General features: G+C 47.1%; 189 protein-coding genes, 11 tRNA genes, 3 rRNA genes, 2 other RNA genes, 10 pseudogenes, 1 CRISPR repeat array and 1 riboswitch (2 of these 217 cut by a window edge). Of the genes and pseudogenes, 59 read left to right on the plus strand and 156 right to left on the minus strand.

The window, feature by feature from the left end:
• Both ASL14_RS10580 and ASL14_RS10585 read left to right on the plus strand, forming a co-directional pair.
• Window positions 1-781: the 3' portion of a GerAB/ArcD/ProY family transporter gene (locus ASL14_RS10580; protein ID WP_223264282.1), read on the plus strand. Its footprint begins 341 nt before the window's first position; 781 of the gene's 1122 nt are visible here — the last part of the coding sequence; its start codon lies beyond the left edge, outside the window; the stop codon is at window positions 779-781.
• Window positions 782-1037: 256 nt separating this feature from the next.
• Complete coding sequence (locus tag ASL14_RS10585; protein WP_134911545.1) at window positions 1038-1436, plus strand: hypothetical protein; 399 nt, start codon at window positions 1038-1040, stop codon at window positions 1434-1436.
• Between the two features lie 67 nt (window positions 1437-1503).
• On the opposite strand, the gene pyk is transcribed toward ASL14_RS10585, so the two are convergent.
• Window positions 1504-2919 (minus strand): pyruvate kinase, encoded by a 1416-nt coding sequence (pyk, locus tag ASL14_RS10590; RefSeq protein ID WP_044646452.1) that lies wholly within the window; start codon window positions 2917-2919, stop codon window positions 1504-1506.
• A gap of 202 nt (window positions 2920-3121) precedes the next feature.
• Between pyk and ASL14_RS10595 the strand changes: the two genes are divergently transcribed.
• Both ASL14_RS10595 and ASL14_RS10600 read left to right on the plus strand, forming a co-directional pair.
• Entirely contained in the window at window positions 3122-3910 is a 789-nt protein-coding gene (locus tag ASL14_RS10595) for a helix-turn-helix transcriptional regulator (protein WP_134911546.1), read from the plus strand.
• A 297-nt stretch (window positions 3911-4207) separates the two neighbouring features.
• Window positions 4208-4843: a CRISPR direct-repeat array (repeat unit 32 nt; unit sequence GTCGCACTCCATGTGAGTGCGTGGATTGAAAT).
• Between the two features lie 235 nt (window positions 4844-5078).
• Window positions 5079-6497, plus strand: a complete 1419-nt coding sequence (locus tag ASL14_RS10600) for a helix-turn-helix domain-containing protein (RefSeq protein ID WP_134911547.1) — start codon at window positions 5079-5081, stop codon at window positions 6495-6497.
• Window positions 6498-6679: 182 nt separating this feature from the next.
• Here the strand turns inward: ASL14_RS10600 and ASL14_RS10605 are convergent, their stop codons facing one another.
• Entirely contained in the window at window positions 6680-7435 is a 756-nt protein-coding gene (locus tag ASL14_RS10605; RefSeq protein WP_134911548.1) for a hypothetical protein, read from the minus strand.
• A gap of 92 nt (window positions 7436-7527) precedes the next feature.
• On the opposite strand from ASL14_RS10605, the gene ASL14_RS27360 reads away from it, so the two are divergent.
• The gene (locus tag ASL14_RS27360; protein WP_189338287.1) at window positions 7528-7692 is read left to right on the plus strand and encodes a hypothetical protein; all 165 of its coding nucleotides are present in this window, start codon (window positions 7528-7530) and stop codon (window positions 7690-7692) included.
• A gap of 177 nt (window positions 7693-7869) precedes the next feature.
• Window positions 7870-9285, plus strand: a complete 1416-nt coding sequence (locus ASL14_RS10610; protein WP_134911549.1) for a helix-turn-helix domain-containing protein — start codon at window positions 7870-7872, stop codon at window positions 9283-9285.
• A 353-nt stretch (window positions 9286-9638) separates the two neighbouring features.
• Here the strand turns inward: ASL14_RS10610 and ASL14_RS10615 are convergent.
• The 8 genes and pseudogenes from ASL14_RS10615 to ASL14_RS10650 form a co-directional block, all read right to left on the minus strand.
• A pseudogene (locus tag ASL14_RS10615) lies at window positions 9639-10305 on the minus strand (PTS transporter subunit EIIC); the annotation flags it as partial.
• Between the two features lie 184 nt (window positions 10306-10489).
• Window positions 10490-10906: a hypothetical protein gene (locus ASL14_RS10620; protein WP_134911550.1), complete on the minus strand. Its 417-nt coding sequence runs from the start codon at window positions 10904-10906 to the stop codon at window positions 10490-10492.
• Window positions 10907-10947: 41 nt separating this feature from the next.
• The gene (locus tag ASL14_RS10625; protein WP_134911551.1) at window positions 10948-11376 is read right to left on the minus strand and encodes a hypothetical protein; all 429 of its coding nucleotides are present in this window, start codon (window positions 11374-11376) and stop codon (window positions 10948-10950) included.
• Window positions 11377-11934: 558 nt separating this feature from the next.
• On the minus strand, window positions 11935-13353 hold the full coding sequence (locus ASL14_RS10630; RefSeq protein WP_134911552.1) for a sucrose-specific PTS transporter subunit IIBC: 1419 nt from the start codon (window positions 13351-13353) through the stop codon (window positions 11935-11937).
• Window positions 13354-13421: 68 nt separating this feature from the next.
• On the minus strand, window positions 13422-14897 hold the full coding sequence (locus ASL14_RS10635) for a glycoside hydrolase family 32 protein (protein ID WP_134911553.1): 1476 nt from the start codon (window positions 14895-14897) through the stop codon (window positions 13422-13424).
• Between the two features lie 184 nt (window positions 14898-15081).
• A complete protein-coding gene (locus ASL14_RS10640) occupies window positions 15082-16113 on the minus strand; it encodes a LacI family DNA-binding transcriptional regulator (protein WP_134911554.1) in 1032 nt (343 codons plus the stop codon).
• A gap of 169 nt (window positions 16114-16282) precedes the next feature.
• Window positions 16283-17125, minus strand: coding sequence for an aldo/keto reductase (locus tag ASL14_RS10645; protein WP_134911555.1), 843 nt, complete (start codon window positions 17123-17125; stop codon window positions 16283-16285).
• 24 nt (window positions 17126-17149) lie between these two features.
• Window positions 17150-18355 (minus strand): MFS transporter, encoded by a 1206-nt coding sequence (locus ASL14_RS10650; protein WP_134911556.1) that lies wholly within the window; start codon window positions 18353-18355, stop codon window positions 17150-17152.
• Window positions 18356-18500: 145 nt separating this feature from the next.
• Here ASL14_RS10650 and ASL14_RS10655 point away from each other — a divergent pair, with 145 nt between their 5' ends.
• The gene (locus tag ASL14_RS10655) at window positions 18501-18866 is read left to right on the plus strand and encodes a winged helix-turn-helix transcriptional regulator (protein ID WP_134911557.1); all 366 of its coding nucleotides are present in this window, start codon (window positions 18501-18503) and stop codon (window positions 18864-18866) included.
• Window positions 18867-18984: 118 nt separating this feature from the next.
• On the plus strand, window positions 18985-19827 hold the full coding sequence (locus ASL14_RS10660; RefSeq protein ID WP_134911558.1) for a carbonic anhydrase: 843 nt from the start codon (window positions 18985-18987) through the stop codon (window positions 19825-19827).
• A 126-nt stretch (window positions 19828-19953) separates the two neighbouring features.
• Here ASL14_RS10660 and ASL14_RS10665 read toward each other — a convergent pair whose 3' ends face one another.
• The gene (locus ASL14_RS10665) at window positions 19954-21240 is read right to left on the minus strand and encodes a Gfo/Idh/MocA family protein (RefSeq protein ID WP_134911559.1); all 1287 of its coding nucleotides are present in this window, start codon (window positions 21238-21240) and stop codon (window positions 19954-19956) included.
• A gap of 137 nt (window positions 21241-21377) precedes the next feature.
• On the opposite strand from ASL14_RS10665, the gene ASL14_RS10670 reads away from it, so the two are divergent.
• On the plus strand, window positions 21378-22235 hold the full coding sequence (locus ASL14_RS10670) for a helix-turn-helix transcriptional regulator (RefSeq protein WP_134911560.1): 858 nt from the start codon (window positions 21378-21380) through the stop codon (window positions 22233-22235).
• On the opposite strand, the pseudogene ASL14_RS29535 reads toward ASL14_RS10670, so the two are convergent.
• From ASL14_RS29535 to ASL14_RS10710, 8 genes and pseudogenes are all read right to left on the minus strand, one after another.
• A pseudogene (locus ASL14_RS29535) lies at window positions 22225-22335 on the minus strand (carbohydrate ABC transporter permease); the annotation flags it as partial. The gene ASL14_RS10670 and the pseudogene ASL14_RS29535 sit on opposite strands and share 11 nt — an antisense overlap.
• 18 nt (window positions 22336-22353) lie before the next feature.
• Window positions 22354-23457 (minus strand): hypothetical protein, encoded by a 1104-nt coding sequence (locus ASL14_RS10680; protein ID WP_134911561.1) that lies wholly within the window; start codon window positions 23455-23457, stop codon window positions 22354-22356.
• 300 nt (window positions 23458-23757) lie between these two features.
• The gene (locus ASL14_RS10685; RefSeq protein WP_189338252.1) at window positions 23758-24486 is read right to left on the minus strand and encodes a LytR/AlgR family response regulator transcription factor; all 729 of its coding nucleotides are present in this window, start codon (window positions 24484-24486) and stop codon (window positions 23758-23760) included.
• 164 nt (window positions 24487-24650) lie between these two features.
• Window positions 24651-24743: pseudogene (locus ASL14_RS29540) on the minus strand (carbohydrate ABC transporter permease); the annotation flags it as partial.
• A gap of 164 nt (window positions 24744-24907) precedes the next feature.
• Window positions 24908-26206, minus strand: a complete 1299-nt coding sequence (locus ASL14_RS10695; RefSeq protein ID WP_134911563.1) for an ABC transporter substrate-binding protein — start codon at window positions 26204-26206, stop codon at window positions 24908-24910.
• Window positions 26207-26447: 241 nt separating this feature from the next.
• Window positions 26448-29120 (minus strand): pyruvate, phosphate dikinase, encoded by a 2673-nt coding sequence (gene ppdK, locus ASL14_RS10700; protein WP_134911564.1) that lies wholly within the window; start codon window positions 29118-29120, stop codon window positions 26448-26450.
• A 269-nt stretch (window positions 29121-29389) separates the two neighbouring features.
• On the minus strand, window positions 29390-29947 hold the full coding sequence (locus ASL14_RS10705; RefSeq protein WP_134911565.1) for a GNAT family N-acetyltransferase: 558 nt from the start codon (window positions 29945-29947) through the stop codon (window positions 29390-29392).
• Between the two features lie 118 nt (window positions 29948-30065).
• Window positions 30066-31100, minus strand: coding sequence for an iron chelate uptake ABC transporter family permease subunit (locus ASL14_RS10710; protein WP_134911566.1), 1035 nt, complete (start codon window positions 31098-31100; stop codon window positions 30066-30068).
• Window positions 31101-31218: 118 nt separating this feature from the next.
• Here ASL14_RS10710 and ASL14_RS10715 point away from each other — a divergent pair, with 118 nt between their 5' ends.
• Entirely contained in the window at window positions 31219-32094 is an 876-nt protein-coding gene (locus ASL14_RS10715; RefSeq protein WP_223264284.1) for a hypothetical protein, read from the plus strand.
• Window positions 32087-32701: a hypothetical protein gene (locus ASL14_RS10720; RefSeq protein WP_134911568.1), complete on the plus strand. Its 615-nt coding sequence runs from the start codon at window positions 32087-32089 to the stop codon at window positions 32699-32701. The genes ASL14_RS10715 and ASL14_RS10720 overlap by 8 nt, the downstream gene beginning before the upstream one ends.
• 70 nt (window positions 32702-32771) lie before the next feature.
• Here ASL14_RS10720 and ASL14_RS10725 read toward each other — a convergent pair whose 3' ends face one another.
• The 9 genes from ASL14_RS10725 to ASL14_RS10765 all read right to left on the minus strand — a co-directional run bounded on the left by ASL14_RS10725 (window position 32772) and on the right by ASL14_RS10765 (window position 42503).
• Window positions 32772-33227 (minus strand): hypothetical protein, encoded by a 456-nt coding sequence (locus tag ASL14_RS10725; protein WP_134911569.1) that lies wholly within the window; start codon window positions 33225-33227, stop codon window positions 32772-32774.
• Between the two features lie 48 nt (window positions 33228-33275).
• On the minus strand, window positions 33276-34259 hold the full coding sequence (locus ASL14_RS10730; RefSeq protein WP_134911570.1) for an ABC transporter ATP-binding protein: 984 nt from the start codon (window positions 34257-34259) through the stop codon (window positions 33276-33278).
• Window positions 34240-35268, minus strand: coding sequence for an ABC transporter ATP-binding protein (locus tag ASL14_RS10735; protein ID WP_134911571.1), 1029 nt, complete (start codon window positions 35266-35268; stop codon window positions 34240-34242). Before ASL14_RS10735 ends, ASL14_RS10730 begins: the two co-directional genes overlap by 20 nt.
• Before the next feature lie 65 nt (window positions 35269-35333).
• Window positions 35334-36179 carry an ABC transporter permease gene (locus ASL14_RS10740; protein WP_134911572.1) on the minus strand — a complete coding sequence of 282 codons (846 nt, stop codon included), beginning with the start codon at window positions 36177-36179 and terminating at the stop codon, window positions 35334-35336.
• A gap of 4 nt (window positions 36180-36183) precedes the next feature.
• The gene (locus ASL14_RS10745) at window positions 36184-37134 is read right to left on the minus strand and encodes an ABC transporter permease (RefSeq protein WP_134911573.1); all 951 of its coding nucleotides are present in this window, start codon (window positions 37132-37134) and stop codon (window positions 36184-36186) included.
• A 73-nt stretch (window positions 37135-37207) separates the two neighbouring features.
• Window positions 37208-38827, minus strand: coding sequence for an ABC transporter substrate-binding protein (locus ASL14_RS10750; RefSeq protein ID WP_134911574.1), 1620 nt, complete (start codon window positions 38825-38827; stop codon window positions 37208-37210).
• Between the two features lie 158 nt (window positions 38828-38985).
• Window positions 38986-39348, minus strand: a complete 363-nt coding sequence (locus ASL14_RS10755; protein ID WP_134911575.1) for a DUF1304 domain-containing protein — start codon at window positions 39346-39348, stop codon at window positions 38986-38988.
• Window positions 39349-39478: 130 nt separating this feature from the next.
• On the minus strand, window positions 39479-40990 hold the full coding sequence (locus ASL14_RS29165) for a methyl-accepting chemotaxis protein (RefSeq protein WP_134911576.1): 1512 nt from the start codon (window positions 40988-40990) through the stop codon (window positions 39479-39481).
• 259 nt (window positions 40991-41249) lie between these two features.
• Window positions 41250-42503 carry a cation:dicarboxylate symporter family transporter gene (locus ASL14_RS10765; RefSeq protein WP_134911577.1) on the minus strand — a complete coding sequence of 418 codons (1254 nt, stop codon included), beginning with the start codon at window positions 42501-42503 and terminating at the stop codon, window positions 41250-41252.
• Window positions 42504-42714: 211 nt separating this feature from the next.
• Between ASL14_RS10765 and ASL14_RS10770 the strand changes: the two genes are divergently transcribed.
• Window positions 42715-44019, plus strand: a complete 1305-nt coding sequence (locus tag ASL14_RS10770; protein ID WP_134911578.1) for a sensor histidine kinase — start codon at window positions 42715-42717, stop codon at window positions 44017-44019.
• Between the two features lie 5 nt (window positions 44020-44024).
• Window positions 44025-44954 (plus strand): response regulator, encoded by a 930-nt coding sequence (locus ASL14_RS10775; RefSeq protein WP_134911579.1) that lies wholly within the window; start codon window positions 44025-44027, stop codon window positions 44952-44954.
• A gap of 86 nt (window positions 44955-45040) precedes the next feature.
• Here the strand turns inward: ASL14_RS10775 and ASL14_RS10780 are convergent, their stop codons facing one another.
• A complete protein-coding gene (locus tag ASL14_RS10780) occupies window positions 45041-45553 on the minus strand; it encodes a MarR family transcriptional regulator (RefSeq protein WP_134911580.1) in 513 nt (170 codons plus the stop codon).
• 76 nt (window positions 45554-45629) lie between these two features.
• Window positions 45630-47156 carry a monooxygenase gene (locus tag ASL14_RS10785; protein ID WP_134911581.1) on the minus strand — a complete coding sequence of 509 codons (1527 nt, stop codon included), beginning with the start codon at window positions 47154-47156 and terminating at the stop codon, window positions 45630-45632.
• 494 nt (window positions 47157-47650) lie between these two features.
• On the opposite strand from ASL14_RS10785, the gene ASL14_RS10790 reads away from it, so the two are divergent.
• Complete coding sequence (locus ASL14_RS10790; protein WP_134911582.1) at window positions 47651-48148, plus strand: DinB family protein; 498 nt, start codon at window positions 47651-47653, stop codon at window positions 48146-48148.
• Between the two features lie 179 nt (window positions 48149-48327).
• Window positions 48328-49527, plus strand: a complete 1200-nt coding sequence (locus tag ASL14_RS10795) for an MFS transporter (protein ID WP_134911583.1) — start codon at window positions 48328-48330, stop codon at window positions 49525-49527.
• Window positions 49528-49554: 27 nt separating this feature from the next.
• Here ASL14_RS10795 and ASL14_RS10800 read toward each other — a convergent pair whose 3' ends face one another.
• Both ASL14_RS10800 and ASL14_RS10805 read right to left on the minus strand, forming a co-directional pair.
• Window positions 49555-50376, minus strand: coding sequence for an endonuclease/exonuclease/phosphatase family protein (locus tag ASL14_RS10800; protein ID WP_134911584.1), 822 nt, complete (start codon window positions 50374-50376; stop codon window positions 49555-49557).
• Between the two features lie 5 nt (window positions 50377-50381).
• The gene (locus tag ASL14_RS10805; RefSeq protein WP_134911585.1) at window positions 50382-52046 is read right to left on the minus strand and encodes a PTS transporter subunit IIBC; all 1665 of its coding nucleotides are present in this window, start codon (window positions 52044-52046) and stop codon (window positions 50382-50384) included.
• A 243-nt stretch (window positions 52047-52289) separates the two neighbouring features.
• Between ASL14_RS10805 and ASL14_RS10810 the strand changes: the two genes are divergently transcribed.
• The 3 genes from ASL14_RS10810 to pgmB all read left to right on the plus strand — a co-directional run bounded on the left by ASL14_RS10810 (window position 52290) and on the right by pgmB (window position 56434).
• Window positions 52290-53312 carry a LacI family DNA-binding transcriptional regulator gene (locus tag ASL14_RS10810; protein ID WP_134911586.1) on the plus strand — a complete coding sequence of 341 codons (1023 nt, stop codon included), beginning with the start codon at window positions 52290-52292 and terminating at the stop codon, window positions 53310-53312.
• A gap of 140 nt (window positions 53313-53452) precedes the next feature.
• A complete protein-coding gene (locus ASL14_RS10815) occupies window positions 53453-55735 on the plus strand; it encodes a glycoside hydrolase family 65 protein (RefSeq protein ID WP_134911587.1) in 2283 nt (760 codons plus the stop codon).
• A 24-nt stretch (window positions 55736-55759) separates the two neighbouring features.
• Complete coding sequence (pgmB, locus tag ASL14_RS10820) at window positions 55760-56434, plus strand: beta-phosphoglucomutase (protein WP_134911588.1); 675 nt, start codon at window positions 55760-55762, stop codon at window positions 56432-56434.
• Window positions 56435-56725: 291 nt separating this feature from the next.
• Here pgmB and ASL14_RS10825 read toward each other — a convergent pair whose 3' ends face one another.
• From ASL14_RS10825 to ASL14_RS10835, 3 genes and pseudogenes are all read right to left on the minus strand, one after another.
• The gene (locus ASL14_RS10825) at window positions 56726-57112 is read right to left on the minus strand and encodes a retropepsin-like aspartic protease (protein ID WP_134911589.1); all 387 of its coding nucleotides are present in this window, start codon (window positions 57110-57112) and stop codon (window positions 56726-56728) included.
• Window positions 57109-57366: a hypothetical protein gene (locus tag ASL14_RS10830; RefSeq protein ID WP_044644977.1), complete on the minus strand. Its 258-nt coding sequence runs from the start codon at window positions 57364-57366 to the stop codon at window positions 57109-57111. Before ASL14_RS10830 ends, ASL14_RS10825 begins: the two co-directional genes overlap by 4 nt.
• 230 nt (window positions 57367-57596) lie before the next feature.
• Window positions 57597-58217: pseudogene (locus ASL14_RS10835) on the minus strand (alpha/beta hydrolase).
• A gap of 225 nt (window positions 58218-58442) precedes the next feature.
• Between ASL14_RS10835 and ASL14_RS10840 the strand changes: the two are divergent.
• The 3 genes from ASL14_RS10840 (at window position 58443) to ASL14_RS10850 (ending at window position 63588) form a co-directional block, all read left to right on the plus strand.
• Window positions 58443-60119 carry an SWIM zinc finger family protein gene (locus ASL14_RS10840; RefSeq protein ID WP_134911590.1) on the plus strand — a complete coding sequence of 559 codons (1677 nt, stop codon included), beginning with the start codon at window positions 58443-58445 and terminating at the stop codon, window positions 60117-60119.
• Complete coding sequence (locus ASL14_RS10845) at window positions 60116-63142, plus strand: DEAD/DEAH box helicase (RefSeq protein WP_134911591.1); 3027 nt, start codon at window positions 60116-60118, stop codon at window positions 63140-63142. Before ASL14_RS10840 ends, ASL14_RS10845 begins: the two co-directional genes overlap by 4 nt.
• 101 nt (window positions 63143-63243) lie before the next feature.
• Window positions 63244-63588: a hypothetical protein gene (locus ASL14_RS10850; protein WP_134911592.1), complete on the plus strand. Its 345-nt coding sequence runs from the start codon at window positions 63244-63246 to the stop codon at window positions 63586-63588.
• Between the two features lie 105 nt (window positions 63589-63693).
• Here the strand turns inward: ASL14_RS10850 and ASL14_RS10855 are convergent, their stop codons facing one another.
• Window positions 63694-65787 carry a pectate lyase family protein gene (locus tag ASL14_RS10855; protein ID WP_134911593.1) on the minus strand — a complete coding sequence of 698 codons (2094 nt, stop codon included), beginning with the start codon at window positions 65785-65787 and terminating at the stop codon, window positions 63694-63696.
• A gap of 325 nt (window positions 65788-66112) precedes the next feature.
• Between ASL14_RS10855 and ASL14_RS10860 the strand changes: the two genes are divergently transcribed.
• The 8 genes from ASL14_RS10860 (at window position 66113) to ASL14_RS10895 (ending at window position 77618) form a co-directional block, all read left to right on the plus strand.
• Window positions 66113-66634, plus strand: coding sequence for a ClbS/DfsB family four-helix bundle protein (locus ASL14_RS10860; protein WP_134911594.1), 522 nt, complete (start codon window positions 66113-66115; stop codon window positions 66632-66634).
• A 75-nt stretch (window positions 66635-66709) separates the two neighbouring features.
• Window positions 66710-67345 carry a uridine kinase gene (udk, locus tag ASL14_RS10865; protein WP_134911595.1) on the plus strand — a complete coding sequence of 212 codons (636 nt, stop codon included), beginning with the start codon at window positions 66710-66712 and terminating at the stop codon, window positions 67343-67345.
• Window positions 67346-67587: 242 nt separating this feature from the next.
• Complete coding sequence (locus tag ASL14_RS10870) at window positions 67588-69147, plus strand: response regulator transcription factor (protein WP_134911596.1); 1560 nt, start codon at window positions 67588-67590, stop codon at window positions 69145-69147.
• Between the two features lie 38 nt (window positions 69148-69185).
• Window positions 69186-70997 carry a cache domain-containing sensor histidine kinase gene (locus ASL14_RS10875; RefSeq protein WP_134911597.1) on the plus strand — a complete coding sequence of 604 codons (1812 nt, stop codon included), beginning with the start codon at window positions 69186-69188 and terminating at the stop codon, window positions 70995-70997.
• Between the two features lie 407 nt (window positions 70998-71404).
• Entirely contained in the window at window positions 71405-72694 is a 1290-nt protein-coding gene (locus ASL14_RS10880; RefSeq protein ID WP_134911598.1) for an ABC transporter substrate-binding protein, read from the plus strand.
• Between the two features lie 101 nt (window positions 72695-72795).
• Window positions 72796-73692: a carbohydrate ABC transporter permease gene (locus ASL14_RS10885; RefSeq protein ID WP_025686098.1), complete on the plus strand. Its 897-nt coding sequence runs from the start codon at window positions 72796-72798 to the stop codon at window positions 73690-73692.
• On the plus strand, window positions 73689-74513 hold the full coding sequence (locus ASL14_RS10890) for a carbohydrate ABC transporter permease (RefSeq protein ID WP_134911599.1): 825 nt from the start codon (window positions 73689-73691) through the stop codon (window positions 74511-74513). The genes ASL14_RS10885 and ASL14_RS10890 overlap by 4 nt, the downstream gene beginning before the upstream one ends.
• 54 nt (window positions 74514-74567) lie before the next feature.
• The gene (locus ASL14_RS10895; RefSeq protein WP_134911600.1) at window positions 74568-77618 is read left to right on the plus strand and encodes a beta-galactosidase, LacZ type; all 3051 of its coding nucleotides are present in this window, start codon (window positions 74568-74570) and stop codon (window positions 77616-77618) included.
• Window positions 77619-77676: 58 nt separating this feature from the next.
• On the opposite strand, the gene ASL14_RS10900 is transcribed toward ASL14_RS10895, so the two are convergent.
• Window positions 77677-78045, minus strand: a complete 369-nt coding sequence (locus tag ASL14_RS10900) for a DUF1963 domain-containing protein (protein WP_134911601.1) — start codon at window positions 78043-78045, stop codon at window positions 77677-77679.
• Window positions 78046-78694: 649 nt separating this feature from the next.
• Between ASL14_RS10900 and ASL14_RS10905 the strand changes: the two genes are divergently transcribed.
• Complete coding sequence (locus ASL14_RS10905) at window positions 78695-79705, plus strand: RICIN domain-containing protein (RefSeq protein WP_189338253.1); 1011 nt, start codon at window positions 78695-78697, stop codon at window positions 79703-79705.
• Between the two features lie 371 nt (window positions 79706-80076).
• Here ASL14_RS10905 and ASL14_RS10915 read toward each other — a convergent pair whose 3' ends face one another.
• The 6 genes and pseudogenes from ASL14_RS10915 to ASL14_RS10940 all read right to left on the minus strand — a co-directional run bounded on the left by ASL14_RS10915 (window position 80077) and on the right by ASL14_RS10940 (window position 88085).
• On the minus strand, window positions 80077-82044 hold the full coding sequence (locus ASL14_RS10915; RefSeq protein WP_134911602.1) for a BglG family transcription antiterminator: 1968 nt from the start codon (window positions 82042-82044) through the stop codon (window positions 80077-80079).
• Between the two features lie 46 nt (window positions 82045-82090).
• On the minus strand, window positions 82091-84784 hold the full coding sequence (mngB, locus tag ASL14_RS10920; protein WP_134911603.1) for a mannosylglycerate hydrolase: 2694 nt from the start codon (window positions 84782-84784) through the stop codon (window positions 82091-82093).
• Between the two features lie 233 nt (window positions 84785-85017).
• Window positions 85018-86132 (minus strand): annotated as a pseudogene (locus tag ASL14_RS10925) (PTS fructose transporter subunit IIC).
• Window positions 86133-86247: 115 nt separating this feature from the next.
• Entirely contained in the window at window positions 86248-86565 is a 318-nt protein-coding gene (locus ASL14_RS10930; protein ID WP_134911604.1) for a PTS fructose transporter subunit IIB, read from the minus strand.
• Window positions 86565-87020, minus strand: a complete 456-nt coding sequence (locus tag ASL14_RS10935) for a PTS sugar transporter subunit IIA (RefSeq protein WP_134911605.1) — start codon at window positions 87018-87020, stop codon at window positions 86565-86567. The genes ASL14_RS10930 and ASL14_RS10935 overlap by 1 nt, the downstream gene beginning before the upstream one ends.
• Window positions 87021-87254: 234 nt before the next feature.
• Entirely contained in the window at window positions 87255-88085 is an 831-nt protein-coding gene (locus ASL14_RS10940; RefSeq protein WP_223264286.1) for an AraC family transcriptional regulator, read from the minus strand.
• 130 nt (window positions 88086-88215) lie between these two features.
• Between ASL14_RS10940 and ASL14_RS10945 the strand changes: the two are divergent.
• Window positions 88216-90476 (plus strand): annotated as a pseudogene (locus ASL14_RS10945) (beta-L-arabinofuranosidase domain-containing protein).
• Between the two features lie 93 nt (window positions 90477-90569).
• On the opposite strand, the gene ASL14_RS10950 reads toward ASL14_RS10945, so the two are convergent.
• Together ASL14_RS10950 and ASL14_RS10955 are read right to left on the minus strand one after the other, a co-directional pair.
• Window positions 90570-91652: an RDD family protein gene (locus ASL14_RS10950; protein WP_134914515.1), complete on the minus strand. Its 1083-nt coding sequence runs from the start codon at window positions 91650-91652 to the stop codon at window positions 90570-90572.
• A 35-nt stretch (window positions 91653-91687) separates the two neighbouring features.
• A complete protein-coding gene (locus ASL14_RS10955) occupies window positions 91688-92551 on the minus strand; it encodes a LysR family transcriptional regulator (RefSeq protein ID WP_134911606.1) in 864 nt (287 codons plus the stop codon).
• A gap of 135 nt (window positions 92552-92686) precedes the next feature.
• Here ASL14_RS10955 and ASL14_RS10960 point away from each other — a divergent pair, with 135 nt between their 5' ends.
• Window positions 92687-93676 (plus strand): zinc-binding dehydrogenase, encoded by a 990-nt coding sequence (locus ASL14_RS10960; RefSeq protein WP_134911607.1) that lies wholly within the window; start codon window positions 92687-92689, stop codon window positions 93674-93676.
• 86 nt (window positions 93677-93762) lie between these two features.
• Here the strand turns inward: ASL14_RS10960 and ASL14_RS10965 are convergent, their stop codons facing one another.
• From ASL14_RS10965 to ASL14_RS10975, 3 genes are all read right to left on the minus strand, one after another.
• On the minus strand, window positions 93763-95154 hold the full coding sequence (locus ASL14_RS10965) for an MATE family efflux transporter (RefSeq protein WP_134911608.1): 1392 nt from the start codon (window positions 95152-95154) through the stop codon (window positions 93763-93765).
• 276 nt (window positions 95155-95430) lie between these two features.
• Complete coding sequence (locus tag ASL14_RS10970) at window positions 95431-96798, minus strand: glycoside-pentoside-hexuronide (GPH):cation symporter (protein ID WP_134911609.1); 1368 nt, start codon at window positions 96796-96798, stop codon at window positions 95431-95433.
• Window positions 96799-96825: 27 nt separating this feature from the next.
• A complete protein-coding gene (locus tag ASL14_RS10975; protein ID WP_134911610.1) occupies window positions 96826-98769 on the minus strand; it encodes a glycoside hydrolase family 127 protein in 1944 nt (647 codons plus the stop codon).
• A 197-nt stretch (window positions 98770-98966) separates the two neighbouring features.
• Between ASL14_RS10975 and ASL14_RS10980 the strand changes: the two genes are divergently transcribed.
• The 3 genes from ASL14_RS10980 to ASL14_RS10990 all read left to right on the plus strand — a co-directional run bounded on the left by ASL14_RS10980 (window position 98967) and on the right by ASL14_RS10990 (window position 101865).
• A complete protein-coding gene (locus ASL14_RS10980; protein WP_134911611.1) occupies window positions 98967-99842 on the plus strand; it encodes a helix-turn-helix transcriptional regulator in 876 nt (291 codons plus the stop codon).
• A 113-nt stretch (window positions 99843-99955) separates the two neighbouring features.
• Window positions 99956-101356, plus strand: coding sequence for a phytase (locus ASL14_RS10985; RefSeq protein ID WP_134911612.1), 1401 nt, complete (start codon window positions 99956-99958; stop codon window positions 101354-101356).
• Window positions 101357-101499: 143 nt separating this feature from the next.
• Window positions 101500-101865: a cupin domain-containing protein gene (locus ASL14_RS10990; protein ID WP_134911613.1), complete on the plus strand. Its 366-nt coding sequence runs from the start codon at window positions 101500-101502 to the stop codon at window positions 101863-101865.
• 148 nt (window positions 101866-102013) lie between these two features.
• Here ASL14_RS10990 and ASL14_RS10995 read toward each other — a convergent pair.
• From ASL14_RS10995 to ASL14_RS11030, 8 genes and pseudogenes are all read right to left on the minus strand, one after another.
• Window positions 102014-105752: pseudogene (locus tag ASL14_RS10995) on the minus strand (alpha-L-arabinofuranosidase C-terminal domain-containing protein).
• Window positions 105753-106043: 291 nt separating this feature from the next.
• Window positions 106044-106325 carry a VOC family protein gene (locus tag ASL14_RS11000; RefSeq protein WP_223264287.1) on the minus strand — a complete coding sequence of 94 codons (282 nt, stop codon included), beginning with the start codon at window positions 106323-106325 and terminating at the stop codon, window positions 106044-106046.
• 83 nt (window positions 106326-106408) lie between these two features.
• Window positions 106409-107407, minus strand: a complete 999-nt coding sequence (locus tag ASL14_RS11005; protein WP_134911614.1) for an SPFH domain-containing protein — start codon at window positions 107405-107407, stop codon at window positions 106409-106411.
• 19 nt (window positions 107408-107426) lie between these two features.
• On the minus strand, window positions 107427-108218 hold the full coding sequence (locus tag ASL14_RS11010; protein ID WP_134911615.1) for a TPM domain-containing protein: 792 nt from the start codon (window positions 108216-108218) through the stop codon (window positions 107427-107429).
• Window positions 108218-109249, minus strand: a complete 1032-nt coding sequence (locus tag ASL14_RS11015) for a TFIIB-type zinc ribbon-containing protein (protein WP_134911616.1) — start codon at window positions 109247-109249, stop codon at window positions 108218-108220. Before ASL14_RS11015 ends, ASL14_RS11010 begins: the two co-directional genes overlap by 1 nt.
• 26 nt (window positions 109250-109275) lie before the next feature.
• Window positions 109276-109932 carry a PspA/IM30 family protein gene (locus ASL14_RS11020; protein ID WP_134914516.1) on the minus strand — a complete coding sequence of 219 codons (657 nt, stop codon included), beginning with the start codon at window positions 109930-109932 and terminating at the stop codon, window positions 109276-109278.
• A gap of 181 nt (window positions 109933-110113) precedes the next feature.
• A pseudogene (locus tag ASL14_RS11025) lies at window positions 110114-110401 on the minus strand (aldo/keto reductase); the annotation flags it as partial.
• Window positions 110397-110975 (minus strand): TetR/AcrR family transcriptional regulator, encoded by a 579-nt coding sequence (locus ASL14_RS11030; RefSeq protein WP_134911618.1) that lies wholly within the window; start codon window positions 110973-110975, stop codon window positions 110397-110399. The pseudogene ASL14_RS11025 and the gene ASL14_RS11030, both read right to left, overlap by 5 nt.
• 230 nt (window positions 110976-111205) lie before the next feature.
• Here ASL14_RS11030 and ASL14_RS11035 point away from each other — a divergent pair, with 230 nt between their 5' ends.
• Window positions 111206-112432, plus strand: a complete 1227-nt coding sequence (locus tag ASL14_RS11035; protein WP_134911619.1) for an MFS transporter — start codon at window positions 111206-111208, stop codon at window positions 112430-112432.
• 90 nt (window positions 112433-112522) lie between these two features.
• Here the strand turns inward: ASL14_RS11035 and ASL14_RS11040 are convergent, their stop codons facing one another.
• The 3 genes from ASL14_RS11040 to ASL14_RS11055 all read right to left on the minus strand — a co-directional run bounded on the left by ASL14_RS11040 (window position 112523) and on the right by ASL14_RS11055 (window position 114751).
• On the minus strand, window positions 112523-112921 hold the full coding sequence (locus ASL14_RS11040) for a DoxX family protein (RefSeq protein WP_134911620.1): 399 nt from the start codon (window positions 112919-112921) through the stop codon (window positions 112523-112525).
• Window positions 112922-112988: 67 nt separating this feature from the next.
• Window positions 112989-113216, minus strand: a complete 228-nt coding sequence (locus ASL14_RS11045; RefSeq protein WP_134911621.1) for a DUF896 domain-containing protein — start codon at window positions 113214-113216, stop codon at window positions 112989-112991.
• A 575-nt stretch (window positions 113217-113791) separates the two neighbouring features.
• Complete coding sequence (locus tag ASL14_RS11055; RefSeq protein WP_134911622.1) at window positions 113792-114751, minus strand: hypothetical protein; 960 nt, start codon at window positions 114749-114751, stop codon at window positions 113792-113794.
• A 268-nt stretch (window positions 114752-115019) separates the two neighbouring features.
• Here ASL14_RS11055 and ASL14_RS11060 point away from each other — a divergent pair, with 268 nt between their 5' ends.
• Window positions 115020-115454: a hypothetical protein gene (locus tag ASL14_RS11060; RefSeq protein ID WP_223264288.1), complete on the plus strand. Its 435-nt coding sequence runs from the start codon at window positions 115020-115022 to the stop codon at window positions 115452-115454.
• Between the two features lie 385 nt (window positions 115455-115839).
• On the opposite strand, the gene ASL14_RS11065 is transcribed toward ASL14_RS11060, so the two are convergent.
• From ASL14_RS11065 to ASL14_RS11155, 19 genes and pseudogenes are all read right to left on the minus strand, one after another.
• Window positions 115840-116514, minus strand: a complete 675-nt coding sequence (locus tag ASL14_RS11065) for a hypothetical protein (RefSeq protein WP_134911623.1) — start codon at window positions 116512-116514, stop codon at window positions 115840-115842.
• 366 nt (window positions 116515-116880) lie between these two features.
• Window positions 116881-117432, minus strand: a complete 552-nt coding sequence (locus tag ASL14_RS11070; RefSeq protein WP_134911624.1) for a suppressor of fused domain protein — start codon at window positions 117430-117432, stop codon at window positions 116881-116883.
• Window positions 117433-117660: 228 nt separating this feature from the next.
• A complete protein-coding gene (locus tag ASL14_RS11075) occupies window positions 117661-118155 on the minus strand; it encodes a hypothetical protein (RefSeq protein ID WP_134911625.1) in 495 nt (164 codons plus the stop codon).
• A 22-nt stretch (window positions 118156-118177) separates the two neighbouring features.
• A pseudogene (locus ASL14_RS11080) lies at window positions 118178-121138 on the minus strand (contractile injection system protein, VgrG/Pvc8 family).
• A 75-nt stretch (window positions 121139-121213) separates the two neighbouring features.
• Entirely contained in the window at window positions 121214-121630 is a 417-nt protein-coding gene (locus ASL14_RS11085; protein WP_134911626.1) for a DUF4280 domain-containing protein, read from the minus strand.
• A gap of 15 nt (window positions 121631-121645) precedes the next feature.
• Window positions 121646-122152, minus strand: a complete 507-nt coding sequence (locus ASL14_RS11090) for a hypothetical protein (RefSeq protein ID WP_134914517.1) — start codon at window positions 122150-122152, stop codon at window positions 121646-121648.
• Between the two features lie 14 nt (window positions 122153-122166).
• Complete coding sequence (locus ASL14_RS11095; RefSeq protein WP_134911627.1) at window positions 122167-123459, minus strand: pentapeptide repeat-containing protein; 1293 nt, start codon at window positions 123457-123459, stop codon at window positions 122167-122169.
• 62 nt (window positions 123460-123521) lie between these two features.
• Window positions 123522-124937, minus strand: a complete 1416-nt coding sequence (locus ASL14_RS11100) for a phage baseplate assembly protein V (RefSeq protein ID WP_134911628.1) — start codon at window positions 124935-124937, stop codon at window positions 123522-123524.
• Window positions 124918-125607, minus strand: a complete 690-nt coding sequence (locus ASL14_RS11105) for a hypothetical protein (RefSeq protein WP_134911629.1) — start codon at window positions 125605-125607, stop codon at window positions 124918-124920. Before ASL14_RS11105 ends, ASL14_RS11100 begins: the two co-directional genes overlap by 20 nt.
• Window positions 125608-126237: 630 nt before the next feature.
• Window positions 126238-126602, minus strand: a transfer-messenger RNA (tmRNA) gene (gene ssrA / locus ASL14_RS11110).
• Between the two features lie 347 nt (window positions 126603-126949).
• Complete coding sequence (gene smpB / locus ASL14_RS11115) at window positions 126950-127429, minus strand: SsrA-binding protein SmpB (RefSeq protein ID WP_134911630.1); 480 nt, start codon at window positions 127427-127429, stop codon at window positions 126950-126952.
• A 258-nt stretch (window positions 127430-127687) separates the two neighbouring features.
• Window positions 127688-130315 carry a ribonuclease R gene (gene rnr / locus ASL14_RS11120; protein WP_134911631.1) on the minus strand — a complete coding sequence of 876 codons (2628 nt, stop codon included), beginning with the start codon at window positions 130313-130315 and terminating at the stop codon, window positions 127688-127690.
• 188 nt (window positions 130316-130503) lie between these two features.
• Window positions 130504-130737 carry a preprotein translocase subunit SecG gene (secG, locus tag ASL14_RS11125; protein ID WP_013368823.1) on the minus strand — a complete coding sequence of 78 codons (234 nt, stop codon included), beginning with the start codon at window positions 130735-130737 and terminating at the stop codon, window positions 130504-130506.
• A gap of 339 nt (window positions 130738-131076) precedes the next feature.
• Entirely contained in the window at window positions 131077-132363 is a 1287-nt protein-coding gene (gene eno, locus ASL14_RS11130; protein ID WP_134911632.1) for a phosphopyruvate hydratase, read from the minus strand.
• Between the two features lie 63 nt (window positions 132364-132426).
• Window positions 132427-133971, minus strand: coding sequence for a 2,3-bisphosphoglycerate-independent phosphoglycerate mutase (gpmI, locus tag ASL14_RS11135; protein WP_134911633.1), 1545 nt, complete (start codon window positions 133969-133971; stop codon window positions 132427-132429).
• A gap of 1 nt (window position 133972) precedes the next feature.
• Window positions 133973-134725: a triose-phosphate isomerase gene (gene tpiA / locus ASL14_RS11140; RefSeq protein WP_134911634.1), complete on the minus strand. Its 753-nt coding sequence runs from the start codon at window positions 134723-134725 to the stop codon at window positions 133973-133975.
• Between the two features lie 59 nt (window positions 134726-134784).
• Window positions 134785-135966 carry a phosphoglycerate kinase gene (locus ASL14_RS11145; protein WP_134911635.1) on the minus strand — a complete coding sequence of 394 codons (1182 nt, stop codon included), beginning with the start codon at window positions 135964-135966 and terminating at the stop codon, window positions 134785-134787.
• Window positions 135967-136089: 123 nt separating this feature from the next.
• On the minus strand, window positions 136090-137100 hold the full coding sequence (gene gap / locus ASL14_RS11150; protein ID WP_134911636.1) for a type I glyceraldehyde-3-phosphate dehydrogenase: 1011 nt from the start codon (window positions 137098-137100) through the stop codon (window positions 136090-136092).
• An 87-nt stretch (window positions 137101-137187) separates the two neighbouring features.
• Window positions 137188-138225: a sugar-binding transcriptional regulator gene (locus ASL14_RS11155; protein ID WP_134911637.1), complete on the minus strand. Its 1038-nt coding sequence runs from the start codon at window positions 138223-138225 to the stop codon at window positions 137188-137190.
• A gap of 235 nt (window positions 138226-138460) precedes the next feature.
• Here ASL14_RS11155 and ASL14_RS11160 point away from each other — a divergent pair.
• A tRNA-Arg gene (locus tag ASL14_RS11160) sits at window positions 138461-138535 on the plus strand.
• Between the two features lie 208 nt (window positions 138536-138743).
• Window positions 138744-139340, plus strand: a complete 597-nt coding sequence (clpP, locus tag ASL14_RS11165) for an ATP-dependent Clp endopeptidase proteolytic subunit ClpP (protein WP_025686039.1) — start codon at window positions 138744-138746, stop codon at window positions 139338-139340.
• Between the two features lie 131 nt (window positions 139341-139471).
• On the opposite strand, the gene ASL14_RS11170 is transcribed toward clpP, so the two are convergent.
• From ASL14_RS11170 to rpoE, 53 genes are all read right to left on the minus strand, one after another.
• Entirely contained in the window at window positions 139472-140581 is a 1110-nt protein-coding gene (locus ASL14_RS11170; RefSeq protein ID WP_134911638.1) for a PdaC/SigV domain-containing protein, read from the minus strand.
• 231 nt (window positions 140582-140812) lie between these two features.
• Window positions 140813-141571, minus strand: a complete 759-nt coding sequence (locus ASL14_RS11175; RefSeq protein ID WP_134914518.1) for an SIMPL domain-containing protein — start codon at window positions 141569-141571, stop codon at window positions 140813-140815.
• 271 nt (window positions 141572-141842) lie between these two features.
• Complete coding sequence (locus tag ASL14_RS11180) at window positions 141843-142112, minus strand: HPr family phosphocarrier protein (RefSeq protein ID WP_013368811.1); 270 nt, start codon at window positions 142110-142112, stop codon at window positions 141843-141845.
• A gap of 135 nt (window positions 142113-142247) precedes the next feature.
• Window positions 142248-143192: a DNA-binding protein WhiA gene (gene whiA / locus ASL14_RS11185; protein WP_134911639.1), complete on the minus strand. Its 945-nt coding sequence runs from the start codon at window positions 143190-143192 to the stop codon at window positions 142248-142250.
• Between the two features lie 5 nt (window positions 143193-143197).
• Window positions 143198-144184, minus strand: coding sequence for a gluconeogenesis factor YvcK family protein (locus ASL14_RS11190; RefSeq protein ID WP_134911640.1), 987 nt, complete (start codon window positions 144182-144184; stop codon window positions 143198-143200).
• Window positions 144185-144196: 12 nt separating this feature from the next.
• Window positions 144197-145096: an RNase adapter RapZ gene (gene rapZ, locus ASL14_RS11195; protein ID WP_134911641.1), complete on the minus strand. Its 900-nt coding sequence runs from the start codon at window positions 145094-145096 to the stop codon at window positions 144197-144199.
• Window positions 145097-145147: 51 nt separating this feature from the next.
• Entirely contained in the window at window positions 145148-146098 is a 951-nt protein-coding gene (locus ASL14_RS11200) for an ROK family glucokinase (RefSeq protein WP_134911642.1), read from the minus strand.
• A gap of 289 nt (window positions 146099-146387) precedes the next feature.
• Window positions 146388-147341 (minus strand): thioredoxin-disulfide reductase, encoded by a 954-nt coding sequence (gene trxB, locus ASL14_RS11205; RefSeq protein WP_134911643.1) that lies wholly within the window; start codon window positions 147339-147341, stop codon window positions 146388-146390.
• A 40-nt stretch (window positions 147342-147381) separates the two neighbouring features.
• Entirely contained in the window at window positions 147382-149163 is a 1782-nt protein-coding gene (locus ASL14_RS11210; protein WP_134911644.1) for a tetratricopeptide repeat protein, read from the minus strand.
• 230 nt (window positions 149164-149393) lie between these two features.
• Window positions 149394-150218 carry a histidinol-phosphatase HisJ gene (gene hisJ / locus ASL14_RS11215; RefSeq protein WP_134911645.1) on the minus strand — a complete coding sequence of 275 codons (825 nt, stop codon included), beginning with the start codon at window positions 150216-150218 and terminating at the stop codon, window positions 149394-149396.
• Window positions 150219-150254: 36 nt separating this feature from the next.
• Window positions 150255-150995 carry a bifunctional phosphoribosyl-AMP cyclohydrolase/phosphoribosyl-ATP diphosphatase HisIE gene (gene hisIE, locus ASL14_RS11220; protein ID WP_134911646.1) on the minus strand — a complete coding sequence of 247 codons (741 nt, stop codon included), beginning with the start codon at window positions 150993-150995 and terminating at the stop codon, window positions 150255-150257.
• Window positions 150992-151750, minus strand: coding sequence for an imidazole glycerol phosphate synthase subunit HisF (hisF, locus tag ASL14_RS11225; RefSeq protein ID WP_134911647.1), 759 nt, complete (start codon window positions 151748-151750; stop codon window positions 150992-150994). Before hisF ends, hisIE begins: the two co-directional genes overlap by 4 nt.
• A gap of 11 nt (window positions 151751-151761) precedes the next feature.
• Window positions 151762-152493, minus strand: coding sequence for a 1-(5-phosphoribosyl)-5-[(5-phosphoribosylamino)methylideneamino]imidazole-4-carboxamide isomerase (hisA, locus tag ASL14_RS11230; protein WP_044645048.1), 732 nt, complete (start codon window positions 152491-152493; stop codon window positions 151762-151764).
• A 43-nt stretch (window positions 152494-152536) separates the two neighbouring features.
• A complete protein-coding gene (gene hisH, locus ASL14_RS11235; RefSeq protein WP_134911648.1) occupies window positions 152537-153166 on the minus strand; it encodes an imidazole glycerol phosphate synthase subunit HisH in 630 nt (209 codons plus the stop codon).
• Between the two features lie 3 nt (window positions 153167-153169).
• Window positions 153170-153778, minus strand: a complete 609-nt coding sequence (hisB, locus tag ASL14_RS11240) for an imidazoleglycerol-phosphate dehydratase HisB (protein WP_025684758.1) — start codon at window positions 153776-153778, stop codon at window positions 153170-153172.
• A complete protein-coding gene (gene hisD / locus ASL14_RS11245; RefSeq protein ID WP_134911649.1) occupies window positions 153768-155075 on the minus strand; it encodes a histidinol dehydrogenase in 1308 nt (435 codons plus the stop codon). The genes hisB and hisD overlap by 11 nt, the downstream gene beginning before the upstream one ends.
• A gap of 59 nt (window positions 155076-155134) precedes the next feature.
• The gene (hisG, locus tag ASL14_RS11250; protein WP_025683469.1) at window positions 155135-155779 is read right to left on the minus strand and encodes an ATP phosphoribosyltransferase; all 645 of its coding nucleotides are present in this window, start codon (window positions 155777-155779) and stop codon (window positions 155135-155137) included.
• Window positions 155776-156981 (minus strand): ATP phosphoribosyltransferase regulatory subunit, encoded by a 1206-nt coding sequence (locus ASL14_RS11255; protein WP_134911650.1) that lies wholly within the window; start codon window positions 156979-156981, stop codon window positions 155776-155778. The genes hisG and ASL14_RS11255 overlap by 4 nt, the downstream gene beginning before the upstream one ends.
• A gap of 237 nt (window positions 156982-157218) precedes the next feature.
• The gene (locus tag ASL14_RS11260; protein ID WP_134911651.1) at window positions 157219-158361 is read right to left on the minus strand and encodes an acyltransferase; all 1143 of its coding nucleotides are present in this window, start codon (window positions 158359-158361) and stop codon (window positions 157219-157221) included.
• Window positions 158362-158506: 145 nt separating this feature from the next.
• Complete coding sequence (locus tag ASL14_RS11265; protein ID WP_149917087.1) at window positions 158507-159001, minus strand: acyltransferase; 495 nt, start codon at window positions 158999-159001, stop codon at window positions 158507-158509.
• On the minus strand, window positions 158998-159651 hold the full coding sequence (gene ppaX / locus ASL14_RS11270; RefSeq protein WP_134911653.1) for a pyrophosphatase PpaX: 654 nt from the start codon (window positions 159649-159651) through the stop codon (window positions 158998-159000). The genes ASL14_RS11265 and ppaX overlap by 4 nt, the downstream gene beginning before the upstream one ends.
• Window positions 159648-160706 carry a prolipoprotein diacylglyceryl transferase gene (gene lgt, locus ASL14_RS11275; RefSeq protein ID WP_134911654.1) on the minus strand — a complete coding sequence of 353 codons (1059 nt, stop codon included), beginning with the start codon at window positions 160704-160706 and terminating at the stop codon, window positions 159648-159650. Before lgt ends, ppaX begins: the two co-directional genes overlap by 4 nt.
• Window positions 160707-160749: 43 nt before the next feature.
• A complete protein-coding gene (gene hprK / locus ASL14_RS11280) occupies window positions 160750-161688 on the minus strand; it encodes an HPr(Ser) kinase/phosphatase (RefSeq protein ID WP_134911655.1) in 939 nt (312 codons plus the stop codon).
• 322 nt (window positions 161689-162010) lie between these two features.
• On the minus strand, window positions 162011-163135 hold the full coding sequence (locus ASL14_RS11285; RefSeq protein WP_134911656.1) for an ABC transporter ATP-binding protein: 1125 nt from the start codon (window positions 163133-163135) through the stop codon (window positions 162011-162013).
• Between the two features lie 103 nt (window positions 163136-163238).
• Entirely contained in the window at window positions 163239-164387 is a 1149-nt protein-coding gene (locus ASL14_RS11290; RefSeq protein ID WP_134911657.1) for a PucR family transcriptional regulator, read from the minus strand.
• A 102-nt stretch (window positions 164388-164489) separates the two neighbouring features.
• Window positions 164490-165530 carry an IS630 family transposase gene (locus ASL14_RS11295; RefSeq protein WP_134910485.1) on the minus strand — a complete coding sequence of 347 codons (1041 nt, stop codon included), beginning with the start codon at window positions 165528-165530 and terminating at the stop codon, window positions 164490-164492.
• A gap of 157 nt (window positions 165531-165687) precedes the next feature.
• Window positions 165688-165760: transfer RNA gene (locus ASL14_RS11300), tRNA-Lys, on the minus strand.
• A 7-nt stretch (window positions 165761-165767) separates the two neighbouring features.
• A tRNA-Tyr gene (locus tag ASL14_RS11305) sits at window positions 165768-165853 on the minus strand.
• A gap of 9 nt (window positions 165854-165862) precedes the next feature.
• A tRNA-Phe gene (locus ASL14_RS11310) sits at window positions 165863-165935 on the minus strand.
• Window positions 165936-166012: 77 nt separating this feature from the next.
• Window positions 166013-166089, minus strand: a tRNA-Asp gene (locus ASL14_RS11315).
• 16 nt (window positions 166090-166105) lie between these two features.
• Window positions 166106-166181, minus strand: a tRNA-Thr gene (locus tag ASL14_RS11320).
• Window positions 166182-166185: 4 nt separating this feature from the next.
• A tRNA-Val gene (locus tag ASL14_RS11325) sits at window positions 166186-166261 on the minus strand.
• Window positions 166262-166271: 10 nt separating this feature from the next.
• Window positions 166272-166348 (minus strand) — tRNA-Met (locus tag ASL14_RS11330).
• Between the two features lie 31 nt (window positions 166349-166379).
• A tRNA-Ser gene (locus ASL14_RS11335) sits at window positions 166380-166471 on the minus strand.
• Between the two features lie 134 nt (window positions 166472-166605).
• A 23S ribosomal RNA gene (locus ASL14_RS11340) occupies window positions 166606-169533 on the minus strand.
• A 265-nt stretch (window positions 169534-169798) separates the two neighbouring features.
• Window positions 169799-169874: transfer RNA gene (locus tag ASL14_RS11345), tRNA-Ala, on the minus strand.
• 21 nt (window positions 169875-169895) lie between these two features.
• A tRNA-Ile gene (locus ASL14_RS11350) sits at window positions 169896-169972 on the minus strand.
• A 38-nt stretch (window positions 169973-170010) separates the two neighbouring features.
• Window positions 170011-170127: ribosomal RNA gene (gene rrf / locus ASL14_RS11355) — 5S ribosomal RNA — on the minus strand.
• 118 nt (window positions 170128-170245) lie between these two features.
• A 16S ribosomal RNA gene (locus ASL14_RS11360) occupies window positions 170246-171803 on the minus strand.
• The 16S, 23S and 5S rRNA genes sit together here with 10 tRNA genes alongside, the layout of an rRNA operon.
• Before the next feature lie 439 nt (window positions 171804-172242).
• Window positions 172243-172518, minus strand: coding sequence for a pro-sigmaK processing inhibitor BofA family protein (locus ASL14_RS11365; protein ID WP_134911658.1), 276 nt, complete (start codon window positions 172516-172518; stop codon window positions 172243-172245).
• Window positions 172515-172826: a DUF2508 family protein gene (locus ASL14_RS11370; RefSeq protein ID WP_025683201.1), complete on the minus strand. Its 312-nt coding sequence runs from the start codon at window positions 172824-172826 to the stop codon at window positions 172515-172517. Before ASL14_RS11370 ends, ASL14_RS11365 begins: the two co-directional genes overlap by 4 nt.
• 213 nt (window positions 172827-173039) lie before the next feature.
• The gene (recR, locus tag ASL14_RS11375; RefSeq protein ID WP_025683200.1) at window positions 173040-173639 is read right to left on the minus strand and encodes a recombination mediator RecR; all 600 of its coding nucleotides are present in this window, start codon (window positions 173637-173639) and stop codon (window positions 173040-173042) included.
• A 26-nt stretch (window positions 173640-173665) separates the two neighbouring features.
• On the minus strand, window positions 173666-173977 hold the full coding sequence (locus ASL14_RS11380; RefSeq protein WP_013308226.1) for a YbaB/EbfC family nucleoid-associated protein: 312 nt from the start codon (window positions 173975-173977) through the stop codon (window positions 173666-173668).
• Between the two features lie 45 nt (window positions 173978-174022).
• Complete coding sequence (gene dnaX, locus ASL14_RS11385; RefSeq protein ID WP_134911659.1) at window positions 174023-175777, minus strand: DNA polymerase III subunit gamma/tau; 1755 nt, start codon at window positions 175775-175777, stop codon at window positions 174023-174025.
• A gap of 157 nt (window positions 175778-175934) precedes the next feature.
• Window positions 175935-176201: signal recognition particle sRNA large type (ffs, locus tag ASL14_RS11390), an RNA gene on the minus strand.
• 107 nt (window positions 176202-176308) lie between these two features.
• On the minus strand, window positions 176309-176506 hold the full coding sequence (gene rpmE / locus ASL14_RS11395; RefSeq protein WP_134911660.1) for a 50S ribosomal protein L31: 198 nt from the start codon (window positions 176504-176506) through the stop codon (window positions 176309-176311).
• 157 nt (window positions 176507-176663) lie between these two features.
• Window positions 176664-177935, minus strand: coding sequence for a radical SAM family protein (locus ASL14_RS11400; RefSeq protein ID WP_134911661.1), 1272 nt, complete (start codon window positions 177933-177935; stop codon window positions 176664-176666).
• Window positions 177936-178090: 155 nt separating this feature from the next.
• Window positions 178091-179425 (minus strand): transcription termination factor Rho, encoded by a 1335-nt coding sequence (gene rho / locus ASL14_RS11405; protein ID WP_134911662.1) that lies wholly within the window; start codon window positions 179423-179425, stop codon window positions 178091-178093.
• 257 nt (window positions 179426-179682) lie between these two features.
• The gene (locus tag ASL14_RS11410; RefSeq protein WP_134911663.1) at window positions 179683-180936 is read right to left on the minus strand and encodes a UDP-N-acetylglucosamine 1-carboxyvinyltransferase; all 1254 of its coding nucleotides are present in this window, start codon (window positions 180934-180936) and stop codon (window positions 179683-179685) included.
• Between the two features lie 208 nt (window positions 180937-181144).
• Entirely contained in the window at window positions 181145-181999 is an 855-nt protein-coding gene (fba, locus tag ASL14_RS11415) for a class II fructose-1,6-bisphosphate aldolase (RefSeq protein ID WP_044646876.1), read from the minus strand.
• A 229-nt stretch (window positions 182000-182228) separates the two neighbouring features.
• Entirely contained in the window at window positions 182229-182615 is a 387-nt protein-coding gene (locus ASL14_RS11420) for a response regulator (RefSeq protein ID WP_044646875.1), read from the minus strand.
• A 212-nt stretch (window positions 182616-182827) separates the two neighbouring features.
• Complete coding sequence (locus ASL14_RS11430) at window positions 182828-184429, minus strand: CTP synthase (RefSeq protein WP_134911664.1); 1602 nt, start codon at window positions 184427-184429, stop codon at window positions 182828-182830.
• A gap of 402 nt (window positions 184430-184831) precedes the next feature.
• Complete coding sequence (rpoE, locus tag ASL14_RS11435; protein ID WP_134911665.1) at window positions 184832-185380, minus strand: DNA-directed RNA polymerase subunit delta; 549 nt, start codon at window positions 185378-185380, stop codon at window positions 184832-184834.
• A gap of 404 nt (window positions 185381-185784) precedes the next feature.
• Here rpoE and ASL14_RS11440 point away from each other — a divergent pair, with 404 nt between their 5' ends.
• Entirely contained in the window at window positions 185785-186945 is a 1161-nt protein-coding gene (locus ASL14_RS11440; protein WP_134911666.1) for a S8 family peptidase, read from the plus strand.
• 21 nt (window positions 186946-186966) lie between these two features.
• On the opposite strand, the gene ASL14_RS11445 is transcribed toward ASL14_RS11440, so the two are convergent.
• Genes ASL14_RS11445 through ASL14_RS11460 form a run of 4 tightly spaced genes read right to left on the minus strand, consistent with a single transcriptional unit; the run spans window position 186967 to window position 192099 of the window.
• Window positions 186967-188331, minus strand: coding sequence for an MBL fold metallo-hydrolase (locus tag ASL14_RS11445; RefSeq protein ID WP_134911667.1), 1365 nt, complete (start codon window positions 188329-188331; stop codon window positions 186967-186969).
• A complete protein-coding gene (locus ASL14_RS11450) occupies window positions 188328-189998 on the minus strand; it encodes an ABC transporter permease (protein ID WP_134911668.1) in 1671 nt (556 codons plus the stop codon). The genes ASL14_RS11445 and ASL14_RS11450 overlap by 4 nt, the downstream gene beginning before the upstream one ends.
• Before the next feature lie 4 nt (window positions 189999-190002).
• Window positions 190003-191073 carry an ABC transporter substrate-binding protein gene (locus ASL14_RS11455; RefSeq protein ID WP_134911669.1) on the minus strand — a complete coding sequence of 357 codons (1071 nt, stop codon included), beginning with the start codon at window positions 191071-191073 and terminating at the stop codon, window positions 190003-190005.
• A 21-nt stretch (window positions 191074-191094) separates the two neighbouring features.
• Window positions 191095-192099 carry an ABC transporter ATP-binding protein gene (locus ASL14_RS11460; RefSeq protein ID WP_134911670.1) on the minus strand — a complete coding sequence of 335 codons (1005 nt, stop codon included), beginning with the start codon at window positions 192097-192099 and terminating at the stop codon, window positions 191095-191097.
• A gap of 201 nt (window positions 192100-192300) precedes the next feature.
• On the opposite strand from ASL14_RS11460, the gene ASL14_RS11465 reads away from it, so the two are divergent.
• Complete coding sequence (locus ASL14_RS11465) at window positions 192301-193194, plus strand: LysR family transcriptional regulator (RefSeq protein WP_134911671.1); 894 nt, start codon at window positions 192301-192303, stop codon at window positions 193192-193194.
• A gap of 126 nt (window positions 193195-193320) precedes the next feature.
• A complete protein-coding gene (locus tag ASL14_RS11470; protein WP_134911672.1) occupies window positions 193321-194181 on the plus strand; it encodes a hypothetical protein in 861 nt (286 codons plus the stop codon).
• A gap of 86 nt (window positions 194182-194267) precedes the next feature.
• On the opposite strand, the gene argS is transcribed toward ASL14_RS11470, so the two are convergent.
• From argS to ASL14_RS11485, 3 genes are all read right to left on the minus strand, one after another.
• A complete protein-coding gene (argS, locus tag ASL14_RS11475) occupies window positions 194268-195947 on the minus strand; it encodes an arginine--tRNA ligase (RefSeq protein ID WP_134911673.1) in 1680 nt (559 codons plus the stop codon).
• Window positions 195944-196384, minus strand: a complete 441-nt coding sequence (locus ASL14_RS11480) for a YwiB family protein (RefSeq protein ID WP_134911674.1) — start codon at window positions 196382-196384, stop codon at window positions 195944-195946. The genes argS and ASL14_RS11480 overlap by 4 nt, the downstream gene beginning before the upstream one ends.
• A 94-nt stretch (window positions 196385-196478) precedes the next feature.
• Entirely contained in the window at window positions 196479-197369 is an 891-nt protein-coding gene (locus tag ASL14_RS11485) for a LysR family transcriptional regulator (RefSeq protein ID WP_134914519.1), read from the minus strand.
• 150 nt (window positions 197370-197519) lie between these two features.
• Between ASL14_RS11485 and ASL14_RS11490 the strand changes: the two genes are divergently transcribed.
• The 3 genes from ASL14_RS11490 (at window position 197520) to ASL14_RS11500 (ending at window position 202133) form a co-directional block, all read left to right on the plus strand.
• Complete coding sequence (locus tag ASL14_RS11490; protein ID WP_134911675.1) at window positions 197520-199265, plus strand: ABC transporter ATP-binding protein; 1746 nt, start codon at window positions 197520-197522, stop codon at window positions 199263-199265.
• Window positions 199262-201001, plus strand: a complete 1740-nt coding sequence (locus ASL14_RS11495; protein ID WP_134911676.1) for an ABC transporter ATP-binding protein — start codon at window positions 199262-199264, stop codon at window positions 200999-201001. Before ASL14_RS11490 ends, ASL14_RS11495 begins: the two co-directional genes overlap by 4 nt.
• 64 nt (window positions 201002-201065) lie before the next feature.
• A complete protein-coding gene (locus tag ASL14_RS11500; protein ID WP_189338254.1) occupies window positions 201066-202133 on the plus strand; it encodes a type II toxin-antitoxin system PemK/MazF family toxin in 1068 nt (355 codons plus the stop codon).
• A 171-nt stretch (window positions 202134-202304) separates the two neighbouring features.
• Here the strand turns inward: ASL14_RS11500 and ASL14_RS11505 are convergent, their stop codons facing one another.
• Together ASL14_RS11505 and ASL14_RS11510 are read right to left on the minus strand one after the other, a co-directional pair.
• On the minus strand, window positions 202305-202502 hold the full coding sequence (locus ASL14_RS11505) for a hypothetical protein (protein ID WP_134911678.1): 198 nt from the start codon (window positions 202500-202502) through the stop codon (window positions 202305-202307).
• A 708-nt stretch (window positions 202503-203210) separates the two neighbouring features.
• Window positions 203211-203663: a hypothetical protein gene (locus ASL14_RS11510; protein WP_134911679.1), complete on the minus strand. Its 453-nt coding sequence runs from the start codon at window positions 203661-203663 to the stop codon at window positions 203211-203213.
• 1045 nt (window positions 203664-204708) lie between these two features.
• Here ASL14_RS11510 and ASL14_RS11520 point away from each other — a divergent pair.
• Window positions 204709-204954, plus strand: a complete 246-nt coding sequence (locus tag ASL14_RS11520) for an AbrB/MazE/SpoVT family DNA-binding domain-containing protein (RefSeq protein WP_134911681.1) — start codon at window positions 204709-204711, stop codon at window positions 204952-204954.
• 5 nt (window positions 204955-204959) lie between these two features.
• On the opposite strand, the gene ASL14_RS11525 is transcribed toward ASL14_RS11520, so the two are convergent.
• Both ASL14_RS11525 and ASL14_RS11530 read right to left on the minus strand, forming a co-directional pair.
• Window positions 204960-205148, minus strand: a complete 189-nt coding sequence (locus ASL14_RS11525; RefSeq protein WP_134911682.1) for an aspartyl-phosphate phosphatase Spo0E family protein — start codon at window positions 205146-205148, stop codon at window positions 204960-204962.
• Between the two features lie 367 nt (window positions 205149-205515).
• A pseudogene (locus ASL14_RS11530) lies at window positions 205516-206899 on the minus strand (helix-turn-helix domain-containing protein).
• A gap of 177 nt (window positions 206900-207076) precedes the next feature.
• Between ASL14_RS11530 and ASL14_RS11535 the strand changes: the two are divergent.
• Both ASL14_RS11535 and ASL14_RS11540 read left to right on the plus strand, forming a co-directional pair.
• Window positions 207077-207553, plus strand: coding sequence for an AbrB/MazE/SpoVT family DNA-binding domain-containing protein (locus ASL14_RS11535; protein WP_134911683.1), 477 nt, complete (start codon window positions 207077-207079; stop codon window positions 207551-207553).
• Window positions 207550-207996 (plus strand): AbrB/MazE/SpoVT family DNA-binding domain-containing protein, encoded by a 447-nt coding sequence (locus tag ASL14_RS11540; protein WP_134911684.1) that lies wholly within the window; start codon window positions 207550-207552, stop codon window positions 207994-207996. Before ASL14_RS11535 ends, ASL14_RS11540 begins: the two co-directional genes overlap by 4 nt.
• A 145-nt stretch (window positions 207997-208141) precedes the next feature.
• On the opposite strand, the gene ASL14_RS11545 is transcribed toward ASL14_RS11540, so the two are convergent.
• Both ASL14_RS11545 and speE read right to left on the minus strand, forming a co-directional pair.
• Window positions 208142-209434 (minus strand): MFS transporter, encoded by a 1293-nt coding sequence (locus ASL14_RS11545; protein ID WP_134911685.1) that lies wholly within the window; start codon window positions 209432-209434, stop codon window positions 208142-208144.
• Window positions 209435-209705: 271 nt separating this feature from the next.
• Complete coding sequence (gene speE / locus ASL14_RS11550; protein WP_134914520.1) at window positions 209706-210533, minus strand: polyamine aminopropyltransferase; 828 nt, start codon at window positions 210531-210533, stop codon at window positions 209706-209708.
• A 336-nt stretch (window positions 210534-210869) separates the two neighbouring features.
• Here speE and ASL14_RS11555 point away from each other — a divergent pair, with 336 nt between their 5' ends.
• A complete protein-coding gene (locus ASL14_RS11555) occupies window positions 210870-212927 on the plus strand; it encodes a transglycosylase domain-containing protein (protein ID WP_134914521.1) in 2058 nt (685 codons plus the stop codon).
• Window positions 212928-213007: 80 nt separating this feature from the next.
• On the opposite strand, the gene ASL14_RS11560 is transcribed toward ASL14_RS11555, so the two are convergent.
• From ASL14_RS11560 to ASL14_RS28000, 3 genes are all read right to left on the minus strand, one after another.
• Complete coding sequence (locus tag ASL14_RS11560; RefSeq protein WP_134911686.1) at window positions 213008-213454, minus strand: transporter; 447 nt, start codon at window positions 213452-213454, stop codon at window positions 213008-213010.
• 134 nt (window positions 213455-213588) lie between these two features.
• Entirely contained in the window at window positions 213589-214344 is a 756-nt protein-coding gene (locus tag ASL14_RS11565) for a hypothetical protein (protein WP_223264289.1), read from the minus strand.
• Complete coding sequence (locus ASL14_RS28000) at window positions 214305-214637, minus strand: hypothetical protein (RefSeq protein ID WP_223264290.1); 333 nt, start codon at window positions 214635-214637, stop codon at window positions 214305-214307. The genes ASL14_RS11565 and ASL14_RS28000 overlap by 40 nt, the downstream gene beginning before the upstream one ends.
• 123 nt (window positions 214638-214760) lie before the next feature.
• Between ASL14_RS28000 and ASL14_RS11570 the strand changes: the two genes are divergently transcribed.
• Window positions 214761-215168 (plus strand): VOC family protein, encoded by a 408-nt coding sequence (locus tag ASL14_RS11570; protein WP_134911687.1) that lies wholly within the window; start codon window positions 214761-214763, stop codon window positions 215166-215168.
• 81 nt (window positions 215169-215249) lie between these two features.
• Window positions 215250-215381: a putative holin-like toxin gene (locus ASL14_RS29545; protein ID WP_420873704.1), complete on the plus strand. Its 132-nt coding sequence runs from the start codon at window positions 215250-215252 to the stop codon at window positions 215379-215381.
• A gap of 103 nt (window positions 215382-215484) precedes the next feature.
• Here ASL14_RS29545 and ASL14_RS11575 read toward each other — a convergent pair whose 3' ends face one another.
• From ASL14_RS11575 to ASL14_RS11590, 4 genes are all read right to left on the minus strand, one after another.
• Entirely contained in the window at window positions 215485-216063 is a 579-nt protein-coding gene (locus tag ASL14_RS11575; protein ID WP_223264291.1) for a hypothetical protein, read from the minus strand.
• 196 nt (window positions 216064-216259) lie between these two features.
• Window positions 216260-216805, minus strand: coding sequence for a histidine phosphatase family protein (locus tag ASL14_RS11580; RefSeq protein WP_134911688.1), 546 nt, complete (start codon window positions 216803-216805; stop codon window positions 216260-216262).
• 174 nt (window positions 216806-216979) lie between these two features.
• Entirely contained in the window at window positions 216980-217486 is a 507-nt protein-coding gene (locus ASL14_RS11585; RefSeq protein WP_134911689.1) for a PTS sugar transporter subunit IIA, read from the minus strand.
• A gap of 454 nt (window positions 217487-217940) precedes the next feature.
• Complete coding sequence (locus ASL14_RS11590) at window positions 217941-218447, minus strand: YwhD family protein (protein WP_134911690.1); 507 nt, start codon at window positions 218445-218447, stop codon at window positions 217941-217943.
• 124 nt (window positions 218448-218571) lie between these two features.
• Between ASL14_RS11590 and ASL14_RS11595 the strand changes: the two genes are divergently transcribed.
• From ASL14_RS11595 to ASL14_RS11610, 4 genes are all read left to right on the plus strand, one after another.
• The gene (locus ASL14_RS11595) at window positions 218572-220584 is read left to right on the plus strand and encodes a M1 family metallopeptidase (protein ID WP_134911691.1); all 2013 of its coding nucleotides are present in this window, start codon (window positions 218572-218574) and stop codon (window positions 220582-220584) included.
• An 11-nt stretch (window positions 220585-220595) separates the two neighbouring features.
• Window positions 220596-221423 carry a hypothetical protein gene (locus ASL14_RS11600; RefSeq protein WP_134911692.1) on the plus strand — a complete coding sequence of 276 codons (828 nt, stop codon included), beginning with the start codon at window positions 220596-220598 and terminating at the stop codon, window positions 221421-221423.
• A 285-nt stretch (window positions 221424-221708) separates the two neighbouring features.
• A riboswitch (cyclic di-AMP (ydaO/yuaA leader) is annotated at window positions 221709-221846 on the plus strand.
• Window positions 221847-221851: 5 nt separating this feature from the next.
• Entirely contained in the window at window positions 221852-222352 is a 501-nt protein-coding gene (locus ASL14_RS11605) for a C40 family peptidase (protein WP_134911693.1), read from the plus strand.
• Window positions 222353-222657: 305 nt separating this feature from the next.
• Window positions 222658-223164, plus strand: coding sequence for a GNAT family N-acetyltransferase (locus ASL14_RS11610; RefSeq protein WP_134911694.1), 507 nt, complete (start codon window positions 222658-222660; stop codon window positions 223162-223164).
• 75 nt (window positions 223165-223239) lie between these two features.
• Here ASL14_RS11610 and ASL14_RS11615 read toward each other — a convergent pair whose 3' ends face one another.
• A complete protein-coding gene (locus tag ASL14_RS11615; RefSeq protein WP_007428083.1) occupies window positions 223240-223539 on the minus strand; it encodes a 4a-hydroxytetrahydrobiopterin dehydratase in 300 nt (99 codons plus the stop codon).
• A 119-nt stretch (window positions 223540-223658) separates the two neighbouring features.
• Complete coding sequence (locus ASL14_RS11620; RefSeq protein WP_025683485.1) at window positions 223659-223952, minus strand: hypothetical protein; 294 nt, start codon at window positions 223950-223952, stop codon at window positions 223659-223661.
• Between the two features lie 187 nt (window positions 223953-224139).
• Between ASL14_RS11620 and motA the strand changes: the two genes are divergently transcribed.
• A complete protein-coding gene (motA, locus tag ASL14_RS11625) occupies window positions 224140-224934 on the plus strand; it encodes a flagellar motor stator protein MotA (RefSeq protein ID WP_134911695.1) in 795 nt (264 codons plus the stop codon).
• On the plus strand, window positions 224927-225754 hold the full coding sequence (locus ASL14_RS11630; RefSeq protein WP_134911696.1) for a flagellar motor protein MotB: 828 nt from the start codon (window positions 224927-224929) through the stop codon (window positions 225752-225754). The genes motA and ASL14_RS11630 overlap by 8 nt, the downstream gene beginning before the upstream one ends.
• A gap of 134 nt (window positions 225755-225888) precedes the next feature.
• Here the strand turns inward: ASL14_RS11630 and rluF are convergent, their stop codons facing one another.
• A complete protein-coding gene (gene rluF, locus ASL14_RS11635) occupies window positions 225889-226590 on the minus strand; it encodes a 23S rRNA pseudouridine(2604) synthase RluF (protein ID WP_014279090.1) in 702 nt (233 codons plus the stop codon).
• A gap of 24 nt (window positions 226591-226614) precedes the next feature.
• On the minus strand, window positions 226615-228918 hold the full coding sequence (locus ASL14_RS11640) for a PAS domain S-box protein (RefSeq protein ID WP_134911697.1): 2304 nt from the start codon (window positions 228916-228918) through the stop codon (window positions 226615-226617).
• A 328-nt stretch (window positions 228919-229246) separates the two neighbouring features.
• Between ASL14_RS11640 and tadA the strand changes: the two genes are divergently transcribed.
• Both tadA and ASL14_RS11650 read left to right on the plus strand, forming a co-directional pair.
• Window positions 229247-229747, plus strand: coding sequence for a tRNA adenosine(34) deaminase TadA (gene tadA / locus ASL14_RS11645; protein ID WP_134911698.1), 501 nt, complete (start codon window positions 229247-229249; stop codon window positions 229745-229747).
• Between the two features lie 93 nt (window positions 229748-229840).
• Window positions 229841-230440, plus strand: coding sequence for a GNAT family N-acetyltransferase (locus tag ASL14_RS11650; protein ID WP_134911699.1), 600 nt, complete (start codon window positions 229841-229843; stop codon window positions 230438-230440).
• 92 nt (window positions 230441-230532) lie between these two features.
• Here the strand turns inward: ASL14_RS11650 and ASL14_RS11655 are convergent, their stop codons facing one another.
• A protein-coding gene (locus ASL14_RS11655; protein WP_134911700.1) for a hypothetical protein crosses the window boundary here: on the minus strand, window positions 230533-230686 show its 3' portion. It continues 923 nt past the right edge of the window; only the last 154 of its 1077 coding nucleotides appear in the window; the start codon falls outside the window, past its right edge — the gene reads right to left on this strand; the stop codon is at window positions 230533-230535.

Consider the following 230686-nt stretch of genomic DNA (forward strand, 5'->3'; position numbering starts at 1 on the left):
AATGATGCCGGAAACGCCGATTCAAGCGGTCAACATCCTTTTCGCGCTTATTGTATTGATGGGTGTGCGCCTTGGACTTGAAACGTTGGCCCGTTCTGCTGAGCTATTGTTTCCGTTGTTCCTTCTGCTATACACGGCTTTTGTCGTTTTAGTAGTATCCAATATCAAACTGGAGAACGCTCAACCGATGCTGGAGAAGGGAGTTGGACCCATTTGGCCTGCCGCTTTATCCTTTATCAGTATTGCATTTCTGAGCCATATTGTTTTGCTCATGATTTTTCCGTTTGTAGATCGCCCCGTTCAAGCCCGTAAAGCCTTTTTAACAGGAGGCCTGATTGGCGGGTTGGTTCTGGTTGTACTCATTGTATTGGCCGTTTTAGTTTTTGGCCCTGATTTAACAGCAAGAAATATATATCCAAGCTATTCATTAGCCAAAAAAATAAACATTGGAAATTTTCTTCAACGTATTGAAGCGATCATGGCCGCCATGTGGTTTATTTCGCTCTTTTTCAGGATGGCTCTGTATATGCAATCGATTATGATCGCGATAAGCCAAATCTTTAATCTGAAAGATGAGCGTCCTCTGATCTTCCCTATCGGGATGATCCTGATCGTTATGTCCGTAATCATTTATCCGAATGTCCCGTACCAGCAATCCTGGGATGCAAAAATATGGACACCTTATGTCTTATCTATAGGCCTCTTTCTGCCTCTGCTGCTGCTCTGTATTCACGGGATACGAAAACTCTGGTCAAAGAAAAAAACAGGGTCCGAAGGATAGATCTTATTCATCCTGTGAGCCATTATGAGCCTCGGTGAATTTTTTTTGCTGTAACCTGTTTACAATGTGCACTTTTAGTTTATTTTAAACGAGTATTAAGCTGGCGCTAAGATTGGGCGTGTATGATGTATTTAAGAATCTGGTAACTACATAAAAACCGGATGGGCTAAAGGCAAGAATATTACTCCCGTTGGATATCCATATACTGTTCCACCCTGTCAGAATTTTAAAGAAATCAAAAGGAGACTTTACTCTTATGAATCGAAAACGAATCATGGTTATCTGCACCTTGTTACTGGCGTTGTCTATTGGGCAGTCCTCTACATGGGGAAGTCGGGCCAATGCTTCTGCACTGGCTCCAGAGAGAGCCCTTCAGCTACAGGATAGTGAGGCTTCCAAGGATGATGAGTTGCTGGAAACACTGGGTGTATCCTCGGATGAGCAATTGTATGATGCGTTGTATAACGGTCAAACCTTGGCAGATATTGCACAATATAATGAACGGGACGCTCAAGCTGTCGTTGATTTGCAGGTGGCTCAGTTGACAGAGCAGTTAGATCAGCGGCTGGCCAACAAGAGTATTACGCCTGAACAGTACCAAGCCCATAAGGCAGAATTGACGCAGGTCGTTGCCAAGAGTGTGTTTGGACTGTAAAAAAAGTCCATGAAAAAGGCGCTGAGCCCGTTGGGGATCAGCGCCTTTCTGCTGTCTGTATCTACGCTTACACTTGATGTACTCGAATCAGGTTGGTGGCACCGGCCTCGGCGACAGGAACGCCTGCCGACACGACAACGGTGTCTCCTTTTTGAATATACCCTGCATTTAGGGCGTTGCGGATGGAGGATTCGAACATTTCATCCGTCGTCACTACCTTATCGCCTTTGACCGGGAATACCCCGGATAACAGACAAATTTTAGCGAACACCGTATTGTTCGGGGTAACTGCAATAATTGGAGCCTTCGGACGATATTTGGACACCATACGGGCCGTGAAGCCGCTGGCCGTAGACGTAATAATCGCTTTGGCATCCAGCTCCAGGGATGAACTAACCGCACCTTGACTGATGACCTCGGTAATGTTCGTGCTTTGGCGTGCTCTGCGCTTATCGAACTGCTCTTGATAATCAAATTGAGATTCAGCTCTGGCAGCTACGGCAGCCATCGTCCGCACGGACTCGACAGGGTATTTACCCGCAGCGGATTCGCCCGACAGCATAACCACATCGGCTCCTTGCATAACAGCGTTAAACACGTCACTAACTTCGGCTCTCGTCGGACGCGGGTTTACCTGCATGGATTCCAGCATGTGTGTAGCCACGATCACCGGTTTGCCAACCAGGTTACACTTGTCGATCATTTCCTTTTGCATCACAGGTACGTCCTGAATCGGCACTTCAACACCCAGATCACCACGGGCTACCATGATTCCATCCGAAGCCTTGATAATGTCATCGAGGTTTTCCATACCTTCGGCATTTTCAATTTTAGAATAAATTTGTACATGCTCGGCGTTGTGGCCCTTCAAAATCTCACGGATCTCACGAATATCATCGCCTTTACGCACAAAAGAAGCCGCAATAAGCTCGATACGCTGCTCCACTCCGAATTGGATGTGCTTCACATCGCGCTCTGTTACGCCCGGAAGGGTCGTATGAATCCCTGGCAGGTTCACACCTTTTCTCGGTTTCAAAATACCGCCGCTTACAATGGTACAGATCATTTCGGTTCCCTCAATAGAGGCTACAGTCAGATCGACCAAGCCATCATCAATGAGAATACGGTCGCCTGCTTTGATATCCTTTGGCATATCCGGGTAGTTGACCGAAATACGATGCTCGTCCCCCAAAATTTCTTCCGTGGTCAAAATAAGCTGGCTACCTGGCTTCAGCAGACAGGATGCTTCTTTCAGCTTGCCAATCCGTATTTCCGGTCCCTTGATATCCATCATGACGGGAATAAAGGTGTTCAGTTCCTTCGCAGCCTGTCGCACATTTTCAATACGTTTAACGTGATCTTCCAGCTCCCCGTGAGCCATGTTCAATCGAGCTACTGTCATACCAGCCTGGATCATTTCTTTTAGCAAATGAATGGAGTCGCAGGCAGGTCCCATAGTACAGATAATTTTCGTTTTAAGCATAGTAATGTCATCCTCCTGAATGTCTTTACTGTTTGGTTTCTATTCCACTTTCACTTCAGAATTTTTGCAAAATCCTCAGTTCTCTATCTATTAAACTTCTATGGTTCTATTTTACTTGTACCCGTGCGTCAAGACTATGAACTATAGTATGATGAAGGTACTACAGTACAATACATTTTTAAGACATCGGAGAGTGGGCCTCGTGATTACAATGAAGGACATGCGACAGGACCATGGTATAGACTGGTACGAAAAGGCTGGCCCGAATAGCAGCGACGATGACTTACTGTTCATTTTGGTTACCTTTGGAAAATGTGTATATTGGGTGAACGATTGCAAGTTTATTCTCGGCAAGGGAGAAGCGCTGATTCTGCCCGGACATTTACCTTACTACGGCAAGAGCATTCCTACGCTTTTTCATACCAAGTATGTGATACATTGCCGCAAAACATGTACGAACCACACACTTCCCCTACTGAATACAGAACAGCCGTTGCTGATCAAGCTCGGATGCTACGATATGCTGCATGAACGGATCAAGTCGGTGTACTACCAATGGACTGAGCGCCCGAGCTACTATGCAATGATGGCTGACTGCTTGCTGACCGAGGCGATGATTTATATCAATCAGGAATGGGACAAGGGTACCGTTTCTTGCGATAAAGAGAAGCATGTAGAGCATATGAAGCAGTATATTCAGAATCATTATCGGGAAAAGGTGACGAAGGAAGAGCTGGGAGACGCGATCCGTAAAACACCCAACTACGCAGCTACCCTGCTGCGCGAGGTAACACGCCAAACCATCAGCGAGCATGTACATACGCAGCGTATTAAAACCGCCATCTACATGCTGACCGAATCCCGACTGACGATTCGTGAAATTTCAGAGTATGTGGGGTATAGTGATGTTTCCTATTTTCATCGGATATTCAAACGGCTGACAGGCTGCTCCCCATCCGAGTTTCTGGATGAACGGTCTTCGATCGTTTAGGCGTGACTTGTACAGTGGAAAGAGAAGGCAGAAAAAGACTGGAAAAAGTTGCGAAACTCCGTATTTAAATGTATGTTGGATTCAACTGGATAGACAACAAATACCTCATTTTATAAAGTGCGAATGTGAAGCTCACATAAAAACCCCGGTTCCTTCGCACCTCGAAATTTGTCGAAAAAGGCTTGGATGGGTTGTACTGGGTGAATGTCAATGCTTGATTCAAGCCTTTTCGGCATCGTTTATTGCGAAAATGTATGATATTGATACCATTAGGGTATAAATCACTGCATTTTCGCTGTCGCACTCCATGTGAGTGCGTGGATTGAAATTCTTGCGTAATATCCGCACCACAAACCCACGCAATAGTCGCACTCCATGTGAGTGCGTGGATTGAAATTCGCTTAAGATCAGCCCGACATCCAAGTCTTCATCGTCGCACTCCATGTGAGTGCGTGGATTGAAATACTTTCTGGAAGTTGGTACTCAGAAGGGCCTTTTACGTCGCACTCCATGTGAGTGCGTGGATTGAAATCTCGATTGTCTTGTCTTTTTCGTCTGTCAGCTGAAGCGTCGCACTCCATGTGAGTGCGTGGATTGAAATATTAAGCTATTCGGTCGACTCGATGGCCTTCGGCGTCGCACTCCATGTGAGTGCGTGGATTGAAATGCGTCAATCATCATCGGATTCATTTTCTGGCTGGGTCGCACTCCATGTGAGTGCGTGGATTGAAATTTGAGAGAGGCGCGGCAGGAATTGAATCATACGTCGCACTCCATGTGAGTGCGTGGATTGAAATCGCTTGTCTTCCTTGATAAACATTTCCAAGATAATAAGTCGCACTCCATGTGAGTGCGTGGATTGAAATAATGTTACGTTAGACCCCGATAAACTAAGCACTGGGTCGCACTCCATGTGAGTGCGTGGATTGAGATCAATTACCGCTGCCCCAGCGCTTCGCTCACAAGTCGCACTCTGTACGGAGTGCGTTTCTCACCCTCTTACTCTCCGCTTCCATCGCTTGTCCTTTCCATTTCCATATACATTAATATTCCAAACTTTACCTTTATACATTAGTTGCATAATATATTGACAGATGGTTAATTTTGGAGAACAATAGAATGAAAGAATATAAAATTATGGAATTTTTATGTGAAGGGTGGTTTATGTATGGAAATCACACCTACGATAAGAGCTGAATTGGAAAAATATCTAAAACAACAAGATTTAAGCATGACCGAGTTTGGGCATATTGCAGGCATTAATAGGGGGATAGTAAGTGGCATTGTAACTGGTAATAGTCCTATATCTGTTAACCAGCTTGACCGAATCACTGAGGCTATGGGTTTACCGGAAGGCTACTTCTACGACTTATATGTAGAAAACTACATCATCGAACGCTCCCCCAATATGCGTCGAATTGAGCGGTTGCTATATCGTTGTGCAGAACTGGACAAGCTGGATGCGATCAGTCGAATCGTTAGACAAATCATGGACAATCTACTCTATTCACCTAAACTATTTGACATTGCAGAAGCGCTATTAGCACAAGGACGACATGCTGCTGCGTTGCTGCTCTATGAGAATGTAGCAGAGGCGGAGAAGTACCAGCACTCCGAACGCTTGGCAATCTGTCAATACCGTATATTCACGATTCAGATTGGAGACGATCAAAACAAAAATCTCAGAGCAGCAGCGGTATTTGAAGCTTTTGTTGAGCGCCTAGATGAAATAGATCAGCTTGACGCATTGAAGGATTTAGCTAACGTGTACAGGTCTTTGCGTAAATGGGACAAGGTCGATGAAATGGCGAGAAAAATGAGAGATAAAGCGGAAATCCAATATACTTTGAAACACCAACAGAAGAGCCGAGAGCGTAATGAATCTACTAAGAAGTTAAGTCGTCCCATGTTTGTGTACATCACCTATGCCGATTTACTATGTGCAAGTGTCTGCGAAGCCCAAGGCGATTATCAACAAGCTTTACAATATACATACGCCTACGCTAATTTAGATTGGGTCAAGGAGACGGACGAGGATACCCGACACTGGATCGGTTTGTTTCAACATTGGGCGGAAGGTAATATTTACGTATATAAGCTGTTGTCAGGAGATATAAGTGTGCTTCAAGATTATGTTGAATATATTGCAGCAACATCAGGCTCTAATGAACAAGAGGAAATCTCCAAATTGTTGAATGTTATAATTGCAGCAAACCGATTTGAATTGGACGTGGATGATATACTTCAACGGTTTGAAACGGAGATTAATTCGTTTTCTGAACAACCTCCATCCGATGATATGTATACTCAACAGGTGATACCGGACTATATCGCGTGGTTTGGTTACGAATTAGCTTATTATGATTTACATCGAGGTTCTTACATTGATGGCTTTAAACATTTGATGTATTCAATGATAAGTTATCATAAACTAAATAATGAGACTTATTTTATAAATTGTATGGGTCTTTTTTTACACTTTCAGGATTATGCGGTTTCAGAAACTAAAGCAGCATTTTTAAATCTTATTGAAAAGGTGTGGATGAACAATGTTAAAAAAAATGGTGCTGCTGATCATCGCGGCTAGCTTTTTGTTTATTGTTACTGTGCCGGGTCAAGCCCTTAACCACCACTATAGTATTCAGCCTTACGTTACCATTGGAGGTGCTTAAACGGATAGGAACAAAATAAATCCCCGCAAACCTTAACCTGGTCGGCGGGGATTTCTTCTACTGTTGAACGAAATTGAACCACACTTAGCAAACTAACCTATTCGATGACATTGCCACTATAAAAGGTGCCTGTTTTAGATATACGTTTATTCCAATATTCTTCGCCTGCTAATCTAGTCGTTAAGGTACCGTTCCAAGTTATGGTTCGTTTGTATTTTGCTGAGGAATCAATTATTGGAGAATCAGGACTCCATATTGCAAATGCCGTGGCGCCAATTAATGAACTGGTAGCTGTTGTTTGTGTAATAAAACCTGTAGAGGAATCATATTTTAAATCGACATAGCCTTTGACAGTGTATACTCCTCCTGCTAATTCATACAAAATAACTTCGAATTTTTTAGTTGCAGTAGCTTGAGGTGTGATTGATTGCCCTTGAATATCGGTTTTTTCGCCTACTTCTGTTATATCATTTGGATTAATGATAGTAGAATCCTTTGAAGATTCATTTGTTGGAGGACCATATATGTAAGCAGCTATAGCAGCCATTTCATCAACAGTGTTCGCTTTTAATGCAGGGGTTTTGTCAGTTTCGGCGGTGTCTACTCCTTGTGCTGATAGGGACTGTTTACTTTGCGATTCCAATCCAAAAGCATTCAAAACTTCTTCTTTGCTCTTATATATACCTTTGTACTTATCAAAATATTCTTGCGGTACCACATCGTGTACATCAACATTATTTTTTTCAGTCTTTGAGGCTGGGGCACTACTAGCGAAGGAAACAGATGACAAGAGTGACAAGTTCAACGCTAAAACAAGACCTAGAAACAATGAAACTTTTGACTTAATTTTCAAAAACTCCTAAAATATATACAGAATATAGTTACATTTTCCATTGTATAGCTAAATTTTTCCTTTATCAAGATATTTTTAGGGAGGGTGTTATTTTGGATTTTAATTTTGTTCTATTTATACTTAATATGTTAATTATTCTTGTTTCTATTGCTGGTGGAGTGCTATTAATTGGAACATTGTACAGGGGATATACACTGCTAGGTCTACTTATTGCTGAGAAAAATAATAAGAACAACAACACTGAGAAAAAAATATAGAGAATCACACTCTCCGTTAACAGCAAAGGTTAGCGGAGAGTATTTTTTGTTTCATCTCATGCCAAAAATTGAATATTATATTGGTTGCATAGTATATTGACATATGGTTAATTTTGGACAACAATAGAATGCAATAATATAAAAAATTGGAATTTTTATGTGAAGGGTGGATATGACATGAAGCATACACCTACGGTTTTAGCGGAGTTGGAAGATTATTTAAAGCAAAACGACTTGACTTTGGCTCAATTTTCGGAATATTCAGGTGTTCATCAAAGAACACTTAGTAATTGGATTACTCAACATCGTCCTGTTTCTGTACAACAGCTTGACCGAATCACGTTGGCCATGGGGTTACCGGAGGGCTATTTTTACGAACTATATATAGAAAATTATATCATCGACCTTCCCCCGAATTGGCGGCGAATCGAGCCACTATTATATCGTTGTGGAGAGCTGGACAAGCTGGATGCGATCCGTCGAATGGTTGGACATATTATGGACAATCCGTTGTATTCGCCCAGACTATTTGACATTGCGGAAGCGCTATTTGCACAGGGACGACATGCTGCGGCACTGCTGCTCTATCAGAATGTAGCAGAAGTGGAAAAGTATCAACATTCTGAACGCTTGGCAATCTGTCAATATCGTATATTCACAATTCAGGCTGGAACCAATCAACGCCAAAATCTCAAGGCAGCTACGATATTTGAAGCTTTTGTTGAGCGCCTAGATGAAATAGACCAGCTTGACGCATTGAAGGACTTGGCGAACGTGTACAGGTCTTTGCGTCAATGGGATATGCTTGATGAAATAGCTCGAAAAATGAAGGTGAAAGCGGAAATTCAATATTCGATGAAACATCAACAGAAGAAGCGAGAGCATAATGAGTCCGAAAAAAAGCTAAGTCGTCCTATGTTTGTGTACATCACCTATGCTGACCTGTTGTGTGCATGTGTCTGTGAAGCCCAAGGCGATTTTCAACAAGCTCTAGATTATACATATGCCTACGCTAATTTAGATTGGGTCAAAGAGACGGACGAGGATACTCTGTATTGGATAAAACTTTATAAAGATTGGGCGCAATGTAATACTTACATATATAAACTCCTGTCTGGAGACACAAGTGTGCTGAACGATTATGTTGAATATATTGCTGCATCAAAAGTCGATAAAGAAATGGTAACTAAGCTGTTGAACGTAATGCTTGCGGCTAACCGATACCATTTAGATGTGGATCACACACTTAAATGTTTTGAAACAATCATTGACTCTCTTGTGCAAGAGGGGCAGCCAGCATCTGACATGTATGCCAAGCAAGTTATACCAGAGCAGTTTGCACGTTTTGATTATGAATTGGCTTATTATTATTTGCATCGAGGGATGTATAACGATGGATTTAAATACTTGATGTATGCAATGCTAAAAGCGAATATACTAAATAATGAGACATATTTTATAAATTGTACAGGATTGTTTGCTCGTTTCCAAGGTGATACGGCTCCTGAAACCAAAGCAGAGTTTTTCAAATTTATTGAAAAGGTGTGGTTAGAAAATGTTGAGAAAAATGGTTCTTTTGATCGTTGCAGCTAGTTTTCTGTTTATCGTGAATGGGCCTAATCATGCTTATGACCAGCACCATAGTATTCATCTTCACGATACCGTTGGAGGTTCTTAAACGGATAGGAACAAAGCAAATCCCCGCTAACCTTAACTGGTCGGCGGGGATTTCTTATTTTGTTTTTATTATACATTTTTTTACATTTAATAGTCAAAAAAACTTAAGTTACGTGAAATGATAGTTCTCAATTTATTTGTTCTATTGGTCTTATAGTTAGAATTTTATAGAGTTTTACGACGGGACTTTCTTACTGTTTATTCCATTTTTACAAATTCCCCTTACATGCAAAGACTTCATCAGTTGATGCTACATATGGAGCTTCGCCAACAGTAGATGCCAATACTGTAGCCGCCAAATGGAAGATCGAAGCGATAAACCCGCCGACTGCCCCACCGATCAGCCCCATGACAAAAGGCTTCATATATCTCAGGTTGACCCCGAAAATAGCCGGCTCCGTAATCCCCAGAAAAGCAGACAACGAGGAAGGAAGCGCTAACGCTTCAGCTTGCCGTTCTTCGTTTTCAGTCCAACCGCCAGACAAGCCGCACCTTGGGCAGCCATAGCGCAAGTAATGATGGCGTTGAAGGCGTTTACGCCATTCTTTTCAAGCAGTTGAATTTCCAGAAAATTAAATATATGATGCACGCCCGTAACTACGATAATCTGATGCAGAAAACCAATGACAATCCCTGCGATACCGAAAGGCAAATCCAGTACAAACGTCGTTCCTTGAAGTACCCACTCTTCAAGAGAATGGAAAACCGGACCGATGGCAAACAGCCCCAGTATAATCATGATCAACAGTGTTAAAAACGGTGTAAGAATCAAATCCAGCGCTTCGGGCACCCGTTTGCGCAACGCCCGCTCCAGCCTGACTCCGATCAGGCCCACGAAGAAGGCTGGCAATACCGAGCCCTGATACCTACCACCGGAATGAAGCCGAACATCGTCAAGGGCTGGGCTGAGCCGTCCGCAACAGTCCTCGTGTCTGGACAGTTTATTGGATTTTGCCTTGTTTTGCAGGCTCATCCCACTTTGGATGCCTGATGCGGTTCGTGTTCCTCAGGTCGGAATTTTGCCGCCAGCTTCCTTCAGATTCCGCCTCACGGCGGACACCCTTGCTCTTGGCTAATGGTTGGCAACTGTCAGCCCCCATAGCGGACTTTCACCGCCTAGTTACGCGCCATGCATGGCGCACAAAAAAGAACGCTCATTTTTACAAGCGTTCCGGAAAAAATTAGTTTTTTTTCTCTTTTTTTCGTAAAAGAAATTATTCTTGATAACTTGCTTTGTCTGAGCTGTTATCTGCTCTTGATTGTCCCGATTTGCAACCTGATCGCTTGGATACTCATTCGGAACTTCAACAGGGAAAAAATCTCCATATTTTGAGTGTATAATTTCTGCTTGTGAAGATAACACTTTCTCGTTTATCTCCTTCTTCTTCTCAGGTGTGAGCCAGTCAGGATCATTGGTAGTTTGGGTTTGAAGCTTACTGCTGTTCGCAAAGGTCTGACTTTTGATAACGGCCACCGCCCCTTCGACAACGACAATTAGACTTAAAATAATAACAACTGTTCTGAGTCGCTTATTCACACTCACTTCCTCCCTTCCAAAAGTAATCCATTTAAAAAGATTTAATAACCCATGAATCCATTCCCGGAAATGGTATAGTCATTTAAATTATTTACTAACATTTGGTATTGTCCGGCTTCTGGTACCTTGATTTCAAATTTTGTATTCGTGCCTGTATATCTTCCGGAAACCATGCGAACCTTACCCAAATAATCTCTACTCACGAGTGTATAACCAACATCGGGTTGAGACCAAGAACTATCATCTCCCCACTGCACCACACTTACAGGCACATACCCTGCATAACCAATTGAAAACTTATCTGACCAAAATCCATCGTTACGACTTAGGTGGCTAAATGACCAAGATGGCACAGCCATAGGGGAAATTTTTTCAATGGATTGAGTTTTATCGCTTTTTACAATTACTGACTCCAGTGGAACTGCATTGGCTATAGCTTCATTATACTCTTCAAGCGTCAAACCGCTCAAGAGCGTATCCGAATTAACAATTGAGGAGTAGGGTGGGAATAGGGACTGGTTAGAAGGGGCTTTAGCCGATGAAGATGAATCTGCATAAGAGCTTGCAGGATTCAGCCCAATGGCCACTAACATAATAACTAGCATTGTTACAAGAAGTTTTTGCTAAATTTTAACAACTTTTATATAATAACACACAAAATAACCATCGTATATATATTTTTTTAAATTTTTAACTCATTGACATAAAATTTTGTTTTTCGGGATTTGATAAAAATCACTACAGTTTGTCAAGGAATACCGCATTAAAGGAAGGAAACTATTCTACTACCCAAGTCCATGCCATTGTAAATACTCTGGCAACCCGTTGCGTTCCGAACTGACTGGCGGCCAAAGTCATGATGCGTAACCGGATACGAAATGCTAAAGTTTAAAGAAAAATGGCCGCCCCACTTGGATGCCGTCTCTAGCAGCCCTTTTACAACAAGGGCCAAGAGCGCTCCAAAGTAGGGCGACCGTTACAGTTCATTAATACACGTATGCGTACTTATTCGTGCCACCTGGGTGGTGTTAATTGGAGGAACCTGCTGTTTTGACTTCCTCCAGCATTTTATCGTTATAGCCAAACATCCATGTCAGGACAAAAGCTACTGCCATAGCAGCCACGTTCGCCAAAATATAAAGCGGAAGCTGATGGTTCATGTAGAGCAACGTCCCCGGAATGACCGTAATGGCCATACCTGTAGCCGCCAAATGGAAGACCGAAGCGATAAAGCCACCGACCGCTCCGCCGATCAGGCCCATGACAAAAGGCTTCATATATCTCAGGTTGACCCCGAAAATAGCCGGCTCCGTAATCCCCAGAAAAGCAGACAACGAGGAAGGAAGCGCTAACGCTTTCAGCTTGCCGTTCTTCGTTTTCAGTCCAACCGCCAGACAAGCTGCACCTTGGGCAGCCATAGCGCAAGTAATGATGGCGTTGAAGGCGTTTACGCCATTCTTTTCAAGCAGTTGAATTTCCAGAAAATTAAATATATGGTGCACGCCTGTAACTACGATAATCTGATGCAGAAAACCAATGACAATCCCTGCGATACCGAAAGGCAAATCCAGTACAAACGTCGTTCCTTGAAGTACCCACTCTTCAAGAGAATGGAAAACCGGACCGATGGCAAACAGTCCCAGTATAATCATGATCAACAGCGTTAAAAATGGCGTAAGAATCAGATCCAGCGCTTCGGGTACCCGTTTGCGCAGCCCCCGTTCCAGCTTGGCTCCGATCAAACCCACGAAGAAGGCTGGCAATACTGAGCCCTGATAACCCACCACAGGGATGAATCCGAACATCGTCAAGGGATGAGCTGAGCCGTCCGCAACAGCATAGGCGTTGGGCAAGGCCGGGTTCACCAGCATTAGACCGAGAACGATACCGAGCACCGGGCTACCACCGAATACTCTAAAGGCTGACCACGCAACCAGCGCAGGTAGAAAAGCAAAAGCCGTATCCGTCAATACTTGGGTAAACAATAGGAAATTCGGTGAAATATCCTGCGGCGTCATGCCGAACAGGGCCAGAATTTGCGGCTGGGTAAGCATGCCCCGCAATCCCATGAACAGTCCCGTAGCAACCAGCACCGGAATGATCGGTACAAATACGTCGCCAAAGGTACGAATGGAGCGTTGGAAAACGTTGCCTTCCTTTTTCGCCTGACTCTTCACTTCTTCTTTAGATGTACCGGTCACTCCGAGCTTCTCGACCTCTTCAAAAATCCGATTGACCGTACCTGTACCAAAAATAATCTGATACTGACCCGAGTTGAAAAAAGCTCCTTTGACCTTGTCGATTTCTTCGACCTTTTTCTGATCAATCTTCTCCTTGTCATGCACCATAATCCGTAGGCGTGTCGCGCAGTGAGCAAAGGACGCAATATTATCCTTCCCACCGATTGCTTGGATCACTTCTTTGGCTATTTCCCGGTTCTCCGCCATGATGTTCATCCTCTCGTTCATTCCGTTATTTATTGATGATTAACGATCCACTTGATGATGTTGAATATTCATGTAAAATCCCATTTTACCGCTTGGAAGAGAGCCTCTCCCTTGTCGGCAAAAAAGCGTATTTCGTCACTCTCTGGGTGCGGAAAAATACGACTGGTGAACACCTCTTCCCCATCATTGACGAAAATTTCCACCGAAGACGTATCCACGAACAGATGAAGCTTGATACGGTCCCCATTCATGGCGCACTGTCTTATCTCACCATACGAAGCAGCGACAGGCTCACCCGATTGCGAACGGTCCATCACAAGTTTGCGGCTGACGGCATCATATCGGATCACCGTTTTCTCAGTCGCACTTGCGCGGAATTCAATACCGCATGCCTTGGCGCTCAAAAGATCATACTCACAAATCAGCTCATAAGCCGTACCCCTGAAGCCCGTATAGGTTTTGCTCTCCGACGTTAATGTGTCGGCTACCCGCTCCTCACGCTTTCTACGCAGCGTGGTTAGCTCAGGTATTGGCCTTTGTATGAGTTTGCCCTCATGAAGCGTAAGCTCCCTCGGCAGCGTCAGGCAATGTGCCCATCCGTTCGGATCTGTCGGATAATCGATATCCGGTAATCCCATCCACGCCACCATAATACGCCGCCCCTGCGGGTCGATCATCGTCTGCGGTGCATAAAAGTCAAAGCCTCGGTCCAGCTCGCGGAATACGCCGTGCTCCAATATTCTGGTTTGGGTATCCAGCGGTTTGCCGATCACATAGCCCGACTGATAAATGTTGTGATACTCATCCCCGGAAGGCTCCAGGCCCTGAGGAGAAAATACCAATACACCCGAGCCGTCCAGTTCAAAATAATCCGGACATTCCCACATGTAGCCAAACGTCTCCAGCCCTGTCCGCAGTTCCCCCTGAAACTGCCACGTATGTAGGTCGGTTGACCGATAAAGGACGGCACAGCCTGTTGCATTCGCTCTCTGGGCACCGATCACACAGTAAAAGCTGTCTCCGTCCTTCCACAGCTTGGGATCACGAAAATGATCCGTATATCCTTCCGGCACGTTCGGAATAACGGGATGCTCCCATTTTGTAATGAGACCGCTCTCATCCATAACGGCCATACATTGATAAGGATGTCTGATCCAGTCCTCGTCACGTGTATTTCCCGTATATAGCATATACAGCTTGCCCTCATGCTCCATCGCGCTACCTGAATAAGCACCATGTGAATCAAAATAATCTCCCGGTGCGATACCGATGCCTGCGTCGTCCCATGTGACCAAATCTCTGGACTTCAAATGATACCAGTATTTCATTCCATGATCGGTTCCAAACGGGAACCACTGATAGAACAAATGATATTCACCCTGATAATACGAAAAGCCATTGGGATCATTGAGCAAGCCTGTCGGTGGCTGAATATGAAACTCCTGCCGCCAGTGACATTGCTCCACCTTTTTCTCCAAGCTGGCTATTTCACCGGGCTCTGCCTGCTCAATCAGTCGATACTTTTGTTCTTTTGTCATTTTCATAGGTGTACCTCATTCTGTATTAAAACTTCCGTCTCAGGAACCGGTTCCAATTTGACGAAAAAATAATATATAGGAACCGGTTCCTGTACGATTAAAAAAATATACTCATACATGGATTTGCAACCGGTTCCACTTATGCCCGAGTGCCGTGGAACCGGTTTCGAAGAAATTATAATCCACCTGTTCAGCGTTTGTCAACGCTTTCTCTCTCTATCAGAGAATAATTCATAACGGTCACTTTCTCTACCGGTTTGTGTTCTACCAGCCTTACAATATTTTGCGCCGCTACGCGTCCTGCTTCCATGTACGGATATTGCACGGTTGTCAGCGCAGGATGAATCACCTCTGTAATATCGTATCCCCCGAAGCCAGTCACCGACAATTCCGACGGAATGGCAATTCCTCTGGAATACGCCGCGTTGATCACGCCAAGCGCAATATTATCCGTAGCACACACCATTAAGGATGGCTTGAATCCATCTAAAATCGCAGACGCAGCCACCCGTGCATCAGACATTTTAAATCCGGTTTCATAGTATCTGATATCGTACCCAGCGGATCGCTCCAGTTGCTTCACATCGTCCATATGAGCTTGATCGGGCAATGCATCCCGAACAGCCTGCTTAAAGCCCTCCTTGCGCCGCACACCGACAGCGACATCCTTTTCCGTAACGCCGACGTAGGCAATTTCACGGTGGCCCTGTGACAGAACATATGCGCCAATATCATATCCCGCCCGGTAGTCATCATGGATAAGGCTGTGAAGCTGCGTGTGCTGCTGCCCCACCAGCAAAACCGGAATCGCAATGTCGCGGATCGCGGTCAGATGCTCATCGGTAATTTCAGCAGCCAGTAAAATAATACCGGAAATCTTTTGCCGACCCAGCTCGTAAATGGCTTCGATTTCACGCTTCACATCCTGGCTTGTATTCGAGATCAGCATCTGATAATGCTGGGCCCGCAGCTCTTGATCTATACCCATCAGCGTATGGGATGTCGCGAAGGAATCCAGACGTGGCACAACGGTTCCGATAATGTTAGTCCGCTTCGCTTTCAGGCTCTGGGCAAAGGTATTAGGGACATAACCCGTGGCCTTGACCACCTTTTCAATTTTACGTCTTGTATCCACACTGACAGCCCCGCCGTTCAAAAAACGGGATACCGTACTCTTGGATACGCCAGCCATTTGGGCTATATCTGCAATCGTCTTATTCATGAGGTCCCCCGGATTGTCTTCATTTTCACAAGCTTCCATAACGTCTCTTTTATCATAACCCTATAATACCATATGGCGGGATTGGAATGCTGTGGCTCCAGACCCATCATGGATAAAAAACGCCGCTCCCTTCAATGAAGAAAGGAACGGCGTATCATGGAAATAGAGTTTAAAAATCAAAGTTATCCGGATCAGGACCTACCCGATGATTCGCATTTAACGCCTGAATTCGATCCATATCCTCTTGCGTCAATTCAAAATCAAAAATGTCGGCATTTTCGACAATCCGATGCGCCTTGGTAGACTTGGGAATGGTGACAACTCCCTGCTGCACATCCCAGCGCAAAATCACTTGTGCCACCGATTTGCCATACTTGGTCGCTATGTCTTGCAGTACCGCATGATCAAGCAATTGGCCTTGCATTAACGGGGACCAGGCTTCCATTTGAATATTGTTCTTTTGACAGAATTGCAGTAGCTCGGTTTGTGTTAATTGTGGATGAAATTCCACCTGATTTACCATTGGTGTGATTTCAGCATCCTTCATAAGGTCCTCCAAATGATGAATCTGGAAGTTGCTGACTCCGATAGCCTTGATCCGCCCTTCTTTATATAAGGACTCCAAAGCTCTCCAGGCTTCTTTATACTTGCCTTGAACCGGCCAATGAATCAGATACAGATCCAGATAGTCCAGACCCAGCTTGTCCAGACTTACTTCATAGGCTGCCCGTGTCTCTTCATACCCCAGATCGGCATTCCACACTTTGGACGTTACGAAAAGGTCTTCTCTGGACAGGTTATTTTCCTGAAGAGCCTCGCGGATGGCTTGTCCTACACTGTTTTCGTTGGCATAAGCTGCGGCTGTATCTATACTGCGATAACCATGCTTCACAGCCGTTTTGATGGCATCGACCAGCTCTGAGCCTTCCTCCACTTTAAATACCCCGATTCCGAACCAAGGCATGTGAACTCCGTTGTGCAATGTTGTTGTGCTTTGTAAGTTTTGAGTCATTGTTTATCTTCCTCTCTGCATTTATTAAGATTGTGAACCTATATCGGTGAGTGTATCCCTTTTTTCTAGCGTGCGACTCCAGCCTGTGAGTAGAACCGCAGCGAAAACCATAATCGCCCCGATCCAGGTCGTATGAATGAGACCCAGAGCATCCGTCACAATTCCACCTACATAAGCTCCAATCGCAATCCCCGCGTTGAAAGCAGCGATATTGACGGCAGAAGCGACATCTACGGCTTTGGGGGCAAAACGTTCAGCCAACATCACCACATATACCTGTAAGCCGGGCACGTTCATGAACGCAAGCAATCCCATGAAGAAAATCGTAATCAGTCCAGCGGTTTTAAAAGGAGCGGTGAACAGCAGGACGAGCAGGACGGCAGCTTGAATCAGGAACATGTAAAATAAAGCTGAAAGCGGCTTGCGGTTCGCAGCTTTTCCACCAATGACATTCCCTATGGCAATCGCGATTCCATACAGCAAAAGAATGAACGTTACCGTACTTTGCTTAAATCCGGTTATGTCGTGAAGTAATGGAGATAAATAAGTAAACACGACAAACGTGCCTCCATACCCCAATGCTGTAATGATAAAGGCGAGTAGCAAGCGACCATTGGTAACCAGTTTGACCTGCTCGCGGAAGGGGGTTCTGTTCCCTTTGCGCAGATTGGATGGCAGCAAAATCAGATTCGCAATGAGTGCCACCACACCGACGATCACAATCGCCATGAATGCCGCTCGCCAGCCCCATTGCTGCCCGATAAAGGTTCCCAAGGGTACACCCGTGACCGTGGCTACGGTCAGCCCGGAGAACATAATGGAAATGGCACTGGCTCGGCGGTCATTGGGTACAAGATCGGCTGCGATGGTGGAGCCGATGGACATGAACACCCCATGGGAGAACGCCGAGACCACACGTGCAATCAGCAGCATGACAATTCCACTGGAGAACGCAGCGAGGCTGTTGCCTGCAATAAATACAATCATGATCCACAGCAGCAGCGTTTTACGGGGAATACTGGATGTTAACGAGGTCAAAACGGGAGCCCCGATGGTTACCCCTAAGGCATACAACGTGACGGTTAAGGCCGACATGGTTACGGATATGTGCAAGTCCTCACCGATCAGGGGAAGCAGTCCCACGCTGATGAACTCGGTTGTCCCAATGGCAAAGGCACTTACGGCTAAAGCCAGTAATGGCCAAATACTTCGTTTTGAGTCTGACGACATGTCTTTCACTCCTATCTATAGAAATCTTCGACCAGCAGATGTTATTATGAGTTATTCAAGCAATTATGAACAGTACGTACTTTTTAGTGATATAGGTACCAAAAAGTACCCTAAACAAAAGGTGAAACACACGGAGGGATCGACATTGGGTCAGAAAAAATACAACATCTCGGTTGAGGCGACTTTAGAGGTTATCGGTGGGAAGTGGAAGTGTGTGATCCTGTGTCATTTGACACATGGGAAAATGCGGACAAGCGAATTGAAACGCATCATGCCTTCGATTACACAAAAAATGCTGACGCAGCAGCTTCGGGAATTAGAGGAAGACGGCATCGTCAATCGAATTAGCTACAATCAGGTGCCTCCCAAAGTGGAGTACGAGCTTAGTGAATATGGTTGCAGTCTGACGGGCATTTTGGATTCTCTGTGCGCCTGGGGAGAAAAGCATATTATTAAAGAGTACGGGGATAAATCCGCTGTACTGGAGGATAACATTCTGAATAAGCTGTAAAAAAAGAGTGCACCCTTTCCTTCTTTCTAAGTCCTTGTACCCTTGATGGAACTTTGTACAATAATTTACAATGTAAAAAGTTTCACATACTCTACTTTGGGAAGAAGGATCATGCACAATGAAAAAAAACTGGAGAGTTTGCTTGTCCAGCATGTTTGCTATTTTCTTGGTTGTGTCGGCAACCGGATGTAATGCTCAGCCCGCCACTTCCAAATCTACGAATACTTCGTCTTCACCGACTGGTAGCGCCGCCTATGCGGTTGTTCAGAAAAATCCACACTGGTCCTATGAGGGAGAGGAGGGACCGGAGCATTGGGGAGAGTTGGAAAAGGATTTCGCCGCTTGTGGTAACGGCCACGAACAATCCCCTGTCAACATAGAACATACTCGAATGGAAGCTTCGCAAACGCAGCAGCCGATACAGGTTCACTACACCAATACGAAAGTATCCATTCTGAATAATGGACACACCGTTCAAATCAATACTGCCGGCCCCGGCAATACTATTGTGGTGGACGGCACTCGTTATACTTTAAAGCAGTTTCATTTCCATCATCCCAGCGAACACCAGATTGATGGTAAAAATGCCGAGATGGAGCTTCACTTTGTTCATCAGAGCGACAACGGCCGCACAGCAGTTTTAGGCGTACTCATTCAAAGGGGTACGGAGAATAAAGCCTTCAACAGTATTTGGTCCAAACTGCCGAAAGATACGACCTCTCAAGATGCAGCTCTGGAGGAAGGAATTAATCTTGCTTCCCTTCTGCCGAAGGACCTGCATTCGGTTCGCTACAATGGCTCTCTGACTACCCCGCCATGTACGGAGCATGTGAACTGGACGATACTGGAACAGCCTATCAAAATGTCAGCAGACCAAATCAGCCGGTTTGCTACTATTTTTCCCGATAACCATCGCCCTGTGCAACAACTTGGTGCCCGTGAACTGACTGCCGATAAATAATGAAATAAAGCGCTATATAACAGCAATAGAAACTCTGCCGCCACTGACAGTAAAATACTAAGAAGAAGCCCCTCTGTTCACAAGATAAACAGGGGGCTTCTTGGTTATTTTAGTGGTTGCCAGTCTTTACAAACGCACCAGTTCCTCCACCTTCACTGGCTGGCCCGTACGGATGGAGCGATTGGCGGCAATGCCCGTTAAAATGGACCACGCTCCATCTATATGGGAGGCTGCACGCTGAAACCGATCATCCGCCGGCTTATCAAAAATATCCCGCAGCATGACCGGATCACCACCGCCATGACCACCTACGCCTTCCTCTACCTCCACCTCATAAGGTGCTGCAAAGTGGGGATAGATCGTGATGGTTTTTTCTTTTAACGCCCCCTCGTCTGCCTTACTGCCCCCGGAATTAACGTAGGATTGCTCGGATACCCGTACCTCCATCCGCCCCTTGGTGCCGTTGAACACGATGATAAATCCCTCCCAAGGCATGTAAGCATTCAGCGAGTAGTTCATGACTGTCTTGTTCTTGTACTTCACCATGACACTCAGCGTGTCCTCAATGCTAATATTGTCGCCAAATACGCTTTGATCCCGCACATAGCCATCCTCATGCTCAGCATCCAGGTACATGCTTTTCAGGTGCTCGTTACGGTCAAGATGCAGCGCAAACGGGTCATTTTCCGCTGCCTTGCTGCCGTACGCACGCTGGTAGAATTCAGTCACGCCGCGCTGTTCCGCATTTTCCCGGCCATAAAATTTCAGATCGCCCATCGCATATACCGTCTCCGGCTTCGAGCCGAGCCAAAAGTTCATCAGATCAAAATGATGCGTCGATTTATGCACCAACAGACCGCCACTGTTGCGCTTATCCCGGTGCCAGCGACGGAAATAATCCGCGCCATGCTGCGTATTCAGCAGCCATTCAAAGTTGACGGACAGCACCTCACCCAACGTCCCGTCCAGGATCACCTCGCGTATTTTCGTATTATGGGGCGCATAACGATAATTAAAGGTGACACGCAGCTTCTGTCCTGTGCGATCTATGGCATTCAAAATGTCTTGACATTTGTCCTCATCCACCGTCATCGGCTTCTCGGAAATAACATCACAGCCCAATTCCATCGCCCGGATAATATACTGATGATGCACACGGTCGATGGTCGTGACGATCACGATATCGGGCTTCGTTTCCGCGATCATCCGTTCAAATTCATGAGCTTTATAGGTCGGAATCGGTTCGTGCTCATATTTCTCCTGCAACAGCCGATTGGCATAGTCCATTCTCGTCTGATTGACGTCACAGAACGCGATCAGCTCCGAGGTATCCTTGAAAACGGTAACAACTTCACCGTAAAAAAATTCGGCTCTTCCTCCAGTACCTACAAGTGCATATTTGATTTTAGCCAATTGGCACACACCCTTTGCATGAATTACTTTTATTTTATAGTATAAGAAAGAGCGAATTCTTCGCATTTATTGTGAATTTGTCCTTAAAGTATACATATATTATCCATTTGAATTTTCTCGTAAAGGAGACCGTTGATGTGATCGCCACACCCCGTTTTGCCATCGAGCAAGCGCTACGGACAGAGCCGTTCAGCATGTCCGCTGACCATGTTCACCAAGCACATGAAATCTATTATCTACTGGCAGGAGAGCGCTACTATTACATTAATCAGCGGGTATACGCTCTACAGAAGGGAGATCTGATCTGGATCAGCAAACACGATTTCCACCGTACGAGTAACAAGGGCAACGGTAGCCATGAGCGGATTCTGATCAATTTTGATGAAGCGTTTGTTGCCACGTCGATACCTGACACCCCATCCAGCGATCAGAAGCAGCCCCTCCTGCCGGAGAAAAGCTTTCTGCTTCGCCCTTCGGCGGAGGAACAGCGCGAGCTGGAGCATCTGTTCCAGCAAATGCTGGATGAGTACCACCAAGACCATATCTACCGCCATATGTACCTCCAAAGCTTGCTGCTCCAACTGCTTATTCGAATCGGACGCATACAATCGGCCACCCCCGACACCATTGCGCCTGAACGCAGCGAAAAACAGCAGCGAGTGTATGCGGTCATCGAATATCTGCATGTACACTATGCGGAGAAGCTGACTCTGGATCAACTGGCAAGGCATTTTTATATCAGCAGTACGTATTTGTGCCGGATTTTCAAGCAGACCACAGGCTTTACCTTAGTAGAGTATCTTCAGGATGTCCGGGTTCAGCAAGCACGAGCGTATCTGAGAGAAACGAGCTGGAAAGTGACAGCGATCGCTGAAAAAACGGGCTTTGACAGCATCGCTCACTTTGGCCGTGTGTTCAAGCAATGCACCGGGTATACCCCGTTACAGTATCGAAAAGAACAGAAAAAGGAGCAGGGAAACGCCCCTACCCCTTGATACCCGTCAAGGTAATGCCTTCGATAATTTGTTTTTGAGCAATTATATAGACGAGCAGCACCGGAACCGTGAATTTCTCTGGTGTATTGAGATAGATAAGCAGTAGGTTATTTTCGCTTTAAGAAATTTTTTGTAGCTTGGTAAGCGAATAAGTGCGGCCACCGTCTGAAGTATAATGATAATTAAATGGACTTAAGAACTCACAAACTTGGAATGTGTCCAAATTAATAACGATGTAATTAGGACCATACGAAAAATCGGTATGCTCTGTTCCAAAGGTTCTCGGAGTTTTAAGACCAGAAAGATCGAAGTAATCCATAATGTGCGTTACATCTCCCTCTACATTACGATAATAGCTGTTCATATAGAGCCATGATCCCTTACTGATATCAATCAGTAATGCATTTGGAGCGGAATATGGTACACTACTGGAGAATGACCCCAAATATACCCCCTTTACTTCAGCTACTGACATGCTCATATCTCTAGCGGAATACCCATTCGGGGTATACCATGTTTCGGAATTTTCCCATTTGAGTCCTGTCAAGATATTATCTCCGTTACTGCGGATTGTTGAAAGATTATAATACAAGACGACTCTGGAAAGGTCCGCTGTACAATTGATAATGGAAGAAGCACCCGATGGATTTGAAGCATTCCACATCAATTTATAGTTACCTCTTTCTTCACCTGTTGCAGAACCAATTACAATCGCATATTTCCCTGCTGGGATATTAATGTATGAGTGACTTCCGTTTGCTTTAACACCCCATCCAGTAGAACTGCCTAACGAGCCGTTGGCATTGACATTGTACAGAATAGCCAACAAATTTGAATTGCTGGAATCCAGCTTTAGGAATGAAAGCTGCTTTGCAGTGAGAGAAACCCCATAACTATCAAATGATTCACTGAGAGTGCCATCTCCTACAAATACAGGTTCGGAGATCCTCCATGCGCTTTGCAGTTTAACGGTTCTGCTCTGGGTAGATTCTGTGGAAATCTTTTTTGCTTCGTCAGGAGATATTTCATCTAGATTGTCAAATTTTTGAGTATCCATTTCAGAATACGATATAGAGGGCATGGATTGAATTTCTGCATTTTTCGCCTCTTCCTTAGCCACTTGTGGCGTTGTTTCATTTGCCGCGAAAGAGGGAACTACTAAAACACTATACATGAGCAGTATGGCCAAAACATAACTAACGCTTTTTTTAACAAATTTCATATTGTACTCCTTTCACAATTAATATACTTTATTTTTCCTAATTTTCCGCCATATATCATCGTTCTGGGTAAGCCACGTACATGATAATCTCTAAGATGCATAACGTAAAAATCTATTTCACTCGCATACTCCTTTCGTAGTTTTGAATATGAGTCAATCGTTTCTTCTGTTGTGTCCAGATTATCAAACAGTACAGAAGAAATTTCAAGGGGCTGGCGTAGATAGTATGTTGATGACGTAAACAGCATGAAATACGAATAAATTTCTGTTTTACAAGAAGGCATACTGTATTCATAATATTCACTGCAATACATCATCTGAGTACACCTCAAGCAGGTTATTAATATAATTTCTGCTCACGGGAAGATGGGTAATCTCATGACCATTGAGAATATCCACGGAATATGGATAAGTTATTTTCACTCTGTAGATTTTAGATTTTGCAATCACATATGACCTATGTATCTGGATGAAATTCTCACACCCTAATAACTGCATAACTTTATTTAATGTTCCTCTAAGATAGATTTCCTCTTTTGTTGTATGATAGATTATTGTATGATTATTCACTTCCACAAAAGCTATATCACTTTGACGAACAATATTTATCGTGGACTCTGCTATAATAGTAAATACTCGTTCCGGTTTTTTTCGCTTCACTACCCTATCCAGAAATAGCGAAAGTCGCTTCTCGTCAATAGGTTTTTTCAAGAAGCCCATTGCTTCAACTAAATATCCGTCAATAGCACGAGCAGAATCAACTGTAACAAAAATGATAGGTACCCGATTCCCCATTTTCCGAATATGCTTTGCTGTAGCCAATCCATCAATATCTTCTTCACTACGTAGCGAAATATCGAGCAAAACTACGTCTATATCTATGTGAGCATTAAGATATTGAACTAATTTCTGGGACGAATAAAAATCAGTACATTGCAACTCTATATTTTTATTTAAAGCCCACCGAGATATAGACGCTTTTAACGCATCGCCCCAACAACATTCGTCTTCACAAATTACGACTTTCACGGCATACCACTCCTTCATTTGTACAGTTAAGATACAAGTGATTTAAGGAATTCAGAGCGCCTCGATGAAGCTTTTGTCACCTCGACAACAACAACTTCTACTTGGACGATTCGAATTCCTTGCTTATATTCAAGGCGAAATTATGACTTTTCAAGGGGTAACTAATCAGAACCTGGAAAACGTATTTTAGCAAAAGCATACGCCGTCATAAACGCGCTAATCAGCATAGCTGTCACAACGTTCACCGTAATGCCAAAACCATCCCAGTTTACACAGCTGAAGTAAAACGCATATAGCAATGGCAACAGCGAAAAACATACAGACCAAGAGACTGGGGGCCAATGAACAGATAGCCCCACAGCGCTTGATGTTTTTTCTGCATCTTGTCACCTTCCTCCCCGGTCGCGGCCGTATTCCGTGCCTACTTGACCGCCTTGGATATGATCTGATTCAGCTTCTCAATCGTTGCCGCAGCATCCTGCTTGCCCAGGAACATTAGGTCAATCGTCTCCGTGATATCCGAATTTAATCCCGGTATCTGAGCATCATAGGCCAGTGCAGAGCCGTGGGCATGCCCCTTATCGCGTCCTTCGGTCAAATAGCTTGAATGCCCAATCTTCGCCGTTTTCATAATGCTCTCATCTGCGGCGGCAAGTGTACCCATGGCGTTCCCACCTTCAACCAGTCGCGCCTCCTGCCCTTTCACAGAGACATAGAATGCTGCCAGCTTCATGGCCTCTTGCACATGCGGACTATTTTTGTTTACGGCTACGTAGGCGACCGGAATGGCGACAGGTTCATTTTTGCCCGTATTGGAAGGCCAGTAAATATAATCAAAGTCGAGACTTTTATTTTGACTAAACAAGGGTTCCAGCCATCTTCCCGCAGCCAGCATACCGACTTGATTGGACATGAACATCGCATCAGCCCCTTGCCCTTTGGGAAGCGAGCCGAGATATACCGCATTTCCCTTTTTCACCATATCGTACATGAAGCCAAAGGCTTCCTTACCCTTTTCATTGTGGTCCAGCACATACTTGCCTTGTTCATCAAAAATCCGTCCGCCATTCGACCACACCCATGAATACCAGTGAGCCCACCAGTTTTCTGCGATATAGCCCTGTTTTCCGGCAGCTTTCAGCTTCGATGTGACTTCCTCAAAGGCGTCCCAGTTCCATTTGCCCTCGTCATAATATTCCTGCGGTGTCTTCACACTGGCATCCTTAAAGACCTTTTTGTTGTAATACATCACCATGGGATTCGAGTCAGGAGTGACCCCGTAAATTTCCCCATCGCGTTTGGCTGGACCCCACAATCCCTCCGGAAAATCTTCGGCCTTCACATCACTGGCATCACTTTTTAAAAATTCACCCAACGGCTGCACCTGCTTCGCTCCAATCAAACGTGCAATCGTTGGCTCATACGAATAAAACACGTCCGGCCCGCGGCTTCCCTGAAGCTGTGTCAGCAGCTTTTGCTCATACTGATCTCCTGGTACAGGCACCAGCTTGACCTCAATATTCGGGTTTTCCTTCTCAAAGGCATCGAGCGCCCGCTGGTACACCTTCACCTCAGCGGGATTACCCCAAGCTTGCATCGTGAGCCGCACCTTTTGCCCATCGGTGTTCTCCAGCTTGGGAGAGGTACTGCATGCTGCTGCAAGTAAAAACAGAACGATGAGAAAAAATCCAATTTTTATCCAGTTCATGTAATTGTCCACCTTATCCGCCTCCTGTAGCTTCGCATGGTTGTATGTCATCCTCTTATTAAAGCGCTTACAAAAATGTTCCCTATCATCATATGTAGGAGGAGGGAACACGATATCACCATTTTCATATTTATATAAATTTTTTTCTTCCCGACGAGATATGTGTATGTAAAATGTGGTGCAAAACGAACAAGGCAGCCCTTGGATCAAGGCTGCCTTAAATGTGTTATTGAAATGTAGAGACTACTTTCAGCTACAAAACGGACAAGACTCCCTCAGGTTGCTCCGCTCTGACAAGCAAAGCTGCTTGGGCGGCGGCAATGCGGGCAAATGGCACCCGGTACGGTGAGCAACTGACATAGTCCAGTCCGCTGCGGTGACAAAAGAGAATAGACTCTCTATCCCCGCCATGCTCACCACAGATACCTGTCTCCAGCAAGGGCTTTTTCTCCTTACCCTTGATAACAGCCCATTCGATCAATTTGCCTACGCCATCCTGATCCAACACCTGAAAAGGGTTCGTATCCAGAATATTCTTTTCCATATAGGAGCCGAGGAATTTACCTTCGGCATCATCCCGACTGTAACCAAAGGTCATTTGTGTGAGATCATTGGTTCCAAAAGAGAAAAAGTCGGCATACTGGGCCACGCTATCTGCCAGCAGGGCGGCTCTTGGAACCTCAATCATGGTGCCCACCCGATACCTGAACCACTTAAACTCTTCGCTAAGCACCTGAGCTGCCACCTCATCGACCAGTTCTCTCATCTGCTTGAGTTCATTCGAATGACCGACCAGCGGAATCATAATCCCTGGTCTCACATCCACGCCCCTGCGCAGTGCTGCTTCCGCGGCCTTAAAGATCGCTTCAACCTGCATATCGTATATCTCCGGAAACAGAATGCCCAGCCGAACACCGCGCAATCCCAGCATAGGGTTAATCTCACGCAGGTCGTGCACCTTGGAGATGGTTCTTTTAAGACGTTGAAGCTCCTCCACATGGCCGCCGGAAAGCTCAAGCTCCCGCTGTTGCTCCTGAAGCTGCTCAAGGTTCGGCAGGAACTCATGTAATGGCGGGTCCAGCAGGCGAATCGTCATCGGTAAACCGTCCATCGCACTGAACATAGCCTCAAAGTCGGATTGTTGCATTTGGAGCAGACGATTCAAATGCAGAACCCGCTCCTCCTGATCCTCGGCCAAAATCATCGCCTGAACGATAGGCAGCCGTTGGCCCGAGAAAAACATATGCTCTGTCCGGCACAGCCCGATGCCCTCAGCTCCAAATTCCCGAGCTTTGGCGGCGTCGAGTGGCGTATCCGCATTGGTGTAGACCTTCAACGTCCGAATTTCATCCGCAATCTCCAGCAGCTTCAGCAGCTCCGGTGTAATGACTGGCTCGTTGAGCAACAAACTGCCTTGATACACCTGCCCGGAGGTCGAATCGATCGAAATATTTTCCCCTTCCTGAAAGGTCAGGTTACCGATGCTAACGCTCCGACTGTACAGGTCAATGCTCAACGCGTCGCAGCCGCAAATGCAGGGTTTACCCATGCCTCTCGCAACCACAGCGGCATGGCTGGTCATCCCACCTCGACTTGTCAGCACGCCTTCGGCGGCAATGATCCCGTGAACATCATCGGGTGAGGTCTCCACACTGACCAGGATGACTTTCTGCCCGTCCTTCGTCCAGTTCTCTGCCGTATCGGCGTCGAATACAATGCGCCCACTCGCTGCGCCGGGCGAGGCAGGCAAACCTTGGGCAATCGCAACCAGCGGTGTGGAAACATCAATGGAGCGATGCAGCAGTTGATCCATGTGGGACGGCTCAATCCGTTGGATAGCCTCTTCTTTGCTGATAATCCCTTCCTCCACCAGATCCACAGCTATTTTCACAGCCGCCTGCGCCGTTCTTTTGCCGCTCCGCGTCTGTAACAGATACAGATTTCCTTTTTCAATCGTGAATTCGATATCCTGCATATCCCGATAATGACGCTCTAACAAGGAAGCCAGCTCTTCCAGACGACCATAGACTAGCGGCTGCTCTTCCAAAAGTTGAGGAATAGGGTTAGGCGTTCTTATTCCTGCCACGACGTCCTCTCCCTGAGCATTTACCATGTACTCGCCATACAGTTCATTCATACCTGTGGAGGGATTGCGGGTGAAGAGCACCCCGGTTCCACTTTCGTTGCCGAGATTGCCAAATACCATGGCCTGAATGTTCACTGCTGTTCCTTGTTCATCTGGAATACCGTAAGCCTTCCTGTACACCTTGGCACGCATATTGTTCCAACTGCGAAATACAGCCTCTACCGCCATTTGCAGCTGCTTATACACATCCTGTGGAAACGGCTGTCCGTTCTGCTCTGCGATAAGATCTTTATAATGTCCGATCAGTTCCTTCCATTCTTCCGCGCTAACCTCCTGGTCACTGCCACGCCCATGGGTCTGCTTGCTCTGCTCCTGAAGCTGGTCAAAATGATTGGATTCGATACCCAGCACCACTTCGCCAAACATTTGAATAAATCTGCGGTAACAGTCGTAAGCGAAGGTTTCATTTCCCGTCTGCTCGGCCAATCCACGCACGGTTTCATCATTCAGACCCAGGTTCAGAATCGTATCCATCATACCGGGCATCGAGGTTACTGATCCTGAACGAACAGATACCAGCAAAGGCCGCTCCGTATCTCCGAATATAGCCGACTGGGCTTCCTCAACGTCGTGCAGGGCAATGACGATTTCTCCCAACAAACCCTCCGGGAGCTTGCCGCCGGAAGCAAAATAGGCTTTACACGCCTCGGTAGTCACCGTAAAGCCGGGAGGGATCGGGAGACCCAGTGTCGTCATTTCCGCGAGGTTTGCGCCTTTTCCACCTAACAGCGCTTTCATCCCTAACCTGCCTTCATTAAATGAATACACTCTTTTCAGCATTGAATTCATTCCCTCCACTTATCGAGATACATGCCTGAACTGATCTATAGGTTTACTTAAAGTTGTAACACAAAGTAAGTGGTTATTTCAATATATAATACGTAATATATATTTATTATATTTGTTTATGACGTTTTAAATAGCGATAAACCTCATTTATAAAACACTTTAATTCGTGGTTAGCCGTATGTTGGGATAGAATGCCACGACTCAAAAAGCAAAAAGGACATCTGTTAGACGTCCCTTTGCTCAGCTCAGATTTTATTTTTCTACATCTCTGTTAGCATCTTTTCAAAAATATTATAGCCGTTCGTTTCGCCTATATACGTATAACCGCATTGTCTGTAAAACTCGCTAAGCTTGTCATTCCCCGCAATACAGTCTAATCGGATTCGATCCTTGCCTGTGAAGTGGATCCCCTTTTCAATCCATTGCATGAGCTCACGACCCATACCCTTTCCGGTATTATCACGATCGACAACCAAGCGATGCAGATATACTGAGGTTCCCGGCTCGGAATCCGCTTCATTTAATCCCCACAACTTACGGTCCCATGCACCGGGCTGCTGTTGCAGAATCATGGAGCCTGCCAAGGAATGCCCCTCTGATTTTCGGAAAATGATCACTTCTCCGCGCGAAATAGCGTCTCCCAGATTATGATCATCCTTCCCTTTCAATAACCTGCCCCATTGAGTGGAACCCTTGCTGTGCAGCCATCTGGCAGTCTGTAAAATTAACTCCTGAACCTCAGCCTGATCCTCTGCGCCTGCCTGAAACGCGCGTAATTCCGGATTGACGTATGGATCGACAATTTGTAGTGTTGTCATGCTGCACCTCAACTCTCTTATGTCAGTATGTATAAAATATAGCATAAAAAAAGAGCGTCTGATGATCTAGCAGAGCACCTATGATAACAGTCCAGTGATCTGGAAAAAGTTTTCTCGTTCAAAATCTACTGCTTTCAAGCAGAGAGCTTCTTTTCCATTCTATCCACACTATAAAGATCAAAAAGGGTATGCCGATACAGGCCAGCACCGGGGTTACGGGAAACCCAACCGGCTCGTTAATTTTAGCGGAAATGACTTTGGCCAGCATTAACAGACCTCCCCCCCAAAAGACGGAGCCCAAAATGAGAAGCCGTGGACGGTTTCCTATCATACAACGCATGAAATAAGGCACAATAAGTCCTATATATCCGATGGTACCACATGCCCACACGGTAACGGCGGTCAACACAATCGCGAAGGGAATGTATAACGGACTAAGCTGCTTGGGGAAAGCAAAGACAGAGCCCGCAACGAGAATTGTAAGCACTGCAAGCCAAAACGTGAATGATCCTTCTCTTATTCCCCACCCTCCCTGAGAGATTGCCCACTCTTGCTGATTTTCTCCAAGTAGCATAATAACTCCCGACGCTGAACGAAGGACAACATCAATAATGAAACCAATCATGAATAAATGAATCCCCGCAGACCGTCCTCGAATGAAACGGATTTTATTCAATGTAAATACAATGAATCCCCCAAACACCGCTCCTGCAATACAAAGAGCCATACTACCAAAAGAGTCCATGTCCATCCCAAGTAAAAGGACAACACATAGCCCTACCATTGCCCCAGGCATAAGTCCGGTTAAGGTTGGTGATGCAAACCGATTAGCTGTTCGTAATTGTAAAAGAGTTCCTGAAACGGCCAGACATCCTCCAAGCAACAACATATCCAATGCAAATGGCATACGAATATGGTATACAACTTCCACAAATGTGGGATTGGGATTTGAAGAAAAAAACACTTCCAATATCTCTGCATAGCTGATAGGAAATATACCTGTGATTAGCGACAGAAACAAACCAAGGATCAATAAAGCAAATCCTGTAACCAAGGTCAAAACAATTCTTTGTGGACGTGGTGGAGCTGCATTCGGTTCGCCAGCAATCGTCCCACCTCCACATTCACCCACATGTATTTCTTGTTCACTCATCAGATTTAAAAGATCCCCTTTCCTCATTTACCATAAAATATGAATGCTACTATACTCTTATCGGTCATTTATGGTGAAAAATGTAACCTTTCTAATCATATCAACCGATGATATCCGTATGAGAAAAGATGGAAAGGTTGTGAATGAGGTGCCAAGCCGTAATCCATATCTCCTCAAAAGGATATTTGGCATAAACAAAGAACGTATACTCATCTTCGCACTGCTGCTGATCCCGGCTATCGCTGCCTTTATTGGAACACGGCCTATGCCTGCACAGTATATTTTGCAGGGAGAAATGCATCCGGTCAAAGATCTTGGCGTTCAGGGAAGCGTGTTTTTTGCGTCTGTTCAAACGGGTATTGCTAACAATCTTCTGGAGCGTTGGAATGTATATTCCAATGAAAATGTATCTGGGGGAGAGATTAAATTTGAACCCCTTGCCCCTGATGAAGTGGACTCTTATTTGAAGGACCTCGCAGAGACGGACACGCTAAAATATTCTGCCATGCAAGCCGTACATGCAGCGACGGAATTAAGCGTAGACAGCGACACAGCTGGGGCTACGGCGACTTTCTCGAATCTTAGCAAATTGGAGGATGCTCGCTATGCGGAGCTATTGACTCATTTGCAGGATCTTTCGGGAAATTCCTTGGGTCTGATGACAGGTATCGGGCTGTATGAGGAAGCCAAAAACATCGACTTTTCAGATGGCGGACGTCACAAAATCGCAGGCTCTGGCACGATGGAAGAATACGGAGATGTCGGATCGGTCGGTGGGCTGGAGCAAAAGCTGCTGGGAGCCGAGGCCGCAAAGGTTGATCTATTTTTCGTAGCGGCAGATTATGAATGGTACGGTGAGGAAGGCAACGAAGCAGAAGCTGCCCGAGTTCAAAAGAAGCATGGACTCAAGCTGCGCATTATCCCCGTAGAAACACTGGAGGATGCTATCGTGTATTTGAAGCAACTAGACTGGGAGGAAGTACATCTTGAATGATTCAGATTCCAAAGCATTCCCATCAAAGACAGCTGGCAGCGTACATCAAGCCCTGCTAGCGGTGGGCACTATAGGCGAATTTATCATCCTTATTTTTACTTTAGTGTATATTTATGCAAATGATTTTTATTACGATCATCTATACGAGCTGGAGCAAAAATTCACAGTTTTTAGCTTTGTTCTGTACTACATGTGTTTTGTAACCTATCTGATCTGGCTAGTTCAAGTACATAAAGCCATCCGGCAAAAGCATTCCGATTATCCGATTCGTACCGTTGGAGCTATGGCTCGCATGATTCCTTTTATTAACTTGTGGGGATTCTCCAATACATTCACCCATATTTATAGGTACTTTGCGCTCCACCCCGAATTGGAGCGCAAAGCTCGTTATATTCAAAAGATGATTGTTCCGCTATATTTTGTCTGGTTTGGTGAAGGGATTATTAACCGAATTCTTATCCGACATTTTTCCCATAAGGAATCGATGTCCATGTTGTTGGGAGCCATTATGCAAACTTCCAGAACGGCCTTCTTTTACTGCATGACACGGGTCATTCACAATAGTCTGGTCATGCTGTATAAAAAAGATGAAGAAGGATTGCATTAAAAAAACGAGCTGGCCTCCCCGGTCAGCTCGTTTCAATTTCTGGTAAAGTGTGTTACTCCATACCCAGGATTTAATTCGCCTGTGAAGCAGGCACAATTCGGTACAATCCCGCAGCATCTCCAGTCGCGGGCCGATCTTCCTGGATGACCCAGCCTAACGACAGCACCTGCTCCAGCCGAGCATACTCAACCTTCGTCAGCTCGGATGTAACGGCTTCGCTTCCTTCCTCCAGTGACAGCTCAGGCTCCCGCCCAAACGCAGCAGCAATCCATGAACGGACGCCCCGTATCGTATTGTACTTGATCTGATATCCGTCCGTTACCGCGCTGACAAACACCTCCGGCTCTTTGGACGCCAGCCCAGTGGCAAGCTCCGCATAATCAAAATCGGACTGTCCGTCCGACGGGAGTTCATTGTGCTGCACCCGATGGATTAGCTCCTCATCAGACCAGCCTAATGCGCGTAAAGATTCCAGCATGAGCGCGTCCCATTGGGAAATACGTACTCTTTTCGTCGATTCAGTCATCGTTTTGTGCCTCCTTATTGATCACGTACATCGTACACCAACCTTAACCTAACGGTTAACCGGATACGCTACATAATGGCCGGGACTGATTTCACGCAGCTCAGTGGCACTCTCACCATTTTTGTCCCATGCCAAAGAACCGTCTGGTTGGGCAAAACTCGCCCCTAAATCGTCCCGCCCTCCGGCTGCTCTCGGATCAGGCACCGGGATAGAGGACAGCAACGACTGTGTATACGGATGGGCTGGCTGCTCATACAGCTCATCCGCGTCGGCTACCTCCACCAATCTTCCATGATACATCACACCAATCCGGTCTGAAATATGCCGCACCATCGACAAATCATGGGCAATGAACAGATACGTCAGCCCGAATTCCTGCTGGAGATCCTCCAGCGTATTAATCACCTGCGCCTGAATGGACACATCCAGTGCCGAAATCGGCTCGTCACAGACAATGAACTCCGGATTCACAGATAAGGCACGCGCGATAGATATCCGTTGGCGCTGCCCGCCGCTGAACTCATGCGAGTAGCGGTACAAATGCTCCCGCTTCAGCCCGACCTTTTCAAGTAAAGCCACGACGGCATCCTTACGCTCACTGCCCTGATGCAATCTGTGAATGTCCATCGGCTCGCCAATCAGATCAAGCACATTCATACCGGGGTTAAGCGAGGAATACGGGTCCTGAAAAATGCTCTGAATGCGCCGACGCAGTGGTTTGAGCTGCTTATCGTTCAGTTTGGAAATATCCTGACCGTCAAAGCGCACCGTGCCTTCCGTATAATCGTATAGCCGCGTCAGGCAGCGTCCAACCGTCGATTTGCCGCTGCCCGACTCGCCGACCAATCCGAACGTCTCACCACGCTTGATCTGGAAGCTCACGCCGTCAACCGCCTTGAGTACCTCGGAGCTGCGTCCCACCAGATCCTTGGCTGTTACAAAATGCTTCTTAAGCTGGTGTACCTCCACCAAGGGATGACTTTCGCCCAATACATTACTCGCTTCACTCACGTTAAACCCTCCCTTCCGCATGACCCGCTTCGGGCGTCTCGTAGACTCCGGCAGGCACAGCGTCCGGCTCGTTCAGCCAGCAGGCCGCCCGTTGATCCGGGCGAAGCTCCACCATCGGCGGCCGCTCTACACAGCGGGCAAAGGCGTGCGGGCACCGTTCCATGAACGGACAGCCGGACGGCGGGTCCAGCAAATCCGGCGGCGTGCCCTCAATCGGCACCAGCCGCTCGCGGAAGCCGTTCGTGCGCTGCGGCACAGAGCGCAGCAGGCCCTGCGTATACGGGTGGGCCGGACGATAAAAGATATCGTCCACGCGACCCTCCTCCATCACCATGCCGCCGTACATCACGATGACACGGCTGCACACCTGGGCGACGACGCCCAGATCATGAGTGATCAGGACAATCGCCATGTCAGATTGCTGCTTCAACGTCTTGAGCAGCTCCAGAATTTGCGCCTGGATCGTCACGTCCAGCGCCGTGGTCGGCTCGTCAGCAATCAGCAGCTCCGGGCTGCACGAGAGCGCCATCGCGATCATCACCCGCTGACGCATCCCCCCGCTGAATTGATGCGGGTATTGGTTCATCCGGCGTTCCGGCTCGGTAATCCCCACCTGTCGCAGCAGCTCCACAGCAGCTTTCGTGGCCGCTTCCTTGCTCAGTCCCCGGTGTCTGCGAATCACCTCGACCAGATGATAGCCGACCTTCTTGACCGGGTTCAGCGAGGTCATCGGGTCCTGAAAGACCATCGCAATCTGGTTCCCGCGTATTTTACGCCATTGCTTTTCCGTTAGAGCCGTCAGACTTTCTCCCCGGTAACGAATGTCGCCATTCAGCCGTTTGCCCGGCGGGGCAATCATGGACATGATCGCTTTAGCTGTAACGCTTTTACCGCTACCGGATTCTCCTACAATTCCTACTGTTTCTCCAGCATTAATATGAAAGCTAACCCCTCGAACCGCCTGATTCTCCCCCTCACGAGTGAAAAAGGAAACCTCTAGCTGTTCGACGGACAGCAGATGTTCAGTCATTGTGTTGTCGCTCCTTTCTGTCGCTCCTGGAGCCATTGGTAATGGTTCTTGTAGCTGGTTGCGAATCATCGTTTCACCAGCTTGGGTTCAAAGCCTACACGCAGCACGTCCCCCAAGACATTAAAGCTCAGCACGGTCAGTAAAATAAGCAGCCCAGGGAATAAGGCCATATATGGAGCCTGTGCAATATACCCTTGAGCATTATTCAGCATACTTCCCCATGTCGCGTTCGGCAGTTGCACACCAAAGCCGAGGAAGCTCAGTGAAGATTCCATCATAATCGCCGAAGCGATATTGTTCGTCGCCCCCACGATAATTACCGGAATCAGGTTCGGGACGATGTGCTTCAGAATGATCCCGAATGTGCTTTGTCCCGAAGCTTTGGCATACAGCACATATTCCCGTTCCCGCAGCGTCATCGTCTCTGCCCGGACCACCCGGGCAATATTCATCCACATGAGCAAGGCGATAATGACAATGATATTGCCGACGCCCGGCTTCAAAAACACACTCAGCAGCAATATAACCAAGAAAGACGGAATCGACATGATCAGCTCCAAAATCCGCATGAGCAGATTGTCGATCCATCCTCCAAAATATCCGCTCACAATACCTACCACTGCACCAATACTGGTCGCAATAATCATGGACGCGAAGCCTACCAACAATGATACACGTCCGCCGTACAGTGCTCTTGTAAAATAGTCCCGCCCATAATCATCCGTCCCAAACCAGTGTGCCGCTCCCGGTGGTTGGAGACGCTCCAGCACGTTCAATTTATTCGGGTCCTGCGGCGATAAAAATGCGAAAATCGCCCCCAGCGAGAATACGATCAATAGTATGAGGGCGACGGCGCCCATTTTGCTCGTCATCAGCTCGATTCCGATGTTGCGCCATTTGCTCCGATTCATGAATTCACCTCGTTGATTTAATTCTCGGGTCCGCAATGCTGTACAAGATATCTGCAAGCAGATTACCCAGGATCAGCAGCAGAGCGGAAAATAAAGTAATCCCCATGATGACGGGATAATCCATCCCTTTCACCGCCGTCATGCCCAGCGAGCCAATGCCCGGCCAGGAAAATACCGTCTCCGTCACAATGGCTCCAGCCACCAGGTCCGCAACCGACATTCCGAGCAGCGTAATGATGGGCAGCAGCACATGCTTGAGCACATGTCGAAACAAAACCAGTCTTTTTCCAGACCCAAACGCGTATTGAATCTGCACATACTCTTCCTTGAGCTGCGTTATTGTACTGGAACGGATATACCTCACATACACAGATAAAAACCCGAAAGCTAATACAAAACATGGTAAAATCCCATGCTTGATAACATCCAGCGCCGAGTCCGTTCCAATGGTACGCATCCCCGTACTTGGAAGCCAATGCAGATAAATAGCAAACAAATAAATAAGTAAAATGCCAAGCCAAAACAACGGCACAGAAATCCCGATGTATGACATCAGATTAATGAGCTTGTCGATCCAGCGATTCCGATTAGCCGCAGCCATCAAACCGAGTGGAATTGCAATCAGGACAGCCAGTACAATGGATGCACCCATTAATCCGGCGGTAGCCGGGAGGCGATCCAGAATCTGATCCAGTACCGGCTGGTGATTAATGAGCGAATAGCCCAGATCACCCGTCAGGCTTTTTTTGAGCCACAACATGTACTGCACATAAGCAGGCTGATCCAGCCCCAAGCTATGCCTCATTCGTTCGATATCTTCCAGATGCATATTCGGTGTAACAAAAGAGAGAACCGGATCACCTGGAGCCAGCTTGATCAAGCCGAAGCAGACGATGGATACAAAAAATAGCATCGGTATAACTTGCAGCAATCTTCTGGCGATGAGTTGTCTCATACGTTTCTCTTCCCCTTGCTGTTCTCGAAAAAAATAAGCTGGTTCTCCCAGCTTATTTTTTGAAAACCCTGTCTTATTTGTGGTAAATTTTGGACAAATCTTCGAAAATTACGACCGGTTTCAGCACAGCCTGATCAATACCGCCATACTGCTTGTCGAACGCTACAATTGTTTTGGTGTAAGCAATCGGGTAGATGACGGCATCATCAGCCAAAATCTCCTGTACCTTTTTATAGATTTCTCCACGTTTGGTCGTATCCGACTCTCCCGCGCCCTCTTCCAGCAGCTTATCCACTTCCTTGTTGGAATAATGCGAATAGTTGGAGGAAGATCCGGTGTTGTACAAAATACGGTACGCGTCCGGGTCATAACCCATGATATAGCCGCTGATCGCCAGATCGAAGTCCTTGGCATTCGTATCGACGAATTTTTGCGACCAAGCCGAGGAATCCATGCTGTTTACATCCAACTGCACGCCGATATCCTTCAACTTCTGTTGAATGTACAGCGCTTGTGCCTCTTGTACCTTATTACCGCCCGGAATAATAATGCGCAGTTTCAGTCCTTCAGCTCCAGCCGATTTCAGCAGTTCTTTCGCCTTGTTCACATCATTATTAAAAAATGGAACATCGTTTGTGTGATACAACACGTCTTGTGTCAGTACAGACTTCGCAGTATCCGCATAATCCTTGGAGCCATAAGATACTTGAATCAACTCATCCTGATTCAGCGCATAAGAGAGCGCCTGACGCACTTCTTTTTTGTTCAACTGCTTCGTGTCGCTGTTCTCATTAAACATCAGATAAGCCAAGCGGCCTTCGCTGTATGGGAAAATGTCGAACTTCCCGGTTGCTTTAATCGTCTCCACATTTTGCGGGTCTACATAGTTAACATTGATTTCGCCATTCTGGAGCGCCAAATTCGCAGCATTCGAATCCTTCACAATTCGATACGTTACAGAGTCCAGATGCGGCTTGCCGCCAAAATAGTTATCGAACCGTTCCAGCGAAACGTACTCGCCGGTTTTGTATTCCTTGAATTTGAAAGGGCCCGATCCGACAGGAGTGTTGTTTTTGGTGCTTTTCTCAATATCAGCTTCGTTCTCGAAAATATGCTTCGGAATCGGGGATACCTGTACCAGTGCCGCCTCAAAAGCAGGAGCTGCCTGCGGAAGCTTGAAATCCACCGTGGTATCATCAACCTTGCTCACCTGAACCGGCTTGCCGTTGATCATGAAGTTACTTCTCAAAAAGCTGTGCTGCTTCTCGTCCAAAATTTTATTGATCGTGAACACAACATCGTCAGCCGTCAGCTTTTCACCATCATGCCAGGTCAGATTCTTTTTCAGCTTCAGCGTGTACGTCAGCTTGTCTGCCGAAGGAGTCAGGCTATCTGCCAGATAGAATGTCTTCTTGCCGTTGTTCACCTGAAACAAAGGTGCGAATATCGCCTGATCTATCGTCAGACTCACTCGGTCACCTGCATAGTTCGGGTTCAGCACCACCGGATCGGCTTGTACACCGATGATCAGGCTGCCGCCTTCCTTTGGCTGCCCGTTATCAGCTGTTGTAGCATTTGTATTCGCTGCACTATCATTTGTTGCAGACGAAGAACCGGAATTCCCGCCAGAGCAGGCACTTACCACCAACATTAATATGATCAATACAAATACACCAGTCCAATTACGACGCATGTCTCTAGCCTCCGAGTCTCTAAGTGTGTAATAAAAAATATTATAAATCGGAATAATCGGATTTACAATCAATTAAAAACTACCTATTCCCCTTTTCATTAGAAGTTCAGACATTATGTGATCGAAATTAGCAAAAAAACACCCGATCAGGGTGTCTTTTAGAAGACCAGCAAACTGATTAATGCCAGCAACGCAGGTAAACCTTGTTTCAGTAAAATGGATTTATTGGCCGTCAATGCACCATAAATCGCAGCCACCAGAACACAAATCACAAAGAACAGTTGAATCTGTTGCCCTACCGCAGCATCCGGGTACAGTAGCCCCCATACCAGCCCGGCAGCCAGAAACCCGTTGTACAGCCCTTGATTCGCAGCCAGTGACTTGGTCACTCCCGCCAGCTCCTTGGAGGTGCCGAACGTGCGAATCGCCCGTGGAGTCGTCCACAAAAACATTTCCAATATTAAAATATACACATGCTCCAGAGCAACAATTCCCACCAATATTGAACTGATCAAGCTCAAGTATATTCCTCTTTTCCACACAAGTTATGATGAGGTAACTTTTTAAATCTATTCCCGAAAAGTATAATGGTTCTTCCAAAAACAGTAAAGAGGCCGAGCCTAATGCCCGACCTTATTCCTGCATAAACCCTTACATCGTTCTCGCAAAATCAAGCAATGCTTTGGACATGCTGTTAATCTCGTCCGTAGATGCATTCACCTGCTGCGTGAGCGCAGCCTGTGTCTGCGTCAACGTAGACATGTTGCCGATGTTATGCAAAATCCGCTCGATGAGCGTCTTCATTTCGTCCAGACTGGTCTCAATATTTCCGGTCGCATCGGCGCTGTGAATGGCAAGCTTCCTTACTTCATCCGCAACTACAGCAAAACCGCGTCCCTGTTCACCCGCACGGGATGCCTCGATCGCCGCATTCAGCCCAAGCAGATTCGTTTGATTGGCAATCTCTTTAATGAAGTTGGAAATGTTTTGTGTCTCTTCCGCGCTGACTTTGGCCTGATTAGCCGCCTCAGTCGATTGCTCTTGAGCCGTAGCCAGCTCCTGCGCCTGATTACTAACCGAGTTGACACCATTCACCATTTCTGTAATGGAATCAGAGAGATGTTGTATTTTGAGCGTGAGCTCGTCCGCAACAGACTGCTTTTGTTTTTCCATCGTTACATCACGGATAGTACCTGCCATACGAATTGGCACTCCCTTGCTGTCACGTATGCTTCCACCACTATTATAATACCAGCGGTATTCGCCATTTTTATTCTGCAAGCGGCAAGTTACTTCATAGGGAGTGCGATCTGAAAAATCATTCAAATGGTCGTTCAACGCTTTTAACGCTATTTCAACGTCATCTGGATGCAAGCGTGAACTCCAGCTGCTAAGCGCACTCGGAAAGTCTTTCTCATCACTAAAGCCCAGCGTTTTGCGAAATTGCGGTGACCACCAAAATTCACTATTTGGATTCTGTACATCTCCGTCAACCAGAATGATGTCGTATGGAGCTTCGATTAATACACGGTTAACAAGGTCATACCTTGTAACCATGGCCTCCAGCTCCTCGGACTTGATCTTCTGATCATGCACATCCAGCAAAGCACCGGCAATCCGAAGCGGTACTCCCTGATGATCGCGAATCGTTGTTCCAGTCGCATGGAACCAACGGTATTCGCCATGCTTCAGCTTTAAGCGATACTGAATGTCATAAGGAGTTTTTCCGGTATGATCCAGCAAATGATCCGCCAACGCTGCCAATACCCAGTCATAATCCTCCGGATGTAACCGGGATGCCCAGCTATCCAATACATTTGGGAAATCTTTTTCGCTCTGATACCCCAACATGGAACGGAATTCATCTGTCCATGTGAACGTATTACTTGGATTGACGGGATCACCTGCAATGACCTCCATATCCCATAAGCCGACTTCAATCGCCTTGGTGACGAGTTTCAGACGAATGTCGGTGTTTCGAGCTTCGTTTTTGATGGATTCAAGCGCTTGGTTGACATTGTTTGCGATTTCCTGAACCTCGGTAGATGCAGTGGATAGTTGTATTGCGGCAGAGTAGTCTTTCTGCTGTATTTTTTGCGACAATTTGCGGCTTTCTTCCACTAAAGGAGCAAGTGATTGAGCCTCGTTTTTTTTGAAAAACATGATATGATCTTCCCTTCTGGACCAATGTTTGAAACGGTATATTTTATATCGGAATATTATCAATAATCATTATAAATAAAAATGAAATTAATTAGGTAAAAAGAACCATTTTTCAAGACCATATGCCCAAATATTCATAGATAAAATATCGAAAAATGTCGAAAAAGGGAGGAGCCTCACAGGTCTGGAAACGAAAAGAACACCCTCGCACTTACTCTGCAAGAGTGTTCTTTTCGGCAAATATTCGGTTTATTCGATTTTATTTCAAAGAAGCAGCATATTCCTCGCCTTTTTCCTTATCGTATTCGCCTTCCCATTTGGACATGACCACGGCGGCAAGTGAGTTGCCTAATACATTGACTACCGTACGCGCCATATCCAGAATACGATCAATACCAGCGATAAAGGCCAAGCCTTCCAGCGGAAGGTTCACTGATCCCAGTGTAGCGAGCAAAACTACAAAGGAAGCGCCCGGCACACCTGCCATACCTTTGGAAGAAATAATCAGCACCAGCACCAGCGTGATCTGTGTAGTAATCGGCAGATCAATACCATACATCTGGGCGATGAAGATCGCAGCCAGCGCCTGATACAAGGTGGAACCGTCCTGATTAAAGGAATATCCTATCGGAATGACAAAGGATGTAATTCCTTTCGGACATCCGAACTTCTCCATTTTCTCCATGATCTTGGGCAGGACACTTTCCGAGCTGGCCGTTGAGTAGGCAAGCAGTAGCTCACTTTTTAAAATTTTGACCATAGTCCAGAGACGAGTACCGCAGAGCTTGGCGATAATTCCAAAAACAATCACAATGAATAGCAGCATGGAGCCGTACACCGACAAAACAAGCTTCAATAACGGCCACAATGATGCCAGGCCAAACTTGGCTACTGTCGTTCCAATCAGTGCAAATACACCGAACGGAGCCAAGCGCATCACCTGATTGGTTACCCAGAACATAGCGTCGGCTACGCCTTCGAAGAAATTCAGCACAGGCTTGCCCTTGTTACCAATCGCCGCTACCCCTAGTCCGAACAAGACGGAGAAAAAGATAATGGCCAGCATATCCCCTTCGCCCAGCGCTTGAAAAATATTAGTAGGAACAATATGGACAATCGTATCCATAAAGCTGTGGCCTGACTTTTCAGCCGTCTCCACGTAGCTATGGATATCACTTTTGGCCAGGTGGGACATGTCTACACCGTCTCCGGGACGAACCAGATTCGCAACCAGCAATCCGAAAAGGATGGCAATGGTCGTCACAATTTCAAAGTACACAATAGACTTTCCGCCGAGCTTGCCCAGCTTTTTAATATCTCCGACGCCGGCTACGCCGATAATGAGAGTTGAGATCACAATAGGCACGACAATCATCTTAATCAACCGGATAAAAATATCGCCGATCGGCTTTAAGTAGACTTCCACCCCTGAATTGCCGTAAAATAAGGCACCAATAATAATACCTAAAGCCAGACCGATAAAGATTTGCATTGTCAAATTAATCTTTTTCACTTCGTGTCCCCCCTGGCTGATTTGTATATTTTTGCAGTATGCTGTTCTTAATATTCAAATGGTGTTATTTATACTACAGTCTGATCTATAAAAACCGACAATTATCTACACCTGTATTTGTTTTTTTTTCAATAAATTCACCACTTTAATGTTGGATTGTGAATTTATCTCACATTGCCTTTTTGATCGAATACACAGGAGGTGAATAATTATGAAGCTGAATATCCTCCTTTTCCTGCTTATGCTTGTGTTCGTACCGCTGGCGGGCGAGCTAAATATTCACCCGTTCTCTAATACATTTCGTCTCAGCTTCGGCACGCCAGTATTTTTTTTCTTTCTGCTATCTATTCGTCATATTCCGCCTGCATTATCAGGACTGCTTACAGGCATAGCCGTGGTGGCCTTTCGCATCTCACTCAGTTATTTCACCCATCCCGGCCCTTCCTTCGAAGAGCTGGTGACCCTGCACGGGCCTACCTTTTTTTATTACATGGTCTACGGCCTGCTCTTTCAGGTCCTTAACATTAATGCCGAGCCTTACCGCGCTCTCCGGGTAGGCATCCTCTCCGTGGGTATTGAGGTTGCGGCAAGCGTTGCGGAACTTAGCGTCCGGCGGAGCATTGACGGGGAATTCTGGGACATCATCAAGATGGGCAAGGTGGTGCTCATCGCCATGATCCGTAGCTTCTTCGTGCTCGGGTTCTACAATATCATTCGCCTGAAGCAGTCCGTTCAGCATGAAGAGGCGCAAAGAGAGCAGACCGAACGGATTCTGCTTCTGGTATCGGATCTGTACGAGGAGTCCGTCCAGCTCGGCAAAACCCTGTCGCATACAGAGCAGATCACCCGTGAAAGCTACGAGCTATATCGGGAGTTGCAGCAGGCTGAATCTCTGGAAGACAGGGACCGTTACGCCAGACAGGCACTGCGTATTTCCGGACAGGTTCATGAGATCAAAAAAGACAGTCAGCGGATTTTTGCCGGGCTGTCCAAGCTGATTGATGCGGAAAGCGGAGTGCATTACATGCCTTCTCGGGAGCTTGGGGAGCTAATCATCCGAACGAACCGCAAATATGCCCAAGCGCTGGACAAGCCCATTCATTTCACCCTGCATGTTGACTCTTTACTGCCGAAGTTGCATGTTTATACAGTTTTGACACTCATTAATAATCTGACAGCCAATGCGGTTGAAGCGATGAAGGACAACGGAAGTATTGACGTTTCCATTCGGTTTCTACCGGGAAAAGAGGACACCGTAACCTTTAGCGTCACGGACAACGGCCCGGGGATTCCTCAGCGCAAACGGGAAATGGTCTTCACACCGGGGTATACAACCAAGTATGATGATGAAGGACAGCCTTCGACCGGTATGGGATTGTTTTATGTGCGCGAGGTCGCGGAGAGCCTCGAAGGAACGATTGTACTGCAACAGCATGAAGAAGAACACACAGACAGGGTACGGACCACTTTTACAGTCACATTGCCTTTACGGAAACTGACGGAGAAAGGAAGATAGCCCGGATGCGTTTTTATATTGTGGATGACGATCAGGGAATTCGTTCTATGCTGGCAGACATTATTGAAGATGAAGGTCTCGGGGAGGTTATCGGGGAAGCGGAGGACGGTTCCTATGTGAGCAGCGATCTACTGGAGCTTAAACGGATTGATATATTACTCATTGACCTGCTGATGCCGATTCGTGATGGCATTCAGACGGTACGCGCGCTCGGTGATCAATTCAGCGGCAAAATCATTATGATTTCCCGCATTGAATCCAAAAATATGATCGGCGAGGCCTACTCACTCGGTATTGAATACTACATTGCCAAGCCCTTGAATCGGCTGGAGATTATTGCGGTGATTCATAAGGTGTCAGAACGTTTGCGTATGCAGCAATCTATCACAGATATCCAGCGCACGCTACAGGGACTATCGATGTTCGCATCGACAGGACCATCGACAACGGTAGAACCGACCAAAAGCATCACAACTTCCGGACAGTTTCTGCTCTCCGAAATGGGAATGATCGGCGAAGCGGGGAGTATGGATCTGCTGGACATGCTGGAATATCTGGATCAGTATGAGGAGGAAACGGGTAACCTGTCCCCCTACATGTTCCCGCCGCTGAAGGATATCTTCGCGAATGTAGCCTTGAAACGGCTGGGAAGCTCGGCTTCTGCGGCAGAGCTGAGCAAGGAAATCAAGGCATCTGAGCAGCGCGTCCGCCGCGCCATTTTCCAGACGCTAAGCCATATCGTGTCGCTCGGATTGACGGATTACACTCACCCTAAATTTGAAAATTATGCGTCCAAATTTTTTGATTTTACAGAAATCCGCAAAAAAATGCTGGAGCTGCAAAACAATGTGGAGCCCTCGCTGTCTCAAGCCCGTATTAATACGAAGAAATTTGTACAGGTGTTCTATATGGAGGCCAAAAGGCTATTGCATTAGAAAAGCACCTGCATATCCCCTAATGTGTCCGCCACATGAGAAGGGTTACGCAGATGCCATTTTGTTAGAAAAATGCCGATGATCTTCTAGTCTTTTGGTTCCTCACTCTTGTCATGGAGTTCCAGGGCCTCCAAAAAACCGACACCGTCGGACAACAAACGTTTCAAGACATTTAATTCCTCCGTGCTGTAACGATCTAAAAATTGAAGCAACTGATGCTGTACTTTAACGTGAAGCCGCTCATGCACAAGAAAGAGCTTTTTCCCCAACGGGGTTAGACGAAAGTAAATTTCTTTTTTGTTGTCGTTAAGCTGGGTTCTGCGAATCCAGCCTTCCTTGAGCAGCTTGGTGCTAACTTTCGAAACCGTACCTTTGCTCAGCTCGATCCGATCCGCTAATGCCGTAACATTAATCGGCTCATGCCTTCCGATACAGTCAATAACGTGAATATCGGTCAAATTGAGCGAAGCTATCCCGTCAAAATGCTCGTGGACTTCTTCGAGAAAAGACATACTCTCTCTCTGATGATACTGCTCCAGTTGATGGTTAGTTTTGATAAGCAGGTCATAGACATGCTGGATGGTTGTGGCTTTTTCCATACAAACGGATGGTCACTCCTTTGGGGTACTCCTCCCTTCATTATAGCTTAAATTTGTTTCGCAAGAAACAATATGGTTATAGCAATACGGGTTCTCCGCTACACCAGCTCGCGATACCTTCCCCGATGGTTCTCAGCACGTCCGTCTGTTCCAAGGAAATAGCCCATGCAATATAACCGTCTGGACGAATCAGAACCGTATGCACATCACTCCATCCCACAGGCGCTTCTTCGGCTACAGCCTCTACATATGAGATATGCGAAAGTGCAATTTTGTGAAGCTCATTCGCTATCTTGGCATCCTGAGCAAGATGAAGCAGCACAAAACGGCCCTCATGAAAAAGCTCGTATGCATACGTTCTTGTTCCGTCAGACAGCCTTAATTGGAAATCTGCAAACCGCTTCCCGTTCAGAGGATGCTGCGGCATACCCTCAGCCGCCGGATAACCTACATCCAACGCACTAATTTGCTCCGCCATAGAACGGTTGATTTCCGTATGACGGAACCATTTCTCTTGCAACTGACGGTGAGCCAGTACAGCAGTCGTAAAATCCAACAGGCTGGTCTGAATCTCCGTATTCCGCAAGAACTGTGTATTAATAGGGTAGCGTTCGCCATGGTAGCTATCCAGCAGCGTGTCCGCAGCCCAGCCGTGAATCACTCCTGCCAGTTTCCATCCCAAATTCGTCGCCTCCTGCAAACCCACATTCATGCCCTGTCCACCTGCCGGGAAATGAATATGTGCAGCATCGCCAGCCAGCAGGATTCTGCCCTTGCGATATGTTTCGGCCTGCCGCGTAGCATTCCCGAATCGGGACAACCAGCGGGGATTAGACGCTCCAAGGTCTGTACCGAGAAGATAGCGCAGTTCTGTCTGAATCTCTTCCAGCGTTACAGGTACGTCTTTCGGGACATGCATCAGATGGGGGGTAGTCAAAATAACCCGGTAAATATCCGGAGAAACGGGGGCAATCATCACCCCACCCCGCTCTGTGTATTCGGAACGTATTCCATTTTCAGGAGGAACGGCCAGCTCTACATCCGCTAATACAGCGGTCAGAGTAGTATCCGTGCCGGGAAAAGCAATACCTGCCTGCTTGCGCACGGTACTTCCCGCCCCATCGGCTCCTACGACATAAGCCGCTGTCATCACCGACACATTCGCATGCGGACCGGATGCGCGGACACTGACGACCTCTACACCCTGATCCTGATCCTGTTCCCGCACAGACACCACTTCTTCCCCACGTCGGATCACAACCCCCAGCTTTGTCGCATGTTCCTCCAGTACCTGCTCGGTGATCTCCTGCGGGATAAACAAGGTATAATTCGAGGAGCTGTCAAGCACCGAAAAGTCCAGACGTGTATCCAGCATGGCAAAATGTCCCGTACTTATGGGCTTGCCGTGCTCCATGAATCGCTCCTTCAATCCACGCATATCAAACATCTCCAGCGTCCGAGGATGTAACGTAAGTGCGCGCGAGTAGGGACTTGTTTCCTCTAATCGCTCAATCACACAAACACTCACCTTTGCCAATGCCAGCTCAGCAGCCAGCCACATCCCGACAGGACCGCCACCCGCTATAATCACTTCATAATCCATGTTTCACGCTCCTTTGTATGAAAGTATAATCCCACCACCATTTTGTTTCAAAGGAAACAATATAAAGATGCGAAAAGCTCCCCTTTAACATTTTCGTATCTAAATAAAAATCATAATCGTTCATGATATTTTGTTTCTTTTGAAACAATTTTATTGTAGCTACATTGAGAATAATTATCAACTACTTTTTTTGAAAAAAATCCTGGATCCCCTCGCAAACCATGCTAGATAAGCTGAACTAAAGACGAAAAAAAGTGGAACAAGAACGAAGTGGGCGGAATGGTGCTGTATAAGCGCTAGCGGTCGCCTTAAAAGCTTTCCATAGGAAAGCTCGCTTCGGAAGCATTACTTACCCGGATTTCAACCTTTATAAATTGAATAAAGAAATCTGGGTCGTATGCATCTTTAGTGCAGCTTATAGAATTTCCATTTCCAAAAATTTAATTGTATAATCGTAAAATGAGAACAAGCTTTTATGAAAGGGATGATCTTACATGTCGGATGCAAACCAATTATTCGGTCAAGCACTGGTTAAATCGCTGGTCGGTGAACGTGGACATATTCGAGTGGCTCGGGCTTTACCGGATATCCACATCGAGCTGGCAGGGAAGAAAAATGCAGAAATGCCCTACAGTATTTATCAACTGTTGAAGCATATGAGCTACTGGCAGCAATTTATGCTGGAGCATTTGGAAGGTCGGAAACCCCAGCTTCCGGGCAATGTAATGGAAAGCTGGCCTGAAGAAACCGAACCGCAAAGTGAAGAAGCATGGCAAGCTGTCATTAACGAATTTTTACAGGGCGTAGATCAGGCTGTAAAGATTGCAGAAACTGCACAACTGGATGATTCGCTGGCCCATTTCCCCGGTGAAACGAAAGCGGGACTGCTGCGGAATATCGCTTCCCACAACTCATATCATTTGGGCGAAATCGTGTTGCTGCGCCGTATCTATGGAGCTTGGCCGCCGCCAGGAGGGGGATTTCCCGCTTAAAGGGTACAGAATTAGGCACAGCAAGGAACACATCTGCGTATCCTATGGGAGAACTCACTCCCCTTATGCCCTGCTTACTTCATATTCATCCTACTTTGATTTGAAGCCCTTCATGCGTAATCAGGAGCAATCAGAAAAACGGTTCCCATGATGCAAGCTCAAAGAGAGGTTTCGAGGATATGAAGAGGCGTATACATTTAAACCATAATCTCGTCTGTATGATTGTCATCAGTCTTATTGCTAACATAAGTGGGAGTATGATCCTCCCACTCTTTGCTATTTATGTAGAACAGTTCGGCATATCTGCACTCAATATGAGTATTTTATTTTCTCTATTTTATGTGGGAAGATTTCTGGGTGGAGGCTTGGCAGGACGAATTTATGAAAAGATTGGCGCAAAGCGCTTGGGGCTGAGCTTACTCTTGGCTGAGATTATGTGTATGCTCTTGTTCCCGATTGCAGAAAGCTTCATCATTCTATCCATCCTTAGACTCCTTCAAGGCTTGGTGGCGATAGGATTAACCGTGTTTGTAAGAGTCACCATCAACCAGATCAGTACCACGGAGAATAGAGGTATCCTCAATGGATATATCAGCAGCAGCGAAGGGGCAGGTACGATTTTAGGACCTATCATGAGCGGAGTGATTGTTTCCTATTTTACTTTATCTGTTCCATTCTATTTCGTTGCTATGTTTTCATTGGTATCGTTCGTCGCCGTTTCTAGAATGACATTCCCCAGTCCTCCTTCCAAACCTCAGCCACAGCGCGAGCTCCTTCATGAGCCGAAAAGAAAAACCACTTTAACAAAGCAGCTACTGCTCTATTCCACCGTTCATTTCCTTGAAATGAGTGCCTTCGCCATATTTTTAACGTACTTCTCTGTGTATGCAACCTACAAGTTCCACTGGAGCCCTGTAGAAATCAGCTTGGCTTTTACCATCATCGGGATATCGACGTTTGTATCGGCACCCTTTATCGGCAAAGGTTCGGACCTGCTCAAAGATCGCCTAATGCTCAGTATCATCGGCCTGTTGCTGATCATGGTGGAAATAGCCTTGTTTCTGTGGTTCACTGAACCGTGGATCGTATACTTGGGGATGTTCATCGGAGGCATTGGCGGAGCCAGTTATCTGGATTCTTTTTACTCCCAACTGGGGGATGTCATTCCTGAGGAAAATAGAAGTTCATTTATCGGCAACGTTGTATCCCTCTCGGAATTAGGGGCTATTGTTTCTCCAATCATCGCAGGCGTACTCATTGAACGCTTTAACATAAATGCCCCTTTTTATTACAATATGATATTAGTGCTTATGGCTATCGCTATCCAATACTTCATTCGGTTAAGGTCGAAATCCTCAAGAAAAAGGCCACTTGCATAAGCAGGCAGCCTGTTCCTTTATCTATAATTACAGCTCCAATTCAACTGCAACCCCGAAATGATCGGATACGACTGATCCCGTTTTTCCGTTTAGCACGACGGTTGAAGATTGAACCTGTACGGGTTTGTTGGAAAAAATATAGTCAATCCGCAGCGGTTCGGCGTTACTTTCCCAGCCTGCAATGGCTTTGATGACCGTATGGCCTTCATCACGTACTGTTGCGTTCGGATAGGTGTCCGACCAGCCGGATTGCAGCACATAGTCATACCCTTCCCGGCGCACTTCAGCCGCATTGTTGAAATCCCCCATCATAAAGACAGGCGTCGGTGCAAAAGGATTCAATACCTCTGTTGTACGGTCCCATAGTCCACGGAAGGATTCCTCATCATTCCACCAGTTGTAGTGCCCGCTCACAAACCATGCCGATACTCCATCTATCACTGCTTGCACGCCCACAATTTTGCGGGATCGGTAGTTGTCATAGTCCCGTAGCGAGGAAACATATTCGCTCACCGTATCTGTAATCGGTGTTTTGGACAAAATCGCCAAGCCCTCATCGTATTTGGCAAAGCCAATATGTGCGGGGGCCCACGTCCAATAATAGGTATCGGACAATAATCCGTTCAGCACATAAGCGTAATTATCACGCTTAATGACCACCTCAGGATCAGCACTATAGTAAGCTCCCAAATCGTCCGGCGATAAAGGAGCCTCGTCTATGGACTGGTTCACTTCCTGCAAAGCAATGACATCGAACTGCTGCTCATGAATAAAAGCGGCCAGTTGTTTTAGCTTTTCAAGCTGATTTTCTTCCATCCAAGCATGTACATTTAGGGTTAACAATTTCAAAGTAATCACCTGTTGAGTATGTCTTGTATATCTGATTTGAGCACATCGGCCTTCGGTCCGTAAACCGCCTGCACCCCATTATCTACTTTAATCAAGCCCAGAGCGCCTAGCGCTTTCCATGTCTTTTCGTCCCCGACGGCATCTGTATCCTTCACCGTCACACGCAGACGGGTCATGCAGGCATCGACCTCGACAATGTTCTGCTCACCCCCAAGAGTTTTGATGATATCGGTAGCCAGTTGATTTTGCGGGGAAACAGCCGCCACACCATCTGCCTTCGTACTCCCCACCTCGGAAGTCCCCTGAGGCTCCTCATCCGTATAGTTTCCCAGTCTTCCCGGCGTAGCCATTTGGAATTTGCCGATCATAAAATAAGCGATAAAGTAGGTTGCTACCGCAAATACAACACAAGTCAGCACGAAGTTAATAATATCCTGCACCAAACCCGCATTTATAGACAACGGCAATCGGGTCAGCAGTTCAATCATACCAAACGAATGTAAACGCAAATGTATGATGTCCGCCATTCCGAACGCAATTCCGGTAAGAATAGCATAAACTACGTACAGTACAGGCGCTACGAACATAAACATAAATTCCAGCGGCTCCGTTACCCCTGTCAAAAAGACAGCAGCAGCGGCTGAAAAAATCATCGACTTGTACTTGCTTCGCTTATCCTTGTCTACACGGCGATACATAGCCACCGCCAGTCCCATAAGGATTCCCGCTCCGCCGATCATTTGTCCTACCTTAAAACGGGCAGGCGTCACGCCTTCCAACAAGCTATTGTAGGCTGCCGGATCGGTACCACGAAGCGCACTCAGGTCGCTTGCCCAAGCCAGCCACAGCGGGTCCTGTCCAGCAACGACGCTGCCCGCCCCGGAACCCGTAAGCGTCGTGTAAACGCCACCAAGTTGAGTATAGTTAATAGGAACCGTCAGCATATGGTGAAGCCCGAAGGGAATCAATAGTCTTTCCAGTGTACCATAGACAAATGGCGCTACAAAAGGAGCCGATTCCCCAGAGGTCGCCAACCAAACACCAAACTGGTTAATCCCTCCCTGGATAAATGGCCAGATGGCAGACATGATCAAACTAACGATGACAGACCATAAAATCACGACAAAAGGAACAAAACGTTTGCCGTTAAAAAAGGCTAAAGCGTCCGGTAGCTTGCGGTAATTGTAGTATTTGTTAAATACCACTGCCCCGACGAACCCGGAGATGATACCGACAAACACGCCCATATTGAGTGCAGGTGCCCCTAAGACAGAAGTAAAATAGCCACTGACCGGAATGGATGCACCAAAGAGAGTATGGGTGGTTGCCCCCTCCTGCGTTAGCATCTTCGAGGATACACCCAAAATCGTTCCTGTTGAAATATTAATAAGGATAAAAGCAATTAAGGCAGCAAAAGCCCCGCCAGCCCGTTCCTTGGCCCAGGAACCGCCGATTGCCACCGCAAACAGAATGTGTAAATTGTTAATGATGCCCCAACCCAAATTTTCCATGACCCCACCGACGGTCAACCAGACATGAACATCACCAGCCAGCATTGCCACCACTTTACCGAGCGAAATCATAATTCCGGCCGCTGGCATGACGGCGACTACCACAAGCAGTGCTTTCCCAAGCTTTTGCCAAAAATCAAATGATAGAAGTTTTTTCATTTCTCCATCAATCTCCATCCATATAGTATGTACAGCGTTGTTTGTTACCTCGTAAATATATGCAATCGGTTGCACAATTATTATAATGATATCGCTTTCTATTAGCAATACCCTGATTGTAAATATCTTGGTTAATGACGATGTAAAAGCTCGAAAAAAGCCGCGAGTTTGTTGATTTTCGAGCAATATCGTATGATAGAACATAATATTTCCTGCTTGAGATAGCAAAAGGAGAAGAAGACGATGGCAGTAACCATCAAAGATGTCGCAAAACGTGCCAATGTTGCTACTTCCACCGTGTCCCGCGTCATTCAAGACAGCCCTAAAATCAGCGAGGCCACCAAGGCACGTGTCCGTAAAGAAATGAAGGCACTCGGCTACGAGCCCAATTATTCGGCCCAAAGTCTGGCTAACCGTGTCACACAGTCGATTGGCATTATTATGCCAGAATCGGATGTGGCAATCTTTCAAAACCCGTTCTTTCCGGAAAGCCTCCGCGGGATTAGTGAATGGGTGAATGAGCATAACTATACACTGTCGATTGTTACGGGGAAAACGAGCGATGAATTGCTATCCCGCGTGAAGCTGATGACGCGAACCGGACGTGTTGACGGCTACATTGTCCTGTACTCCAAGCAAGAGGATAAAATCGTGGAGTATTTTCATAGAGAAAAAATACCTTATACCGTAATCGGTAAGCCTCAGCAATTTATCAGTGAAACCACCCATGTGGACAACGATAACTACCAAGCCGCCAAGGACGTGGTCACTTATTTGATCCGTCTGAATCATCAGCGTATTGCTTATGTTGGCGGAGATCATGAACGCACTGTGAATATTGAAAGACTCAGGGGCTATCAGGATGCGCTACGGGAGGCCCATCTGCCTCTACCAGGCGAATATGTTGTCAGGGAGCCTTTTTCCCTGGAGGACATGCGGACGCTATTGCAGGTTTCCCCTCCTCCTACCGCTATGATCGTCAATGATGACCTTGTTGCGATGGCGGTACAAAAATCACTGTCCCAACTGGGCGTGTCCATGCCGGAACAGCTTTCCATGGTGAGCTTCAACAATCTGATGCTGGCTGAGCTGATGAATCCCCCTCTTACTTCCGTAGATATTGATATCTTCACCCTGGGTTATCAGGCGGCCAAAAGTCTGATCGAAAAAATCGAAGACCCCAAGGAGCTGACCAAACATATCATTGTTCCCCACCGGATCGTAGAACGCAAATCCAGCCAGACGCTGTTATCTTCCAAGGAATGAACAAAAACTGATTTTGTGGACATCCATAAAATCAGTTTTTTTTGCGTTGACAAGGCAATCGGTTGCACTATATACTGAACTCGCTCATATACTGATTTCGTTAAAACAACGATTTCATTTTCCGAGAGGGGTACGCAATCATGGTTTATAACCGATTATTTGACGTAGATAACTGGAAACTGACAACCCACACTCTACATACAACACACATGCGATTACAAGAAAGCATAATGTCCATAGGCAACGGTTATATGGGAATGCGCGGTAATTTTGAAGAAGCCTATTCAGGTGATCATCATCAGGGAACTTACATCTCCGGTGTCTGGTTCCCCGACAAAACAAAGGTCGGCTGGTGGAAAAACGGCTATCCCGAGTATTTTGGCAAGGTCATCAATGCCATGAACTTCATCGGCATCGGTCTGATCGTGAACCAGCAGGAAGTAGATTTATTCACAGCAGACATCAGTGATTTTGTGCAGGAACTGGACATGAAGCAAGGTATTCTGCGGCGTGCCTGTACCGTGAACGGCCAGGTTCGTATCACCACGGAACGTTTTCTAAGCATCACCACTCGTGAACTATGCCTGATTGATTACCAAGCAACCAATATAAGCGAGCAGCCTCTAACGATTGAGCTTGTTCCTTATCTGGACGGTAATACGAGAAATGAGGACACCAACTATGATGAGGTGTTCTGGCTAGAGGAAGCACGCGAGGTTCAGGAACAATTCATCAGCCTATCCACAACGACGATAGATAATCCATTTGGTGTTCCGCGTTTTACCGTAAACGCTACCATGGGTATTGTGACCGAGGGACAGGATCATCAGACGACGGAAGAAGGCTTTTTGTATGCTGCACGCCACTATCAATATACCGTCGCCCCGGGTGACAGTGCTCATTTGCAAAAAATCGTGGCTGTCACCACCTCACGTGACATAGAAAAAGATGCGCTGATTCCACAAGCTGAACGTCTCGCCGTGGAAGCTGTGAACAAAGGATACGCTCTGCTTAAGCATGAGCATATCGCGGCTTGGGCCGGACGTTGGGACAAAGCGGATGTTGAAATCGAAGGGGATACAGAAGCCCAGCAGGGAATACGTTTTAACATTTTCCAGCTATTCTCTACGTACTACGGTGAAGACGCCCGCCTGAATATCGGACCGAAAGGCTTTACGGGTGAGAAATATGGCGGTGCCACGTATTGGGATACGGAAGCGTACGCTGTACCGATGTATTTGGCGCTGGCAGATCCTGATGTGACTAAAAACCTGCTGCTATACCGCTACCATCAACTGGAGGGTGCCAAGCATAACGCGACGCAGCAAGGTCTTCGTGGAGCACTGTATCCTATGGTCACCTTTACGGGTGTGGAGTGCCATAATGAATGGGAAATTACCTTCGAGGAGATTCACCGTAACGGAGCCATCGCGTATGCCATTTACAACTACACCAACTATACGGGCGACTTGACCTATTTACGGGAATATGGAATAGATGTACTGGTCGAAATTAGCCGCTTCTGGGCGGATCGAGTTCATTTTTCCCATCGCCATCAGCAGTATATGATCCACGGGGTTACCGGACCGAACGAATATGAGAATAACGTCAATAACAACTGGTATACCAACACGCTGGCTGCATGGGTTTTAAAATATACGTTATCGGTCTTGCCTCAAATTTCTTCAGAGAAATCGGAGAAGCTGGCTGTTACCGAGGATGAGCTTGCGCATTGGCAGGATATCATCAACCGCATGTATTATCCTTACGATGAGGAACGGGGCATATTCGTACAGCATGATACCTTTCTGGATAAGGATTTGCGGCCTGTATCCTCCCTCGATCCAAGTCATCTGCCGCTAAATCAGAAATGGTCATGGGATAAAATCCTCCGCTCCTGCTTCATCAAGCAGGCGGATGTGCTACAGGGTTTATATTTCTTCGGAGATCAGTTCACCCTGGAGGAAAAAGCACGCCATTTTGCATTTTATGAGCCCATGACCGTTCATGAATCCAGTCTGTCCCCATCCATTCACGCTGTGCTGGCTGCCGAACTCAAAATGGAGGAAAAAGCAGTCGAGATGTATAAACGGACAGCTCGGCTGGATCTGGATAATTATAATAACGACACCGAGGACGGACTGCATATTACCTCCATGACGGGAAGCTGGCTAGCGATTGTGCAGGGCTTTGCCGGAATGAGAACGTATAACGAAACGTTGAGCTTTTCCCCCTTCCTGCCGCAGGGCTGGAGCAAATATACGTTTAAAATCAACTATCGTGGTCGCTTGCTAAGTATTCTCGTACAGGAAAATGAAGTGATCATTACGCTGTTGGACGGAGAACCCCTGACGCTGGAGCTGTATGGACAGCCAACGCACATTACCCATGGGCAGCCGTTACTGACAAACAGTGTTTCATAAACCGGACAGACAGGGGGAAACCAAATGAAGGCAGTGATTTTTGACTTGGACGGAGTAATTACAGATACCGCCGAATATCATTTTCAGGCATGGGGCAGCTTGGCGACAACGTTGGGTATTCCTTTCGACCGGGAATTTAATGAGCAGTTAAAAGGAATCAGCCGTACAGAGTCACTCGACAAAATATTGGCGCGTGGTGATCGGTCCAGCGCGTATTCAGCCGATGACAAGCAGCAACTGGCCGCACAGAAAAATACCGAATATCAGCGGCTCATCTCGGCTTTGACCCCGGTAGATGTATTACCGGGAATCCGCGCGCTCCTAATGGAGTTACGTGACGCCAGGATCGGTATCGCGCTGGCCTCTGCGAGCAAAAATGCAGCGTTTATACTGGATAGGCTGGAGCTGACGCACTATTTTGACAGTGTGGTGGATGTCACAGCCATTCGGCATGGCAAACCCGATCCGGAAATTTTCCTCACGGGAGCCACGAATCTGGGCGTTCGGCCTGCCGACTGTATCGGTATAGAGGACGCACAGGCGGGAATTCAGGCGATCAAGGGTGCCGGGATGTTCGCGGTCGGCGTAGGAACGCCCTCGCAAATGCAAGGAGCCGATGTCGTGGTGGCTACTACCGCCGAGCTGTCTTTGAGGATGTTGGAGGATCATTTTAGTAAGTTGAACTGGAAATGTACATGAGGTGCCACTGCGCAGGCGGATGGTGCTTCCCATCGCTGTTGCCCCCGGATTTCCTGAATGATCGCACAATGTTTGAAATCCGGGGGCAAAGGCGACCGCTCCGCTTGTACAGCACCATTCCGCCTACTCCGTTTTCCATGTGAATTTTTCGATTTCATCTTATATAATAAGTTTCAAAAAAGGGAATGTCCTTTAGAAGTGAATTTGATTGGCTGGTGGACCCGTTCCACCAGTTTTTTTATTTTCCTTTGATACAGGCCTTATTGAATTTAGAAGTTTTGCAAACAAACTCTAATAGGTATCCGTCTTTACTTCCATTGCTTTAGCATCAATAATAGCTCCAACTAGTTTAAGGAAATTAAAACCCAGTATCCCATCAATCTGCATACCATAATCCATACTTCCAATTTCCACCTGGAAATTTTTGAGTGTCGATTCTTCGAGTGTAATGGAATCAAGAAATTTAGTGTAGACATATTCTACGCCACCCACGCCTCGTATAATATCAACATCATCATTTCCTTCCGGAACCATTCCTATTTCTCGTACTATATCTGCATTCAGAAGTGTGCTGGCAGAACCAGTATCTAGCAGCATTTTGCTTAAAGTTAACTCTTCTCCCCTAAATGTTACGTTGACCTTGACAAAGGGAAGCTCATATATTTCTGTAATGTTCATCTAGGCCCCCTGATCCCCACATAGCGTTCTTTTGCCGTAACCGTGGCACGAGAGGTGTGAAAAAAACAATACTCACGCTGAGGGTCTACTCTGTGCAGCTCATTATACCGCTTAAAAGCATTAGTCGAATCATCGAACGTATCAATTACGGTCATTTCTTCAATGAAACGCTGACCATCCTTTGAATAGGCTTTGATTGCCTCAAGTACGACCCATTCATTGGGAAAACGTTCTTTAACTTCTTCCCATCGCATTTCAGACACCTCCATTAAAATATCCTGTATTTGAAGAAAAATAAAATGTCCATAAAATCGGCGTCATATAATATGTTATTTGACATTAGTATATCATTTTCAGGTACTTTGTATCGCAATCAAACCGTGGTTTGAGCCAAACTTGGGGTCTAGTGGCTTCGAATCAGTGAGTTGCAGTAAAAGAACTAATATACGTGTGAAAATCCATCTCACTATTCCTGCTGTTACATTTAAGCTTTTGAATTAAGACCTGCATCCTCACGCAGCCACTGGAGTACATCCCGCTGGTTGTCAGGGGAAACACCGTGGTCCGTCAGGTACGTTTTGAATGTGCAGTGAGAAGTCCGGGTCTGGAAATACGGAATCGTATTCGCCGTGGGAAATAAATACGGATACGTCCTCCGTGCTTTGCAGCGTGTATTCCGTTTTCACAAAATCAGGCACATAGCCGTTCAACGCCACGATTCCCTTCAATTGGTTGCCCAGCGTAAGTGCAAGCGACATCGACAAAATCGCTCCCTGACTGAATCCGAGGAAATACCGTCTACCAGGATCAACCGGATACTTGTCTGTGGCATATTGTACGAACGCCTGAAGCTGCTCGATAGCCCAATCAAACTGCTCGCGCAGCGGATTGCCCAGACTTTTCAGCTCATAATATTGAAATCCCCCGCCCATAGGCAAGTCTCCACGAATACCGATAATAATAAATCCCCCGACAGCGGCTCGACAACTCCGTACATGTCCTGCTCATTGGACCCTTTACCGTGCAGTGTAAAAATGGTCGGATACGTGCGGTTGGGATCAAGCTGGCTGGGCAGGTGAATATCGTAGCTATATAAAGATGACATCTTCTTTTCCTTCTCATACAATCCTAAACAGGATCATCAGCACTAAAATATTAGTAATATTTATTTTATATTCATAATACAAATTCACTCCCTAAAAGAACGCATGTCAACCCGCATGAAAACTTTCCATCTGCTCCCTCCACCTCAATTTACGGTCATGAACTGATATAATGGAAGAGTTAAGCTTTCATCGATTGACTATTCTCTCTTAGGAGACTAATGCATATGAAACCAACCTATCTTATGGATGATATACAATGGCAGCAGCTTATCCAGAACGTGGCTGACCATTTTAATGATGTGACGATCAAACGCGGGTTTCAATATTTCAAGCAAGGAAAGGTAAAAGAATTTACAATGCCTGACGCCGACCATATCGCGGCTGTCGTAGATGGAAGCGATCTTTACGAAGTGGATCTCCACTTGAGCGCTTTTGCTGCCAGCCGATGCACATGTCCGGTTCATAAGAACTGCAAGCACATGATCGCCACACTGCTGAATTATGCGAAAGAGCAGGAACGTTCCGTACATGCGTTGGTGAACGCCCATTCAGCGAGCTTCACCCGATTGGCTGCCCAATCTGACGTGCGCACCACCGCGCCAACTTCCCGGTCCACTCCTTCACCGGATCGCAAGGAAACTGCAAGGAACACGCTCAGCAAAACAGCAAGCCGCATACCGGATATACCCATCTCGGAATGGCATGACCTGTTCGATCAGTGCATCGCGCTCAACCATGTAAACACGCAAAATTCTCAATATGTCCAAAGCGCCCTAGCCTCGATATATGCTGTGAAGCCGCCGCTTTCACCCGGCATGCAACAGTTGTATGGACTGCACGCTCATCTGCGTGTGCTGGAAAAGCTGGTGCCTCAGTCACCTATGCCGGGCTATCCCACCCATTCCTATATGGGATATTACACGCAAATCGCCGCAGATGAGCTTAAAGAAGCTATCGAGCGTGATTTTGAGAGCCAGCTTGTCCTAACACCTGCCCTAATCAATGAACCGATGCAAGAAGCACGCATGGCAGAGACCTTGGCCTATTTACGCCGAAAAATGCTGACAGAATCGCGTAATGGCAATTATTTTTCAGACGCGTACTACCGATTTTGGCTAAACTGGATGCGTCCCCAGCAGAAAGATTCCACTTCCAGCATATATGCAGAGGAATTACTGCATTTGCAGACGGCTGAGGATGAGCTTGGGACAGCTTTGGCCCGGCTTCCCTGGATGCTGGCCCAAAGCTGGATGTATTTTTACCAGTCGCAGGATGATCAAGCCTGGTCGCTGCTTGAGGAGGCCGAAAAAGCTTTTCCGCTAAAAATCTCTTCGAGTCAGTTGCTTTTGTTCTTGCATGCGTTGCGTGAAGCCGAGGAATGGCCACGCCTCAAGGATGGGCTACGGCATATCGGACCCTTGCTTCACAGCCATCGGGACGATCATTTACACGATTATATGAATGGTTGGGATATGGTTTTGCAGCACCTTCCAGAAGCGGAGCAGGAAATGTGGAATACACTGGTCGGTATGCTTCCTTTTGCCGGGGGAATGTATGAAGAAGCGCTGCTTGCCCACGACAAATGGCGGCAATGGATTGACTATCAGCTAAGTATACGCAGCAAGCCTTTGAGTTTTCGGGTGAGCGTGTTACAACCCATTGAAAAGAACGCACCAGAGCTGCTGTTGCCCTTTTACCATCAGGCGGTGGAACGATATGTGCTGGAAAAAAATAGATCCAGCTATAAAGCAGCGGTCAAACTGTTGAAGCGACTGTTCAAGCTATACAAAAAAATGAAGCAAGAACCGCGTTGGGAGCTGTTCTTCGCGACCTTCACCAGCCGTCATAGCCGCCTGAGGGCGCTACAGGAGGAATTGCGGAAAGGGAAATTGTTATCATGAGCCAATATACAGAGACGATTACGGTACACATCCAGTTAACCACCTATGGAGACGCGCTTATTTATGGCGATTCGTCTATGAACTACAGCATTTCCGGCCAAATCCTGAAGCAGCGTTTATTTGCTTGGCATGAGGCTTCTTTCTATGGCACCGATCTGGAGATTCAACACATTCAGGGCACGGATATTATCCTCCTCCCCTCGGAGCAGGTGATTCCCTTTCTGACGGAGCGCAAATTGCTGGAGCATATCGAATGGATCTGGGACGAGGACAATGCCCCGTGGCTTCGGCTGATCCCTCTACTTGCCCATTGTATTGAAGCAAAAGCCTACGTGCCCAGCTTTACAGCATTTCAGACAGGGAAGCTACAATGGATTTGGGATGCGGAAGTACTGGAGGCGACGGCGGCGCGAGAGACGTTAGAAGCGTTAGAGGGGCTAGAATCGGGGAAAAGGTTTGAAAGCATCGAAGCGGCAGAGCTTGCTCTGCTTGACAGCCTGGAAAAGGACGCGAGCGAAGGGCTGGCGGCGGCGTTCTCGGCCGCCGTGTTTCAGCGCTGGTACGACACCGAAGCGGAAGCCGCCGATTTGCGAAGAGAATATCCAATTCTCTTCGCCCAAAACCGCCAGGCTGCGACGGGTCTGGATGCGCGGGCATGGCTTATCGCTATCGGCTGGAAAGCCGATACTGCGCCCTTCCGCCCGCTTCTGCAACTGTTGGAGCCGGAGCTGGAGGACGACGATCCGTCGTGGCAGCTCAAGCTTGTGTTGCAGGACAAGCAGGACCCTGTGCTGCTGGTGTCTGTGCAGCTCGCCGATGATGGGCATGCGTCCGGTTCATGGCCTGATGCGTGGACAACCCATGTGCGTGAGCGCTCAGCCGGATGGCTGGAGCGCTTGACCGCGATTTTGCCCGCCGGGCAGCGTACCGGAAGCCGCGATGACGTGCTGGATCGCCCGCTCTCCGACGAGGCGGCGTGGCAATTTCTGACGACCGACAGCCATCGCTTGCTGGAGGGCGGTTGGCAGGTGCTGCTTCCCGCTTGGTGGGAAGCAGCCACCCGCAAGAAGCCGAAGCTGCGGGCCAAGGTCCGCCCGGGCGAAGGCGGAGGCGAGCGCGCGAAGGGCAGCTCGCTGTTCGGACTGGACTCGATTGTCCAGTTCGATTGGCGTGTTGCCATTGGCGATGCCGATCTGAGCGAGTCCGAGTTCGCCGAGCTGGTGGCCCGCAATGAGCGGCTGGTACGCTTTCGCGGGCAATGGATCGCACTCGATCCCGCGCTGCTGGCGCAAATCCGTCGGGCCATGGCCGGGATCGACAGCACTCAGGGATTGTCCTTTCAGGACATCCTACAGCTACACCTGCTCGGCAACGCTGATGAGGCGGAGAGCGACGCTACGGGAGAACAGCCGGAGGATGCGGCACGCTTCCGGCTGGAGGTCGAGCTGAACGGGCATCTGCTGAAGCTGATCAGCCAGCTTGGGCGGCAGTCGGAATGGCCCGCACTGGACGTGCCGGACGGACTGCAAGCCGAGCTGCGGACGTATCAGCAGGACGGATACGCGTGGCTTGCCTTTTTACGGCGCTTTGGACTGGGCGCCTGCCTTGCCGACGATATGGGGCTTGGCAAAACGGTGCAGTTTATTGCCTATTTGCTACATCTACAGGACATCGCAGCAGAGACGAGCGTCCGCTCCAGCTCGCTGCTGATTTGTCCGACTTCAGTGCTGGGCAACTGGCAGAAGGAACTCAGCCGATTCGCCCCTTCATTGAAGGTCATGCTCCACTATGGAAGCAAGCGGGATCAGGGCGACTTATTCCGTGAGGAAGTGGAGCAAGCCGATGTTATTCTGACCTCCTTTGCAACAGCGACCCTTGATCAAGAGCTGCTGCAAAGCATAACCTGGGACTCGGTTTGCCTGGATGAAGCGCAGAACATTAAAAATGCGCAAACCAAGCAATCCAGTGCCGTTCGCAGCTTCCCTGCCCGGCATCGTATAGCGCTGACCGGGACGCCTATTGAAAATCGGCTGTCCGAGCTATGGTCGATTTATGATTTTATCAATCCCGGTTATCTGGGCAGCGCACGCTCCTTCAGCAATCGGTTCATCAATGCTATCGAGAAGGAACATAACGAACAACGAACGATAGACCTGCAAAAGCTGGTTCAGCCCTTCATGCTGCGACGCAAGAAGAAAGACCCGGCTATACAGCTTGATTTGCCCGAGAAAAATGAGATGAAAACGTACATTCACCTCACCTCCGAGCAGGGAGCGCTCTATGACCAAATTGTTAAAGAGCTCATGGAACGGATGCAGAAGCTGGAGGGGATTGAGCGAAAAGGCGCTATATTATCTGCCCTGACCCAGTTGAAGCAGCTTTGCGACCATCCTGCGCTCTTAACTAAGGAGGCGGTGCCGGATGCCACGGCTTCCAGCTATAGTCAGCCCGATTTCGAAGCAGTTATCAGCCGTTCATCCAAGCTGGAGCGTATTTTAGCCATGGTCAAGGAGCTGCGGGAGGAAGGCGAGCGCTGCCTTATTTTCACACAGTATATCGGCATGGGACGTATGCTCCAGCAGGTGCTCGCTCAAGAGCTGCAAGAGCCGGTGCTCTATCTCAACGGCAGCACGTCCAAAACCGCCCGTGACCGGATGATTGACCAGTTCCAATCTCACACATTGCCACCTGACGAGCAGCCATCCGTATTTATTTTGTCACTCAAAGCCGGGGGTGTGGGTCTGAATCTGACAGCCGCCAACCACGTCTTTCACTTCGACCGCTGGTGGAATCCGGCTGTTGAAAATCAGGCCACGGACCGCGCCTACCGGATGGGACAAACGAAAGATGTTCAGGTACACAAGTTCATCTCGCTGGGCACGCTGGAGGAACGCATTGACGAAATGCTGGAGAGCAAGCAGCAGCTTAGCGACCAGATCATTTCCAGCACCGAGGGCTGGATTACCGAGCTGTCGACGGATGCGTTGAAAGAACTCTTTACGCTACGACGCGATTGGGCATGATGAGGTCTATAAACCTAATTTTTAAGAAGTAGTTTATAGCACAGTCCTAAACTCCTTTGTGTGCATCTACTATCACATCACAACAAAGGAGTTGATATGAAGTGGCCATTCGTCCTCCTCAAACCCTGAAGTCTACGGGCAGAAAGGTTCCTGTTACGAAATATCGTAATGTAAGTCCTACGCAAACCCTTCGTCGGTTTACAGTCATCTGGGCTAACACTAATGGTGTGCCTTTTAACACGACCGGATTTTTTGCAGTGCTCCGGCGTACAAATGGAAGTTTTGTGCAAGCCGTGAATTTCGACGGTTTCGGCACAGCCCGATTCAGCAGGGTCCGCACACCTACGAACCAACCTTATATTCTGCGTACCTTTAGAGACGATGGAACATTGTTCCGGGTCAGATCGGTACCCGCCGGTGTATCCTCGTTTGTCGTTATCGGTTAAGTGCTTGCCGAACGCGTCCTGAAAGTGTATACGAAAAAAAGCAGCCAGGAACAGAGTATATCTGTCCTGGCTGCTTCTTATTCCAATGCTATTTTTCCAATACACTTATTCGGAATCTTCCACCGTTTCTGCAGCCTTCAAAGCAACTGTTTTGTATACGGTTTTAAGCCAGTTTTCATTCGACCAGTTCAGCTTGCCTGCACCTGCTCCGTCCTTGGCTGTCAATTGAGCAACCAGGTTTTCAGGATCTTCGGCTGTGTAGCTGTATGGCAACGTTGTGAATCCATTCCACGAGAAGCTCTTGCCTTTTACAGGATAAGGGGCTAACGGGCTATTCGCATCTTCGCTGCCCCCTCTGAATACTGTACCGTTGTCAGAGAAGATAACATCTTCTGCTTTGATTTTACCTGTGTAGTCATCTTTTTTAGGGTCTTTTTGATTATTACGAACTGGTGAAAATACATCAATTAAATACGATTTTTCAAGCAGTACCGCGCCATTTTCCGTGGAAATCGCACCGTTACCCACTACGTCAAAATGGTATCCTTTGGCAGCAATCGCTTTTGCCATGTCGGACGTAATTCTGTTTTTGGCTCTAGCCAATCCGGCATCGTCCATAACGATGTTATAGGCATGGGCATTACCAGCACGCAAACGCGGCATACGGTCTTGAATATCCTTGTAGTAGTTATGGTGCAATGTTACTGCCAAATCTGCATTATCAGCGGCCATCTCAGTAGCACCGATCAGATGCGCTTTCTTTTGTCCTGCTGCGATATCAATGATATCTTCTTTACTCAAGCCTACTGCACTGCTTCTCAGATAAGCATACATAGGGTAGGAAGATTTGTCTGCTTCCATAGCGTTAATTTGTTGAGTTACCCAGCTATTGGAGCTGCGGTCATCTCCTTTGAACAAGGACCAGGAAATGGTAACTCCGTTACTGCCTTTTTTCACATCTACCAAGCCATCATATGCTTTGTTGAATGTACAATGGTCAATCCATACTTTGGAGCTTTGGCCTTCAACCGTGATATAATCCCAGTCATTCTTGTCATAGTTCCCTTTGGTTGCTTCATCCCACTCCCAAAGTTCGTCAAATTCGAGGTTACGGAAAATCAAATTAGAGCTTCTTTTGATAACAAAGCCAGCATGTTTGATTTTAGCGCCATTTGCCGAGAAAATCGTGATTCCATTCAAGTTTTCTATATAGATTTTGCTCACACCTGTTTTCTTCAAAACAGGATTTGTCAGCACAGGGTTGTTTGCGCTAAAAGGCATGACCTTCGCAGCATCAGGCATTACGTTCCATCCCAAATCAAGATCATTCATGATCTCAATAACTTTGACTTTAGTACCTTTTTTAAGTGCTTCATTGAGATCTACAGCGTTGTAAACCTTTTTGTAATTGGCATCGGTTTCCTTAATTTCCCCGCCACCTGTATTACCATAGGAGAAACCGGCCAGATTATAGTTAATATTTGAGGTTGCGTTCTTATCTACCCCAGGAGTTGGTTTATCTGTACCTGGTGTTGGATTCACAGGTGTTGTACTTGGATCTGTTTCGGTTGAAGCGCCGGATACGATAACATTATCGAACTGGGCAACCGCCTTGGAGGTTACCAAACCAATGGCTCCGGAAGCAAGGCTGGAATCTGTTGCGGTCAGCTCCAGCTGATCATTGACATACATCTTAATGTCCGAACCGGACAGCTCCAGCTTCACTCTGTACCAGGTATTGGTGTCCAGTTTGTATTTGTTATTGGTAGCCAGTGTCTTCATAGAACCGTTTACCTTTTTGCGAATTTCAAGTGCTCCGCCTTTCTTGTTGTACAAAGATGCAGCATAAAAGTTGTTGGAATCTGTGTATCTGCCTGCAACATATACCCGATTGGAGCCATTAAAATCATCTACATATACATCTGCTTGCACACTATAGTTGGTCCATGATGCATTACCTTTAACCGAATGGCTTTCGCTTTGACTAGATTGCTGGTATGTAGAGCCATTCCCGTTCGCGACAACAGACCAGTTCCCTGAACCTGCTGTCCAGCCTTGAGCTTCCCCTTGTTCAAAATCATCACTTACCTGTAAATTCCCATCTGCATGTGCATGACCTAGTAACGGTAACGACAAAGACAGAGCCATCGTACTGCTCAACATTACACTTGCACATTTTTTCAGCAAACTCGACTTCATGTAATAGTCTCCTTTTTAGATAAATTGATAAGAACCAACCAACATAACTGTACAGCTGTTTGTGCCATACGGCCTTTCCAAACAATATACGCTAGCGCAATACACTAATAATTATAGACTTATAAAATAACATTAAAATATGTCGAATTACTTATCTTTTGGTTTAAATTCTCTATTAATTTTGCATCCTTTTTCGTGAATATACCAATTGCCCTTTCATAAAACCACATAAAACATTTTTTTGAATAAGCCATAAGGTTGTCATGTTTAAAGTGATACATTTAGAGAGGTCGGTATAATGAAAAGAACCTATAGGAGTGATTAGATGCCCAGCTACCACTACGCTTCCAAAACCGAGTTAAAAGAAGCGATTCATGCCTCCTACTTACTGTTAGATAGTGAATACAAGGAGGTTGACGAGAACCAAAAGGATATCCGGATACCCGAAGTAGATAAAACACCTGCAGAAATCATTGCCTACCAGCTTGGATGGCTCCATCTTGTCATGTCATGGGACAGGGACGAAAAGGAAGGAAAACCCGTCATCATGCCTGCACCAAATTATAAATGGAACAGACTAGGCGAGCTTTACCAATCCTTTTACAAAACCTACACCCACCACTCTTTACATGAATTACGCCAACTATTCAAGCTGACAGAGCAAAATTGGCTGGATTGGATTGACACGCTAAGTCATGAAGAACTCTTTACGCAGGGTGTTCACAAGTGGACAGGCAGTAATCCGAAGTGGCCCATGGCTAGATGGATTCACATCAACTCCGTGGCACCGTTTAAAACATTCAGAGCCAAGATACGAAAGTGGAAGAAATACAATGCTCTGCATTGATGAAAAAAAGTGCGTGTTGTGCTACAATACTTGAGTTGTATCGGGATATATTCAGGGAAGGGTAAGTGAAACGCCATGCTTATTATTGGTATTGCCGGCGGTACGGGTTCCGGTAAATCAACGGTAGCACGCGCTGTCGTTGATCGTCTGGGATCTAATAAAGTGACTTTCATATCTCAGGATAACTATTATAAAGACCATTCACATCTGAGCTATGACGAACGTGCTTTGGTCAATTATGATCATCCGTTTGCCTTTGACAACGAATTGCTTATCGAGCATCTCCAATGTCTGAAAAAAGGACAAGCGACTCAAGCGCCAGTATATGACTTTACAGTTCATGCCCGTTCCACTGACGAGACGGTAGAGCTTCTGCCGAATCATATCGTCATGCTGGAAGGATTGCACGTACTGTCTGACGAAAAGCTCCGTCAACTGCTCGACATCAAGGTATTTGTCGACACCGATCCGGATGTGCGTATACTTCGCCGGGTACTTCGGGATATTGAGGAGCGAGGCCGCACCATTCAGTCGATCCATGATCACTATTTGAGTACGGTTAAGCCCATGCACGAGGCATTTATTGAGCCTTCCAAGAAATACGCTGACCTGATCCTCCCTGAAGGGGGCCACAATGAGGTTGGCATTCAACTGCTGTCTATTTTGACTGAAAAATATTTGGCAGGTGATCGAACATGGGGTACCGTTTAAGGTAAAGGTAGCCCGGTTTACTCAGGCTGTCGAGATCTTCTCGGCGGCCTTTTTTGTCGTTTTACATGCCATTTGAACTAAATTACCTTTGGATTAGACAGAGGTTTATGTTAGCATGTAAGGATTAAATGCTTTATATTTAAGCTAAGTTGGAAGCGTTATCAACTATGTATCTCAAATGATATGACGTCCGCCTTATGGAGGTCTTTTTTTGAATAGGTATAATTACGGAGAGTGCTGCCATGAAAGAGCTATGCAATATTTTGATTGTAGATGATGAGATATTGGTACGGCAAGGGATCAAGCATCATTTATCGTGGGAACAGTATGGATTTCGCATTGTAGGCGAGGCTTCTAATGGAAAAGAAGCGTTAGCGCTGATTGAGACTTTGCGCCCCCATATTGTCATTACGGATATCGTGATGCCTATCATGGACGGTGAAGAACTGACGCGCATTGTCAGACAGAATTATCCTGATATTGAGGTCATTGTGCTCAGTAGCTACGGCGAGTTTAATTACGTGCGATCCACCTTCCAGCAAGGTGTTGCTGACTATATTTTGAAGCCCAAGCTGGACACGGATGAGCTGCTGCAAGTGCTCCAGAGAACAGCCCGCAAAATTCCGTCCATTCAGTATCAGGCGGATGCCGGGAATAACCAAATTACGATGGATCATGTGATAGAAAAGCTCGTTTCCGGCTATAGCATCGACTATGACACGGAACTGCTGAAGCAGGAATTTCCGTATGCCCGTTTTACACTCATAGGCGTGGAGCAGGCGGAACCACAGGGAAAAGGCCACTCCCACCCTGCCTTGGACCTATTTTCCAAGCTCACCGATCGAGTGACATCTGCCTGTGAACAAATCGTGTTGCGACAACTGCCGTCTGATGCAAACGCGGCTGTTTTTTTAGCTAATCTTGATCCGCGTGAATTACACTCCTGGATAGCTGCGGTCCGAGAAGTAGCTCAGGAGACGAAGCAAGTCGAGCCACAGACAGGCTGGGCGATCAGCCGTTTGTTTGATAATTTTAATCAAATGAGCGAGGTCTATCAGGATGAACTGCCCAAACTGCTCAGCTATCGCTTTTACTTCCCGGGAACCGCGCTCCTGATGGAAGACGAACTCCCCAAGCCTGTTCAGGTGAACAGCTCGTTTAACTTAAAGCAGTTCACGGAAGAGATGAAGCGTGAGCATTTTGAAACGGCTTTTCAGGATTTGAGGTCTTATGTAGCCGCTATGTCCGGCAACTATACCTCCACCGCTTTTGAATTCAAATCCCTTCTCGGGAACATCGTATTCAACATTACGATTTTGCTCGGGAATCAGGGGTATGATATGAAGGAACTGGATGCGGCGAAATACTCCTATTTCAAAACAATTAATGATGCCCCTCACGTACATGAGGCAGTGCGATTGTTGGAGACCTTTTTAGAAGAAGCGAACATGCAGATTCTGGCCAAAACACAGCAAGGAAGCAGTACGAGCATGAAGAAGCTGCTGGAATATATCGAAGAACATCACGCGGAAACGCTCAATTTGACGACACTCGGTCAATATTTTCATTTTAATCCCTCTTACTTGTCCAGTTATTTTACAGCACACCATACAGAGGGCTTCAGCGAGTATCTGAACAAAATTCGGGTTGAAAAGGCTGCTGAGCTGCTGCGGTCGGGGACGATGTCCATTTCGGATATTAGCAGCACCGTCGGCTATTCGGACCCCAGCTATTTTACCAAAGTGTTCAAAAAGGTAACGGGTTACTCACCCAGCCAATATCGCCGGGAGCATCTCCATTAGAGAGCAAGAGCATATCTGCCAGCAGAAAAGAGATTGATATGAAAAGGTATATCCATAAAATCAAATATCAAGGTCTGTTCTTTAAAATATTTGTCGTTATGGTGGTCAGCATCACTGCGGTGTCCTTGCTGACCTCTTTGGTGACGATTCGGATGTCTGAACGACTGTTCGCCGAAACATTCAGCATTACGAATGCCAAGGTACTCAGTCAGATTCAATCCAGCTTTGAGTCCTTCAATGATTCTATCGTGAATGCCGTAACCCATGCTTCGGAAAATGGAACGGTCAAAAACTACCTGACAGGAGGGCAATCCGACTCCATTAACTCAGCGCGAATCTACTTCGGCATGGCACAGCAGATGAAGCAGATTAAATCAAATGTCGACGCCTATGATGTCAGTGTCGCCGTAACGGGCATGAACGGCCGGAGCTTCTATTCCGACTCGTCCTACTGGCCGGTAACTGCGGAGGAGCTCAAGAACAGTTTGATTACAGCCCGCAGCGCGGCACAGCCTACACAGCTCATGTATCAATTGGATACGGATCTATTTCGTCAGCAAATGAATAATACCGGGCAGAAACCGACACCGTATATTATCGCCTCCAAGGCTTTTATGGAGCGAACTAGCGGTACGTTGTATGGCATGATCTACATTGCCATTCGCGAGCCGGAATTCCGCCGCTTCTATAACAACTTCACAAGCAACGGCAATGATGTACTCATTTTGGACAAGTCGGGACTGATTGTATCGAGCAACCGTCAGGATCTGATCGGACAACGTTCCAATGAGTTGCTAGGCTATGCCACAAAAATTAATGAACAGGGACTTAATTACATCAATGCCGATGTGATGAACAAGGAGAGCATCCTTCTTTCCAACTACATTCCTTCTTATGATTTTTATCTGGTGAACATGATCGACAGACAAACTGCGATCGGACAGATTATTGACGTCAAATCCGTTGTACTGATCTGCATTGGCATTGTGTTGATTGCTTTGTTAATTGTTTTTCTGATTTCCCGTCGCCTGATTCGTTCTCTGACCCGGCTGGTCAAGCAAATGTCGACCGTCCGCGAGAAAAATTTTGATAACTATCTCCCGGTAACGGGTAGCTATGAGGTTAGACAGTTAAGTCATGCCTACAACTACATGCTGGATGAACTGAATGACTATATCCAGAAGCTTCTAGAGACGCAAAAAGGACAACGAAATGCAGAATTGGCTGCGCTGCAGCGGCAGATCAATCCGCATTTTCTGTACAATACACTGGCTTCGATCAAAATGCTGGTGCTCAAAGGAAACAAGGAGACCGCCGCCGAGACGATCAACGCACTCATTTCCCTACTGCAAAATACGATCAGCAATGTAAGTGAAACGATCACCATCGAGCAGGAAATGGCCAATATGCAAAATTACGTGTTCATTAACCACGTGCGCTATGGGCAGCGGGTACAGGTGAATTATTTTGTGTCGCCGGATTGTCTGGAGTACCATGTGCCCAAGCTGATTATCCAGCCTTTTATCGAAAATTCATTTTTCCATGCATTTAATGAAAAAAATACAGGACACATCTATATATTGGTGTCCAAAACGGACGACACTCTCATCTGCGAGGTAGTCGACGACGGGGACGGTATGGATATGGACGGACATGCTGTGCAGGACGGACTTCCGAACCCCAAGAGCAAGCGCCAACTGTTCACGGGCATCGGCATTCAGAACGTACACAACCGCATTACCCTTTTATATGGAGAAGAATATGGCGTGACCATCTCCAGCAAAAAAGGCGAGGGTACCAAAGTGAAAATGACACTGCCATTGATCGTAAAACCCGCCTCTCCTATCTAATAAAAATATAGGCTGGACTAAAGACAAAGAAGGTGGAACAAGAACGGAGTGGGCGGAATGGTGCTGTACAAGCGTAGCGGTCGCCTTTGTATCCGGATTTCAACCTTATATAATTTGAATAAAGAAATCTGGATACAACAGCGATGGGAAGCACCATCCGACCGCGCAGTGGCGCTTCGTGTACAACTTTAGTTCAACCTAAAAAAAATACCTAAACCAAAATAAAATACAAATGTAAGCGGTACCTTTTTTGATAATTCATAATAATAAGACCAATCCGTATAAAGATATTCCTAACGCCTGCAAAACAAGGATGATAAACTAGATTTATAAACGAAGTAACCGCTTTCATTCAAAAGGTTTAGCACGAATAAGCAACATATAAAAAAGAGTAGGGGTTGAACGAAATGAAAAAAATGACTTTCCTTCTGCTGATCGCAAGCTTGATCTTGCTGTCCGCATGTTCCAGCAATTCCGAGAAAGCCGCGACTACCACGGATTCCGGCAAGAAAGAAATCACGGTCTGGGCTTGGGACCCGAACTTCAATATCGCGGCACTGAAGCTGGCGAAAGATCGCTACGTTGCCAAACATCCTGATGTAACCGTAAACATTGTAGAATATGCTCAAAATGATATCGTACAAAAAATGAATGCCGGTCTCAACTCCGGTTCCACCAAAGGGTTGCCTAACGTGGTTCTGATCGAGGATTACCGGGCACAGAACTTCCTGCAAGCCTATCCCGATTCCTTCCATGATATGAGCAGCTCCATCAAAGCATCCGACTTCGCGGATTACAAAATCGGACCAACAAGCTACAACGGCAAGCAATACGGTGTTCCATTCGACTCCGGTGTTATGGGTCTGTATGTAAGAACGGACTATTTGGAACAAGCCGGCTACAAAGTAGCTGACCTGACCAACATTGATTGGGACAAATTCATTGAGATCGGTAAAGCTGTGAAGCAAAAAACAGGTAAAGAAATGCTCACTCAAGATCCGAATGACCTCGGTCTGATCCGCGGTATGATCCAATCCGCAGGTTCATGGTACCTGAAAGAAGACGGTAAAACACCAAACCTGGCTGGCAATGCAGCTCTAAAAGAAGCACTCTTGACGTACAAATCCTTGTTCGATGCCAACATTGTTAAAATGAATGCCGACTGGAGCCAATTCCTGGCCGCCTTCAACAGCGGTGCAGTCGCTTCCGTACCTACAGGTAACTGGATTACACCTTCGATCAAAGCCGAAGCTTCGCAATCGGGGAAATGGGCCGTTGTTCCTTTCCCTAAATTGAAAAATGTACCTGAATCGGTGAATGCTTCCAGCCTCGGCGGTAGCTCCTGGTATGTGCTGAACACAGACGGTCAAGATACCGCTGCTGATTTCCTGAAAGAGACATTTGGAACAGATCAAGAACTGTATCAAGATATGCTGAGCAAAATTGGAATTGTCGGTTCATTGAACGCTGCTTCCAGCGGTAAAGCTTATGACGAGACAGATCCGTACTTCGGTGGCGACAAAGTCTATAAGAAATTCGCAGAATGGACCAAACAGGTTCCAAAAGTCAATTATGGCATGCACACTTACGCCATTGAGGATATTATGACCGTTGAAATTCAAAACTACCTGAACGGCAAAGATGTAGATGCAGTTCTGAAAGACGCTCAAGGACAAGCAGAAGCACAGCTTAAATAAAACAGTCCATCTAGCCAAGGCTAAACAATAAAACGATAAGCACTTAAAACCTTGGGCTTTCGAGTTCAAGGTTTTATTGCTGCATGGGGAGTTGACATGGTATGAAGACAGCCGCGCCCAAAATGACGACATCACGTTTCAAGGCAGGTATGACAGGATGGTTGTTCATATCCATCGCAGTGATCATGATTGTGGCTTTTTATTTCTATCCGATGATCCAGGCGCTCATCTTGTCCTTCAAGACAGGTACAGGGTCTAATCTGACCTTCAACGGCATTGATAACTACAAACGTCTGTTCACCGACAGCATGTTTATAACCGCCGTAAAGAACACGTTTATCTATTTGATTTTCCAGGTGCCATTGATGGTGATTCTGGCCCTGTTCATTTCCGTACTGCTGAATGATAAAAACCTGAAATTCAAAGGCTTTTTCCGCACAGCGATCTTCTTGCCTTGTATTACATCCCTTGTAGCCTATTCGGTTGTATTCAAATATCTGTTCTCGGCTGATGGTCTGGTAAACTCCTTATTGCTGAATCTGCACGTGATTGGCACGCCGATTCAATGGATTACAGACCCCTTCTGGGCCAAGGTTACGATTATTATTGCAATCACATGGCGCTGGACCGGCTACAATATGATCTTTTACTTGTCCGGTCTCCAGAACATCGACAACTCGATCTACGAAGCGGCCCGTATTGATGGAGCTTCCTCCATTCGACAATTTTTCAGCATTACGGTTCCACTGCTCAAACCGATTATCCTGTTCACCTCCATCACATCGACGATTGGTACACTCCAGCTCTTCGATGAAATTATGAACATCACCAAAGGCGGACCGGGGAACGCGACTTCTTCCATTTCGCAATATATTTATAACCTGTCCTTCAAATATTCATCCGACTTTGGTTATGCGGCGACCGTATCCTACTCCATCGTCATTATGATCATTATCTTGTCGATCATCCAGTTCAAAGTGGCAGGTGAGAAGAAATGATGAAAACGAAAAGATTATTTACGTATGCCTTTCTGATTATTATATCGTTCGTTTCGATTTTCCCGTTCCTGTGGATGCTATCCAGCGCCACCAACCTGTCGGTTGATGTGACGAAAGGCAAGCTGCTGCCCGGCTCTCATCTGATGGATAATATGCACAATCTGCTGGAAAAAGTGGATATCGTTACCGCGCTGAGTAATTCGGCGAAAATCTCGATTTCCACGACACTGCTGGCAATGCTGATTGCCTCACTGGCAGGCTATGGGTTTGAAATCTACAGAAGTAAAGCCAAGGACGTAGTCTTCAATATCCTGCTAATGTCTATGATGATTCCGTTTGCGGCGATCATGATTCCGCTCTATCGGATGTTCGGCAGTATCTCTAATACGCTGCCTTGGATCGGCATTGATACCCTTTCGTCTGTCGTCATTCCGACAGTTACCACAGCGTTTCTGATCTTCTTTTTCCGTCAAAGCACCAAGATGTTTCCGAAGGACTTGCTGGAAGCCGGTCGTATGGACGGATTGTCCGAGCTGGGTCTGTTCTTCCGGGTGTATATGCCTACGATGAAAACAACTTATGCCGCTGCCGCCATCATCACGTTCATGTCGAGCTGGAATAACTATCTCTGGCCTCTGATCGTGTTGCAAACGCCGGAAAATCAAACGATTCCGCTGTTGATCTCGAACCTCGGCTCTGGCTATGCACCCGATTACGGCGTGATTATGATTGCCATCGTCCTGTCCACGTTGCCGACTGCACTGGTATTCTTCCTGATGCAGAAGCATTTTGTAGCAGGTATGGTAGGCTCGGTAAAATAACAGACTTGCTGTGAAATACCTTCATTTTATTTTTAAAAATAAGGAGTGTTCGCCTTGACCATCCACACCCCCAGCCTGGATTGGCTGACCGACGTAACCAAGTTTGCAGTACATCGTCTGCCCGCCTATTCCGATCATAAATATTACGCTACACTTCCGGAAGCGGAGCGTCAGGCCGATATGGTCTGGCGTCATAGCCTGAATGGTAGCTGGAAGTTCAACTATGCTACGAACCCATCCAGCCGTCCGGTGGAGTTCCATGCCCCCGATTTCGAATACGGCGGCTGGAGCGACATTCAGGTACCGGGTCATATTCAGACGCAAGGCTTCGGTCAAATGCAGTACGTGAATACGATGTATCCGTGGGACGGACATTCGGATGTTCGCCCACCACATATTCCAGAAGATCACAACCCGGTCGGGAGCTATATCAAAAGCTTTGTTTTGCCGGAACATATGGCTTCTGACGCGCAACCTGTGTTCATTTCTTTTCAAGGCGTCGAATCGGCTTTCTACGTATGGTTGAATGGACACTTTGTCGGCTACAGCGAGGACAGCTTTACACCGTCCGATTTTGAACTGACACCGTTCCTGCAAGCAGGCGAAAACAAGCTGGCGGTTGAGGTATATCAAAGAAGTACGGGAGCATGGCTGGAGGATCAGGATTTCTGGCGTTTTTCCGGTATTTTCAGAGACGTATATCTGTACACCATCCCGTCTGTTCACGTACGTGATCTGCATGCCAAGGCTGGTCTGGACGCCTCGTATACGCAGGGCCTTCTGGAGCTGGAGCTGACCTTGGAAAAAGCAGTAGCAGCCTATGCGACCGTCGATGTCAAAGATGCTGCGGGCCAGATTGTCGCTTCTTTGAAGACGGATTTTGCAGATGGCAAGGCTTCGCTATCGGCAACACTGGATCAAGTCCAGCGCTGGAGCGCCGAAAAGCCCTACTTGTATACGTTGTTCATCCAAATCTACGAACCGGATGGAACGCTGGTCGAGGTCATTCCGCAGAAGATTGGCTTCCGCAAGTTTGAGCTGATCAACAAGGTGATGCATCTGAACGGCAAGCGGATCGTCTTCAAGGGCGTGAACCGCCATGAATTCAACGCTCGCACCGGACGTGCGATTTCTCGTGAAGATATGCTATGGGATATTCGCACCCTCAAGCAAAACAACATGAACGCGGTCCGCACCTCTCACTATCCTAACCAGACTCTGTGGTATGAGCTGTGCGATGAGTACGGGGTGTATGTGATTGACGAAATGAATCTGGAAACACACGGCTCCTGGCAAAAGCTTGGCGCAGTCGAGCCTTCGTGGAACATTCCCGGCAATCTGCCGGAGTGGCAGGATATCGTTATGGACCGCGCCATTTCCATGCTGGAACGGGACAAAAACCATGCGTCCATTCTAATCTGGTCCTGCGGCAATGAGTCCTATGCAGGTGAAGTGCTGCGGAATGTAGCCAACTATTTCCGAGCCACCGACCCGAGCCGTCTGGTACACTACGAGGGCGTGTTCCACAATCGTACCTATGATGATGCCAGCGATATGGAAAGCCGGATGTACGCCAAGCCTGCGGATATCGAGCAGTATTTGAACGACAATCCGCAAAAGCCGTACATTAGCTGTGAGTACATGCATGCAATGGGCAATTCGATAGGCGGTATGCACAAATATACAGAGCTGGAGAACAAATACGAGCTGTATCAGGGCGGTTTTATTTGGGACTACATTGATCAGGCGGTCATGAAAAAAGATCGCTATGGACGCGAATACCTCGCTTTTGGCGGCGACTTTGACGACCGTGCGACAGACTATGGCTTCTGTACGGACGGAATTGTCTATGCGGACCGGAAGGTTTCACCGAAGATGCAGGAGGTCAAATTCCTGTATCAAAATCTGAAGCTCACGCCGGATCGCACAGGCGTGACGATTCGTAATGAAAATCTGTTCGAAGGAACAGATGAATACGAGTTGGTATACAGCCTGCTTCATGAAGGCCACGAAATCGCACGGAACGTGATTCAAGTGGATGTGGCGGCACAGACAGAAGCTCATATTGCGTTGACGCTGACAGATACGGCTGGAATAGACGCGCCTGGTGAATACGTCATTCACACGTCTCTGGTCTTGAAAGAAGCTACGCTGTGGGCGGAGGCTGGATATGAAGTAGCCTTTGGGCAGTATATTTTCATCGTGGAAGATACCCGTCCGCAAAAGGCTCCTACGGGCGGTGCCCTTCGAGTCGCGCATGGAGATGTTAACATCGGCGTCCATGGTGCAGATTTCAGCGCCATGTTCTCCAAAGGAGCAGGCAGCCTGACTTCATTGCGCTACGCGGGACGCGAGATGATCGCTATTCCTCCCGCACCGTTGTTCTGGCGTGCAACCACAGACAATGACAGGGGTGTAGCGCTTGGGTTTGAAGCGGGCGGTTGGTTTGCTGCGAGTCTGACACGCAAATGCGTGGAGATTGAAGTCACGGAAGAACAAACAGACCGTGTAACCGTTACGTTCCGCTATACATTGAGCATTCATGCAGACGTACGGGTAGCAGTGGCATATACCGTCTTTGCCGATGGCAGCCTGAAAGTGAAATCCACTTATGAAGGCGTCTCCGGGTTGCCTAACTTGCCGATCTTTGCGCTCTCGTTCAAGGTTCCGGCAGACTACCGCCATCTGGACTGGTACGCGATGGGTCCGGAGGAGAATTACATCGACCGTGCCTTCGGCGCGAGACTCGGCGTATTCTGCAACGAAGCTGCGGATAACGTATCCGGTTATGTCGTGCCACAGGAATCCGGTAACCGTACAGGCGTACGCCGTGTCGATATTACTGACGATTCTCAGCGAGGTATTCGCATTACTGCACCGGCAACCGCGCCTGTGGAATGCAACATTTCACCGTACACAGCGTTCGAGCTGGAAAGTGCATACCATCAGTATGAGCTGCCAAACGTCTACTACACCGTCGTCACGGTGGCTGGCAAGCAAATGGGCGTAGGCGGCGACGATAGCTGGGGCGCTCCCGTACACGAGGAATACCAAATTGCAGCCGATCAGAAGCTGGAGTTTGAGTTTACCGTGCAACGGGTGTAAATAAGCACGCTCACCGTATAGACAAGTAGATATAACAAAAGCCCTTCCACTGCTTCCCTCATGAGAAGCTGGAAGGGCTTTTAAAGTTCAAATACGACCGCCTCCGATGACGCATGCTGCTCCAGCACCTTATGTATACCTGATTAGGAAATCCCTCATATGGCGAAAAAGGCAGCTCGCTTACATTAATTTGAGCAATAAATGTATAATATTCTCCATCCGAATTACAAGGCCACTCTATCGTGGGCGGCAGATCCGGATATCCAGCTATCCGACTGTTTCCAACGTGTTCATAATTTTCTTCATGCTCCACATGAAATTGTATAGCATCTTGGGCATCTTGAAGAATTGCATCTTTAAAATCCTGATCCAGTAAATGTTCTTCCAGCATTCGAGTCAGTTCATCCTTTAGTGGTGGTTGTAGCATCTCACTTGCCCCTTTTCAATGAAATAACATATACAGCTTTCTCCCATTCAAACTCTTACATAAGACTACCAAATCACAGGCTGACAAGCTATTTTTCCAATTGGCTAGAAAAAAATAAATAAAATTATAATCATAACAAAAGCCTATACTTATATACCATATCAGGCCTGTTGATTAACCAAATTATGTAACCTGAATAAGCTCAAAGAGGTTATATTTCTGAACCATAGAATGAATGCGCACCAGCCATTCGACGGGTAATCTACCCAAAGCAAAAACAAGCGAGAAAATGGGGCAAAAGGAAATTGTGCTTGATCATACGAAATACTATTTTCACAAAGTCTATTAATTTTCGACAATTTTCTTCCGATAATATATCAGAGTTTCCTAAATATATAAAAAGTCGATCTTAATCTAAAAACAGAGGCAAGAAAAATTGAATCGACCCTTAACAAAAGGAGGGCGAAATATGAAAAACTTGTTGAACCAAAAATATTTGGATTAATGATGTAAAACTCACCAGTTTCCTTAAGGAGGCTCAAGAGAACCAAAGTAGAATACAATTTTCACCACTTTACAAATTGTTCCATAACTTTTGTGCATCCACCATAAAAACAGTATGTGAAATCATTATGAGGAGGAGTTTATATTGAAACTAAAAAATTTTAAGAGGTTTATCGTTCTTTTAGGTGTGTTTGCTTTATTAGGCTCTCTTTCCAGTCTGGCATCTGTCGTCTCCGCTGCTGATAATGAAGTGCAAGGCAGTGCTGTTGTAGAAGGTGTAAATTATAGGATTGTAGGCCGAACGAGCGGAAAGCTTCTTGATCCATCAACTAGTTTAACTGTTGTACAAATGGGCCTTAATAAGGTAACAAGCGAAAAGTGGAATTTTGTTGCTGTAAGCGATGGGTATTATAAAATTGTTAACAGTAGCAGCAACAAGGTTATGGATGTATCTGCTGATGGAATTATACTGGCAGATGATTCAGGAAGCAATAGCCAGAATTGGAGTTTAGTTAATGCTGTTGGAGGTTATTTCAAAATAGTCAACCGTGATAGCGGCAAGGTCCTGGATGTACTTCAAAATAGTACTGCCGATGGTGCTAAAATCATAGCGTATAACGATACCAATGCCTCTAACCAACAGTGGTACATCGCGCGAGAGATTAAAGGAAATGTAACATACACCCTCGTGAAGTCAGCTAACCCTACAGCCGATCAATTGGATGCATACGAAAGAATCACCCGAGCTATGGATACTACGGTAGAATACTATAATAATTTCACTGATATTTCTAAGCATCTTACTATATACTATAGACCAGGAGTACCTACAGCTGAAGGAAGTTTCAACGGCACAATTAGCTTTGGCACGAACAGAGGGTTTATGGTTCCCGCCACAGCTATGCATGAAACGGGTCACACAATGGGAGTGGGACAGAACAGCGTTTATAGTTCGTTAATGTCGACTAGAATTTGGCAAGGCGCCAATGCAACTGCCGAGCTAAGATCGATTACAGGGAAGAATACTGACGAAATACATGGAGACAGAAATCATTTTTGGCCATACGGTCTCAATCAAGCTAGTGAAGTTAAAACAGATGCAGATTATATAAATCATTGCAGAATTGTAAATTCTATGAAAAAAGATGGTATGTAGATTAAAAACAGACATTTCCTGCTTGTATTGGATTATTTTAGTTATGGATAGATGAGGATTGCGAGCGAACAGGAGAAAAATGGATTCACGCAAATAGACCATAACCGTAGCTTCGGAGACGATGGCTTTGGATGGCGTTCTCAATCATATTATGAGGTCAGCCAGTTTTTACTGGTTGACCACTTTTGTTTTTGTGGTGTATTAATCGGTAGCAGATCAAATATCAAAAAAATTCTTCAAATTAGGTTTATTAAGAATGCTGGGTAATATTCGCCAGTCCCAATCATCTAATGTTCATTAAAAAAGCAGAAAAGAGACCCTAAAGAGTCCCTTTTTTACTGAATATATTGGCAATATAGGCTGGGCAGCCCTCAATGAAAATCATTGCTCTTGACTGCAAGCACCTGACGGGCTATTAGCATAAAGGCATCGAAGGAGTGGCAATGCTTTAATCGTTCCAGCGTTTCTTCTTGACGAATCAGCTCTACAAACAGATCGTAAATCCCCATCGCCTGCTCATAGTCCTCTTTGCAGATGGAAAGCAGGAATACAACATGAACCTCATGGTTGGCATCCCATTGGATCGGCTTTTTCAGCAGACATACGCTTACGACCGTCCGGTTAGAGCTTAGCTCCAGGGGATGGGGAATTGCCATACCTCGATCCAGTGCCGTAGATCCCAGCTTCTCCCTCTCCTTGACTGCTGGCAGAAACTTGTCGGTCACAACTCCTTTTTGCTTCAAAATACCGCTCATTTCTTCAATCAGAGCATCTTTATTCGGCCGATCGGATCGGGTCATAAATAAGTCCTGGTCAAAATACCGCAGCAGCGAGATTTCCTGCTCCTCATCGCTGGCACGCACCATCCGCGTGATCGTCTCCATATCCCGTTCCGAAGGAATCGGGCTAATCACCGCCGACGGTTTATCCTTACGCTGCTGCAAGTGGATCGTGGATACGATCAAATCCTCGTCGACAGTAGACATTTCCTCGTATTCCCGAAGTGAAACCACCCGCGATACATCCAGCTCAGCGAACAGCGAACGCAACCTGGATTCCAAAATCCGGGCGGTTCCGTAGCCGGAGCCACACACCAGCAACACAGTTTTACGACGCCGATGCGGAATATTATATTTTCGTTCCAACGCGGCTCCGATATGAAGCGCCAAATAACCAATTTCGTTATCGTTGATTTCATACGGGAACGATTTTTGCAGTTCTTTTACTGCACCGACCGTGATTTCATAAGCAAGCGGGTAATACTTGCGGATATGCCCAAGCAACGGATTACGCATGTTCATGCCATGCTCCAGCCGGGTCAGCATCGGTTTCAGATGCACAAACAAGTCCCGGGACAGCCGTTCATCGTCACGCAAATCATAGGTGAAGCGCTCATAGACAAAGGTCAGCATCTCGTGCACAGCCAAGAAAAGACGGTCAGACTGGAGACGTTCCCACTCGGTTTCGGCCATCTTTTTGCTGACGATATGCAGCAGGACATAATCCAGTTCCCCTGAAGGACAGGTGATGTCAAAAGCCTCCTCCATCTCACTCAAAATGGCAGTAGCCAATTCAATATCTCGCTGACCGCCTGCCACCTTTTCAAAGCGCTCCAATCCTTGCCCTTCCTTCACTCGCAGTACCATAACCGCCAGATGGGTGATCAGGTCTTTCAGTGCCAAATCCGCCATCTTGATGCCGTTGGGACGCAGATGCTTCAAAATAATTGCACGGATTCGCGGTAAATCCAGCCCCTGAAACAGTTGTTGCTGTTCCAAAGGCATACCGCTGCGTTGTCCTTCTTCATCGCGTACATCGGCATACTCAGCGAGACAGTAACGGATACTTTTCTCTTCCCCGACCACCTTCACGCCATATCCCGGCTTGGTGCGCAGGGTGAGAGCATAATCATCCAGAATCCGCCGGATAATTTTAAAATCATTATTCATGGTCGCCCGGCTAATGTACAGTTCATCGGCAAGGTCTTCCATCTTCACGTATTCTCCCGTATTCAGTAGCTTGAATAGCTCATACCTTATGCGTTCTTCCGGTGCTCCCGGTAGCCGCCCGCTTACCTCCGTTTCTTCCTGACCTTCCTCAGCGAATAAACGGTATCTTTCGGGATCAACGACCATGATTGTATAGCCGCTACCCTTCTTGGATTCCAGACGTGCTCCATATTCATTCAGAATACCGCCCAGTTTTTTGAGATCATCACGGACCGTTCGCTCCGTGACCTCCAGCCGCTCGGACAGCGCTTTGGTGGTCCAAGACCAGCCTTGATCGTTTCCACTGACGAGCTGGTACAGCTTTTTCAAGCGTTTGTAAGGAAAAATCATGTAGATTCAAGACCTCCTTTCCAATAAACCATGTTTTGTTTCCGCGTTACTTCGACTCAGGCGTCACCAGTACCGTCAACAGCTTGCAATGCTCCAACTCCGGCAATGGTGCACCTTCAGCATCCGATGAGGCCAACGTTTCTCCCTTGGAGCGCTCATCCAGCGAAGCCAGCTCGTAGTGGGCCGATTCACCAAAAGCGATCCGTCCGATTGCATTCTTCTCCAAATAAGGATTAAATACACGCACAATATATCCATCCGTATGCTCTGCTTTCTTGAATGCACTCAGGATCACATTCGAATCCTCGCTAAAGGAAAGCAGGCTGTAGTTTTGCTCAAATATTCTTTCTTCGTCACGGAAGGCGAAAATTAAACGACCATTCAGGAAGTCAGACAACTGGTAGCTGGTCAATGGCGTTAAATATTCCTTGGCCGCTTTAGCTATATTGGCTTCATCAAAACCGGACTCATGCACATGCAGGGCAAAAGTGAATGAAAGCTCGCCAATGAGCTGCGCATCTGGCGTTTCTACGATCTTTTCTCCCGAAGCGCGTCCCGGGCGGTACAACAGATTTTCCTTGCCCATAAACCCGAAAGTACGGAATAACGTCAGCGCTATTGTATCATGCTCTGAGCCTATGATTTCATATTCCCGTACGCCTCCGGTCAGCACCGCTACTCCACGGGAACCATCGTTCAGCGCAGCATAGCTTTGCAGAGCCTCAATCGTGATCGGTTTTTCTGTCCACTGCTCACGTTCCCACACCTCTACTTCTTCCAGCGTTGTTGAACGGGCAATGACTCCGAACGGTTGATCCGCAATAGAAAGCTTGGAAGCAATCCCGGTGTCAAATAGCACCCGCAGACGGTGACTCAGCACGCGATTGTCCACATCTACCGAGAAACGGATCAGACGCTCGCCTTTACGCAGGGAGACGGATGCCTGTAGCGGCAGTTCCGCAGAGATTATGGCAGCGGCGCGTTCATTCAAATCGTACGGAACCTTTAGCTTCATACGGAGGGACAGCTCCTCGGCTACCGGACTTTTAGAGGTGATAGTCTCTACATCAGCACCGAGCGAAGAAACCGTAAGGTCACGTTCCGGCGGAGAATAGTTATAGGAATCTCCGTCATCCCCATTTTCCTCAAACACCATCTGATCCGCGTACACACGTCCCGAGATTTTATCCGTAATGCTTAATGCCCCGTTCTCCTGTACAGCTACGCTATAAAATTCGTTTTCAATACAGTTTCCATTACTACGTTCTGCCGTGGCATCCCCGGTCGAACTGAAATCAAATACAATCTGCGTATATCCCATAGCAGGTACTTCCTGAAGCTCTACCAGAAGCTTTGCACGGAATACACGTTCAGGCAGATACACTTTTTTGCTCGGATTCAGGTAAATATGCTGACCAAGCACGTAATCCGTCTGTTCCACTTTTTCGGTAATCGTATACGGAAGCTGCTGTCCGTTCGTATCCCGAATTACAAAGCTTCCCTCCGGTAAATAAGCATCAATCTCTGTAACGCCCTTACGCGGATAAGGCAATGTGTTAAAGATGGTGAAGGCAAAAGTCTCCTCCTGTTTAATCTTTGAAGCAATCAGGCGCTTATGCAGCTCCAGCAGATTTTCCGCGATATCCCGTGCCTGCTTGTAGCGAAAAGCCACATCCCGGTTCGTCGTGTCACTGTTGCAGCCACCAATGCTGTCATGGGCAGCATTTTCAAACATCAGCTTCCAGATATCCTTCACGATATGATGCGGATATTCATGTCCCAGCGCATGACTGATTGACAGGACTGGCTCCAGCGTATTTACGATTAAATTTTCAATATAGTTATTTTGCTGCTTGAGGTCAGCTCGCGTAGAAAAGATCGACTTATGGATACGCATATGCTTCGCTTCCATTAGCTCTCCTTCCAGCACAGGAAGATCGCTGCTGTCCTTTTCAATTTCTTCAAGGAAACGCTCCGGCTCATTCATCACATATTCTCGTTCCGGGTCAAGCTCGTTGAACTTGCGGATCAGCTCCGGCAGATTCAGGCGTACAGGCGCTTGATCGAAGCCGTTCGGAAAATAAACATGGCGAGTGGACGCTTTTTCCTCCAGCGCGCCGATTTGGCTGTCCAGATATGCTTCAAGTTCTCCGGGTTCCTCCGGAATATTACCGCCATAGTAGTACCCGAACGGTATTTGAACCGCAAACACCTGACTCCCATCCGAGCCCTTCCACAAAAATTCAGTTTTCGGGTTCGTATTATCTGCCACACCGCGCCAGAACAGAAAATGCCGAATGCCAAACTCCTGATAAATCTGCGGCATCTGCGCCGACTGACCGAAGGCATCCGGCACATAACCGACCTTCATCGCATGACCATATTTCTGCGCTGTCTCCATGCCATAGTACAGATTGCGAACCATGGATTCACCGGAAATGACTAGCTGATCCGTCTGCGTATACCACGGCCCGGTCATCAGTCGCTTGTCCGTCACAAGGCTGCGAATGCGTTCCTCGTCTTCGGGACACCATTTGATGTAATCATCCAGTAAGGACCCTTGGGCATCCAGCAGGTAATACTTGAATTCGTCCACATTTTCTAACGCATCCAGCACTTCTTTCACATGCTTTACCAAGTAAACTTTGGATCTGGAAGTGGTAAAATACCACTCCCGATCCCAGTGAGTATGTGGAATGACATGGACTTTCGTACGGTTCATATCTCTATCTCCCTCCATGTTATCTATCTTCTATTTATATAAGCTGAACTTAAAAGTTTCATATTGTGCCACTGCGCAGTCGGATGATGCTTCCCATCGCCACCGCCCCCGGATTTCTGGAATAAAGCCTATAATCAGAGTAGAAATCCGGGGACAAAAGCGACCGCTTCGCTTGTACAGCACCATTCCGTCTACTTCGTTTTAATGTGCATTTTTCGAATTCAACTTATCTAGTGAAGTTCAGGAAAAATTCAGTCAAATACCAGTTCGATGTCTTCTCCATTTTTCTTGACGGACGCTTCTTTCGTATCTGCCTGCTGCTTTTCTTCCTCACGGAAGTTGACGAGCAGGGTTCCCGCTACAATGATTAAAGCTCCCGTAATCCCTCCTGCGAGATAAGCAAACGGAGTACCTACAGATATCGCGCCATACAGGCCGCCGATTGGAGGCATGATGACATGTGCGCCCAACAAAGCTGTCAATGCCGCACCTGCCGCACAGGCAATCATGTTCAACGGAATCAGCTTGGCAGGGTTGCGCAGCGTAAAGGGAATAGCCCCTTCGGTGATTCCGATAACACCCATGATTACCGAGCCTTTTCCAGCTTCCCGATACGTTTTGGAAAAACGATGCTTCAGAATCAGAGTCGCAAGTCCATAGCCCAATGGTGGAATACAGATGGCAATGTTTACGAAAATATTAGGCAAATACACACCTGACAGGAATAACGCATTTCCCGCCATCCAGGCTGCTTTATTGACAGGACCGCCAAGGTCGAACCCGATCATGGCTCCCAAAATCAGGGCAAGCACCAGAGTACTGGTTCCGCTTTCACTCATATGCTTAATCCAGTTAACCAGTCCTTCGTTAATCGCACTGAGCGGTCCCCCAGGATGACGGACATGAGAATCCCCGTTAAGCCTACGGTAATGAGCGGTAAAATAATCAGTGGAACAGAACCAGCGGCTGGGCCTGTGATTTTCACTTTATTTTTCACCCACAGGGTGAGGTATCCGGCAAAGAACCCGGCGACGAGCGCGCCCAGAAAACCAGCGTTCGTTTCCTGTGCCAGTACGCCACCAATCAGCCCCGCAGCAAGCGCAGGCTTATCGGCAATCGAGTAGGCGATATATCCGGCCAGCACCATGTTCAGCAGCCCAATTCCGCGCCAGCCGACATTTTCCATCAAGTATAAAATATGAAGAAATCCGCTTTTATCGGCATAGGGGCCGAAGTCCGTGACCCCCATCGTCAGTCCAATAATTTTACACACCGCAACAATCAGGGAACCTGCAATAATAACCGGCAAAAGGTAGGAAATGCCTGTCATTAGATGCTTTCTAGCTTCACTCAGCCATTTTTTCATCATGTTCTCTCCTATCTTGAAAACTACTGTTATCCAAAGGCTAATCGGTTGTTATTCAAGGCAGCTACGCTGCTTTCTTTTTTACTACATGTCGCTGTTCCCTGTAGCCTTAGCCTTATTTTTGAGCAGAGATGGCTTCCACCGCTTTGGTGAGAACCGCTTCCGCATTGTTGACCGCATGACCGATTTTGACACGAACGATTCGTTTATCCTCAAAACGCTCCGCATCCTTTACCGTCTGGTCCGAGGCAATCAGTACAAAATCCGCTGCTGCAATCTCTTCCTCCGTAAGCTTGTTCACCTGGCCTAGCGCACCCTGCTGTTCCACTTTAATGTTGTGACCGAGCTGTGCTGCTGCTTTTTCCAGTGCTTTTGCCGCCATGGGGGTATGAGCCAAACCTGCTATACACGATGTAACGCTTACGATATTCATTATGACACCAACCCTTCTGTATATTGTTCGAGCAAATGATACACATCGTCGCTGCTCTTTGCACCCGCTACTGCCTCTTTGAAGGAATCCTCCAATAGAAGGGTTGCGAGAGAGGAAATAATTTGCAAATGGGATACATCCACGGAACCTTTTGGCACCAAAATACTGAAAATATACTGGACAGGCTTACCGTCATGAGATGCCCAATCAATACTATCTTGCAATCGGATAATTAGAACTGCTGGTCTTGTGACTGCTTCGCTCTGCGTATGAGGTATGGCAAACTGATCCTGAAGGCCCGTCGAATATACCTTCTCCCTTTCCCACAAATCCTGCACCAGCTGCTCTCTATGGACGGTGACACCCAGCTTCTCAGCCTCTTGGGTAATAAATTCAAATACAGCCGATTTTGTCTCCAGCTTCTTATCCAGATAAATCTGTTCTCTAGTAATCATGGTGGATGTCTCTCCTCCCTTCTATCTATAAGTGAAACGCTTACAAGTTCATTCTAGCCCACTCCCCGCTAATGTTTTACCTATAAAATTTCCCTATCCAAGCGGAAATGCATTAGAGTTAATTTTTGGGAATGAAAATGAAAAAAAGCGCACTAGGCGCTTTGGCTTGCCGTCAGACTTTGTTCATAAATGTTTTGTGATAGGCATTCCGGTACTGCGAAGGGGTCATATTCACTATTTTTTAAACATACGCATAAAGTACTTCTCATCCGTATATCCCGCTTCTTCTGCAACCTGCCTAATGCTCATATCTGTACGGGAAATCAGCTCCTTGGCTTTACTGATACGGATGCTATGAATGAACTCCAAGGGGCGCATACCTGTATTTTGCTTGAACAAACGGGATATATAATCCTTGTTGTAATTGAATTTTTGGGCTAAATCCGTCACTGTCATCGGTTCTTCGGCATGAATACGGGTCCACTCGATAATCTTGTTGAAGCTCACATTCCCCTGTGGGCTGGCGGGACTGGAGGTCAAGCGGCTGAGGGCCAGCTCAGATATCTCGATCAGCAGCGAGGTGAACAGATAATTTACACTGTGATACGTAAGATAGTGCGAATTGGCTACGTGCAGAATCTGATTGACGATAATATGAATCCGGTCTCCATTGCCTGCGCGTACACATTGCGGTATATAGATATCCCGTACAAAGCCATGGCGCTGCAAATGAGCATCCATAACACGGGTCTCCTGCTTCATTTCTTCATGGGATAATACATTTGGGGTCGTGGGAACATCGAAGTGAAACCAGTAAAATGTAACCCCCGGCACCGATTCCTGGTACCCTCCATGCGTACAACCGGGATAAAGCAATAGAATATCCCCTTCCCCTACCTCAAAATGCTCCTGTTCCTCCCGTATATATACCGTCTCCTGCACACCAAGGATCAGCTCAAAGTTCTCAATGGAACGGCTCATATGCTTCCAGGGCACCTCGGAAACAAACTCGCCTGCCGAGATTAGTTGAATGGGAGCATCTACATTGACTTTCAGATAGGTCATGTTATCGCCTCTTTAGCTTCATGTTCGGATTTGTCCACCCATTGTATGGTTAAGCTACTGACATACCGCGATGGCAATGCTAATGTAGTGGAGAAATATACACTTCCATCTTAGCTAAGGAGCGATGATTTTGAAAGCAGAAGCTTTTGACTTGCATAACGTAAGCATTGATTCCGGCCCACTTTTACATGCTATGGAACTGAACGCGGCCTATCTGCTGAGTTTGGAACCCGACCGTCTATTATCGCGCTTTCGTGAATATGCAGGACTGGAGCCCAAAGCGGCTCACTATGAAGGCTGGGAATCCCGCGGCATTAGCGGGCATACCCTCGGTCACTATCTGTCCGGCTGCTCGCTGATGTTTGCCTCAACAGGTGACGAAAAGCTGCTTGCACGAGTACATTATGTCATCGACGAGCTGGAAATATGCCAAAACAGACATGGAAACGGATACATTTCCGGGATTCCGCGCGGGAAAGAGCTTTTCGAGGAAGTGAAGGCTGGCGATATACGCTCTCAGGGCTTTGATCTGAACGGAGGCTGGGTGCCGCTATACACCATGCATAAACTCTTCGCAGGCTTGCGGGATGCCCATCTGCTCGCGCATCATCCCAAGGCTCTGCCGATGGAAATCAAACTCAGTGACTGGCTGGAGGATGTATTCCAAGGGCTGAACGATGATCAGGTGCAGCAGGTGCTTCATTGCGAGTTTGGCGGCATGAACGAGGTGCTGACGGATCTGGCCGAACATTCCGGGGAAGAGCGCTTCTTGAAGCTGGCGGAACGCTTTTATCATGGGGAAGTGCTGAACGATCTGGCAGAAAACCACGATACGCTGGCAGGACGACATGCCAATACCCAAATTCCCAAAATCATTGGCGCTGCACGGCAATATGAAATGACCGGAAAACCGCAATATGCGGATCTCTCCCGCTTTTCTGGGATCGGGTTGTTCACAAGCATTCCTATGTCATTGGCGGCAATAGCTATAATGAGCATTTTGGGGAGCCGGGGAAGCTGAATGACCGTCTGGGCGAAGGCACCTGTGAAACCTGTAACACCTACAACATGCTGAAATTAACGAAGCATATGTTCGAATGGGACGCATATGCAGCGTACGCAGACTACTATGAACGGGCAATGTTCAATCATATTCTGGCTTCACAGCAACCTATCGATGGACGTGTATGCTACTTTGTATCGCTGGAAATGGGCGGACACAAGTCCTTCAATTCTCAATATGAGGATTTTACATGCTGTGTCGGGTCCGGGATGGAAAGCCACTCCATGTACGGCACTGCGATTTATTTTCACACGCCAAAAACGATCTATGTTAATCAATATGTCCCTTCTACCGTGACGTGGGATGAGATGGGCGTACAGCTCAAACAAGAGACTCTCTTTCCGCAAAATGGTCGGGGAACGCTGCGCGTCATCAGCAAGGAACCCAAATCCTTCGCGATCAAGCTAAGATGCCCGCATTGGGCGGAACAAGGTATAATCATCAAAATCAACGGGGAAGAGTTTGCCGCGGAGGCTTGCCCTACCAGCTATGTTGTAATCGAACGGGAATGGAACGATGGGGATACGGTCGAGTATGACATTCCCATGACGGTGAGAGTCGAGGAAATGCCGGATAATCCGCGCCGGATTGCTTTTATGTATGGGCCGCTTGTGCTGGCTGGAGACCTTGGGCCCGTAGAACAGGAGTCCAACGAAGAGCATCTGCTTGCGTCTGTTCTGGTCGGAGCAACTGATTCGTTGACCTCGAAGCTGGTTCCTGACGGGAACGAGCCTAATGTGTTCCGGATGAACGATTTAGGGTATGTCGGAGACTTGGAGCTTCGCCCGTTTTATCAGATGTATGATCGTTCTTATACTGTTTACTGGGACCTCTTTTCCAAGGAAGAATGGGCGTCAACAGAGGCGGAATACCGTACTGCGTTAGCCTATCAGTTGCAGCTCGAACGACTTACGGTGGATGTTGTGCAGCCTGCCGAAATGCAGCCTGAACGGGATCATGCCTTTACAGGCGAACATGTGAGTCTGGGCTCTATCTATAACCGTAAATATCGTGATACCTGGCCTGGGGGCTGGTTTTCTTTTGTCATGAAGATTCTTCCGGATGAGCCCGTCCAATTAGCGGTGACTTATCTCAAGGATGCTGACCGCCCTTATCTTGACTTTGATATCATCGCAGATGGACAGATTTTAGAAGAAGGCAAGCTGGAGTCGGAGGAAATGAACAAATTTGAGACCTTCGTCTATGAGCTTCCTCTGTCCGTGACGGCTCAAAAGGATGAAGTTACGATCCAGTTCAAAGCCCATCCACAAGGCAAGGTTGCGAAGGTCACGGGATTGCGGGTAATTCGACATTCTAATGCGGGATAAAATGACTTATATACAAGAAAAGCAGACGCTCCTGTGAGCCGTCTGCTTTTTCTGCTTACTGCGCGCTGTATAGCTTAACATCATAGGTAGAGCCTAATGCTTAACTTCACGAAAACTGTTTCTAATCTTGCGCAACTCTTGCTGTGATCGACCATATCGGGAGGCGTACGTCCAGGCGAGCACTTGATGATAATGCGAAGGAGTTTCAATCGTAGTCACGTTATACATAACTGGAGTATCTTCCACTTCTCCTTTTAATGTAAATTCAATAGCAGGATAGCCGTTTACCACGATGTTGGAAGCCTTTCCCGATTCAGGGGTTGTAAGCCCTGATTCTATATGGCCCTGAATGATCTGTTTATACTCTTGAAGAGTCATACTGCTGTCGAAATCGCTTTTCGGTTCAGACAATACAATCAAGTATCTTTCTGTAAATTCATTTTTAATGGAGATATCCGCATCCTCATTAATCGTATAATCCCGTGACCAGCTCCACGGAGCCGTAACTTCAAACTGATCGTCCTTACTGACAAAAACGTCGGGCTTGGTTACTTGTGTGATGAGAGAAGAAATAAGGGATACAGCAAAGATGGCCGAAATGATCGTCATCAGGATGATTGCCCCTGCAAAAATCCCGGTTTTCTTTCTTCCCACAGCTCTCAGATCCCGTACCTTTACAACATATGTACCCGCAGCCATATCACCCAGCCGTTGTTTTTTGGGTGTCGCCAGCACACATATACCTGCAGGTAATCCCCAGAAAACCAGCGGATTCGTATCCACCAGATGTATGGCGGTGCGGATCAACGATTTAACGATGCCCGGCGAGCTTCCTTCCCCATTCACAACTTGAATACGAAGAAGATATTTGCCCAGCGTGTAGCCTGTAAGTCCTTCCAGTAAGAGATAATAGCAGAAGGAGCCGATCAGGAAGATACCCACAACCATAACGATATTGGGACTTTCGGCAGCAGCTAACTTTTTTGCTGCAAAATAAACCAGTCCTCCATATCCAAAAACGATAAGGATGAAGTCAATCATCCAGGCAGCCCATCTTCTGAAAAAAATAGAGGCTCCGTATGTTGCTGATAACACAGCCATCCTGTCCGGCTCGGGTCGAATATATCTCCCATTGACTACATGCTCACCCGGTACTACGGTGGGTGGATGTTTCATTAAATCATGTTCTTCCAAATCATACACCTCTAATGTCAAAGTATAGCATTCCTTTTCATCCAGTGAAGCAAGCCTGACAGCGCGCTGGAGCAAACGGAATCCCGCCGATGAACAAACCACACCTCCAATTTCCGATATTTTTCAGGCAGACGATGTGAAGCAATACTTCCCGTTTCCTCCGCCTTCGCAATCGAGGATTGTGGCAGCATGGACACTCCCAGACCAGAAGCTACACCACCCAGAATCACTTCCAATGTTCCAAATTCCATAATCTGATAGGCATTAATACCTGTTTCGCTCAAAAAACTTTCCGCTCTTGCCCGATGTGTGCAGCCCACGTCGAAAAACAGCATAGGCTTGGCAAGCAGCTCGCCCATGTTCTTGTTCCCAGGTTCCGAGATAAGCACCAATTCCTCTTCATAGGCCGCAACATGGTCTATATGCGGATCATCGACAGGCCCATAGACGAAGGCTCCATCTAATTCATAATTCAATACCTTTTGTACGAGATCGTGCGTGCCGCCTGTCAAAAGGGATAGTTGGACATCCGGGTATTGTGAGTGGTATTCCGCCAATAATGAAGTCAAATGCGTGACCGCCGCTGTCTCAATCGAGCCCAATCGCAAAGGTCCCGTAGGATGGTCCGAATATTGAGTGGACTTTACAGCCTCGTCCAGCAAGGTCAGGATTGTATCCGCATATCCCAACAGATTCTCTCCTGCTGGCGTTAGCGTCATTCCGCGATTAGATCGACGAAAAAGCGGTACGTTCAATTGTGCCTCAAGCTGCTGAATCCGGGAGGTCACATTGGACTGTACATAGTTCAAAACCTGCGCAGCCTTCGTGATACTGCCCTCGCGAGCAACAGCCTGAAATATTTTCAAATCACTGCTTTCCATATATACGTCACCTGCTTGGTATGATCATTTATGATACTCACGTTCGATTTTGTTCATTTTACCGGATGCTTATCGCTCTGTACAATTCAATATACATGCAAATGCATCTCAATTCGAACCACGGGAGGTTTTACAATGAAAGCCATGATACATGCCAGCAAAAACGGCCTTGAGGGCCTTATGTATAAAGAAGTTACGGACAGACAGCCGGGGCACGACGAAGTGAAGGTAAGGCTCCAAGCCGCAGGATTGAATCATCGAGATCTATTCCTCATGGCGGATCGAACCGCCAACGATGCTCCACTCATTCTCGGGTCGGATGGCGCAGGCGTGATCGAGGCTGTGGGCGATGGCGTCCCAATCTCGCTGGTAGGCACCGATGTAATCATTAATCCATGTATCGGATGGGAGCATACGCATCACATTCCCTTGGTTCCAGCCATTCTGGGCGGACCTTCAGACGGGACATTCGCTGAATCGGTTATCATTCCCGTCCAAAATGCCGTCCGCAAGCCAGCTTACCTATCTTGGGACGAAGCAGGGGTGCTACCTTTGTCTGCCTTGACCGCTTACCGCGCTCTCTTTACCAGAGGCCAATTACAGCAGGGTGAGCATGTCCTCATTCCCGGTATTGGCGGCGGTGTAGCCACGTATGCCATGCTTATGGCTTTAGCGGCGGGCGCACGGGTCAGCGTCACATCACGTAGCGAAGCGAAAAGACAAGCTGCCCTCGCCCATGGCGCAAATCATGCATTTGACAGCCATGGCGATTGGAAAGAAAGTGTAAACGGAGACGCCGTGGATCTGATCCTTGACAGTATCGGCCCTGCTACGTTCGACAAATACATGGAAATCCTCAAACCGAACGGTCGAATCGTTACATTTGGCGCAAGCTCAGGAGATCGAATAGAGATTCCGCTGCGGTCTATATTTTTCCCTCAAATCAGCATCATCGGCACCTCCATGGGCAGCGGCGAGGAATTCGCAGATATGCTTCAATTCATGGAGCGCCATGCACTCCATCCAATTATAGATAGCGTATTCCCTTTACAAGACACGGCACAAGCCTTCCACCGTATGCAGCAGGGAGCACAGTTAGGTAATATAGGGATCAGGATGAAGTAAGAGCCTGAACGAAGTACAGAAAGAAAAAAAATCCACTACTATAAAATACCTTCATCCAGAAGTCAATTTTATAGTAGTGGACCTATTCAGTCGATCAAACGATGCTGGACCCATTTGTTGCCACGGAAGCGCCAAAGGAAAACGATCCCCCGCACGCCCCATTCAATATCCATAGCCAGCCAGACACCAACAATCCCCAGATTGAACACAATGCCCAAAATATACCCTAGCACCACCCGGCACAACCACATGGACAGCATCGAGGTGAGGGACGTAAATTTCGAATCACCTGCTGCTCTAAGCGCAGAGGGTGTAATAAAGGCAATGGACCAGAGCGGAATCTGGGCCAACGTATTAATCAGTATGACAATGAAAATGTCATCTACGATTTCAGCAGGAGGATGAAACAGACCCACCATTGGCTTGAACAAAGGCATCAGGATTAATCCCATTACAATAAAAGAAAGAGACGATAGCCAAATAAATGATTTGGTAAACTTGCGGGCATCCTCGACATTTCGACGACCCATACATTGACCAACTACAGTCACAATCGTAAGAGCCAAGGCATTCGCAGGAATTTGGAACACGTTAGCCAGTGATGAGCAAATGGCATTCGTCGCCAACGCATTTGTTCCCATGCTCACAATGAAAATTTGGGTTAAAATTTTACCCCCATTGAAAAACATCTGTTCCGCTGCAAAAGGAAGTCCGATGAACAGAATCTTTTTAAGCATGGCTAGATTAAAATAAAGCATATCTCTAAGCTGAACACGCAAGTCGTCATCTACCCTGACCAAATAGATCAACGCACAAACTGCCCCTGCATATCTGGACACGTTTACGGCAATCGTCATGCCCAGCACACCCATGTCCAATACATTAATGAATATTACATTTAAAAGCACGTACGAGAGGTTCATGATGAGAGAAAGAGCCAGCGATGCCCTCGTCTTCCCTATCCCCCTTAGCGCTCCACACACCGCCTCAACGATCGCAATCCCCACGAAAGACATACAGCTTCCCAGCAGATACACCTTACCGTTAGCTAATACATCAGCCGAGGCGGAGCCAAACAGAACACTTAAGATCGGATTGTACAACACGATCATAAACAGACTGATAGCCAAGGCCAGCAAGGAAACGGAGGAAATGGTGCCGGATGCGGCTTTGGAGACCATAAGGTCGTTACCGCTCCCCTTATACTGTGCCACGACAACCGTCCCCCCGGTAGACACAGCGACAAATACATTAATCAAGAAAATATTCAGGGAATCAATCATATTCACCGCGCTGACCGCCGCCATACCCGATGAACTGATCATTGCCGTATTCACCAAATTAAGACCCACGATAAAAGCCTGATCAATCAGAAGCGGGATAAACAGAGCAATAATCTGTCGATAATCAATAGACTCTCCCGAAAAATGCTTATTTAGAAAGCCGTGTGTTCTCATCCTTACACTCAGTTGACTCATATCATCACATTCTTTTTATCAAATTGAAAAAAACCCTTCAACAGAAGAGCTTCCATGGCGAAAAAATGTATAAAGTTGCAAGGCTAGATGTATCTAGTTCTTGATTCTGTACACTTTTCTCTACATAGAAGTATCCCTCCAAAAGAAAATCCTGTCAATGGTTTTACTCACATTTGAATAGAAAAAAACATAAAAACCTGCTCAGCTCAGTGAACAGGTTTTGAAGTAGCATTAATGTTTTACGATATGATTAAATCCCTGTTAAACGAATTACAATTACCTTCTCGCAATTAAATCCTGTTGAATGGATACTTCATTCTTTTCGAATTTTTTATACAAAAACATAGGAATGATGCCGATCAGGAAGATGATAAACGGTAGCCAGATAAAGCTGAACTGAATTCCAGACAACGCAGTAGGGGTTTGGACCTTCCCGGCGATGTAACCGGTGCTGCCCATGATCCATGCTGGCAATAATCCGCCGATTCCGCTACCCGCTTTAATACAGAATGCGCTTCCAATGGAGGTCAGGAATCCACTTGCCCGAATACCATTTTTCCATTCCCCGTAATCGACTGTATCTGATAACATCGCAAACGGCATAGAACATGCAAAGCCTGATCCTAACGCACCAATAATCCAACCGATAATAATGAGGGTTAAGTCTGTACTGCCCATTAAAATCACGACCTGACCCAATGCAGCCAAAATCAATCCAATAATCATGATGCTGTTTTTACTTAATTTTCTGGCGAAAAACGGAATGAGAACCATCGAGATCAATTGTAATGAGGTCAGTCCGTTGATTAAAGGGACCAGGTCTTTGCTGTCCAGATTGTATTGCAGATAAAAGATAAGCGTGGCTGAACGGATATTCAAGCCAATCCAATAGCACAGGTTAGCAGCTACGACGAGCATCCAGGGCCAGTTTCGTTTGATAGCTGTAAAGCTCTTGGCAATGGGAATCGACTTGGTTTTAACCCCTGCATTTTCTCGCAAATCAGCAAATGCTATCAAAAACATGATAATAGCCATGATTCCAAATAAAACGAGCGTTAGGGAAAAGCCCTTTTGATCATTTCCCTGCCCAAAGAAGGCCACCAAAGGCAATGTAAACGTCGTAGCTATGAAAAAGCCTACATTCCCCCCGACCATACGAAAGGAGTTCAATACGACGCGCTCGTTAGAGTTCGTGCTCAGGTTAGGCAGAATGGACGTAATGGGCGTACTGATTCCTGTATACAGGATGCCGGCTATGATATAAGTGATGGCCGCGTACGCAATCTTTCCGGACTCACTCCAGTTGGGTGTTGTGAACGTAAGAACCATGAACACCGCAAACGGGATACATAACCATAAAAAGTAAGGTCTACTCTGCCCGTATTTTGACTTGGTTCGGTCAATCAGGATGCCCCATATCGGGGCATCAATGGCATCAATGAAGCGGGTGATAAATAGTAATGTCCCGGCAATCCCAATAGAAAGACCGAACACATCGGTATAAAAATATAATAGATAGCTGGAAATGACACAGTATAAAAGATTGCCCGCCGTATCTGTTAATGAATAGCTGATTTTACGATGAAAAGGAACGGTACTGTCTGCTTTCTCGGGTGGTTCCGTACTCACAATTCTCGTGCTCATGATCTCTTCTCTCCCCATACGAATGAATTATGATTCATAAACCCACACACGCATTTCTCCTTTATCCCGGTTGCACCAGGCGTAGTAAGGAATAGCTGTGATTTGTTGAGAAACCAATTCAGGGGGCTCCGAGCTATATAATGTCGGTGAACCTTTCACCCGATACCCCTCCGTGGTCAGCTTTACAATGCCACCAAGCAGGTTTTCGCTAAACTCTTCGGTAATGAGACTGTCCTTCGGCAATCTTAATCCCGCCAGGTTCTCCCCGTTATCCACTTCTTCCAGACAAAACACGATTGGGCCGCGTTGGAGAGCAACTTGCTGCTGATTCATGGAGACAAGAGCATTGCTCCGAATCCGTTCAACGGGCATAGCCAAATGCAGAGTTACCACATCACCGTCATTCCAGGTGCGTTGAATTTCTACATAGCCTTTTTCCAGATGGTGTAATGAAATGGTTTCGCCATTCACCTTCACCTCTGCCTGCTTGCACCACCCCGGAATCCGCAAAGCCCATGTAAACGAAGTCGGCTCTGCTACATGAATCGAAAAGGTCAGGTCCGCATCCCATGGATAATGATGAGTTTGTGTAATTTCCACCTTTTGACCGGATAAAACCATGTTTACCTTGCTTGCAATATACAGGTGCGTATACAGAGTATCCTCGGTTTGGGTATACATATTATCTTCGACCGAAGCGATCATGCGCGCTAAATTGGGCGGACAGCACGCACAGAAGAACCATTTTTGCCGTTCTGTTTTTACGTGCTCCTGATCTTTTCTGGATTTTTGAAAAGGATTTACTTCCAGTGGGTTTACGTAGAAAAATCGTTTCCCATCCAGATCCATCCCACTAATCGTCCCATTGTACAGCGCACGCTCCAGCACATCGGCATATTTCCGGTCTGGCGCTAAGCGCAGCATACGATTGGCCCAAAAGGCCAGCCCTACAGAGGCACAGGTTTCGCAGTACATGCTGTCATTCGGGAGATCATGATTGCAAGTGAACGCTTCTGCATTTACAGAAGAGCCTATGCCGGCGGTAATGTACATTTTTCGGTTCGTGACATCGTCCCACAGGGTTTCACAGGCTTTTAAAAGGGAGGCATCTCCTGTTTTCGCAGCCAAATCTGCCATTGCAATATACAGATACACCGCTCTTACGGCATGACCGACGGCCTCTGTTTGTTTCCGAACAGGCTTGTGTGCCTGCTGGTATTCAAAGCCTAAGCCAAAATTAATGTTGTTATCATCATTCCAGGTGGGCTCTGTTTGAATTTGTTTTCTGTTCTCTCGTTCCTCTTCAAAATAAATCGGGTGCTGCCCCCGCTGTTCGATAAAATATTGTGCTAATTTTAAATACTTATCATTTTCAGTCACATCATATAATTTGATCAAAGCCAGCTCGATTTCTTCATGCCCAGGGTAGCCTTTTCGTTTGCCCTCTTCCGTACCAAAAATCTGCTGGATCAGGTCCACGTATTTCTCCATAATGTGAAGAAACTTCGTTTTGCCTGTCGTTTCGTAATAGGCGACCGCCGCTTCTATAAAATGTCCCGCACAATATAGCTCATGGTTATCGCGTAAGTTGGTCCAACGATTGTTGGGCTCTTTCAGCAAATAATACGTATTCAAATATCCATCTTCAGCTTGAGCTCTTCCGAGCAGCGCAATCACTTCATCCGCCCGTTCTTCAAGTTCAGGGTTCGGATGATCCCTTAAACTAAACGCCACCGTTTCCAGCCATTTGGCAATATCACTATCTTGGAAAACGGTTCCATAATACTCCCCGCTGGATTCACCAGCCGCAATTTTAAAGTTTTCAATCGCATGACTGGGTTCTGTATCTGGTAACTCATCATTTAATGCTTTCCACTGATAAGGAATGACCTCTTCTGCCACAACCTGCTTATACTTTTTCCAAAATGTATCCTCAACGACGACATGTTTTACTGGCTTTGCTGTTTTCATTGGATAAACATCCCTTCCCGAAAATAGAACGCTTTCATTTTTGAAAAAATAAGGATAAAGTAAAGATAAATACCCGGCCAAGCTAACCTGTGCTTCCCTTGCTACAGTCCTTATTTTATCAACCTGAATTTATAAAAAAAATCGCAATCTTTAACTAAAAGTTATACGATTTCACACACATAAAGGAGCTGGCTTCCATGAGCAAAACCGACTTTTTGTCCTTCCTTGTCCCTCCACTGCCTTATTTCATTGAGGGGAATATTACTACATACCAAAAAGGGGATTGGCACCCGAATCGTTATAATCTGGGCTATTTTGACGTTATTATCGTCAAGGAAGGTCTGTTGCACATAGGCGAGGAGGATGAAGCGTGGAAGGTAACTGAAAATTACGCTCTCATTCTTGAGCCGGATAAACACCATTTTCCCATTGAGGCATGTACAGAACAAACCTCCTTTTACTGGTTCCACTTTCAAACCAATAGCACATGGTGCGCACAATCCTCGCCCGATCTTATTGTACCTAGCACCCCCATTCCCGAGCTGCATTTTCATTCAGAACATACGACCATTCATTTGCCCAAAATTCAAAAAGTGGTGAATCCGCATGAGCTATTTTCCAAGCTGGACTACTTGTTATCTTCTACTTTAAAACCTCGAAAGCTGGCACTATGGGAGGCCCAACAGACGTTTGTGAATATTTTTCAAAGTTTGGAGCATGATCAGAATAATAAAGACAGCTCCTCTAAGTTAGCGGAACAGATCGAAATTTACCTGAAACAGAATTACAAAAATGCGATCACCAACAAAGACCTGGAGGCCCATTTTCACGTACATCAAAACTATCTCGCCAGATGCATGAAGACCGCCTTCCACCGTACGCCGCTTGAATATTTAATGGATTATCGTCTGGATCAAGGACGCAGTCTCCTGCTGCAAACCGACTGGTCCGTTCAACAAATCACAGAAGAAACAGGGTTCTCCCAAGCCAGTTATTTTTCCAAATGCTTTAAACAAAAATTCGGTATGTCCCCGAAAAACTATAGGCAACAATATTGGAAGCCGGCTCATTGAATCGAAAAATGTACAGGCATTACATCTCCTTTACATTTTTAACATACTCCCGTTATATTGCCCCTTTATACTGAGTCAGCTATAGATTTTACATCGTGAAAAGGGGTATACATATGAAGACAACCAAACTAGCCCTGTTGACAGTCTTGGCCGGGGCTTTGATATCACCTGCTGAAATAACCAAGGCGGCAGACGTTCAGTCATCCGGGTATGCACCGCTGCGAACACAGGCGGAAAAAATGGGAGCGGTCATTACATGGGGCAGTGACGACAAGTCTGCTGCGGTCAAGCTGAAAAACGGCATTGTCGGCACCTTTACCGTCGGTGAGAAGACCTATCGTCTGGCAGGCCAAACCGGAGAAGCAGATCGTGAAATCAAGATGGTCGGCGGGAATTTATATCTTCCGGCAAAGCTGCTTGCCACGCTTGAGACAGAAAACAGCAAATATGCTGATCCCAAAGACGCAGTTCCTACCTACAAGGTTACCCCTACTGCTGAGACAGAAGCAGTGGAGGATGGAGATGACGCAGCCGACGACCCTGCTATCTGGCTCAATCCGGCGGACCCGGAGAAAAGCAGACTTGTAGCGACCAATAAAGGCGGCGGAATTCTGGTCTATGATCTGCAAGGCAAGCAATTACAGAACTATAAGGTCGGCAAAATGAACAACGTGGATATCCGTTACGGTTTTACACTGGGCGGTAAAAAGATTGATATTGCAGGAGCAACCAATCGCACCAACAACACCGTTGATATCTTTGCCATTGACGGAGTATCAGGAACGTTAACAAACGTGGTTGACCAGCCTATTAAATCATCTATGAAAGAAGTGTACGGATTTAGCTTGTACCATAGCCTCAAGACAGATAAGTTTTACGCACTCGTTTTGGGCAAAGAGGGTGAATTTGAACAATATGAGCTGACGGACAACGGAAATGGCAAAATAGCTGGTAAGCTGGTCCGCCAGTTCAAGCTCGCTACGCAATCCGAGGGCATGGTGGCTGATGATGAATATGGCACGGTCTACATCGCTGAAGAGGATCACGCCATTTGGAAATATGATGCCGAGCCAGACGGTTCCTCCGATCTGCTACGACGTGTAGATGTTGCAGACGGGCGCAGACTTCAGGATGATATAGAGGGACTTACATTGTATTACGGCAAAGACGGCAAGGGGTATCTCATCGCCTCCAGCCAAGGAAACAGCAGCTATGCGATCTATGAACGACAAGGCGACAATGCTTATATAAGCAACTTTACGATCAGCGCCAGCCCTACAATCGACGGTACCTCTGTTACAGACGGTATTGATGTTCTTGGCTATGGATTAGGCAAGAACTTCCCGCACGGTATCTTCGTTGTACAAGATGATGAAAATCTTCAAAACGGCAAAAAGCTGAATCAGAATTTTAAAATGGTGCCGTGGGAGCAGATCGCCAAGGGCGCACGCATCCCGCTATCGATAGACAATGGCATCAACCCGCGTGAATTGGTGAACAGAAGCACGAAGTAATGCCTGTCAGGGAAATCCGCTCAACATCCTAACTGTATGAGAAAATATTGGCAGGATACCCATGCCGACTGATGAGTATTATCTTCATAATACCTAAACCTCGTTAATGGTATAATGGAGGTAAAAGAATCGGAGGGATTAGTATCCATTACCAAGCTATTAACCTGAATGATAAATTATCTAAGTTCAACGATCATTGGTCTCCGAAAGTTATTGGGGAAATGAATGACTATCAATTTAAGCTCGTCAAGATTGTTGGGGATTTTGTATGGCACGACCATCAAGATACCGACGAGGTGTTTATCGTGATCGAAGGGGAGATGTTCATTGATTTCCGCGATGGTCAGGTGAAAATTTCCCAGGGCGAGATGTTTATTGTCCCAAGGGGCGTCGAGCACAAGCCTTTCGCCGAAAAGGAATGCCATATCATGCTAGTGGAGCCTAGAGGTTTAGTTAACACTGGCGGGACTGAGTCCGAATTAACAGCAGCCAATGATATTTGGATATAGCGTCTTTTTCCCCCAGGCTACCGCTTTCATTCCTATTGGGATTAGCCTGATATCCTACTTCCCTCGAACACTAGTTTCATCCAAAGAAAACCCGCTCAGTGAGCGGGTTTTTCAAATTTTCCACACATGATTACGTGCCTCAGTTTGCCTATGCTTTAAGATCCAGCATCAGTACATTCACCGAATTAGCGGGTAATTGCAGAAGGATCGCGTTATTACTGAGCGAAACCTGCTGCTCGGTAGGCACTACCTTCTCATCATTCTTCTTATTCACGTTAGGAACATGAACTAGCGAAGTATCTCCGGTTAGTGTAATCAGCTTGGCGCTGGACTCCACACTCAATTCCTGAAGGTTCAACTGCATTGCCTTATCCACGTTGTCGGCATTCACAAGCTTCACATATACATGCTCCGCATCTTTGGTCACCGAATTGAACACGTCTCTGTTGTAAGCTTCCAGCTTGTAGTCCAGCACTTTGCTGGTTGTCACTCCGTCGGTGTAAGAGCAGATCAGGCTGTTACCCGTTTCACCGCCGTAATTCACCGTGATGGTGTAATCCGTGTTGTCAGAAAGCTCTTCATAGCTGACCGCTCTCAGGTTGCCTGCCGCTGTACTGGAAGAATAGTCGCCCAAGGTGTAGCCTTCCACCCCTTGCTTGTAAACCTTCACGCCCGTTGCCTTGCCGCCATAGCCGATGGCATATTCCAAGACGTCCTTTTTCTCTGCGGAAATATCCGTAAGACCTGCGCCCACATAAAAACCGTCCGTGCCAGAAACACGGGAAGCGACGACCTCCACCTTGTAATTCGTCCATTGGTCGTTCAAAATGTACAGACCGTTCAGACCGCTGTCTTGAGCTTGGAGGACAAGTCCCTTGTCTGCTTCCACAGCAGACCCCACAGAACCCGGAATGACCTGCCAAGCCGGATTCCATTCCTGGGTAAAATCCTGTTCCAGCAGCACGCAGCCGTCCGTGTTGGAAGTGACCGTCACATGCTTCACGATTACTTCGGCGTTGCCCGTCGCGATCTCAATTCCACCCTGAGGAATGAGGTCTATCGACTTGCCGTTTTTGTAGGTGGAAAAGGAAGTCGCCAATACTGTTTTGCCCAAATATTTAGCATACATTTGCTGTACATAGTAGTTCGGCGTGAACCACACCGTTTCGTCATCGAACCAGATGCAATCCGGGGTCCATCTGTAGGTTCCGTCCGTCAGCACCTTGTTGAACAAGGGGCATAGGCAGCTAACAGAACGACATCGGCGTTATTTTCAAAGCCCGTCATGACCGCTGCCTCTGCTACTGCGCCTGCCAGTGTATTTTTATCCGTAGACGCATACTCACCCACGAACACCTTGGACGTTTCCTTCCAGTTTATGCTGCCGTCTGCATTATACGCTCTATAGTAATAGTTATATCGGTCCGCGTTATTAAGCAGGTACTCGTTGGAACGGTAGTAGTGCTCATCTGCAATGGTGTCCATGTAGTTTTCTTGCTTCTCATACCATGTCACGGTTTCCTCAGTCACTTGGGTGCCGTCTGCAAAAGCGACCTTAGCCGAACCGGTTATATTACCGCTCAGGAACTTCCAGCCCTGCTGATATGCATCGTCATCTGCTTGAGCGCCAACCGTGGAGATGATATGCAGCTCATAGCCTGGATAGTTTTCCTCCATGTACGCATCAATAGACGTTTTGAACACTTCAAAGTTGGCAAAGAATTCTGTACCCCAGTTTTCGTTCCCTACTCCCAAATAATGCAGACCAAACGGCGCTTCGTGGCCCATTTTTTACGCATGGCAGCCCATTCATTGTTATCAAAATCCACGCTAATCGCAAAGTCGATCAGGTCCGTAAAATTCTTGATATAGTATTCTCTTAATGCGCCACCAGCGGGATGAGCGTAATCCGAACGGGCTTGGCAGAGAACGCCACAGGCCATAACGGGAAGCGGAGCTGCATTCAGGTCTTCGGCCAACTGGAAATACTCCATATAACCAAGGCCCATGGTCATCATATAGCCCCATACATTAAAGTTTTCCTTGCGCAGCTCGATATCGCCAATAGATTCCTTCCAGTCGTATACGTTTTCCCAAATAAACGAACCCTCAGAGATACAACCGCCCGGAAAACGCAAGAACTTCGGATGCATATCGACCAGCGCGTTCACCAGATCTTTTCTCAGTCTATAGTTGGGATTCCCTTGGAAGTTGGCATGTGCCGATGGGGATCGGGCTTCCTCCCCTGCACCCCACACATCCTGTGGAAACAAGGAAACCATATCTATCGAAATCTCACCGTCAAACGTCAGTGCCAGTTGCCCCAGAACCGTAGCCGATCCTGTCAGCACCAGTTTGGAATCTATACCGTACTTTTTCCACGTATTGCTGCCTTCCACCTGTACGGTTACCGAATCACTAATCCCCTTCTCATTCCCGTCTTGCAGTTGTAGCGTGATCGTGCCTGCCGACTCAGCCTTCGCCCAGATGGTGAAATCATACTTGTCACCCGCTTGGATAGACATGGCGCAATTCTGGTTAGAATCCGAAAAGCCCTTATTCCGAATAGTCGCACCATCCGCTACCGTCACATAATAAGAGTTCACATCTTTGTCTTTAGCACCTAAAAATTCATTTAATCCGCCGCTATTTTGCGGAGTCATCTTGTCCGTATCACCAGACCAGGCAAATAAAGGATTACGGTTTCGCCCCGTAGAGCAACCGCATTCACCAGAAGCATGGGAATAGGTATCAAACACGAAGGACTCGAAGGAACGATTCTGAACAAGCTCCGCATAAATTCCGCCATCCGCTGCGTTATTGATATCTTCGTAGAACAAGCCGTACATCACTTCGCTGATATCCATGACTTCCCTATTTCCATGAATGGTCAAAGTGTAAGGAGGTAGCTGTTCCGGCAGGACGGATACTTCAAAACTTTTTTCAATACAGCTTGGGCCCTTCGTCAAGAAGGCTGTCACGGTTACCCCCTGTGAGGAGGTAATTGTCTGGACCTGACCGTTGTCAGAGAGTATCTCAGGGTGGCTGGATTTCCAGGTCACTTCTACTCTACCGCCCATGAGGACCGTTGGCAGGGACAAGTCCTTGGTTACAATCGTCGTTGGGAAGGACAAATACTTATCGCGAGCGAGCTTCACAACCTCTTCGTCTGTCAACGAATCGCACATGACCTCGATGACTTCATCCGCTGACAAGCCTGCTTTATAAATTCGGAAGTCCGATAGGGAGCCGGAAAAGTCCACATCCGCCGCATGCTGGGAACGACCAATAAAATTGTTGCTATAGTTGGATGAGTCCGTAAACGTTTCAAACCATTTACGCAGCTTGGCATAGTTGCCACTGGAGGTTTGGCTGATGGAGCCGTCCGCTACGACTTCGCCGTTCACATACACAAGCGGACCCGCACTGCTTAATGTGCCGCCTTTTGTGCCGATCACGGACATGGCAATGTGCATCCACTCTTCCCGGACAAAACCTCTCCCCGGATCTACAGCCAGATCTGCCTCGGCGAAAAGAGTCCCGCGCAGATTCCGTGTCATGAACATGTAGGGCCCTGTATGGGCTTTGCCAAAGTCAAAAACACGTTCCCACATATCCGTGAATCTACCGAAGTTAACCCAAGCAGTCACCGTGACACCCGTGTTATCGCTTACATCTTTAAGCAAATTGGAAGGAAGCTGTATATACGATGTACCATTAGGACCTCCCGCAAGCATCAAAGCCGCTCTGCCGCTAGCATTGGAGATTGTTGGAGCTATCGTGCCGGAAGCAACCCCGTCATTACCTTGCCCTGAGCTATCTTTGCCGACGTTCCCAGCATCATCAAACTTGTACCGCGCAATGATTTGATCTTGGAATTTGGTCATCTTCGTTACTCCTATACATATATTTTGTTAATGTATAACTAATTAATTAATATAAATATATACTATATAGCTATAGTACCTTATCTTGTGCACATTTTTCAATCCTTTATAGTGACAAAAAAAACCGCTCAGTGAGCGGTTTTTCAGATGGGCCATCCTTGTTAGAGTAAATTTTTCACTCCATTGATGCACTGGTTTCTTTAATTCCAAAAGCAATCCACCGACCATCTACATCCTCAATAACAAATTCTTTATTGTTATAGTCTGTATTCGACAAAGAGCGTACAATTTTTACCCCGGCTGCCTCAAATTCTTGTTTATATGTTCTTGTTGCTTGGTAATAAAGTAGGCATCATACCCATAACCATATAATTCTCTATTGGGAACAACTTTTTGTCCCAAAGATTTAGTCAATATAATTTCCGTATCATCACGATACAAACAAATATGTGGCTCTTCTGCCTCCAAATATGACACAGCTCTAAATCCTAAATATTGGCTGTAAAACTCAGATGTTTTCTCAATATCATTTGTTGGGAATATGCTATGGGACTGCAAGAGTCTTTGATACACGATAAATTCACTCCTTGGGACTATCCACTTATTCAGTATTAAACAAATTTATTTTCAGCTCGTAAATAAACCGACCTCATGGGTTACGCGTTCAATTTCTGACCACAATTCGGACAGAAGTTAGCTCCTTCGTTTTTCACACCGCAGTTAGGACAGAAATTGGGCTTTTTATGGTCTCCAGAAGGAGAAGGAGCGGCAGATTCAGATTCAGGTTGAGGCTCGGCCGGAGGATTTTGGTTGGGATTCAAATTTTTCATCATTTCATTTGCTATATTCATCCCCATCATCATACTCGCCATATCCGAAGCAGCGCCGCCGCCTTTTACGTTGCCAGATGCAATACCGTCCGTCATCGTGACCTGTTGATACTTTTGCAAATTACCGATCATTTCATGAGAAGCCGTCTTCGTAATCATATCCTGAATTTCTTGAGGATAATTGAAGCTCATCACATGAAAGCCTGTAATCGTCATCCCGTTGTCCATCACTTGCATATCCAGATCTTCTTGAATGCCTTTGGAAATATCGGAAGCATTCGCTTGCAGATTGAACATGTCCTTCCCTTCTCTGCTGATCCACTTCATTAACAACTGATCCAGCACAGAAGTAATCCGGATTTTAACATCCTCCACCAGATAACTGTCTTTCATCCCGGCAACCTTATCTATGAGCGTAACATAATCGTCCACCTTAAAATTAAACGTGCCATTCGCACGAATAGGCATACCGCCCGGAAGCTGGGGAGTCGGGATCAAAACCGGATTTTGCGTCCCCCATTTGACGGTAAACTCCTTCGTATTGACGAATAAAACTTCCACCCTCATACCACTGTTAAAGCCGAATTTAAACCCTTTTAACGTGGACAGGAACGGGATAATCTCAGAATCTATATTGTAAGATCCTTCATTCTCGAAAATCCCTTCAATCTTGCCGTTATTAACGAAAATCGCGTCTTGACCGGAACGGATCATTAACTTGCTTCCTTTTTTAATCTCCCGATTGCTCCATTTCCAAAAAATCATATCATCTCTAAATTCTTCCCACTCTACAACATTCGCAAATTGATTTCTAAAGAACGACATTCTGTTCCCATCCCCTCAGTTAAAATGAACCTCTGCTGCCGCTATGCGAATGACCGCCACTGGTGGTTCCGCCCCCGCTTGAGCCGCTACTACTGCTGCTCTTTTCAATCTTCCGTTTCGTTGTCGTGGTGTGAAGGTACTGGTCCCGATGCTCCAGAATCCCTGAATTGCCCGCATCCTCGTAGGTCTGCCGATTTACCGTAACTCGGCCACCGGAATTGGAAACCATCTTCCCCACGATAATCCCCGCCAATACCAGTGAAACCACCAATTGAAACGCAATACTATAAAATATACTGTCCGGGTTCACCCCTGGCCGGATTCCCAAATACCTGTGCGCACTTAAAATATATTTTTGGAATGCAAGCTCATAGTTACCGCTCGTCAGATACGGACTAATCTCGTCACGTATTTTATCCAGTCTGTCGTCATCCAGATACCGCTCCGCTTTGTAAAATCCGGCCAAATAAATCTCTCTATTTCTCATATCCATCGTTAAAATGACCGCATTTCCATGAGACCTGTCATATCCAGGTCCATGATCATCATAAAAGTCCTGCGTCATTTTCATAACATCCATATTGTCGGGGTTACTGGAGGTAAAAATAATAATATCCGTCTCTCTTTCGGCCCCGTATTGATTAGCCATCGTGTTCAGCTCATTATACTCTGTCTGATTAAGCAGACCCGCTTCATCATAAATCAATGACTTCCATTCCGTTGTAGCCGCTTCGCCCTTCACTTCCATGGGAACGGCTAGAAAAGCAGCAAAGAAAACCAAGATTGCCAGGATCAGTCCAACCCTTTTCATTAAAATATCCCCCCCATGATCACCCAAGTGATTAGCTTCAATGAAAGGAAAGAGACACCGAAAATGCCTGCAAACCAGGCAGTCACTTTGACCTTGCTAATCGGAGGCTTGCCGACTACCTTACCTGTCTGACCGTTCATGGCAAACGTATGCTCCAATCGATTGTAGTCATAGTGTATTACCCATACCGGAAGCAGGACATAATCTGCTTGTTTTAATGTAGTATCAATTTGCTTTTCCGTGTAGTTCACGGCCGTATATTCTGACACCGCAGACTGAATATAAGCATCAATATATTCCTTCACTTTTTCTTTTACTCGCGGGAAGAGCTCCTCGTCATTATAACTGTATTTCTCCGCAATGTAGCCGGCGAGATACGGGGTTTTAAAGCTTTTTAGCTGTTCGTAAGGAAAAGGCTCCAATTTATCCATCAGCTCGTCATTCATTTTCTCCGCGGCATCAATCGGAACCTTTACATAATTCAGACGGATTTTCCGGTATACATCAAAATGCTGTGTCTCCGTATACTCGTAGTCGCCGCTCGTATAGGTTCTCACCTTGGTACCCTGACCCTGAACTTCAATTTTATTATGTAGATCATATAACCAGAAGGGCACATACATCCCGGTGATTCCCTTGATTCGGTCTGCTGTCATGAACCGATTTGGCGTCAGACGGCCATTCTTGCACCATTTTCGGAATGCTTGTATTGCTTCTTCCTTGCTGATCGAAAAAGGAATGACCTGCGCCGGAGCCAACTCCCCGGTCAGTCGTTCGCCAAGCACAACCGCTGATCCGCAAAAGCTGCAAACCGTCGCGCTTGTCTCCACTTCGGTCATAATAACTGCTCCGCAGCTGGTACAATGGTACTCCAGAGCCTCGTCTTCTAGAAAAACATGATTCGTCAGAGGATCTGGAAAATACTCAATATTGTCCTTTCTTCCGCAACTGTGACAGGATAACATTCCTGTTTCACTGTCAAAGACCATGCCACTGCCGCAGTTTGGGCATTTATATTCGATAACCGGCATCTGCTCACCTCTATCATAAAGAACTGTTATTTCTGATCTTTCAGTTTTTCTTTGATCGCAGCCAATTCATCTTCTGCGTTCGTGCTTTTCTCAACTTGTGCGAATAAATCATCCAGATCGTCCTGCGTCCCTGCTCTAAGCTCGGCTATAGCCATTGCTTCATCATATGCCCTGTTAACCTTCTCTTCCATAGCTTCGAATACGGAATCCTGGCCGCCCATGGCGTTCAATGATTGCTGTACTTTGGCAACCGCCAGTTTCCCTTTTAGCTTGATGCGCCGTGCTTCCAATTGGTCCATATCGGACACCAGTTTATTCTGCATTTGTTTCATATTTTCGGAGTTTGATGAAGCCAAGTCATAAGCGGTTTCGAATTGTTCCAGTTTCTCCACCTGCGTTGCCTTTCTCTCCAGAAACTTTCGAGCATTCTCGTCATTGCCAGCTTCCACTGCCTTCATAGCATAATTCTGAAGCTTTTTGATCTCGGCTCTGCATTCATCCAAAGCTCTTTTCGCTCTTCGCTCATCCGCCAACACTGAAGCTGTCTCCGCCTTCACCCTGCCCAGGTCGATGTTCAGGTTCCGCATATAATTATCAATCGTCTTCTCCGGATCCTCCACCTTATCCAATAAGGCGTTAACATTCATTTTCATAATATCCCTAAATCTCGACAGAATCCCCATCATGGTCTCCCTTCGAAAAGATTACATTCCACCATATAATACATCAAATCTGGAAAAAAGGGTTCATTTCCCTGACATTTGAGTGTTTGACCTACAATCCACCTACAATCTAACTCATGAAACAAAAAAAGCCCGCTCGCTGAGTGGGCTCATCAAATGGAGAGGAGTCTATCCTTCCGCTTTATAATTCTTCATAGGTTTTGGGGTCCTGCCCCCATATCCGTCCGTCCTCACTGCTGAACGCCGAAATCACATTCATTTCCTCTTCCGACAACTCAAAATCAAAAATCTCCAAATTCTCAGTTTGGTGCTTTAAAGAAGAGGCCTTCGGGATTGGGATCGCGCCCAGTTGGATATGCCAACGTAAAATCGTTTGTGTAATGGTTTTGCTATGGGCGGCAGCAATTTTTCCAATCTCTTCATTCTCCAGCATGCTATGACCACGGCCCAGAGGACTCCGCGATTCAGTCCGAGCGAATTCCTTCGAACGCATTCATGACTAATTGTTGCACATAGGAATCGTCTAATGGATAACCGGTTACCAGCAATCGATAAAAAATCGGTCCGTAAATGAGATCTATACTTAATTCAATATCGAGATTTTTCTTCAATTCCCCGCGCTCCATCCCCCGCTCCAAAAGGAGCCTGGCCTCGAGCCGCCGAGGATGAAAATATCGGGTCCGATATGCCTCCGATAATCCTGAATCAAGCTGCCCTTCACCTATTAACTCCGTAATGATTTTACCCTCTCGACTTATTAAGAACCGTACTAAATTCGTGGCATGAATGAGAATATCATCTAATACACAACCCGTGTCCGGCACAGGCAATCTCGCTATGGTAGCTGACAGAAAGCCGTCCATCACCACGGCAGCCTTGTTAGGCCACCATTTATAAATGGTCGCTTTGCTAACTTTAGCTCGTTCAGCAATTTTTTCTACCGTAACCGCTCCAAAGCCATGCTCCAACAGTAAATCATATGAAGCGTTAAGGATAGACTTTTGTGTCTCGACATTACGCGGGCGTCCTCTTTTACTCTGCACTGGAATGCCACCTTCCTGATAGGTATAAATAACTATAAAATAAACTGTACGTTCAGTATATCAAATAACAAGTAAAAATAAAACGAATTTACCTATTTACAAAACCAAACGTTCAGTATATTATTTGATTATCGAATTAATGAACTATACGTTCAGTATTTATTTTCCGGTAGCATTGAATTGAAGAAGTGTTGTTGCACAATCACCAAACAATCATAAGGAGGATTATCATGCAAAGAGAACAACAAGCAATAGGAAGTAACCGTATTTCAAATGGGATGATGTTTCTGTTGGCAGCCGCATGCGGCCTTATCGTTGCCAACCTTTATTATGCTCAAACCCTGGTAGGGCCGATCCATGTTGCTATGGGCCTTTCTTCCACAGCAGCGGGCTTCATTGTCACATTAACTCAAATCGGTTATGTCGTGGGATTGCTGTTTATCGTACCGCTCAGTGACATTATTGAAAATCGACGCCTCATGGTCGTATCGCTAATCATTACAGTCGTTGCATTGCTCGCAGCCGCATTCGCCCCCAATGCGTCGTTGTTCCTGACCGCATCTCTGTTCATTGGAATCGGATCTGTGGTAGCCCAAATTCTAGTGCCGTATGCCACCTATTTAGCGTCTGAAGAGCAGCGAGGCCGGGTTGTTGGGAATGTAATGAGCGGACTGTTGCTAGGAATTATGTTCGCACGACCGGTGGCAAGTTTTATAACCAGCATCTGGGGGTGGCAGGCCGTATTTATTTTGTCAGCAATTGTTGTGACGCTGTTGACGGTTCTGCTCTCGCGTGCTCTTCCTGAACGTAAGCCTGCGCCTACGGTATCTTACGGCAAATTAATTTTCTCTCTAGGCACTCTTTTAAAACAAACGCCCGTATTGCGCCGCCGTGCCCTATATCAAGCCTGTCTATTTGGAGCCTTTAGCCTATTTTGGACTGTTGTTCCTCTACGATTGGCAGATGATTTCGGAATGTCCCAGCAAGGTATTGCATTGTTTGCTTTAGTAGGCGTGGGCGGCGCAGTAGCAGCTCCAATTGCCGGGAGATTGGCTGATAAAGGCTGGAGTAAATTCTTAACCGGGCTTGCCATGATCATTGCCGCCTTGTCTTTTTTGCTAATCTATCTTTTTCAAAACCATTCGACCGTAGCTCTCGTACTACTCTTTGTTTCAGCGATTACACTGGATATGGCCGTATCGGGAAATCTTGTACTTGGGCAGCGTGTGATTTATTCCTTGGGAAGTGAAGCGAGAGGGCGTCTGAACGGACTCTTCATGTCTATTTTTTTCGTAGGCGGTGCCATTGGATCATCATTAGGCGGTTGGTCTTATGCGCAAGGAGGTTGGAATTTCAGTGCTCTCATTGGAGTCGCGCTGCCGTTGCTAGCTTTGCTTTACTTTTTCACTGAGAAAGAAACGAGTGGAGACGTACAAAAGAAACCTTCGGCAGAATAACCATACAACAAAAAATTACCCCTATTCGTCTAAGTAGTTAGAGATACACATGACGAATAGGGGATGTTGTGTTCTAAAGGTTCATAACTTTTATTTAAGTATTGCATCGATGGAATATGAGCCTGCCCCTGTCAATGCGATACCGACTACGACTGCAATCAGAACTAGCGGATATTCATAGCCATTAGCTGTTGCCCAAATTCCGTTTTGGCCATGTACTTTGAAAATCGCCCCGAGCATAGTCACCGTAATGAACAATGCAGCCAATGGAGTGAGTAGTCCCAAAGCAAATAGGACTCCTCCCAGCAATTCCATCAACCCAGCGGACACGGCCATGAATACTCCCGGTTTAATTCCGACCGATTCCATCCAACCGCCAGTACCTTTTGGACCATAGCCTCCAAACCAGCCAAAAAGTTTCTGAGCTCCGTGCCCGACCAACAACAATCCAACCACCAAACGTACCAGTAACAATCCACTTGCCAACATAAAAATCACTCTCCATATCATATTTATTTTAAGATTATTTAATTAAAGATATTAGATAGAACTAAGTTCATTGCTGTACTATTTGAGCCTGTTCTTTTTTTAGTTTTTCAGGAGTAATATCGTCTCCATGCGGATCATAAATAGTAGCATTCAGGAGAATGCTTTTTATAGAACCCCGAAATATTTGAAGGTATTCTTTGCGAAGATCAGTTTGTTCAATTTTTTCAATTTCAGTTAACCCGACTTCTTTTTCTTTTTTTGCAAGCTGATTAATTCTTTTTAAAATTGTAATCATATCTATACCTCCATATTTAAAATTTTTTGATCGGTTATATCTTTAATTTATTTATCTTGATATAAAGATATAATACTTTTCTATCCGTGTCAATACTTATTCGTAAGAAGAGAAGATCAACCCTTGGATTGCTTCCAGAGATAAAAGAAAAAGCAGCCATCACAGAGGATGCTCTGCGACAACTGCTTTCTGGCTTTCAGGGCCACATCTCCAGCCGGAGCCTTCTTGTGATCAAGAAGTTCATCGGCAGCTATGTAGATCTACAAAGAGCATGTAGAAGTCATCTTTAAGCTACAAGTTGTGGATTTGTACGATGGAGGCGAACCGCGGAGCAGCAAATCCACAATTCGGCGTATTGTAATGTTCGGAATGTTTGGGGAGGTAGCTTAAAAATGTAATAGACTCCCCTACATTATTAAAACTTTAGACCTTTATAAAGGAAAAGGTATTAACGCCACTTTTAAAAGTGACGGTACTGACGAAAGTGTCGTCTTACACCAAAGTCCATACCGTCTCTATTCCCCTATCTGTCCTTTTCATTTACATTAAATTCAACAACAATCTCATCAAATGCATCAATTCACTGTTATACTACCTGCAAGTGTATCTCTTTTACTCAACATAATATTTTTTTCAATAAATTCTCCTATTTCTTTCTTAAGGTATCCATATCCAAAAGAAACTTCATCTGAGTTAGGATCTATCGGTTCTACTTGAATAAATGTGACCGTTTTATCGTATTTATGTTCGTATGCAGTTCCGTTTGTTTGCTTAGGATACAACGTAATAACTTTATCTATCTTGTTGCTACGATTTCTTTCAATAGGACAACGATATAGGATCCGATTATAATCGCTGATTTGAATAAAATCATCTGTTTCTCGGTTGAGCCGAGCATTCCACAAATATCTGTATTTTCGATACTTTACTTCAATGATTAGTGATTTAATAAGTTTACCATCAGTATCATATAAATCCAATCTAAGGTCGGGTCTGCTATGATTATTTGCTATAAATCCAAACTCATCCTCATTCAAACGTTTTGGTATCTCCTGGTCATATATAAGCTCTAAACGATATTCATCTTTTCTGAAAATCATTCTTTCACCTGTTAAAAGCTCACCCACATATTGTTCTTGATAATGGTCAGCAAGCCAGCCCGAATCCCAATCAAACTCTAACTCTTTTAAAACATCAATGACCAAACATGTTGAATAGACTTCCATTAAGACAGATGATCGTTTAAAAGGATAGGTACTTTGACGATTAGAAGGATTCCTCTTCATATCAGTATGAATATCTTTGTATAAACGATACAATACTGAGTACCGTTGATCCCTAAGCACTAAAAGAGGCGGACGCTTAAAAACTGGCACATACTTTACATCTTTTAACCAACCATTCTCGAGGTACCTAGAGAACATACTAACTATACGTAATATTTGTTGTAATTCATTCTGTATTTTTTCCCCATTTGCTTCTTCCTGTTGTAATGTCCTTTTTATCCCTTCACGCTCCTTCCGCAGTTGTCTCACAACGGTTTGACTCCCATACTGCATTCCTTTCTGATCATAATTAGATAGGCTAAAATCTACCTATTATTACTAGACAGTATGGACACTTTCTCTATTAAACAGACATCTAACATTTACTTTAGCGAAGAAGCAAGAATTTGTACCCAAGAAAAAACCAGGGCGGCCTTCAAATCAAGATCTTAAAGAATTAAAACAACAGCAGGAGGCAGAGAAAGAATCTTTCCGAAACATCCTCAGTCTTGTACAAATGTTAGCATCGGGTTGTAGTATGACATGCCAAGGGCTGAAGCTCTTCACTAGACCAAATCCACAAGTTACAAGTCAGCAAACTATTGCTGATGCCGATATGTTCTTGGACTGGTTGAATTTACGAACGATTAAAGAATCCATACAACGTTCAGAAAAAGATGACTATGACAACATTCTGGAAATCATCCATTGCATTCAACAATACTGGAATGAAATTGAGGCTGTAAGCGGAGGTCCCACCGTTAACTCTGCTATAAAGGAAATAGTACATCAGATTAATAGGTTTTATCCAGGTGGCTTCACTTTCAGGAATGTAACACTAATTCGCTATCTCATATTAGCTATGCTAGCTTTTGGAAAACATCAGATGATACTTGAATTTTTAAAATCGGTTCAGACCAAAACGCTGTTTAACCAGTTCGTTAATTTTCCATTTGAAAAGAATAATCAATAAAAAAGGAGTGAAAAATAATGAGAAAAATAGGTATTGCATTGGGTAATGGAGTAGCCTTCGGGTTGCCCGTAATTATTGTTTACGTTATCCTTATACTGGCACTGATAGGCTTGTACACAATTTATTCTACGTACCGGGATAATATCTAAAAGTTATATTATGTATGATAACTAAGAGTCAATAGCATGACGATGGTGATAAGCCTGTGATTTTTCTTCGTAAATTTGTATTGTACTACTCACCATAAAGCTATAAAACGTCTTTCCTCTTCCCCTTTTCCAATCCAAAAAAGCGACGATACCGACGAAAGCGTCAAACTACGCCAAAGTCAGTATCGTCGCTATCACTCAGATAAAGCAAGACAATAACATCTGACTACCCAGCGTTAATTGCCCCAACGTATTCCCATTTCCCCAAAGGAAGTCTCGCTTTCATTCAATCCCTCAGGATCACTCGTTCCAATCGCTTCAATTTCTTTCTTGGTTAATATTATGTCATTACTTAAATCTTTAATCTTTCTCGTGTATATTGATTTAAGAAGATCAACTTGTTCATCCGTCATCTCATAACAATCTCGCCAAGATTCAACTGCTGAATCATATTCCATTAACTGTCTTTCTAAAAGATAGCCTCCATTTAAAACTATCCTTACTACATTATCTACAGAGATCGTGTTATCTTGATCTCCCCAAAAAGCTGTTGTAATGGAAGGGATGGATATACCATCTTCCCCTTCTTCCAGCAGATACTCCAAAGTTTCGTTTCTCGCTAGCTCCAAGACTTCATTGGGTGCTCCTTCAAAAAAATCAATAGCAGCTGTAATTTCAGAACGAGTAGCATTGTCATTTCGGAATGCTGCAACACAATACTTTTCACTGAATGTAATTGTTGCTCTCCCACCTGTTCCGTCAATAACACTGTAGTTCATTCCATCCCAAGAATGTTCATAGGACAGTTCAGGGTAATGGGCCACCATAATTGCGTGTGCAATAGATGAAAGTATACATCCCTTCCAAAGATCGTGTTTATTCCATCCTTTAGTTATCATTATAGGCTTCATTATGGTCTCCCTTTTTTAGGTTTTGGAATTGAATTGGCTTTATCTCTTCTACCTCATTCTATTCCTAATCCCTTCCTGCCCAGCGTGATCAAACTTTCATCCCTATGTTATAGTCCATACCGAGTGCATAATAAAAACCCACTATGACCAGTCTTATCATAGTGGGTTTAGCCCTATTGAAATTAGTCTGTCATCATTATACTTTTCTAAAACAGTATGTTTTTCATTACTAGGCAATCTCTGCAACAAGAGAAAAGAGGTACACCCTGTTTTTGCTTTCGGCCATCTCAAAACGTAGTCCAATTCGAAGACAGTCATAAAATTATTCTGGACGTTAGAGGAGCGTTTCTCCACCTTTAAGGACTTTTAGATATTCGCCTTTGCTAGATTGACCCTATTAACACCGTATATATCATAGTCCTTGTTATGCCAAAAATCTTTGATCCCTGTTCTTTTTATTTGATCAAATTCCTCTTTGTACAAAGGATACATCCCAACTAACTGTATTGTCTTATCGGGCAGCTCAATCACCGAGTCTTCTTTTTCTAGTATTGCAGAGGCAAAAACAAAATAACCTGTCATATCAGACTCTTGTGATATAGGTTCATCTAAAGTAAACAAATCTGCATAAGAGAATGCCTTTACTCCCCTAAATTCAGCAGCAAAATAAGCAGCAGCCAGCCCCCAACTTTCATCTTGTGTTTCTAGACTTATGATTAGTTCTGGTTTCGCGTTCTTCCAGCCTGTAAATTCACCATCAGATAAACCATACGTCACCGCTGTTAGCATACCTTCTCCAGGTAAATCATAGTAAAAAAACACATGTATTGGCGTACTCCCATCTGAAGGATCAACTTTTCTTATAACGTCTTCCTGACCAAATATTCCCTCAAGCTTATTCATATAAAGTTTCGCCATTGTTTGCTTCCTCCTTGTATTTAGACATGCAAAAAAAGCTCATTCCTCTTAATCGTTCAAGTTGGAATAAGCCTTTGAAAGTTTATCAAGTGTTTTTCAAGTTGGTTTGTGTTTGGTTTATTGTATTGTACTATCTTTGTTGTAGGAGTTATAAATCTATTTATCTTCGTGCATTTCCGTAAAAAAGTCCCTTATTTCTGTTTCTTGAGCTTAATACTACATTTGATTTCACAAGACTTCTTTTACCATAATCGCTTGATCTTTATATCCTTCTAAATCATGACTTAACCAATTCTTCTCTTCGGGTCTTTCTTTATAAAAGCGTAAAGTAGCATATTGGTCGTCGCAACTCAAGACTATAAGAAATTTATGTCCAGGGAAACATTTTCTCAACTGATTTTCCCATCCCTCCATTATCTGAAGTGCACAAATGAGAATATCATCCCTTGTCATATTAATATCCTTAATGTAGTCATTAACACGGAGTTCATTACATGATGCCTCATAACCTGTTTTATCTTTATGAAACTTCATTATCCTCTCCCAATTTATGTTTTCAATTTTCAATTCTCCCTCTAAATCAAGAATAAAACACTCTCGAACTTCTACTATTTTGGGATATATTATCTTTTCTAGCTGAGAAAAGTTCTTGTTTGTCATACTGATTAAATTTCTAAATAAATCACTTTTTAAATCAGACATATTTCTGTTGTTATACTCCATATTTTGTAACACTCCCAAAATTCTATTTAAATATAGTATCTTCCCCTAAAAACTTAAGACCTTTATCTATAGCCTTTTGAACATCTTTATCTTTAAGAAGTTTTTGTATTTTACTAGGTGCACTTTCACCAGTCTTTTGATTATAAAACTCTTTATTTTTCACATCAAGATACCACTTAGTATTATTAGACTCATGATAATGAATTTGTCCATCTCTTTGGCCTGGGTTAGGATTTTCAACATCAATTCTTTCTGTTTTACCGTTTTGCCATGTTGTCTTACTTTCGAATTGCGTTCCGTTCTGTCCAAATGTTTTTTTAGTTCCACCCATCCCCTCAGTTTCAGGTATCTTCTCGTTTGGTTTGCTCGGTTTCTGCGAGGAAGGTGTTCCTTCACTCTTTCCTGACTTCGCACTAGAAGGTTTAGGCGGCGTTGAACTACTTGGACCTTCGCTTTTAGACATTCGATAAAGATCCTTAGCACTTTCCACACTATTGGATGCTCCGGTATACGTTACCCCTGCCCCATGTGCTCCCAAAAGGGCAGATTGTACTATAACACCCACGCCTACAGGTGCTGCTACACCCGTGCTCGTTACCAAACCACCAAAGAATCCTTCCACTACAGCAACAGTCATTTCTACGGCTCCGGCTACAGTTGTCAGGGAATGTCCGATCACTTCACCTGTTTTACGCGCCATCGGATGATCTGAAGCATATTCCTTATTCATTATTCCAAACGAATAATCTTCTACAACTGCGGCTGCTGCTCCTAATACAACTTCTCCACCCACATCCGCGGTATACTCCAACTCGTTCGCCATCTGCTTCGCCATGATCGCTTCATTTTCGGCATTCTGGAGCTGGCCTGCCGCCATAAGATCCCACCATGACTGCTCTTTTTCTTCTTTCTTTGGCTTCAACTGTTGGGCCATATAGCTGTCGGAATTCGTTTTCCAGCGTTGTCTTAAATCCGCAGGAATCTGTTGGTATGCGTGTGCCACTTCATTTGCAAGCTGAGCTGCGTGCCGTATATAGGGTACTAAGCCCTCCAATGAAGTGGGTAACCCTAACTCACGCGCACTTGTGAGCACCTTCCCCAGTATCCACTTGCTATAATAGGCATCCCTGGCTTGCTCGTGCTCGTACTGACTGATGAGTCCTTCCAGTGCTAAACCAGCCAAATATTTCAGCGGGTGCAAACCACCTTTGGCACCTCCGCCTCCAGCACGACTCGTTCCTGTGCTGCGAACAGGAATAGCTGCGGTTGCGAGCAGAATCGAACCCGCTGCTATTCCCATAGGTCCGATTAGCGCTGCTGCTCCCATCGCAACTCCCGCCACTACTCCCATCACCGGAATGGAGCCTAACAGCTTGGACACCGTACCCAGCATCGCATCGGCTTTTTTTTGAGCTGCCGGGCTCGTGATCTTCGCGGTCGGGGGCTTTGCTGTGCTGTTGGATGTAGCCTTCGCTGCTGCGGATTGTGCTGCTTCATATGCCTTAATATTCATCAGCGGTGGTTCCGGCACGGGAGGAAGATCCATGACGAACACTGGAGCTTTCACCGTACCCTCTTGATCAATCACCGGGGCTTTGATATCCGTTTCACCATCCAGCACCATGCTGCTGTCTCCGCCTTTGAGATACAATGCACTTCCTGCTTCAAGTGACAGCTCCTGCCCTGCATCCAGCTTCACATGACCGCCTTGAATCTGCACATTTCCCGGACTGCTGACGGTAATGCCACTCCCTTCATGGAGTGTAATGGAAAATGCTCCCGAGGTAGACAGGGTCAGCTCTTGCTCCGACATGTCCACGCCACTTCCTTGGGCATGTCTCCATACTTTGACGTCTGGCTGCCCCGTCGTGTGGCGATGTTGCCGCAGCGAATCCGTCACATACGCTTTATGTTCCCGGCTCGTCGGCAAGTAAAGCTCCACACGCTCCCCGATCTCGGGCATATCATACCAGCCGCTGTGTTCTTCCGCTACATAGCGAGTCGCCACCGGAAACCAGCATGCTTTAGCCGGGTCTTGTTTGGGATCGATATCCAACTGGAGCTGTACAAAGTCTTGCTGTACCTTTAACACACTACCCGTCAATGTAATTCCCGTGGCTTGATCGTTTTCATAACGGGCATAGCGGATATCCTGTTCGGCCTGGAGATCGTAACGAGTGAGCAACAAGCCATCCTCTAACTGTGTCACTGCCCGAACGACGACCAACTCTTTTCCTGATCCAATCGGTAGCGTAATGAGATCCCCTAGCGCCACATAAAGCAAACTTTCGATCACATAAGTCACATACGAGCCTGCGCGTTCTCCCGGCTTTCCCTCATCTAGCCCATGAAACGTTTTCCGTACCCGGTAAAATACATCCCGTTCCACCTTGTACGTTTTGCCTTCCGGCATCCCGAAAAAGACCTTGGGCGACGCTGCGGTCACCTCCGGCACCAGCACCGACCCAAAGCGAGAGGCGAGGCGCTTTAAAAACGCCCAATCCGTCTCCTCATATTGTAAAACAAAAGTGTCCAGTTTGGCATAGTTCGTGACGGTATCAATGGCATCTCCATACTGGTATTTTCGAACCATCGTAGTGACCAGATCGTCATAGGTACGGTGAATATCCTGATAGGACCGCTTTTTCAGCTTGATATCCATCTGTTACGAATGTGAAGCCGCCTCCAGTTCAAAGGTATACACCCCCCGCGTGCAATGCACCGACATACGCGTAACGATCCCATGGAACAATCGTCTTAGCGATTGTCCCTGCTCATCCAATTGGCGGATGACAATCGGTTCCTCCTCCATGTTCTGCCCAATACACGCGGCTCCCTGTTCTTCCGACAGCACGCCGCTCACCATCAAATACGCGTGATCGTTGATGGCTCTTGTCATTTGAAGCTTCTCTATATGTTGAGGCTGAAAAGAACCGTAGAAACGCAGACTTTCATACCCGATTCCGTTTTGCAATACGCTCAAGTGAGTTCATTTCTCCTTTCCGACAGCATAAAGCCGCGAGGTGGTGTCCGAAATATAGCAATCATGAAACAGGCATTAATCCAGCTCCTGCCCGTCATTTTCAATTCGAATATGACCACAATACAGACACTGATGGGTACAGTTCTGTGTCAAGGCAGGTTGGCCCTCAATCCTCATGTCGCTTTTTCCGTTCAGCCACGGCATGGTCAGGACAGGAACACACGGGGCTTTCTTCACACCATAGATGTCCACCATGTCACTGGCTTGCACAGCCGGGTTTAATAGACTGGAGCAGTTTCCAAAAGACTGGATGTTCACACCCGGTACATAATCACCAATGTTCATTTGTGCTTTGTTTTTCACGTAGACCCCATGGCTAAAAGGCCGTTTCAAACGGGTAGGCTGCGTGCCATAACTACAGCTTAAAATTGCTCCCGCCACGACATAGCTCTTTTTCGCACCGGTTCCCGGTTTCACTTGGGCTTCTTCCACCTTGCTCCCTCCTCCTTAGTGCTCCATCTCGATTCGTTGTACTCGAATGCCTGTAAAAGATCGACGCAGCAGACTTTCTGCCACCGACAGATGGATATAGATATGGGGTTCGATCAGTCCCGCAATCCGAAAAACAGGCGATGGGATATCCCCCTGTTTGAGCACCAAATGCTTCAACACATCATTGGGATACCACTCCGTTTGTGCGGACACGCAATCCACTATCGGCGGACGAAGCATCCAGTACACGTCCTGTCTAGCTTGCTGAAAATCAGTGAGAATAGCGGCTTCCCATTCCAGTCCCGGCATATATTTCTCCAATAATGCTTTCAGCCGATCCGACACCAGTGGCATTGGAAATTCCAAAAAATCTGGGTATATCGTGCGTTGATCAGTATGTACAGCCAGAAAAAGAGGATCATCCTGCTGTTTCTGTCCCTGGGTCCCTGTCAGGATGTCTTCTACTTGCAAGGGAGACAGCGCAGCAGGTTCTAGCCGATGTTTTACCCGCTCGTCTACCATCAGTCGAAAATATCTCAATGCAGCCACTCCCTTTTACTAACGGCATCCCTCGCCTGTGCAGACACAGACGGCTCTTTGTATGAAAGGGAAGTCTCAAGAGTTGCCCATTCCAATCCAATGGCCCCTCTACGCTGTGCATCGGTAAAAATGACTCCTTGTACATTGGCGTCCGTAAAATCAGCTCCGATCAAACAAGCCCCTTTAAAGGAGGCGTCTGACACATCTGCTCCAGCAAAGCAGGCATCCGTTAGATCCGCCCCGTTCAAGAACGCTCTTTGTAGTAACGCCTCTTGAAATACGGCTCCTCGCAACTGTGCATCTTGAAAATGGGCCCCTTGCAAGCTCGCCCCTGTGAAATCTACGCCAGCAAAACCCAATGGCTCCCAATCTAAAGAAGCATCTGATCCATATCCGGCGTTACCCATAACGACATCCAATATCGCCCCCTTCATCGAGCATCCGCTAAAATCGGCTCCATGAAGCAAGCTGTATCTCAAGTCTATTCCATTTAGCTGACTTTCCTGCCACACCGTTCCAACCAAGACACAGCCATACAAGCGACTATGTTCCATCTCGATTTGGCGAAAAGCCGTATAGCGGAAATCCAACTGACTATAATCTCCGTCCGATAGCTGGATTTTCTCCAACGCCTGATAGCTGTAGGCATGCTCTTCTTGTTCCTCCAGCCACGACCGGATTTCGTTCGCCTCCATGACTCTGCGATCTTCTTTATACACCGATACAGTGTGGTCCATATATTCCCCCACACGTATCTCGAACGTCTCTTCCCGCTCCAGCTTTTGAAACTCCGGTAAGCACACGGCCTTTTTTATCACCAAACGCATCATATTCACAACGAGCACATGAATATGTACCGCTGCCTCCAGCATGACCTGCTCCCATCCAAGCTCCGGTAGAGAAACATGCTGCTTCTCTACCTCCCTTCGCAATTTTTGCTGCAAATCGGTCCAATAGGAATATGTCCAATTTGTATCCCATTCAAATCGGATCGGTTCAGGATCAAGTACCCATAAAGCGTTCGCTGCCTCCACAAGATAAACAGGCCGCTCCTCCAACCATGTGGTACGTAGCATGGAGTACGTGATATAACCGATCTTTCCTTTTCTTCCTTGAAGCTGCTCTTGCCGAATGTCCCTACAATATCCCCGAAATTCCTCTACACAGGCTTGAATCCGTTGTTCTTGCGTCATCTTGAACTTCATCGCCCAATCTCTGCGGATCAGGAACCACGCCTGATTCAAAATGGCTTGCCGCTGCGGGTCTAGCTCATCTATAGGTCTCTTCATTTGTATTCCTCCACTACCTGAAGCTCTTCATATGTCATATCATCATGCTGCTGCACTACAGCCTAATTCGACTTCACTTCACTGCCCTTCATGTCCGCTGATCCATTCAATTGAATATGACTACCGTTGCAATCCATACGCAGCTCACTGCCTGCGGACAGACTCATCGTTTTCCCTGCCGACAGGCTCAAATTGCCACCCGCCGAGATGCTTACCTGCTTGCTGCTTACGATATGAATACCTTCCTTGTCATCCAGCTTGATAAAAATAGCGCCGTCCTTGCCCGTCACGACCAACTCATCTGGCCCCAAACGAATCTCCTTGCCATGGGGCGTCCGCCATATTTTCATCTGTGGATTGGAGAACTTGTTGTGTCCGCTCCCTCTGCCCGCACGTCGGACCGCACTCCCCGCAATCCCATCTTCTTCACGACTGCCCGGAAAATACAGCGATACGGGGTCTCCTTTTTCCGGCATGACGTACCAGCCTGTGTGACCTCCCGCACTATACACCGTCGAATAGTTGAACCAATGCGCCTTATCTACATCCTGCTTCTCATCGCAATCCAGATGGATTCGCACCTGATCCTGACGCACGTCCACAACCACACCGCTTAACGAGGCTCCCGCCAGCTTTTCCTGATAGTAGCTTTTTTGCCGTAAGCCTTTGTACGAGGCAAGCACATATTGATGCCGCAGCAGCCCTTGCCTCATTTCGGTATAGGCCTCCACTACATATAAGCTGTGTCCCTGAAAGGTCATCTGAGCTCCCAAGTCCAGTACCTCGTCCGTTTCTACCTCATAGAAAATAAAGTCATTTTCCGTCACTTTCGCCTGCTCATTTTCCTGAAAATAACGGAAAGGCAGCATCTGCTTACGCACGGTATAACGAGTATGATCCAGCACGACCTGGGCAGGGCTATCCTCAATGCCAAAATAAAATTTAGGACTGTCAAAACGAGCCACAGGCATCAGGCTCGTATGATACCGGGAGGCCATACGTCTCAAGAACGCCCAGTCCGTCTCCTGATACTGGATAGCAAGCCGTCCGATTTGCTCTCCACCTGTCGCTCCATCAATCACATCCAGCCCTTCGTAGTCCTTGCCGATCTGCTCCAGCATCTGAGGAATGGTCATTTTCGTATATTGAAAAGAACGGGTACGCTGCTGGATATCCATCCGGTAGGTATGGGAAATCGCCTCCACCTCCAGATAGTACACGTCCCGCACGACCTTTACTTCGACCGATAAGGCAATCCCGCTGAACAGCGGCTTACTTTCGCCCGATTCATCCCGCTGGCTCACCTGGATGACGGTGTTCTTTTCCGTCGTTTCCACGTAGCTGTCCTGCATATCCTCGGGGATGATTCCTGTAAAATAAAGCCGGGTATGCTCGTTGATTTTTTTCGTGAGGGTAAGCTGTTCCAGCTCAACCAGCTCGTAGGGATGGATTTGGATATTATCGTAGCCCAGACTCATAGCGAATCGCTCCTTTCTCACATGTGGAATCCGAAGGTAACGGAACAATATGGAGCGATTGCACTGTATTTTCTGCCACAGGCAACCATGCTTCCATGTCCGATTCCATACAGTTAAACGTCCCCATCGTCACCTGTCCCTCATGGACAAACAGCAACATTTCGTTGTACAGATTAACATCCACACCTGCTGCCACAAAACGGATCATCCCAATGGACAGCCCGGAAGGATTCACGATCATTTCCGTACCGATCCAGTTACGAATCGGTTGCACAGACCGCAATACATCCGCCATTTGTTCTACAAACTCGGGAAGCTCGTCCACCTCCAAAGCCGATTCTGTCGGATTAAAGGTGACATTCACCGTGCCGTCCAAAGAGGTATAAATGATCTGCGGACGATGTTCCGAAGGATATTTAAATCGGGCTTGCTCCAGTGGCATCAGGCTAAAAAATTTAGGGATGCTAACCGCCATTTGTCCATCCAAAATCGTTTTCCATTCCAACGGGATCAGCTCATCCCCCATCCGCAGCACCCTGTTTTGTTCAGCAATGGAGTTGTCCTGATCGGGTACATCAGCTTGAAATCGATTCGTATTTTCGTTATTAGATGCTGCATCATGATTAAACTTATTTTTGAGACTTAGGATATGCTCGTCCATATAGTTCATAGAGGTAGTCCCTTCTTCTTCAAAAGATGAGAGTTTACTTCAAAATACGAAAGTAAGAGGGGATATTTAACAATAGCCCATCTTATGTATGTATCGGCCAGAATAGAGATTATGTTTACAGAAAGAACCATCACATGCGTTATTTTCAATGTATATTTCTGAAATTAATATGGAAAAGAGGATGAATAGGAACGGACTAACGATCAAACTAAATCCGTCTTAGCCAAGAAAGAAATCATCATGTAGAGCACACACCAGATGCTCCTTTTCTTTATAAGGGCAAATAATCACCCCTTTTGAACCTAAAAAAACGACGGTATCGACGAAAGCGTCATTCTACGCCAACGTCGATACCGTCGCTATTTTTCTATAGAAATGGAGTCAATACCATGTCAACCTGCTTGCCAAGCCTTCTTTCTATCTGCTCTATTCCCCTTCAAATTCAGCTTGTACAAATGAAAGGTCAATACCAAATGATTTGTATCCAGTGCATAAAATTTATAAGCCGAGTTTGTAGACATAATGTCTACAAGTACTAGTACAATTTGGCCCTTAATAATTTCGTGTCTACATTTGGTCTACATTCTAACTCCATAAAAAGCAAAAACCCGCTCAGTGAGCGGGCTTTTTAGATGGAGGCGAGGGGAGTCGAACCCCTGTCCGAAGATAACGACACATAAGCTTCTACGGGTGTAGTGACAGTTTTGATGTCACCCTAGAAACTCCCTGTCACCGGATTCCCTTCGGGTCAGCCTGATTGTCTTCTTCAGCTCACCGCAGGCGGAGATGAGACAGCGTATTCCACTATTTGTTAGCCCCTATCCCAGTCACATGGACGATGCTGGGTAGAAGCACGCACACAGTTTCTTAGGCTGCGAAAGCGTAGTTGTTTTGTTGTTTGCCGTTTAATAGGCTTTAGCGTTGATGAAGCGGACGCGTCCCCACTACCCGCTACCCATGCTCGAACTATCCCCGTCGAATCCATAAACGCCCCCTTATTATAAAAGGGCTCCACGGATAAATCCGGAAATACCGGAGCATAAGCATGCATGATACTATATCGGAAGCTGAATCCTGAGATTCAACAGTCGAACAAACTCAGAAGTACAAAAACATTAAAACTTACTACTTCATTAGTATACCATATTACACTTCATAACGAAACGGAATGAAGCCATTAAAGCTCTATAAAATAGCACCATTACAGGAATAAGTAGCTTATTCACGTAATTTGTACCATGCCTAATAATACAAGTAACAATGAATTAGCTCCTAAAAAACCAACTCAATTATCCCAATCAAACACGCGCTGGCTTCACTTCGTCTGCCCACTCAAGCTACGTTATCTCGCAATTTTCTGCTTCTCACGCAAAACGCGTTGGATATCACGCTGAGCATCGCGTTTAGCCGCAGCATCACGTTTGTCGTACTGCTTTTTACCTCTACCGAGTCCAAGTAACAGCTTGGCATAGCCGTTGCGAACATAAATCTTTAACGGCACAATCGTGTAGCCTTCCTGTTTGGACAGACCAATAAGCTTACGAATCTGCTCTTTGTGCAGCAGCAGCTTACGTGTACGCGTCGGATCGGTCGGATTGTTACGATTGCCTTGTTCAAAAGGACTAATATGCATGTTGTGGATGTGAATTTCAGCATTACGAATGGTAGCAAACGCATCACTGATATTAGAGCGACCATTGCGCAAAGACTTAATTTCCGTTCCCGTTAGCACCATGCCCGCCTCGTAGGTGTCCTCGATAAAATAGTCATGGGAAGCTTTTTTGTTCTGGGCGAGCACTTTCCCGTCTGCCTTCTTACCCATGAATACCACTCCTTGTTCCTAATGTAATCTATTTCGTAAAAAGAAAGCTCCAGCCCGTTCACTAAATAACTGAAAATGAGCGGCTTAGAAATATATTGTAACAAAATTCAGACGGTAAAAGCAAGAAAGGTCAAGTCTTTAAAACGAAGCGGCCTCCGTCCAAAACATCAGACAGAAACCGCCGCAAACCCAAGCCCCCGACCAGCTTAATACACTGACTCAAAAGGTCCATCCATCTTACAAGCAAGCTACCGTTACTCACTTTTTCTTTTTCCGTACAAACCCAGCGGTGCTATTACCGCCACCACCACTACCTTTGCTCTTCCGTTTACGACGTACAGCACCGTCCCCGCTTGGGCTGGCATCACTGCCTGGTGTAGCTGCTCCGCCGATAAAAATACCACTGGCTGACGTCTTCTTCTTACGTTTACCCGCACCTGATGCTGGCGAGTTGTAACCGCCCTTGCCGCTGCCAAAACCGAAACCGCTGGCTGAGCCCGCTCCTGCTCCGTTTCCGCCGCTACGGCCCGTACGACCTGCGGTACTAATACCCCCGCCGCCTACGCCTGAACCAGCCTCTTTAGGCTTCCCGGCAGCATCACGGCCGCCTTTACGCTCTCTGCCAGCCTTGTCCTTGCCGCCCTTACGGTCGCGCCCCTCATGGGGCTTTCCTTTACCTCGGCCCTCACCGCCACGCGTAAAGCCAGCGCCCGGCTTTGAACCACCCGTGCGCTCACGGCGTTGCTGCTGCTTCATATCGACCAGTTCAAAATCAATCGTGTAATCTTCCATATTCACGCGCGCGACGCGAACCTTAACCTCATCTCCGATGCGAAACACCTTGGAGGTACGTTCACCGATCAACGCCATATGCTGCTCGTCAAAATGATAATAGTCGTCCGTAAGCGCACTCAGACGCGTCAGGCCCTCCACCGTATTGTCCAGCTCAATGAACATACCAAAGCTGGTTACGCTGCTGATAATCCCCTCGAATTCTTCGCCGACCTTGTCCAGCATGTATTCAGCCTTTTTCATTTGCTCCGTATCACGCTCTGCATCCACAGCCACACGTTCCCGCTCGGAAGATTGCTGCGCAATATCTGGCATCCGTGCAGTCAAATACTCCTGGCGCTCGGCCGTTAAAGCCCCGCCATTCTCCAATACCTCACGAATGACACGATGAATCACCAAGTCAGGATAACGACGAATCGGCGATGTAAAATGAGAATAATACTCCGCAGCCAGTCCAAAATGTCCTGTCGACTCCGCATCGTACTTTGCCTGCTTCATCGAACGTAGCATCATGGTGCTAAGCACCGTCTGCTCCTTCGTGCCCTGGATATCTTCCAGCAACGTTTGCAGCGCACGCGGGTGAATAGAATTTCCCCGACCTTTGATCTGATGTCCAAAATTGGCAGCAAAAGCCATAAAGTTTTGCAGCTTTTCCGGGTCCGGGTCCTCATGGATCCGATACAGGAACGGCACTTTGAGCCAGTGAAAATGCTCGGCTACCGTCTCATTGGCTGCCAGCATGAACTCTTCAATGATCTGCTCGGCAATGGTGCGCTCTCTTTTAACAATATCCACGGCCTTGCCTTCATCATTCACAATCACTTTTGCTTCATCAAAATCAAAATCAACCGCGCCCCGGCGCATCCGGTTAGCTCGCAGCTTCAACGCCAGTTCCTTCATCGTGCGGAAGTCTTCCACCAGATCCTTGTACCGTTCCATCAGTTCAGCATCTTCCTCTTCGAGGATTTTGCGAACGTTGGTGTACGTCATTCGTTCCTTCGTTTTAATGACACTGGTGAAAACATCATGCTTCACGACCTTCATATGCTCATTGAATTCCATCTCGCAGGACAAAGTCAGCCGATCCACCTGCGGATTCAAGGAACAAATGCCGTTGGAAAGCCGATGCGGAAGCATAGGAATAACACGGTCGACCAAATACACGCTACAACCGCGGTTATATGCCTCCTGATCCAGCTTGGAGTTCTCACGCACATAATACCCTACGTCGGCAATATGAACGCCCAGACGGTAGTTACCGTTTGGCAGACGCTCTACATTAACCGCATCATCCAGATCCTTGGCATCCTCGCCATCAATCGTAACAATCGTTTTATCGCGCAGATCGCGCCGCCCCTGACGTACAATTTCCTCTTCGGTAATCGCATCGGGAGCCTTCTCTGCTTCCTCTGTCACCTCATCGGGAAAAGCTTCCGGTAGCTGATGCTTGCGAATGACTGACAAAATATCGACGCCCGGATCATCCTTGTGACCCAGCACCTCCAACACTTCGCCTTCCGCCGCAGCTCGTCCTTCCGGATAGCTCACAATACGCACAACGACCTTTTGACCGTTTACGGCTCCGTTGGAGCTGGCTTTTGGAATAAAAATATCCTTGTTAATCCGCTTATCATCCGGCAAAACAAAACCGTATGCTTCGTGGCTCTGGAACACGCCTACCACCTGAAGCACTGCGCGCTTCACGATCCGCACGACTTCGCCTTCCAAACGGCCACCCGAAGGTCCCTTCGACGTCACTCTTACCAGTACCGTGTCTCCATTCATTGCACTCTTCAAGTCGTTAGCATGAATGTACACATCCGGGTGCTCCCGGTCTTCCGGGATCAGAAAAGCAAATCCCTTGGCATGAGCCTGCAAACGTCCGCGCTGCAAATCCATCCGTTCCGGCACACCATAGCGATTCGTGCGGGTCAGCAGAATTTTACCGTCTTCCTCCAGCGCGTTCAAAAGCTTAAGGAATTCGCGAAAATCCGCCGCGTCCTTAATTTCAAAATGCTGCTCAAGCTCTTGGTAAGTCATAGGTTTGTATGCGGTCTCGCGCATAAAATCAAGTAATTGTTGCTCTGTTATCATAATATCGTCCACCTCGGGTGACCTTTAATTTTCAGTAATAATCCGCATGTTCCTTGTTCCTGATACAAGGCTCTTCATATACTCATACCCTAGTATACACGAATTTAATCGACGGCATCCCTGCCTGTCTAAAATCCAAAAAAAGCCCCCGTTTCCCGTGAAACGAAGGCTTAAGGTTATTATTTAGCTTATTTCGCAAAAAATGCAACCAAAACGGAAACGATCATAAAGCACGCACCCAAAACAGCAGTCACGCGCTGCAAAATCAAATCCATACCGCGAGCTTTTGTCTTGCCGAACAGATGCTCAGCACCGCCAGAGATGGCACCGGACAAACCTGCACTTTTCCCCTTTTGCAGTAAAACAACCGCAATAACAGCAATCGAGAATACAACGAGCAGCACTTTCAAAAAGATTTCCATGAAAAATCCCACCTCCTGAGCTAATACATCTGTTTTGCAAAACAACACAGCCCTTTTTATGAAAACATGATCATATCATGTTATGAATAGCCGGAAATTAACGCAAAACACTATTTTCATTCTACCACAGCTTCCAGTAGATAACAACCAGCTATACCGAGCCACTTCATTAAGCCTTGCAAAAGAGTATAACCGACATCACATAAGAAAAAACAAAAAAACAGACCTGCTCACGTTAGCGAACAGGTCTGTTTTGTAATTACGTAAATGGCTTTGAGCGCTCAGACTCCGTGTTCTTGAATCACAGCTGCCTGGCACCGTCAGCATCATTGCGCAATATTATTTTTTCAGGTTGTAGAAAGATTTCAGGCCGTGGTATTGAGCCAGTTCACCCAGTTGATCCTCAATGCGGAGCAATTGGTTGTACTTCGCGATACGGTCAGTACGGGAAGGCGCACCTGTTTTAATTTGGCCTGCATTTGTTGCAACAGCGATATCAGCAATTGTGCTGTCTTCGGATTCACCGGAACGGTGAGAGATTACAGCTGTGTATCCTGCACGTTTAGCCAACTCGATAGCATCAAATGTTTCAGTCAGCGTACCGATTTGGTTTACTTTGATCAGGATGGAGTTACCGATGTTTTCTTCGATACCTTTACCCAGACGCTCTGTATTTGTTACGAACAGGTCGTCACCAACCAATTGGATTTTGTTGCCCAGTTTTTCAGTGAGCAATTTCCAACCTTCCCAGTCATCTTCGGAGCAACCATCTTCGATGGTGATGATTGGGTATTTGTCAACCCAAGAAGCAAGCAGGTCGACGAACTCAGCAGAAGTGAAGGATTTACCTTCGCCTTCCAATGTGTATTTTCCATCTTTGTAGAACTCAGTGGAAGCAACGTCCATACCGAGGAATACGTCAACGCCTGGTTTGTAACCGGCTTTTTCGATCGCTTCGATAATAGTGGACAGAGCTTCTTCATTGGATTTGAAGTTAGGAGCAAAACCGCCTTCATCACCAACAGCTGTGTTCAAACCTTTGGAATTCAGTACGGATTTCAGGTTGTGGAAGATTTCCGCGCCAACACGCAGAGCTTCTTTGAAAGTAGGAGCGCCTACAGGCAGAACCATGAACTCTTGTACGTCAACGTTGTTGTCGGCATGAGCGCCACCGTTAACGATGTTCATCATTGGCACTGGCAATTGTTTAGCATTGAATCCGCCCAGGTAAGTGTACAGTGGCAGACCCAGAGCTTCAGCAGCAGCGCGAGCTACAGCCATGGATACCGCCAGAATCGCGTTTGCACCCAGTTTACCTTTGTTATGTGTACCATCCAATTTGATCATCAATGTGTCGATTTCCACTTGGTTTACAGCATCCAAGCCGATAACTTCAGGAGCGATGATTTCGTTCACGTTTTTAACAGCTTGCAGAACGCCTTTACCCAGGTAGCGGGATTTGTCGTTATCGCGAAGCTCTACAGCTTCGTGAGCACCAGTAGAGGCACCGGAAGGAACGATGGCACTACCGATAGCACCGGATTCCAGATATACTTCAACTTCAACAGTAGGGTTACCACGGGAGTCCAGGACTTCGCGAGCGTACACGTCAGAAATAATAGTCATTTGTACTTAATCTCCTTTGTCGATCATGATTTATTGGTCGAGCCTATACTTATTAAATCAAGCTTACTTGCGGGATGCAATCATAGATTTTCCTGTCATTTCCGCAGGCTGCGGAAGCTGCATCAAATCCAGAAGCGTCGGAGCTACGTCAGCCAGTATTCCATGCTCACGCAAAACGATATTTTCGTCAGTCAAAATGAACGGAACCGGATTGGTAGTGTGAGCTGTGAACGGACGTCCCTGCTCGTCAATTTCCATATCCGCGTTACCATGGTCGGCAATGATGATAACAACGCCGCCTTTGGCTTTAACCGCATCTACAACACGTCCAACACATTCATCCGTCGTCTCTACCGCCTTGATCGTTGGCTCCAGCATGCCGGAGTGTCCAACCATATCCGGATTGGCAAAGTTCAGGATAATCGCATCATGCTTGTCGGCTTCGATCTCCTTAACAGCAGCATCCGCAACCTCGTACGCGCTCATTTCAGGCTGCAAGTCATATGTAGCCACTTTAGGCGAGTTAATCAAAATACGAGTTTCGCCAGGCAGTTCTACATCACGACCGCCACTGAAAAAGAAGGTAACGTGCGGATATTTTTCGGTCTCGGCAATACGCAATTGCTTTTTATTGTTTTGCACCAATACTTCACCAAATGTGTTATCCAGGTTTTTCGGTTCGTAGGCTACAAAGCCTTCAACCGTTTCACTGAACAATGTCAGGCAAACAAAGTGCAAATCTTTTGGCAATTTCGGTCCACGATCAAAGCCACGGAAATCCTTATTCGTAAATACCTGAGACAATTGAATCGCACGGTCAGGACGGAAATTCAGGAAGATTACTGAGTCATTGCTTTCGACCAGCCCTACAGGGCTTCCGTCAGCCTTCACAATAACCGTCGGCTCCACAAATTCGTCGAACACCGATTTTTCATACGATTCTTTCAACGCTTCCATTGGATCTGTATATTGAGGACCTTCGCCGTACACGATTGCACGGTAAGATTTCTCTACACGCTCCCAACGTTTGTCGCGGTCCATGGCATAATAGCGTCCTTGTACAGTCGCGATTTTACCAATACCCACTTCCTGAATTTTGGCGATCAGCTGCTGCATGAAGTCCACGCCGCTGTCAGACATAACATCGCGTCCATCCATAAATGCATGAATGTATACTTCTGTTAAACCTTCTTTTTTCGCCAAATCGAGCATAGCAAACAGATGGCTAATATGGCTATGCACGCCACCATCGGACAAAAGTCCGTACAGATGAAGCTTCGTGTTGTTCTTCTTGGCATGCTGTACTGCTTTAAGCAAAGTTTCATTCTGGAAGAACTCGCCTTCGCGAATGGACTTCGAAATGCGGGTCAAACTCTGATATACAATCCGGCCAGCGCCGATGTTCAGGTGACCTACTTCGGAGTTACCCATTTGCCCTTCCGGCAGACCCACCGCTTCACCAGACGCTGTAAGCGTTGAATGAGGGTATTGTCTTAAGTATTGGTCGTAGTTCGGCTTGTTCGCCTGTGCAACCGCATTGCCTTCCACAGTTTCGCGCAGTCCGAATCCATCCATAATAATTAAGGCTACCGGTTTTGGTACTGTCATCTTACTTCGCCCCCTCAACAAGCGCGATGTAAGACGCTGGTTGAAGACTAGCGCCACCTACAAGTGCGCCGTCGATGTCGCTTTGGCCCAGATATTCAGCCACATTTTCAGGTTTCACGCTGCCACCGTACTGAATCCGTACAGCATTTGCTGTATTTTCATCGTACAGTTCGTTCAGAAGACTGCGGATGTAGGAAATTACTTCATTCGCATCCTGCGAAGTGGAGGATTTACCTGTTCCGATTGCCCAGATTGGCTCATAAGCAACAACCACTTGTGCAGCCTGATCTTTAGCCAAACCAGCAAAAGCTGCTACAGTTTGCACTTTTACAACCTCTTTGGTTTGACCCGCTTCACGGTCTTCCAGCTTTTCGCCTACACATACGATCGGAGTCAGGCCGTGGCGGAATGCCGCATGAACCTTTTTGTTCACCGTTTCGTCTGTTTCGTTAAAATATTCACGACGCTCGGAGTGTCCGATCACAACGTAGTCTACGCCCAGATCTTTCAGCATCCCGCCGCTGATTTCACCTGTAAATGCGCCGTCTTCTGCAAAGTGCAGGTTTTGTGCGCCGATTTTGATAGATGTACCTTTTACTGCTTCAACCAGAGCAGGAAGATTCGTAAATGGTGCGCAAATCACGCTTTCCACTCCTGCAACCTCTGCTTTGCCTTTGATCTCTTCGATGAAAGTTTTAGCTTCTGGTACGGTTTTAAACATCTTCCAGTTACCCGCGATAATCGGTGTTCTCAATGGTTTCAACTCCTAACTATTAGGTGCCCTAAAGCATTTATTATACGCAGTACGTTTGATTACTTATCGTTGAGTGCAACAACACCCGGAAGTGCTTTGCCTTCCATAAATTCAAGGGATGCGCCGCCGCCAGTAGAGATATGATCCATTTTGTCAGCCAGATGGAACTTCTCAGCCGCTGCCGCAGAATCACCGCCACCAATGATGGTGTATGCTTCTGTTGTTGCGCAAGCTTCCGCTACTTCACGCGTACCGCCAGCGAAAGGCTCCATTTCAAATACACCCATTGGTCCATTCCAAACAACCAATTTGGAGTTTTTGATAACATCTGCATAGATTTTACGTGTTTTCGGTCCGATATCCACGCCTTCCCAATCTGCAGGAATACCGTCGATGTCCACAATGTTCGTGTTCGCTGTAGCGCTGAAATCGTCAGAAATAACGATATCTACCGGAAGGTAGAAGTTTTTGCCGAGTTTCTTCGCTTTTTCGATAAATCCAAGAGCTACGTCCAGTTTAGATTCATCCAGTAGGGATTGACCCACTTCATGACCTTGAGCTTTAAAAAATGTATAAGCCAAACCGCCGCCAATGATTACGTTATCTGCAATGTTCAGCAGATTGTCAATCACGTCGATTTTGTCTTTTACTTTGGAACCGCCGATAATGGCTGTAAAAGGACGATCTGGGTTTGAAAGAGCTTTACCGATTACAGATAATTCTTTCTCCATCAACAAGCCGGAAACAGCCGGAAGAAGATGCGCGATACCTTCTGTGGAAGCATGAGCACGGTGCGCTGCACCAAATGCGTCATTCACGAAAATGTCAGCCAGCTCAGCAAATTGCTTCGCCAATTCAGGATCATTTTTCTCTTCTCCTGAATAGAAACGTACATTTTCAAGTAACAGCACGTCGCCGTTTTGCAGTTCAGCCACTTTCGCTTTAACAGCCTCACCAACTGCTTCGTCCACTTTAACAACAGGCTTTTTGAGCAGTTCAGACAAACGCACGCCAGCAGGAGTCAGACGCATGGATTCAACAACCTGACCTTTTGGACGTCCAAAGTGACTCGCCAAAATAACTTTTGCACCTTTTTCAATCAGGTAGTTAATCGTTGGCAAGGTTTCACGAATACGCTTGTCATCCGTAATTTTACCGTCCTCAACCGGAACGTTAAAATCTACACGAACAAACACCCGTTTTCCATTCAGTTCTATATCACGTACGCTCTTTTTGTTCATCTCCATATTCCTCCGCACCCTTTTAATTTTACGAAACAGGAATTTAAGGCACATTTTGATATATAAAGAGCGGAAACAATAACTGCTGTTTCCGCTCTATGATGTTGCGCGATAAGACTGTTCTTACTTAGCCAATTTAGCGAAGTATTCCAACGTACGGATCAATTGTGCTGTGTAGGACATTTCGTTGTCGTACCAAGCTACAGTTTTCACCAGTTGTTTGTCGCCAACAGTCAGGACTTTAGTTTGAGTTGCGTCAAACAAAGAACCGAAAGTGATACCTTTGATGTCGGAAGAAACGATTTGATCTTCAGTGTAGCCGTAAGTTTCAGCATCGGAAGCTTCTTTCATCGCAGCGTTGATTTCTTCAACAGTTACGTTTTTCTCCAGAACAGTTACCAGTTCAGTCAGGGAACCAGTTGCTACTGGTACACGTTGAGCCGCGCCATCCAGTTTACCCTTCAGTTCAGGAATTACCAGACCGATGGCTTTAGCAGCACCAGTTGTGTTAGGAATGATGTTTTCAGCTGCTGCGCGAGCACGACGGAAGTCACCTTTAGCATGTGGAGCATCCAAAGTGTTTTGGTCGCCAGTGTAAGCATGAATTGTAGTCATCAGGCCTTCAACGATACCAAATTTGTCTTGCAGTGTTTTAGCCATAGGAGCCAGGCAGTTCGTTGTGCAAGAAGCACCGGAGATTACAGTTTCAGTACCGTCCAGAATTTCATGGTTTACGTTGTAAACGACAGTTTTCATGTCGCCAGTAGCTGGAGCGGAGATAACAACTTTTTTAGCGCCGCCTTTCAAATGTTTCTCAGCAGCTTCTTTAGTTGTGAAGAAACCTGTGCATTCCAGAACGATATCTACGCCCAGGTCTCCCCAAGGCAGTTCTTCAGGGTTGCGGTTAGCCAAAACTTTAACTTCTTTACCGTTTACTTTGAAGAAGCCATCGTGTACTTCTACTTCTCCTTGGAAAGTACCTTGTGTTGTATCATATTTCAACAGATGTGCCAGCATTTTGGAATCTGTCAAGTCATTAATTGCTACTACTTCAATACCTTCCACGTTTTGAATCCGGCGGAAAGCAAGGCGTCCAATACGTCCGAAACCGTTAATACCAACTTTAACTGTCATGAGTGAGTTCCTCCCAAAGTTCGTTTAGTTTATATATTCAAGACAGACCCGAAAGCCCGTCAAGACAACACAATTCATAAATCCGTATTAACCATTCAAATAATGGCTTACAATTTCAGCAGCAGCGCCTTCGTCGGTGACAAGAATATCTTCCTGCCCGAAACGCAGCACTGCATGAATAGCGGCCGCCTTGCTCTTACCTCCAGCTACGCCTAGAACCGTCTCGGTACGCCTGATATCCTCCAAACGGAGTCCAAGCGTCAGCATTTTGTGAACAACGACGCCGTCTTCGTTAAAATAATAGCCAAACGATTCGGCAACCGCGCCCTCACTGCTGATCTGGGCAAAGGTTTCGGGGTCAAGCTTGCGTCTGCGTGCCATCGCTATAGCGTTGCCTATCCCGTGAATGATGATCCGACTCTCTCGAATCAGGCTCAAAATATCCTGAATATTCGTATCTTCAAGCAGGGAGTTGTAAGCATGATTGCTGAGCAAATCCGGTACATGGAGCAGACGGTATTGTGAGCCGACCTTACGAGCCATTGTGGAAGCAATTGTGTTCGCCTGCATTTCCATGCTTTCTCCCAAACCCCCACGTGCCGGTACGAACCATCCGCCCTTAAGTGGGCCATTAGCAGGTAGTGTCAGTTGGTCCGCCACGTCGGCAATCGTCGTGCCACCTGTTACGGCGACCACATCCTCGTCGTCCATAACGCCCAGCAGCGCTTTTGCCCCAGCACGGCCCAGCTCCTGCTTCGTTAAAGGAGAAGCATCCGAATCCCCCGGAACGACAACCACCTTCCTCAAACCATAGGCTTGGCGAATCTGATCCTCCAATTGGGACAGGCCGAACAAGTTGTTCGCAATCGGCTCCAGCTGTTCCAGCAGATCCAGTCCTGCTTTGCTCACCTTCATGCCCACACTCTCAATCTCAATCAGCCCTTGGGCTTTAAGAAGATCGGTTTCGGCGCGCAACACGCGCTCGGTCATGTTTAGTGAAGCCGCCAGCGTTCTGCGTCCAATAACATCGGACAGCATAATCTGATGCAGGATTGTGTACCTTTTTTTCAAAACATCCATGAGGTCGGGCAGAAGCTGCTTCTGTATTTCTAATATCTTTCGCATGCTTTCCACTCCCGCACACTTCTAAGTTCTGTCTCTAATGCTATATCACTAACTGGTCTTAAAACGTCCCGGGTTAACTTTTTAAGTCCCACGTATATCTTAACCAATATTTGCTCTACATGCAAGTCTATCTGAACCTATATTTCTCAACTTTTTATGTGAATATGCGCACGTAATAAAAGCTTGCAATTCAATGCCGTATATCATATAATCATCTTTGTTTCCAATTAGCTGTGCGCCCGTGGTCCAACGGATATGACGTAGGCCTCCGGAGCCTGAGATCGAGGTTCGATTCCTCGCGGGCGCGCCATTTTTATGAATGTTTAAATGCTTCTATATACTATTTTAACCAACTAGAGCGCAGAGGGCTCTTTTTTTTGACCATTAGTTTGACTTTCTTTGACTTTTTGTTTGAAATTGTTTATCATGTGGTTAATACGGTAACAGTTTATAAATAGGGACGTGTAATCGGCATGTCCACCAAATCCATTAACGATATTAAAGGGAGGTTTTTTGACGTGAGCTATGTTCCTATGGTAGTAGAACAAAGTAACCGCGGCGAACGCGCCTATGACATTTATTCCAGACTGTTGAAGGATCGCATTATTTTGTTGGGCTCGGACGTCAATGACGTTGTAGCCAACTCTATTATTGCGCAAATGCTGTTTTTGGCTGCCGAAGATCCTGAAAAAGACATTCACTTGTATGTTAACAGCCCTGGCGGTTCGATCACAGCCGGTATGGCCATTTTCGATACGATGCAATATATTAAACCTGACGTGTCTACGATTTGTGTAGGTATGGCGGCTTCCATGGGTGCGTTCTTGCTGAACGCAGGTGCCAAGGGCAAACGTTTTGCTTTGCCAAACAGCGAGATTATGATTCACCAACCGCTGGGTGGCGCGCAAGGTCAAGCAACGGATATTGAAATCCGCGCCCGCCGCATTCTGAAAATGCGCGACAAATTGAACCGCATTCTCGCAGATCGCACAGGCCAACCACTGGAGCGCATTGAAAAAGACACCGACCGTGACTATTTCATGTCCGCAGATGATGCCAAGGAATACGGTATTATTGATAAAGTGCTAACTAGCTCCTCTCCAGAAGGTGTATAAGAGAACGAATTATTGTCTCTGAATAGCTGGTAAACCAAAAAAGCTGCCTACCGGATAATTGTTTCCGGTAGGCAGCTTTTTTTGGGTTTACTGTTCTTTTGGGTATAAATAATCCAAATGATTCATCTGTACTACTCATTCTGTCCAGCAAAAGGCTTGCTGCCTTGAGGCAACAATTGACCAAACGAATAAGTGAACTCAGGAATACCATACGCATAAGGCCCATACTCATACAAGTCAAACACAATCGTCACACCGCTATTCGTTACATAAAAATTTGGATTAGCCGCAATATCCTTGAAGCCACCAAAGCCGCCTTCATTCACCATTGGACCATTAATTTTTTTCTTCAGGTCGCTATTAAGAAACTGTTTGTAATTAGGATTGGCCTTCAGCACGTCAGACAATTGCAGCAATTTCCCATCAGCGAGTGAGAACGTATATCCTTTACGGGCCGTCATACCATGAGCACCAGCCGTATCGGAGTAATCCTCCATAATGATGCTCAAAATCCCTTGTTGGTTATGGGCAATAGCAAAATCATTACTGAAAGTATACGGTCTTTCTACTGTAGGTTCACCCTCTGCTACTTGCTTTTTGCCTGCTGCCAGTACTCCCTCCGCTTGCTTTTTGAGCACACTATTAATGGCCTGCTGAGCTTCAGGGTTTAGCTGGCCACCGCTGATTTGCGGGTACTTAACCTTGTAGGAAACCTTTGCATCACTCGAAGCCGGAAGAGATTGGGACGTAATCGTGATCGGATTTAGCTTGCTTTTACTCAATGTTACTGTTTTCTGAGCTGCATTCCACTGAGCATCGATACCCAGATAGTCTTTCAGCAGACTCATAGGAATGTACAGCTTCCCGGCGATCTGTTTGGCGATCATACTACGCGTGCTGATTCCGTTAACATTGACATAGGTATACGAGGAAGAGGACATGACGAAAAGCTTGTTGTACCCACTACCTACGGTATAAGTCGCTGTTTTGGCATCATAACTCACCGGAATCCCTAGGCTGTCCCGCAATGCTGCTACGGGAATCAATGTGCTTCCGTTCACCCGAATCCCTTTGGTGGCCAACGCTTTACCATTCCATTGGATAGAAACACCTGGTTGCTGTGCTGTAGTCTGTTGTTTGGATGAAGCTGCCTCGATATAGGAAACAGGAACAACTGCGACTCCTACTAAAATTCCCGCTGCCAGCAGTGCGGAGCCCCATTTTTTTGTATGCTTGTTCATATGAAGTATTCCTCCTGTTGTAGATGTGTACTGTGTATTGATTACTTTACTTATTATATCTATACCCCAATGTTCGTTGTTTACAATCTGTACACTCTCCGATTTCAATCTGTACATCTAGGGGGCCCAGCTATTACAGACTCATTACAAAATAGTTTCGACATATAAAAAAGCCAGCAAGTCATCCTGCAAATAAAGCAGGACGCTCGTGGCTTCGTTATAATCTGTACGTTAGTTCAATTCGTATTGTGCCGATACTTGGACCTTCACAGTCACTTGACCGGATTGTATTTCTGTTCCGCCGCTTGTATCCAAGAGCGCTTTACTCATAGCAGCCTCACGTTGTGTGAAGATTTGGGCATCTCCCCCATCTACCGTTACGTTCAGGAGAGTTCCAAGCCCTCGTTTGGTTGCCTTCGCTACAGCATTCGCTTTGGATTGAGCATTTCCCAACGCCTTTGCAATCGCTTCTTCTTCATAAGCTGAAGAGTTCTCTACTGAAAAACGTACGTTATCCACGTTGTTCGCTCCGGACTGTGTGGCCCCATCCAGCAATTGACCGATTTTATCCAAATCACGGTATTTAACGGAAAGTGTATGGTTGGCAATATAGCCTTTAAGCTTCTGTCCAGTTTTTTCGTCGTAGGTATAGTTAGGCTGCACGTAGAACTGGCTCGTCTGAATGTCGTCCGCACTGATGCTCCACTTTTCTTTCAGCAGTTGTGTGACCTTACTTATTTTAGCGGCGTTGGCTTTTTGGGCAGCGGCTGCTGTATTTCCTTCAGATTGTACGCCGATGGATAGATAGGCAATATCGGGTTTAACCAATACTTCCCCGCTGCCACTCACATTAATCACACTGCTTACCGTCGTAGATGCTGACGCGGCATAGGCGCGATCTGCTCCTGTCCATAATCCTACCGCTACTACTCCTGCCAATAATGCTCCTGCCAGAACTGCTGTATTTGCAGCTTTTGTCCAATGTTTCATCATATTCGCCCTCTTTTCTTGATGATGTGTGTACCTTCCAGACGGAAACAAAGGGAAAAGGTTGCAGTTAGGCACCATATTTCCGAACAGAGTACCACCACAGGATGTAAATTACTTGTAGCTTGGGCCAAACACAGCGGCGGTATTCAAAGAGACCCCCATTGGAGCAGCCCAGCGGGGGATTGACCACTCTGTTTTTCCGGATACAAAAAAAGCCCCCAAAGGGGCTTTTCACTAAGAGCATTTACCATATCACAAAGCAGATGTTTGTTTATTGATTTTCCAGCTCTACCTTACTAACCAGACTTACTAAAGCGTTTACAGCCTGCTCGGCGTCCGCACCTTCAGCACTAATGTTAATTTCAGTACCTGTACTGATGGCAAGGCTCATAATACCCATAATACTCTTGGCATTAACCTTTTTGTCTTCTTTTTCCACAAAAATCTCAGATGAATATTTATTCGCTTCCTGTACGAACAACGCAGCAGGTCTGGCGTGCAGTCCTGTTTTCAAGCGTACGACTACCGGATGTTTTGACATGTCAGCTTACCCCCTCATCAAATAAATCTGGACACTACTTACTCCATTTTATTTATCACATTATAACATTAACCCGGGACAGACACTAGAAAAAAAACTAAAAAAACCGGGGCAGAAGCCCCACAGACATTCCTTTTATGGAATCAGGCCATTTTCTCCCCTGATTTTGTCAGCCATCTCGTCAATTTTGCGAAGACGATGATTTACACCCGATTTACTCACGACCCCTTTGAGCATTTCCCCGACTTCTTTCAAATTCAAATCAGGATGAGCGAGACGTATTTCCGCCACCTCCCGCAGCTTATCTGGCAGCGTATCCAGCCCGACTTCCCTCTCCAGCAACTTGATATTCTCAATTTGCCGGACAGCAGCTCCAATCGTCTTGTTCAGATTAGCCGTTTCGCAATTAACAATCCGGTTCACGGAATTTCGCATATCGCGCATGATGCGGACATCCTCGAATTTGAACAAAGCCTGATGCGCGCCAATGATGCTGAGTAGCTCAATGATCTTTTCGCCTTCCTTGATGTAGAGAATAAAGCCTTTTTTTCGCTCAATGCAGCGGGCATTCAGATGAAACTCATTCGCCAGATCGACCAGCGCCTGGCAATGCTCCTCATACATCGAGGAAATCTCCAGATGGTAAGACGATCCCTCCGGATTGTTCACAGAGCCACCTGCCATAAAAGCGCCACGCAAATAAGCCCGCTTACAACAGTTTTTCCGAATGATATCCCGATTAATCCCGTCCGTGAACATGAACCCCTCTGATACGATGTAAAGATCCTTCAACAGCTCTTGTACACCGCTTGGAATGCGGACAATGTACACGTTATTTTTTTTCAGGCGCATTTTTTTCCGTACAAGCAGCTCAATATGAACTTGAAAATGCTTTTTGATCAAGGAGTAAATCCGCCTTGCAATCGCGGCATTTTCTGTGGACACGTCCAATATCACCCTTTTGTTGGACAGTTGTACGGACCCGAGCATACGTATGAGCGCAGATAGTTCCGCTTTTTCACAGCAGGGCTGGCTTTCAATCATCGTAAGCTCTTTTTTTGTTTGTGCCGCAAAGGACAAGGGACTCACCTCCTTCTTAATATCCAGTTTTGTACCAATTGGTAAATGTGCTGGCTCAGTTTGTCGGCATCATGCCGTAAATAGGTGCGGAACAGAACAAGCGTATCTGCCACCACTTTATACCCCCGCTCAGTCAGCTCTCCCATGTCTACTTGAACTGGCTTGGCACCCTGCTCGGCATACATTTCTTGTACCTGAGGCGGAATTTCTCCATTATTGACGATCACATAATCAAACAGATGATGCCCTACATGCTCATAAATAGCCTGCAGGTGGTCCCCCACTGTATATCCATCCGTTTCGCCCGGCTGAGTCATAACGTTGCAGACGAATATCTTGATAGCGTCTGATTTCACCACAGCCTCTGCAAGCTTCGGTACGAGCAGATTCGGCAAAATGCTGGTGTACAGACTGCCAGGACCGATCAGGATCGCATCGGCCTCATTAATGGCCTCTACAGCCTCAGGCAACGGCTCCACGTGAGTCGGTTCAAGAAAAACACGTTTGATTCTGCCGCCCGCTTCCGGGATTTTGGATTCACCGGTAACCACCGTGCCATCCTCCATTTCGGCACTCAGCACAACGCCTTCTTCAGCCGCCGGCAGCACACGCCCCCGTACAGCAAATACACGGCTAAGCTCACGCACCGCCGTCACAAAATCTCCTGATATATCGGTCATCGCCGCCAAAATCAGGTTGCCCAGACTATGGCCTGCCAATCCTGATCCTGCGCCGAAACGGTATTTCAGCATATCGGACATCACCGGCTCTACATCAGCCAGTGCAGTCAGCACATTACGAATATCCCCCGGAGGGGGCATTTGCAGCTCACTGCGCAATATCCCGGAGCTTCCACCATCGTCAGCGACTGTAACTATAGCCGTAATATCCAGCGGCTTTTGTTTCAACCCCCGCAGCATGACGGACAAGCCGGTCCCGCCGCCCATAACAACAATACGAGGGCGCTCCCGTTGTGATCCGGTCTCTTTCATGTTTTCACCTCTTTAATGCCGGTCGCGATCAGCATCCCGATGTGAAACAGAAACCGATTCTGTTTCACTGGCACCCAGCATTTTTCCTAAATATTCAGATATCGCGACAGAACGATGCTTACCGCCGGTACAGCCGATACCGATAATGACCTGGCTCTTGCCTTCCTTGCGGTATTGCGGAATCAAAAAATGTAACATATCCAACAGTTTGGTCAGAAATACCTGAGTCTCAGGCCATTTCATAACATAATCATACACATCGCTGTCCTGTCCGGTGTGTGGCCGCAATTGGTCCACATAGTGAGGATTGGGCAGGAAACGCACGTCGAATATAAGATCGGCATCAATGGGAATACCATATTTGAAGCCGAACGAGGTAATGTTTACGGAAAGCATGCTGCTCTCCAGATGAGAAAATCGGGAAATAATTCGCGCCTTTAAGGTTGCAGGCTTCATCACACTTGTATCAATGACTTGTGTTGCCGAGCTTTTCAGCTCTTCCAGCATTTTGCGCTCCAGTCGTATTCCGTCCAAAGGCATACCATCCGGAGCAAGCGGGTGGCGACGACGGCTTTCCTTGTATCGTTGTACGAGAACACCGTCATTGGCATTCAGGAACAAAATTTCACAATGAATCGTAAAATGATCCTTAATATAGTTCAATGATTCCGACAAAGCCGTAAAAAATTCTCGCCCACGCAAGTCAATTACCAGCGCCACTTTGCCTATCTTACCGTTGGACTGCTCAATTAATTCAGCAAACTTGGGAATAAGCACAGGCGGTAAATTATCAACGCAGAAGAAGCCCAAATCTTCCAGGCTTTGCACTGCAATGGTCTTCCCTGCGCCTGACATTCCCGTAATAATAATGAGTGTTGCCCACGGCGCAGCGTTTTTTAAGTTGTCTGTCATATGGACTTCCCTCTCCTTTTGCTTCTTCGCTCTATGTCAGTAACCTATGGATCAGGAGCGCAGCAGCAAACCGGCTGCTCCTACGATACCTGCGTCATTGCCAAGCAATGCCGGAACAATAGATACCCCTTGCTGGAGCGGCTCAGGAGCCAGTTTGGCAAATACCAGACGCATCTCTTCGAACAAGAAATCACCCGCTTTGGAGACACCCCCGCCTACAATAAACAGCTCCGGGTTTAACACGGTGGAAACCGCTGCCATAGATTTCCCCAAATAAAAGGCAGCCCGCTTCACAATACGCAGCGCGACCTCATCCCCGGCCTTGGCGGCATCAAATACTTCCTTGGCGGCGATTTGAGCTTCCAGCGCCAGAGAAGTCCGGTCTCCACGTTCCACAGCGTCATTTGCCATACGGATAATGCCCGTTGCAGAAGATACGGTTTCCAGACAACCCATTTTGCCGCATCCGCACTGAATGGCCTCCAGATCCGGTACGACGCTCATATGGCCAATTTCTCCAGCCATGCCTGAGAAACCTTGATATATTTTACCATTAATAATAATACCACCGCCTACACCCGTACCCAGGGTATAACATACGCAGTTTTCTATGCCTTTGCCAGCCCCGGCCCAAGCCTCGCCAAGTGCAGCGACGTTAGCATCATTGTCTATTTTTACAGGCTTGCCAATCCGTTCCTCCAACAGCGCACGGATCGGTACGTCACGAAATCCAATATTGGGAGCGAGGACTATAATACCTTCGCGAACATTCGTAAAACCAGCAACGCCCGCTCCGACACCCTTCAGTTGATCCCATTCATAGGGAGATTGCTCAACAATGTGCCGCACATATTTTTCGATATTGCTGATCACAACGTCTACGCCCTTAGCTGTTTCCGTTGGTCCTTCATATGTGTGCAAAAGCTGTCCGTCTCCATTACAAATGCCCACCTTGATTGCTGTACCGCCCAAATCGACACCCACATAGATACTTTCAGACATGTTCCAAGCCACCTTTATGTTTACTTAAAAACTGTGTATGAAATATATGATTAAAATCTTGACTTCATAATAATTACCTACGTTCCAACTATAATTGAAGCCCCGGTTACGGTCAAGGACACTTCCCTGTTGGAAAGCGCAGAATTAGCGGAACTTCAGGTCTCATCATCCATAAAAAGGAGAAAGCCTGTGCAGATGCAGCAGGCTTTCTCTTCCTGAATCCAAGGCACGTCTTAACAGGGCCTATCAATCGCCCTCACCTTAGCCATATTGTATCCTGTAGCTTTCTTTATTGATCCAATGTTTCGCTCCAGTCATGAACAGCGCTACCTTCGAGATATTTCTCGCAGTCCATAGCCGCCATACAGCCCGTTCCAGCAGCCGTAATGGCTTGACGGTAACGGTTATCCTGCACATCCCCGCAGGCAAATACCCCGGGAATGTTCGTTTCTGTCGTTCCTGGCTTCACTTGAATATAACCATGATCGTCTGTACTGATTTGACCGTTCAGGAAGCCCGTATTAGGCGTATGTCCGATGGCCACGAACACACCATCTGCCTCGATCAGCTCATCCTGGTTCGTCTCATTATTGTGTACCTTCAAGCCCTTTAATCCCGTTTCTCCCGTTACGACCTCCAAAGGAGTCCGATTTAACGCCCAATGTACTTTTTCATTTTCCCGTGCGCGATCCTGCATAATTTTAGACGCCCGCAGCTCATCACGACGGTGAACCAAGGTTACACTGGAAGCAAACCGGGTCAGGAAGCTGGCTTCCTCCATGGCTGAATCGCCTCCGCCTACTACAACGATCTTTTTCTCACGGAAAAAGAAGCCGTCGCAGGTCGCACAAGTGCTGACTCCGCGTCCAACGTTGTCTTGCTCACCCGGAATACCGAGATATCTGGCGGACGCGCCTGTAGCAATAATCACTGACTCCGCCTCAATGATGCCTTTTCCCTCTACCTTCACTTTAAAAGGGCGCTTGCTGAAATCCACTTCCTCTACCCAGCCGGAAGTAAATTCAGCGCCAAAGCGTTCGGCCTGCTTGCGCATGTTATCCATCAACTCAGGTCCGAGGATGCCTTGCTCAAAACCCGGGAAATTTTCAATATCGGTCGTTGTGGTAAGCTGCCCGCCGGGCTGCATTCCCTCAATGATCAGTGGATTCATGTTCGCGCGCGCCAAATAAATAGCGGCTGTGTAGCCTGCAGGACCTGTACCAATAATTATGGATTTATACATACGTTTGTTGCCTCCTTCTAAGTGGTGTTTGTATCAGGTCTCAGACCTGCTTTTTAAACGTGGAGAGCGGCTGTTTCATCTTCTGCTTGATACCGCACACGCTGTCAATCTGGCGTGCATAGCGGCTTACGGTCGATACTGAAATACCATAACGGTCAGCTACTTCCTGATAGGTCACCGAATGATGATTCATTTTGGCTGTCAAGTATTCCAGCGCCGCTGCCCATCCCTCAGTATGCTGAACAATTGGGACTTCCGGGGCAAGCCGATCCAGATATTCCAGCCAAAGTGACCTCAAATCGCGCTGCATGACCGGATCAGACGGCTTGCTCATCACAGCAAGTACCTTATCCAGCACTGCCTGCCATTCCGGATGGACAGTTGAATGGGCAGACACCTCATCTTCGGATACGTGGTGAACCTTCTCTGACTCTGGTCGCAAAAGTCGTTCCGTTTCCTGATTTGTCTCTTGTATGTCCTTAACTGACGGCTCCGTCAGCTCTTGCAGCACCTGCAAGGCGCGCCGTTTCAACTCGCCTTCCTGATCCGGGTCTTCTACGAAGGACTCCAATGCCTGTCGCACCTCATCGTCACCGATCAGGCTTAGCGCCTGAATGACTTGAAGCTGGGTCGCTCGATCGCCGTGGCGCAACGCCCAGAAGAAGGAAGACCGGATTAGTGGATCTCGCTTCATACTGTCAGGCACCTGGTCAGCTCCGAACTTCTCCCACATGCGGAATTGCTCCTCAAAGGGGAGATGGTAATGGTAGCTGAGTACTTGCAGCGGTGTACCCTCCTGCTGGAGCTCCTCCAGCCGGGACAGGAAAAACCGTGGAACTTCCGAGGAAGCATCCTGCTTTTGCAAATGACCCCACAACCGCCGGGCTTCCGCATATCTTCCCGTATTGCTGGCAGCCACCGCCGTATAATGGTACAGGGAGGCATCATCATTATTCTCTCCGTCACCTTGAAGCAACCTGCGAAAATGTCTGTAGGCCTCCTCATGACGTCCGAGAATCCCCATCGTAGTAGCCAGCTTGAATACCTGCTCCTCCTGAAATGGTATGGTGACCGTCAGCGTTTGAATCAGACGATCCAATTCCGGACCACCTCCCTCATGCTGATAAAAGATCGCCAGGTTGCACAGCGCATGCAAATTACCTGGTTCATCCTCCAGGATCCGAAGAATGGTTGTCTTCGCATTTTGAAACAGTCCCATGTAGTAATACGCCAGCGCCAGATTGTTCCGCGCAGCGAACATGTCCGGCTGTTCCTCTGAAATTTGCTTGAGCAATTGGGCCGCCTGAGCAAACTTCCCTTCCTCCAGCAGGACACGGGCCTGATCATGCTCGACCACTCCCTGCCGGGCCTTAATGCGGTTCAGCTTGGTTGGACGGTCCAGCTCATAATAGAGCAGCTCCATCATTTCCTCGGCTTCATCGAGAAACTGTCCTTCTTCGTCCTCCTCCAAATACGTGACCAAGGCTTTCTCCGCTTCTTCAAACTGCTCCATATTGGCGTAATTATTCGCCATGTAGAAGTAACACTCTGTCATCGACGGGTCTACGTCGCTCAGAACAGAGGACAGGATCTCATTCGAACCTGCATAATCCCCCATCTCTGATAATATACCCGCCATATTGCAATGATTCACCGGATTATCCGGTTCATATTCAACGGCTTTGCGAAAATATTTCAATGCCTTGTCATAATGATTGCGATCAAGCGAGCGCACAGCTTTCTCAAAAAAGAAAGATGCGTCGAAACGCAAAACAATAATCTTAGGGCTAGGTCCCGAAGCTCGCAGATGTTTCCCTTTCATAAATAACAAAGGCACCTCCTTTAACTGTAACTGGCATGTTCATACCCTTCAGTATACCACAACTTCAAAACGACTTGACAGTAGGGTATACCTCATTCCAAAAAACGGAATCAGGCTCTGGCCCAGCCGCTGGAAAATGAGTGAATAAGCCAAATAGCCGCACGCGCCTTCATGTGTAAAAAGGCAACGTTCGGCTGATTATCGGGCTATATATTAGGCAGAAATAGACCTCAAAGCGTCAACGGCACGGACGAGCGCTCACGCTGCCGGAATACGGCAAGCTCACGATATCCGACCTTATGCAGAAGCGCGCGCGCCTTCTCCAAATGCTCGGACAGCTTCGCCGGATCATGGGCATCCGAGCCTACGGTCAGCGGGATGCCTAGTGCCAACGCCTCCTCCAGCATGCGGCGGCTCGGGAACATCTCTGCACAGGGCTTGGATAGCCCCGATGCATTCAGTTCCATCGCCCGCCCGCTGCGGGCAACGGCCGAGAGTGTAGAGCGCTCCAGCTCACGCAGCTCCTCCGCTTCCTCCGGCTTCGGATAGTGGTCGAAACGCTTAATGACATCCAGATGGCCCATGATGTCATACAACCCGGTAGCTGCCGCTTTGGAAACCGCATCGTAATAAGTCCGGTACACCTCCAGCACATTTTTGCCTTCCCAATGGTGTACCTGACGGAAATCCGTTACATCCCACTCCCCGAGAAAATGTACGGAGCCAATCACATAATCCCACGGATATGCAGTGATGATGTCTTCGATTTCCTGTTCCCAGCCCTCGACGTAGTCGCCTTCCAAGCCGACACGAATGTCAATCTGTCCCTTATAGCGTTCCTTTAATTCCAGACATTCTTCCACATATCGGGGCAACTCTTCCATAGGCATCGCCATCTCCGGGTAATAGTCGGCCGGATTTACATGCAGTAGCGGCATATGATCGGACAGACCGAGCTGATCCAGCCCCAGCCGAATACCCTGCTGCACATACTCTTCCAGATTTCCTATCGCATGTCCGCAGCGGGCATGATGCGTATGATAGTCAATTTTCATGCGGCTCTCCCCTCTTTCAGCGCTACATCACCCATTTTAATCACGACGGGGACGTTCGTGACGGCGGTTCAGCTCAGCCAGCACATCATCCAGCGGTAGTTTGCGCTCCTGTAACAGTACCAGCAAGTGATAAATCAGATCGCTGACCTCCAGACGAAGCTCCTCATTATCCTTATTCTTGGCGGCAATGATCGTCTCGGATGCTTCTTCGCCAACCTTTTTCAGAATCTTATCCACGCCTTTGTCAAAAAGGTAGGTCGTATAGGCCCCTTCAGGACGTGTCACTTCCCGCTCCTTAATGATTGCTTCCAGCTGGGCAAGCACCTCAAAGCGGTCTGTTGCAGCATGAGTCGTACCCGGTTGAGTCGCCACCGACACTTGGCCCCCGGCATTTTCCGAAGCAGGAGCTACAGCCGTTCCTGGCGCGGAAATATCACGGAAAAAGCAGCTCGTTGCTCCAGTATGGCAGGCAGGACCATTCGGAATCACACGGATGAGCAGAGCGTCACCGTCACAATCCAACTGGATAGAGGTGATTTTTTGCGTATTCCCCGAGGTTGCCCCCTTGTGCCACAGCTCCTGTCTGGAACGGGACCAAAACCACGTCTCTCCCGATTCCAGAGAAAGCTTCAGCGATTCTCGATTCATATAGGCCAGCGTCAATACTTGAAGCGTGGCATTATCCTGCACAATCGCTGAGACAAGTCCCGCTTCATTCCAGCGAATATTATCCAATACCTGTTCCAGAGATAGCTGCTGGTTCAATTCGTTGCTCATCGTATCTCCACTCCTCTGCGCTTCAAATCCCGTTTCAGCTCGGGAATTCCTATTTCTTTATAGTGAAAAATGGTTGCCGCTAAACCAGCATCCGCTTTACCCGCCGTAAACACGTCATAAAAATGATCCTGCTTCCCCGCTCCACCGGAAGCAATGACCGGAATACCCACGGTATCCGACACCGCAGAGGTCAGCGGCAGATCAAAACCATCCTTGGTTCCGTCCGCATTCATGCTGGTCAACAGAATTTCGCCTGCCCCCACCCGTTCAGCCTCCTTGGCCCATGCCAAGGCACGAATACCGGATGGCGTGCGGCCTCCGTGCGTATATACTTCCCACTCGCCCCACGCCTCATTGTACTTGGCATCAATCGCAACCACGATGCATTGTGAGCCAAAGCTGCGCGCACCCTCCGCAATCAGCTGAGGGTTACGAACAGCCGCCGTATTAATGCCGATTTTATCCGCCCCTGCACGCAGGATGCGCTTCATATCATCGACATGGGATATCCCGCCGCCCACGGTGAAGGGAATGGCAATTTCCCCCGCTGTCTGACGAACCACCTCTTCCATAGTGGCCCGACCTTCAACCGAAGCGGAAATATCCAGAAATACGATTTCGTCCGCCCCTTCCCGGTCATAAAGCGCCGCCAGCTCTACCGGATCGCCTGCATCGCGTAAATTCACAAAATTGACGCCCTTAACTACCCTGCCATCCTTTACGTCCAGGCAGGGAATAATACGTTTAGCCAGCATGCCTACTCCCCCTATGCCTTTGCTACAGCTTGTACGGCGACCTGTAAATCAATGCTGCCTGTATACAATGCCTTACCCACAATAGCGCCGCCTACACCTTTTTGTGCATAGGCACTTAACGTAATCAGATCGTCCATCTTGCTGACACCACCGGAAGCAATTACGGTTCGTCCACTGCTTTTCGCAAGTGCCACGATAGCCTCCACATTCGGACCCTGCATCATTCCATCGCGGGAAATGTCCGTAAAAATGAACGTTTCCGCGCCCTTGGAGGCCAGCTCAGCCGCGAGTTCATCCGCCCGCACCTCCGAGGTTTCGAGCCACCCTCGTGTCGCTACATAGCCATTTCGCGCATCCAGACCGATCGCGATCCGGTCACCATAGGTACCCAACACCGCTTCCGTAAAAGCACGGTCCTCAATCGCCGCCGTGCCCAAAATCACCCTGCTCACGCCCAGTGACAACAGCCGTTCCACATGCTCGCGCGTACGCAAGCCGCCACCTACCTGTACAGGTACCTGCACCGCAGACGCGATGCGTCCGATCAGCTCATCATTCACAGGTTGACCCGCTTTCGCACCGTCCAGATCGACAAGATGAATGTAGGAGCCGCCCAAGCGTTCCCATTCGCGGGCCACCTCTACCGGATTTTCGTTGTATATCGTCTCCTGGTTATAATCACCCTGCACCAGCCGTACACATTTGCCATCGCGAATATCAATCGCCGGATATATCGTGAACAAAGTATGACCCCCTTGTGAGCTATTCAAAAAAACCTATGTGTAATTACGCTCGTTTTTCCGCCTCCGCCAATTCCAAAAACTGACGAAGCAGCCGCATTCCCATTTCCCCACTCTTCTCTGGATGGAACTGCATACCGTATACATGGCCTCTGCCCACGATAGCTGTTACCGGCCCGCCGTAATCGGTCACCGCCAACAAATCGCTTTCTACCTCCGGCTTGGCATGATAAGAATGCACAAAATACACATGCCCTTCCTCCAAGCCTTGCACCAACGGATGTTCCGGCTGCGTCATGCGCAGACGATTCCAGCCCATATGAGGTACTTTCACACCCAGATCAGGAGCAAAGCGCACGACCTCTCCCGGCAAAATATTCAGCCCCTCATGGCTGCCATATTCTTCGCCACGAGTGAACAACAACTGCATCCCCAGGCAAACGCCGAGCAACGGCTGTCCAGCGCTCGCGACCTCCTGAATGACCCGATCCAAGCCACTGGAACGCAAATGCTCCATAGCGTCTCCGAACGCCCCCACACCCGGCAAAATCACACCGCTGGCGGAACGTATCACTTTCGCATCTCCTGTCACTACAGCCTCATAGCCAAGACGCTTAACCGCCTTGCTCACACTATGCAGATTGCCTCTGCCGTAATCCACAATAACAATGGACATGGACTACAGCACTCCCTTCGTCGAAGGCACTCCCGTCACCCGCGGGTCAATGGATGTCGCTTCATCCAGTGCACGTCCCAGTGCCTTGAACACCGCCTCGATCATATGGTGGGTATTTTGCCCGTAGTGAACAATGACGTGCAGCGTCATACGAGCCTCCAGCGCGAATTTCCACAGAAATTCATGCACCAGCTCCGTCGAAAAGCTCCCTACCTGCTGTGACGGATACTCCGCACGATACTCAAAATGCGGTCGGTTACTAAGATCAATGACGACCTGCGCGAGCGCCTCATCCATCGGTACAAAGACGCTGGCATAGCGCTTGATTCCTTTTTTATCACCTAACGATTCCAGTAAGGTTTGCCCCAGACAGATACCAATGTCCTCCACGGTATGGTGATCGTCGATGTCAACATCCCCTCTGGCCTGTACGTTCAGGTCAAACTGTCCGTGCTTGGTGAACAAATCCAGCATATGATTCAGAAAAGGGACATCTGTCTCGATTTCGGTTTGCCCTGTGCCGTCTACCGCAAAAGATAGCTGAATATCCGTTTCGTTCGTCTTCCGGCTGACGCTGCCTGTACGTCCTGCACCGTTATTTTCATTCCCCATCGCCATCCACCGCCTTCTTCTCATTGTCCAATCGAACCTGTATCGCCCTTGCGTGGCCTTCCAGCCCTTCATGCCGGGCAAGCTGCATAATCGTCTCTCCATTGCGTAACAGCGCTTCCTTGCTGTAATAGATCATACTCGACTTCTTGATAAAATCATCAATATCGACCGGAGAAGAGAACCGCGCAGTTCCATTGGTCGGAATAATGTGGTTAGGCCCGGCAAAATAATCGCCTACCGGCTCCGAGCTGTACGCTCCCAGGAAAATCGCTCCCGCATTTTCGATCAGACCCACATGCTCCATCGGATTCTCTGTCATGATTTCCAAATGCTCCGGGGCAAGTTTGTTCACAATCTGGATCCCCTCATGCAAAGTGTCCACGACAATAATCGCTCCATAGGCATCAACCGATGCAGCAGCAATATCTCTGCGCGGCAGCTCTGCTAATTGGCGCTGCACCTCGGCTGAAACTTCTTCTGCCAAGCGTTGCGAGGGCGTAACCAGAATGGCCGAGGCCATTTCGTCATGTTCTGCCTGCGAGAGCAGGTCAGCCGCTACATAAGAAGCGTTCGCCGTATCGTCAGCCAGCACGACAATTTCACTTGGTCCTGCAATACTGTCGATATCCACCGCACCGTACACCTCACGCTTCGCCAGCGCTACATAAATGTTGCCGGGACCGCAAATTTTATCGACCGGTTCAATACTATCTGTCCCGTAAGCGAGAGACGCAATCGCCTGTGCTCCGCCAACCCGGTACATTTCTGTCACACCCGCCTCTGCCGCAGCTACCAGTGTATATGGATCAATTCCCGCCTTGCCGCCTGTTGCCGGGGGTGTCACCATGACGATCTCCGGTACACCAGCCACCTGAGCCGGAATCACATTCATCAGCACCGAGGACGGATAAGCTGCTTTACCGCCCGGAACATACACGCCTACCCGCTTCAACGGTCGGATAATCTGACCCAGCAAGCTGCCATCCGGTTGTAAATCCATCCACGAATTACGTTTTTGCTTCGTATGAAAAGCACGGATATTGTCCGCCGCCTCCCGAATCGCCTGCAAAAAAGAAGGCTCCACCTTGTCATATGCCGCCTTCAATTCTTCCTCCGTCACACGGAGCTGCTCCGCCGTCAGCGATACACCATCGAACGATTCCGTATACCGCAGGACAGCCGCATCTCCCTCCTGCCGTACCGAACGGATAATCGCATGAACGGCTTCATTTTGCTCAGGTGTACCGTAATCTACCTCCCGCTGGAGATTGAAATCACGGGCTGATACGATCTTCATTTGTCCCTTCCCCCTTGCTTGCAGCTTGCAGATTGTTCTCCTAACCATTGGCCTTTACCTTAGTCCCTGGGTGCCACCGTGGTCGGAATTACCTGATGCAGTCGGTCACACAACGCCTGAATCGGACCATTTTTCATCCGGTAGCTGACCCGATTGGCAATCAGCCGACTCGTAATATCCAAAATACTGATCTGCTCGACCAATCCGTTCTCTCTCAAGGTCTGCCCTGTTTCCACCATATCGACAATCCGGTCTGCCAATCCGATTAGCGGTGCCAGCTCGATAGAACCATTCAGCTTGATAACCTCCACCTGCTGGCCTTGCTCCCGAAAATACTGGGAAGCCACATTCGGATACTTCGTAGCCACCCGCTGACGAATACCCGGCTGCCAATCCGGCAAAGCAATGACTGACATTCGGCAACGGGCAATCCCCAGATCAAGCAGCTCATACACATCCTTGTTCTCTTCCAGCAAAACATCCTTGCCTACAATGCCGATATCCGCAGCTCCGTACTCCACATACGTGGGAACGTCGACCGGCTTCGCCATAATAAACTCCATTCCCAGTTCAGGCAGCGGAATAACCAGCCTGCGTGTATCATCTACATCTACTGGAATAGGAACCCCCGCTCGACGAAAAAGCTCAGAAGCCTGCTTATAAATCCGTCCCTTCGGCATGGCTACCTTCAGCGTCTCCGTCATGGTAATTCCCTCCCTTGTACCGGTTGTCTTTCTTCGACTGTATAGCTGTAAACCTTTGCATACAAGTCCTGTTGCTCGCGGCGGCGATCCTCAGGCCCACCAGTCAGCCCTGTCACCACAGTCCGTCCTGCTCCACGAAGCTGTGCCGCGGCGGATAACGCCTCTCTGCGTCCCTGCGCATCATAACGAATAAGCACCGGGCGCTTCGCCTCGATCTGAATACCGTCTACGCCATCGACAATCCGGTTCGTCTTCAATGCGAATCCCGTCGCAGGAACGGAACGACCAAACTGCTGTAGCAGATTGTCATAGCGCCCTCCATTACATACGGGGAATCCGATTTCTGCCGCATACCCCTCAAAAGTCATTCCTGTATAATATGAAAAGTCTCCGATCATAGTAAGGTCAATTAGTACATGCTCAGACACGCCGTAACTCTCCAGCACTTCCCATACCTCGCACAGATGCGCAATGGATTGGATCGTCTGCTGCTCGACGCTAAGACGGGTAGCCTGTTCGCAAATTTCTTTCCCACCGCGAAGCCGAAGAATAGCCTCCAGCTTATCCCGATGTTCAGTAGCCAACCCCAAGGCTTCAATTGCTGTTCGGTAGCCCACCACATCACGGTTCAACAACAGCTCCTTTAGCGCTTGCTGTTCAGCCTGACGACCCGGAATGATTTCCTCGAACAGACCGTTCAGGAATCCGACATGCCCCATGGCAATTTTAAAAGAGGACACTCCTGCCGCCTGTAACGATGCAATCGCCAGTGCCACGACCTCCGCGTCAGCCTCGGGCGAGTCATCGCCCACCAGCTCCACACCCGTCTGGAAGAATTCCGCTTCTCTTCCCGCCTCTTCCTCAATCGCCCGAAATACATTTGCGTGATAGGAGAGCCTAAGCGGTACTTCCTCTTCCTTCAAGAGCGACGATACCACACGCGCAATCGGCGCAGTCATATCAGATCGCAGCACCAGCGTGGTTCCCCGGTTATTGAGCAGCTTGAACAACTTCCGATCCGAAGTAGAGCTAGCCACACCCACCGTATCGTAGTATTCCATCGTAGGCGTCATAATCTGACGGTAGCCCCAACGCTCCATGCAATCGAGTACATTCAATTCAATCGCCCGCAGCTTCGACACCGCACGCGGAAGGTAATCCCGAACCCCTACAGGGATTTCAAATCCTTTTGGCTTGGTCATCTCTATCACCTCATGATTTCGCAATATCTTTATCATGGTAAAGTGCTAATAAACTAAAGTATATTCGATATATTATCATGTCCTGCCTGTGAACGTCAACCGAACGGGGCAGCCCATTTTTAGAGCCGTATTGCGAAACGGTCCCCCTCTATTTATTTTATCCATTGCATAATTCATGAATCCTAAAAAAAGACTGTCAGCCTTTCAGCCAACAGTCATATCAACATATTCAACCACTCACCTGTTCACCTTTCCCCGGGACGGAAACTTTGGAACTGTGCCCAGGCCGACCCAGGAATAAGGTACATAACGGAAACACAGCGTCACAATCAGCCATGAGCCAAACAGCGCTAACAGCCAACCTCCGGCAACAGAAAAGATATACTCTACCGGTGTTCCATGCAAATTCAGCTTACGATACACGCGCAAGAGCACCGGATGGAGTAAATAAATACCGAAGGAACAGGCACCCAGCCAACTAATCCAAGTTCGCAACGCATAGTTAGCGTGACGGTATAAGAAAGCCGAGAACTGAAACAGCACCAGCGCAGATACAAGAGCATGTGCATTACGTAACAGCTCATAGATCAACGAATCTGCATAGATCGCTTCCCGATACGCTACAAACCATATCTGCACATAGACTATGCCTAGCAACAGCCAAGCCGCCCACAAACCATACCAGCTGATCAACTGACCGCGACCGATTGACGTACCTGATGACGGAAGAAGCCACTTTTTAAACTCTTCATATCCAATCGCGACAGCTGCACCCAAGGCAAAATAACTGATATACGTAATCGCAAGACTTCCTCTTTCCTCTTGCCAAACGTATTTGTTCAGCAGTACAAACCCCCATTGAATGACTAACCCTACTGTCAAAATGACTAAGGCTGCTCTCCGTGGACTCGATATCCAATGGCGTAAACGCTGCACTCCCCACAGCAACAGCGGAAAGACCAAATAAAATTGGATTATGATGATGACATAATACAAATGCGTGTACGCCTTTCCCGTTAACAGCACAAGCGGAAGATCACTGAGCGGCATCAGCCCACGTGTCACCAAGGTCAAATAGTACATAAGAGAAAACAAAACGTAGGGTAACACAATAAACATCAGTCTTTTTCGAAAAAACACAAGCATATTCTTACCACGAAGCGGCCTATCGACATAATTGTAAAATAAAACAAACCCGCTCACAAAAATAAATACTGGCACCGCAAAGCTACTAAACACATTTAAAAATAAAAAGGGATAAAACAATAGAGAATGACGCGCATCAATCAAAGCCATTGAAGTCGCATGAATGGTAACAACGGCTGCAATTAACATTCCCCGGTAAATATCAAGCTCTGGTATACGTTCTTTTTTGGCCAAATCAACACGCTCCCATATCGCCTTGCAAATATGTCTATTATCAAGTTTAAACATAACTAACATGCATTACCCCATTTATTATACAGAAAAACAGCGCAAGAAAGGCCCCTTAATACATAAGGGGCCTTTCTTGTTGTGCTATTTACTACTCATCCACACCAGTGCGTTTTAAATCACGCAACGGATTGCCACCTACAAATGCTCCTGCAGGCACGTCTTTATGCACGACCGCTCCGGCGGCTACTATAGCTCCATCACCTATAGTAACACCGGGCAGAATGGTCGTATTGGCGCCGATTAACACATTATTCCCGATCATCACTTTACCAATACGATACTCCCGTATAAGGTATTCATGAGCCAGAATGGTCGTGTTATATCCAATCACCGAATTGTCCCCTATGGTAATATGCTCCGGGAAAAAAACATCTACCATCACCATCAGGCCGAAGGCCGCATGCTGCCCTACCTTCATCCCAAGCACTCTGCGGTAAATGACATTCTTCCAGGATAGCACGGGACAATACCGGGCGATCTGTATAAAAACAAAGTTTTTAATCCCTTTCCAGCGGCTTACCGTCCGGTAAATCTGCCACAGCGCATTGGGGCCTTCCACGGGATAGCGGTTAACCTTCCTCACGATACATCGACACCTTGAAGCACCAGCTTCAGTAAATCCCGCATATCATGCAAAATGTAATCCGGTCCATAGCCCCGTAGAGTTTCCTCACCCTTGAGCGACCAGGCTACACCCGCCGATTTCACACCTGCGGCTTGAGCCGATAGAATATCAAAGGAACTGTCTCCAACCATCAACGTATGCTCCGCTTTGGCGTTCAAGCCAGCCAGCGCCTTAAGCACAGGTTCTGCGTGCGGCTTCGGGTGCTGTACGTCGTCTACCGTCACGATATAATCCATAGAGGAGGTCATATCGAACAGATCAAGCACACGAATCGTAGAAGGACGTATTTTAGTCGTCACAATCCCCAGCTTGATTCCCCGCGCACGCAACTCCTGAATAACCTCGATGACATACGGAAATGGCTTCACCATTTGATCGTGATGGAGCAAGTTATAAGCACGATAGCCTTTAACCAGCTCAGACACATCCTTTAATCCCGAGAAGGTACGGAGCTGGTCATCCAGGGTTCCGCCCATATGAGGGATAATATGCTCCCGTGTCAGCGGGTCAGCGTCCGGGTGATTCAAAATGTGCAGAAATGAGTTGATAATCAACTCATTCGTATCCATAATCGTACCGTCCAAGTCGAATAAAACCGTATTTATCATAGATGCTCCTTCTTGTCCTCGTCCATGTCTTCCTTGTGTAGCTTATCCGGCGCAGCCGTTGTCGGAGGAATCGTATCTTGACCCGGGCGGGAAGCCTGTTCCGGCGTGACGTCAGGTACCTGATCGACTCCTACCTTGCTGGAGACAATCGGATCGCTATATTTCGGAACAGATGCACCCTTACGACGACGAACCACGATGAAAATCACAGCAGCTACAACAATAAAAATAGGGAGCAGTTGCGAGATCCGTACATTACCGTAACTCGGGTCCAGATGCCCTGGTTCAAACCCCAGCCATACCATAGGAGACCACAAAGCATTCACAAAGGAAGCCAGCCAGTCTGGTCCCTGAAAAGCCAAACTATCCGTCCGTACACGCTCGATGAAAAAACGGCCAATCGAGTACCAAATGAAGTAAAACGCAAACATTTCGCCTGCACGTACAAATTTCATACGTCGAATAACGAGCAGCAGAATCACACCTACAATACTCCACAGGGATTCATACAGGAATGTAGGATGGTGAAACACCCCGTTAACGTTCATCTGATTTACAATGAAATCCGGCAGATGCAGTTGATTCCGCAAAAACGCTTCTTCCGTCGGTCCACCATAGGCTTCCTGATTGACAAAGTTACCCCAGCGCCCAATCGCTTGACCGATCAGCAGACCCGGCGCACAAATATCGGCAATCCGCCAGAAATTATAACCCTTATAGCGGAAATAGATGACTGCGCATATAATCGCGCCGATCAATGCGCCGTATATCGCAATACCGCCGTTCCAGATTTTGAAAACATCCCATAGATTATCTCGATAATCTTCCCATTTGAAGGCTACATAATAAATACGCGCTCCAATAATAGCCGAGGGAACACCCAACAGCAGCATATCCATAAAAAATTCCTGCGGAATGCCAAATCTTTTACCTTCACGAATGGCGAGATATAAACCCACAAGCGCCGCCAGCCCCAAAATAAGCCCGTACCAATGGACCTTAATTGCCCCGATTGAAAAAGCAATCGGATTCAGCAGTAATGTTGCCGTTGACATATGTTTCTCTCACTCCTTGTTCTTCCTTGCAAACGACTCAACCTTAATCCATATCTTCCATATCTTCAGAAATTGTAGCAGTCAGCTTGTTCGTAAATTGCAGAGCTGCATTCACGCCCATTTGCTTCAAACGATAGTTCATTGCCGCCACCTCAATAATAACGGCCAAATTTCGGCCTGGACGAACTGGAATTGTAACGAGCGGAACATCCGTGTCAATAATACGTGTCGTTTCTTCATCCAAACCAAGACGGTCATACTGCTTATCCTGCTGCCATGCCTCCAGACGGACAACCAGCGTAATCCGCTTGTTGTTACGAACTGCACCTGCACCAAACAGCGTCATCACATTAATGATGCCCACGCCGCGAATTTCCAGCAAGTGACGAATCAGTTCAGGTGCCGTACCATGCAACTGAAAATCGGACGTTTGCCGAATTTCCACTGCATCATCTGCTACCAGACGATGACCGCGTTTAACCAGCTCCAGTGCTGTTTCACTTTTACCAATGCCGCTACTGCCCGTAATGAGCATACCTACACCGTACACATCACACAATACACCATGGATGGTGGCCGTAGGAGCCAGCTTTCTTTCAAGAAAACCCGTAATGCGACTTGATAAAATCGTCGTGGCCATATTAGTTCGCAATACAGGGACATCCCGCTCAGCGCTTGCCTCCACTAGTTCTGCGGGTACTTCCAGACCGCGTGTGATGATGATACACGGAGTCAGCTCCGTACATAGACGCTGCATCCGATCCTTTCTTTCCTCAGGAGGAAGCATACCGAGAAAAGCCAGCTCAGACCTTCCCAAAAGCTGCACCCGCTCCTGTGTGTGGTATTCAAAATACCCGGCCATCTCCAGCCCTGGACGATTCAAATCATCCACCGTGATCAGCCTGCGCAGACCTTTCTCACCGGAAATAACCTCCATTTGAAATTGCTGTACAAGCTCAGATACCTTTACCTTTTTAGCCATCGTATTCTCCCCTTCATCCTGCACGACCGGATTCTATACGTGATCTTATTTATGTAGCGTCACCCTATCAACCAACAGCCCATCCTGTGCCAGCTCAAGCCTCACCTTTTCAACATGATTTCGGGTTACCTCTGCTCATGCAGTTGGACTTGTCCAATGTTCGCCTTCAACAATCCATACCTGAGCCCAGACCCATACCAATGTACCCATCGTATCGGAATTTTCCAATGAATGCAATGCCGAAGCTGGAAGCTGTATGGATATACAAAAAGAGCCGCCTTCCCCCGGCCGGGAAACTGCGGCTCTCTTTCATCGGTTGATCTTATTCGCCAACCAGAATGCTCAATTCTGATTCCTTATCAAAAAAATGAACCTTGTTCATATCGACAGCCAACTTCGCTTTGACACCATCACGAGTATTGGAACGTCCGTCTACACGGGCAATAATCGTATCATTTCCCGCACCACTCAGGTACAACAGCATTTCATGACCGAGATTTTCGGTAACATCCACAGTGGACATAAAGATCGTATTCGGAGAAGCCTCCAAAAATACAGGTTCCTCATGAATATCCTCAGGACGGATACCCAGGATAACTTCTTTGCCGACATAACCCTTGGCTTTCAAAATCTGTCCCTTACCTTCAGGCACGAACAGATCCAGACCTGGTGCAGTGAAATGCATTGCGCCGTCCTTCTCAGCCAGCTTGCCTGTGATGAAGTTCATCGTAGGAGAGCCGATAAAACCAGCTACGAACAGATTTACTGGACGGTTGTACAGTTCATCCGGGGATGCAGCTTGTTGAATAATGCCATCCTTCATAACAACAATCCGGTCACCCATCGTCATCGCTTCGACCTGGTCATGCGTTACGTAGATAACAGTCGTTTCCAGACGTTTAGCCAGCTTCGTGATTTCCGCACGCATCTGACCACGCAGTTTGGCATCCAGATTGGACAATGGCTCATCCATCAAGAACACTTGTGGGTCACGTACAATCGCACGTCCCAAGGCAACACGCTGACGTTGACCACCTGACAGCGCTTTCGGCTTGCGATCCAGCAGATGCTCGATATCCAGGATTTTAGCCGCCTCACGTACACGCTTATCAATTTCGTCTTTCTTCACCTTGCGGAGCTTCAGACCAAAAGCCATGTTTTGGTATACGTTCATATGCGGATACAAGGCATAGGATTGGAAAACCATCGCAATATCGCGATCCTTTGGAGCTACGTCATTCACGACACGATCTCCAATGTACAATTTGCCGTCCGAGATTTCTTCCAGACCAGCGATCATACGGAGCGTAGTAGATTTACCACAACCGGAAGGACCGACCAATACGAGGAATTCTTTATCTTGAATGTCCAAATTGACATCAACAACCGTAGCTTTATCTGCACCCGGGTATTTTTTGAAAATATGCTCTAAGCGTACACCAGCCATAGCTTTTGCCTCCCCAAGATCAAGTTTTGAAATCGAATACATTTCTTACTTGTATCTTACCCTAGTACCCACTGCGTGGCTATTCGCAAACTGCACAAAAATGCTATTTCCTTTTTGTCACTTTGTACAATAGTAGAAAAAGCTTGACCAAAACCGCATCATTAAACGTCCGCACATCCAATCCAGTCTCCTGTTTAATTTTGTCCAAACGGTAGATCAACGTATTCCGGTGCACATATAGGCGCTTAGCCGTCTCACTCACATTACAATCCAGTTGAAAAAAGATATCCAATGTGGCCATCGTTTCAGTGTCCTCCAATATGACGGACGACCGCATCACCTGCTCCAGAAATTGCACACGTTGCTCCTTCGGAATACGGTTTAATAACCTCTCCAAATGCAACTCCCATGAAAAGTGGATGTGCTCTGTTACATGAAAAATTTTGCCAAGATGGATCGTCTCCCATAACAAATTCAGCTCTTCGGGAAGACTTTGCAATGGTATAGACGGCTTGGATACCGCCAAATGAAATACACCTACCCACTCATTTGCGATAAGCTCGTATAAACCCAGGCTGAAAGCCGTAAGAACCTCCTCCAGCGATTCTGTAAAATCCGCATCCCTGGTTTCGACATCCTTATCCCGGTCGTCGTCCGTTCCCAACAATAGTTCCTTTTTAGCCATAATCAGCCAAGACTGTTCATCCAGTGGAGTAAGCAGCACATTCCCGCCAAAATAACTGGACAACAATCGATGTAGCTGCGTGTAGGCAATAGCGCCTCCCTGTGTTCCTTCACCAGTCAGTACAATGGGAACCATACACGCCGACAGCGAATCCCGAAGCCCCAACTCATCAGGAACCTCTTCTTTATTCTGTAGGTTGCCAGCCTGCTGTATGAGCCACTGTCCAAAACGCCTCATTTGTTCTTCCTCAGCATATACCGGATTATCGGGCCGTTGCGTCCCCGTCCCATCCTGCCAGAATTGCTCCATGTTCCAGAGTAGCGCCTCAATCAGCTTCCGTTCACGATCCGTCAAATGCTTTGCCTCTACCGCAAAGGCAGCCAATTCTCCTGCTACCGCACGGAACGGAAAATATATTTTGCTATCACGTACAAATGACTTATCCGGTACAGCTGATTCTGCTGGCTGACCTTCTGCAATCATTTCCGGACACCAAGGCAGTATAGTAAAAGGTGCTTGAATAATATTCTGAAGCTGTTGCTGTATCCATTCCGTATCCAAAGCCACGCGATCACCACTTCACTTTTTTTTAGAATAAGCGAACATAATGAACCTATTATAACCTGTCGATACCTTAAAATAAAAAAGCTATATAGGCCGCAATTAAGATCATAACCTGACAAGCAGGCGATCAATCGTTTCCAACGGTTGCTGATTGATTCGCTTCATAAATTGACTGACATGAAGTTTAATCTTATAGAATTTTTCAAAAAAGACGTTGTTCACTACATCGGCTTTGAGCCACAACCACAGCCCTTCAACTGGATTGAGGTTTGGACTGTAAGGCGGCAGAAAAACCAATTGCAGACGCGAGTGTTCCTCCAAAAAAGGCTGTAACTCTATGGCATGATGAATCCGGCTGTTATCCAGAATTAAAGCGATTTTTCCATTCGGATATGCAGTGAGAAGATCCTGGAGAAATCGAATAAAGGCTTCTGTGTCGGCCTTTTCTTCTTCCCGGTGATGCACCTGACCGGTTTCATAGTTAATGGCTCCAAACAATTTGGCTCCTTCGTGTTTACCGTACGTAGGCACTTTGCGTTGTCGGCCGCGCGGGAACCAATTGTACTGCAACGCTTGATAAGAGCGAATCATCGACTCGTCTTCAAAGAGCAAGTGATTGATCTTTTCGGCTTCCACTTGCCTCTTGAGCTCAGCAAAAGTGTGCTTTTTAAAAAAGGCTTGGGCGTCTTCATCGGCTTTAGCTAGCGTATAGGTGGCTTTGGTAAAACTGAAGTTCATCCGCTTCAGCATCGCACTAATCCCACGCACGCTCATGGTGACGCCGAACTCCTGCTTGATCCACTCCGCCACTAGCGGAAGTGTCCAGGTATACCGAGCTTCAAAACCTACATCGGCTGGTTGATGCTGCTCCAGCATCGCGGCTAACTGACGACGCTGCTCCTCCGTGAGTTTTGTCGGTTGTCCAGGTGAGTGATCCATTTTAAGACCGGACAGGCCCTGTTTCTGGTAGGTGTGCCAATAGAGGCTGATGGTTTGACGTGCACGTCCGAGTATATCACCGATCTCTTCCAGTGTATGGCCTTCCAGACGAAGTCGGACCGCCAGATACCTTTCGTAGAGTCGTTTGTCTGATACCTTTTTCATCGCTGTATTCAAATACTCGATTTCTTCATTGTTCATCTTCATCGCCGCCTTGTGGTGAGTTACCCTTTATTACCCAATTTGGCGGTTGAAGTGAATTTGGTAGCTTATTAATTGCGTTCTATATAGTAAGAAACATAACCTAAATCCATGCAAAAATGCATACAAAAAAAGTCATCAACTATAAGTTGATGACTTTCGATGAGCCATGAAGGACTCGAACCTTCGACACCCTGATTAAAAGTCAGGTGCTCTACCAACTGAGCTAATGGCTCATAAAACTGGTGGAGGATGATGGATTCGAACCACCGAACCCGTAAGGGAGCAGATTTACAGTCTGATGCGTTTGGCCACTTCGCTAATCCTCCATATAAAGGTGGCTCGGGACGGAATCGAACCGCCGACACGAGGATTTTCAGTCCTCTGCTCTACCGACTGAGCTACCGAGCCATATCCATTAACAAAAAAATAAAGTGCGGAGGGATACCCCTTCCCACTTTAGTGCGCAAAACTATCATATTGAAAAATGGCGGAACTGACGGGATTCGAACCCGCGATCTCCTGCGTGACAGGCAGGCATGTTAGGCCTCTACACCACAGTTCCCTGAATTTTTCAAAAATGGTGCCGGCGAGAGGACTTGAACCCCCAACCTACTGATTACAAGTCAGTTGCTCTACCAGTTGAGCTACACCGGCACAATGGTGGAGGCTGAGGGGATCGAACCCCCGACCCTCTGCTTGTAAGGCAGATGCTCTCCCAGCTGAGCTAAGCCTCCTAGGTATGTATGGTAGCGGCGGAGGGGATCGAACCCCCGACCTCACGGGTATGAACCGTACGCTCTAGCCAGCTGAGCTACACCGCCATAACATAATATTTCGCCAGCTTGTCCTAAATGGCGGAGAGAGAGGGATTCGAACCCTCGCACCACTTTCGCAGTCTAACCCCTTAGCAGAGGGTCCCCTTATAGCCACTTGGGTATCTCTCCATATAAATGGACTCACTTAGCAAAAATTCCGCGCGTTATTCTATATATCACCATAGTGAACTAGAATACCAAGCGTAATTTCAAGGTGTTACACCCTGAAAACTGGATCCGAAACTCCATTGCATTTTATTCTTTAGGATAAGCCCTCGACCGATTAGTATTGGTCAGCTCCATGCATTACTGCACTTCCACCCCCAACCTATCTACCTCGTCGTCTTCAAGGGGTCTTACATACTGGGAAATCTCATCTTGAGGGGGGCTTCACGCTTAGATGCTTTCAGCGCTTATCCCTTCCGTACATAGCTACCCAGCGGTGCTCCTGGCGGAACAACTGGTACACCAGCGGTACGTCCATCCCGGTCCTCTCGTACTAAGGACAGCTCCTCTCAAATTTCCTACGCCCACGACAGATAGGGACCGAACTGTCTCACGACGTTCTGAACCCAGCTCGCGTACCGCTTTAATGGGCGAACAGCCCAACCCTTGGGACCTACTTCAGCCCCAGGATGCGATGAGCCGACATCGAGGTGCCAAACCTCCCCGTCGATGTGGACTCTTGGGGGAGATAAGCCTGTTATCCCCAGGGTAGCTTTTATCCGTTGAGCGATGGCCCTTCCATGCGGTACCACCGGATCACTAAGCCCGACTTTCGTCCCTGCTCGACTTGTAGGTCTCGCAGTCAAGCTCCCTTCTGCCTTTGCACTCTTCGAATGATTTCCAACCATTCTGAGGGAACCTTGGGGCGCCTCCGTTACTCTTTAGGAGGCGACCGCCCCAGTCAAACTGCCCACCTGACACTGTCCTCGCACCGGATCACGGTACCAAGTTAGAACCTAGATACGATCAGGGTGGTATCCCAAGGATGCCTCCTCTCAAGCTGGCGCTCAAGTCTCTTAGGCTCCCACCTATCCTGTACAGATCGTACCCAAATTCAATATCAAGCTGCAGTAAAGCTCCATGGGGTCTTTCCGTCTTGTCGCGGGTAACCTGCATCTTCACAGGTATTAAAATTTCACCGGATCTCTCGTTGAGACAGCGCCCAAGTCGTTACGCCATTCGTGCGGGTCAGAATTTACCTGACAAGGAATTTCGCTACCTTAGGACCGTTATAGTTACGGCCGCCGTTTACTGGGGCTTCGGTTCATAGCTTCGCCCCGAAGGACTTACCACTCCCCTTAACCTTCCAGCACCGGGCAGGCGTCAGCCCGTATACTTCGCCTTGCGGCTTCGCACAGACCTGTGTTTTTGCTAAACAGTCGCTTGGGCCTTTTCACTGCGGCCCCTCGGGCTATTCACCCTACCGAGGCACCCCTTCTCCCGAAGTTACGGGGTCATTTTGCCGAGTTCCTTAACGAGAGTTCTTCCGCGCGCCTTAGAATTCTCTTCTCGCCTACCTGTGTCGGTTTGCGGTACGGGCACCTTCTCCTGGCTAGAGGCTTTTCTTGGCAGTCTGAGATCATGACCTTCGCTACTGTAATTTTCGCTCCCCATCACAGCCCAGCCTTACGATGTGCGGATTTGCCTACACACCAGCCTCACTGCTTAGACGGACATCCATCAGTCCGCGTCACTACCCTACTGCGTCACCCCATTGCTCATAACGGATTACGGTGGTACAGGAATTTCGACCTGTTGTCCTTCGACTACGCCTATCGGCCTCGCCTTAGGTCCCGACTTACCCTGAGCGGACGAACCTTCCTCAGGAACCCTTAGGCTTTCGGCGGATCTGATTCTCACAGATCTTTTCGTTACTCATACCGGCATTCTCACTTGAATGCAGTCCAGCGCTCCTTACGGTACACCTTCAACCCGCATTCAACGCTCCCCTACCCCTGATGCATAGCATCAAGCCATAGCTTCGGTGGCGTGTTTAGCCCCGTTACATTTTCGGCGCAGAGTCACTCGACCAGTGAGCTATTACGCACTCTTTCAATGGTGGCTGCTTCTAAGCCAACATCCTGGTTGTCTGTGCAACTCCACATCCTTTCCCACTTAACACACACTTGGGGACCTTAGCTGATGGTCTGGGCTGTTTCCCTTTCGACAATGGATCTTAGCACTCACTGTCTGACTCCCGGAACTAAGTCTATGGCATTCGGAGTTTGACTGAGCTTGGTAACCCTTGCGGGCCCCGCACCCAATCAGTGCTCTACCTCCACGACTCTCTTTTCCGAGGCTAGCCCTAAAGCTATTTCGGGGAGAACCAGCTATCTCCGGGTTCGATTGGAATTTCTCCGCTACCCCCACCTCATCCCCGCATTTTTCAACATGCGTGGGTTCGGGCCTCCAGTGCGTGTTACCGCACCTTCACCCTGGACAGGGGTAGATCACCCGGTTTCGGGTCTACGTCCACGTACTCAAGTCGCCCTATTCAGACTCGCTTTCGCTGCGGCTTCAGCTCTTCACCTTAACCTTGCACGGGAACGTAACTCGCCGGTTCATTCTACAAAAGGCACGCCATCACCCATACATAGGGCTCTGACTTCTTGTAAGCACACGGTTTCAGGATCTATTTCACTCCCCTTCCGGGGTGCTTTTCACCTTTCCCTCACGGTACTGCTTCACTATCGGTCGCCAGGGAGTATTTAGCCTTGGCAGATGGTCCTGCCGGATTCATACGGGGTTTCACGTGCCCCGCACTACTCGGGATCCGTCTCGGAGGGAACAGGTTTTGAATTACAGGGCTTTTACCTTCTCTGGCGGGCCTTTCCAGACCTCTTCATCTAACCGGTTCCTTTGTAACTCCATGTGAGACGTCCCACAACCCCAAGGAGCAAGCTCCTTGGTTTGGGCTAATCCGCGTTCGCTCGCCGCTACTGACGGAATCACTATTGTTTTCTCTTCCTCAGGGTACTTAGATGTTTCAGTTCCCCTGGTATGCCTCTGTTCTGCCTATGTATTCAGCAGAAAGTGACTGTCGATGAAGACAGCCGGGTTTCCCCATTCGGACATCCCCGGATCAAAGCTTGCTTACAGCTCCCCGAGGCTTTATCGTTGTTCGCCACGTCCTTCGTCGGCTCCTGGCGCCTAGGCATCCTCCGTGTGCTCTTTGTAGCTTAACCTAGACTTTTCTTTCAAAGAAAGAAAATATCAATGTTCGATAAAGAATGATGTTTGCCAAAGGCAAAAGATCTTTCCTTACCTGCTACCTTTATTTCACTTGTTTACACAAGATCAGCGTAAAGGAATATTCTAAAACGCAATTTCGTTTCGGTATCCAGTTTTCAAGGTGCAATACTGTTTCAAGGAAACAGTAACCTGTGTGATTATCAGCCCAACTCCGAAGAGTGGATGATCATCATGCAGTTTTTTTGATGAAGTTGTAATTGGTGGAGCCAAGCGGGATCGAACCGCTGACCTCCTGCTTGCAAGGCAGGCGCTCTCCCAGCTGAGCTATGGCCCCATAAGGTGATATAAAGTTATATGGTGGGCCCTAGTGGACTCGAACCACCGACCTCACCCTTATCAGGGGTGCGCTCTAACCAGCTGAGCTAAGGGCCCATAATAAACCACCAAAGAAATTCTTCTTTAGTGGTTGCGCTTGGCGACGTCCTACTCTCCCAGGACCCTGCGGTCCAAGTACCATCGGCGCTGGAGGGCTTAACGGTCGTGTTCGGGATGGGTACGTGTGGAACCCCTCCGCTATCGCCACCAAACGTTTGAGAGTTTGAGCTCTCAAAACTGAGCAACGAGTGAGTAACAGGCCTAAACCTGAGTTTTGAAGCTTACACTTCATATTTGAATGTTTCCGTTGCAGGAAACGATTCTCCATAGAAAGGAGGTGATCCAGCCGCACCTTCCGATACGGCTACCTTGTTACGACTTCACCCCAATCATCTACCCCACCTTCGGCGGCTGGCTCCCTTGCGGGTTACCCCACCGACTTCGGGTGTTGTAAACTCTCGTGGTGTGACGGGCGGTGTGTACAAGACCCGGGAACGTATTCACCGCGGCATGCTGATCCGCGATTACTAGCAATTCCGACTTCATGCAGGCGAGTTGCAGCCTGCAATCCGAACTGAGACCGGCTTTTCTAGGATTCGCTCCAGATCGCTCTTTCGCTTCCCGTTGTACCGGCCATTGTAGTACGTGTGTAGCCCAGGTCATAAGGGGCATGATGATTTGACGTCATCCCCACCTTCCTCCGGTTTGTCACCGGCAGTCTGCTTAGAGTGCCCAGCTTGACCTGCTGGCAACTAAGCATAAGGGTTGCGCTCGTTGCGGGACTTAACCCAACATCTCACGACACGAGCTGACGACAACCATGCACCACCTGTCTCCCCTGTCCCGAAGGAAAGATCTATCTCTAGACCGATCAGGGGGATGTCAAGACCTGGTAAGGTTCTTCGCGTTGCTTCGAATTAAACCACATACTCCACTGCTTGTGCGGGTCCCCGTCAATTCCTTTGAGTTTCAGTCTTGCGACCGTACTCCCCAGGCGGAATGCTTAATGTGTTAACTTCGGCACCAAGGGTATCGAAACCCCTAACACCTAGCATTCATCGTTTACGGCGTGGACTACCAGGGTATCTAATCCTGTTTGCTCCCCACGCTTTCGCGCCTCAGCGTCAGTTACAGCCCAGAGAGTCGCCTTCGCCACTGGTGTTCCTCCACATATCTACGCATTTCACCGCTACACGTGGAATTCCACTCTCCTCTTCTGCACTCAAGCTCCCCAGTTTCCAGTGCGACCCGAAGTTGAGCCTCGGGATTAAACACCAGACTTAAAGAGCCGCCTGCGCGCGCTTTACGCCCAATAATTCCGGACAACGCTTGCCCCCTACGTATTACCGCGGCTGCTGGCACGTAGTTAGCCGGGGCTTTCTTCTCAGGTACCGTCACTCTTGTAGCAGTTACTCTACAAGACGTTCTTCCCTGGCAACAGAGCTTTACGATCCGAAAACCTTCATCACTCACGCGGCGTTGCTCCGTCAGGCTTTCGCCCATTGCGGAAGATTCCCTACTGCTGCCTCCCGTAGGAGTCTGGGCCGTGTCTCAGTCCCAGTGTGGCCGATCACCCTCTCAGGTCGGCTACGCATCGTCGCCTTGGTAGGCCATTACCCCACCAACTAGCTAATGCGCCGCAGGCCCATCCATCAGTGACAGATTGCTCCGTCTTTCCTCCTCCCCCCATGCAGGGAAAGGATGTATCCGGTATTAGCTACCGTTTCCGGTAGTTATCCCAGTCTGATGGGCAGGTTGCCTACGTGTTACTCACCCGTCCGCCGCTAGGTTGTTGTAGAAGCAAGCTTCTACAACAACCCCGCTCGACTTGCATGTATTAGGCACGCCGCCAGCGTTCGTCCTGAGCCAGGATCAAACTCTCCATTAAAGACCAACCGAAATTGGTATATAGAAAGAGCGATATGCTCATTTTGAAACTGACGAGATAAAATATCTCTTTTTGCTCCAGCTCCGTTCAGCCTTGCAGCATGTCCGAAACCTTCGCGGTTCACTCACTCGTTGTTCAGTTTTCAAAGATCAAACCTTCATATTCTCTTGCTTTGTTTCACCACCGCATCTCAGCGGCGACTTGATTAATATAACATACATTCGGGATTTAAGTCAACACTTTTTTAAAATTATTTTTCAATTTCATTTCAGCGTTGTTCTCACAAAAAAATTCCCGGGCTTTAAGGGCCGAGAATTAATGTATCATATAATTGAATTGGTCGTCAACTATATTTTAAAACAAAAGCATATTTCGCTTTGCCCTTACGCGAAAAGTCACATACAATCAATCCTTTTCCTTGATTAAACTCTATACACACTCACATAGCCTGTCCAAACAATATCATTTTCAATCCGAGTAAAAGCGCGATTCCTGGCACTCCCAAAACCGTTACAGCTCCCATCGTCACCGGATTAATCGGGATATACACCTGCGTGACCCACCCCGAATAATTAATGACATACAGCGCAATTGCCGCCAGAGCCATATGTGCTCCAAACACAGTAAGCCAGCCGATACCCAGACGTTTTTTGAGGATAAGATATGACAGCACCACAACACAGGCAATCAGAACAAGCCAGACAGCACTTCTCATTCGGCCCTCCGTTTATGAACACGGTCTGCGTCATTGGCATACCCCGGTTCGTCTGCGGGCAGGTGGAAACGATGTAACCCTTGCTGTTTGGCACATTTTAAATGTATCTGATATTTACGCTCCGCAGCTTCCAGAACAAAAATGGCATAGTCGATTTCGTCCTCGCCTGTAGCTTCATGAAATAACCGATGCGCTCTTAACCATTCTGCGTGCGAAGCCCGAATCTGGGCAAACAACTCCTGACGATACTCTGCTTCCGATTTGCCGTGCTCTTGTCGACGAAAATTTTGCTTCACCCGTTCCCACATCCATTCATCCTCCTCACAAGCTGAATTATGTGCACAGTCTGTAAGACTACCTTATTCATACTTATTTAACAGAGGACAAACTTAGAACAAGAACTGCCCATACCAGCCCTATCATCACAAAATAAAAAGGAGCCATAACGGCTCCCCATTGTGTCGAGACAATCCATACGATTTATCGACACTAAAAATATCTATAACATATACATGTATTTATTAGTTCAGCTCTCTGCGGCCTTCCAGCGCTTTGGACAGCGTTACCTCATCGGCATACTCCAAATCCCCGCCTACTGGCAATCCGTGGGCAATACGAGTAACCTTGATTTCAAAAGGACGCACCAGCCTGGAAATGTACATGGCCGTCGCTTCTCCTTCAATGTTCGGATTCGTAGCCAAAATCAGCTCTTTGATGCGTTCATCACTAAGTCTGTTCAATAATTCCTTGAGCTTGATATCCTCAGGACCAATTCCCTCCATAGGAGAGATTGCCCCATGAAGCACATGATAAAAGCCGTTAAACTCCTTGGTGCGCTCCATAGCTACCAGATCCTTGGAGTCCTGAACAACACAAATGACGGAAGCATCCCTCGTCTTATCCTGACAGATCCGACAAGGGTCCGTGTCCGTAATATTGCCGCAGACGGAACAAAAGTGAAGATTGCGTTTCACATTGACCAGTGCTTTGGCAAAATCAATCACATCGTCTTCCTTCATTTTCAGTACGTGAAAAGCCAACCGGGCAGCCGTCTTCGGCCCCACTCCCGGCAGGCGCGTAAATGCATCAATCAGCTTTGCAATCGGCTCCGGATAATACAATAGTGTGTTTCTCCTTTATGCACAGTCTAGAACAAGCCTGGAATTTTCATGCCGCCTGTAAATTTACCCATATCATCATTAGCCAGTTCATCTGCTTTGGACAAAGCATCGTTGACCGCAGTCAACACGAGATCTTGCAGCATTTCCACATCATCGGGATCTACAGCCTCCGGTTTGATGGTGATGGAAAGCACTTTTTTATGTCCGTTTACCTCTACAGTCACAACACCGCCGCCGGAAGTACCTTCAATTACTTTTCCGCCAAGTTCCTCTTGGGCTTTAAGCATTTGCTCCTGCATCTTTTTCACTTGCTTCATCATTTGGTTCATATTGTTCATTTCAATCATCTCCTTTAATGAAGTATACATCCAGACACTTTGATTCTAATCCTTTATAACTACCAGATCTTCCCCGAAAAGTTCAATAGCCTCATCAATCCAGGGCTCCTTGGACTTTCCCGGCGCTTCATGCTCCTGCTCCAGTTGGAATTCTTCGGCAGGCTGGTCGGGAACTCCTTCAATCGCAGCATTCCAATCCTTTTGCATCATCGTCACCAGACGATAGGGATGGCCCAACTGTTCGTGCAGAACCTTCTCAATGACCTGCTTGTTGGCAGGCTTTTCAGTAGTTTCACGGTGAATGTTATTCTTAAACGCCACGAGCACGCTATCCTCTAATACAGACACAGGCTCGCCGTCCATAAACCATGCATGAACTGTGACTTTCGCTTCTTTGACTCCCTGCAAAATTTGGCTCCACTTACGCCCCGCAGCCGCAAATGCCTCTCCCGACTTCTCGGCGATATAGCGATCCAACTGGGAAGGGAGCTTGGCTGGCGCAGAAATCCGCGGAGCGGGAGCGCGCCCTCCGGGGGCCTGACGGCTCCCCGACGATGCATCCTGCCCTGTCCCGGCAGCCAATCCGCCTTGCAACGCACGTTCAAGCTTCTTCTCCAGCTCGGCAAGCTGACGCTTCAAAACAGCTACATCCTCCTGATTGGCAGTGGCAGCGCCGGAATGCTGCGCGGTCGACTGAGCAGCAGCTCCAGCTTCCACAGGAATGCTGCACAGCTTCAATAGAGCTACCTCAAATAAGGTTTGCGGCTGAACGGCATACTTCATCTCGCTCTGATAGCGATTAAGCGTGTCGATCATGCTAAAGAGCTGCTCCTTGGTAAAAGCTTCTGCCACTTCCTTGAACTGCTCCGGCTCCAGCACGCGCTCTGTCATTTTAGTTGCCTGCGGTACCATCTTAATCATAAGCAGATCTCTGAAATAGTACAGCAGATTTTCCATACATTTATCTGCGCTTTTACCTTCTTGCATAAAGTTCTCAATCATTTGAAGTACTGTGCCGACATCTTCTTTCAGCAATGCCAAGGCAAGCTTGCCGAATTGTTCAGACGCAATACCTCCCGTCATATCCAGCACCTGCTGATAAGTAACCCGACCGTCTGTAAACGAAGATATCTGATCCAGAACGCTAAGTGCATCCCGCATTCCGCCATCTGACAGACGCGCAATGTACTGTAATGCGTCCGAATCAGCCTCTATGTTCTCCTGTCGACATATAAGGTCAAGCCGCTCCGTCTGCTCCTCTAGCGATACCCGCCGAAAGTCAAAACGCTGACAACGCGAAATGATCGTCGCCGGAATCCGATGCGGTTCTGTGGTAGCCAATATGAACATCACGTGTGGCGGCGGTTCTTCCAGCGTCTTAAGCAACGCATTGAACGCTTCCGTCGTCAGCATGTGCACTTCATCGATGATATAAACCTTGTGCCGTACTTCCGTCGGCGCATATTTGACTTTATCGCGCAAATCACGAATCTCTTCAACGCCCCGGTTGGAGGCTGCATCAATCTCCTGTACATCCATGACCGCTCCGGCTGTGATCCGTTTACAGGCTTCGCATTCGTTGCAAGGCTCCGGCGCCGGTCCATGCTCACAGTTAATTGCCTTGGCCAAAATTTTGGCCGCACTCGTCTTACCCGTTCCTCGCGGACCGCTGAACAGGTAGGCATGGGACGTGCGATTTTCGCGGATGGCATTCTGCAATGTCTGGATAATATGCTGTTGTCCTACCATGTCCTTGAACGACTGAGGCCGCCAAGCACGGTACAACGCTATATGTTCCAATGCGCGTTACCCTCTTTCCCATTCACTTTCATGAACATTAATGTTCACTTCATTATACTATACTCCCGTCCGAATCTAAACCGGACACCTTCCAATTTATAAACACAAAAAAACATCTTCGCAATGACTGCCAAGATGTTCTAATTCCCAATATATACCGTGCACCTGTTATTGATCGTTGTGATCCGAGCGGCAATCCTGAACAACAACTCGGGCTAGGCCACCCTCCGGCACAAGAGTGTTCTCGCTTATGGCTGCTTCCTTCCGGACCTGACCAGGTTCACAAGTACTCATTGCGGAGGACCCAACCGTCAACATTGTGCGCAGGGACCAGCCTCACATCAACAACACCTCTAACAGGAATTCAACCTCGCTATAGCGGATTGCGAGTTACAGGGCACCGCTACCTCCCCATCTAGCACGGTGAAAATAAGTATATCTCAAGGCCGCACAAAAAGCAAACATCCACAACAAAAAGAGCCCTCCGCAATAGCAGAAGGCTCTAATAACTTTATAACCTGCGGTAATCGATTAGATACCGTATTTCTTCTTGAAACGATCCACACGGCCGCCAGCATCAAGGAATTTCTGCTTCCCTGTGAAGAATGGGTGGCAAGCGGAGCAAATCTCCACGCGCAGAGAACCTTTCACAGAACCGGTTTCGAACGTATTTCCGCAAGCACAAGTGACATTAGTTACGTTAAATTTCGGTTGAATAGCTTGTTGCATTGAACTTTCACCTCTTTCCGCCCTGAACGTCCTATCAGCCCAGAGTTGTATGAACACATGTTCACATTATAGCACCTGGATATGAGCGTTTCAACAACTCTTTTGTGTATCCAAAAATGGCGTAAAACAAGTGTAGTTCAACCCGCTATTGACCGTTTTAGGCCTTGGCAAATTTGGGACGCGCCAGCCCTTGAGGCGGTACGTGGGTGTAAGACCCGATAACAACATCAGGCAGTTCCTCCCGGTAAATCTCAAGCATTTGCTTCATGCCAAGAATCTCTCCCTGGGCAGGTGGAATCAGCTCCAGATAGCTTTCAGGATCAATATTCAGGTTGCGCATCTGAATAAGCTTGAGCTTGGTGCGTTTGGCAAACTCAATCATCGCTTCGATTTCTTCCTCACGGTCTGTCACACCCGGAAAAATCAAATAGTTAATCGACGTATATACACCCTGCTCGGAAGCATAACGAAGTGATTTTTCCACATTGTCTAACGTGTAGCCACGCGGCTTGTAATACGCATTGTAGTGGTCGTCCAGTGCGCTAATCGTGCTGACCCGCATCAGATCAAGCCCGGCATCTACAATACCCCGGATATGATCGTTCAAGCCTGCATTCGTATTGATATTAATGTATCCCATATCTGTAACGGAACGGACCTCTTTGATCGAATCAATAATCAACTTAGCTTGAGTAGAAGGCTCCCCTTCACACCCTTGGCCAAAGCTAATAATGGACTCCGGTGTTTTCAAATGCTCTAACATGACTTCCACAATCTCATCGACACGAGGACGGAAGTTCATTCTCGTCTGAGGGGATACAAAACCGCTGTCATCCGGCTGTTCCGAGATGCAGCCAAAGCATCCGGCATTACAAGAGTAAGATACCGGAACTCCACCCTCCCAGCGATTCAGGAACGTGTTCGAGGAGGTAAGACACTCATAGCCTAAGGCACAGTTGGACAAATGCTGGTACAGCCGATTTTCCGGGTACTGCTCTGTCATCCTTTGCACACCCTGTTTTACCTCTTGGCGGTCACAATTTTCCGGATTCCATTTGGACGGATTATCACTCCGCTCGGCCGTTACATAAAAGGCTCCATCCTTCCAGACCACGGCTGAATAGCCAAACAGGGGGAGCTTATACTCTTTATCTGTCTTCACATACCCTGGCAGGCATAAGCGTGTAAAGCCTTGAGGCAACAAGGCCCCCACTGCCTGCATATCGCCTGGCAAGGAAACCATTTCCCCAGATTCAGGGTTCATACCGACCGGGCGTGTGTTGGGCAGACTTACCAGCGTAGCTCCTTCCGGTAGCGGAATAAGCTCATCTTCCATGATTTCGACAATCATGTCTGCACTGCGGGCAAGCCCATACAAAGAAGCATGATCATATACATTGCCTTTTTCGTCGGCATACACCAAATACATTGTGGAGCTCCTTTCGTTCCACCAAGCGCACGCCTGAAACCAATCGAACCGTAACGGGTGCGTGCTTGAGGAACAGATAAATACCTATCGGGAAATTACGTTTATCCATAGGCTGATCATTGTTATTGAGGGTAGCTGTAGCTATATTGCTGGATTTAGTTGGTTGAAGCTGGAACCGATGCTGCGGTGGAACGCGTGGTTCTCCGTTGCGGAGTGCTTGAGCTGCTTTGTGATCCGCTGGACGATGCCGTTGTATCAAACGAGGCCAAAAACTCTGCGTTGTTGCTGCTGTTCCGCAATTTCTTTAGGAAGCCCTCCACAAAATCGTGGCTTTCCGTCATATTTTTACGAATGGCCCAAATGGTATCCAATTCCTCCTTGCCTAACAACATTTCCTCACGCCGGGTACCGGAGCGACGAATATCAATAGCCGGGAATATGCGGCGTTCCGCAAGCTTGCGGTCCAAATGAAGCTCCATATTGCCTGTACTTTTAAACTCTTCATAGATAATGTCATCCATCCGCGATCCTGTATCAATGAGCGCTGTGGCCAAAATGGTAAGACTTCCGCCCTCTTCCACATTCCGCGCCGCACCAAAAAAGCGTTTTGGACGGTGGAAGGCCCCTGGATCAATCCCCCCACTAAGCGTACGACCGGATGCTGGAATAACCAAGTTGTAGGCACGTGCAAGACGAGTAATGCTATCCAGCAGGATAACCACGTCTTTTTTATGCTCTACGAGGCGAAGGGCACGCTCTAGAACCAATTCCACTACCTTGATATGGTTCTCAGGCAGTTCATCAAAAGTGGAAGCAACAACTTCACCTTTAACAGAACGCTGCATGTCGGTCACTTCTTCCGGACGTTCATCAATCAACAAGACAAACAGCTCAATCTCGGGATTGTTGGTAGAAATGCTATTGGCAATTTCTTTGAGGAGAAGTGTTTTACCAGCTTTGGGAGGTGCCACAATGAGTCCACGCTGTCCAAGTCCGACAGGGGCCAGTATATCCATTATTCTCGTAGACAAATTATTGGGGGTAGTTTCAAGAACTAACTTGGTTTGTGGATAAAGTGCAGTCAGTGCGGGAAAGTGTAGCCGCTCAGCAGCTTGTTCAGGACTTCTTCCATTGACGGCGTTAACTTGAAGCAATCCAAAATATCGTTCATTTTCTTTCGGAGTCCGGCATTTACCGGATACTAGATCGCCCGTTCTCAAGTCAAACTTGCGGATTTGTGAAGCAGAGATGTAAATATCTTCGGTACTCGGGAGATAATTAATCGGCCTCAGAAAGCCGTAACCTTCAGGAAGTATTTCCAGAACCCCCTGCATAAACATCAATCCGCTCTTCTCGGCTTGTGCACGCAGGATGGCAAAAACTAATTCTTTTTTCTTGAGCGTTCCGTAGTACGGGATCTGGTATTGCTTGGCCAGCTTGTACAGATCGGTCAGCTTCATTTCTTCCAGATCGGAAATTTGCAGATCCATATAATAACCACCTATTCAATTATTAAGTCCATTCAAAACTAAATGATAGACAATGACATCATAAACACCATTAACATAATTTTAACCAAAACAAATAAAGTTATGCAGCCGTCTGCTTGGATTATACCGAATTATTCCGGTTTCCCGATAAAAGATTGTTAGGTATGAACCTATATCTTGTATCATGCAGCGGCTGCATAGAGCCTATCCATTCTATTGTTCATCCGTTCCGGGAGTCCCAAAATGTACGAAGTTTGTTATTCTGTCTGCCGCCATACGTCCGCGCCCAAAAGACGCAGATTGGAGACGAGATGGTCATAACCACGGTCGATGTATTCGACACCTGACACCTCGGTTACGCCTTCACTTACTGTAAGTCCGGCAATGACAAGCGCTGCACCAGCACGCAGATCGGCCGCTTTGACTTTAGCCGCATTCAGCTTGCCACCCTCAATAATAGCCGAACGACCTTCCACGCGGATTTTAGCCCCCATTCGTACAAGTTCAGGGACGTGTTTAAAACGATTGCTATAAACAAAATCGCTCAGCACACTAACCCCTTGCGCCTGAGTAAGCAAACTGGTCATAGGAGATTGCAAGTCCGTGGCGAATCCGGGGTAAACTAAGGCTTTAACATCAACGTGCTCATATGAAGATGAACCCAGAACACGAATACTTTCGTCATATTCCTCTATACCAATACCCATTTCCTGCATTTTTGCAGTCAGAGCCTCCATATGCTTGGGAATTACGTTGTCAATCAAAACATTACCACGAGTAGCCGCAGCAGCAATCATATATGTGCCCGCTTGTATGCGGTCAGGTATGATGGAGTGACGGCAGCCATGCAGCTCGGACACACCTTCAATCCGGATCGTTTCCGTTCCGGCCCCCTTAATAATGGCCCCCATGGAGTTTAACAAGGTTGCTACATCTATAATCTCAGGCTCTTTAGCCGCATTTTCGATAATTGTGGCGCCTTTGGCACGTGCGGCCGCCAGCATAATGTTAATCGTAGCTCCTACACTGCTGACATCCAAATAAATCTTGGTACCGCGCAGCTCTTTGGCATGCAAATGAATAGCACCGTGCTCGTTCGTAACCGTAGCACCCAGTGCTTCAAAACCTTTGATATGCTGATCAATGGGCCGAGGTTCAAAATTACACCCTCCTGGCAAACCGATGATCGCTTCCTTGAATCTGCCTAGCATGGCTCCCATCATATAATAGGATGCTCGTAATTTCTTAACAGGTCCATTCGGCATGGGAATGGATTTAATGGAGGATGGATCTATTCTCATCTGGCTGCCTTCCCAGGCAACGGCTGCACCAAGTTCCTCCAGTATTTCGGAATACACCGCCACATCACTCAACAGCGGCAAATTGTCCAAAATGACTTCCGACTCTGCCAGAATGGCGGCGGGAATCAAGGCGATGGCACTGTTTTTGGCACCGCTGATGGAAACTGTACCTTGAAGCGGCCGTCCACCGGTGATCATCAATTTTTCCATAAGCTTGAGGGTCCCCCTACTTGTTTTGCAGTCGGTCAAATAATAAACTTTCAACTTTTTGGTGGTTAAAATGGAAAGACACCGGCTAAGCGGTGTGCTTTCCAGGTCAAACTATTCAACTGAACAGATTCAAATCTTCTGTGCAGAACTACAATTACAATCAAGAGATACATTGAACCATGCAGATGCACGGTACATCAACTTATTCTTACGCTTGGTTGTTGGAACCGAACTCACGGATTTTACCGATAACGGTTTGTTTAATCGCTTCACGACCTGGAGCGATAAATGTACGTGGGTCATAAGCATCCGGTTTCTCAGCAAGCACTTCACGAACCACTTTCGCGAACACGATTTGGTTCTCTGTGTTTACATTGATTTTGGAAGTTCCCAGCGAGATTGCTTTTTTGATATCATGCGTTGGGATACCAGTACCACCATGCAGAACGAGTGGAAGTTTGATTGCAGCGCAGATCTCTTCCATTTCTTTGAATCCGAGGTTTGGCTCGCCTTTGTAAGGTCCGTGAACGGAACCCAGTGCAGGAGCCAATGTGTCGATACCTGTTTCGTTAACGATACGCAGACAGTCGTCAAGCTTCGCGTACATTACGTCACCTACAACATCATCCTCTTGACCGCCAACCATTCCAACTTCAGCTTCAACGGAAACGCCTTTGGAATGTGCATATTCAACAACTTTTTTCGTTGTTGCAATGTTCGTGTCGATCGGGCTGTGGGAATCATCAATCATAACAGATGTGAAACCAGCATCGATAGCTTCTTTACATTTTTCAAAGCTGGAACCGTGATCCAAATGGATCGCAACCGGAACCGTAATTTTCATGTCATGAATAAGACCTTCTACCATTTTAACAACAGTGTAGAAACCGCCCATGTGGCGTGCTGCACCTTCAGATACGCCCAGGATTACCGGGGATTTTTCTTCTTCAGCAGCGCCCAGAATCGCTTGAGTCCACTCCAGGTTATTAATGTTGTATTGACCTACCGCGTATTTTCCTTCAAGTGCTTTGTTCAACATGTCTGTCATAGATACCAATGGCATGGTTACAGTCCTCCTAAGGGTGTTTGGGTTTGTCTATATTTTAGCCGACATCACATACGGGCTTATTATACCACAACCCATGTTAAATACTAAACAAGCTTTTGCACATCAACACATACGAAAATCACGCCCAGGACGCCGTTTTTTCATAGAATTGTATAAGGAGAGGATTTACTTTCAGTATTTCCCATAAACACAAACAAAAAACCCTGTTGTGTTAACAGAGTTTTCAACCAAAGTGACTCGCTTCGTCACTCCTGAGTTGCTTGTTTACGGCGATTCGCATTTCATCAATATCAAAGGGCTTGGTAAAGTGCATGAGTGCTCCCAGCTCCGTCGCCTCTTTAATCATGTCCAGTTCTCCATAAGCTGTCATCATAATAACTTTGATATCGGGATTCATGGTCTTTAGATGCTTCAAGATTTCAAGTCCGTCCATACCCGGAATTTTCATATCGAGCAGAACCAGATCAGGCGGTTCCTTTTCAACAATTTCAAGTGCAATTTTTCCGTTTGCTGCCTGAAAGGTCTCGTAACCCTCACTTCCGAACACTTCCATCAGCAAAATTCGTATTCCATTCTGGTCATCGACGATTAATACTTTTTTCTTTTCCAATGTTTTAACCTCCTAAGATCTTAAAACGAGGATCATGCAGCTATTGCCATAACAGCGTCCGATGACGTACAATATCCGTCCCATACCCTAAACTATATTCGCTCCTGCAAAAAGAAAATCCTTCTCTTATACATAATTGTGGAATATTCTTTCATAATCAGGAAGCGTGGAATAAAAAAGACCTCCCAGAGGAGGTCTAACAGGCTGTAGCATTAGCCTTGAAGCTGCAATGCCGCCTTAACAAATTCACGGAACAACGGCTGTGGACGGTTCGGACGGGAAGTAAATTCTGGATGGAATTGTACCGCCAGGAACCATGGATGCTCAGGCAGTTCCACAATTTCCACCAAACGTCCGTCCGGTGAAGTACCGGAAATGCGAAGACCTGCTTTTTCAATAACTTCACGATATTCGTTATTGAATTCATACCGATGACGGTGTCTTTCATATACCAGCTCATCGTTGTAGCAAGCCGAAGCCAGCGAACCTTCCGTCAGTTTGCACGGATACAATCCGAGACGCATGGTGCCGCCCATATCTTCGATGTCCTTTTGGTCAGGCAGCAAGTCGATGACCGGGTAATCCGTAGCCGGATTGATTTCCGAGCTGTTGGCTCCTTCGAGACCAGCCAGAGAACGGGCAACCTCAATGACAGATACCTGCATGCCAAGACAAATACCGAAGAACGGGATTTTCTGTTCGCGTGCATAACGAATGGTGCTGATTTTACCTTCAATTCCGCGATCACCGAAGCCGCCCGGTACGAGAATACCGCCAATGCCGCCCAGCATGTCCGCTACGTTCTCGTCCGTTACTTCTTCTGCGTTCACCCAACGGATTTTCACATCCGCATTGGCATCAAATCCGGCGTGTGAAAGGGATTCAACCACACTTAAATAAGCATCATGCAGTGCAACATATTTACCAACAATGGCAATTTCAACCGTTTTATCCAGCTTTCTGATCCGTTCAACAAGCCCTTCCCACTCCGTCATATCCGGTGCAGGTGTTGTCAGCTTGAGGTGGTTGACTACGATCTCGTCCAAGCCTTCTTCACGCAGGTTCAATGGAACCTCGTACAAAGTCGACGCATCGCGGCATTCTACTACTGCGTTAGCATCAATATCGCAGAACAGCGCGATTTTGGCCTTCATATCGGAAGAAAGTTCATGCTCTGTACGGCAAACAATGACATTCGGCTGAATGCCGATGCTGCGCAGTTCTTTTACACTGTGCTGAGTTGGTTTGGTTTTAACCTCACCAGCAGCTTTAATATAAGGAATGAGGGTTACGTGAATGTACATTACATTCTCCCGTCCAACCTCACTTTTGAGCTGACGGATAGCTTCCAAAAATGGCAAGCTCTCAATATCGCCCACGGTACCGCCGATTTCTGTGATAATTACGTCCGAACCCGCTTCACGGCCTGCACGATATACGCGCTCCTTGATTTCGTTCGTAATATGAGGAATAACCTGCACCGTACCGCCCAAATACTCCCCGCGACGCTCTTTGCTGATTACGCTGGAGTATACCTTGCCTGTCGTGACATTGCTGTTCTTGGACAGATTAATATCAATAAAGCGCTCATAGTGCCCCAAGTCGAGATCCGTTTCCGCACCGTCATCCGTTACAAACACTTCACCGTGCTGGTAAGGGCTCATCGTCCCTGGATCGACATTAAGGTAAGGATCGAATTTTTGAATCGTTACCTTCAGTCCCCTGTTCTTCAGAAGCCTTCCCAGTGAAGCTGCCGTAATCCCTTTGCCCAAGGAAGACACAACCCCGCCTGTCACAAAAATATACTTTGTCACTGTTTAAAACCCTCCTAAATAAAGTCCAAAATTCAGGCGACATTATGATGTTATCGTAACCCGTTTACACGGATTATCATCCATGAAGAAGGCAGCGGAATCATTTTCCATGCCCGCCGCCCTTAGCCCTCTTTCATGAGTGCAAACACCCTATAAAAAAACAAAAAAGCACACCCGTAGTACGGGGCACTTTTATACAAAAAGCAAACATATAAGTGAATCAATCATAAGCCCAAGCAATAGTTTACCCCGTGTCCAATCCGCTGTCAAGGAAGTTATCTGTGTTAATTTGCCCATTGAACAAGATTGGAGGGAATCCATCTGAATGCTTCAAATCAGAAGGCAGTTTCAAGAAAATGGTCATGAAAAAGGGGAGAATACATCTCCCCTTACAGCCTGATTCTAACGAAGCGAATCATCGGCGTCTTCCGTCGACTCGTCGTCATTTTCATCTTCTGTATCTTCCTCATCACTGAGGTCTTCATCGTCTATAACCACGTCTTCATCACTATCATCATCTTCACCGTCGAACAGCTCTTCTTCGCCATCCTCGTCTTCACTGTCTGCATCGAAGTCGTCATCGGCGCTGTAAACTTCTTCTTCCTCATGATATTCCTCTTCGTCGTCATCGTCTTCGTCATTAATGATACGAGGACGCTTGGCGCCTGTCAGAGTATCTTCGGATTTATCCACTGGATACCAACGTTTCAAGCCCCACAGATTCGTACCGACACAGGCGAAACGCCCGTCAATGTTGATTTCAGTATATAGCTGAGCGATAACGTCATTAATTTCTTCGTCGGACATGCCGCGCAATTTGGCGACTTCATTCATCAGGTCACGGTAATAATATGGAGTATTGGCTGCTTTCAATACCATAAATGCCAAATCCACCATTGGAGTCTCGTGGACTTTCTCCGGGTCAATCTTCAAGTTGAGTGGGGTACTCACCTAGGGACACTTCCTCTCACACGTAATTCACAAGAACATGTTTCAGAGCATACACGATACATGCAATACTAACATATCCATTATCAAAACTAAGTAAAACCTATTTGGAAGCAAATTGCAAGTTAAACATGGGTATCCGTACAATTTGCAGTAGTATGCCTTGAACAAGGCGGCGCACGTTAAAAAGACGGGGTCCCCCCGTCTCCGACTGTACCCGCTCCGGGAGAAGTCCCCCAAAGTTGTTGCACAAGAGCTTTTGCCCTCCATGTATCGTATGTGTCCACGATCACTTTGACACGACGAGCAGGCCTATTTCCATAAAAAAGAGGCAGGTTTCCCATGCCGCTGCTGATGCTTGCTCATACAATACCTCAGCATGGCTCATCGGAGGGGGACTGTCTCAAATGGACTATCCGGGTTTTTTGCAGCGTTTGCACGAGGGCATTTCGGAGCCGTCCGGCAGTGGACGGCACAAACAGATCATTACGTTCGATAAGCCTCACCAATACCGGGAATGCCTGTCCTATCTCAGGAAGCTGAAGCCCGAGCTTGCGGGATTGCGGCAAGTACAACCGGCCCGACTGATTCGCGCTCTGATCGCTCCGCTTCCAGGGGGAGACAGGCTGGGCAAATATCACAACGGTGTTACCGTTGAAGAAGATACTCGCATGAGGGTACATGGAGGAACAGCCCAGATGCCGAAGGCGGAGAAAAACCTGCCCATGCCGTGGGGGGTTAAACAGGTGCGCGCACACAAGGCTTGGCCTTCCTCTACAGGAAACCGAATCAGGATTGGCGTGATCGACACGGGAGCGGATTTTCAACATCCTGATCTGCGGCATTCTCTCGCCAGAGGCATCAATTTGCTTAATCGGACCATGCTGCCCTATGACGATAACGGTCACGGCACTCATATTGCCGGTACCATCGCGGCATCCAACTATGATGAGGGTATGGTTGGCGTAGCACCTCAGGCGCTGATTCATCCTGTAAAAGCGTTTGACCATAATGGAGCCGCCTACGTCTCCGATATTATTCTCGGCATCGATTGGTGCGTATTGAATCGTATCGATATCATCAATATGAGCTTCGGTATGAAATCACGCAGCAAGGCGCTGCTTGATATGGTGAACAAAGCGTATCAAAACGGTATCGTGATCGTAGCTTCCTCGGGAAACGAGGGCAAACGCCGGAGTATTGACTACCCGGCACGCTATTCCCAGACCATTTCAGTCGGAGCTACCGATAAATACAGACGCATCGCGCCTTTCAGCAACCGGGGACAATTCGTAGACGTGTACGCACCGGGTGAAAAGATCATTTCCTCATGGATACACGGCAAGCATCACGAAATGAGCGGTACGTCTATGGCTACTTCCCACGTGACCGGAAGCATTGCTCTGCTCCTTTCACTGAGACCGGAGATGGAGCCTAGGGAAATCAAAGCACTGCTCAAGCGTACCGCTACACCGCTGCGCCTTCGTAAAAGCATCGGGCGCAACTCTATATCCACGAAACTTGGGGAAGTCGATGCCTTCCGACTAATGCAGGAGGGTACGAAATAACGGATGGAGTAAATGAATCATCTAAACGTTTAACGTTGCGCCCGGCTCCAAAGAGTGAATGACTTTTACAGAGCTTTCGTGTTCGGTCCAACCTTCTCTCATCAGCTCGTCACGCACAAGATCAGTCTGCGGCTTGGGCGCATGAACGAGCACAACCTGTTTACCAGGCAACTCCTTCAACATTAGTCTCACATCCGATATCCCCTGATGCACCTTGTAAATCAAATGCCGAACTATACAACGGTCATTCTGATCTGTTTTCTGACCCGTTTTTTGATTCGTACAATCCAGCAGATGTTTACCAAAAGAACCGCTCGAAGCATGTCCCGTTAAAATAACTCCGTTATGATTACTTTTTCCGCTACCTTCGCCATCCCCCGCACTCGGCGGATGATCTGATAAATACTGATAGTACCAGCGCGCCCGTGGCGAATCCATCATGCCGTCCCCGGTTACGATCATTGCCGCAGCATTCTGTTCCAGCAGCCGTACTCGCTCCGCAGCATCACGAGGCACAAAGATCCGGCCACTGTGCAGCACACGTTCTATCCGCGCAGGTACTTCCGGGCGTAGCCATTCTTTCAAACGGCTCAAGCGCTGCAATCCCTGCCATATATCCGGCTCTACAATCATTGCTTGTTCAGGGAACTGCTCGCTGGCCCACACAATCAACTCCTGCCCCCGGCCAAAGGCGGGTACCGGAAGCAGCACATGACCACCAGAAGACAATATCTGTCCCATCCCGGCCCGCAGCCGCTCCAGCTTCACAGGCTGCGGGTCTATATCCATGCCATAAGCATTATCCATAATGGAGATATCGGCCAGATTAGGTTCCGGTGCATCGGCAGCGAGCAGTTCGGATTCGCGGCTGTAATCTCCCGAAAAGAACAACCGCTTTCCTTCCATATCTACCATGTACCACACTGCTCCAGCCAAATGCCCACTACGCCCCCACATGATCCGTACACCCGGACAAGCCTCCTGCCATACTCCTGACGGCGCTTCATCCTCCAGATAGCGGTAAGCTATGGATTCGATATCCCGTTCGTCGTATGGCAATTTGCCGCCTCTCGATTCTACATAAGTATGCCAGGAGCGAAAATAGGAACCCAACTGCTCGGCGGTCGCCTTTGTCGTCCAAACCTCTCCCCGGTATCCATACTTATACAGTAAGGGGAGCGCCATTGAATGATCCTCATGTGCATGAGACAGCAATACAGCGGTCAGCCTCTCCGCCTCCTGCGGCAGAAAAACCGGATACTGCCCGGTTCCTTCCTTTTTCACGCCACAATCCAGCATGATACGATGCTGCTTTCCTTCCAAAACATAGCAGGAGCGGCCGTGTTCGCCCGCACCGCCCCAAATTCGAAGCTTGGTCATCATCATTTCCACTTTCTTTGCGAGTTTAAGCTTTCCATTAAGATCAGCAGCAGTGTGGTCAAACCGACCGATATGACCGCCATTGCCATACCAAGCGACACCTGACCCTGTTCGAACTGGGCAAATATGTAGGTTGCAGACGTCTGGACGGATGGCGGCAAAATCAGCAATGAGCCGACCAGTTCGCGCGAAGCAATGGTAAAGGTCATCATCCAGCCTGCCAGCATCCCCGGTAAAATCAGCGGCAGCACAATCCGGCGGAATATATAAGACGGGCGACCGCCAAACACCTGTCCTGCCTGAAAAAGAGCGGTGTCTACCTGCGTAAAGGCGCTTTTGACATACTGGACTGTATAAGGAACAAACAAGACAACATACGTCAGAATGACCATACCGTACGTGTTATACAACGGAATCGGCATCCACGGCGAGTTCCACCATAAAATAAGGCCGACTACCATAACAATCCCCGGAACCGTGTTCGGAAGCAAGCTGAATGCATCCACTGTCCGCTGGAGCTTCGTACGTGAGCCGCCAATAACGAGCGCAAACCATGTGCCCAGCACAACGGCAATCGTCGATGCACCCAAAGAGAGAAATACGCTGTTCAGCAGCGCCTCCATGCTCTCTGAGCCCCAAGACAGCAGTTCCTTGTAATAATCGAGCGTAAAGTTATCCCAAGCCAAGCCGATCCCCCGCAGCTTCATGGTGGAAGCGGCGATAATTGAAAAATAAGGAATACCAATGGACGCCATTAGCAACAATAGAATGAATGCGATACTCAGTCCCGTAGTCCAGCCAGATACACGAAGACGGGAAGGACGAGAACCTTTACCACCTACCAGCCTGTATGTGTACTTACGGTTGATCACCGATTGCACATACCACACGAGCAGACAGGCGGTTAAAAGCACCGAGGCCATTGATGTCGCCTTGCCGAAATCAATCGGCCAACTGGAAATGTATTTGTGAATTTCCGATGTCATGACCTCATACCCGATACGTCGTCCAAAGGTGGCGGGGGTTCCAAACTCGGCAATCGTTTTGACGAAAATAAGCAGTGCGCCCATTCCATAAGCCGACAGCAGCAGCGGTAAAATGATCCGGCGGAACCTGTACAGAAAGCCGCCCCCCATAACGGCTCCGGCCTCTTCCAGACTGCCGCCAATCCTGACCAGCGCACCGCGCAGCAGCAGGTACAGGAACGGAAACAGATGTAGACTCATGATCATAACCATGCCGCCAAAGCTGAAAAAGAACGGGGTCAAGAAATGCAGGCTCGGAAACAACTGCTCCAGATACCCGTTTTTTTGCATAAACAAAATCCAGCCCATAGACCCGATATAGGGCGGGGTCATAAACGGAATCAATAGCACCACGTCCAACCAGCGCCAGCTAGCGAGACGCGTGTTGGACATGATCCACGCCAACGGAAGTGCAAGCACCGTCGTTCCAGCAATAACACAGATGCCCAGCCAGATTGAGCCGAACAGCACACCCGCAAATCGGGATGCAGCCAACGTCCGGAAAGGCGCAGACCATTGTAATCGTCCATCTACATACACACTTTGGATGAAAATTTGTAGTAACGGCAGCACGATCAGTAAAGCAAGCGCGATCAGAGCGAGCGTCAGACACCACGCTCTGATCTGTTTGACGGATAAGACCCCCATCCGCTTACTTGAACATTTGCGTGAACTTCTCTGTCACGTCAGGACCATGCTCGCCCATCCATTCCCAATTGGTTTTCAGCAACGGAATCTCATCCAGATTGGCGCGCTTATCTGCTTTGACATCCGTGCGGCCCGGAAGCAAGGAAGCGTCCGCTACCAGCTTCTGTGCCTCGTCCGACAGCAGATAGTCAATGAATGCCTTGGCATTCTGCTCATGCTGTGTCGATTTGAGAATCGCCGCAGGGCGCGGGCTGATGACCGTTCCTTCCTTCGGATAAACAATGTCAATCGGCTCGCCTTTGGCTTTGGCCTTGTAGGTCATGTAATCGACCGCAGCAGCGACCATGCTTTTGGCTCCGGTAATGACCGGGTCCAGCGCTTCCTGATTGGCTCCAGCCATCGCTACGCCGTTAGCCTTGTACTGCTCGAACAACGTCCAGCCCCCATCGCCATGGGCACTCAGGTAGCCTGTCATAAAATCCAGCGCCGAACCAGACAGCGACGGATCAGGAATGTTAATTTGGTCCTTGTACTCTGGCTTCGCGAGATCGGCCCATGAAGTCGGCGGTGTCTTCACCAGCTTCGTGTTGTACGCGATACCTAATGCGGAAGCACTGGTACTGAAGTAGTTGCCTTCTTTGTCGGACCAATCGGGATTCAGCTTGTCCGCGTTTTTGGCATCCGAGTAAGGGAGCGTGAGACCGTCTTTTTTCAAGCCTTGCACGGACGGAAGAGATGCCAGTACCACCACGTCTGCTACCGGATTCGCCTTCTCAGCTTCCATCCGGGCCAAAATTTTACCCGTCGTTCCCTGGAACAGCTCGACCTTCACTCCACTTTGCGCCTCATACCCCGCTACCAGCTTTTTCGCCAGCCCGTCAGGGCCTGCGCTGTAGACAACCAGCTTCTGATCGGTGGATGCCGCCCCGGCTTGTCCTGCTGATCCGGTGGCTTGCGCTCCATCCTTGGATGGTGTAGCCGTTCCACAGCCTGCGACAGCCAGTCCAAAGGTCAATGTTAATGCGAGCATCGCGCCCTTTTTCCAACCTGTACGAAAAACGTGCTTGTTCATCATCTTGTGTTATACCCCTTTTCCCTATGAATCGAGTTGGTGGATGTGTTGCGGTGATACCCAAATTTGCTTTTGTTCCCCGATAGGCAAGCGGGTGGAATGAAATGCAGTCCATAGCTCGCCGTTCTCTGCCCGTATGCGGATTTCATAACGGTCCCCAACATAACTGATATGACGAATCTCCACTGTAAAAGAATACTGGTCTACTTGATCCTGTTCCCAGCGGACATGCTCGGGACGGAATAGCGTCCGTTCCGGCTCCAGCCAGTTTGATTTGCCGATGAACCTCGCCACCTCTGGATGAGATGGGCGACCGTAGATTATCTCCGGTGTTCCGGTCTGCAAAATATGTCCGCTTCTCATGACGACCACTTCATCGGACATTGACATGGCCTCGATCTGATCATGGGTGACGTACAGGGCAGTCAGCCCCAGATCGCGCACCAGCGACAGCATTTCGATGCGCATCTCTTCGCGGAGTACCGCGTCCAGCGCACTGAGCGGCTCATCAAACAAGACAAGCCGCGGCCGGATGGCGACCGCCCGGGCAAAAGCGACCCGCTGCTGCTGGCCACCAGACAGCTGATGAGGATACCGATCCTCCATCCCCGACAGTCTGACCTTGTCCAGCGCCTCCAGCACCGCTATTCGCAGCTCCTTGCCACGCACGCTACCAGAACCGGGGCCTTTTCCATGCTTGCCCGCACGCAGGCCGAAGGCCACGTTTTCAAACACCGTCATATGCGGCCACAGCGCGAAATCCTGAAACACCATGCCGAAATGACGAAGATGCACGGGAATATCCTTTTTGCGTTCAGCCGAAAAAAGAACTTCCTCTCCCATTGTGATCGTGCCGGTATCCGGCGTCTCCAGCCCTGCGATCATGCGCAGAAGCGTTGTTTTCCCGCAGCCGGACGGACCGAGCAGTGTCGTGAATTGTCCCCGCCGTACGACCAGATTCGTCTCGTGCAATGCGGTCATATGGCCGAAGGTTTTACTCAACCCGTGAATATACAAATCCTGATTCATCGCATTACCTGCCTGTTCTTATGACTGACCCCAGTGTAAAGCTTGAATTCGCAGCCTGTGTTATTGGAAAGTTAAAACAAAATTAATTATTTCAATGAATTGTGTTAACACTCATAGATTTAATCTATATAGAGGGGATTGATACCGCAGCGTATGAGGCGGGCATGAGTTTCCGATCAACCTGAAGGTGGGGCATTCCAAGTGAATTTAAGTCTTTTGAAGCTGCATATTGTAGAGTTGCTGGACAAGCACCATAAAATTACCACAGTGGCCGAGCTTCTCGGCCTGAAACAACCGACCATTACCTTTCATATGAGAAATCTGGAGCGGGATTTGGGGGTGAAGCTATTCGACACGCGTATGGGCAAAATCATCCTGACGGATGCCGGGCACGCACTGCTCCACTATGCCGGCAAGATTAATGCGCTCGCCGCCGAGGCGGAGCGGGTCGTATGCGAGTTCGACACACTCCAGCGGGGGAGCATTCGAATCGGCGCCAGCTATGTGCCGGCTACCTATGTGCTTCCTGCGGTGCTGCACCGTTTTGCCCGTGAACATCCGGGAATTCATATTGCCTTGTCCGTGAAAACAGCTCCGGTGATCAAGGACATGCTCGCCCGTCACGAAATTGACCTTGGCGTTATTTCAACAGAGCCGTTTCAAGTGCCAACGCTGGTGTCAGAATCCTTGGGCGAGGATGAACTGGTACTAATCTGCGCACCTGATCACCCGCTCGCAAGCGAAACCGATTTAACACCTGAGCGCATCGCTTCTTCCTCTTTCGTGCTGCACGGCAAGGATTCCAGCACACGCCAAATGACTGACAAATGGCTGGAGCGTGGCGGACGCCGCCTCCCCTCCTATTTGGAGCTGGATTCGCTGGAGGCGATCAAGCAGGCGGTCATGCTGGGAGAACATGTCTCTTTCGTCTCCCGCATAGCTGTGCAGTCCGAGGTCGAACGCGGGATGCTGGTCATACGGCCCATTCCGGGCCAGCGTGTGGAGCGGTACATTTATATGGTTAGCAATAAGGACCGTCACCGCTCGGCGCTAATCCGCCAATTTGCTGAATATTTGTCAGGGAACCAAGATTAAATCTTACCTGTCATATAGAAATTATGTAATTTTTTAACCGGAGTACCCGCTTGCCTTGACATACAACTGACATTAAACCCGTAAAGTGTAGCGTGTACCCCATTCGGACGAACAGGAGATGATTGGATGAAAACTGGTCTTCGTATCACCAAAGCTTTATCGGTACTAACCCTGAGTGCAGTGCTGCTTGTAACGGGATTAAAAGGTGCCGAGCCTGCACAGGCTGCCGCCAATGCCACACCAAGCTATGAGGTAAAGCTGCTGCTGGATACAGCTCAGGTCCTCAATGCGGACGGCTCTTTGAAAAGCAGCGTAGCCAACGAGTTTCAAATTAGCGAAGATGCGCAACGATTGAGCGTCGAATATTTTGACACGGATCAACTGCAATTGAACAACGAGGGCTGGAACGTGAGATTTCGCAAAAAAGAGGATAAAAAGAATTATGAATTAACCTACAAGAAGCGGTACACGGTCACGAACGGAGATATCAACGCGGCTCTCACCCAAGCGAATAAAGAAGGCTTCAGCGCATCCGACGACAACTACGATGCTGAGGTGGATTGGGGTTATAGCAAGCAGACGCTGAGCTTTTCCAATGATAAAAAAACGAACGCTTCCAAAGGACTAACTCTTCCTTCCCCGGATCAGGCGTTAAAGCAACTATTGGATAATCTCCCGGGCAAGCTGCAAAACTGGAAAACCAGCAACTGGGGCAAACAAACCCTGGCAGACTCCAGAGTACGCGGTCCTGTACAGGTCAGCAAATATGGAGGCAGCTTTCAAGGATTGGATACCGACGTTGAAGTCTGGCCTATCCGTAGTGCAAACGGATCAGGTACAGATACCATCATCGAAATCTCCTTCAAAACCTCGGACTACAGCGTTGCCGCCAGCAATCGTACCAAGCTGATCCATCTGCTGCAATCCAAAGGATGGCTGGTTCCTGCCGATTCCCTGAAAACGAATTTGGTGCTGGAACGCTACTAAGCTGCTCGAACCAAAAAAGGAACCGAACGTGCCACCCTGCTGGGGGATGGTACGGACGGTTCCTTTTATCGGTTAAAGTGGCTTGCTTACATGCGTTCCGGTGCAGACACGCCTACCAGCTTCAGCACATTGGCAATGGTGGTGCGCACCGCGCCAAACAGCGCCAAACGAGCCTGCGTTTGAGCGGCATCCTCAGTGATCACACGCTCTGCCTTATAGTAGCTGTGGAACAGCGATGCCAGCTCGTAGACGTAGCGAATCATACGGTGTGGCGCAAAGCTCGCAGCCGCTACCGATACTTCCTCCGGCAGCTCGCCGATTTTACGCAACAGGTCGTATTCATGCTCAGCCGTCAGCTTGGACAGATCAACCTCTGCCAACGGCAGTACGGCAATGCCTTGTTCCTCAGCTTGACGATATACGCTGCACGCCCGCGCGTGGGCATACTGCACGTAGAATACCGGATTTTCATTGGAAGTGGAAATCGCCAAATCCATGTCAAAATCCAGATGCGAATCCATGCTGCGCATCGTGAAGAAGTAACGGATTGCATCCACGCCCACTTCTTCCATCAGGTCTTCCATCGTCACGGCCTTACCGGTACGTTTGGACATTTTAACCTTTTCCCCGTTTTGGAACAGGCTGACCATTTGGGCAATCAGCACTTTGAGCTTATCCGGGTCGTTACCCAGTGCTTCCATAGCTGCTTTCATCCGTGGAATGTAGCCGTGGTGGTCCGCCCCCCAAATGTTGATGATCGTGTCATACCCACGGGCGTATTTGTCGCGATGGTAAGCGATATCCGGGGTCAGGTACGTGTATGTACCGTCATTTTTGATCAAGACACGGTCTTTATCGTCGCCGTACTTGGTTGTGTTCAGCCATGTGGCTCCGTCCTTCTCGTAAATCTCCTCACGGTCACGCAGCTCATTCAGCGCTTTAAGCACTTCACCGTTTTCATACAGCGATGTTTCGCTGAACCAGGAGTCAAAAGGTACACGGAACAGCTCCAGATCGCGCTTGATCTTGTTCAGTTCCTTTTCCAAACCGTAGTCACGGAAATAAGCTGCGCGGTCGCCTGGTGTCAAAGACAGCAGGGAATCGCCCTTCTCAGCCACCAGCTCCCTGGCAAACCCGACGATGTCCTCACCGTGATAACCGTCCTCCGGCATCTCCGCAGGCTGTCCCAGCTCTTGCAAATAACGCGCCTCAATCGAGCGGCTCATGTTGTAAATCTGGTTACCCGCATCATTAATGTAGTATTCACGAGTTACTTTGTATCCGCCAAAATCAAGCACGTTGCAGAGGGCATCCCCTACTGCCGCACCGCGCGCATGGCCCAAGTGAAGGCTACCTGTCGGGTTCGCACTGACAAACTCGATTTGTACCTTTTTGCCTGCACCTTCCTGCACACGTCCGTAATCTGCTCCCTGTTCCTGCACTTGCTGAATAACTGCATAGAGGTAACTCTTGTTCAGGCGGAAGTTAATAAAGCCCGGTCCGGCAATTTCCGCGCTTTCAATCGAGGCGGCAGCCAAGTCCATATTTGCGATCAAATCTTCTGCAATTTGACGCGGGTTTTTCTTCGCAATACGGGTAAGCTGCATCGCAGCGTTTGTAGCCAAATCACCGTGCGACTTGTCCTTCGGCACCTCCAGTGTGATTGTCGGCAGCTCTTCGCGGCTCACGATACCGGCAGCCAGTACCGCTGCCTCGATAGCAGAGGTCACCTTTTGATTAATGAGTTCCAGTGGATTGCTTGTCATGATTGTTGCTCCTCCTGTATATGCAAACTGATGGCAAAATGCCCCGAGAAATCCTCAAATACGTACAGATCATAAGTCCAGCTCACCTGTCCGGTAAATCCGTCCATTCGAATATCGAGCTTCTGCGTATGCGCAGACATGTTCAGGCTTAAATAAGGCGATCGGTAAAATCCCGGCAATCTTCGTCCCAGCGCAAATGACTGCTCCGACTGCACCTCACCGTGGCGAATCAGCTTAAGCTCATCCGGTCCGATTTTGACCGTGTTCCGTGTCGTTCCGCCCTCAGGTCCCTCTTGGGGTTCATCGTACCTTATATATAGATGCTTCCCACGCATGATCGCTTCTCCGGGAAGCTCCTGTACCACATCTTCTCCGTCGTGATGACTATGAAGACGGATTTGGACCTTTGCATTGTGTGGCATGTGTTCAAACTCCATTCTATCGCTATCCTACTGTACTACTATATCCAGTTCCCGTTTGCAATTCAAATGAGATTTTACAAAAAGATGCTTTCATCCACAAAAAAAACAGCTACTGCGGAGTGACTTCATCGGATGCCTGGCTAAAGCTTTCGATAAATCGGGAAGCCAGAGAAGACATGTATCTATCCTTGAGCCAGACAGCCGCCACACGAGTATGCAATTCTTCACACATAATTTCCTTCACGATTAACTGGTTATTACTGCCCAGAGAGAGCGCGGACCGTGAAATCATACCGATCCCCAATCCTTCATTGGCCCAATGAAGCGTAGTGCGGGCATCATCGTTTTTGCAAAAGACATCCGGCTCAAAGCCATGCTTCATGCAGGTATTGTGTATCAGTTGCTCAAAGCGGCGGTATACGATAAGAGGTCTATCTTTCAAATCAGACAGCGGAATCGTCTTCTGGTCAGGGTTCCAGTCATGCTCTTCTGTCATCACCGCGACCATCGGCTCGGAGGCTGCATATCTGCACCCCAGACCGGTGGTGTTAAACGGCGTTCTGACGATACCAACCTCTACAATGCCCTTGTTCAACAGATCGAGAATCATGAACGTATTTCCCTCATGGATTTCGAATTTTACGCCCGCATAGGTTTTGTGAAATTCGGAAAGCCTGTCTTTCATCAGGGCTGCGCCGGAAGAAGAGACGGTTCCAATCGTGAGCGTTCCCTTCATACCCTTGGCAAAATCGTTTATTTCCCTCGTCGTGGCATCGGTCAGCTCCAAAATCTGCTTGGCCCTGTTCTGCAAAATGATTCCGGCCTCTGTCAGATGAATGCTTCGCGGACCTCGATGCACGAGCTTTACCCCCAGCTCTTCCTCCAACTGCATGAGCTGCTGACTTAGGGGAGGCTGTGCGATTTGCAGCTTTTTGGCTGCCGCTGTGATTTGTCCGGCCTCTGCAATCGCCAGAAAATACTTAAGATGTCTCAATTCCATCATGAACCTCCGGTACTGATATATGTAATACATATACCTCTAATATATATTAAATATTATTCATATGGTTTGGGATATGCCATAATCATATTCAGTTATCAGGTTGGGTCAACGGGCTTTATACATTATTCAGGTTAGGTGATGGTTTATTTGCTGAAATTTGCTGTTTTTTTGAAACCCTATAAAAAGGAAAGCATTCTTGGGCCTCTGTTTAAACTGATTGAGGCGATTCTGGAATTGTTGCTGCCTACCATGGTAGCTCTAATGATCAATCATGGCGTGGTCAAAGGAGATACCCATTATGTTTGGCAAATGGGTCTATTGATGCTGCTTATGACCGTGCTGGGCTTTGGCAGCTCAATGGTGTGCCAGTTTTACGCAGCCCGGGCCTCTCAGGGATTCGGAACTACGCTGCGCAATACGATGTTTAAGCACATTTCATCGTTCTCTTATGCAGATCTCGATAAGTTTGGTACGCCCTCACTCATTAATCGGATCACGAACGATGTGAATCAGCTCCAGACGGCTGTGGCGATGCTGATTCGTCTGGTCATTCGCGCCCCCTTTATTTGTATTGGGGCTATTATCATGTCGATGATCTTGGACTTTCGCCTTGCTTTGGTTCTTTTGGCAGCTACGCCGATTCTGGCTTTAATCCTGTATCTGGTTATTACGAAGGCTTCACCGCTGTACCGAATGTATCAGAAAAAGCTGGATAACATCGCTCTTGTGCTAAGCGAAAATCTTACAGGGGTAAGGGTCATACGGGCCTTTGCCAAAAGAGGAGCCGAACGAGTCAAGTTCAACACAGCATCGGATGACCTGACCCAAACCGCCATTCGTGTCGGGCGTATTTCCGCTTTGCTCAGCCCGGCCACCTTGTTAGTGGTTAACGGAGCCATTATTGCGATTCTGTGGATCGGCGGCATTCATATTCAATACGGATCTCTTACGCAAGGGGAGATTATTGCTTTTATTAATTATATCACGCAGATTTTGCTGGCTCTGATCGTGGTGACCAATTTAATTATTCTGTTCACCAAGGCCGCAACCTCGGCAGCACGGATTCAGGAAGTTCTGGATACACAAGCTTCGATTTCCGATGTGACTACGACTACAAATCAGTCTGAATCAAATGAACAGGACACCGTACCGACTATCGCTTTTAACCACGTCTCCTTCGGATACAATAAAACGGGACAATTGGCGCTTAACGATGTTACCGTAAACATCTACCCTGGTGAAACGGTCGGCATCATCGGAGGAACGGGTTCGGGGAAATCAACATTTGTGAATCTCATTCCCCGGTTCTATGATGCGGTGGAGGGGCATGTGCAGGTCGATGGCATTGACGTTCGCCAATATAAGCTTGAGCCATTGCGGCAAAAAATCGGGATTGTTCCACAGAAGGCGCTGCTGTTCACCGGCACCATAGCGGATAATATTCGCTGGGGTCATGAACACGCCACCGATGAGGAAGTCGCCCGGGCTGCAGCAATTGCGCAAGCGGATGAGTTCATTTCCAATCTGCCCGAAAAATACGATGCTCCGATTGCCCGTGGGGGTCTTAATCTGTCGGGAGGTCAAAAGCAACGTCTCACCATTGCCAGAGCTATTGTAGGGAATCCGGAAATCCTTATTTTAGATGATTCCTCAAGTGCACTTGATTTTGCAACCGATGCCGCCTTGCGTACATCGTTACGGGAAAACAGCAGCAGCATGACCGTCCTGCTTGTCTCGCAACGGGTGAGCAGCGTACAGCATGCCGATAAAATTATTGTGTTTGATGAAGGACAGATTGTCGGTGTCGGCACACATGAACAGTTGATGAGCAGCTCCGATGTATACCAGGAAATTAATCGTTCCCAGCTCTCAACGCAGGAGGTAGACCAATGAGCGCCAAGGAAACCTGGAGAAGATTGTTAACCTATGTAGGTCAATATAAAAAAACAACGTTTTGGGTCATCATCAGCGCGATTCTCAGCGTGCTTGCCAGTCTGATCGGCCCCTACATGATTGGTCAGGCCATCGACCACATGGTGGATAAGGGTGTGGTGGATTTTAGAGGGATTGCGCACATTCTTGCCGGATTAGGCATGGTGTATGCCGTAGGCAGTTTGTTTAGCTGGCTGCTCACCTATTTGACGAACCGTATTGCTTATCAGACGGTCAATGATATGCGGCGGGAGCTATTTGATCATTTTAATATCCTCCCGTTAAGCTTCCACGACAATCACCCGCAAGGTGACAGCATCAGCCGTTTTGTGAACGATATGGATGCTGTGTCGGATGGATTGCTGCAAGGCTTTTCTACCTTGATTACCGGGATGATTACGATTATAGGCTCGATTGTGCTCATGCTGTACATCAGTCCAATGATGACGCTGGTCGTGCTGGTGTCAGCCCCGGTCACGTATGGTGTGGCACGGTTCATTACCACACGATCCCAGCGCATGTTCCGTGAACAGGCCCAAATTTTAGGAAGTCTGAATGGTTATGTAGAGGAAATGATCGGCGGACAGCGGGTGGTCACAGCCTTTCACTATGAAAACCGTTCGTTTGAGGAATTTTCCGCCAAAAACGAACAATTGTATCAAGCCGGGGTAAAATCACAGTTTTACGGATCATTGTCCAATCCCTCCACTCGGCTGGTGAACAATATGACCTTCTCGGTCACGGCGATGATCGGCTGTATATCCATCATTTTGGGTGTGATTTCGGTAGGGGGATTATCAAGTTTTCTGATCTATACGAACCTGTTTGCCAAGCCTTTTAATGAAATTACGGGTGTACTGACCCAGTTCCAGTCGGCTACGGCTTCCGCTCAGCGTATATTTGCTATTTTGGACTCGCCGCCTGAGCAGCCGGAAAAATCGAGCGCCGTACAGCTTGGGCGTAGCAAAGGCACGATTCTTTTTGATCATGTGAAATTCTCCTATAACCCGGAACGTACGCTCATTACGGACTTTAGTCTGGAGGTTAAGCCGGGTACCCGTGTTGCGATTGTCGGGCAGACCGGAGCTGGTAAAACCACGCTCGTTAACCTGCTCATGCGGTTCTATGATGTAGATAGCGGCTCGATATCCATCGACGGGGTCAATATTAATGACATGAGCCGGGACAGTCTGCGGACGAACTTTGGTATGGTGCTTCAGGATACATGGCTGTTCAGCGGTACGATTCGGGACAATATCGCTTACGGAAAGCCGGAAGCGACGGAAGAAGAAATTATTGCGGCTGCAACGGCTGCCAATGCACATAGCTTCATCAAGCGGCTGCCTCATGGCTACGATACGGTCATCAGCGGTTCAGGCGACAGCCTGTCGCAAGGTCAAAAGCAGTTGCTCACCATCGCGCGGGTGATTCTCGTCGATCCACCTATGCTCATTCTGGATGAAGCGACCAGCAGTATTGACACCTTGACAGAAGCGCGTATTCAGAAGGCATTTATGAAAATGATTGCCGGACGCACCAGCTTTGTGATCGCCCACCGACTATCAACCATCCGCGAAGCGGATCTGATTTTATATATGAAAAACGGCGATGTGGTCGAAAGCGGAACCCACGAGGGCCTGCTTGCAAGCGGGGGGCATTATGCCTCGCTCTATAACAGCCAGTTCACCACAGCCTAGCATAGCGGGTTGAGGGGATAAGCCGATTGCTCTTATGCAATCGGCTTTTTTGGGTTGTGATTTTATGTATAAACTACAGTTTAATTGGAACGAAGGAAAGGATAATTATGATAGAATTAGATACATTACAATGAAAGAAGTGAATTATTTGATAGAACAATTTTTACTCGATTTACTCAATAAAGCAGAATACGAAAAGAAGCACTTGTTATCACTCTACAAACATATTATGGATGACCAAAAGGTTCGTCAAATAACAGCTCAGCTAATGCATATTAAAGATGACGCAGGTGTACCAAACTTGACTAGGGAAGATACGTTGTCCCGAGTGAAGAGGTTTATAGATTCCGCGAATAAAGACACCGTTAAAGATCCAACTTCAGGGGTATTAAAACCGATCACAACCCAATTTATGGTAGTATGCGTCAATTTTACTGGAATAGGTTCCGAGCAGGATGAATTCCATTATGGTATTGTCTGGGATGAGCAACGGAAGAGGGATAATGTAAGTATAATTCCGACAACGAGTTTTAAAGCAGAAAAGACTTTGGACACAGATCTGTCATTTAATATTGGGCATGTTTCATTTTTACAAGGTGAAACAGTAGTCCTCATGAATCAGATTACCAGCGTTAGTCGCAAGCGCATCCGAAATGTGCGCCATAAAAACCCAATTACAGACAAGTTTGAAATTGTAAAACTTTCTCCAGAACAGCAAAATCGAATTAAAGATGGTTTTCGAATTTATGGATTAAAAGAAAGAAGCTTGTACAATGAATTTATTTATAATAGCTTTGTGGATACATTACCGATATTAGAATATCCTGAAGTTCAATACTTTCATCTAAATCGGCCCATTAGGTTGGTTGAGAATTATAAAAACAAGCTGACTTATAAACTTTATGACGATGAAAAGGTATATGTTATTGAACGGAAACCATATAAGTTGCCAAGTGGAACAAACAGAATAGGACTATTAAAAAGCTGGGTAGAGGCAGTTGCAATTATGGACCCGCTTAGCAAAAAAATTATTACGATGCGTGACAAAGTTCGTCAAAGTGCGTATGAAGAAATTCAAAATGCAATTCAAGCATTTGGAGAAGATAATGAGGCGGAACTTAAAAGTTCTTAAAATTACTGATAATACTTGCTTATTCTACTGTTTTAGTTTATAATATTGATGTAAGTAACACTCGGATTAAAAACTCATGCCCCATGGTGGGCCGTAGAAACACACAGATTATGCCCCACGGTGGGCCTCAAGAAAACCTTTGCCTTCGGGTAAAGGTTTTCTTCATTTTACTTATTCACAATTATCAAATTCATCCGGAAAAAAACCAAGCGATTCACCACATATAGGACAGCGTAAATCTGAAGTGCGATTTAAAACATTGGCTGCTGTCCAAGCTGCATCTGCTGATATCGCATCCAAGGTAACACTGACCGAACTATATGTGCACCCCGTACGATCACAAACCGAAATTACTTGATACTGAACCATTCTTTTTCCTCCCTTACCCCAGATAAGTTCTATTACCCTTATATGTATATACGCTTTCCATCGACTTGTATTCTGTGTTGATTTTATCAATATTATACAGGTTCTTCCTTAAATAAGATTAATACTTTTTCATAAACGTTGTTACAGACTTACTATTGATAAGCGGGCGCAAGGTAGGTATTACGAACATTGGTAGCCACAAAATCCCATGAACTGATTCTTTGTCCGGTGTAATCATCATACTAAACAGCTCTATACTTTTTAAGAGTGAAATCAGCCGAAACCCCTAATCTGCTAAATCTGCTTGCATCTGCTGGAATTTGCGTGGCTACCGAATACATGTACTAAACACCGACCATAAAAGTAACATCATCGTATTTTAGCGTAGTTGATGCATTATACGTTTTGGATTAGTAACCGTATAATTACTTGCTTTTGCCCAATAAAGAGTTTCCTCATGATAATTGATCCATTGGTGATCTCTTGTAGTATTTTATAGGCTCCTTCGATCTCAATCGTCGTTGAAACGACGTCGGGTTGAGATACCTATGAGTCATCTTTTTTATTACACTTAGTAAAGGAGAGATATACATGTAGTGACACGGCTAGGGGATGACCTGCTAACTAGGAAACAATCCCTTCAATTAGTGTATTAAAAAACCAAAAAGTCGCCTCTCAGCGACTTATATTTTCAAAAACTCCAGAGAGTTACTCTTCAACCTTTTGCACATTAGAAGTTTCAACGGGAAACAAAAAGCTGATAATTTGCTTGAACATTCCCTGCTGATACATGCAAATCAGTATGTCTTTAACAATTTTTTCATACCCGATCCCACAACTAGCTATAATAATATTTATTGTTTCGTCAGCAGAAGGTTTTTCTTTACGAAACAACTCAGGAGGAAACCTGCTTGATTGTTCAGCGTCATGCTGTAAAAATTCTTCATCCTGATGGAGTCTGCTAGTGAGGTAAGACATAATGTATTCAAGATTCATTCTTTGTTCTTCATTAATGCCCAAACAAAGAATCTTATGCCAATAGGGGTATTTCGGATTTGGCTCGACTAAAATAGCAAGCTTCTTCAAACTTTGTTCTAAAGATGATACTTTAGCTTGAAGTTCCTCAATTTCAGACTGATATTGTTTTATCTCGTCACTCAATATTGTAACCTCCGAATAGTTAATTGTTAAAGGAAGATATCAATTAGAGCAACCACCCCATCCGCAATCGATTCTGCTATTCCATAGTCACCAGTAACACTATACATCAATTTAAAAATTTTATCCTTGATATATGCGCTGGCTAGATCGCCCGCTCTAACTGCATCATCCAGTACATCAGCAATATTATCTAAATTCCTCTTGAAGACTTTGGCTGTTGCATCATCGAAGTATTCAGCAATCGCTTTTTTACATATGTGTTATTTGCTCCTGCTCTAAGGGCTGCAGCAATCCCCTTTACTGCTTTTTCTGCAAACCATCTTTTGAAACCTTGTGTCTCAACGGAGTTGTTTTCTTGGATATTTGTCGAATAAGATGGTTCAGACGGTGTTGTCGTATTAACAGGCCCCGTTGACGCAAAAGCTCTAGCAGAGAAGCCTAACATCATTACGGAAGATAATGAAATAGAAACCACTTTTTTGAAAAAATAATAGACATATACCACTTTCCTTTTATTTATATTTAATTACAATAACAAGTTGTCCATGTCGAAGTAAGGGGAAAAATGTTGTCTTTCAAAAAAAGTAGACTGCCGCTGATTGTGTAGAACGTGCCGTAAGCAAGCTATTAAGTCCCCACTCGTACCTAAAGCGCGGGGCACGCCCCTTCGTCCAGCTAAGGAAAAGTTTCCTGAGCAAATAAAAAGGCCGGCAATTGACCGACCTGATCACTAGGGCATGAATGCCTCGATGTTTTCCCTTATTTGATTTTCCACGATAAAAATTCACAACATAAAAAGTCCAACGACGACCAGTAAAACGGTCAATTTCCGTTCAGTGCTTACTATTTTTCTTACGAATCATACCAAATAAAAAAATTAATAATAATACAGAGAACAAAAATGTATAACCGATCATTAACCACACCAGCCGTTACACCGAATTCATTACATTTTATGACATGAGAATGTATTTTTCTTTCAAATAAGTCATTTTATAGATATCGTGATATAATCGTATTCGTTATGTGATGGGAGGGATTAGTTTTGCATAGAGCAGGATGGGTGAGGAAGCTGGATTATTTCGGAAGAATCGTGTTACCGATGGACGTAAGGAGAGATTTGGGCATTGAAAAACAAGATGGTTTGGAGTTTTCTTTACAAGAACAAGGCATCATCCTAATTCAAATAGACAAAGAACAATGTAGGTTATGTGGCTCTAATCATAGTTTGATGCCTTATAGAGATTCCTTCATTTGTATTCCATGTATACGCGAACTGAAAGGGATATGATCTGGTTACATCAGTTGGACATTTTCGTAAGTTTTTTTGGTCTGAAACATACGGTTGTACTGATTAATAAGTTCATCCAATAACATAGACTGCTCAAGAACACACGCATGTCCGAAACCGTACTGTTCAAACAGATCATGAAGCTGCTGACGGGCATTTTCCATTTGTTGTTGAAAAGTTTCATCCGTATTCATTGACATTCCCTCCTAATGTATCTCATTTTAGGATAGAATGAGCAAATCCGAATCATTATTTTTTTCAACCAAAAATCTGTAAAAAGGACAAAAAAAGACCAGCATTTTAAGCTGGTCAATGATAATGAATTGATCCTTGACTTATGCACCACCGATGTAGCCCTGAGTTTGTACTGTGCCAGAGCTAGGATACTTAGCTTGAACTGGTAGTGCAAATACCAGTAAAAAGCTAGTTACCGCCAAGAACAAAGTCATCTTTTTGATCATTTTTTAAAAAAATTAGAAGCCGCCGATGATTCCGGTTGTAGAAATCGTTCCATGACCTTGATTGGGACTTCCTATGGGTACTACGAATACCAATAGGAAGCTAGTTATTGCCAAAAGCAAAGCCATCTTTTTGATCATTTTTTTCCCACACCTCCTGTGATAATTTTTCGTACTGATCCAGTGTTTCAGGGTCTGCACAAGCTCTGAAACGATCAAACAAACCTGTGCAATTATGAGCGAGTTGTGCATTATTTATTTTATCAGATTTTGCCAATGCGTCTATTAAACATTTAAAACCATATGGATATCTTCCTTTAATTAGGTTGTACTTGGCTAATTTGTACCAAAACCGTGCTGCTTCCTCCGATAAGACTTGCTGAGTATACAAGTCAGTAGACGTTGGTTCCTGATAGGCAGCAATTTGAGGCTCAAACCGTTCCAGAATATGATCTACATCCAGATTATACCGATTGGCCGCTTCTACGATGTTTAAGAGTTCGGCAAAAATTTCGTCTTTGCCTGCCATATACTCTACGTAATCGGGTAGGACAGTAACATCCCCGGCCATCAGTCGATTTACGCACGAATTGATTTTCGCCCATCCTTGAAACAAGCCGATCCAATGTTGTGTTTCTGGATCACTTTCCTTGACCCAGCTTAAATCAGCGTGTGCTTGGATGTATTTAAGACCTGTTACGTAATCCCCCTGAGCGTGACAAACGGCTGCACACAACAGATCGCCATAAGCTATATATGCAAAAAGTGGTCCTCCTTTTGGTTTCTTTTGTTCGTTACAACGATTCGATTCATACTGAATCTTCGCTCTACGTTTCATTTCCTGGGCCAACTCATATACATTGCCCCAGTGGTTTAATGAACGGTGTATGTTTGCTAAATCTTTTAAAGCATCCAATTGGTCTACTTCATCCAAACGATCCACAAATGGTGCAAACTCAATGGCCGCCTGTAGATTAACAGCTCTATCTTTCCCAATATTTATTGTGAACAAGCGATACTGGCACACGGCAAGTCGTTCTGAATGCTGATGCTTCTCACTCTCAGCCACCTTTGTATACAGAAAAGCAGCGGCTTCATTATACCCGTCTTTGAAAACATTTTCGGCTACTCCATAGAGCAAAGGTGGATAGGTAGCATGGTCTAGCAAAAGATAGACGACTCTCTTCAAGCAATCCAGCCGATGAAGCTCCACACATCGGTACAAGTACGGGCTAATTTTTCGCCAGTTCAGCGGTTCATCTATAATGTACTCTTCAATATAACGCTCATAAAAATGATCCGGTGGTAACTCCATTCCCTAGCGTAATCAGATCCAATTGATTCACGGAAATGGACTTATTGCCCGTCACAATACCACTGACGGTGCCCGGATTCAATCCCGAGATATGTCCAAACGCGGTCTTGCTCAACCCTTTTTGTTCCAGGTATTTTTCTAATTCTGCTCTTATCCCAGGTGTGATTTCCATGAATAAACCACCCTTTCAACGTGAACTCTAGTATGATTCTCATTTCAATAAATCCTATAGTTGGAAAACATATAATATAATTAAGTATTTACCCATCCATAATTATACCATCTATTGGAACAATAAAGAATAGTTCTATTTTATTGCTTTTTATCTTTTTAATAGGAGATTTTTGACATGAAATACATTGCCATGACGAGAATATTAGACCATTTGGGACGCTTCACCCTCCCCAAAGAAATATTATATACGTGCGATTTTGAACCTCTGGATTCCGTTGAATTTTTTATAGACACAGAGAAGGGCACAATCATTTTAAAAAAATACATCGGTCAATCCTGTAAATTCTGTCAATCAACCGAAGGACTAAGCGCTTTTAAAGACTCTCTCATATGCAATAAATGTATAAATATGATCAAAAATGCTTTCAAATCCAAAGCTAAAAAACCACTCACACCGAAACCTGTGAAAGATACGGAGACAGATAGACGGGCTCTACAGCCAAAAGAGGTCATGGCCCAGTTGCTTTTGAATTTGTTAGAAAAGCACCCTAACGCCACACAACAAGAATACGCCGATATGTTACGTATATCACAAGCCCGGGTCAGCCAGCTCAAACAGATCATAGAGGAATCAGGAGAGGATATTATATGAAAAATACAGGTATGCTGCGCCGATTGGACTCATTAAACCGTATCGTTATTCCAAAAGAAATCCGTACCACCATGAACTTGGATATTGGTGATTCAATAGAATTTTTTGCCGATCATGAAACAGGCTTCTTGGGTATGCAAAAATATGTTGGCGCTTCCTGCAAGCTGTGTAGCTCAACTGAAAATCTAACGTATTTCAGGGGTTCACTTTTATGCAAGAACTGTACAGTCGAATTGAAGGCAAATATAGGTGTTAGTCCAATACCAATTCCTGTTGTTAAGGAACATGCGTATACCGAAAAGAGAAGCTATCAGTCATCACAAAATCTGATCGAAAGCCTAAAAGAACTTTTGCGTAGATATCCGAACGCAACACAGAATGAATATGCAAAATGGCTCGGCGTGTCACAAGGCCGTGTATCTCAACTCAAAAGGTTATTGTAGGGATCTCACCAACATGTTAACGAAAACATAAGCCAAGCCTTGGATATGACAGGCTTGGCTTATTTTCTTACCCTAAGCTAGAAAATAGTAGAACTATTATGTAGTCCATCAATACCAGTTGACCCGTCCCACGAATGCCTTAGCTTCAAACCCCTGCGCCCGTAGCGGTTGGATGGTCCACTTGCTCACTTTCCTGAAAATCCCGGCGGTAGAACCAGCCGATCAGGACAGCAATGGTCGTCATGGCCGCAGCCAGCAGGTACACCTGCACCATACCAAAGCGGTCTGCATACCAGCCCAGGAATAGTAAAGACAGGCCAAAAGCGAGATTCGTAAGCACATCGATACCCGCCATCACTTTGGGAAGCTGAGCGGCCGGGGCACTCGTTTGCAGCAAGGTGCGGCGAATGATGCCAGCCATTTGAACCGGTAAGCCGGATACAGCAAAAAGAACAAGCGCAGCGACCGGGATCGTATTGAGTGCAAACACTATCGTAATCAGCACATACACAAGCAACGCTCCGAGCATGTACAGGAAGCTGTTCTTTTGCAGCCGCTTAACCAAGCCGACGACAAGCAACCCGCCCAGAATTGTTCCGGAGAAAAAGGAAGCATTCATAAAGCCCCACCAGCTTGCATCCTGATGCAGCACCTGAGTAACATACGCCAAAATAAATACACCCAGCCAGGAGGTTCCTCCAATGGTATCCACACTATCCACGATCATCAGAGACCGGATGCGGCGGTTATGCCAAATGATTTGCCATCCTTCACCAAGCTCCTTCCAGTGAGAGCCTTTTTCTTTTGACTTTGCGGTTTCTGTTGAATTGTTCGAGGATTCTGAGGATTCGGGGCTTAATTGCTTTTGATCCAGCGGATCACGAATGAAGGACGTAACCGTTACAGCCACCAAATAACAACAGGATGCGATCACAAGCGTATTCAGGGAACCAAGCCAGGCCACAATAATCCCGCTCAACGCCCAGCCTGCACATTTAACCACTTGATCACTGACCGCCACCATGCCGTTCGCACGCATCAGCCCCTCGCCAGTTGCCAATCGGGGTACAAGCGAATTACGTGCCGGGTTGGTCCAGCCATCCAAAAATGACATGCCGAACACCATCACAAAAATGAACAGAAACGACCTCTGCTCAGGTGTGATCCACAGGTAAAGCAGGAGTAATGTAAAAATGACAAACTGCCCAAGTTGGGAAAACAGCAACACCCTCGTTAGCCGGAAACGACTGAGAACCACGGGAGCCACCAGTCCACTAAGCACCTGCGCAGACAAGCGGAACAACGGAATTAAAATGGTCGTCATTAAAGAATTACTGGAGCTGAACACCAATACCACTACACTCAACATGTAGATGATATCTGCTACGTTGGAGATCGTCTGAGACCCCCACAGATAATAAAAAGAACGTCTGATCAAAACAACTTCCCCCTCTTTCGTACATTGCCGATTGGTTTGTTTACATAACCAAACCTCCCCTAGATGATATTTCAATTCTGTCTAATGTTTGGTTTTTTGTATATTCTACACACACCCTTAAATTTCCTTCTTTTATCTTAAAAGGAAATCCGCTGTCCAGTATGCTCTCACGCTCATTTGCCCCTTTTATTAAATATCAAAAAAGCGCCTCAGGGCTCTTTTTCACCCAAAAACAGGTTACAAAGAATGCCTAGACGCTTACTAACAAGGGCTACTTCGTCAAATCCTCCACAAATTTAGGCAGCACGAACGCTGCTTTGTGCAGACGCGGACTGTAATATCGGGTGTCCATTTCGGGAATCTGTGCCTCGTCGACTTCGAGCGGATCATACTTTTTGCTGCCCAATGTGAATGTCCACAGACCGCTCGGATAGGTCGGAATATTCGCCCCGTACACACGTACAATCGGGAAAATCTCCTTCACATCTTTGTTGACCTTCTGAATCAGATCGGCTTTGAACCAAGGGTTATCTGTTTGCGCCACAAAAATGCCATCTTCCTTCAACGCTTCAAAGATACCTTGGTAAAAACCGCGTTCGAACAGCGGTGCTGCCGGGCCAACGGGTTCCGTGGAATCGACCATAATGACGTCGTATTCATTTTTGTGCTCCAGAATATGCATGTAGCCATCATTGACCAGCACTTCCACATTAGGCTCGTCCAGCTTTCCGGCAATTTCGGGCAAATATTGTTTGGAATATTCGATCACCTTACCGTCAATTTCAACCAGCACGGCCTTTTCGACCTCAGGGTGCTTGATGACCTCACGAATAACGCCGCCATCGCCGCCGCCCACCACCAAAACCTTCTTTGGATTCGGGTGTGTGTTCAGAGCCGGATGCGCTACCATTTCATGATAAACGAACTCATCCTTCACGGTCGTCATCACCATGCCGTCCAGTACGAGCATATTGCCGAATTCCTCCGTTTCCATCATCGCCAGATCCTGAAAATCCGTTTTCTCGGAGACATAGGTTTGTTTGATTTTTGCCGTAATGCCGAAAGAGGAAGTTTGCTTCTCCGTAAACCACAAATCCATCATTTCAACCTTCTTTCTCATTAAAGTATTGTCCGACAATTCCTTTATCATCCAGGCCGCGCCCTCGCAGTTCCTTCTGGTCGTAACAATATAAACAGCGACTTCATTATATCTATAACACGATATCTGCAACACATAATCGCCGGGTTTGATATATTTATTGTAACCAAACACACTGCACTTTTACACTTTTTTGCATTATAAGCGATACCCGGATAGCCTGCAAAAGCCTTTTTAGATGGATCTCGTATAAAATGTACACGTACGCGCATCTGATGAATAGACGCTTTCGGATTGACAATACTGAGAACATCAACCAAGGAAGGAGGTGGCATGATGGCCGGTACAACTAAGCAATCCCCCAAGCGCAAACCGCTCTGGGTTCGATGGTTTCAGGGACTGATGTCACTCACCATTCTGACGGTCATCGCCGCCTGCATTCTGCTCGCCTATTTATATACGACCAGTCTTCCACTCGCGGATACGGATCGGAATTCACGGCTGCTCGACAGTCAGGGGAAAGTCATTGCCACCTTCTCTGCCGGAGGCAAGGAGTCTATCCCTGTCCAACTGGATCACATTTCACCCGATCTGATTGCGGCTACGCTGGCTGTAGAAGACCGGAAGTTTTATGATCATTTCGGGTTTGATTTCAAAGGTCTGGGCCGGGCGGTGCTCGTCAATGTGACCCGTTGGGACATGTCGCAAGGGGCCAGCACGCTGACACAGCAGCTTGCACGTAACCTGTATCTATCCCATGAAAAAACCTGGACACGCAAGGCTAAGGAAGCCATCTACACGGCGCAGTTGGAAATGAAGTACACCAAGGACGAGCTGCTGCAAATGTATTTGAACGAAATCTACTATGGTCACGGTGCCTACGGCATTGAGGCGGCTTCCCAGATGTATTTTGGCAAATCCGCCAAGGATCTCGATCTGGCTGAAAGCGCACTGCTGGCGGGTATTCCGAAAGGACCGACCTACTATTCGCCGTATAATCATATGAAAAACGCGAAGGATCGGCAAAAGGTTGTACTCGATTCCATGGCACTCACTGGCAAGATCACTCAGGCCGAAGCCACCAAGACCTATGGGGAAATGCTTGCCCTGCGGCCCGAGAGCCAGCGCAGGACGGTCGAGGCCGCGCCCTGGTTCCGCGATTACGTTCGCCAGCTCGTGATTCATCAGCTTGGGATTAGCGAGGGCGTGCTAGAGCATGGCGGTCTGAGTATTTATACCACGCTGGACATGCACATGCAGCAGGCAGCCGAGGCCGCAGTAAGCGAAGGCATGAAGAGCAGCAACGGTCTGGAGACGGCGCTGATCTCTATCGACCCGCGTAGCGGACACGTCAAAGCGATGGTCGGCGGAGCCAACTATGTCGCCAACCAGTACAACCATGCGCTCGCCACGACCCGGCAGCCCGGATCGTCCTTCAAGCCGATTATGTATCTGAGCGCACTTGATTCCGGTGAATTAACGAGTACGTCCAAGTTCGAAAGCCGACCGACGTTGTTTCACTACGATAACAACCGCAAAACCTATAAGCCCAAAAATTTTGGAGACAAATATTTGGGCGAAATTGATCTGCGACGCGCGATTGCAGCGTCCGATAATATTTATGCCGTAAGCACCATTTTGAAGGTGGGAACGGATAAGGTCATGGACCTTGCCCGCAAAATGGGTATCACGAGCGAGCTGAAGCCCGTGCCTTCGCTGGCGCTGGGCGTGTCGCCCGTCAGCCCGTTCGAGATGGCCTCGGCCTTCTCGGTCATCGGCAGCGGCGGGCAAAAGGTCGCTCCGGTGGCGGTGCTGCGCGTCACCGATGCGGCCGGGCGGTCGCTCTATGAAGCGCCGCAGGCCGCGCCCGAGCAGGTGGTGAAGCCCGCCTCCGCCTACGTCCTCACACGCCTCATGGAAGGCGTGTTCGAGGAAGGCGGCACCGGCAACCGGGTCGCGAAGCTGATCAAGCGACCGGTTGCCGGCAAGAGCGGAACGACCAACACCGATGCGTGGATGGTCGGCTTCACACCCGAGCTGTCCACCGCCGTCTGGGTCGGCTACGACAAGGGTAAGGCCATCAGCACGCAGGATGCCCGGCGGGCGGCACCGATTTTCGCACAGTATACGGAGAAAGCACTGGAGAATGTGCCGCCCAAAATCTTTCCCATTCCTGACGGCGTCGTCAGCGCCTACATTGATCCGGCCAGCGGCAAGCTGGCCGCACCGGACAGTCCCGACAAGCGGCTGGAAGTGTTCGTAAGCGGAACAGAGCCGAAGGAAACACTGTCGGGGCAGAACAACCCGCCGGAAGCAACGCAGAATGACCAGGCGGAGCAGCAGGCTGAGAAGAAGTCATGGTGGGGCAATTTCAAACGATGGTGGATGGATTAACCACAAAAAAGACTGAAGGCACGCTATCAGCGCTCCCTCAGTCTTTTTGCTTTCTTTTTACATCAACCGCCAAATTATGCTTACCAATAGCAGCTAAACGACTCAATGCGGTTGGTGTCTATCCCAAAATATGTCCAAAAACGACCGTTCCACCGGAACCCCGCCACTGATGTTCTGCCTACAAAGACCGGATATAGCCAGAAGCGCTCTCCACTCGTCAGCCATATAAACGTGTTGCGGAACAAACAGCCGGAAATGGCTCCGGGATCAATAGCATAGGCGGAGACCAGCGGCTTCGGTGGTGTAAATTGCGGTGGTGGGGCAGTGGGCGCCTGAACGCCTTGTGGTCCTCCTTGCGGACCGAATGATCCCGGCGGCGGCGAAAACGACCCTTGCCCTGTTGACGGGCCAAAAGGCCCCTGTGGTGTACCAGGAAATTGTGGACTCGAAGGGCCTGTTCCTGGCGGCATGGATGGACCCGGAAACCCCGTTTGCGGTCCGAAAGGACCCTGTGGCATTAAAGACATGCGGTTCACTCCTTGTGTTCTAGGCTGATGTATCCTATGCGAGACATCAGCCCGTGGACTGGGCGAATCCCATACCGCCACTGCATTTATCTATTTCGTCCCTTTACATCCATAATTCTTACATCCTAACCCGATTAACTCCCTGTACGAACATGCTCCAGCTCGATTTCATGCCACATTTTAATCTCAAATCGTTTTCTCAACTCGTTATACTGATCCAGTAGTGGATGTTCATATCCGAAGTGATCCGTAATCCAGCCCACAATAGAGTCATCCTGATGTTCTGTGGACCAACTGAACAAATCTCTATACAGTTCGCCAAATGACTCCTCGTTACTGCGGGCAAAGCGGATGGGCCGTGCCGTATAACTCAGCTTTAATTCCAACATTACGCACAACACATCCAAACAGTATTCCAATGCCTGCACACCTTCTATAGATGCATCGTAGCTTTTGATATCCCGAATAAGCTCCCTAAAGGTTAATCCTACATGCTGCATAGCAAAATAAGACCACACACAGCTACCCGTAGCCGTCCCGTGAGCCTCCCATTGCGGATTCCACAAAATAGATTGAATCGTCTCCCTCTGTCCCTTACCAAACAATGCAATTCCCGCAATAATCCCCGCATTACAGTCTACGGAAGCATGCTTTTCTCCCCAATGCACCAATCGCGGAACCATGTCCACATTAGCGCATTTGAAGCTTAGTAGCGGCAAAAATTCATTAAACAAGCTCTGATCCATTGCTTCTTCTAATTGAGCCACCAGCCCTTCACGATACGAATCGCATGGAAGATGCACCAGTCCCATACAGGCATCCACAGATGTGGGCCCACATTGCCCGTTCACTAAAGCGACGAGGTCAGCCGTAGCCTCCGCAAAACCCAAATAACCAACACATGCAGCACACCATCGGGTATATGTTCTGAGGATGTCTGATTTCGAACGTAACGTTCGTACATATCCTGCGCCAATGCCGTATCCCCACACCTCATGATCGGCTGAAGCAGCAGTCCTCTAATATAATGATAAGGAGCATCTTTAAAAAGCTTATACAATCCCCAAGCATCCGCCGTTGCCCCGTATTGTGCAATCACATCTATGTAAGCGGAAATCACACTGGCGTCCAGCTTCTCACCTGATTCGAACATTCGAATAAGCCTTGCTGTCGTTTCCATCATTCTGTTCTTCCCCCTTCCGAGAGTATGTAAGTCTTCATGGAGCACTTCTTATATCGCTGAATATTTCCATTAAAAAAGAGAGAAGATGTTAACATCAAATATCCAGTCCAAGGAGTTGACCTCATGCAAGATTCCAGTCCAAAAATTACAACATTTTTCATGTTCTCCGGTCAAGCAGAAGAAGCCATGCAATTTTATACCTCCGTTTTTGAGCCGTCCAACATCGTTAGCGTATTCTATCAGGAGGATGGAAGCGTGTTACATGCTGTATTCGCTCTAAAAGGTCAAACCTTCATGGCTATTGACCAGAACCATCAGGACAAGCACCCTTTTACTCCGGCTCTATCGCTGTTCGTCACCTGTGACTCGGAAGAAGAAATTCATCGCGTGTTTGATCAGCTATCGCAGGAGGGGCAAGTTCTAATGTCGCTCGAAGCCTCGCCCGTAAGCCAGCTATTTGGCTGGGTTCAAGATAAGTACGGGGTTTCATGGCAATTAAATTTGGCAAAAGGGCAACCTACGATGTCCTAATATCCCGATTGCAAAATAACCCGACTAAGATAACTCTGATCTCAGTTGGGTTATTTATTGTTGAAGTGTATTCATGATCACATGCTGACCTTTACTTTGATGATCATGTTTGGCATGTTCATTCTGGCATTGCTTACCTACATGAAAAAGAAAAGACCGCTCCCAACCAAGGTATCAGTCTACCATTCGACCCTACTGCCGACTGCTCTTTAAACAGTTGTTTGTACACTGGTGTCGTGTTCCCGCACGGCTCCTTTACTATTCTCACCTCAATATAGCTCATTTTATGACGTAAATGCATCCTTTTTCAAAAATTTCACTTATTACCCTGTGTGCTTTCGTGATAAAAACAGACTTGATCCTTACATCCATAACGAATGGTAGATCCAGTATCCTCATAATAGCCCACATCTTCGAAATCCGCGGGCTTTGTCGCTTCAATAAGATTCAGCAAATCCTGAGCAACTTCTTCTACAGACTCTTTCTCGGTGTCCCCTCCTATAGCTGGGCCTCCCGGTCCCTCGTATGCAGTCAATATCCAGCTTTGTCCATCCGGATTTGTTGCCTTAATTATGTACTCATATGCATCTTCAAAATTTTTTGATGTCCTTTGAGGTTTTCCGAATAAAGTAATTAGCGCTCCTCTAAACTGAGCAACAGTCTCCTCTTCCAGCGATGTAGCATGAAGAATATTGGATGTCATCAATGAATCCTTTGGATCATTAACTTTTTTATAAATAAATTTCGTTACATACTTATCACCTGAATACTTTTTACTTTTTGGGGTTGCTTCCTGTTGATCCAATGTTATTGGGTTTCGTTTAGAAGTATTCAGTACCAAGCCACAAACAATCGCAAGAACGATAACCGCAACTGCTATATATTTGTTAATCACACTCTCTCCTTACTCCCAAAGCCTATTTAGCTACGGAAACATCTTAAATATAAATCAGGCTACAGAAGGTGCCCAAAATTCGCTCATTCTTTTTCGTTTAGAAATTCCCTTAGTCTCCGACTTAAGGCTGCATGCTGCTCTGCATTGGTGTCCGAAAATTCCATTCTGCATTTATGGTGAATTGACTTCACTCATTTCAACACGTAGTCCACACTCTGCGAATCTTGGCTTCTGCTTCTTTTATTTCTAGCAAATACACGTCGGGATTCGAAAGTTTTTTCCACTCCTCAAACCCAAACTGCGAATCGTAATGTCGAATGAGAAGTGACAGCAAAGCCCCATGAGTTACAATGATTATTGTTTTTTCCGTCCGTTCTATAAGCTCCTGCACAAGCTGTATTCCTCGATCTGCTGCTTCACGGGATGATTCGCCCCCCTCCAGCTTCAAGTCTTCGTCCAGATAGGTCTGTTTCAGCACGTCCATCCAATTATCCAAATGTTCACTGCTAAGCACCCGTTCCTGAAGACGTAGGTCCGTATATACCTGCAACTTTTTCTGTTCAGCCAAAGGCTGAATGGTTCTCAAAGCTCGTTCCCACGGGCTAGATACGATATATTCTACACCTGCATTTCCCATAAAAGACGACAACTGCTCAGCCTGTCTGACACCTTCTTCGGTCAGTCGGGCATCAGGCTCTTGTCCGGTTGCTTTGGCATGCCTGACGAAGTATATCTTTTTCATATAGTATCTACATCCTTTCGCCCTGCTCAAACTAGATCGCTATAAACATAATCTTCTCATATAAAAAAGAAAAGACCAACCAAAACCCCCGGTTAGCCCTATCCCAAACATTCTACTGTTAGACCCTGTGAATTCATCCGATAATCCTGCATAACAGGTACTTAAATGTGCTGACTAGCCTTTCAAATGGACTCTTAACACAGGTGCATCTGGAGAAACAGACGAATCTTGCAATATTTCCACATGGCTGATCATCTCTTGCCCGTCTGGAACGATGACCGGAGTAATTAGAGATAATTCGGCCTGTTGGATAGAATCCATATCAAATTCCATCAATAATTGCCCTGCTTTAACGTTGTCTCCTGTTTGGACATAGGGGTTAAAGCCCTGTCCTTTGAGAGAAACCGTATTAATCCCGACATGTACCAAAACTTGTACACCGCATTCATGCTCAAGTATCAGGGCGTGCTTACTTTTCTCCATCACATGAACCACTTTGCCCGTAAAAGGAGCCGTAACCTTTCCTTCAGACGGATGAATAGCGATACCGTCCCCCATTGCCTTCGTAGAAAACGCAGGATCTGGAACCTCTGCAAGGGAAACAATTTGTCCTTTAATTGGCGCTGCGATGTCGAATTCTTCAACACGTGGAGTTGCTTTCTTTTTCAACCATTTAAACATTCTACTAACGCCACCTTATTTACAGATTACATTCATAAACAGTGAACAGGACTTAACTACACCCTTTTGGGAACCGGTTCCATAAAAGAAATAAATAAAAACCGGGTTTTGGAACCGATTTCTATTTGAATTATAGTGAATGCCTTTCTATGATGTCAAGGCGCTATCAATCAAATAACCACACATATGCTTCAGCTTTCTTCTACTATTAACGCATATCTGAAATATGTAAATAGAAGAAGCTGCTAGGCACAAAAAGACGACTCCTGATCCATTCAGAAGCCGTCTTTTAACCGATTAATAAAATCTTCACCTTGTCTTTGCTTCAATGCATAGTTGTACCAACTCATAGGCAGAAGAGGTATGATCACAATAGATAATATCCAGAGGAATAAAGGTGCGTTGTGCAGGCAGTTCCCCCCCAATATGGAAAAACTGCCTCTAACCAAAGTTATTACCCTTCCAGCGCCTGCTTCAATTCCTCAGGCGAAGCGTCCCACCATTCCTCGTTATGCGAGATCAGCAGGCTTTTGAGCGCTGCTTTATCCTCGCTGCCGAGATCGTCCAGCATAAAACGGCGCTTGAGCGCGTAATCCATACGGTTGACGTGATCGGCGAGGATTTTCCAGCCGCGTTTGGCTTCGTCGTCAATCAGCATCTCACAGGCAGTCGCTCCACCGTACACACGCCCTTCGGGTGTGCGGTCCACGGCTACCCATACCAGCCATACCTGGCGTCCGTTCGGTACATCCTCTTTATTGGTAGAAAACTTAATCCCGCGTTCTACTTTACTTTTGGCATGCATGGCACCGACATCAATTTTTGCCTCGCCGCGGTCAATAATGACCGGGGACATGCTGTTCAGGTCGATTGAACCTGCGCCGAAGCCCTTATGTTTACTCTTGCCACTGACAATGTTCAGTGCAATCTGTTTTTTGCCGTCCGGTTGATTTTCACTCATGCGTCACTAAGCCTCCATTTTCCGTCTTGACACTCATTCTACACTATAAATATTTTAACTAATAATCTCCCGAAAGCAAACATATACATGCTGTAGATGCTTGTCAACGGGAGGTATCCATTGTATGACCCCAGCACGCACCAAAATCGTTTTATTGTCTACACTAGCCCTCGGTCTCCTCGCAGGGACGTTATGGTTTGCCTGGCAGCCTCAATCCGAGTCGAATTCGCAATCCTTGGGCAAACCGATGTACGATTCCCAGTCGAAGTCTGCGCTTGCGCCTAATATGGGCAAGCCCCTGGGGGCAAACATCCTGCCTGACGTTCCCAAAAGTCCCTCACAGCCCGCTTCGGAGATTCTTAGCAAGCGTGTGGTGGAATACCACATTGACGTGTCTCTGGAAAAAGGACAGGTTTTGCGGGGCACTGAGACGCTTACATGGAAGCACCCGGGCACCAAAACCGTGAACGATCTGTACCTGCATCTGTACCCCAATGCCTTCTCTTCCATGGAAACCACCTTCATGAAGGAATCCGGGGGCAAGCTGCGCGGCGACACCATGCCCAAGAACGGCTTTGGCTCCATGACACTAACTGAACTTAAAACGGAAGACGGTTTATCCCTCATGCACCGGACTCAATACGTGCAGCCGGATGACGGTAACGTGAACGACCGCTCGCTCATGAAGGTACGTCTCCCCAAGCCGGTCCGAGGCGGTGAAAGCATTACATTATATATGAAGTTTGAGGTAAAGCTACCCGCCATCTTCGCACGTATGGGCGCAACAGATGATTTTGTCATGGCAGGTCAGTGGTTTCCCAAACTCAGCGTCTACGAAACCGCAGGACAGCGCGGACGCGCCGAGGAAGGCTGGAATCTGCATCAGTATCATGGAAACTCCGAGTTTTACGCAGATTTCGGAATTTACAGTGTGCGGATTCGAGTGCCTGAAACACACATCGTGGCTGCAACCGGATTTCCCACCCGTGGAGCAGTCCGGCAAAATGGACAAAAAATATATCAATTCTATGCCGATGACGTGCACGACTTTGCATGGGCCGCTTCACCGAATTTTGTAGCCGCAGAAGAACCATTTTCCTCTGCTGAGGTGCCGGGTGTCAAAATCAAGCTGTATCTCGACCCATCGCACAAGGAGCTCAAGGGACGCTATATGAGCGCAGCCAAGGCAGCCCTTTCCTATTACAGCAAGTGGTACGGGCCTTATCCATACTCGACCCTGTCCATCGTTGTACCACCCAAAGCAGGCAGCGGCGCGGAGGGCATGGAGTATCCCACACTCATTACGGCTGCAGCGGCGGATAATCCGAATCCCGGCTATAGTCTGGAGCGGACGGTCGTTCATGAGATTGGGCATCAATATTTCTATGGAATGGTGGCAAATAACGAATTCGAGGAACCATGGCTGGATGAAGGCTTTACCTCTTATGCAGAGGAACGACTCATGGAGCAGGAATATGGGCTCATCCCTAACTTGCCGTTACAGTCTGGACAGGTATCATCCCCTCAGCCGTTAAACCGTGAGTCTTGGAAGTACGGCTCGGCTGCTAAATATGCACAAAATGCCTATTCTCGGGGCAAGCTGGTGCTGCGTGGCATTGAACGACAGGTCGGCGCGAAAAAAATGGATCGCATTATGCGTACCTACGTCCAGACCTACCGATTCAAGCATCCATCCTCGCAGAATTTTCAGCGTATCGTCGAAAGAGTCACCGGACGTTCGTGGAGCCACTATTTTGAACAATATGTATACGACGGCCAGATGGCGGATTTTTCAGTGGATCGCATTACGAACCGCAAGCTGGCCAACGGATACGAAGCAACCATTACACTCAGCAAAAAAGGGGCAGATTATCCCAAGGTCCCTGTTCAATTTACCTTCAAGGACGGCACAACGATATTCAAGGCATGGGACGGAACGGGCAAAAGCACCACCTATCGACTAAAAGGTGCATCTCCGGTCTCCCATGTGATTGTTGATCCGCTGTACACGATTGCGCTGGAGAACAAGCATATCAACAACAGCCTGAAGGCCGAACTGAACGAAAAAACCCAGACCCGTTGGAGCATAAGTGTAACCAAGCTGCTGGAGACACTGCTTGGAAGTCTGTCATGGTGAGGTGTCTATAGATGCGTACTGTTATAAAAGAAGGCTGGGCGCTTGTGCGCATACAATTTTATATTGTCATCATTCTGTTTCTGTATCGACTGCTATGGGGCGTTTTTCTCTATCGGCTGGTACAATCCGCCGTTACTCCCCTGCTGCTGCGCTACCCCGATCAGGGTCAAAATGAACTGGGACAGACGTTGTTTTGGATGGAGAGCCAGATTGCCCTGACGGACAACCAAGAGGTTCATATGTATCTGTGGATACTACTGGGGGCAACGGTGCTGCGTACACTGATTACCCCCTTCATCCGGGCGGGAATATACCAAAGTCTGCACACCCATGCGACCGAGCCACAGAGTCTGTCCTTTTTCCGCGGAATGAAACGTCATGGCTTGTCATCGCTGATCTATTACGTCATCGAGCTTGGACTCCTGCTGCTCCCTGCTTTCTGGGTGGCTCCTAAGCTCTACCCTATCGTGGCAGGGGCGCTGCAATCTCCGGCCTATCTCCTGCATGTGCTGCCCTATGCCATCGGTTGGATTGCTTATGGCTGGTTCATCCGCCAGTGCATCCTGTACATGCAGCTAGGCACCGTAGGTGGTCACGCCATACGATCGTCGCTGCTTGCCTTCTTTCGCCAAATCCTCCCGGCTATCGGTATTTCGCTTCTGCTCGGTGCAGGTGTACTGCTCGTCCTTGGTCTATTCGGCACCATGGCGATGATTTGGACTGGTATGCTGGCACTCATTCTCCAGCAAACGTATCATTTTGTTACCAGTCTGGTCAGGCTATGGCACATCAGTTCACAGTACCGACTATGGCATACCGATATCTCCGGCAGAGGTTGAACCTTCACTCCGTTCCTCCCGAACAATTTCTGGCTGTCCAAAGACAACTATCCATCTCCATTCATATCCAGGCAAACGGCACATAACTGAATACTCTTAACAAAATCTGTTCCCGCGATAAAGGGAGCAGATTTTTTTGTAACTTTTTGCGATGAAACATTTGCCAAAGCCAGCCGACTTTGTTACAATAATCGCAGTGAACTGATAGTAACAACTTTGTAATCTTTATTGTAACCTTTACCTTAAAAACATCGTTATCGTGAATATTGCTCTCCAAGGTGCACATCTTAAGTTAAGCCTAATTCCTGGCACCTGGGAAGCGGGGGAACCAGTTTGGGTGAATTGATCTCGCAACAGAGTGGTCATAGGGGAACCTTCTACCGAATCCTTAAGCTAACCTCGCAGGCATTGGAAGGGGTATATTTTTTTTGAAGAAGAAGCTAACGATCGCAGCCATGGGTCTCGCCATTGCCTTTACATCTTTTACATTCGGTGGAGGAAGTGCATTTGCAGACTCTAAGATGGACCAGGTCATCCAAGATGCCAAAGGAACGAACTACAGAAGCGGAGGCACTACACTCGACGGGTTCGATTGCTCCGGCTTCACAATGTATGTATATCACAAACTAGGAATTAATCTGCCCCATCAATCCGGATCACAATTCAAAATGGGATCTTCCGTATCCCGCGACGAAATGAGACCTGGTGACCTGGTGTTCTTCAACACCACAGGAAGAGGCATTTCCCATGTAGGTATCTTCGTAGGTGAAGGGAAATTTGCCCACTCCTCATCTTCACGTGGTGTAGTTGTTAGCTCACTGGACGAAAACTATTACGCTAACCGCTATGTCGGTGCAAAAAGAATTATGAGCACAGACGCTTACCACGCTGTAGCTTCTGAAACTCCTGATGACGACAACGTAGAATAACTAACGAACAGCAAACTAACCCTGAGCCGCAATTTGATTCTGGCCGGAATCGAATTGCGGTTTTTTATGTCCACAACATCAGAAACGTTATCGTTACTGACGAACTGACACCTCAAAAGGTTTCAGATTTTGCGAACATCGTCGGTTTTACCGTCACGGCTGGGGGAGCATATGAACAGTAAAGCCTTCTTATTGAATGTATACCCGACTTGGGTATGAAATAAACACCGCTTGCCAATCCCCTGCAACTTGTCTACAATCTGTTGTTAATGGTTTAAGTACTTGTAAAAGGAGGATGGGGAGACATGCCGGCCTCAATATCTAACTACCGGATCGTACCGATGGACGAACAGCAGGCGGCTGCGATATGTGAGTGGCGCTATGATCCACCCTACAACATATACGGCTGGCTACCTTGGGAACAAATGAAGGCACTTGAAGTCGAATTTGGAAGCCCCACGCTTCGCCAAGAGCAATATGTTGCTGTGCTGGATGACGAGAACACGCTAACCGGATTTGCTCAATATTTCCCGATGATTGGAGTGACCCGGCTGGGTCTGGGAATGCACCCCCAATTATGTGGACATGGCAGAGGCGCCGATTTTGTCCGTGCCATTGCCATGGAAGCCAGACGACGCAACCCGGAGAATGAAATTGATCTGGAGGTACTGACCTGGAATGGGCGCGCCATTCGGGCTTACAAGGCAGCCGGATTTGAGATTACGGATACCTATGAACGTCAGACTCCCGATGGTAAAAAGCCGTTTCATTGTATGGTATATCATCCTGACCCCCAGCCTCGTGTTCAATGATAAAAGCGCCTTCGGCATACAACGGCATTGTTGTATATCGAAGGCGCTTTTATCATATGGCAGACCATGATCAGCTCAATGACTGCTACGCATTTTCTCAAAAGCTTCATTATATTGTTGGGCTTCCTTAATATCTACGGCCATAATGCCACCGTCATCCCAGGAGGTTAAGCGCAGGGTCACGGTCTTATAATCAATCGTAATAAATGGATGATGATTAAATGCTTCCGATATAGCAGCAACTTCATCCACGAATGCAATCCCTTTCATAAAACTGGAAAAATTATATTTGCGGACAATCCAGCGTCCTTCCTCCAGTTCCCAGCCCTCCAGCTTCTCCAGATGTGCTTCAATCTCTTCTTGTGTAAAAGGCATGTTACGACTCCTCCCCGTTTATACGGAAGCCTTTCAGCCGCTTGAATGCGACCAAAACTACGATATAGTGGTGTCCATATTACCACGGCCCCGTTGATAAATCCATAAGACGGACCTGTTCAAATCAAAGGTACCGACGTTAGCTCCTCATCCCCAATGAGCACATAGATACGGTGCTGCTCCGGTTCATAGATGACAACGCCGCTGCCCACAGCGATAACGGGCTCTGTACCCAGCGCATAAAACAGGTCTTCAGCCAGCGCTTCATTGACTTCCTGACGCCCTGCCGGGTCCAGCCTGTCCCAATCTTCTGCTTCCATTTCGAAAAATTCATAGCTATCCGGAATGTGTCCCACAGCCTCTGTCAAATCGTTCAAAATTTGTTCATACTCCCGTCCGTGCTTCACTCCCATGCCATTTCCTCCAATTCTTCCACCATTCATTAGATAATCACCTTATTATACCGGAAATTCGTACTTAACAAAAAAGAGAGTTTTGTCGATAAATACTATAATCCGTCTTGTAATGACGTGCCTGGGGCAAGGACGACCCCGGTGGCATGAAAGGATTCAAAATCTATTCTCATGGATGAGGTGTATCATGCAAATTTCAACCATTATCGGACTTGTACTCGGGATTATGTCATTGGTCGTCGGGATGATTCTCAAAGGCGCGCCAGTGATCAACTTGGTCAACAATCCCGCTGCTTACATGATTATTTTTGTCGGAACGGCAGCAAGTATTTTTATGGCCTTCCCGATGGCAGAAATTAAACGGATTCCAAAACTGTTCAAGGTTATTTTCACGGAACAAAAGCTTTTGGACCGTAAAGAGCTCATCGGCACGTTTACCGAATGGGCATCCATTACCCGTCGCGAAGGCCTGTTAGCGCTGGAATCCAAGGTAGAGGAGATCGACGATCTCTTTATGCGTGGCGGTATGCGTATGATTATTGATGGTAATGATCAGGAATTCGTACGTGACGTTCTGATGGAGGACATTAATGCTACTGAAGATCGACACCGCTCAGGTGCGCTGATTTTCTCTCAGGCTGGTATGTACGCTCCGACGCTCGGGGTACTCGGTGCCGTCGTAGGTCTGATTGCCGCTCTAGCCGACCTTAGTGACATGGAAAAGCTGTCTCATGCCATTGCGGCTGCCTTTATTGCGACGTTGCTCGGTATTTTTACAGGTTACGTCCTGTGGCATCCAATGTCCAATAAGCTGAAACGGTTATCCAAAAAAGAAGTAGAGCTTAAATTAATGATGGTCGAAGGCCTGCTCTCGATTCAATCAGGTATATCCACCATTGCGATCAGCCAGAAGCTGACGATATTCCTGACTCCGACCGAACGGGCTACCCTGGCCGAGAAGGATGGGGATTCCGGTGAGTAAAAAAAGACATGAACCGCACGAGGAGCATGCCGACGAAAGCTGGCTGTTGCCATATTCCGACTTGATGACCCTTCTGCTAGCTCTTTTCATCGTCTTATTCGGGATGAGTTCGCTCGACGCCAAAAAATTCGAGGAAATGGCCCAATCCATGAGTTCAGCCTTTAACGGAGGCTCAGGGATTCTGGAGCACTCTGCTGCCAATCCATCGTCACAATCCGCAGATATGGGCAAAAATAAAGAACAGGTAACACAACCTATAAAGTCTAAAGCCACTTCTACGGCTGAACTGCAAAAGCAACTCGCCCAGCGGGAAGAAGAGGATTTGAAAAAGCTCAAAAAGCAGATGGATCAGTATATTGAAAATAATGGTCTGACTCCGCTGCTCAATACGAAGCTGAACCAATCCCAGCTCATGATCACCATTAGCGATAACGCCTTGTTTTCATCGGGTCAGGCTGAGGTAAAACCGGAAGCACGAAAGCTGGCCAAGTCCATCTCCAGCATGCTCCAGCAATTTCCTGGCTATGATGTCATCGTATCTGGCCATACAGATAATGTGCCGATTTCCAATAGTCAGTTTCCGTCCAACTTTGATTTAAGTGCCAAACGATCTCTGAATTTCTTGCGCATTTTGCTGCTCAATCCCCAGCTTGATCCAACCAAATTTGTATCCATCGGTTATGGTGAGTATCGTCCACTAGCAAGCAATCAGGATGGTCAAGGACGCTCCAAAAACCGCCGTGTCGAAATTTCCGTACTACGTAAATATCAGAACGGCACACAAGTTATCAGTCCTACCTCAAGCGCGATTGAAGGTTGATTATGTATATGTTATATAGACAAAGGCACCGCCGCATTTTTTATGCAGCTGGTGCCTTTTCATTGTGCTATTCCACTCTGCCTCTTGTCCTATCCATTGCCGTACCATCTATCAGCCATGAGAAGCCCTCAGGCTTAGCTGAGTGTATAATTCAGCATCTCACCTAGTTCCTGCTTCTCCGTCTCTGTCAGGTCACGCCAGGCGCCTCTCTGAAGCGACCCCAAACGAATATTCATAATCCGTAGACGTTGCAGCTTCTTCACTTCATAGCCAAAGGCAGCACACATGCGCCGGATCTGACGGTTTTTCCCTTCCGTCAAGATGATGCGGAATACGTACTCAGATACACGCGTCACTTCGCAGGGGAGCGTCCGCTGACCGAGTATTTTTACACCTGTGGACATCCCCTGCACGAAAGATGGTGTGACGGGTCGATCCACCGTTACGATATACTCCTTCTCATGCTTGCCTTCCGCCCGTAAAATCTTATTCACAATGTCTCCGTCATTCGTAAGTAAAATGAGACCTTCCGAATCTTTATCCAGACGTCCGATGGGAAAAATCCGTTGCGGATGCCCCACAAAGTCGACGACATTCCCTCGAATGTGGCTTTCTGTCGTGCTTGTAATCCCCACCGGCTTGTTCAATGCAATATATACGTGACCGGACTTTTCACGGAGTGGCTTGCCGTTCACACGGACGTCGTCGCCCTCCTCCGCCTGACTGCCCAGCACCGCCACCTCGCCGTTAATCGTCACGCGGCCGCTCTCTACCAGCTTGTCCGCCTCCCGGCGCGAGCAAAAACCGGTTTCGCTGATAAACTTGTTAATGCGCAACCTGTGTACCCTCCATTTCTACTGTCACGCTTCCTTCTGCTGCCCATCCAATGGCTCAGGCTCGGCAGTTGGAAGCTGCACAAGGGCTGTCGTTCCCTCTCCCTCTATGCTATCAATATCCAGTGTGCCTTTATGACTCTGTATAATACGCTGGCTGACCATAAGTCCGAGTCCTGTACCTGTTTCCTTGTTTGTGAAAAAAGGTTCCCCCAGCTTGGACAGCATTTCTGCCGGAATACCCGTCCCTTGGTCCCGTATGAAGATTTTAACGCTTTCTCCCTCCAAGAACAAATGAATCGTTATCGTACCACCCTTGCTCATGGCCTCCATACTATTTTTAAGCAAATTAATGAATACCTGTTTTAACTGGTTTTCTTCGGCGTATACGAGGGCAGGCTCCTCCGTTACCTGTAGATTGAACACAATGCCTAGCAGATGCGCCTGACTATCAAGCAAGGAAATGACGTCACTTACAATATAACGCACATCTTTTTTCTGAAAATGTACCGCCTGCGGCTTTGCCAATATTAAAAATTCGCTGACGATCAGATTAATACGATCCAGCTCGGACAGCATAATATCATTATGCTTCAGATTCAGCACTTTATTTTGCTGCTGTAACTGGAGGAATCCGCGTAGCGTGGTCAGCGGATTACGAATTTCGTGCGCAACTCCTGCCGCCAGTTGTCCTACCGTCGTCAGTTTCTCCGATCTGCGCAGCAATTCCTCCATCCGGTTGCGGCCTGTAATGTCGCGCGAGACGCTGATGAATCCCAGGATCTCGCCTTCTTCATCCAGAATGGGCGACATGCTCATACTAATCTCTACCGTACTTCCATCCTTGCGCATTCGAATGGACTCAATAGATACCATACTCTCTCCCTGAAGCAATCTTTCCTTCTGAAATTCGTACTCTTCCTCTTGCTGTGGCGGTACGAACTGGAGTTTACGTCCGACCAATTCTTTTTTGGTCCAGCCGTACAGGGCTTCAAAAGCATGATTGACCCGGATGATACGCTCATCCTGATCGGTCACATGAATCGCATCAGCGGTCTGATTAATGACAGACTCCAGATGTTCTTTTACAGAACGGTTCTCCTCATACATCTGTTCGAGTCTCCGTGTATACATCCCGAGATTGTAGGCCATCGCATTGATGCGTTCACCAAGCTGAGCAAGCTCATGACCACCCTTAATCTGTAGTCGTGTGTCAAAATGGCCGTCAGCCATCTCGTTCACTTTTCCCAATATCGACTGAATTGGGCGGACAAACAAACTTGCCAGCACATAGCTGCCAATGATCACAACCTCCAGTAAGACAATAGAGATGGCAATCAGACTGATTAATTGCTTATAAATAACGGAAGAGATCGTATCATAATTCATAACAATACGAATGACATAGGCGTCACGGTTAGCCGGATAAAATGGTATGTAACTGACGAGGACCCGTTCGCCTTTAATATAGCAGTCTTGTACAATACTCTCCCCGGAGAACATGGCCTTGGAAACAGCCAAACGATCCTCCTGTACCCTCGCTAGTTGATAAGTGCCGAATCGGATAGGTTTGTTGTACATGTAATAATATTTTCGGTCGTTTCCATGGTTGTCCATCGTAGAGCCACCGAAGGTTGTAGGGTTAATTCCCGTTATCTCCATGATGCGGTAATCCACTTGTTGGGTTTGCTTTACGATTTCATCGGGGTTGAGGATCGGTATAAAATTTTGCACTTCACTGTCCTGAAAGGAGATTCGGATCATATAGTTACGCTTTTGGTCATAATAAAATCCCCATTTGTTAATATGGGTGGCATCTGAGCCTGTATAGTCAAATGCTCCAGTCCAAAAATGATCCAGATTTTGACCATGCACCATTCCAGCCTGTCCATGCTCATATAATTGATCAACTGCATTTTTCCAATAGCCTGTCAATGGATCGCCAGACAAGATCTCTTTCGGATTGGACGATTTGGCAACTTTGTACCCCTTCCCATCACGCACCATCAGGGAAATATCAATATCCCCGCTGCGCTTGGTCATCTGTTCGAGTTGTTCCTGCGTAACATGATCGATATCAGGATCAAGCTGGCTGGCAGCCAGCATGGCAGATAGCCACAACTTATATCCAAGCTGCTTGTCGACGGCCACCCAGCTTTGTTGAGTTTGTTCAATGGCTCCTCCAATAATCTTGGCCGTCAGAACCATTTTCGTTTCGCTGTCACTTCTTAAATTTTCGTGGGTCATGTAATAGTTGAGTGCAATATTTAACAAAAGGATAAACAGAACGGACCCCGACAAAATGATCGTAATTTTGATTTTTATCGACACACTGATTTCTCACCTCTTGCCGTATGCTGGCGATTACTGGCAATTGCTAATTCAATGATACCGTAATAGCGCCTGTGATACCAGCATTTACATTTCCCGGATAAACATAAATACACACAGCTTGTATACAGTTGTCAATATGCGAACGTTTGCCTACAATATAATAAGATAATCATCCACAAGTCGTCCACAAATACACAGCTTTTATTATAAACTGTGGATAAACCTGTGGATAAGTGTCGTGTTATCCACAAAATTATTCACATCATGTTAACAACGGAATATTTGTTCGTTGGATAATTCGCATTTGAAAGGGGCCTTTTTACCAGTGACCACAATAGATCACGCTTATTGGATGAAAGAAGCTATTCAAGAAGCGTATAAGGCAGAAGCGTTGGGTGAAGTGCCCATCGGAGCTGTCATCGTAAAAGATAATGAAATCATAGGACGCGGCTACAACTTGCGCGAGACGGACGCTGACCCGACAGCACATGCCGAAATGGTCGCCATTCGTCAGGCCAGCGAGCATCTGGGAGCCTGGCGCCTGCTGGATTGTAGGTTGTATGTCACTCTGGAGCCGTGTCCCATGTGCGCCGGAGCGATTGTACAATCACGGGTTCCCTATTTGATCTATGGCACCACCGATCCGAAGGCAGGCTGCGCGGGTACGCTGATGAATTTACTACAGGAGCCTCGATTCAATCATTGCACTGAGGTGATCAGCGGCGTTCTTCAAGAGGAATGCGCCTCGCTGCTGACAGATTTTTTTCGTCAGCTCCGGCAAAAAAGGGCCGCTGCCAAGTTGTCTTCCCCACCATCTTCATCCTGAGGATGGGTAGTTAGGATCGCTTACTTATACGCAACCGTAATGCAGCCGTTATTGACGTCTCATTGCTAATTTCCCATGGAAGGAGATCAGCCCATGCCTATGAGCTTGTATAACACGCCTCAAGGTATCTTGTTACGGCCATTTAGCCTGGCGGATAGTGAAGCTCTACTTGCCCTCAGGCTTACAAATAGGGAGTCCCATGCGCCGTACGAGCCACTTCACGGCGATTCATTTTTCACGCTGGAAGAACAGGAGGAATATATCCGTCAGAAATTGCGTCAAGCAGAGGAGGATCGGGGATATTCGTTCGGTATCTTTCTCTTGGAGGACGAGCGTCTGATCGGCTATGTCTCCATTTCTAATCTTGTGCGCGGCATGGGACAATTCGCCGATATCGGCTACATGATGGATCAGCATGAACAAGGCAAAGGGCATATGACCGCAGCTTTGAAGCTGGCCATACAATTTGCCTTCCGCGCCCTATCGCTTCACCGTCTACAAGCCGGAACCCTGCTGCATAATGAGCGCTCACAGCGTGTACTGCAAAAGTGCGGCTTTCAGCCTGAAGGTATTGCCCGCAAGCTGGTACAAATTCAAGGGACATGGCAGGATCATCGGATGTTCGGGCTTTTAGCAGAGGATCACGTGTGGCAGACCCGGACAGGTACACCATCTGCTCAGAGCCATATATGACAAAAAAACCGCCTGGCTCTAAGCCAAGCGGTTTTTCTCGCATTACATCATATTATATGGATAATGCCTTTACAATCGCGTCATTCCTTTACTTAAGGAGCAACAGTTTGCATTTTTTGTTGAAATTGTTCGATCGTCAGGACTTGGTCCCCTGTTGGAATACCCACTTTAAATGTTGCTTTTTCATTGATTTTGCTGTATTGCGTGTAGCCAGTTACAGACAATTTTACGTTATCTTTTGTGGTC

The sequence above is a fragment of the Paenibacillus sp. IHB B 3084 genome (assembly GCF_001447315.1).
In the GTDB taxonomy this organism is placed as follows: domain Bacteria; phylum Bacillota; class Bacilli; order Paenibacillales; family Paenibacillaceae; genus Paenibacillus.

Coding starts and splice junctions, on each gene's coding strand:
- gpmI (WP_134911633.1), bottom strand. CDS start 133,971: ATGACAGTACCAAAACCGGTAGCCTTAATTATTATGGATGGATTCGGA.
- ASL14_RS10710 (WP_134911566.1), bottom strand. CDS start 31,100: ATGAGTGAACAAGAAATACATGTGGGTGAATGTGGAGGTGGGACGATT.
- ASL14_RS10830 (WP_044644977.1), bottom strand. CDS start 57,366: ATGCGATGGGAAGAAGTTAAAGAACGTTTTCCCAATGAATGGGTCGTA.
- ASL14_RS10730 (WP_134911570.1), bottom strand. CDS start 34,259: ATGCGGAAGGGAGGGTTTAACGTGAGTGAAGCGAGTAATGTATTGGGC.
- rnr (WP_134911631.1), bottom strand. CDS start 130,315: ATGATAACAGAGCAACAATTACTTGATTTTATGCGCGAGACCGCATAC.
- ASL14_RS10640 (WP_134911554.1), bottom strand. CDS start 16,113: ATGAATAAGACGATTGCAGATATAGCCCAAATGGCTGGCGTATCCAAG.
- hisG (WP_025683469.1), bottom strand. CDS start 155,779: ATGACGGAGACGCTGAAGGTAGCCATGCCGAAGGGACGGATTTATAAG.
- secG (WP_013368823.1), bottom strand. CDS start 130,737: ATGGAAATCTTTTTGAAAGTGCTGCTCGTTGTATTCTCGATTGCTGTT.
- ASL14_RS10960 (WP_134911607.1), top strand. CDS start 92,687: ATGAAAGCCATGATACATGCCAGCAAAAACGGCCTTGAGGGCCTTATG.
- fba (WP_044646876.1), bottom strand. CDS start 181,999: ATGCCATTGGTATCTATGACAGACATGTTGAACAAAGCACTTGAAGGA.
- ASL14_RS11500 (WP_189338254.1), top strand. CDS start 201,066: ATGTATAAACTACAGTTTAATTGGAACGAAGGAAAGGATAATTATGAT.
- ASL14_RS10980 (WP_134911611.1), top strand. CDS start 98,967: ATGAGCAAAACCGACTTTTTGTCCTTCCTTGTCCCTCCACTGCCTTAT.
- ASL14_RS11595 (WP_134911691.1), top strand. CDS start 218,572: ATGACCCCAGCACGCACCAAAATCGTTTTATTGTCTACACTAGCCCTC.
- ASL14_RS11400 (WP_134911661.1), bottom strand. CDS start 177,935: ATGTATTTGGTGTATGCCGACGAAAAAGGCAATGTATATGATCATGCT.
- ASL14_RS11600 (WP_134911692.1), top strand. CDS start 220,596: ATGCGTACTGTTATAAAAGAAGGCTGGGCGCTTGTGCGCATACAATTT.
- ASL14_RS11020 (WP_134914516.1), bottom strand. CDS start 109,932: ATGGGGATTCTGTCGAGATTTAGGGATATTATGAAAATGAATGTTAAC.
- trxB (WP_134911643.1), bottom strand. CDS start 147,341: ATGTATAAATCCATAATTATTGGTACAGGTCCTGCAGGCTACACAGCC.
- ASL14_RS11175 (WP_134914518.1), bottom strand. CDS start 141,571: ATGAAACATTGGACAAAAGCTGCAAATACAGCAGTTCTGGCAGGAGCA.
- ASL14_RS11070 (WP_134911624.1), bottom strand. CDS start 117,432: ATGGCGAAACTTTATATGAATAAGCTTGAGGGAATATTTGGTCAGGAA.
- ASL14_RS11370 (WP_025683201.1), bottom strand. CDS start 172,826: ATGTGGGAACGGGTGAAGCAAAATTTTCGTCGACAAGAGCACGGCAAA.
- ASL14_RS10885 (WP_025686098.1), top strand. CDS start 72,796: ATGAAGACAGCCGCGCCCAAAATGACGACATCACGTTTCAAGGCAGGT.
- ASL14_RS10810 (WP_134911586.1), top strand. CDS start 52,290: ATGGCAGTAACCATCAAAGATGTCGCAAAACGTGCCAATGTTGCTACT.
- ASL14_RS10915 (WP_134911602.1), bottom strand. CDS start 82,044: ATGATTTTTCCTTACAAACGCTTGAAAAAGCTGTACCAGCTCGTCAGT.
- ASL14_RS28000 (WP_223264290.1), bottom strand. CDS start 214,637: ATGATGGAAACGACAGCAAGGCTTATTCGAATGTTCGAATCAGGTGAG.
- gap (WP_134911636.1), bottom strand. CDS start 137,100: ATGACAGTTAAAGTTGGTATTAACGGTTTCGGACGTATTGGACGCCTT.
- smpB (WP_134911630.1), bottom strand. CDS start 127,429: ATGGGTAAGAAGGCAGACGGGAAAGTGCTCGCCCAGAACAAAAAAGCT.
- ASL14_RS11585 (WP_134911689.1), bottom strand. CDS start 217,486: ATGTTTAAATGGTTGAAAAAGAAAGCAACTCCACGTGTTGAAGAATTC.
- ASL14_RS10780 (WP_134911580.1), bottom strand. CDS start 45,553: ATGGAAAAAGCCACAACCATCCAGCATGTCTATGACCTGCTTATCAAA.
- ASL14_RS10860 (WP_134911594.1), top strand. CDS start 66,113: ATGCCCAGCTACCACTACGCTTCCAAAACCGAGTTAAAAGAAGCGATT.
- ASL14_RS10855 (WP_134911593.1), bottom strand. CDS start 65,787: ATGAAGTCGAGTTTGCTGAAAAAATGTGCAAGTGTAATGTTGAGCAGT.
- ASL14_RS10940 (WP_223264286.1), bottom strand. CDS start 88,085: ATGACCTATCTGAAAGTCAATGTAGATGCTCCCATTCAACTAATCTCG.
- udk (WP_134911595.1), top strand. CDS start 66,710: ATGCTTATTATTGGTATTGCCGGCGGTACGGGTTCCGGTAAATCAACG.
- ASL14_RS10740 (WP_134911572.1), bottom strand. CDS start 36,179: ATGAATCGGAGCAAATGGCGCAACATCGGAATCGAGCTGATGACGAGC.
- ASL14_RS10975 (WP_134911610.1), bottom strand. CDS start 98,769: ATGAAAACAGCAAAGCCAGTAAAACATGTCGTCGTTGAGGATACATTT.
- ASL14_RS11010 (WP_134911615.1), bottom strand. CDS start 108,218: ATGAAAAGGGTTGGACTGATCCTGGCAATCTTGGTTTTCTTTGCTGCT.
- ASL14_RS10935 (WP_134911605.1), bottom strand. CDS start 87,020: ATGATTACTAGAGAACAGATTTATCTGGATAAGAAGCTGGAGACAAAA.
- ASL14_RS11035 (WP_134911619.1), top strand. CDS start 111,206: ATGCAAAGAGAACAACAAGCAATAGGAAGTAACCGTATTTCAAATGGG.
- ppaX (WP_134911653.1), bottom strand. CDS start 159,651: ATGATAAATACGGTTTTATTCGACTTGGACGGTACGATTATGGATACG.
- ASL14_RS10770 (WP_134911578.1), top strand. CDS start 42,715: ATGAAGCTGAATATCCTCCTTTTCCTGCTTATGCTTGTGTTCGTACCG.
- rapZ (WP_134911641.1), bottom strand. CDS start 145,096: ATGACAGACAACTTAAAAAACGCTGCGCCGTGGGCAACACTCATTATT.
- ASL14_RS11105 (WP_134911629.1), bottom strand. CDS start 125,607: ATGAACTATATGGACGAGCATATCCTAAGTCTCAAAAATAAGTTTAAT.
- ASL14_RS11015 (WP_134911616.1), bottom strand. CDS start 109,249: ATGCCGGTTATCGAATATAAATGCCCAAACTGCGGCAGTGGCATGGTC.
- ASL14_RS10845 (WP_134911591.1), top strand. CDS start 60,116: ATGAGCCAATATACAGAGACGATTACGGTACACATCCAGTTAACCACC.
- speE (WP_134914520.1), bottom strand. CDS start 210,533: ATGGATTTGTGGTTTACGGAGAAGCAAACTTCCTCTTTCGGCATTACG.
- ASL14_RS11210 (WP_134911644.1), bottom strand. CDS start 149,163: ATGAAAGGGAAACATCTGCGAGCTTCGGGACCTAGCCCTAAGATTATT.
- ASL14_RS10735 (WP_134911571.1), bottom strand. CDS start 35,268: ATGACTGAACATCTGCTGTCCGTCGAACAGCTAGAGGTTTCCTTTTTC.
- ASL14_RS11040 (WP_134911620.1), bottom strand. CDS start 112,921: ATGTTGGCAAGTGGATTGTTACTGGTACGTTTGGTGGTTGGATTGTTG.
- ASL14_RS10890 (WP_134911599.1), top strand. CDS start 73,689: ATGATGAAAACGAAAAGATTATTTACGTATGCCTTTCTGATTATTATA.
- ASL14_RS10795 (WP_134911583.1), top strand. CDS start 48,328: ATGAAGAGGCGTATACATTTAAACCATAATCTCGTCTGTATGATTGTC.
- ASL14_RS10585 (WP_134911545.1), top strand. CDS start 1,038: ATGAATCGAAAACGAATCATGGTTATCTGCACCTTGTTACTGGCGTTG.
- ASL14_RS11200 (WP_134911642.1), bottom strand. CDS start 146,098: ATGTCTGAAAGTATCTATGTGGGTGTCGATTTGGGCGGTACAGCAATC.
- ASL14_RS11380 (WP_013308226.1), bottom strand. CDS start 173,977: ATGAACAATATGAACCAAATGATGAAGCAAGTGAAAAAGATGCAGGAG.
- ASL14_RS11650 (WP_134911699.1), top strand. CDS start 229,841: ATGCCTATGAGCTTGTATAACACGCCTCAAGGTATCTTGTTACGGCCA.
- ASL14_RS11615 (WP_007428083.1), bottom strand. CDS start 223,539: ATGCCTTTTACACAAGAAGAGATTGAAGCACATCTGGAGAAGCTGGAG.
- ASL14_RS11590 (WP_134911690.1), bottom strand. CDS start 218,447: ATGAGTGAAAATCAACCGGACGGCAAAAAACAGATTGCACTGAACATT.
- ASL14_RS10630 (WP_134911552.1), bottom strand. CDS start 13,353: ATGGCGGAGAACCGGGAAATAGCCAAAGAAGTGATCCAAGCAATCGGT.
- ASL14_RS10635 (WP_134911553.1), bottom strand. CDS start 14,897: ATGAAAATGACAAAAGAACAAAAGTATCGACTGATTGAGCAGGCAGAG.
- ASL14_RS11255 (WP_134911650.1), bottom strand. CDS start 156,981: ATGACCAAGCCAAAAGGATTTGAAATCCCTGTAGGGGTTCGGGATTAC.
- ASL14_RS11100 (WP_134911628.1), bottom strand. CDS start 124,937: ATGAGTCTGGGCTACGATAATATCCAAATCCATCCCTACGAGCTGGTT.
- hisIE (WP_134911646.1), bottom strand. CDS start 150,995: ATGAGCAACGAATTGAACCAGCAGCTATCTCTGGAACAGGTATTGGAT.
- ASL14_RS11180 (WP_013368811.1), bottom strand. CDS start 142,112: ATGTCAAAACATCCGGTAGTCGTACGCTTGAAAACAGGACTGCACGCC.
- ASL14_RS10650 (WP_134911556.1), bottom strand. CDS start 18,355: ATGTCGTCAGACTCAAAACGAAGTATTTGGCCATTACTGGCTTTAGCC.
- ASL14_RS10815 (WP_134911587.1), top strand. CDS start 53,453: ATGGTTTATAACCGATTATTTGACGTAGATAACTGGAAACTGACAACC.
- ASL14_RS11060 (WP_223264288.1), top strand. CDS start 115,020: ATGACATGCCAAGGGCTGAAGCTCTTCACTAGACCAAATCCACAAGTT.
- ASL14_RS11075 (WP_134911625.1), bottom strand. CDS start 118,155: ATGGAGTATAACAACAGAAATATGTCTGATTTAAAAAGTGATTTATTT.
- ASL14_RS11580 (WP_134911688.1), bottom strand. CDS start 216,805: ATGAAAAAGATATACTTCGTCAGGCATGCCAAAGCAACCGGACAAGAG.
- ASL14_RS11460 (WP_134911670.1), bottom strand. CDS start 192,099: ATGAATCAGGATTTGTATATTCACGGGTTGAGTAAAACCTTCGGCCAT.
- ASL14_RS10900 (WP_134911601.1), bottom strand. CDS start 78,045: ATGCTACAACCACCACTAAAGGATGAACTGACTCGAATGCTGGAAGAA.
- ASL14_RS10805 (WP_134911585.1), bottom strand. CDS start 52,046: ATGAAAAAACTTCTATCATTTGATTTTTGGCAAAAGCTTGGGAAAGCA.
- eno (WP_134911632.1), bottom strand. CDS start 132,363: ATGACTATTATTTCTGACGTGTACGCTCGCGAAGTCCTGGACTCCCGT.
- ASL14_RS11295 (WP_134910485.1), bottom strand. CDS start 165,530: ATGAAGATGAACAATGAAGAAATCGAGTATTTGAATACAGCGATGAAA.
- ASL14_RS10600 (WP_134911547.1), top strand. CDS start 5,079: ATGGAAATCACACCTACGATAAGAGCTGAATTGGAAAAATATCTAAAA.
- ASL14_RS11470 (WP_134911672.1), top strand. CDS start 193,321: ATGAAAACTGGTCTTCGTATCACCAAAGCTTTATCGGTACTAACCCTG.
- ASL14_RS10825 (WP_134911589.1), bottom strand. CDS start 57,112: ATGAACATTACAGAAATATATGAGCTTCCCTTTGTCAAGGTCAACGTA.
- ASL14_RS11095 (WP_134911627.1), bottom strand. CDS start 123,459: ATGAAGAGACCTATAGATGAGCTAGACCCGCAGCGGCAAGCCATTTTG.
- ASL14_RS10970 (WP_134911609.1), bottom strand. CDS start 96,798: ATGAGCACGAGAATTGTGAGTACGGAACCACCCGAGAAAGCAGACAGT.
- ASL14_RS10840 (WP_134911590.1), top strand. CDS start 58,443: ATGAAACCAACCTATCTTATGGATGATATACAATGGCAGCAGCTTATC.
- ASL14_RS11365 (WP_134911658.1), bottom strand. CDS start 172,518: ATGAGAAGTGCTGTCTGGCTTGTTCTGATTGCCTGTGTTGTGGTGCTG.
- ASL14_RS29165 (WP_134911576.1), bottom strand. CDS start 40,990: ATGTTTTTCAAAAAAAACGAGGCTCAATCACTTGCTCCTTTAGTGGAA.
- ASL14_RS11005 (WP_134911614.1), bottom strand. CDS start 107,407: ATGTCGTTCTTTAGAAATCAATTTGCGAATGTTGTAGAGTGGGAAGAA.
- ASL14_RS11285 (WP_134911656.1), bottom strand. CDS start 163,135: ATGGCTGGTGTACGCTTAGAGCATATTTTCAAAAAATACCCGGGTGCA.
- rpmE (WP_134911660.1), bottom strand. CDS start 176,506: ATGCAACAAGCTATTCAACCGAAATTTAACGTAACTAATGTCACTTGT.
- ASL14_RS10705 (WP_134911565.1), bottom strand. CDS start 29,947: ATGACAACACTACAAATTGTCGATCCATACGTCAATCCGGAATTACGC.
- ASL14_RS11555 (WP_134914521.1), top strand. CDS start 210,870: ATGGCCGGTACAACTAAGCAATCCCCCAAGCGCAAACCGCTCTGGGTT.
- ASL14_RS11145 (WP_134911635.1), bottom strand. CDS start 135,966: ATGAACAAAAAGAGCGTACGTGATATAGAACTGAATGGAAAACGGGTG.
- hisF (WP_134911647.1), bottom strand. CDS start 151,750: ATGCTGGCTAAACGTATTATTCCCTGCCTGGACGTAAAGGATGGCAGG.
- ASL14_RS11155 (WP_134911637.1), bottom strand. CDS start 138,225: ATGCGAAAGATATTAGAAATACAGAAGCAGCTTCTGCCCGACCTCATG.
- ASL14_RS10750 (WP_134911574.1), bottom strand. CDS start 38,827: ATGCGTCGTAATTGGACTGGTGTATTTGTATTGATCATATTAATGTTG.
- ASL14_RS10725 (WP_134911569.1), bottom strand. CDS start 33,227: ATGACTGAATCGACGAAAAGAGTACGTATTTCCCAATGGGACGCGCTC.
- ASL14_RS11190 (WP_134911640.1), bottom strand. CDS start 144,184: ATGAAAGAGACCGGATCACAACGGGAGCGCCCTCGTATTGTTGTTATG.
- mngB (WP_134911603.1), bottom strand. CDS start 84,784: ATGGAGGGAGATAGAGATATGAACCGTACGAAAGTCCATGTCATTCCA.
- ASL14_RS10790 (WP_134911582.1), top strand. CDS start 47,651: ATGTCGGATGCAAACCAATTATTCGGTCAAGCACTGGTTAAATCGCTG.
- ASL14_RS11410 (WP_134911663.1), bottom strand. CDS start 180,936: ATGGAAAAATTGATGATCACCGGTGGACGGCCGCTTCAAGGTACAGTT.
- ASL14_RS10745 (WP_134911573.1), bottom strand. CDS start 37,134: ATGAGACAACTCATCGCCAGAAGATTGCTGCAAGTTATACCGATGCTA.
- ASL14_RS11065 (WP_134911623.1), bottom strand. CDS start 116,514: ATGAAGCCTATAATGATAACTAAAGGATGGAATAAACACGATCTTTGG.
- ASL14_RS10985 (WP_134911612.1), top strand. CDS start 99,956: ATGAAGACAACCAAACTAGCCCTGTTGACAGTCTTGGCCGGGGCTTTG.
- ASL14_RS10965 (WP_134911608.1), bottom strand. CDS start 95,154: ATGAGTCAACTGAGTGTAAGGATGAGAACACACGGCTTTCTAAATAAG.
- ASL14_RS10785 (WP_134911581.1), bottom strand. CDS start 47,156: ATGGATTATGAAGTGATTATAGCGGGTGGCGGTCCTGTCGGGATGTGG.
- argS (WP_134911673.1), bottom strand. CDS start 195,947: ATGACAAGCAATCCACTGGAACTCATTAATCAAAAGGTGACCTCTGCT.
- ASL14_RS10715 (WP_223264284.1), top strand. CDS start 31,219: ATGAGAAAAGATGGAAAGGTTGTGAATGAGGTGCCAAGCCGTAATCCA.
- ASL14_RS10955 (WP_134911606.1), bottom strand. CDS start 92,551: ATGGAAAGCAGTGATTTGAAAATATTTCAGGCTGTTGCTCGCGAGGGC.
- ASL14_RS10660 (WP_134911558.1), top strand. CDS start 18,985: ATGAAAAAAAACTGGAGAGTTTGCTTGTCCAGCATGTTTGCTATTTTC.
- pyk (WP_044646452.1), bottom strand. CDS start 2,919: ATGCTTAAAACGAAAATTATCTGTACTATGGGACCTGCCTGCGACTCC.
- ASL14_RS10880 (WP_134911598.1), top strand. CDS start 71,405: ATGAAAAAAATGACTTTCCTTCTGCTGATCGCAAGCTTGATCTTGCTG.
- ASL14_RS10930 (WP_134911604.1), bottom strand. CDS start 86,565: ATGAATATCGTAAGCGTTACATCGTGTATAGCAGGTTTGGCTCATACC.
- ASL14_RS10950 (WP_134914515.1), bottom strand. CDS start 91,652: ATGAAACATCCACCCACCGTAGTACCGGGTGAGCATGTAGTCAATGGG.
- pgmB (WP_134911588.1), top strand. CDS start 55,760: ATGAAGGCAGTGATTTTTGACTTGGACGGAGTAATTACAGATACCGCC.
- ASL14_RS11445 (WP_134911667.1), bottom strand. CDS start 188,331: ATGATGATGACCAAGCTTCGAATTTGGGGCGGTGCGGGCGAACACGGC.
- hisB (WP_025684758.1), bottom strand. CDS start 153,778: ATGGGGAATGAAAATAACGGTGCAGGACGTACAGGCAGCGTCAGCCGG.
- ASL14_RS11090 (WP_134914517.1), bottom strand. CDS start 122,152: ATGGTAGACGAGCGGGTAAAACATCGGCTAGAACCTGCTGCGCTGTCT.
- ASL14_RS10875 (WP_134911597.1), top strand. CDS start 69,186: ATGAAAAGGTATATCCATAAAATCAAATATCAAGGTCTGTTCTTTAAA.
- ASL14_RS11440 (WP_134911666.1), top strand. CDS start 185,785: ATGGACTATCCGGGTTTTTTGCAGCGTTTGCACGAGGGCATTTCGGAG.
- ASL14_RS11495 (WP_134911676.1), top strand. CDS start 199,262: ATGAGCGCCAAGGAAACCTGGAGAAGATTGTTAACCTATGTAGGTCAA.
- rho (WP_134911662.1), bottom strand. CDS start 179,425: ATGGATCTGCAAATTTCCGATCTGGAAGAAATGAAGCTGACCGATCTG.
- ASL14_RS11505 (WP_134911678.1), bottom strand. CDS start 202,502: ATGGTTCAGTATCAAGTAATTTCGGTTTGTGATCGTACGGGGTGCACA.
- ASL14_RS10610 (WP_134911549.1), top strand. CDS start 7,870: ATGAAGCATACACCTACGGTTTTAGCGGAGTTGGAAGATTATTTAAAG.
- ASL14_RS10680 (WP_134911561.1), bottom strand. CDS start 23,457: ATGAAATTTGTTAAAAAAAGCGTTAGTTATGTTTTGGCCATACTGCTC.
- ASL14_RS11170 (WP_134911638.1), bottom strand. CDS start 140,581: ATGAACAAGCATACAAAAAAATGGGGCTCCGCACTGCTGGCAGCGGGA.
- ASL14_RS11450 (WP_134911668.1), bottom strand. CDS start 189,998: ATGGGGGTCTTATCCGTCAAACAGATCAGAGCGTGGTGTCTGACGCTC.
- ASL14_RS10870 (WP_134911596.1), top strand. CDS start 67,588: ATGAAAGAGCTATGCAATATTTTGATTGTAGATGATGAGATATTGGTA.
- ASL14_RS11045 (WP_134911621.1), bottom strand. CDS start 113,216: ATGATTACAATTTTAAAAAGAATTAATCAGCTTGCAAAAAAAGAAAAA.
- ASL14_RS11560 (WP_134911686.1), bottom strand. CDS start 213,454: ATGTCTTTAATGCCACAGGGTCCTTTCGGACCGCAAACGGGGTTTCCG.
- ASL14_RS11480 (WP_134911674.1), bottom strand. CDS start 196,384: ATGGAGTTTGAACACATGCCACACAATGCAAAGGTCCAAATCCGTCTT.
- hprK (WP_134911655.1), bottom strand. CDS start 161,688: ATGGCTAAAAAGGTAAAGGTATCTGAGCTTGTACAGCAATTTCAAATG.
- ASL14_RS11455 (WP_134911669.1), bottom strand. CDS start 191,073: ATGATGAACAAGCACGTTTTTCGTACAGGTTGGAAAAAGGGCGCGATG.
- ASL14_RS11485 (WP_134914519.1), bottom strand. CDS start 197,369: ATGGAATTGAGACATCTTAAGTATTTTCTGGCGATTGCAGAGGCCGGA.
- ASL14_RS11525 (WP_134911682.1), bottom strand. CDS start 205,148: ATGAATACGGATGAAACTTTTCAACAACAAATGGAAAATGCCCGTCAG.
- motA (WP_134911695.1), top strand. CDS start 224,140: ATGCAAATTTCAACCATTATCGGACTTGTACTCGGGATTATGTCATTG.
- ASL14_RS29545 (WP_420873704.1), top strand. CDS start 215,250: ATGCTGACCTTTACTTTGATGATCATGTTTGGCATGTTCATTCTGGCA.
- ASL14_RS11610 (WP_134911694.1), top strand. CDS start 222,658: ATGCCGGCCTCAATATCTAACTACCGGATCGTACCGATGGACGAACAG.
- hisH (WP_134911648.1), bottom strand. CDS start 153,166: ATGTCCATTGTTATTGTGGATTACGGCAGAGGCAATCTGCATAGTGTG.
- lgt (WP_134911654.1), bottom strand. CDS start 160,706: ATGTCAACGGCAACATTACTGCTGAATCCGATTGCTTTTTCAATCGGG.
- ASL14_RS10775 (WP_134911579.1), top strand. CDS start 44,025: ATGCGTTTTTATATTGTGGATGACGATCAGGGAATTCGTTCTATGCTG.
- ASL14_RS11570 (WP_134911687.1), top strand. CDS start 214,761: ATGCAAGATTCCAGTCCAAAAATTACAACATTTTTCATGTTCTCCGGT.
- ASL14_RS11540 (WP_134911684.1), top strand. CDS start 207,550: ATGAAAAATACAGGTATGCTGCGCCGATTGGACTCATTAAACCGTATC.
- ASL14_RS11620 (WP_025683485.1), bottom strand. CDS start 223,952: ATGGGAGTGAAGCACGGACGGGAGTATGAACAAATTTTGAACGATTTG.
- ASL14_RS10645 (WP_134911555.1), bottom strand. CDS start 17,125: ATGACTCAAAACTTACAAAGCACAACAACATTGCACAACGGAGTTCAC.
- ASL14_RS11535 (WP_134911683.1), top strand. CDS start 207,077: ATGAAATACATTGCCATGACGAGAATATTAGACCATTTGGGACGCTTC.
- hisJ (WP_134911645.1), bottom strand. CDS start 150,218: ATGAAAATTGACTATCATACGCATCATGCCCGCTGCGGACATGCGATA.
- ppdK (WP_134911564.1), bottom strand. CDS start 29,120: ATGCTGAAAAGAGTGTATTCATTTAATGAAGGCAGGTTAGGGATGAAA.
- hisD (WP_134911649.1), bottom strand. CDS start 155,075: ATGAAGATCGTATCAGCCCGTGATTTCAATCTCCAGCGGGAGGTAGAT.